At 65.9% G+C, this 206,406-nt stretch carries 197 protein-coding genes and 7 pseudogenes; 99 read left to right on the forward strand and 105 right to left on the reverse strand.

The features are described 5' to 3' along the window. Positions 1-87: 87 nt before the first annotated feature. Entirely contained in the window at positions 88-930 is an 843-nt protein-coding gene (locus CA982_RS07585; RefSeq protein ID WP_086534735.1) for a crotonase/enoyl-CoA hydratase family protein, read from the reverse strand. A gap of 143 nt (positions 931-1,073) precedes the next feature. Between CA982_RS07585 and CA982_RS07590 the strand changes: the two genes are divergently transcribed. Further along, positions 1,074-1,733: a PaaI family thioesterase gene (locus CA982_RS07590; protein WP_086534736.1), complete on the forward strand. Its 660-nt coding sequence runs from the start codon at positions 1,074-1,076 to the stop codon at positions 1,731-1,733. 63 nt (positions 1,734-1,796) lie between these two features. Here CA982_RS07590 and CA982_RS07595 read toward each other — a convergent pair whose 3' ends face one another. The 5 genes from CA982_RS07595 to CA982_RS07615 all read right to left on the reverse strand — a co-directional run bounded on the left by CA982_RS07595 (position 1,797) and on the right by CA982_RS07615 (position 6,953). After that, on the reverse strand, positions 1,797-2,351 hold the full coding sequence (locus CA982_RS07595; RefSeq protein WP_086534737.1) for a dihydrofolate reductase family protein: 555 nt from the start codon (positions 2,349-2,351) through the stop codon (positions 1,797-1,799). Beyond that, on the reverse strand, positions 2,351-3,295 hold the full coding sequence (locus CA982_RS07600; RefSeq protein WP_086534738.1) for a helix-turn-helix transcriptional regulator: 945 nt from the start codon (positions 3,293-3,295) through the stop codon (positions 2,351-2,353). Before CA982_RS07600 ends, CA982_RS07595 begins: the two co-directional genes overlap by 1 nt. A gap of 70 nt (positions 3,296-3,365) precedes the next feature. Further along, the gene (locus CA982_RS07605; protein ID WP_086534739.1) at positions 3,366-5,117 is read right to left on the reverse strand and encodes an alpha/beta hydrolase; all 1,752 of its coding nucleotides are present in this window, start codon (positions 5,115-5,117) and stop codon (positions 3,366-3,368) included. Between the two features lie 103 nt (positions 5,118-5,220). After that, the gene (locus tag CA982_RS07610) at positions 5,221-6,033 is read right to left on the reverse strand and encodes an ABC transporter permease (protein WP_086534740.1); all 813 of its coding nucleotides are present in this window, start codon (positions 6,031-6,033) and stop codon (positions 5,221-5,223) included. Next, a complete protein-coding gene (locus tag CA982_RS07615; protein ID WP_086534741.1) occupies positions 6,030-6,953 on the reverse strand; it encodes an ABC transporter ATP-binding protein in 924 nt (307 codons plus the stop codon). The genes CA982_RS07610 and CA982_RS07615 overlap by 4 nt, the downstream gene beginning before the upstream one ends. Positions 6,954-7,103: 150 nt before the next feature. On the opposite strand from CA982_RS07615, the gene CA982_RS07620 reads away from it, so the two are divergent. Together CA982_RS07620 and CA982_RS07625 are read left to right on the forward strand one after the other, a co-directional pair. Continuing rightward, positions 7,104-8,237 carry a sensor histidine kinase gene (locus CA982_RS07620; protein ID WP_244176160.1) on the forward strand — a complete coding sequence of 378 codons (1,134 nt, stop codon included), beginning with the start codon at positions 7,104-7,106 and terminating at the stop codon, positions 8,235-8,237. Continuing rightward, positions 8,234-8,884: a response regulator gene (locus CA982_RS07625; protein ID WP_086534743.1), complete on the forward strand. Its 651-nt coding sequence runs from the start codon at positions 8,234-8,236 to the stop codon at positions 8,882-8,884. The genes CA982_RS07620 and CA982_RS07625 overlap by 4 nt, the downstream gene beginning before the upstream one ends. Here CA982_RS07625 and CA982_RS27165 read toward each other — a convergent pair. The 7 genes and pseudogenes from CA982_RS27165 to CA982_RS07660 all read right to left on the reverse strand — a co-directional run bounded on the left by CA982_RS27165 (position 8,859) and on the right by CA982_RS07660 (position 13,152). Next, on the reverse strand, positions 8,859-9,191 hold the full coding sequence (locus CA982_RS27165) for an IS3 family transposase (RefSeq protein WP_086534744.1): 333 nt from the start codon (positions 9,189-9,191) through the stop codon (positions 8,859-8,861). The genes CA982_RS07625 and CA982_RS27165 overlap by 26 nt on opposite strands. 36 nt (positions 9,192-9,227) lie before the next feature. Beyond that, a pseudogene (locus tag CA982_RS27170) lies at positions 9,228-9,455 on the reverse strand (DDE-type integrase/transposase/recombinase); the annotation flags it as partial. 91 nt (positions 9,456-9,546) lie between these two features. Further along, a pseudogene (locus tag CA982_RS27175) lies at positions 9,547-9,891 on the reverse strand (IS3 family transposase); the annotation flags it as partial. Positions 9,892-10,216: 325 nt separating this feature from the next. Then, positions 10,217-10,663, reverse strand: a complete 447-nt coding sequence (locus CA982_RS07645) for a hypothetical protein (RefSeq protein WP_144065997.1) — start codon at positions 10,661-10,663, stop codon at positions 10,217-10,219. A 294-nt stretch (positions 10,664-10,957) separates the two neighbouring features. Continuing rightward, positions 10,958-11,539 (reverse strand): hypothetical protein, encoded by a 582-nt coding sequence (locus tag CA982_RS07650; protein ID WP_086534747.1) that lies wholly within the window; start codon positions 11,537-11,539, stop codon positions 10,958-10,960. A gap of 35 nt (positions 11,540-11,574) precedes the next feature. Next, positions 11,575-12,117, reverse strand: a complete 543-nt coding sequence (locus CA982_RS07655) for a hypothetical protein (protein ID WP_086534748.1) — start codon at positions 12,115-12,117, stop codon at positions 11,575-11,577. A 156-nt stretch (positions 12,118-12,273) separates the two neighbouring features. Continuing rightward, positions 12,274-13,152 carry an NAD(P)H-binding protein gene (locus CA982_RS07660; RefSeq protein ID WP_086534749.1) on the reverse strand — a complete coding sequence of 293 codons (879 nt, stop codon included), beginning with the start codon at positions 13,150-13,152 and terminating at the stop codon, positions 12,274-12,276. Between the two features lie 46 nt (positions 13,153-13,198). On the opposite strand from CA982_RS07660, the gene CA982_RS07665 reads away from it, so the two are divergent. Then, on the forward strand, positions 13,199-13,570 hold the full coding sequence (locus tag CA982_RS07665; RefSeq protein WP_086534750.1) for a MerR family transcriptional regulator: 372 nt from the start codon (positions 13,199-13,201) through the stop codon (positions 13,568-13,570). A gap of 64 nt (positions 13,571-13,634) precedes the next feature. Here CA982_RS07665 and CA982_RS07670 read toward each other — a convergent pair whose 3' ends face one another. Beyond that, positions 13,635-13,967 (reverse strand): cupin domain-containing protein, encoded by a 333-nt coding sequence (locus CA982_RS07670; protein WP_086534751.1) that lies wholly within the window; start codon positions 13,965-13,967, stop codon positions 13,635-13,637. A 140-nt stretch (positions 13,968-14,107) separates the two neighbouring features. Here CA982_RS07670 and CA982_RS07675 point away from each other — a divergent pair, with 140 nt between their 5' ends. Then, positions 14,108-15,019, forward strand: a complete 912-nt coding sequence (locus tag CA982_RS07675; RefSeq protein WP_086534752.1) for a LysR family transcriptional regulator — start codon at positions 14,108-14,110, stop codon at positions 15,017-15,019. A gap of 324 nt (positions 15,020-15,343) precedes the next feature. Further along, on the forward strand, positions 15,344-15,541 hold the full coding sequence (locus CA982_RS07680) for a hypothetical protein (protein ID WP_086534753.1): 198 nt from the start codon (positions 15,344-15,346) through the stop codon (positions 15,539-15,541). A gap of 33 nt (positions 15,542-15,574) precedes the next feature. Here the strand turns inward: CA982_RS07680 and CA982_RS07685 are convergent, their stop codons facing one another. Both CA982_RS07685 and CA982_RS07690 read right to left on the reverse strand, forming a co-directional pair. After that, positions 15,575-15,826, reverse strand: a complete 252-nt coding sequence (locus CA982_RS07685) for a hypothetical protein (protein ID WP_144065998.1) — start codon at positions 15,824-15,826, stop codon at positions 15,575-15,577. Between the two features lie 248 nt (positions 15,827-16,074). After that, complete coding sequence (locus tag CA982_RS07690; RefSeq protein ID WP_144065999.1) at positions 16,075-16,593, reverse strand: hypothetical protein; 519 nt, start codon at positions 16,591-16,593, stop codon at positions 16,075-16,077. Between the two features lie 224 nt (positions 16,594-16,817). Between CA982_RS07690 and CA982_RS07695 the strand changes: the two genes are divergently transcribed. After that, positions 16,818-17,942: a hypothetical protein gene (locus CA982_RS07695; protein WP_086534756.1), complete on the forward strand. Its 1,125-nt coding sequence runs from the start codon at positions 16,818-16,820 to the stop codon at positions 17,940-17,942. Between the two features lie 76 nt (positions 17,943-18,018). Here the strand turns inward: CA982_RS07695 and CA982_RS26550 are convergent, their stop codons facing one another. Both CA982_RS26550 and CA982_RS07705 read right to left on the reverse strand, forming a co-directional pair. After that, the gene (locus CA982_RS26550) at positions 18,019-18,174 is read right to left on the reverse strand and encodes a hypothetical protein (RefSeq protein ID WP_158097798.1); all 156 of its coding nucleotides are present in this window, start codon (positions 18,172-18,174) and stop codon (positions 18,019-18,021) included. 808 nt (positions 18,175-18,982) lie between these two features. Beyond that, positions 18,983-20,068 carry an NAD(P)H-dependent amine dehydrogenase family protein gene (locus tag CA982_RS07705; RefSeq protein ID WP_086534757.1) on the reverse strand — a complete coding sequence of 362 codons (1,086 nt, stop codon included), beginning with the start codon at positions 20,066-20,068 and terminating at the stop codon, positions 18,983-18,985. Positions 20,069-20,203: 135 nt separating this feature from the next. Between CA982_RS07705 and CA982_RS07710 the strand changes: the two genes are divergently transcribed. After that, entirely contained in the window at positions 20,204-20,938 is a 735-nt protein-coding gene (locus CA982_RS07710) for a glucose 1-dehydrogenase (protein ID WP_086534758.1), read from the forward strand. Here CA982_RS07710 and CA982_RS07715 read toward each other — a convergent pair. Continuing rightward, a complete protein-coding gene (locus tag CA982_RS07715) occupies positions 20,913-21,899 on the reverse strand; it encodes an arsenic resistance protein (protein WP_086534903.1) in 987 nt (328 codons plus the stop codon). The genes CA982_RS07710 and CA982_RS07715 overlap by 26 nt on opposite strands. Positions 21,900-21,950: 51 nt before the next feature. On the opposite strand from CA982_RS07715, the gene CA982_RS07720 reads away from it, so the two are divergent. Next, on the forward strand, positions 21,951-22,661 hold the full coding sequence (locus tag CA982_RS07720; RefSeq protein WP_086534759.1) for a CPBP family intramembrane glutamic endopeptidase: 711 nt from the start codon (positions 21,951-21,953) through the stop codon (positions 22,659-22,661). A gap of 449 nt (positions 22,662-23,110) precedes the next feature. On the opposite strand, the gene upp is transcribed toward CA982_RS07720, so the two are convergent. The 5 genes from upp to CA982_RS07745 all read right to left on the reverse strand — a co-directional run bounded on the left by upp (position 23,111) and on the right by CA982_RS07745 (position 29,240). Continuing rightward, positions 23,111-23,740, reverse strand: coding sequence for a uracil phosphoribosyltransferase (gene upp / locus CA982_RS07725; RefSeq protein WP_086534760.1), 630 nt, complete (start codon positions 23,738-23,740; stop codon positions 23,111-23,113). A 66-nt stretch (positions 23,741-23,806) separates the two neighbouring features. Further along, entirely contained in the window at positions 23,807-25,051 is a 1,245-nt protein-coding gene (locus tag CA982_RS07730) for a URC4/urg3 family protein (protein WP_086534761.1), read from the reverse strand. Next, a complete protein-coding gene (locus CA982_RS07735; RefSeq protein ID WP_086534762.1) occupies positions 25,051-26,298 on the reverse strand; it encodes a GTP cyclohydrolase II in 1,248 nt (415 codons plus the stop codon). Before CA982_RS07735 ends, CA982_RS07730 begins: the two co-directional genes overlap by 1 nt. Before the next feature lie 168 nt (positions 26,299-26,466). Then, positions 26,467-28,728 (reverse strand): catalase/peroxidase HPI, encoded by a 2,262-nt coding sequence (gene katG, locus CA982_RS07740; protein ID WP_086534763.1) that lies wholly within the window; start codon positions 28,726-28,728, stop codon positions 26,467-26,469. A gap of 80 nt (positions 28,729-28,808) precedes the next feature. Then, positions 28,809-29,240 (reverse strand): Fur family transcriptional regulator, encoded by a 432-nt coding sequence (locus CA982_RS07745; protein ID WP_167383341.1) that lies wholly within the window; start codon positions 29,238-29,240, stop codon positions 28,809-28,811. Positions 29,241-29,367: 127 nt separating this feature from the next. On the opposite strand from CA982_RS07745, the gene CA982_RS07750 reads away from it, so the two are divergent. Then, entirely contained in the window at positions 29,368-30,252 is an 885-nt protein-coding gene (locus CA982_RS07750) for a hypothetical protein (RefSeq protein WP_086534904.1), read from the forward strand. A gap of 31 nt (positions 30,253-30,283) precedes the next feature. Here the strand turns inward: CA982_RS07750 and CA982_RS07755 are convergent, their stop codons facing one another. Continuing rightward, a complete protein-coding gene (locus CA982_RS07755) occupies positions 30,284-30,697 on the reverse strand; it encodes a hypothetical protein (protein ID WP_144066000.1) in 414 nt (137 codons plus the stop codon). Positions 30,698-30,772: 75 nt separating this feature from the next. After that, on the reverse strand, positions 30,773-31,333 hold the full coding sequence (locus tag CA982_RS07760; protein ID WP_086534765.1) for a DUF4334 domain-containing protein: 561 nt from the start codon (positions 31,331-31,333) through the stop codon (positions 30,773-30,775). Positions 31,334-31,456: 123 nt separating this feature from the next. Here CA982_RS07760 and CA982_RS07765 point away from each other — a divergent pair, with 123 nt between their 5' ends. Continuing rightward, positions 31,457-31,888: a PPOX class F420-dependent oxidoreductase gene (locus CA982_RS07765; RefSeq protein WP_086534766.1), complete on the forward strand. Its 432-nt coding sequence runs from the start codon at positions 31,457-31,459 to the stop codon at positions 31,886-31,888. A gap of 80 nt (positions 31,889-31,968) precedes the next feature. Further along, positions 31,969-32,406, forward strand: coding sequence for a VOC family protein (locus CA982_RS07770; protein WP_086534906.1), 438 nt, complete (start codon positions 31,969-31,971; stop codon positions 32,404-32,406). Positions 32,407-32,429: 23 nt separating this feature from the next. Here the strand turns inward: CA982_RS07770 and CA982_RS07775 are convergent, their stop codons facing one another. Next, positions 32,430-34,073 carry an alkaline phosphatase D family protein gene (locus CA982_RS07775; RefSeq protein WP_086534767.1) on the reverse strand — a complete coding sequence of 548 codons (1,644 nt, stop codon included), beginning with the start codon at positions 34,071-34,073 and terminating at the stop codon, positions 32,430-32,432. A 171-nt stretch (positions 34,074-34,244) separates the two neighbouring features. On the opposite strand from CA982_RS07775, the gene CA982_RS07780 reads away from it, so the two are divergent. After that, positions 34,245-34,544 carry a putative quinol monooxygenase gene (locus CA982_RS07780; protein ID WP_086534768.1) on the forward strand — a complete coding sequence of 100 codons (300 nt, stop codon included), beginning with the start codon at positions 34,245-34,247 and terminating at the stop codon, positions 34,542-34,544. A gap of 63 nt (positions 34,545-34,607) precedes the next feature. Then, positions 34,608-35,291, forward strand: a complete 684-nt coding sequence (locus tag CA982_RS07785; protein WP_086534769.1) for a DNA alkylation repair protein — start codon at positions 34,608-34,610, stop codon at positions 35,289-35,291. Positions 35,292-35,301: 10 nt separating this feature from the next. Here the strand turns inward: CA982_RS07785 and CA982_RS07790 are convergent, their stop codons facing one another. The 5 genes from CA982_RS07790 to CA982_RS07810 all read right to left on the reverse strand — a co-directional run bounded on the left by CA982_RS07790 (position 35,302) and on the right by CA982_RS07810 (position 40,792). Then, positions 35,302-36,180: a hypothetical protein gene (locus CA982_RS07790; RefSeq protein ID WP_425269051.1), complete on the reverse strand. Its 879-nt coding sequence runs from the start codon at positions 36,178-36,180 to the stop codon at positions 35,302-35,304. Between the two features lie 98 nt (positions 36,181-36,278). Further along, positions 36,279-37,352 carry a DNA polymerase III subunit beta family protein gene (locus CA982_RS07795; protein ID WP_086534907.1) on the reverse strand — a complete coding sequence of 358 codons (1,074 nt, stop codon included), beginning with the start codon at positions 37,350-37,352 and terminating at the stop codon, positions 36,279-36,281. Between the two features lie 70 nt (positions 37,353-37,422). Continuing rightward, positions 37,423-38,784 (reverse strand): NADP-specific glutamate dehydrogenase, encoded by a 1,362-nt coding sequence (gdhA, locus tag CA982_RS07800; protein ID WP_086534771.1) that lies wholly within the window; start codon positions 38,782-38,784, stop codon positions 37,423-37,425. 188 nt (positions 38,785-38,972) lie between these two features. Further along, positions 38,973-39,353 (reverse strand): hypothetical protein, encoded by a 381-nt coding sequence (locus CA982_RS07805; RefSeq protein WP_244176161.1) that lies wholly within the window; start codon positions 39,351-39,353, stop codon positions 38,973-38,975. A 443-nt stretch (positions 39,354-39,796) separates the two neighbouring features. After that, entirely contained in the window at positions 39,797-40,792 is a 996-nt protein-coding gene (locus CA982_RS07810) for an alpha/beta hydrolase (RefSeq protein WP_086534772.1), read from the reverse strand. 249 nt (positions 40,793-41,041) lie between these two features. Between CA982_RS07810 and CA982_RS07815 the strand changes: the two genes are divergently transcribed. Continuing rightward, positions 41,042-42,418 carry an NAD-dependent succinate-semialdehyde dehydrogenase gene (locus tag CA982_RS07815; RefSeq protein ID WP_086534773.1) on the forward strand — a complete coding sequence of 459 codons (1,377 nt, stop codon included), beginning with the start codon at positions 41,042-41,044 and terminating at the stop codon, positions 42,416-42,418. 98 nt (positions 42,419-42,516) lie between these two features. Here the strand turns inward: CA982_RS07815 and CA982_RS07820 are convergent, their stop codons facing one another. The 3 genes from CA982_RS07820 to CA982_RS07830 form a co-directional block, all read right to left on the reverse strand. After that, positions 42,517-43,263 (reverse strand): MBL fold metallo-hydrolase, encoded by a 747-nt coding sequence (locus tag CA982_RS07820; protein WP_086534909.1) that lies wholly within the window; start codon positions 43,261-43,263, stop codon positions 42,517-42,519. A gap of 189 nt (positions 43,264-43,452) precedes the next feature. Beyond that, positions 43,453-43,959, reverse strand: a complete 507-nt coding sequence (locus CA982_RS07825) for a putative immunity protein (protein WP_086534774.1) — start codon at positions 43,957-43,959, stop codon at positions 43,453-43,455. Next, complete coding sequence (locus CA982_RS07830; RefSeq protein WP_086534775.1) at positions 43,956-44,459, reverse strand: winged helix-turn-helix transcriptional regulator; 504 nt, start codon at positions 44,457-44,459, stop codon at positions 43,956-43,958. The genes CA982_RS07825 and CA982_RS07830 overlap by 4 nt, the downstream gene beginning before the upstream one ends. Before the next feature lie 122 nt (positions 44,460-44,581). On the opposite strand from CA982_RS07830, the gene CA982_RS07835 reads away from it, so the two are divergent. Continuing rightward, on the forward strand, positions 44,582-45,754 hold the full coding sequence (locus CA982_RS07835) for an acetyl-CoA C-acyltransferase (protein WP_086534776.1): 1,173 nt from the start codon (positions 44,582-44,584) through the stop codon (positions 45,752-45,754). A 166-nt stretch (positions 45,755-45,920) separates the two neighbouring features. On the opposite strand, the gene CA982_RS07840 is transcribed toward CA982_RS07835, so the two are convergent. From CA982_RS07840 to CA982_RS07860, 5 genes are all read right to left on the reverse strand, one after another. Continuing rightward, positions 45,921-47,522 (reverse strand): APC family permease, encoded by a 1,602-nt coding sequence (locus tag CA982_RS07840; protein WP_086534777.1) that lies wholly within the window; start codon positions 47,520-47,522, stop codon positions 45,921-45,923. Positions 47,523-47,690: 168 nt separating this feature from the next. After that, complete coding sequence (locus tag CA982_RS07845) at positions 47,691-48,986, reverse strand: NtaA/DmoA family FMN-dependent monooxygenase (protein ID WP_086534778.1); 1,296 nt, start codon at positions 48,984-48,986, stop codon at positions 47,691-47,693. A gap of 58 nt (positions 48,987-49,044) precedes the next feature. Next, positions 49,045-49,944 (reverse strand): LLM class oxidoreductase, encoded by a 900-nt coding sequence (locus tag CA982_RS07850; RefSeq protein WP_086534779.1) that lies wholly within the window; start codon positions 49,942-49,944, stop codon positions 49,045-49,047. A gap of 3 nt (positions 49,945-49,947) precedes the next feature. After that, positions 49,948-51,198 carry an acyl-CoA dehydrogenase family protein gene (locus CA982_RS07855; RefSeq protein ID WP_086534780.1) on the reverse strand — a complete coding sequence of 417 codons (1,251 nt, stop codon included), beginning with the start codon at positions 51,196-51,198 and terminating at the stop codon, positions 49,948-49,950. Between the two features lie 52 nt (positions 51,199-51,250). Next, positions 51,251-52,450: a GNAT family N-acetyltransferase gene (locus CA982_RS07860; RefSeq protein WP_086534910.1), complete on the reverse strand. Its 1,200-nt coding sequence runs from the start codon at positions 52,448-52,450 to the stop codon at positions 51,251-51,253. 135 nt (positions 52,451-52,585) lie between these two features. Here CA982_RS07860 and CA982_RS07865 point away from each other — a divergent pair, with 135 nt between their 5' ends. The 4 genes from CA982_RS07865 to CA982_RS07880 are packed head-to-tail and all read left to right on the forward strand — an operon-like array spanning position 52,586 to position 57,942. Beyond that, positions 52,586-54,286 carry an ABC transporter substrate-binding protein gene (locus tag CA982_RS07865; protein WP_244176162.1) on the forward strand — a complete coding sequence of 567 codons (1,701 nt, stop codon included), beginning with the start codon at positions 52,586-52,588 and terminating at the stop codon, positions 54,284-54,286. After that, on the forward strand, positions 54,286-55,356 hold the full coding sequence (locus tag CA982_RS07870; RefSeq protein WP_086534781.1) for an ABC transporter permease: 1,071 nt from the start codon (positions 54,286-54,288) through the stop codon (positions 55,354-55,356). The genes CA982_RS07865 and CA982_RS07870 overlap by 1 nt, the downstream gene beginning before the upstream one ends. Position 55,357: 1 nt before the next feature. After that, complete coding sequence (locus CA982_RS07875; RefSeq protein ID WP_086534782.1) at positions 55,358-56,254, forward strand: ABC transporter permease; 897 nt, start codon at positions 55,358-55,360, stop codon at positions 56,252-56,254. Continuing rightward, positions 56,251-57,942: an ATP-binding cassette domain-containing protein gene (locus CA982_RS07880; protein WP_086534912.1), complete on the forward strand. Its 1,692-nt coding sequence runs from the start codon at positions 56,251-56,253 to the stop codon at positions 57,940-57,942. Before CA982_RS07875 ends, CA982_RS07880 begins: the two co-directional genes overlap by 4 nt. A 61-nt stretch (positions 57,943-58,003) precedes the next feature. Here the strand turns inward: CA982_RS07880 and CA982_RS07885 are convergent, their stop codons facing one another. Continuing rightward, a complete protein-coding gene (locus CA982_RS07885; protein WP_086534783.1) occupies positions 58,004-60,151 on the reverse strand; it encodes an MMPL family transporter in 2,148 nt (715 codons plus the stop codon). A 42-nt stretch (positions 60,152-60,193) separates the two neighbouring features. On the opposite strand from CA982_RS07885, the gene CA982_RS07890 reads away from it, so the two are divergent. Further along, positions 60,194-60,709 (forward strand): MarR family winged helix-turn-helix transcriptional regulator, encoded by a 516-nt coding sequence (locus CA982_RS07890; RefSeq protein WP_086534784.1) that lies wholly within the window; start codon positions 60,194-60,196, stop codon positions 60,707-60,709. 15 nt (positions 60,710-60,724) lie between these two features. On the opposite strand, the gene CA982_RS07895 is transcribed toward CA982_RS07890, so the two are convergent. Further along, the gene (locus CA982_RS07895) at positions 60,725-61,018 is read right to left on the reverse strand and encodes a hypothetical protein (protein ID WP_086534785.1); all 294 of its coding nucleotides are present in this window, start codon (positions 61,016-61,018) and stop codon (positions 60,725-60,727) included. 167 nt (positions 61,019-61,185) lie between these two features. Here CA982_RS07895 and CA982_RS07900 point away from each other — a divergent pair, with 167 nt between their 5' ends. After that, a complete protein-coding gene (locus CA982_RS07900; RefSeq protein ID WP_086534786.1) occupies positions 61,186-61,635 on the forward strand; it encodes a GNAT family N-acetyltransferase in 450 nt (149 codons plus the stop codon). A 46-nt stretch (positions 61,636-61,681) separates the two neighbouring features. On the opposite strand, the gene CA982_RS07905 is transcribed toward CA982_RS07900, so the two are convergent. From CA982_RS07905 to CA982_RS07920, 4 genes are all read right to left on the reverse strand, one after another. Then, complete coding sequence (locus CA982_RS07905; RefSeq protein ID WP_086534787.1) at positions 61,682-62,293, reverse strand: AAA family ATPase; 612 nt, start codon at positions 62,291-62,293, stop codon at positions 61,682-61,684. Positions 62,294-62,365: 72 nt separating this feature from the next. Next, complete coding sequence (locus CA982_RS07910; RefSeq protein ID WP_086534788.1) at positions 62,366-62,899, reverse strand: hypothetical protein; 534 nt, start codon at positions 62,897-62,899, stop codon at positions 62,366-62,368. A 104-nt stretch (positions 62,900-63,003) separates the two neighbouring features. Next, entirely contained in the window at positions 63,004-63,843 is an 840-nt protein-coding gene (locus tag CA982_RS07915; protein ID WP_144066001.1) for a PE-PPE domain-containing protein, read from the reverse strand. Between the two features lie 137 nt (positions 63,844-63,980). Then, a complete protein-coding gene (locus CA982_RS07920; RefSeq protein WP_086534789.1) occupies positions 63,981-64,841 on the reverse strand; it encodes an SDR family NAD(P)-dependent oxidoreductase in 861 nt (286 codons plus the stop codon). Between the two features lie 144 nt (positions 64,842-64,985). Between CA982_RS07920 and CA982_RS07925 the strand changes: the two genes are divergently transcribed. After that, positions 64,986-65,588 carry a TetR/AcrR family transcriptional regulator gene (locus CA982_RS07925; protein WP_086534790.1) on the forward strand — a complete coding sequence of 201 codons (603 nt, stop codon included), beginning with the start codon at positions 64,986-64,988 and terminating at the stop codon, positions 65,586-65,588. Between the two features lie 140 nt (positions 65,589-65,728). Continuing rightward, positions 65,729-66,616, forward strand: coding sequence for a DUF5996 family protein (locus CA982_RS07930; RefSeq protein WP_086534791.1), 888 nt, complete (start codon positions 65,729-65,731; stop codon positions 66,614-66,616). Between the two features lie 62 nt (positions 66,617-66,678). Here CA982_RS07930 and CA982_RS07935 read toward each other — a convergent pair whose 3' ends face one another. The 4 genes from CA982_RS07935 to CA982_RS07950 all read right to left on the reverse strand — a co-directional run bounded on the left by CA982_RS07935 (position 66,679) and on the right by CA982_RS07950 (position 68,832). After that, positions 66,679-67,119 carry an SRPBCC family protein gene (locus tag CA982_RS07935; RefSeq protein ID WP_086534792.1) on the reverse strand — a complete coding sequence of 147 codons (441 nt, stop codon included), beginning with the start codon at positions 67,117-67,119 and terminating at the stop codon, positions 66,679-66,681. Positions 67,120-67,271: 152 nt separating this feature from the next. Next, positions 67,272-67,751, reverse strand: a complete 480-nt coding sequence (locus CA982_RS07940) for a DoxX family protein (RefSeq protein WP_086534793.1) — start codon at positions 67,749-67,751, stop codon at positions 67,272-67,274. Positions 67,752-67,890: 139 nt separating this feature from the next. Next, complete coding sequence (locus CA982_RS07945; RefSeq protein ID WP_144066002.1) at positions 67,891-68,262, reverse strand: hypothetical protein; 372 nt, start codon at positions 68,260-68,262, stop codon at positions 67,891-67,893. Positions 68,263-68,478: 216 nt separating this feature from the next. Continuing rightward, positions 68,479-68,832 (reverse strand): hypothetical protein, encoded by a 354-nt coding sequence (locus CA982_RS07950; protein WP_086534795.1) that lies wholly within the window; start codon positions 68,830-68,832, stop codon positions 68,479-68,481. Between the two features lie 48 nt (positions 68,833-68,880). On the opposite strand from CA982_RS07950, the gene CA982_RS07955 reads away from it, so the two are divergent. The 4 genes from CA982_RS07955 to CA982_RS07970 all read left to right on the forward strand — a co-directional run bounded on the left by CA982_RS07955 (position 68,881) and on the right by CA982_RS07970 (position 73,002). After that, positions 68,881-69,945 (forward strand): DUF4436 family protein, encoded by a 1,065-nt coding sequence (locus CA982_RS07955; protein WP_244176164.1) that lies wholly within the window; start codon positions 68,881-68,883, stop codon positions 69,943-69,945. Between the two features lie 315 nt (positions 69,946-70,260). Next, positions 70,261-71,475: an NAD(P)/FAD-dependent oxidoreductase gene (locus tag CA982_RS07960; protein WP_086534797.1), complete on the forward strand. Its 1,215-nt coding sequence runs from the start codon at positions 70,261-70,263 to the stop codon at positions 71,473-71,475. A 23-nt stretch (positions 71,476-71,498) separates the two neighbouring features. After that, positions 71,499-72,404 (forward strand): RNA polymerase sigma-70 factor, encoded by a 906-nt coding sequence (locus CA982_RS07965; protein WP_244176165.1) that lies wholly within the window; start codon positions 71,499-71,501, stop codon positions 72,402-72,404. Positions 72,405-72,621: 217 nt separating this feature from the next. Further along, positions 72,622-73,002: an SRPBCC family protein gene (locus CA982_RS07970; RefSeq protein ID WP_086534914.1), complete on the forward strand. Its 381-nt coding sequence runs from the start codon at positions 72,622-72,624 to the stop codon at positions 73,000-73,002. Positions 73,003-73,182: 180 nt separating this feature from the next. Here CA982_RS07970 and CA982_RS07975 read toward each other — a convergent pair whose 3' ends face one another. Together CA982_RS07975 and CA982_RS26830 are read right to left on the reverse strand one after the other, a co-directional pair. Further along, the gene (locus CA982_RS07975; protein WP_086534799.1) at positions 73,183-75,015 is read right to left on the reverse strand and encodes an FAD-dependent monooxygenase; all 1,833 of its coding nucleotides are present in this window, start codon (positions 75,013-75,015) and stop codon (positions 73,183-73,185) included. Then, positions 75,015-76,613, reverse strand: coding sequence for a fumarylacetoacetate hydrolase family protein (locus tag CA982_RS26830; RefSeq protein ID WP_244176166.1), 1,599 nt, complete (start codon positions 76,611-76,613; stop codon positions 75,015-75,017). Before CA982_RS26830 ends, CA982_RS07975 begins: the two co-directional genes overlap by 1 nt. A 233-nt stretch (positions 76,614-76,846) precedes the next feature. Here CA982_RS26830 and CA982_RS26335 point away from each other — a divergent pair, with 233 nt between their 5' ends. The 3 genes from CA982_RS26335 to CA982_RS07995 are packed head-to-tail and all read left to right on the forward strand — an operon-like array spanning position 76,847 to position 78,728. Next, positions 76,847-77,002 carry a flavin reductase family protein gene (locus CA982_RS26335; RefSeq protein WP_158097800.1) on the forward strand — a complete coding sequence of 52 codons (156 nt, stop codon included), beginning with the start codon at positions 76,847-76,849 and terminating at the stop codon, positions 77,000-77,002. Between the two features lie 45 nt (positions 77,003-77,047). After that, on the forward strand, positions 77,048-78,247 hold the full coding sequence (locus CA982_RS07990; protein ID WP_086534800.1) for an acyl-CoA dehydrogenase family protein: 1,200 nt from the start codon (positions 77,048-77,050) through the stop codon (positions 78,245-78,247). Positions 78,248-78,293: 46 nt separating this feature from the next. Then, positions 78,294-78,728 (forward strand): type II toxin-antitoxin system Rv0910 family toxin, encoded by a 435-nt coding sequence (locus tag CA982_RS07995; RefSeq protein WP_158097801.1) that lies wholly within the window; start codon positions 78,294-78,296, stop codon positions 78,726-78,728. A gap of 23 nt (positions 78,729-78,751) precedes the next feature. On the opposite strand, the gene CA982_RS08000 is transcribed toward CA982_RS07995, so the two are convergent. The 4 genes from CA982_RS08000 to CA982_RS08015 all read right to left on the reverse strand — a co-directional run bounded on the left by CA982_RS08000 (position 78,752) and on the right by CA982_RS08015 (position 82,049). Beyond that, positions 78,752-79,402, reverse strand: a complete 651-nt coding sequence (locus CA982_RS08000) for a TetR/AcrR family transcriptional regulator (protein ID WP_086534802.1) — start codon at positions 79,400-79,402, stop codon at positions 78,752-78,754. A gap of 53 nt (positions 79,403-79,455) precedes the next feature. Then, positions 79,456-80,214 (reverse strand): 1-acyl-sn-glycerol-3-phosphate acyltransferase, encoded by a 759-nt coding sequence (locus CA982_RS08005; protein WP_086534803.1) that lies wholly within the window; start codon positions 80,212-80,214, stop codon positions 79,456-79,458. A gap of 27 nt (positions 80,215-80,241) precedes the next feature. Beyond that, positions 80,242-81,039 carry an SDR family oxidoreductase gene (locus CA982_RS08010; protein ID WP_244176167.1) on the reverse strand — a complete coding sequence of 266 codons (798 nt, stop codon included), beginning with the start codon at positions 81,037-81,039 and terminating at the stop codon, positions 80,242-80,244. A 107-nt stretch (positions 81,040-81,146) separates the two neighbouring features. After that, on the reverse strand, positions 81,147-82,049 hold the full coding sequence (locus CA982_RS08015; protein ID WP_341865023.1) for a cytochrome P450: 903 nt from the start codon (positions 82,047-82,049) through the stop codon (positions 81,147-81,149). Between the two features lie 630 nt (positions 82,050-82,679). Between CA982_RS08015 and CA982_RS08020 the strand changes: the two genes are divergently transcribed. The 5 genes and pseudogenes from CA982_RS08020 (at position 82,680) to CA982_RS26840 (ending at position 86,641) form a co-directional block, all read left to right on the forward strand. After that, positions 82,680-83,459: an SDR family NAD(P)-dependent oxidoreductase gene (locus CA982_RS08020; protein ID WP_086534806.1), complete on the forward strand. Its 780-nt coding sequence runs from the start codon at positions 82,680-82,682 to the stop codon at positions 83,457-83,459. A gap of 298 nt (positions 83,460-83,757) precedes the next feature. Continuing rightward, positions 83,758-84,579, forward strand: a pseudogene (locus tag CA982_RS27180) (alpha/beta fold hydrolase); the annotation flags it as partial. A gap of 196 nt (positions 84,580-84,775) precedes the next feature. Next, a complete protein-coding gene (locus CA982_RS08030) occupies positions 84,776-85,762 on the forward strand; it encodes an SDR family oxidoreductase (RefSeq protein WP_086534807.1) in 987 nt (328 codons plus the stop codon). A 106-nt stretch (positions 85,763-85,868) separates the two neighbouring features. Further along, a pseudogene (locus CA982_RS26835) lies at positions 85,869-86,389 on the forward strand (SDR family NAD(P)-dependent oxidoreductase); the annotation flags it as partial. Positions 86,390-86,398: 9 nt separating this feature from the next. After that, the gene (locus CA982_RS26840; protein WP_244176170.1) at positions 86,399-86,641 is read left to right on the forward strand and encodes an SDR family oxidoreductase; all 243 of its coding nucleotides are present in this window, start codon (positions 86,399-86,401) and stop codon (positions 86,639-86,641) included. Positions 86,642-87,047: 406 nt separating this feature from the next. Here CA982_RS26840 and CA982_RS08040 read toward each other — a convergent pair whose 3' ends face one another. Next, positions 87,048-87,635: a TetR/AcrR family transcriptional regulator gene (locus CA982_RS08040; protein WP_086534808.1), complete on the reverse strand. Its 588-nt coding sequence runs from the start codon at positions 87,633-87,635 to the stop codon at positions 87,048-87,050. Between the two features lie 95 nt (positions 87,636-87,730). On the opposite strand from CA982_RS08040, the gene CA982_RS08045 reads away from it, so the two are divergent. Then, the gene (locus tag CA982_RS08045) at positions 87,731-88,222 is read left to right on the forward strand and encodes an SRPBCC family protein (protein ID WP_244176171.1); all 492 of its coding nucleotides are present in this window, start codon (positions 87,731-87,733) and stop codon (positions 88,220-88,222) included. Between the two features lie 405 nt (positions 88,223-88,627). Here the strand turns inward: CA982_RS08045 and CA982_RS08050 are convergent, their stop codons facing one another. Further along, the gene (locus CA982_RS08050) at positions 88,628-89,464 is read right to left on the reverse strand and encodes an SDR family oxidoreductase (RefSeq protein WP_086534810.1); all 837 of its coding nucleotides are present in this window, start codon (positions 89,462-89,464) and stop codon (positions 88,628-88,630) included. Positions 89,465-89,546: 82 nt separating this feature from the next. Between CA982_RS08050 and CA982_RS08055 the strand changes: the two genes are divergently transcribed. Then, positions 89,547-90,257 (forward strand): TetR/AcrR family transcriptional regulator, encoded by a 711-nt coding sequence (locus CA982_RS08055; RefSeq protein WP_086534811.1) that lies wholly within the window; start codon positions 89,547-89,549, stop codon positions 90,255-90,257. A 187-nt stretch (positions 90,258-90,444) separates the two neighbouring features. On the opposite strand, the gene CA982_RS08060 is transcribed toward CA982_RS08055, so the two are convergent. Then, positions 90,445-91,635: a PucR family transcriptional regulator gene (locus tag CA982_RS08060; protein WP_158097802.1), complete on the reverse strand. Its 1,191-nt coding sequence runs from the start codon at positions 91,633-91,635 to the stop codon at positions 90,445-90,447. Between the two features lie 133 nt (positions 91,636-91,768). Here CA982_RS08060 and CA982_RS08065 point away from each other — a divergent pair, with 133 nt between their 5' ends. The 3 genes from CA982_RS08065 to CA982_RS08075 are packed head-to-tail and all read left to right on the forward strand — an operon-like array spanning position 91,769 to position 95,145. Continuing rightward, positions 91,769-92,743: a polysaccharide deacetylase family protein gene (locus tag CA982_RS08065; protein ID WP_158097803.1), complete on the forward strand. Its 975-nt coding sequence runs from the start codon at positions 91,769-91,771 to the stop codon at positions 92,741-92,743. A gap of 15 nt (positions 92,744-92,758) precedes the next feature. Then, the gene (locus tag CA982_RS08070; protein ID WP_086534814.1) at positions 92,759-94,303 is read left to right on the forward strand and encodes an AMP-binding protein; all 1,545 of its coding nucleotides are present in this window, start codon (positions 92,759-92,761) and stop codon (positions 94,301-94,303) included. After that, positions 94,300-95,145, forward strand: a complete 846-nt coding sequence (locus CA982_RS08075; protein ID WP_086534815.1) for an enoyl-CoA hydratase — start codon at positions 94,300-94,302, stop codon at positions 95,143-95,145. The genes CA982_RS08070 and CA982_RS08075 overlap by 4 nt, the downstream gene beginning before the upstream one ends. Positions 95,146-96,308: 1,163 nt before the next feature. Here the strand turns inward: CA982_RS08075 and CA982_RS08080 are convergent. The 3 genes from CA982_RS08080 to CA982_RS08090 all read right to left on the reverse strand — a co-directional run bounded on the left by CA982_RS08080 (position 96,309) and on the right by CA982_RS08090 (position 99,672). Next, positions 96,309-97,823 carry an RHS repeat protein gene (locus tag CA982_RS08080; protein WP_086534816.1) on the reverse strand — a complete coding sequence of 505 codons (1,515 nt, stop codon included), beginning with the start codon at positions 97,821-97,823 and terminating at the stop codon, positions 96,309-96,311. Between the two features lie 863 nt (positions 97,824-98,686). Next, positions 98,687-99,025, reverse strand: a complete 339-nt coding sequence (locus CA982_RS26845; RefSeq protein WP_244176172.1) for a hypothetical protein — start codon at positions 99,023-99,025, stop codon at positions 98,687-98,689. A gap of 38 nt (positions 99,026-99,063) precedes the next feature. Beyond that, positions 99,064-99,672 carry an MspA family porin gene (locus tag CA982_RS08090; RefSeq protein ID WP_244176173.1) on the reverse strand — a complete coding sequence of 203 codons (609 nt, stop codon included), beginning with the start codon at positions 99,670-99,672 and terminating at the stop codon, positions 99,064-99,066. Between the two features lie 907 nt (positions 99,673-100,579). Here CA982_RS08090 and CA982_RS08100 point away from each other — a divergent pair. Together CA982_RS08100 and CA982_RS08105 are read left to right on the forward strand one after the other, a co-directional pair. Continuing rightward, on the forward strand, positions 100,580-100,930 hold the full coding sequence (locus CA982_RS08100; protein WP_086534819.1) for a helix-turn-helix domain-containing protein: 351 nt from the start codon (positions 100,580-100,582) through the stop codon (positions 100,928-100,930). Beyond that, positions 100,930-101,205 (forward strand): hypothetical protein, encoded by a 276-nt coding sequence (locus CA982_RS08105; protein WP_086534820.1) that lies wholly within the window; start codon positions 100,930-100,932, stop codon positions 101,203-101,205. The genes CA982_RS08100 and CA982_RS08105 overlap by 1 nt, the downstream gene beginning before the upstream one ends. A 495-nt stretch (positions 101,206-101,700) precedes the next feature. Here the strand turns inward: CA982_RS08105 and CA982_RS08110 are convergent, their stop codons facing one another. Further along, positions 101,701-102,168 carry a hypothetical protein gene (locus CA982_RS08110; RefSeq protein ID WP_086534821.1) on the reverse strand — a complete coding sequence of 156 codons (468 nt, stop codon included), beginning with the start codon at positions 102,166-102,168 and terminating at the stop codon, positions 101,701-101,703. Between the two features lie 160 nt (positions 102,169-102,328). Between CA982_RS08110 and CA982_RS08115 the strand changes: the two genes are divergently transcribed. Next, the gene (locus CA982_RS08115; RefSeq protein ID WP_086534822.1) at positions 102,329-102,826 is read left to right on the forward strand and encodes a hypothetical protein; all 498 of its coding nucleotides are present in this window, start codon (positions 102,329-102,331) and stop codon (positions 102,824-102,826) included. Between the two features lie 94 nt (positions 102,827-102,920). On the opposite strand, the gene CA982_RS08120 is transcribed toward CA982_RS08115, so the two are convergent. After that, positions 102,921-103,865 (reverse strand): NADP-dependent oxidoreductase, encoded by a 945-nt coding sequence (locus tag CA982_RS08120; RefSeq protein WP_086534823.1) that lies wholly within the window; start codon positions 103,863-103,865, stop codon positions 102,921-102,923. A gap of 247 nt (positions 103,866-104,112) precedes the next feature. Between CA982_RS08120 and CA982_RS08125 the strand changes: the two genes are divergently transcribed. After that, positions 104,113-104,697, forward strand: a complete 585-nt coding sequence (locus CA982_RS08125; RefSeq protein ID WP_208617909.1) for a hypothetical protein — start codon at positions 104,113-104,115, stop codon at positions 104,695-104,697. Between the two features lie 36 nt (positions 104,698-104,733). Here the strand turns inward: CA982_RS08125 and CA982_RS08130 are convergent, their stop codons facing one another. Then, positions 104,734-105,102: a hypothetical protein gene (locus tag CA982_RS08130; RefSeq protein WP_086534825.1), complete on the reverse strand. Its 369-nt coding sequence runs from the start codon at positions 105,100-105,102 to the stop codon at positions 104,734-104,736. 268 nt (positions 105,103-105,370) lie between these two features. Between CA982_RS08130 and CA982_RS08135 the strand changes: the two genes are divergently transcribed. Then, the gene (locus CA982_RS08135; protein ID WP_086534826.1) at positions 105,371-107,170 is read left to right on the forward strand and encodes an ABC transporter ATP-binding protein; all 1,800 of its coding nucleotides are present in this window, start codon (positions 105,371-105,373) and stop codon (positions 107,168-107,170) included. Positions 107,171-107,481: 311 nt separating this feature from the next. Then, on the forward strand, positions 107,482-108,567 hold the full coding sequence (gene rsgA / locus CA982_RS08140) for a ribosome small subunit-dependent GTPase A (RefSeq protein ID WP_086534827.1): 1,086 nt from the start codon (positions 107,482-107,484) through the stop codon (positions 108,565-108,567). 18 nt (positions 108,568-108,585) lie between these two features. Here rsgA and CA982_RS08145 read toward each other — a convergent pair whose 3' ends face one another. Further along, entirely contained in the window at positions 108,586-109,335 is a 750-nt protein-coding gene (locus tag CA982_RS08145) for a DUF6319 family protein (RefSeq protein WP_086534828.1), read from the reverse strand. A gap of 203 nt (positions 109,336-109,538) precedes the next feature. On the opposite strand from CA982_RS08145, the gene CA982_RS26555 reads away from it, so the two are divergent. Further along, positions 109,539-109,679 carry a hypothetical protein gene (locus CA982_RS26555; protein WP_158097805.1) on the forward strand — a complete coding sequence of 47 codons (141 nt, stop codon included), beginning with the start codon at positions 109,539-109,541 and terminating at the stop codon, positions 109,677-109,679. Positions 109,680-109,810: 131 nt separating this feature from the next. Here the strand turns inward: CA982_RS26555 and CA982_RS08150 are convergent, their stop codons facing one another. Continuing rightward, positions 109,811-110,752 carry an SDR family oxidoreductase gene (locus CA982_RS08150; protein ID WP_086534829.1) on the reverse strand — a complete coding sequence of 314 codons (942 nt, stop codon included), beginning with the start codon at positions 110,750-110,752 and terminating at the stop codon, positions 109,811-109,813. A gap of 122 nt (positions 110,753-110,874) precedes the next feature. On the opposite strand from CA982_RS08150, the gene CA982_RS08155 reads away from it, so the two are divergent. Further along, positions 110,875-111,714, forward strand: a complete 840-nt coding sequence (locus CA982_RS08155; protein ID WP_086534830.1) for a helix-turn-helix transcriptional regulator — start codon at positions 110,875-110,877, stop codon at positions 111,712-111,714. A 40-nt stretch (positions 111,715-111,754) separates the two neighbouring features. Here CA982_RS08155 and CA982_RS08160 read toward each other — a convergent pair whose 3' ends face one another. Continuing rightward, positions 111,755-112,528 (reverse strand): hypothetical protein, encoded by a 774-nt coding sequence (locus CA982_RS08160; RefSeq protein ID WP_086534917.1) that lies wholly within the window; start codon positions 112,526-112,528, stop codon positions 111,755-111,757. A gap of 241 nt (positions 112,529-112,769) precedes the next feature. On the opposite strand from CA982_RS08160, the gene CA982_RS08165 reads away from it, so the two are divergent. From CA982_RS08165 to CA982_RS08200, 8 genes are all read left to right on the forward strand, one after another. Beyond that, positions 112,770-113,234, forward strand: a complete 465-nt coding sequence (locus CA982_RS08165) for a GNAT family N-acetyltransferase (protein ID WP_086534831.1) — start codon at positions 112,770-112,772, stop codon at positions 113,232-113,234. A gap of 52 nt (positions 113,235-113,286) precedes the next feature. Next, positions 113,287-113,490 carry a zinc-ribbon domain-containing protein gene (locus CA982_RS08170; RefSeq protein ID WP_033205967.1) on the forward strand — a complete coding sequence of 68 codons (204 nt, stop codon included), beginning with the start codon at positions 113,287-113,289 and terminating at the stop codon, positions 113,488-113,490. 58 nt (positions 113,491-113,548) lie between these two features. Further along, positions 113,549-115,081: a protein adenylyltransferase SelO gene (locus tag CA982_RS08175; RefSeq protein WP_086534832.1), complete on the forward strand. Its 1,533-nt coding sequence runs from the start codon at positions 113,549-113,551 to the stop codon at positions 115,079-115,081. A gap of 24 nt (positions 115,082-115,105) precedes the next feature. Next, positions 115,106-115,477, forward strand: a complete 372-nt coding sequence (locus tag CA982_RS08180; protein WP_086534833.1) for a TraR/DksA family transcriptional regulator — start codon at positions 115,106-115,108, stop codon at positions 115,475-115,477. A gap of 115 nt (positions 115,478-115,592) precedes the next feature. After that, on the forward strand, positions 115,593-116,636 hold the full coding sequence (locus tag CA982_RS08185; protein ID WP_086534834.1) for an NAD(P)-dependent alcohol dehydrogenase: 1,044 nt from the start codon (positions 115,593-115,595) through the stop codon (positions 116,634-116,636). A 78-nt stretch (positions 116,637-116,714) separates the two neighbouring features. Continuing rightward, complete coding sequence (locus CA982_RS08190) at positions 116,715-117,440, forward strand: lysophospholipid acyltransferase family protein (protein WP_244176174.1); 726 nt, start codon at positions 116,715-116,717, stop codon at positions 117,438-117,440. Between the two features lie 72 nt (positions 117,441-117,512). Then, a complete protein-coding gene (locus tag CA982_RS08195) occupies positions 117,513-118,604 on the forward strand; it encodes a YihY/virulence factor BrkB family protein (RefSeq protein ID WP_208617910.1) in 1,092 nt (363 codons plus the stop codon). 79 nt (positions 118,605-118,683) lie between these two features. Next, positions 118,684-119,502, forward strand: coding sequence for a DUF1206 domain-containing protein (locus CA982_RS08200; RefSeq protein WP_086534835.1), 819 nt, complete (start codon positions 118,684-118,686; stop codon positions 119,500-119,502). Between the two features lie 27 nt (positions 119,503-119,529). Here the strand turns inward: CA982_RS08200 and CA982_RS08205 are convergent, their stop codons facing one another. Next, positions 119,530-120,165 (reverse strand): isochorismatase family protein, encoded by a 636-nt coding sequence (locus tag CA982_RS08205; protein WP_086534836.1) that lies wholly within the window; start codon positions 120,163-120,165, stop codon positions 119,530-119,532. Positions 120,166-120,288: 123 nt separating this feature from the next. Here CA982_RS08205 and CA982_RS08210 point away from each other — a divergent pair, with 123 nt between their 5' ends. Continuing rightward, positions 120,289-121,236, forward strand: a complete 948-nt coding sequence (locus CA982_RS08210) for a GlxA family transcriptional regulator (RefSeq protein WP_086534837.1) — start codon at positions 120,289-120,291, stop codon at positions 121,234-121,236. Positions 121,237-121,255: 19 nt separating this feature from the next. On the opposite strand, the gene CA982_RS08215 is transcribed toward CA982_RS08210, so the two are convergent. Further along, positions 121,256-122,755, reverse strand: coding sequence for a flavin-containing monooxygenase (locus tag CA982_RS08215; RefSeq protein ID WP_086534838.1), 1,500 nt, complete (start codon positions 122,753-122,755; stop codon positions 121,256-121,258). Positions 122,756-122,838: 83 nt separating this feature from the next. Next, complete coding sequence (locus tag CA982_RS08220; RefSeq protein WP_086534839.1) at positions 122,839-123,279, reverse strand: DUF1622 domain-containing protein; 441 nt, start codon at positions 123,277-123,279, stop codon at positions 122,839-122,841. Positions 123,280-123,336: 57 nt separating this feature from the next. Here CA982_RS08220 and CA982_RS08225 point away from each other — a divergent pair, with 57 nt between their 5' ends. Further along, positions 123,337-123,672: a DUF8129 domain-containing protein gene (locus CA982_RS08225; RefSeq protein ID WP_086534840.1), complete on the forward strand. Its 336-nt coding sequence runs from the start codon at positions 123,337-123,339 to the stop codon at positions 123,670-123,672. A 130-nt stretch (positions 123,673-123,802) separates the two neighbouring features. Here the strand turns inward: CA982_RS08225 and CA982_RS08230 are convergent, their stop codons facing one another. Further along, a complete protein-coding gene (locus tag CA982_RS08230; protein ID WP_086534841.1) occupies positions 123,803-124,597 on the reverse strand; it encodes a PfkB family carbohydrate kinase in 795 nt (264 codons plus the stop codon). Positions 124,598-124,739: 142 nt separating this feature from the next. Between CA982_RS08230 and CA982_RS08235 the strand changes: the two genes are divergently transcribed. The 6 genes from CA982_RS08235 (at position 124,740) to CA982_RS08260 (ending at position 130,444) form a co-directional block, all read left to right on the forward strand. Further along, entirely contained in the window at positions 124,740-125,888 is a 1,149-nt protein-coding gene (locus CA982_RS08235) for a zinc-dependent alcohol dehydrogenase (protein WP_086534842.1), read from the forward strand. Positions 125,889-125,898: 10 nt separating this feature from the next. Further along, positions 125,899-126,480, forward strand: a complete 582-nt coding sequence (locus tag CA982_RS08240) for a hypothetical protein (RefSeq protein WP_086534843.1) — start codon at positions 125,899-125,901, stop codon at positions 126,478-126,480. Beyond that, entirely contained in the window at positions 126,477-127,172 is a 696-nt protein-coding gene (locus tag CA982_RS08245) for a UdgX family uracil-DNA binding protein (protein WP_086534844.1), read from the forward strand. Before CA982_RS08240 ends, CA982_RS08245 begins: the two co-directional genes overlap by 4 nt. Positions 127,173-127,303: 131 nt before the next feature. Next, positions 127,304-127,753 carry a nuclear transport factor 2 family protein gene (locus CA982_RS08250; protein WP_086534845.1) on the forward strand — a complete coding sequence of 150 codons (450 nt, stop codon included), beginning with the start codon at positions 127,304-127,306 and terminating at the stop codon, positions 127,751-127,753. A gap of 212 nt (positions 127,754-127,965) precedes the next feature. Further along, positions 127,966-129,300, forward strand: coding sequence for an NAD(P)H-binding protein (locus CA982_RS08255; protein ID WP_086534846.1), 1,335 nt, complete (start codon positions 127,966-127,968; stop codon positions 129,298-129,300). 136 nt (positions 129,301-129,436) lie between these two features. Further along, entirely contained in the window at positions 129,437-130,444 is a 1,008-nt protein-coding gene (locus CA982_RS08260; protein ID WP_086534847.1) for a YihY/virulence factor BrkB family protein, read from the forward strand. A gap of 39 nt (positions 130,445-130,483) precedes the next feature. Here the strand turns inward: CA982_RS08260 and CA982_RS08265 are convergent, their stop codons facing one another. The 3 genes from CA982_RS08265 to CA982_RS08275 all read right to left on the reverse strand — a co-directional run bounded on the left by CA982_RS08265 (position 130,484) and on the right by CA982_RS08275 (position 131,819). Further along, positions 130,484-130,804 (reverse strand): DMT family transporter, encoded by a 321-nt coding sequence (locus CA982_RS08265; protein WP_086534848.1) that lies wholly within the window; start codon positions 130,802-130,804, stop codon positions 130,484-130,486. A gap of 2 nt (positions 130,805-130,806) precedes the next feature. Then, positions 130,807-131,151, reverse strand: coding sequence for a DMT family transporter (locus tag CA982_RS08270; protein ID WP_086534849.1), 345 nt, complete (start codon positions 131,149-131,151; stop codon positions 130,807-130,809). 203 nt (positions 131,152-131,354) lie between these two features. Further along, positions 131,355-131,819 carry a DoxX family protein gene (locus tag CA982_RS08275; protein ID WP_086534850.1) on the reverse strand — a complete coding sequence of 155 codons (465 nt, stop codon included), beginning with the start codon at positions 131,817-131,819 and terminating at the stop codon, positions 131,355-131,357. A gap of 115 nt (positions 131,820-131,934) precedes the next feature. Between CA982_RS08275 and CA982_RS08280 the strand changes: the two genes are divergently transcribed. After that, positions 131,935-132,405 carry a MarR family winged helix-turn-helix transcriptional regulator gene (locus tag CA982_RS08280; RefSeq protein WP_086534851.1) on the forward strand — a complete coding sequence of 157 codons (471 nt, stop codon included), beginning with the start codon at positions 131,935-131,937 and terminating at the stop codon, positions 132,403-132,405. A gap of 18 nt (positions 132,406-132,423) precedes the next feature. Here the strand turns inward: CA982_RS08280 and CA982_RS08285 are convergent, their stop codons facing one another. Next, positions 132,424-133,275 carry a helix-turn-helix transcriptional regulator gene (locus CA982_RS08285; RefSeq protein WP_086534852.1) on the reverse strand — a complete coding sequence of 284 codons (852 nt, stop codon included), beginning with the start codon at positions 133,273-133,275 and terminating at the stop codon, positions 132,424-132,426. A gap of 102 nt (positions 133,276-133,377) precedes the next feature. Between CA982_RS08285 and CA982_RS08290 the strand changes: the two genes are divergently transcribed. Then, positions 133,378-134,142: an SDR family oxidoreductase gene (locus CA982_RS08290; protein ID WP_086534853.1), complete on the forward strand. Its 765-nt coding sequence runs from the start codon at positions 133,378-133,380 to the stop codon at positions 134,140-134,142. An 80-nt stretch (positions 134,143-134,222) separates the two neighbouring features. On the opposite strand, the gene CA982_RS08295 is transcribed toward CA982_RS08290, so the two are convergent. The 3 genes from CA982_RS08295 to CA982_RS08305 all read right to left on the reverse strand — a co-directional run bounded on the left by CA982_RS08295 (position 134,223) and on the right by CA982_RS08305 (position 139,324). Beyond that, the gene (locus CA982_RS08295; protein WP_086534854.1) at positions 134,223-135,236 is read right to left on the reverse strand and encodes an NAD(P)H-dependent flavin oxidoreductase; all 1,014 of its coding nucleotides are present in this window, start codon (positions 135,234-135,236) and stop codon (positions 134,223-134,225) included. After that, positions 135,237-136,703 carry a sugar porter family MFS transporter gene (locus CA982_RS08300; protein WP_086534920.1) on the reverse strand — a complete coding sequence of 489 codons (1,467 nt, stop codon included), beginning with the start codon at positions 136,701-136,703 and terminating at the stop codon, positions 135,237-135,239. 221 nt (positions 136,704-136,924) lie between these two features. Continuing rightward, positions 136,925-139,324, reverse strand: a complete 2,400-nt coding sequence (locus CA982_RS08305; protein WP_244176177.1) for a sensor domain-containing protein — start codon at positions 139,322-139,324, stop codon at positions 136,925-136,927. A gap of 294 nt (positions 139,325-139,618) precedes the next feature. On the opposite strand from CA982_RS08305, the gene CA982_RS08310 reads away from it, so the two are divergent. The 3 genes from CA982_RS08310 to CA982_RS08320 all read left to right on the forward strand — a co-directional run bounded on the left by CA982_RS08310 (position 139,619) and on the right by CA982_RS08320 (position 142,802). Continuing rightward, the gene (locus CA982_RS08310; protein ID WP_086534856.1) at positions 139,619-140,830 is read left to right on the forward strand and encodes a beta-ketoacyl synthase N-terminal-like domain-containing protein; all 1,212 of its coding nucleotides are present in this window, start codon (positions 139,619-139,621) and stop codon (positions 140,828-140,830) included. Between the two features lie 170 nt (positions 140,831-141,000). Further along, positions 141,001-141,888: a hypothetical protein gene (locus CA982_RS08315; protein WP_208617911.1), complete on the forward strand. Its 888-nt coding sequence runs from the start codon at positions 141,001-141,003 to the stop codon at positions 141,886-141,888. Positions 141,889-141,941: 53 nt separating this feature from the next. Next, entirely contained in the window at positions 141,942-142,802 is an 861-nt protein-coding gene (locus CA982_RS08320) for an LLM class F420-dependent oxidoreductase (protein WP_086534858.1), read from the forward strand. 446 nt (positions 142,803-143,248) lie between these two features. On the opposite strand, the gene CA982_RS08325 is transcribed toward CA982_RS08320, so the two are convergent. Continuing rightward, a complete protein-coding gene (locus CA982_RS08325) occupies positions 143,249-144,838 on the reverse strand; it encodes an ABC transporter permease (protein ID WP_086534859.1) in 1,590 nt (529 codons plus the stop codon). Between the two features lie 4 nt (positions 144,839-144,842). Further along, the gene (locus CA982_RS08330) at positions 144,843-145,805 is read right to left on the reverse strand and encodes an ABC transporter ATP-binding protein (RefSeq protein WP_086534860.1); all 963 of its coding nucleotides are present in this window, start codon (positions 145,803-145,805) and stop codon (positions 144,843-144,845) included. 135 nt (positions 145,806-145,940) lie between these two features. Between CA982_RS08330 and CA982_RS08335 the strand changes: the two genes are divergently transcribed. The 10 genes from CA982_RS08335 (at position 145,941) to CA982_RS08380 (ending at position 153,517) form a co-directional block, all read left to right on the forward strand. Next, positions 145,941-146,144: a hypervirulence associated TUDOR domain-containing protein gene (locus CA982_RS08335; protein ID WP_086534861.1), complete on the forward strand. Its 204-nt coding sequence runs from the start codon at positions 145,941-145,943 to the stop codon at positions 146,142-146,144. 75 nt (positions 146,145-146,219) lie between these two features. Next, positions 146,220-146,579, forward strand: coding sequence for a PadR family transcriptional regulator (locus tag CA982_RS08340; RefSeq protein ID WP_086534862.1), 360 nt, complete (start codon positions 146,220-146,222; stop codon positions 146,577-146,579). After that, on the forward strand, positions 146,576-147,919 hold the full coding sequence (locus tag CA982_RS08345; RefSeq protein WP_086534921.1) for a permease prefix domain 1-containing protein: 1,344 nt from the start codon (positions 146,576-146,578) through the stop codon (positions 147,917-147,919). Before CA982_RS08340 ends, CA982_RS08345 begins: the two co-directional genes overlap by 4 nt. A 138-nt stretch (positions 147,920-148,057) precedes the next feature. Then, positions 148,058-148,654 carry a sulfite oxidase-like oxidoreductase gene (locus CA982_RS08350; protein ID WP_086534863.1) on the forward strand — a complete coding sequence of 199 codons (597 nt, stop codon included), beginning with the start codon at positions 148,058-148,060 and terminating at the stop codon, positions 148,652-148,654. Continuing rightward, positions 148,651-149,367 (forward strand): ferredoxin reductase, encoded by a 717-nt coding sequence (locus CA982_RS08355; RefSeq protein ID WP_086534864.1) that lies wholly within the window; start codon positions 148,651-148,653, stop codon positions 149,365-149,367. The genes CA982_RS08350 and CA982_RS08355 overlap by 4 nt, the downstream gene beginning before the upstream one ends. 59 nt (positions 149,368-149,426) lie before the next feature. Beyond that, positions 149,427-149,903, forward strand: a complete 477-nt coding sequence (locus CA982_RS08360) for a glutathione peroxidase (protein ID WP_086534865.1) — start codon at positions 149,427-149,429, stop codon at positions 149,901-149,903. 4 nt (positions 149,904-149,907) lie between these two features. Continuing rightward, complete coding sequence (locus tag CA982_RS08365) at positions 149,908-150,837, forward strand: DUF1295 domain-containing protein (RefSeq protein ID WP_086534866.1); 930 nt, start codon at positions 149,908-149,910, stop codon at positions 150,835-150,837. Beyond that, positions 150,834-151,955 (forward strand): FAD-dependent oxidoreductase, encoded by a 1,122-nt coding sequence (locus CA982_RS08370; protein ID WP_086534867.1) that lies wholly within the window; start codon positions 150,834-150,836, stop codon positions 151,953-151,955. Before CA982_RS08365 ends, CA982_RS08370 begins: the two co-directional genes overlap by 4 nt. 52 nt (positions 151,956-152,007) lie before the next feature. After that, positions 152,008-152,712 carry a hypothetical protein gene (locus CA982_RS08375; protein ID WP_086534868.1) on the forward strand — a complete coding sequence of 235 codons (705 nt, stop codon included), beginning with the start codon at positions 152,008-152,010 and terminating at the stop codon, positions 152,710-152,712. Between the two features lie 4 nt (positions 152,713-152,716). Continuing rightward, entirely contained in the window at positions 152,717-153,517 is an 801-nt protein-coding gene (locus tag CA982_RS08380) for a crotonase/enoyl-CoA hydratase family protein (RefSeq protein ID WP_086534869.1), read from the forward strand. Between the two features lie 19 nt (positions 153,518-153,536). Here the strand turns inward: CA982_RS08380 and fadD5 are convergent, their stop codons facing one another. The 4 genes and pseudogenes from fadD5 to CA982_RS08400 form a co-directional block, all read right to left on the reverse strand. Continuing rightward, positions 153,537-155,141, reverse strand: coding sequence for a fatty-acid--CoA ligase FadD5 (gene fadD5, locus CA982_RS08385; protein ID WP_086534870.1), 1,605 nt, complete (start codon positions 155,139-155,141; stop codon positions 153,537-153,539). A 416-nt stretch (positions 155,142-155,557) separates the two neighbouring features. Continuing rightward, positions 155,558-156,793, reverse strand: a complete 1,236-nt coding sequence (locus CA982_RS08390) for an RNA polymerase sigma factor (RefSeq protein WP_086534871.1) — start codon at positions 156,791-156,793, stop codon at positions 155,558-155,560. After that, a pseudogene (locus CA982_RS08395) lies at positions 156,790-157,166 on the reverse strand (YciI family protein). The gene CA982_RS08390 and the pseudogene CA982_RS08395 overlap by 4 nt, the downstream one beginning before the upstream one ends. A 387-nt stretch (positions 157,167-157,553) precedes the next feature. After that, on the reverse strand, positions 157,554-158,063 hold the full coding sequence (locus CA982_RS08400) for a M15 family metallopeptidase (RefSeq protein ID WP_414964758.1): 510 nt from the start codon (positions 158,061-158,063) through the stop codon (positions 157,554-157,556). 103 nt (positions 158,064-158,166) lie between these two features. Here CA982_RS08400 and CA982_RS08405 point away from each other — a divergent pair, with 103 nt between their 5' ends. Continuing rightward, complete coding sequence (locus tag CA982_RS08405) at positions 158,167-159,336, forward strand: DUF2235 domain-containing protein (protein ID WP_086534873.1); 1,170 nt, start codon at positions 158,167-158,169, stop codon at positions 159,334-159,336. Here the strand turns inward: CA982_RS08405 and CA982_RS08410 are convergent, their stop codons facing one another. The 5 genes from CA982_RS08410 to CA982_RS08430 form a co-directional block, all read right to left on the reverse strand. After that, positions 159,337-159,741 carry a VOC family protein gene (locus CA982_RS08410; protein WP_086534874.1) on the reverse strand — a complete coding sequence of 135 codons (405 nt, stop codon included), beginning with the start codon at positions 159,739-159,741 and terminating at the stop codon, positions 159,337-159,339. Beyond that, a complete protein-coding gene (locus tag CA982_RS08415) occupies positions 159,738-160,052 on the reverse strand; it encodes an ArsR/SmtB family transcription factor (RefSeq protein WP_208617916.1) in 315 nt (104 codons plus the stop codon). The genes CA982_RS08410 and CA982_RS08415 overlap by 4 nt, the downstream gene beginning before the upstream one ends. A 416-nt stretch (positions 160,053-160,468) precedes the next feature. Next, entirely contained in the window at positions 160,469-161,191 is a 723-nt protein-coding gene (locus tag CA982_RS08420; RefSeq protein WP_086534875.1) for an ABC transporter ATP-binding protein, read from the reverse strand. After that, on the reverse strand, positions 161,188-163,983 hold the full coding sequence (locus CA982_RS08425) for a branched-chain amino acid ABC transporter permease/ATP-binding protein (RefSeq protein WP_086534876.1): 2,796 nt from the start codon (positions 163,981-163,983) through the stop codon (positions 161,188-161,190). Before CA982_RS08425 ends, CA982_RS08420 begins: the two co-directional genes overlap by 4 nt. 66 nt (positions 163,984-164,049) lie before the next feature. Beyond that, positions 164,050-165,285: an ABC transporter substrate-binding protein gene (locus tag CA982_RS08430; RefSeq protein WP_086534877.1), complete on the reverse strand. Its 1,236-nt coding sequence runs from the start codon at positions 165,283-165,285 to the stop codon at positions 164,050-164,052. 357 nt (positions 165,286-165,642) lie between these two features. Here CA982_RS08430 and CA982_RS08435 point away from each other — a divergent pair, with 357 nt between their 5' ends. Next, entirely contained in the window at positions 165,643-166,248 is a 606-nt protein-coding gene (locus tag CA982_RS08435; RefSeq protein ID WP_086534923.1) for a TetR/AcrR family transcriptional regulator, read from the forward strand. Positions 166,249-166,255: 7 nt separating this feature from the next. On the opposite strand, the gene CA982_RS08440 is transcribed toward CA982_RS08435, so the two are convergent. Further along, complete coding sequence (locus tag CA982_RS08440) at positions 166,256-166,540, reverse strand: hypothetical protein (RefSeq protein ID WP_086534878.1); 285 nt, start codon at positions 166,538-166,540, stop codon at positions 166,256-166,258. Between the two features lie 167 nt (positions 166,541-166,707). Here CA982_RS08440 and CA982_RS08445 point away from each other — a divergent pair, with 167 nt between their 5' ends. Further along, positions 166,708-167,463 (forward strand): M23 family metallopeptidase, encoded by a 756-nt coding sequence (locus CA982_RS08445; protein WP_086534879.1) that lies wholly within the window; start codon positions 166,708-166,710, stop codon positions 167,461-167,463. A gap of 104 nt (positions 167,464-167,567) precedes the next feature. Here CA982_RS08445 and CA982_RS08450 read toward each other — a convergent pair whose 3' ends face one another. Continuing rightward, complete coding sequence (locus CA982_RS08450; RefSeq protein WP_086534880.1) at positions 167,568-168,359, reverse strand: IclR family transcriptional regulator; 792 nt, start codon at positions 168,357-168,359, stop codon at positions 167,568-167,570. A 152-nt stretch (positions 168,360-168,511) separates the two neighbouring features. Between CA982_RS08450 and CA982_RS08455 the strand changes: the two genes are divergently transcribed. From CA982_RS08455 to CA982_RS08470, 4 genes are read left to right on the forward strand one after another with little or no spacing between them, the layout of a single operon-like run. Then, complete coding sequence (locus CA982_RS08455; protein WP_086534881.1) at positions 168,512-169,375, forward strand: isocitrate lyase/PEP mutase family protein; 864 nt, start codon at positions 168,512-168,514, stop codon at positions 169,373-169,375. Beyond that, positions 169,375-170,637, forward strand: coding sequence for a 3-isopropylmalate dehydratase large subunit (locus CA982_RS08460; protein WP_208617912.1), 1,263 nt, complete (start codon positions 169,375-169,377; stop codon positions 170,635-170,637). The genes CA982_RS08455 and CA982_RS08460 overlap by 1 nt, the downstream gene beginning before the upstream one ends. Next, positions 170,634-171,170, forward strand: a complete 537-nt coding sequence (locus CA982_RS08465) for a 3-isopropylmalate dehydratase small subunit (protein ID WP_086534882.1) — start codon at positions 170,634-170,636, stop codon at positions 171,168-171,170. Before CA982_RS08460 ends, CA982_RS08465 begins: the two co-directional genes overlap by 4 nt. Further along, positions 171,170-172,531, forward strand: coding sequence for an MFS transporter (locus CA982_RS08470; RefSeq protein WP_086534883.1), 1,362 nt, complete (start codon positions 171,170-171,172; stop codon positions 172,529-172,531). Before CA982_RS08465 ends, CA982_RS08470 begins: the two co-directional genes overlap by 1 nt. A 222-nt stretch (positions 172,532-172,753) precedes the next feature. Here the strand turns inward: CA982_RS08470 and CA982_RS08475 are convergent, their stop codons facing one another. The 5 genes and pseudogenes from CA982_RS08475 to CA982_RS08490 all read right to left on the reverse strand — a co-directional run bounded on the left by CA982_RS08475 (position 172,754) and on the right by CA982_RS08490 (position 180,683). After that, the gene (locus tag CA982_RS08475) at positions 172,754-173,278 is read right to left on the reverse strand and encodes a hypothetical protein (protein ID WP_144066004.1); all 525 of its coding nucleotides are present in this window, start codon (positions 173,276-173,278) and stop codon (positions 172,754-172,756) included. Between the two features lie 65 nt (positions 173,279-173,343). Further along, entirely contained in the window at positions 173,344-177,246 is a 3,903-nt protein-coding gene (locus CA982_RS26850; RefSeq protein ID WP_244176178.1) for an RHS repeat-associated core domain-containing protein, read from the reverse strand. A gap of 1,686 nt (positions 177,247-178,932) precedes the next feature. Then, a pseudogene (locus tag CA982_RS27120) lies at positions 178,933-179,646 on the reverse strand (putative T7SS-secreted protein); the annotation flags it as partial. After that, entirely contained in the window at positions 179,647-180,294 is a 648-nt protein-coding gene (locus tag CA982_RS08485; protein ID WP_086534886.1) for a hypothetical protein, read from the reverse strand. Next, positions 180,291-180,683 carry an SseB family protein gene (locus tag CA982_RS08490; protein ID WP_086534887.1) on the reverse strand — a complete coding sequence of 131 codons (393 nt, stop codon included), beginning with the start codon at positions 180,681-180,683 and terminating at the stop codon, positions 180,291-180,293. The genes CA982_RS08485 and CA982_RS08490 overlap by 4 nt, the downstream gene beginning before the upstream one ends. A 324-nt stretch (positions 180,684-181,007) precedes the next feature. On the opposite strand from CA982_RS08490, the gene CA982_RS08495 reads away from it, so the two are divergent. Both CA982_RS08495 and CA982_RS08500 read left to right on the forward strand, forming a co-directional pair. Continuing rightward, positions 181,008-181,382: a hypothetical protein gene (locus CA982_RS08495; protein WP_086534888.1), complete on the forward strand. Its 375-nt coding sequence runs from the start codon at positions 181,008-181,010 to the stop codon at positions 181,380-181,382. A 40-nt stretch (positions 181,383-181,422) separates the two neighbouring features. Beyond that, a complete protein-coding gene (locus tag CA982_RS08500) occupies positions 181,423-182,028 on the forward strand; it encodes a DUF3558 domain-containing protein (RefSeq protein ID WP_244176179.1) in 606 nt (201 codons plus the stop codon). A gap of 97 nt (positions 182,029-182,125) precedes the next feature. Here the strand turns inward: CA982_RS08500 and CA982_RS08505 are convergent, their stop codons facing one another. Beyond that, entirely contained in the window at positions 182,126-183,910 is a 1,785-nt protein-coding gene (locus tag CA982_RS08505) for a TerD family protein (RefSeq protein ID WP_244176175.1), read from the reverse strand. Positions 183,911-184,297: 387 nt separating this feature from the next. On the opposite strand from CA982_RS08505, the pseudogene CA982_RS26855 reads away from it, so the two are divergent. From CA982_RS26855 to CA982_RS08520, 3 genes and pseudogenes are all read left to right on the forward strand, one after another. Then, a pseudogene (locus tag CA982_RS26855) lies at positions 184,298-184,570 on the forward strand (uracil-DNA glycosylase family protein); the annotation flags it as partial. 152 nt (positions 184,571-184,722) lie between these two features. After that, positions 184,723-185,253 (forward strand): hypothetical protein, encoded by a 531-nt coding sequence (locus tag CA982_RS08515; RefSeq protein WP_144066005.1) that lies wholly within the window; start codon positions 184,723-184,725, stop codon positions 185,251-185,253. 73 nt (positions 185,254-185,326) lie between these two features. Continuing rightward, positions 185,327-185,932 (forward strand): class I SAM-dependent methyltransferase, encoded by a 606-nt coding sequence (locus tag CA982_RS08520; protein ID WP_086534892.1) that lies wholly within the window; start codon positions 185,327-185,329, stop codon positions 185,930-185,932. A gap of 58 nt (positions 185,933-185,990) precedes the next feature. Here the strand turns inward: CA982_RS08520 and CA982_RS08525 are convergent, their stop codons facing one another. Beyond that, positions 185,991-186,482 carry a nuclear transport factor 2 family protein gene (locus CA982_RS08525; RefSeq protein WP_086534925.1) on the reverse strand — a complete coding sequence of 164 codons (492 nt, stop codon included), beginning with the start codon at positions 186,480-186,482 and terminating at the stop codon, positions 185,991-185,993. Positions 186,483-186,753: 271 nt separating this feature from the next. On the opposite strand from CA982_RS08525, the gene CA982_RS08530 reads away from it, so the two are divergent. The 3 genes from CA982_RS08530 (at position 186,754) to CA982_RS08545 (ending at position 190,536) form a co-directional block, all read left to right on the forward strand. Continuing rightward, positions 186,754-187,635 (forward strand): hypothetical protein, encoded by an 882-nt coding sequence (locus CA982_RS08530; protein ID WP_144066006.1) that lies wholly within the window; start codon positions 186,754-186,756, stop codon positions 187,633-187,635. 1,658 nt (positions 187,636-189,293) lie between these two features. Beyond that, on the forward strand, positions 189,294-189,995 hold the full coding sequence (locus tag CA982_RS08540) for a DUF4747 family protein (protein WP_144066007.1): 702 nt from the start codon (positions 189,294-189,296) through the stop codon (positions 189,993-189,995). A gap of 199 nt (positions 189,996-190,194) precedes the next feature. Continuing rightward, positions 190,195-190,536, forward strand: a complete 342-nt coding sequence (locus CA982_RS08545) for a hypothetical protein (RefSeq protein WP_086534895.1) — start codon at positions 190,195-190,197, stop codon at positions 190,534-190,536. A 485-nt stretch (positions 190,537-191,021) separates the two neighbouring features. Here the strand turns inward: CA982_RS08545 and CA982_RS08550 are convergent, their stop codons facing one another. Next, positions 191,022-191,453, reverse strand: coding sequence for a very short patch repair endonuclease (locus CA982_RS08550; protein ID WP_086534896.1), 432 nt, complete (start codon positions 191,451-191,453; stop codon positions 191,022-191,024). A 79-nt stretch (positions 191,454-191,532) separates the two neighbouring features. Here CA982_RS08550 and CA982_RS08555 point away from each other — a divergent pair, with 79 nt between their 5' ends. Then, positions 191,533-192,732 carry a DNA cytosine methyltransferase gene (locus tag CA982_RS08555; protein WP_086534897.1) on the forward strand — a complete coding sequence of 400 codons (1,200 nt, stop codon included), beginning with the start codon at positions 191,533-191,535 and terminating at the stop codon, positions 192,730-192,732. After that, positions 192,729-193,352 carry an Eco29kI family restriction endonuclease gene (locus CA982_RS08560; RefSeq protein ID WP_086534898.1) on the forward strand — a complete coding sequence of 208 codons (624 nt, stop codon included), beginning with the start codon at positions 192,729-192,731 and terminating at the stop codon, positions 193,350-193,352. Before CA982_RS08555 ends, CA982_RS08560 begins: the two co-directional genes overlap by 4 nt. A gap of 480 nt (positions 193,353-193,832) precedes the next feature. Here the strand turns inward: CA982_RS08560 and CA982_RS08565 are convergent, their stop codons facing one another. Genes CA982_RS08565 through CA982_RS08575 form a run of 3 tightly spaced genes read right to left on the reverse strand, consistent with a single transcriptional unit; the run spans position 193,833 to position 198,507 of the window. Then, positions 193,833-194,441 carry a hypothetical protein gene (locus tag CA982_RS08565; RefSeq protein ID WP_144066008.1) on the reverse strand — a complete coding sequence of 203 codons (609 nt, stop codon included), beginning with the start codon at positions 194,439-194,441 and terminating at the stop codon, positions 193,833-193,835. Next, positions 194,438-196,138 carry a DEAD/DEAH box helicase family protein gene (locus tag CA982_RS08570; protein WP_208617914.1) on the reverse strand — a complete coding sequence of 567 codons (1,701 nt, stop codon included), beginning with the start codon at positions 196,136-196,138 and terminating at the stop codon, positions 194,438-194,440. The genes CA982_RS08565 and CA982_RS08570 overlap by 4 nt, the downstream gene beginning before the upstream one ends. Then, positions 196,135-198,507, reverse strand: coding sequence for an ATP-binding protein (locus CA982_RS08575; protein WP_086534900.1), 2,373 nt, complete (start codon positions 198,505-198,507; stop codon positions 196,135-196,137). Before CA982_RS08575 ends, CA982_RS08570 begins: the two co-directional genes overlap by 4 nt. 1,251 nt (positions 198,508-199,758) lie before the next feature. Between CA982_RS08575 and CA982_RS26345 the strand changes: the two genes are divergently transcribed. Together CA982_RS26345 and CA982_RS26350 are read left to right on the forward strand one after the other, a co-directional pair. Beyond that, positions 199,759-201,453 (forward strand): RNA-directed DNA polymerase, encoded by a 1,695-nt coding sequence (locus tag CA982_RS26345; protein ID WP_144066009.1) that lies wholly within the window; start codon positions 199,759-199,761, stop codon positions 201,451-201,453. Continuing rightward, a complete protein-coding gene (locus CA982_RS26350; protein WP_144066010.1) occupies positions 201,450-202,058 on the forward strand; it encodes a hypothetical protein in 609 nt (202 codons plus the stop codon). Before CA982_RS26345 ends, CA982_RS26350 begins: the two co-directional genes overlap by 4 nt. Before the next feature lie 240 nt (positions 202,059-202,298). Here the strand turns inward: CA982_RS26350 and CA982_RS08580 are convergent, their stop codons facing one another. Both CA982_RS08580 and CA982_RS08585 read right to left on the reverse strand, forming a co-directional pair. Further along, complete coding sequence (locus CA982_RS08580; RefSeq protein ID WP_086534901.1) at positions 202,299-205,643, reverse strand: ATP-binding protein; 3,345 nt, start codon at positions 205,641-205,643, stop codon at positions 202,299-202,301. Beyond that, on the reverse strand, positions 205,640-206,406 hold a 767-nt coding region (locus tag CA982_RS08585), incomplete at its 5' end, for a DUF4194 domain-containing protein (RefSeq protein ID WP_086534902.1). The genes CA982_RS08580 and CA982_RS08585, both read right to left, overlap by 4 nt.

Consider the following 206,406-nt stretch of genomic DNA (forward strand, 5'->3'; position numbering starts at 1 on the left):
GGCCGGGGTGAGCTTGCGAGCTCGCTCCTCAGGGGGTCGGGGTGACGACGCTCGCACCCCTGCCAGCAGGAGAGCGGCCCCGCCGGCTCAGCGTCCCTTGAACTCGGGTTTGCGCTTCTCGAAGACGGCGGTGATGGCCTCGGACAGGTCTTCGCTGGGCAGGAACGCGGAGTTCCACGCGGCGACGTAGCGGAGGCTGTCGTGCACGGCGGCGCTGCGCGAATGGTCGAGGACGGATTTGATGCCGTGGACGACCAGCGGCGGATTGTCGGCGATCTCGCGGGCGGTCGACCGGGCGAGTTCGAGAACCGCGTCCTGATCGTCGGCGACGTCGTTGACGAGACCGATCTTCTCGGCCCGGGCGGCGTCGACGTCCTTACCGGTCAGCGCCAGCTCGCGCAGGTGGCCGTCGCCGATGATGAACGGCAGGCGCGCGAGCGTGCCCACATCGGCGACCATGCCGACCTTGACCTCACGCACACTGAACTTGGCGTCGGCGCTCGCGTAGCGCACGTCCGCGGCGCAGATCAGGTCGACACCACCGCCGATGCACCAGCCGGACACGGCCGCTACGACCGGCTTGCGACAGTCGGCAACCGCGGTGATCCCGGCCTGTAGCTTCCGCAGCGAGTCGAGGAACTCGGTGCGCGGCGCCGCTTTCGCGTCCCCGGCGAGGATGCCCGACAACGTCCCACCCATCGCGACGAGGTCGAGGCCGTAGGAGAAGTTCTTGCCCGACCCTGTCAGCACCACCGCGCGCACTCCGGGGTCGGTGTCGAGCTGTCCGAAAAGCTCGGGGAGTTCTTGCCAGAAGTCCGGCCCCATGGCATTGCCCTTACCCGGGCCGATCAGGGTGACCTCGGCGATGTGGTCGGAGACGGTGACGTCGAACGCGGTCCAGGCGCGGTCGTTCCAGGCGTGGTCTGTCATGCGAGGGAGCCTACTCGGCGGTCAGAAGCGCTCGTGGTCGGATCCGACCGCAGCGCGCCTACCCCCGACCGCAGTGCGCCGACCCCGGCCGGTCGTCGCCGGGCTGCGCCGGTCACACCTCGTCGACCCTGTTAGATGGGCTCATGAGCGGATACATCCAGGAGGACATCGACCCGGAGGAACTCGCGCACCGGACCGAACTCGCGTCCGCGATCGCGGGCAGCGTCCGGGACCTGATCGATGCGACGGTGCGCACCGAGGTCGGCGAGACCGACATCGCGGAGGCGAGGCGCCTCATCGCCGCCGCCACCGAGATCCTCCGGAAGGATCAGCTGCCGGGGCCGTTCGGCATCCGGTTCAACGCGGACGGGACCAAGCGGTCGTGGGGCAACGCCGTCCTCGGTCGGCGCAATCCGATCGCTCCGCCGGTCGACATCCGCCACGAGACCGAACACAGCTGGCTCGAGGTGGACCTCGGCCCTCAGTACGAGGGGCCGGCCGGACTCGTGCACGGTGGTGTCCTCGCGCTCGTCTTCGACCAGTTGCTGGGTTCGACCGCGGAGTTCCAGGGTGTGCCCGGTATGACCGGCACGCTCACCGTGCGGTACCGGCGCGGCACGCCGCTCGGCCCGATCCGGGGCGAGGCGCGAGTCGATCGGGTGGAGGGTGTGAAGACCTTCGTCACCGGGACGATCTCGGTCGACGGGGAGGTCACCGCCGAATCCGAGGGCATCTTCATCCTGCCCCGGTGGGCCCGTGGTGAGGTGCCCGAGGCCATGCGAAAGTCCGTCGGCGAGGGCTGAACCGACCGGTCGGGGGCCGTGTACCGCCCTCGACCGGTGACCGCGGGCCCGCTCCTCGGACGATCAGACCTGGGCGGGTGCGGATCTCGGTCCGACCGGCGAGTAGCGCGCGCACAGGAAGGCGCCGTTGCGGGCGAACTCCTGGAGCTCGAAGTCGTAGCGCCGTGGGAAGAGCGGCCGTCCCGACCCGAGGGTGACCGGCGCGATCGAGACGACGATGTCGTCGAGCATGCCGGCCTCGGCGAACTGCGCGGCCAGGTCGCCACCGCCCACGACCCAGATGTCGCGTCCATCGGCCGCCGCGAGGAGACGATCGCGAAGGTCCGCGGGCTTGCCGTTCACCACCGTGATCGTGTCCGACACCGGCGTGAGCGACCGATGGGTGAAGACGAACGTGGGGATCTCGTACGGCCAGGGTTTCCCGTCCGAGACCTCGTGGTCGAGGAGCCACCGGTAGGTGGTCGCGCCCATGACGGCGACCCCCACCTGCCGGAAGAAGTCGTCGTAGTTCATCGGGCCGCTCTCTTCCAGCGGTTGACTCAACAGCCAGTCGAGGCTGTCGCGGTCGTCGGCGAGGAAGCCGTCGAGGGTGGTTGCCGTGTAGTAGCGGAAAGCCATCAGAATCCTCCGGAGTGTTTGCGGTGCCACATGATCGGGTCGGGATCGAGCGCCGGGGCGGTCACATCGAGGCCGGCGTCGCGCAACATCCACCGGGCGACGAGCCTGCGGTGTGCGGAGAACGTCAGGACATGCGCGACGATCTGCGAGAGCAGGAACGACTCGGGTGGATCGCACAACGCGTCGATGACCCGGTCCTGCCATGCGCCGCGGCGATCGATGTCGCGGACCAGGGCCAGCCAGCGCGGTGCGATGTCGCGGTGGAGCTCGACGAGGTCGGTCAGCTCGGTCGGCGCGGCCGGCGGCAGGTCGGCTCCCTCGATGGTCGACAGCCAGGGGAGCTTGTCGGCGACCAGATGCGAGATCACCTGAGCGAGATTCTCTTCCGGGCCGCTCCACGACAGCGGCTGGTGTCCGGCCAGGCGCGGCGCGATCCATGATGCGGCGTCGACACCCTTCGCGGCGTCCAGAAGTGCGTCGATGTCGTCGAGGTCGTGGCGCACCATGAGCATCACCACGTCGCCCGCATCCTCGGTCGTGGGTGAGCCGCTGTCGACGTAGAGCGCGGTGGGCGAGTGGAAGTGGATGCCGTTCGGTGCCGGCAGCCAGTGGCTGTGCTCGCCCACCGGGCCCATCCGGCCGGGGCTGTGCCCGAAGGCGCGGCTGAATGCGCGTGCGAAGCCGTCTACCGACTCGTATCCGGATTCGAAGGCCACATCGGTCACCGACTGCCCTCTCTGCAGCAACCACGCGGCACGTTCGAGGAGGACGCGGCGGCGCAGGGCCACCGGCGCCTCGCCTGCGCCCCGCCGCACCTGCCGGGTGAAGTGGAACGGCGATGCGTAGGCACCCGCGGCCATGTCGTCGAGCGACGTGTTGTCGTCGGAGAGCACCGCGTCGAGCAGTTGCCGGAGACGGTCGCGGTCGGTCGGGGAGGGAGCCACCCTACGAGTATGGAACCGCGGCGACCCCGTCCGCCCGACCGAAATTGCTCCGTCGGCTCGGGCGGCGGGATCAGTCCCTGGTGAGCAGTGGGATCAGCTGTTCGGTCTTGGCCTCGGTCCAGCCCGGTGGCTGCAGGATCTTGGCCCAGGCGGCGGGGATCGCGGACAGATAGTTGTGTCCGTGCCCGTCGGGGACGCCGACGGAGACCGCCATGTCCGCGCTGACCTGTAGGAACGTCACGAACGGAATCCAGCGCATCGCCGACAGCACGTCGCGGCCGGGGTCTTCCTTGAGCCAGTCGGGTTCGCGGAGTATCAGTCGCGGATTCCACCACGAGATCGGGTCGGAGGCGTGCTGCAGGTACACCGCGCGACCGGACGGCGACACCCATTCGGTGGTCGGCTCGTCGAGGTCCGGGGCGTCGGCGATGAATCGGACCTGTCGGCCGTCGTCATAGGTGGGCAACACCTCCGGGGTCCCGTCGTCGCGTGACCCGGTCGTGTCCACCCACAGTTTGTTGTTGAAGGTCGGCCCGCTGAACAAGGCGCCGTCGGTGCGCGCGCTCAGCGCCGGAATGGTCCCGAACGCCGACTCGGCCGCGAAGGAGCCGAGGCTCTCGCCGAAGACGACCAGCTTCGGGCGTTGGGCCTCGGGCACCTCGCGCACGCGTTCCGAGACCGCTTCGAAGAGCGCCAGTCCCGCCTGCCGGGCACGTTCCTTGTCGACGAGGAAGGACAGCCAGCTCGGTAGGTACGAGTACTGCATGCTGACCGTCGCGGTGTCGCCGTTGTACATGTACTCGAGAGAGTCCACGGTGGCCTGATTGATCCATCCGGTCCCGGTGGTGGACGCGACCGCGATGAGTTTGCGCTGCAACCCGCCGGCGCGGACGAGCTCCTCCGCGGCCAGTTCGGCATTGGCCCGCAGGTCTTTGCCCGACCCGAGTCCGACGTAGGCGCGGATCGGTTCCATCGCCGGAGCGCCGTTGAACTCGCTCAGCTCGGCCACCGTCGGTGACACCGACACGAAGATGCGACCCTGACGCCCGAGTGAGTCCCAGGTCACCAACGAGCCCGGTCCGCCCGAACGCAGCGGTGTCGTCGGCGGGTTGGAGTCCGCGGTGGTCTCGTCGTTGACCGCGGCGAACGAGGAGTTCAACGCCTGCATCCCGTAGTTCGCGACGACGCCGTTGAGGACCAGCACCGTGACGACGATGGCGACGGTCGCTGCGACGAATGCCGAGATGCGTGGAGGCGCAACACGATTGATCTTCCGGACGAGCCACTCGACGCCGTCGCCCCATGCCTGTCCGATGGTCATCAACAGGGCGAACACCACGACGGCGATGAGCAGGATCTGCGGGTAGGCGGTCCACGACAGCAGATCGACGCCCATCATGGTGCGGACCTGGTCCTGCCACCGCTGGAACGCGACGAGCATGACCACCGTCCCCGCGACGGCCGCCAGGCCGAGCGCGACCCAGAGGCGGCGCATCGGCGCGGGCCACGGATCGTCCCGGGAGATCATGTAGCGGATCAGCCACGAGACACCTACGCCCAGGCCGTACCCGACGGCGGCCGACGCCCCGCTCACGATGCCCTGGAACAGCGGACCGCGCGGCAGGAGCGACGGTGTCACCGACAGCCAGAAGAAGACGAGCGCGACCGTCAGCCCGACACACGAATACCGGTGGAGGCGGCGTCTCCACCAGGACGGCTTCTTCTCCTCGGCCGGGCCGGTCGCGGCAGCGCGCTCCGGGACCGGCGAATCGTCCGGTTCCGGAGCTGCGGCCGGCTGCGAGGTGGGTGCACTCGACGACACGTGGGTTCCTCTTTTCTCGAGAACCCGAAAACCGTAACACCGATCGCGGTGTGGCAGCGGCGCTTACGGTGACCGTGACCGTCGTGCCACCGGTCGGCGTCCGTTACTTGACCTCGGACCGCAGAATCCGCAGTACACCCACTCCGAGCGGTAGTCCGATCCAGATCACCGCCGAGACCAGCATCCTCGCCCATTCGCCCCCGGTCGCCCAATCGGCCTCCTGGAACGGCACGTTCGTCAGTCCGGTGTCGACCCACTGCCCGAGATTGTCCTTGAACCACGGGACCAGCTGGCTCACCACGGTCAGGGCGGTGGGCAGCGCGAAGTAGGCGACGATCGCGCCCGGGGTGTTCAGGATCAGGGCGGCGAAACCGAATCCGAGCAGCAGGCCGAAGGTCTGCGACACAAACGAATTGACGAATCCGGCGAGGGTGAGGTCCCAGGAGCCGGCGGGATCGGCGAATGCCAGGCCCGCGATCCCGTTGCCGATGACACCGAGGACGAGCGCCACCGCGACCGCCGCGACGGCGGTGAGGAGCGCCGCCACCAGCTTCGCCCCGATGACGCGCTGCCGTCGTGGCTCGAGCGTGAACGTGGTCAGGGCAGTGCGCTGACTCCACTCGCCGGTCACGAGCAGGATTGCCAGGATCGGCAGGATGATGGCGGTGGGGATGTTCATCATCCCGAAGAACTGTCCGAGGTTGAGGTTCTCGGGGCTGTTGCGGTTCGCGATGAGCATCGCGATCACGACGACGGCCGCGATCACCCCGATCGAGGCGGTCAGCCAGAAACCGGCGCGGGTGTCCACGAGTTTGCGGAGTTCGACCCGCACGAGCCGGGAGAACGGGATTCCGGGGCGGTCGACGTCGATCACGTCGGCCGGCGGCACGGGTGTACCGAAGTCGGCGAGGGTCATCGGGCTACTCCTTCGAGTGTGGTGTGTTCGCGCTGGGTCTCGGCGGTCAGCTGCAGGAACATGGCTTCGAGCTGGGCACCGTCGGCGGGCCGTAGTTCGGTGAGGACGACGCCGACGGCGGCCGCGGCGCGGCCCACGTCGACGGGGTCGGCATCGACATCGAGTCCACCGGAGGTGTTGCGTTGCACAGTGATACCGGCAGCCACGAGCGCCTCGCCGAGCGCGGCGTCGTCGAGTGACCGGACACGCGTGCCCGCCCCGGCGAGGAGCTCGTCCTTGGTGCCCTGCGCCACGATCCGGCCGTTGCCGATCACGACGATGTCGTCGGCGACGATTTCGATCTCGTGCAGGAGATGCGACGACAGCAGGACCGTCCCGCCACGGTCGGCATATCCACGCAGGAGGGTTCGCATCCAGTGGATACCGGCCGGATCGAGTCCGTTCGCCGGTTCGTCGAGGATGAGGATCTTCGGATCGCCGAGCAGTGCCGCGGCGATACCGAGCCGCTGCCGCATGCCGAGGGAGTAGTTGCGCACTCGTCGCCCGGCTTCCTCCGGGGTGAGGCTGACCAGTTCGAGCATCTCGTCGACGCGGTCGCGGCCGATGCCCATCGTCATCGCCGACAGGCGCAGCACCTCTGCGCCGGTTCGGCCTGCATGCTGCGCCGAGGCGTCCAGGAGGATGCCGACTTGCGTCGCCGGATTCGGGATCGTCCGATAGTCGACGCCGTAGAGTTGGGCCACCCCGGAGGTCGGCGGCGTCAGTCCGGCGATGATGCGCATCGTCGTCGACTTCCCCGCGCCGTTGGGGCCGAGGAATCCGGTCACCTGTCCGGGGCGGCAGGTGAAGGACACGTCATCGACCGCGACGTAGTCGCCGTAGCGCTTCGTCAGATTCTTCACTGTGATCATGTCGTCCATCGTCTCGTTCCCGCATGCTGCGCACATCGGGCTTCCGGACACCGTCGTATCGGCCGAAAGTCGTAGGGGTCGGCACCCATCGGTCGGACGCGGTCCACGTCGGGGCACGACTACGGTGACGGTGTGCGTCCCGAGCAGTACCAACCCCCGATGACGTGGACCGGCCGACTGTGGCGGCTCGCGGTGATGCTCTGCATCTCGGCCGGCGCCTTCGCGACTCGTGCGTCGTACCTCTGGGACGAGGCCCGGTGGTGGTTCATCGCCGATCTCACGCTCGGGCTGGTGTCCTTCATCGTCATCTGGTGGCGCCGACGTCATCCCGTACCGGTCACGACGTTCGTCAACATCGTGACCATCGTGTCGTCGTCGTCACTCGGGCCGGCGATCCTCGCCATGGTGTCGCTGTCGACCCGGCGGCGGTGGCGCGAGATCATCCCGCAGGCCGTGCTGTCCGTCGTCGCGGGGATCATCGCCCTCGAGTTCTTCGCCACTCCCACCGAGGCGAGTGATCCGGTCATCGTCCAGTACGCGGTGACGGCGGTCGCGACGGGGGCGATGGTCGCGTGGGGTCTCTACATCGGCTCTCGCCGTGAGCTTCTCGCGAGCTGGCGGGCGCGGGCGCTCGCCTCGGAAGCCGAGCAGCAGGCGAAGGTCATGCAGGCGCGGTCGCTGGAACGGGCGCGGATCGCCCGGGAGATGCACGACATCCTCGCGCATCGCATCTCGGCGATGAGTATGTCGGCGGGTGCGCTGGCCTACCGATCGGACCTGTCCGCCGAGCAGATCCGCGAGACGGCGCAGACCATCCAGGAGACCTCACATCTCGCGTTGACCGAACTCCGGGAGGTGCTCGGGGTTCTGCGTGAGGGTCCCGGCGATGCCACTCCGGAGAAACCGCAGGGGGTGCCGGACCTGTCGGGGCTGATCGAGGAGGCCCGACGGCTGGGTATGCGCGTGGAGAGCCGCTGTGACATCGACGTGGGTTCGCTGAGTCCGGGGATCGCGCGGACGTTGTACCGGTGTGTGCAGGAGGCCCTGACCAATGCGCGCCGCCATTCGCCGAGCGCGCCGGTGACCATGCACATCCGCGGCGGACCCGAGCACGGGGTCGATCTGCTCGTCGAGAACCCACTACCGCTGTCGATGGGTTCGAATGGCCCGACACCGGGATTCGGCCTCGTGGGTCTGGCCGAGCGGGTCGGTCTGCACGGCGGCCGGCAGTCGGCGACGGTCAGCGAGGACAAACGTTTCCTGTTGCACGTCTGGCTACCGTGGCAGTCATGACCGCCCGCATCATGATCGTCGACGACGACCCGCTCGTCCGTTCCGGACTCCGCCTTCTGCTCGGCGGCGATGCGGGGCTCGACATCGTCGCCGAGGCGGGCAACGGGCAGGAGGCCCTCGACTCCCATGATGCCGCGCCGGTGGATCTCGTCCTCATGGATCTGCGGATGCCGGTCCTCGACGGGATCGCGGCAACCGGGCATTTCAAGGCCCTGGCCTCGCCGCCGGCGATCATCGTCCTGACGACCTTCGACGCCGACGACTACGTGGTCCGCGCACTGGCGATGGGCGCGGACGGGTTCCTCCTCAAGGACACCCCGCCCGATGCCATCGTCGCCGCCATCCACGAGGTGCTCGACGGTCGGCCGGCCCTGAGTCCCTCGGTGACCGCCGCGCTGATCAAGCAGGTGGTCAGCACCGGTGGCAGTCGTGCGTCGTCCGCGTCCGGGCGTGTCGACCATCTCACGGCACGCGAGCGCGACGTGGCCGTGGAACTGGCCCGCGGCGCGTCCAACGCCGAGATCGCCCAACGCCTCTACATGAGCCTCGCGACGGTCAAGGCGCACATCTCGCACATCTTCACCAAGCTCGATGCGAGCAACCGGGTCCAGGTCGCGATCCTCATGCATGACGCCGGGATGGTGTGAGGTTGTCACTTCCGACAAAGCCACCCCTTTTCCACAAACCCACCCGGTCCGATGGACTGCTCCCCGGAGGTTGGACTGGTAATTCGGGAGGTGACGCCACGAGGGTCTGAGTCGGGTATTGCACCGGGCTCAGACCCTCGAGTCGTTCGGAGGTGCGGTTGTGGTTGTACCAATGGATGTAGTCGTGCGGGGCGGCCTCGAGGGCTTCAGTGTCGAGGTAGGTGACGTGGTGGAAGCATTCCTCCTTGAGGTGTCCGAAGAACGCTTCCCTCACGGCGTTGTCGTAGCAGTTCCCCTTGCGTGACATCGATTTCTGCCCAACGACTTCGGCGAGTAGCCGTCCTCAGGTCTTGTGCTGGTATTGGAAGCCTTGATCGGAGTGCACCAATGGGTGCGGCCCGGGTTCGAGGGTGGCGAATGCGGCCTGCAACGACGAGTGGGTCAGATCCAGATTCGGGGATCGACCGACCGAGTAGGCGAGGATCTCGCGGTTGCACAGGTCCAAGATCGGTGACAGGTACAGCCTGTTCTCGCCGATGCGGAACTCGGTGACATCGGTGAGCCACTTCTGGTTGGGTGCCTCGGCGGTGAAGTCGCGGTTTGAGTAGGTTCTCGGCGATGACGCCGGTCTGGCCCTGGTACGACACGTACCGACGCCGGCGGATCTGACTGGCCAGACCGAGTTGACGCATCAGCGCCAGCACGGTCTTCTTCGCGATCTGCTCGCCGGTCTTGACCAGCTCGCGGTGTACTCGCCGGTGGCCGTAACGCCCCTTGTTGGCGTGGAATATCCCGCTGATCGCAGCTTTGGTCTGTTCCCACGGGTCGGGATTGCCGACTCGGGCCTGGTGGTAGAAGAACGTGGAGCGTGCCAGCCCAGCCGCGGGGGTGGACCTGTCGGCGATCACCAGCGGGCCCCGCGAGTTCACGACGTCGTCGAACTCAACAGACTGCGAACGTCTGCCACGAAGTCGTCCGAGATGACTACTTCCGCAGACGCAGGACACGACATTCGATCGAGCCCTTGACTCATGGCTTCGAGCTGGTCGTTCGAGAAGCCCGCGCGGTGCTCTATACGGATGCCCACCTCGTCAGCGTAAGCGGGTCCTATGACAAGAGTGGCCGAAGTGCGCCCCAGGCGGTGTGCCCGTTCGACGACTGAGGCCGCCCACCCCGTGCTCTTGGGGTGAACGGCCTCAGCGTGTTGACGATGGACGGTGCCGGTCAGTGCGCCTATCGCCGAACGGCCGCTCGCAGCGTCGAAAAACGGGTGGGCCCGGGGCAATGATCCCGCCACCGTCACGCAATTCAACAGGGCTTACCGGCCAGCTATTAGGAGATGCGGAAAATGCCTGCCCCGGGAACGATGGTAGGCGCGGTGCTGGCCGCCGAGATGTGGGCGCTGACGAGGCCCGGGCCGGTGGGTATCTCTACCGATGTCCCCGGGCGTGCGCCGGCGGGGATGGTGGCGGTGCCGGCGCGGCCGGTGGAGGTGTTGAGCCAGACGATGCGCCCGCCCTGGGTGTAGTGCAGGCACAGCTGCCGGTTGAAGGTGTTGCAGGAGCTAGTGAGGTTGATTCGCGCGACGCCTGGACGGGCGGTGGTGGCGTTGAACGTTTGCGAGCTGACCGGCCAGGGAGCGCCGGTGAGCACGGTCTGCTCAATCTGCAATGGTGTAACGGGTGCAGCGACGGCTGGTGCGGGTGCGGCAGCGAGCGCCGCTGCTACACCCGCCGCAGCGAGCACACCCACGGTAAGACTGCGACTGTTTTGTGGCATGAGATTCTCCTCGTGGTCAGGGCGCGGTGAAGGCGCCGGTTCCGGGTAGCGATGGCTGCCCGGCGTTAGGTTTGTAGGCCGACCCGGTGTTGTCTGGGTGAGCACCGAACTATCTTCCTCCACCCATGCGAACTGGGGACGATCCCCTCATATGCTGACTCTGGTTGGGGTCACCGATGTTGAATCCGCTGTGGGTGAGCAATATTCGTGTGTCACGGCACGGGGGGCCGTAGCTGTCAGTGGGGATGGCCACGCCTGTGACTCGGTGTGTCTAGCAATACCCGGTGGTAGACGTCAGGAGGTGAGTCGGACGGCGCCGAGGCCGGAGCATTCCATGTAGGGGACAGGGTTTGTTCCTTCGCCGCAGATCCAGTTGCTTCCGGCGACGGTGACTGTGATCGGGAAGTGGGCGCCGCCAGCACGTTTGGCACCTAGAGCCGATGACACTGACTGGGCGGTCGCGCAGTCGGGCCCGAACGCCCACACTGCCAGGCCGTTGTAGCCGTCGCCGCAGTAGGTGCCGCCTGCGGGTGGTTCGTTGGGGTCGACGGGGCGTTCGGTGGCGGCTGGTGGAGGTGCTGCGGCGGGGACGTTGTCGGCGGGCGTTCCGGCCGGTGGCTGGCCGTCGGTGCCGATGTCATCGCTGCTGCCACCGTCGTCGGTGTCGCTGCCGGCGGCGGGGGGTGCAGCCTGTGAGGGTGTGGCCGGGCGGGCCGAATCATGTGATGGTGCAGCGGAATGGCTGGTCGCGGCTGGGGATGTTGCGATCGACGAGACCGGTGCGTCGGAGGTGGTGTCGGTGCTGCATCCGGTCACGATGGCGGCGGCGAATGCGAGGATGCCGACGCCCAAGTGCGCGGATCTGGGAAAGGTCATGGTGTGGTTGCCCTTTGCGGTGTCGAGGTGGGCGGTCAGGGCACGAGGAGTGCGTTGAGACCGGGGATGATGCTGCTGGTCACCGTGCCGCTGTACTGCTCGCGCAGCACGGTCACGGTGGCCACGACCGGGCCGGCGCCGGTGCGGGCGGCGGCCGAGGTGGGCAGGCTGACCGGGTAACCGGTGACGGGCACGGTGCCGGGTGCAAACGCGGGGCGCTGCCAGTGTCGCAGTGCCACAGTGCCGCTGGCACCGGTGGTCAGGTTGCGCCACGAGACCGACAGATAGCGGTAGGCGTATTGGTAGTGCCACGGTGCGGGGTTGGTGACGGTGAACGTCACCGAGGATCCTGCTGCGGGCCGGGCGATCACATGCGTCTGCTGGAATGATCCACCGGGCACACCGCCGGGTCCGGCTTCGATCCCGCCGATCGCAGGGATCGCGAATGACAGTTCCTGCGCGGCAACCGGGTGTGCTACCGGCTCCGACGGTGTTGCAGCGGCTAGCGGGGTGGCGGCGAACGACAGTGCCGCGACCGAGGCGGCTCCGCCGGTGAGTATGCGGGTTCGGAGAGACATGGAGGACCGTCCTGTCTGAGGTCGTTGCGGATGCAACAGTCTGTATGTTCGATGTGCGTTCGTGGACTACGTGTAGGAGATCGTTGAGGTGTGGCGTTTGTTACCGGGTCGATCGTCCGAACGATGGTTGGTGGGTCGGTGTACTGCCCGTTCTCGTCACTCGAATTCGTCTGCGTGGTCGGTGGCCCACTGGGTGAAGGTTCTCGCCGGTCGGCCGGTAAGACGCTCGACGTGATCAGTCACTCCGTCGGATGCCGGCCGGTGCACCGAGGCGCAGATCAGTGCCGCAACCAAGGCTTCTGGCTGCCCATCCGCGAGCATGCGCAATCGGGCCGCCTCTGCAGAGAGCGGGCGAAATCGCAGTGGCCGGTGAAGGGCGGCGCCGAGCCGAGCCAGTTGATCGCTGCGACTGAGTATTTCGGGTCCGGTCAGGCAATACGGGCTCTTGCCCAGTTCACCGCGTGGGGCCAGTAACGCGGTCACCGCGGCCTCGGCGACGTCGCGCTCGTCGACGACTGCTGTCCGCGCGATGTCTGGACCGGACACCTCGTCCGATCTGCGCAACTGTGTCACCCAGCCACGCGCATTGGCGGCCAGCGTGTCGCTACGCAGCACGATTGAGTCCAACGCAGCGTTGCGGAGTAACCCTTCCATGTCGGCGTGCACCTGTGCGATGGGGTCGCTTTGCCGAGAACTGTTGTCGTCGACAGCAGTCGATGACAGGTAGACGACGCGTGCCGTGGTCGAAGCGAACTCGTTGATGACCAAACGCGCCGGGCCGGGATCGAGCAGAGGCCAGATCAGGAAAACCGCGGTGACCCCGGTCAGCGCGGCCCGCACATCGGCCGGGTTTGCGAGGTCACCTATCGCCCACTCGACGTCGGAGCGCGGTTCGGGTCGGCTGCGCCCGAAGCCGCGTACGCGTGCACCGCGTCCGACGAGACGGTCGGTGATCTCCCGGCCGACATTGCCGGTCGCGCCGGTGACCAGGATCAGTGGGCGGCGGCTCGTCGCCGGGTCAGCATTCTGAGGCATGATCGAAACCTAAAGGTTCATGTTGACATGAAGGCAAGGGGTCGGGATGCGAACCATCGGAGAGGTTTCCGCCGAACTCGGTGTCGGGGCACATGTCCTGCGGCATTGGGAACAGGTTGGGGCACTCACTGTTGACCGAGATGGCAACGGGTACCGGATCTTCGATGACGAAACGATCGAGCGGGCGCGCACGGTGCTGAAACTCCGGAGAGTAGGGCTCTCGCTACCCGAAGTGCGGGCGGCAATGGCGCCGAAGAAGTCGACGGCTCAGGCAGTTGTGAGGGCAAAGATCGAGGCCCTCGAAGACGAGATCTTCCGACGACGGCAGGCGATCATATTTCTGCAGCACACAGTCGAGTGTCGACACCGATATCTTGACGACTGCCCCGAGTGCGCAGGCTTCATCCACGACTCCTAGAACGCCGGGGAAGGCCTCAGCAGCTCTCGACTCTGCCTGGCAACTGACCCTGACACTAGCAGTCCTAAATTCGAAAGACCGAGAGATACGTCGCATCCTCCAGGGCCTCGAAGTCGTCGTGGCGTGAGCCGATGGCCGCGACATAGGCCCCGCCGCTGGTCATCTCGATGCCCTGGTTTCGTAAGCGCCCGCTCAGCACATGCGAGAACTCGGTCGAGGTGTGCTCATGCGGTGAACCGCGGTAGCCCGCCCGCGCCTCGACAAGGACGAGCATGTAATCGTCTCCTGAAGCCAGGACCTTGGCCCTGGCCAGGTCGCCCTCGCCCCACGGCACCCAGTCCGCAGTGCCATCGGGATTGATATCCCAGCCAGCGGTCGATACTGAGGAGGTGTCCATCTCGCCTTCCCTTCGGGTCGAATTGTCAGACGGCACAGTATTTCCAGTCAATACGGCCGCGTTGGTCAGAACCATGGTGCGGCCAGTCGACCATTCATGTCCATTCCGCAGTCATCTTCCGGATCGTTTACTGTGACTGAATGATCGATGTTCTCGGCCTACGGGTGCTCGTCGCGGTCGCTGACGTAGGTAGCGTGACGGGTGCAGCACGAGAACTCGGGTACAGCCCCTCGAACGTGACCCAGCACATTCGACGCCTGGAGAGGGCCCTTAACGCACCCATGGTCGAGCGGACCGGGCGCCGCATCATCCTCACAGACCGCGCGCAGGCACTGGTGGATCGTGGCCGTAACCTGCTTCTGGCGCTCGACGACCTCGCCGATGGCACGACCTCCGGCCCATCGGGCTCGATCGACGTCGGCGCGTTCCCCACAGGCCTGCGTGGCCTGCTCATTCCGGCTATCGCCGAGCTCGCCGAGGGCAGCCCGGCCCTGAAAATCCAACCTCGCGAGTTGGAGCCGGATGTGGCGTTGGACCTGCTCCGCGCGGGCCGTCTTCACGCCGCGATCGTCAAGGAATGGGGGGCGATCCGGTCGCACGAGGACGAGGTCGTGCAGGAGCAGGCACTCGGTACAGACCCTGTCGATGTCCTTCTGCCTGCAGAGCATCGGCTAGCACGTGCAACGTCGCTCACGCTGCAGGACCTGGCCGAGCAGTCATGGGCGCTCACGCCCCGCGAAGACCCTACGTACCGCGACTGGTTCACCAGCCATCAGAAAGTTCTCGCGCTTCGACCGCACGCGATCTACGAAGCCAGTGAATTCGCCTCTCTCGTCAGCTTCGTGGAGCACGGCCTCGCCATCACCGTGTTGCCCCGGCTCGGCCGTGCGCCGCTCCCGAACGCCGTTGTGCCTGTGCCACTCAGTAACCCAGACGCAAGCCGGACGATATCCATCGCGACCCGCCGGACCTCGCAGTCCTCCGCAAACCTGGTGTCGCTCATCGCGGCGCTCCGCGAGCAAGCGAGCAAGGCCCTGATTCAGACACGGTGAACTCTCGCCTGTGCTCACCCGCGCTCGGCTGGGCGTCACATGCCGGGACGGCAGACTGGTGTCGCCGGCCGCGCGGACTCAAATGTGCGGGGATCGTGATGACGTTCGTGCGCCGGACGACGCTCAGGAGGTGAGTCGCACGGATCCGAGGTTGCTGGAGCATTCGAGGTTGCCGTTGCTGTCGATGGCGCGGGTGCGCATTCCGACCGTCGTCGACCGGCTCCCGGAGTGGGCCCGGCGAGGTCGACGACTCCCAACTCGGCCTGCATGAGGGTCGCTGGATGGCCTACGACCTTGGCGAAACCACAACCGCGTGAGGCGAATGTGAAATTCGCTGTCGGACAACGCGTACGCACCATCGACCTGCTGTCATCGTTCCGTGACGCCGAGGGCCTACGGTGCGCGCTGGCCGGGAAAGTGACCGCACTTGACGCCGGCGACGTTCAGGTGACAATCAGCGCACCCGGGGACTGGGCAGGCAAGACGATGACGTCCCCGGACCTCATCGAGCACATCGACTGACAACGTGGCTGCACCTCGTCGAGAACGTACAGGTCAGTAAGACATGTACAGACCAAAAAGACCCACCCCGACAAGCCCACCCGCCCCTACCCGCGTCCAGAATTTCACCATCGGGGAGACAGCCGATAGGTACTCGCGTCGGGCGAGGATGTACATACTGATCAACACAATCAGACCGACAACGATCCAGGTCCACCAGAGGGAGGTGAATTGTTGGAAGAACGGTTGGAGCGGAGGCTTTTGCGGCTCGGGAGGGGTGAAGACGTTGTCGTCTGCAATGTTCATGAACGCAGTGTGCCGCATGATCCTGACAGACCCGGGGAGGGACCTTCGGTGGGTGACAGCGGGGAGGGGAGCTGTTGCGCCGTCGGCTTATTCGTTGCATGTGGGAGTATTGGGCGCGCGGGCGCGTGACGTTGGGGGTCGGGTCAACAGGCGGGTCCCTGTCGATGCCCCGCGGGTGGAGACCCCTCGCCGGAATCTGCTACCGGCAGATGCGTATTCATCACCGCGGTTGCGCACTGGCGGCTCGGCTACGTCCCGCTGTAGACCACGAACAGCTGGGTGTGCGACGGGGCGGAGTTCAGAACGACTGCCCGTTCAGCCTGGTTCAGTGATTGATCGGGACTGCGGGCACTCTCGGAGCGGCTGATCCGCGCGCCACCGCCGTCGGGGCAGGTCAAACCAAGCTCGGTGAGATCTTGACCGGCCCACGGTGAGGGGATAGACGCGCACGGCAGGCCCTCGAACTCGGACAGCACGTCACTGACGTCGGCTGCCCGCAACGTCCGGAACTGATCGGCTGGCCCGTCGTACCGGATGGCGAACGCTGAGGAGCCGACTGAAGCCACTGGCCACACAAAGCCCTGAGCGAACTCGAAACCATCGGGGACGTGCATGCCTCGTTGTTCAACGCGATGAGCAGCGTCGTTTGCGTCGATGCTCTTGCGGTACGGCGGTTCCTGAAACCCGCATGCGGCGGCCAGCATCCCGGCACACAATGCCACCGCCAGGGTCACTACACCCGAACGAACTCGACCGGAGCGGGTCATCTCTCTCCCCTGTTAGAAGTACGCGCGACGAGTACCGAAGCCGCTGCTGGGAACCGCCCGACTCTATGCGTCGAGCAGGGGACGGCATCGAGACCGTCGAGCGTGTCAGCATCAGCGCATGGCGTACACCTACCGCGACTTTGAATGGCTCGCGATCACGCGGTGGGCCACGATCAACACCGTCTTCGGAACATCGACGGCGAACCTAGGGTAGGAGTAGGAAGATGGAGCCCCTGCACACCGAACAGTTCCGTCTGGCCATGGATTACGGCCAATTCCTGTTGCGTGGCAACGCCCGGTTCGATGTCGATGAGATGGCACTCCTGGATCGCGCTCAACGCGAGCAACCAAGCGCGAATGCGGGCACAGACGGGTTGATCGTGGTCCTGTCGCCGCATCAGAACAACTTCGACATGGTTATCGACGTGCAGAGGTGGGAACGCCGGCCTCCGGAAGACCGCGACGACTGGCAACAGGTCAGCGAGGACCACCTCACCATCGACGAGGACCGCACCCTGACGCTGGAATCGCCCACCACCGAGCCCTTCACCTACGATCTTGACCCCGGTGACTACATCGCCGAGGTCAGCGGCAAAGACTTCGTGGTACAGGGGTGGCCGGGTTCCACCACACCAGGCGACTCCTGGCGCATCCGACTGTGGCCCGACACCGGCGAGAACCTTCAACCTCCCAAGCTCTGGCCCGGTTCCGACGGACAACCCCCCGAAGCCGAAACCACCGAGGGGCCCCGGGGCACCAGCATCGTCGTCGAGGACCTCTCGGACACCGAGTTCGTCCAACCGATCGTGGACCTGCCGGTCTTCACTCCCATGCAGATGCAGGACCCTACCGCGCAAGCGATCAACTGGTACACAGGCGCGTTCTATGTCTACACAGCCAACCCGCACCTGGCCGAGAGGGTGGTCAACCTCCCCGCTGCCCGTCAGCATGAACTCGCGACGTGGACAGCTCAACAAGCCTGCGTCGCAGCGGGTATCGGTGATCAACCGTGGGTGAAGACAGCCATTTCCCTGATTGCCCAGGGCATCAGACCGCCCGACGCTGACGAGCATTACCGATCGGTGAAAGCTGCTGCCGATCCCACCCACCCCGATCCGCAGTTCCACTACGCCGAAGCTCCCCACAACCTCGACAGAGGCCTTACCGAGAACCGGCACTATGCCAACACCCACTACCTCCACCGAGCCGCCTACGCGGTCCTGTCCATCGTCATCGCCGGCAGCGAGGACCCTCTGGAGGCAGCCATCGGCGCCATCCATTTCGCCAACCTCGTCTACGGCACCGACATGGCTGGCCTGCATACCCAACTACTCCAGCGCGCCGACTGAATGATCCGCGTTCCGGCGGGGGAGACATAAGCCCAGACGGCGAACGGCTCTCGTCTCCGCCCCAGAAATGGGTGGCTTAAGCCAATTGCGACCACCAGGTGATCGCGGCCGGTGCGATGAGCCGGGGGGGCAGTCGGACGGCCGCGATGAGTAGCACGAGTCGCAGGGTGGCTGGCCATCCGTGTTCGGCGGCGGTCTTGGCGAGGACGGTGATCATGTAAGGAAGATTCATGCGCAGCATCGTCGCTGGCCGGACCCGGCCTCGTCACCCACGTTCCGGGCCATCGGTGGCGGAACCCAAAGCCATCGATGGCGGGCGATACTAGTTATGTACGCTTCTATATTTAAGTTCCGCCACCAGCGGCCCCGCTATCGGCGTGCAAATTGCCTGTGTAGATCGGGCTTGGAGTGTTGGCCGCGAAGTTCACTCCGGAGAAGCAGGAGAAGTTTAAACGGCAGGCGGAATGGCGTGAGCGCGCGGATGCCAGCGCGCGCAGCGGCAGGTACGCGTCTGACGGCCCTGGACGCTAACAAGTCGGGCATCATGCGGGCGGTGGAGAGGTACCGCGCCCTCGATAGTGGTGATCTGACGGATGTTCGCATCACGTCGGAGTTTGTCCATCTGGGCAGGGGGGGTACGAACGGTCGGTGCTCGTGATGCGACATGGGACCGTGAGCGTGACATTGCTTCACGGCCCCCGCTGACCAGGCTCATCGCTGCGGCCGGGAGCCGGGCTCTGCTACCTGACCGCGCTCTACGTCGCGCAACTCCAACCCCACGCGAACACTTGGACGTTCGTGAACGAGCTGCCGAATACGCCGCGGCGAGGGGTGCAGCCTTGCTGGGGCCCTGAGCGCACGGGTGGTGCGGTGGAGTGAGATGCCGAGGTCGGTCAGCGCGTAGTCGACGGTGACCGGGACGGTCGGCGTGCGCAGACCACCGAGCGCGGTGGGTTTACGGAAACGGGGTGGGTTTGCGGTCCCGTGGGCGGACTAGGGCCTATAGGTGCCGGTTGACCTTTACCTGCCGGTTGAGCCGCCTATCTGCCGGTTGAGCCTGTCGAAACCCCCGGGCCCGTCACCAGCGGGAGGTCGAGCGTCGTGCGGAGACCCGCGGGTCCGTCGATGACCGCGGGGATGGCGTTCACGATCCGGCCTGCGGCGGCAACGATGGCGGCGTGGTTGTGGTCACCCTTGCGGCTCGTCGGGCAGATGTCGACGGTGTACGACGGTTCACCGGTGATCTCGACCCGGTAGCACCCACCGGGCTGGGCGGGTTGGGCCCAGTCCGGCCGGAGGTCGCCCCGAAGCCGCGTCACGTGCTCGATGACGATCACCGGTTCGCCGGCCACCTTGCCGATGATCTCGAAACGCACCGCAGCGCGGGTGCCCGCGGCGATATGGCCGGCCGCGATGTCGAAACCCTCTGGCGCGGGTTCGCTTTCGGAGACCTCCTCGATGTCGTCGACGACAACGCCGAGACCGGCGGCCAGTTGGCGGATCGTCGTTCCCCACGCCAGTCCGAGCACCCCCGGAAGGAACAGCATGGGTATCTCGTCGAGCGGTTTGCCGAATCCCATGACGTCGAACATGACGGTGGCTCCGTCATAGGTTGCGTAGTCGGCGATCTCCATGCAGCGCACCTGCTCGATCCGCTGGCAGGTGCCGGCGAAGACGAACGGGATGAGGTCGTTGGCGAAGCCGGGATCGACGCCGGTCACGAACAGGCCGGCCCCGCTGGCCGCGGTGGTCTCCTCGATCTTGGCGATGGCTTTCGCGGGCATCACACCCCAGGGGTACTGGAGCGTGTTGGGGGAGGACCCGACGACGTGGATACCGGCGGCGAGGATGCGCACCACATCGTCGAAGGCCTGGACGGGGCGAGTGTCGCCCATCGCGCAGTACACGACGCAGTCCGGCTTCGTCGCGATCGCCTCGTCGAGGTCGCCGACCGCCAGGACACCGGTGGGCTTCTCGACTCCGGCAAGCGTCGCGGCGTCGACTCCGACCTTTTCCGGCGTGGACACGGACACCGCCGTGAGTTCGAACCGGGGGTCCTCGATCAGCTGGGTGAGGCACAACCGGCCGACGTTGCCGGTTCCGACGAGAGCTACCCGGATGGACATGGCGTGGGACTCCTTGTGTTCGGTCGTCGCCGGTAGGGCGTGGTGTACAACTGTCCGGACGTTTGTCTGTTCAGTAGACCATTTATCGGTGGAACCTGTTCTATTTTCGATCCGGTCGCGGTAGCGTTGCCGCCCATGGGACGCGTAGACGACAAGGTTGCAGTGATCACCGGCGGTTCGCGGGGCATGGGTGCCGAGCATGCCCGGGCCCTCGTGGCCGAGGGCGCGAAGGTGGTGATCGGCGACATCCTCGACGATGAGGGCAAGGCCCTGGCCGCCGAACTGGGGGATGCGGCGCGCTACGTCCACCTCGACGTCACCTCACCCGAGGACTGGCAGACGGCGGTCTCGACCGCGGTCGACGAGTTCGGGAAGGTCAACGTCCTGGTCAACAACGCGGGCATCGTGAACGGGTCGACCATCCAGAAGTTCCGCCTCGACAAATGGAAGCAGATCCTGGACGTGAACCTGACGGGCACGTTCCTCGGTATCCAGGCGGTCGCCGACCTGATGATCGACGCGGGCGGGGGGTCGATCATCAACGTGTCGTCGGTGGAGGGTCTGCGCGGCAGTCCCTGGGCGCACGGTTACGTCGCGAGTAAGTGGGGTGTGCGCGGTCTGGCCAAATCGGTTGCGCTGGAACTGGCTCCGCACAACGTCCGGGTGAACTCGATCCACCCGGGTCTCATCCGGACCCCGATGACCGAAGGAATTCCCGACGACATGGTGACCGTCCCGATGGGCCGGGCCGCGGAGTCACGCGAGGTGTCGACCTTCGTGGTCTTCCTGGCCAGCGATGAGTCGTCGTATGCGACCGGTGCCGAGTTCGTGATGGACGGCGGCCTCAGCGCCGACGTGCCACACAAGTGAAGGCCCACACCAGGACGACCATCCCGACCAGTTCGACGAGGGTCTGCGTGATCACCGTCGCCGCGGCCAGTTCCGCCCCGACCGGCACGGCCAGCGCCAGCGGGAGGACGACGAGCGAGTTCCGGGTGGCACCGGAGAAGACGACTGCGGTCGCGGGCTCCGGGGCCAGGCGGAACATGCGCGTCACCGCGACACCGATCGCCACCATGATGACCAGGAATCCGACGTAGACCGGGATGACGCCGGCGATGTCGGTGAAGCGTGAACCGACCAGGGGCACCTGAGAACTCACCGCGACGAACAGCACGGCCATCATCAGGGGAACCATGGCGGCACCGGCCCCGTCCGAGATCCGGCGGCCGGTGGCAGACCGGCTCGCCCACGCCTGCGTCGTCCACGCCGCCGCCAACGGGCACACGATGAGGATCAGGAACGCCCAGAGGAAGGGTTCGGGCTCGATCACCGATCGCCCGTCGCCGAGCAGCGCCAGCAGGTATAGCGGCGTCAGCAGCATCTGAGTGAGGAGCAGCAGGGGCGTGGCCGCGAGGAGCCGACGGGCGTCGCCGCCGCCGAGGCCGGCGAACACGACGACGTAGTCGACACACGGGCACAAGAGCACCAGCAGGGCACCGAGCCGTATCGCATCGTCGGCGGGTAGTGCGAGGGACAGGACGGCGACCACGAGCGGGGCGAGGACGAAGTTCAGCAACAACACGGCGACCATGAACCGCCGATCGCGCCACGAAGCCAGCAGGTCGGACAGGCGGATCTGCAGAAAGGTGACATAGAGCAGAGCGGCGAGCAGCGGGGTGATCGCCGCTTCGAGACGTTCGGCGGGGTCCGGCGCGAGCAGTCCGACACCCAATCCGGCAAGGATGGCGGCGAGATACAGCGCGACCTGATGGCGTTCGAGACGGTCGACGACGGTCGCGGCTTCGGGCACCGCATCATTCTGCGACACCGCGCACTCGTTCATCGACACCGCGGTGGCGCGGTACGGCAGACTCGACGGGTGATCACCCCGCCCCGGCGCACCGATGTCGCGCTCCTGGTCGTCGTGGTGGCGTTCCTCGTCGCGGTGAACATCGGCGCGCATCTCGCCGACGGTGCGATGTCGGTGGTGATCGTCCCGGTCGCCGCCGTCCTGGCCGTGGTCATCGCGCGCCTGGGCGGCCTCGGCTGGCGTGACCTCGGCCTGAGCCGCGCGGAACTACGCGCCGGCATCCCGGTGGCCGTGGCCGCGGTCGTGGTGGTCGCCGCCGTGGTGTCGACGGCGGTGGCCGTTCCGGCGACGCGTGAGTTCTTCCTGTCCGACCGATACGACGACACCTCCGAGGCACTCCTCGCGGCGTTCGTCGTCATTCCGCTGCAGACCGTGCTCCCCGAGGAAGTCCTGTTCCGCGGTGTCCTGCAAGGGGTTCTGGGTCGGTTGTTCACCCCGTTGACGACGCTGGTCGTCGGCGCGATCGCGTTCGGCCTGTGGCACATCCTGTCCTCGACGGGCCTCACCGCGGGCAACGAGGGCCTGAGCGGGGTCCTGGGTTCCGGGACGCCTGCGCAGATCGCCGGGATCGCAGGTGCCGTCGTGGCGACCGGGGCCGCGGGTTTCGTCCTCGGCTGGCTTCGCCAGCGCACCACGAGCCTCGTCGCACCGATCGCACTGCACTGGGCCCTGAATGCGACCGGGGCGATCGGTGCTGCTGTGGCGTGGCAGGTGTCTTAGTCCGGCAAGCCTCGGCTCCGTCGTCCGACAGAACCGCAAAACCCCGGCTTCTGAGGTGCGACGAGCGATAGCCGCCGGGCCGAGCAAGCGACGAAAGAGCGCGTCGAGGTCGACGAGCCTCGAAGGGCCTGGTGAGACACCGTGCGAGACCCTTCGTGGCTCGCTTCGCTCGCACCTCAGGGAGCAGGGAATCCGGCTCGCTTCGCTCGCACCTCAGTATCTGCGGCCTGGCGGCCGTCGTGGACCACTGAAGAACTCCGCTCCCTGAGGAGGCCGGAGCCTGCGGAGGCCGTCACGAAGGGTCGTGGCGAGATGCGTCGCCAACCCTTCGTGACGCGCCCTCCGCAAGCTCCGGGCGCTCCTCAGGGACCGGTGGATCAGCAAATCTCTCGGCCTCGGTACCACGGGCTTTGCGGTTCTCTCGGATTAGGGAGCAGTCAACCCCTGGGTCAGGCGGTTCCGAAGATGCGGTCACCGGCATCGCCGAGTCCCGGACGGATGAAGCCGTTGTCGTCGAGTTCCCGATCGACCGCGGCCGTGTAGATGGGCACGTCCGGATGCGCGCGGTGCAGTACCCCGATGCCCTCCGGGCAGGCGAGCAGACAGACGAACTTGATGGACTTGGGGCCGTACTCCTTGATGCGGTCGATCGCGGCGACCGCCGAATGTCCGGTCGCCAGAAGCGGATCGACGATCACGACGTCACGTTCGGACAGCTCCGACGGCATCTTGAAGTAGTACTCGACGACCACCATCGTCTTCGGATCGCGGTACAGGCCGATGTGTCCGACCCGCGCGCCCGGGACCACGGTCAGCATTCCGTCGGCGATGCCCGCACCGGCACGCAGGACCGCGGCGAACACCAGCTTCTTGCCGTCGATGACCCGCGCGGTGGTGGTCTCGAGGGGTGTGTCGATGGTGACCTCGTGCATCGGGATGTCGCGTAGGACGTCGTAGGCCATGAGGATGGAGATCTCGTCGAGGAGGCGACGGAAGTCGTTGGTCGACGTCTCCTTACGACGCATCAGTGTCAGTTTGTGTTGCACGAGCGGATGGTCGATGACGGCGACGCTGCCCATGGGAACCTCTCGGTCGTCGGGGGTGGGAATGTGCGGACCGGCCTCGTTCCGGTTCCGGCGCCGTGCTCAGAACACGGTGCCGGTGCTGCGTATCGACAACGGCGGCAGTCCATCCCGGAGCCGGCCCGCCAGTATCCGGCCGGCCGACCAGGTTCCGCCCTCGAGTACGCAGGCGAGGGGCATGGTGGTCGTATCCGCGTCGAGCCGCTTGCGCACGAGGTCGGCGAGCTCGTCGATCAGGGCGACGGTGAGCGCGCGCCATTCGACGACGAGTTCGTCGCCGACCTCCCACTCCTGGTCTGTCCAGCTCGCGTCGCGGAGCTCGAGCACTCCGGAGTCGAGGAGCAGGCCGCCGTTGCGGTACTCGGGCAGACCGGTCAGCTCATCGAGTCCGGTCACCCGCACCCCGGCCCATCGGAACGGCTCGAGCAGCGAGTACGTCAGCCACTGCGACAGCTTGTGGAACGGCACCCAGCCGGCGGTGAGGCCCGGGCCGACGACGGCGTCGTGATGCCAGCAATCACCCAGTGGATTGGTGTCGATCGCGTTGTCCGACGGCCAGATCGGGCCGAGGTGGTCGAGGACCGCGCTCAAGATTTCCACGGCGGACACCTCTGCGCGCCCGCCGCGGGTGAGGTGATCGAACAGGCCACCGGGCCGTGCGTCCGGACCGAAGATCTGGGGCCGCCGGCCCAGGACCTCACCCAGCCGGCGCAGGAGGTCGACCCGTCCGGGAAGTCCGGTGAGTGGATTGTCGGGACCCGCCTGGAAGGCGGCGCCGAGGGTGTCGGCGCTGATCCGGGTCAGGGCCGCGGCGTCGACCCGGAGGGGATGATCCGGGTCGCTCGAGAAGAGTCCGTCGCAGAAGGCTGCCCAGCTCGCCACCCCGAGTCCTTCCGAACGCGTCAGGACGAGCCCGGTCGACCCTTCACGGAACGACCATTCGGGCCCGGCTCCGGCATCCAGCAGAACGCTGACGAGCACGACGTCGATGAGGGCCCGGGTCCGCTCGGCCGAACCGGCCGTCGGCAACGCGGCGTCGAGCGCGCCGAGACGGTCGACACCGCCGGCCTCGAAGTGTCGCCATCGACTGTGAAAAGGTATGTCCCCATCCGGATACCGTGACCTGGTCGTCTCCGCGACGAGGTCGGCCGCCGCGTCCAGTCCCTTGTCGTGGACCACGAACCACGAGGAGTCCCCGGCCCGTGCCCGTTCGAGGAGTTGTCGCGACCGGCTCCGGACGGTGGCGGTCGACCGCAGCAGGCGGGCCGCCTGCGACGCCGACAACTCCACCTCTGGCGCTCCGGTCATCACAACCCCCGGCCCTTGACCTGGCGCAACTGCTCGGCGTCGGGGACCGGTCCGGGCGTGAAGTAGCCGGCGGCCATCTTGGCGTCGATCTCGACCCGGGCGTCGGCGGGGACGAGTTCGTCGGGGATGTTGACGCGTTCGCCGACGTCGATACCCGAGCCGGTGATGGCGTCGTACTTCATGTTCGACATCGACACCAGGTGATGGATTCTGGTGATGCCGAACCAGTGCAGTACGTCGGGCATGAGTTCCTGGAACCGCATGTCCTGCACGCCCGCAACACATTCCGTGCGTGCGAAGTACTGGTCTGCGGTATCACCCCCGAGTTGACGTTTGCGGGCGTTGTACACCAGGAACTTGGTGACCTCGCCGAGCGCGCGTCCCTCCTTGCGGGAGTACGCGACCAGGCCGACGCCACCGCGCTGCGTGCCGCGGATGCACTCCTCGATCGCGTGCGTCAGATATGGACGGCATGTACAGATGTCGGAGCCGAAGACGTCGGAGCCGTTGCATTCGTCGTGCACGCGTGCAGTGAGTTCCACCGAGGGGTCGGCGAGGTCGCGGGCGTCGCCGAAGATGTAGACCGTCTGTCCGCCGATCGGGGGCAGGAACACCTCGAGGTCCGACCGCGTGACGAGTTCGGGGTACATGCCCCCGGTCTCTTCGAACAACACCCGACGCAACTCGGCCTCGGAGCAGCCGAAACGATCGGCCACCCCGGGGAGGTGCCACACTGGTTCCACTGCCGCTTTGGTGACCAGGGCGGCGCCGTTGGGCAGCAGGATCTCGCCGTCGGGGACGAGCCGACCCTTCTCGATCGCCTCGGCGATCTCGGGCAGGATGACGTGGGCCTTGGTGACGGCGATGGTCGGCCGGATGTCGTAACCGCGCCGGATCTCGTCGGGGAAATTCTCCGCCACCGTTGCTCCCCAGGGATCCAGCGAGACGATGGCGCGCGGGTCACGCCATTGCGGATACGGTCCGATGTGGTCGGTGGGCGAGGTGTTGGTGAGGTCGGCCCGGTGTTCTCGTGCAAGGGCACCGGCGGCGACGGCCAGTGCGCGATAGACGCTGTAGGAACCGCTGTGGGTGCCGATGACATTGCGATGTGCTCGTGTGCCCGTCGTCCCGATGACGGGGCCGCGTTCGGCCGCGGTGCCGGCGCCCCAGTGGATGGGCGGCGCATCGATCCCGCCGCTGTGTGAGGTCAGTCGGATGTGGCCCAGGGACCTGTGCTCGCCGGACATCGTCCTCACCTTCTGTCGAGACGGTCACCCGCCACTTCAGGGAAAGCGCCAGCATAGATCCGGATGCCCGTGTCCGCCGGGTGATGCCGAACGCCGCGGCGGCGACACCCACCGAGGGTGCCGCCGCCGCGTCCTGGACGTCATCGTGCCGACATGTGCGGCACTCTCTCAGACCTCGAACCGGTCCAGGTTCATAACCTTGTCCCACGCCGCGACGAAGTCGTTCACGAACTTCCCGGCGGCGTCGTCGGCTGCGTAGACCTCGGCGAGTGCGCGCAACTGGGAATTCGACGAGAACACCAGATCGGCGCGGGTGCCGGTCCAGAGCTGCTCACCGGTGGCGCGATCGCGACCGATGTACACGTTCTCCTCGTGCGACGCCGACCAGGCCGTCGACATGTCCAGCAGATTGACGAAGAAGTCGTTCGTCAGGACGCCGGGGCGATCGGTCAGCACACCGGCCGTCGAGTTACCGAAGTTGTTGCCCAGCACTCGGAGTCCGCCGACCAGCACTGTCATCTCGGGAGCGCTCAGGGTCAGCAGAGCCGCCTTGTCGACGAGGGAGAACTCGGCCGGGAGGGCGGCGGCCTTGCCGACGTAGTTGCGGAACCCGTCGGCCCTCGGCTCGAGGTGTGCCAGGGAATCCACGTCCGTCTCCTCCTGGGAGGCGTCGGTGCGTCCCGGTGTGAATGGCACGGTGATGTCGATGCCCGCGTCCCGCGCGGCCTGCTCCACGGCCGCTGTGCCCCCGAGGACCACCAGGTCGGCGAAGGAGATCGTCGCGCCGGACTCCCCGGTGAACGAGTCCCGGATGCCCTCGAGGGTGCGGATCACGGGGGCCAGCTCGGCGGGTTCGTTGACCTCCCACGAGGACTGCGGTTGCAACCGGATGCGACCGCCGTTGGCACCGCCACGCTTGTCACTGCCGCGGAAACTCGACGCCGCCGCCCAAGCGGTCTTGACGAGTTGCGCGACGGTCAATCCCGAGTCCAGCAGCGTCGCCTTCAGGTTCGCGATGTCGGCCTCGGACACGACCGGTCCCTCGTGTGCCGGGACGTTGTCCTGCCAGAGGTAGGTCTCGGCCGGTACCAGCGGTCCGCGATAGCGGACGGCGGGTCCCATGTCGCGGTGCAGGAGTTTGAACCATGCCTTGGCGAACTCGTCGGCCAACTCCTCGGGATGGTCCAGCCAGCGTCGGGTGATCTGCTCGAAACCCGGGTCGTACCGCATCGCGAGGTCGGTGGTCAGCATCGACGGGTGGGTCGTCTCGTCGCCGAACGCCTTCGGGACGGTGCCCGCCCCGGCCCCGTCCTTCGGACGCCACTGGTTGGCACCGGCCGGGCTCTTGTAGAGCTCCCACTCGTAACCGTAGAGGGTCTCGAGAAAAGCATTGTCCCAGCTGGTGGGGGTGGGATTCCAGATCACCTCGAGGCCGCTGGTGATCGCGTCCGCACCCGTACCGGTGCCGTGTGAGCTGGTCCAGCCGAGGCCGGCGTCCGCGACGTCAGCCGCCTCGGGCTCGGGACCCACCAGTCCTGCGTCGCCGGCGCCGTGGGTCTTGCCGAAGGTGTGGCCGCCGACGATCAGGGCGGCGGTCTCGACATCGTTCATCGCCATGCGCGCGAATGTCTCCCGGATGTCCACCGCGGACGCGAGAATGTCCGGATTACCTTTCGGCCCTTCCGGATTGACGTAGATGAGACCCATCTGCACTGCAGCAAGCGGCTTCTCGAGGTCACGGTCGCCCGAGTACCGCTGGTCGGCGAGCCACTCGAGTTCGGGTCCCCAGTACACCTCGTCGGGCTCCCACTCGTCCACGCGCCCGAAGGCGAAGCCGGCCGTGGTGAATCCCATCGATTCCAGTGCGACGTTCCCGGCGAAGACCAGCAGGTCGGCCCAGGACAACGCCGTGCCGTACTTCTTCTTGATCGGCCACAGCAGGCGGCGCGCCTTGTCCAGGTTCGCGTTGTCGGGCCAGCTGTTGAGCGGGGCGAATCGCTGCATGCCGGCACCGGCGCCGCCGCGGCCGTCCTCCACCCGGTAGGTGCCCGCGGCGTGCCAGGACATGCGGACGAACAGACCGCCGTAGTGGCCGAAGTCGGCGGGCCACCAGTCCTGGGAATCGGTCATGAGCGCGGTCAGATCGGCACGCAGGGCCTCGACGTCGAGGTTTTCCAGAGCCGTGTCGTAGTCGAACTCGGCGTCCATCGGATTCGCGACGTCGGGATTGTGCTGGAGGACCTTGAGATTCAACTGGTTCGGCCACCAGTCCCGGTTGCCACCGCCCTGGGTGGGCGGTTTGAGCCGGCCGTGCGCGACCGGGCATGTGCCGCCGCCGGCGGGCTCGGTGTTCGCCTCGGCGATCGGGGGATGCTCGCGGGCTTCCGGGGCGGGCGACGTGGAGACGGACGAGGGGTCGTGCGGTGCCATCTGGGTTTCCTTTCGGGCACGTTGAGAACTGCGATCGCCGGGGCGGAGATCGCAGACTGGGAGCGGAGTGTGTTGTCGGGCTATCGGCCGGAGCCGGGGATGCAGTCGGGGCAGTAGCCCCAGTAGATGACCTCGGCTTCGTCGATGACGAAACCGTGGTCGTCGGATGGGGTCAGGCACGGGGCTTCGCCGATTGCGCAGTCGACGTCGCCGATGGATCCGCATGTACGGCATATCACGTGGTGATGGTTGTCCCCGACGCGTGACTCATATCGAGACACGTGGCCCGATGGTTGGATTCGCCGGATCAGACCGGCCGAAGTCAGCACGCCCAGAACGTCGTACACCGTCTGCTGCGAGATCTCGGGCAACCGTTCGCGAGCGGCACGGAGCACCATGTCGGTCTCGGCATGGGGGTGGGCACGTACGGCCTGCATGACCGCGATGCGCGGACGGGTCACCCGCAAACCGGTCGCCCGGAGGTGCCGGGTGCAGTCGTCGTCGGTGAGCATGACGCCCATCGTGCCCACGTTTCTGGAATGATTCAAGTTTATCGGGCGAAGTGAGGTGCCGATCACGCGTGCCGTCGTAGGATCGGGCCATGCCGACAGCGACGCCGACTCGTGTGCGGGTGATCCGGTGACCCGATTCGACGAGATCGTCGACGAGCTCTACGGTCTCGCGCCCGAGGCATTCGTGAAGCGCCGGAACGAACTGGCTCGGGAGGTCAAGGCGGACGGTGACCGCGAACTCGCCGGCCGGATCGACAAGCTCCGACGACCGACGCAAGCGGCCTGGGCCATCAATCAATGGGTTCGCGCGCACCCCGACGACAGTGCGCTCATCGACGAGTTGGCGTCGGAACTGACCGCCGCCCAGCGTCGCTCGGCGGTGGACAGGATGCGCGCGTTGTCCCGGCGCCGCCAGGAGCTGATCAATTCGTCGGTGACAGCGGTTACGAGGACGGCGGCCGAGCGCCGGGTGAGGCTGGCGGACAGTGCAGTTCGCGAGGTCACGCAAACACTGCGCGCCGCGGTGGCCGACCACGACGTGCTCGAGCAGGTGTTGCGGGGAAACCTCACCGCATCCGCCGAGTACAGCGGATTCGGGCCCGCCGGGGTGTTCGTGGTTCCGGAGCCGTCGCCGGAACCCGATCGGAACGAGTCCGAGACGCGCGTCGCGGCAAGTGCTGCCGACGATTCGGAAGCCTCGTCGTCTGATGAATCCGATCGCGAACGGAGGGAGCTCGAAGCCCGGTTGGCCGACGCGGAGGCGGGTGAGCGGGCGGCGCGGTCCCACCTCGACGATGCGTCGGGCACGGTGGACGGCGCCTCGTCGGAAGTCGACGAGATCGTCGCCCGGGCCCAGGAACTACGAGCGGAGCTGGCGCGCTGCGAGGAGTCGCTGCGCTTCGCGCGGCAGCGTCTCTCGACTGCCGAACAGGGGCGGGCCGAGGCGCGGATCGCTCTGCGCGAAGCCGTTGCGGCCACCAACGAGATCCGCGCGGCGCTCGCCGAGTTCTGACGGAGCCGCCGCGCGGGATGGGGGCCGGGGATCAGCGCGTCAGGTGGAAGCGCAGCAGTTCGGTGGTGCCGCTCAGGGCGCGACCCCGATATCCACCGCGGCCGTCGGCGCGGAGCTCGTCACGCACGAACCCGACGAGGGTGCCCGAATAGTCCACGACGATGACGGGCGCACCGTCCTGCACCGAGCGCCCCGGATACACCGCTCCGGGAAAGGCCCAGCCGATCGCGGTGTTGTTGACGACTCGTGAGCCCGTGAAGTTCTTGCCGAACCACACCGTGTCGGCGATGGGCGCGCTGGTGACGTCGCCGCGGTAGTACCCGCTCGGCATCGGCGGGGCGGCCAGTGCCGTCCCGGGAGCCGCCAGCGCCGACGCGCCGGCGATCAGAACCGCAGCCGCGGGTGCGGCGCAGTGCCGGAGGTGCGAGTTGAGTGCGGTGCCCATCTGTCCATTGAACGCCTCCGTCCGCCCGCTGACCCGGGTTCGGCCGTGTCCGTGCTCGGACCCGGAGATCGAGGGTCAGTGGCCGAGGAGGCGCAGCGAGTCGTCGCGTCGGAGCACGAAGAAGTACGGCGTCGGCGAACCCTTCAGATCCATGGCGCCCAGGACGGCGTCATCGGAGATCCGGCGGAAGACGTCGTTGATCGGCAACTGGTCGTAGGACATGGTCGCGGTGTCGGTGCCGCGGTACCGGGTGGTGCGCAGCCGGGCCCGTGACCGGCGGGTCTGGCTGAGCAGACGGGTCGCCGCGATCGGCGTCGCGAAGGACAGTGACGTGACCCCCGGTGCCTTCTCGGCGATCCCGAGTCCGCCGAAGGCGATCGCCGGGTTCATCGCCCACAGCGCCGAGCCGTCGCGAGTCGGGAAGAGCAGGGGGTGCACGTTCTCGGCATCGACGAACTGTTTGCCCCACCAGCCGCTGGCGGCGAGGAAGCCGTCCAGCGGGTGATCGGTGGGGAGTTCGGCACCGCGCCAGGTGCCGATCATGAAGTCGGGTTCGACGGCGGGGGAGGAGTCGAACAAGTCGAGCGCCTCGGCGGTCGTGGTCGGCGTGGCAGGCAGGATCTCGCGGACATGCATGTCGACGATCGTACGTGCAAAGACACAGGATCAGAAGTTTGTCGCAACAGAGTTTTCGGCCGCGTACCACCGGAAGCGGCCGGTGTTCGGAATAGCCGGTCCGCTCACCGGGTTGCCGCAGGCATGACCCACTCCGCGTATGACCCTCGTGACCTCCTCGCCGAAGGCGGGCTCGGTGTCCTCGCCACGATCAAGTCATCGGGACTTCCGCAGCTGTCCCCGGTGACGCCCTTCTACGACCGTGAGGCCGAGACCATCTATGTCTCGATGACCGAGGGCCGGGCCAAGACCGCGAACCTTCGTCGCGATCCGCGCGCGGCGCTGGAGATCACCGGAGCCGACCGCTACACCTGGGCGACCGCGGAGGGCGCCGTGACCCTGATCGGTCCGGGCACCGAACCGGACGGCCCCGAGGTCGAGGCGCTCGTGGACTATTACCGCAAGGCCGCCGGCGAACACCCGGACTGGGACGAATACCGCAGCGTGATGGTCGCCGACCGTCGAGTACTGATGGTCATGTCGGTGGATCGGGTGTACGGCGAACGTCTTCGCTGAGGTGGTTGTGCCGACTTCACAGATACTGCGGTGTCGAATCAGGACGCGGGCTGTCCTCATTGTGGCGCACCATGGTTGCCATGGCGACAGACTTTCAGGTGACGTTCGATTGCGGTGATCCGGCTTCGCTGTCGGAGTTCTGGGCCGAGGTGCTCGGCTACCGGCTCCAGGACCCACCGCCCGGGTTCGAGAGCTGGGATGCCGCGCTGGCGGCCTTCGGTGTCCCGCCGGAACGACGGAACGACGCATCGGGTGTGATCGATCCCGACGGACGCGGGCCCCGGCTGTTCTTCCAGCGGGTCCCCGAGGGCAAAGCGGCGAAGAACCGCGTCCACCTCGACGTGCGAGCCGCGCCCGGACTGCGCGGCGACGATCGGATGAGCGCTCTGGAAGCCGAGGCCGACCGGCTCGTCGCGCTGGGCGCGACCCGCGTCGAACGGCACGACCCCGCGCCACCGCTCGGTGAGGGGCACATCGTCCTGCAGGACCCCGAGGGCAACGAGTTCTGCCTGGACTAGGGGATCTCGTGGCGAGGCTGCGCCTATGTGCGCTCTGTCGCTACGGGATCCGGGGTCAGGGAGATGTTCCCGGCCCTGCCCAGCGTCCCGTCGAGGTCGGGTTGTTCGAAGGTGACCTCGGCGGTACGTCCGTCCACCGAGAGCGTTGCGATGGTGTTGCCGAACAGCGGCCCGAGAGTGTTGCGCCAGGCGACCGGTAGGTCGGGCGACCCACCGCGGCGTGCCCACCGGCGGACGACCGACGCGAGCCGGTTCGACCATCCCAGCCGGAACACCACCTTGATGTACGGCGGGATCGCGTTGTGCACCGGCGAGCACACCAGTTGATGTACGTCGGCGCTGGTCGCATCCGGAAAGGCTGCGCGCGCGGCATAGCTGTGGTGGACGTCGCCGGACAGCACGCTGACCGTCGCCGGACCGGAATCCCGAGCCGCCACTCGGCGGATCATGTCGCTGAGCCGGACGAACGAATCGAAGAAGGCCGGCCAGTGTTCGAGGTCGGCGCCCTGGCGAATCTTCTCGGCCACCTGCCCACGACGACCCGTGCGCCGCGCGCCGATCTCGTTGAGGGTCTCGGCGTCGCCGATGACCGGCGGCAGCAACCACGGCAGCGACGAACCGAGTACGAGGTGGTCGAGCCGCTCCAGATCGTCGTCCACCTGGGTTTCGACCCAGTCGAATTCGACGTCACTCAACATCTTTCGCGTTCCTCCGGCGAGGATGCGGCCGTTGCGGGAGTCGATCATGACAAGCCGGGTGTTGCCCAGGTCCCAGCGGAAGCTGAAGCGGATGCCCTTGGTTCCGTCGGTCTCGCGATCCGCGCGATCGGCGACATCGACCAGGTGGGGCCAGCAGTCGCCATCGATCTCGCGGACGCGGCGGTAGTCCTCGGACTCGGCGAGCTCGGCGGGGGAGAGGTTGCCGAGATGCTGATACACCCAGTACGACGCGAGGCCGGCGCGAATGCGGTCCTGCCACCAGGGCTTCTCGCTCATCTGCCGACGCCAGGTGTCGGAGGTGTTCCAATCGTCGCGGATGTCGTGATCGTCGAAGATCATGGCCGTCGCCACGGTGGACAGGATCCAACGGATCTCGGGGTCTCCCCATGTGTGCCGGTACAGGCCTTCGTACTCTTCGAAATCGACGACCTCGTCCGACGGCCCGGCGGTGGACGTCCGGCTCGATTCCAGTGACTGCTTCACCTGCGGGGTCAGTTCGTCCGCGTACACCTGGTCGCCGAGCAGGATGAGCGTGTCCGGCCACTCTTCGACGGGGAGATGGCGCATCCGGATGGCGTAGCAGTCCAACGCGTCGAGTCCGAGTTGCTGGTCGAGCTTCGGATCCTCCGCTCGTGGGTATCGGCAGGATCCGAACACGAATCGGTGCCGGTCAGCGGTCTCGGGGCCCCGGGTCCGGATGACGCTCGGCGGGAACTCCGTGTCGGCGAGCGGCCATTCGAGGGCTCCGTCGATGTGGACCTGGTACTCGGTGGTGGTGTCGGGCACCAGGCCGGTGACCTCGACCACGGCGTAATGGTGACCGGACACCTCGAAGGTTCGGTTACTGCACCCGAGGACCTCTACCTCGCCCGGTTCATCGGTCTGCACCCAGATCAGGGCGCATGTCTCGTCGACGTGCCGGAGGATAGGACCCAGAACCAAAGCCATTCGATCAGAGTAGGCCGTCGGGTCGGCCCGTGTGGCCCCGTCGATCGTCGCGATGAGTTCGTCCGGGACAGCGGGTCTGTACTCCTGTCGCCACTCCTGTTGTCGCTGTCTGGAGGGGTGACGCGGGTGACGCCGGCACGACCGGCATAGGACGAATCGGAGGAGGAACCCATGGTGATCGTTGCCGGCAGTCTTCGGGTTGACCCGGGTGGGCGGGCCGACTACCTGGCCGGATGCGAGGAGGTCGTCAGCGCGGCCCGCCGGGCACCGGGATGTCGAGACTTCGCCATCAGCGCGGACTCGACGGACCCGGGCCGCATCAACATCTTCGAGCGATGGGACTCAGAGTCGGCAGTCGAAGCGTTCCGGGGTGACGGGGTCGGCGACGACCAGGCGCAGGCGATCCTCTCCGCGACGGTCGCCGAGTACGACGTCGCCGGCGTCCGGGTCCTGGCGGGTGCGCCGGACTGACGACCGGCTATGTCGTCGAGCGTCGTCGTAGGCTCTGTGTGCGCGCCGCCAAAAGGAGAGATCATGACCAGGAGTACCGACATCGAGCAGACTCTCACCGACGTTCTCGGCGAGCTGCGAGCGCTCGACGATCCGAGAATCCGGGCGGTCAACGAACGGCACGGCGATGATCACGGCGTCAATCTCACGAAGCTGAGGGCGACGGCGAAACGGATTCGGACGTACCCCGAGCTCTCGGCGGCGCTCTGGGCGACCGAGGACACCGCGGCGCGACTGCTCGCCCTCCTGATCTGCCGGCCGAAGGCCTTCGACGCCGCGGAGCTCGACACGATGGTCCGCGAGTCCGACCGGCCGAAGGTGCACGAGTGGTTCGTCAACTACGTCGTCAAGAAGAGCCCTCATGCCGAGGAATTGCGGACGTCGTGGATGAACGACCCTGATCCCGTTGTCGCGGCGGCGGGTTGGGCCCTGACCTCCGATCGAGTGGCCAAGCGTCCGGACGACCTCGACCTCACTGCCCTGCTGGACTCCATCGAGCGCGAGATGGTGCAGGCCCCGCCACGACTGCAGTGGGCGATGAACACGTGCCTGGCGACCATCGGCATCGAGAGTCCTGAATCTCGTTCCCGTGCGGTCGACATCGGCGAGCGGTTGCGGGTGCTCGAGGACTACCCGACTTCGCCGGGCTGTACCTCACCGTATGCGCCGGTGTGGATCGCCGAGATGGTTCGACGTCGAGCGGTGTGACCCGCGCTCGTCACCGAAAGTTGGTCGCGTAGTCCGCAAAGCTGACCTGGCCGGAGGGGCTGGCCTCGATCGCGGCGGCCACCATCGGTGGGATCGGCGTCCAGTAGGCAGGCATCGCGGCCGCCAGGGACGGCTTCACAACGTAGAGCAGGGCGAAGTTGACGATCCACAGCGGCGGTGCCATCGACATACCGACCGTCGTCGTCACCGAGTCCTTCGTGTTTCGAACCAGTTGCGCCGCCCCCGAGGTCTGCTGCGCGACGAAGCCGAACGGCACCTCGACGGTGTACGCCGAGCGGTAGAGTGCGAGCAGGGTGTCGGTCGCGCCGTTGGCCCGCAACCAGGTGCCCACGTAACCGCCCGGCGCGAGTAGCGAATTGACCTGTCGGGTCGGGGCACTCGCGTTTGCCGGACTCTGCAGGAGACCTTCTCGGGTCACGTACAGGCCGTAACTGCCGAGGACCGATCCGCCGAACATCGGACGACCCGCGGTGTTGGTGAGAATCTGCAGGCACGCGTCGATGATCTGGGCCGCATCGCGCTTGCCCCCGGTGCCCCCACCGGAGATCAGTTCACGGAACTGGCGCTCCGAGAGTGTATCCCGGGACGACAAGCCGATCGCGGCGGCGATGCGTTCAGTTCGTTCGGCGCCCAGTGGCTCGTTCACCAGCTCTGCGGCTGTCGATTTCGGCGGGGCCAGGCCGGCGAAGGCGGGAGCGCCGGCGAAGGGAGTCGCGAAACCGGTTGTGCTGGTGCCCGGTTGGGCGTCAGCGCGGGGGAGCAGCGGCGAGACGAGTCCGATCACGCAGCCCAGTGCCACCGCCACGTACGCCGGCCACCACCGGGGTTCGAATCGTCGCCACCGTGATCCCGGTGCGCTCCCAGCCATCCGCATGCCCCTGCCGATCGAGTGACGAACACGCACTGTCCAGTGAAGACCCCTGGTCAGCGGGGTGTCAATGGCTCCGACCGGACCGGCACGACCGGTCACCCGACGAAGACAGGCATGACCATCGTCGTGAGATCGCCGCAGTCGGCGGAACGGACCGTCATCGGCAGGTCGGCGGCCCGCACGTCGAGCAACAACTCGGCGCCGATCGACACACTGACCGCGGGGTAGAGGGTCGACAGCTCGAAGCACATCTCGACCGGCGGACCACAGATGTCGGCGGGCACGGTGCTGACCCCGGCCGACGCTGCGTCGCTCAGCACCAGTGCTGTCGACGTGACATCCAGGAGAACTCGCTCGCCGACACAGCCTTCCAACGACTGCAGCACAGCGGATGTGGCGACGCTCGCGCGTGTGGTCACCGGCGGCAATGCGTCGACCATGGCGCGATGAGACGGAAAGGGGTCGTCGAGCAGACGGCACCACAGATCGTCCCGACCGGTGAGCCGAAACCGTACCGTGCCGGTTCCGGCCTCGATTCCGACGACGCCACCTCGGGCCAGGTCGGACAGGCCATCGCGGAGGTCGCCGGCGCACACCGTCCCCGACCATCGGGTGTTGCTCGGTTCGACTGCCGGCAGTGACCGCGAAGAGATTCGGTAGCGATCGGTCGATGTGAGGGTCATCGCCCCGTCCTCGAAGCGGAACTCGACTCCGTCGAGAACGGGATGTGCGGCGTCGCGCGCCGTGGCGGTGAGCACCTGACCGATCGCGGCCGCCAGTATCGGCCCGCGCAGGGCGCAGACCACTGTCGTCGATTCAGCGGCGATCGCCGTCGCGATGGCTGCGGCCTCGCGCCGGGTCCGGGCGGCCTCGGTCGTGACCGTTCGCACGTGGTCGTCGATGAGATCACGCGCGACCGTCGGCTCGGCATCGAGGACCGTGCGGATGTCCGCGAGGGACATCCCGATCTCGCGGAGTCGTCGGAGCGTGATGGCCCGAGTTTCCTGCGACGTGCTGTACAGGCGGTAGCCGGTCGATGCGTCGATGGTGGCTGGGGTGAGCAAGGACGAGTCGGCGTAGAAGCGCAACGCGGAGGCGGTAAGCCCGGTGCGTTGGGCGAACGCGCCGATCGGGACGAGCTCGCCGTGTGCGGTGTCGGGAGGAGTCATGTCGGAGATCATCCGGGTTCGACCTACTTGAAGGTCAAGTGCCCGCTGGTGTCCGAACGCCGCCGTCGGGTCAGATGAGACCCAGTGCGAGCATCGCATCGGCGACCTGGGTGAAGGCCGCGATGTTGGCTCCGGTCGCGTAGTTGCCGGGTGCCCCGTACTCGTCCGCCGTGTGGAGGCAGTGATCATGGATGGACGTCATGATCTCCGACAGCCGCTCCTCGGTGTGGTTGAACGTCCACGAATCCCGGGAGGCGTTCTGCTGCATCTCGAGTGCGCTCGTGGCCACCCCGCCCGCATTCGCAGCCTTACCCGGCGCGAAGCTGACGCCCGCCTCGGAGAAGATGCGCACCGCCTCGGGGGTGCTCGGCATGTTCGCGCCCTCGGCCACGATGCGGCATCCGTTCTTCGCCAGTTCGGTGGCGTCGACACCGTTGAGCTCGTTCTGTGTCGCGCAGGGGATGGCGATGTCGGTGGGCACGTTCCACAAGGAGCCGGATGCGATGTGGCGGGCAGTATCGGGGCGGGCGGCGGCGTAGTCCGAGATACGCCCGCGCCGAATGTTTTTGATGTCCTTGAGCAGGTCCAGGTCGATTCCGGCCTCGTCGACGACGTACCCTCCGGAGTCGGAGCAGGCGATCACACGGCCACCGAGTTGCTGCACCTTGTCGATGGCGTAGATCGCGACATTGCCTGAGCCGGAGACGACCACGGTCTTGCCGTCGAGGTCGTCACCGGCGGCGGCCAGCATGTCGCGGACGAAGAACACCACGCCGTACCCGGTCGCCTCGGTACGGACCTGCGACCCACCCCAGGCAAGCCCTTTGCCGGTGAGGACGCCGGACTCGTAGCGGTTGGTGATGCGCTTGTATTGGCCGAACAGATAACCGATTTCGCGACCGCCGACGCCGGTGTCGCCGGCGGGTACATCGGTGTACTCGCCGATGTGGCGGTAGAGCTCGGTCATGAAGGACTGGCAGAACCGCATGACCTCGCCGTCGGAGCGGCCCTTGGGATCGAAGTCGGCGCCACCTTTGCCCCCGCCGATCGGGAGCCCGGTCAGTGCGTTCTTGAAGATCTGTTCGAATCCGAGGAACTTGACCACGCCCAGGTAGACGCTCGGGTGAAAGCGCAGCCCGCCCTTGTAGGGGCCGAGTGCGGAGTTGAACTCGACCCGGAATCCGCGGTTGATCTGCACCTGGCCCTGGTCGTCGACCCACGGCACGCGGAAGATGATCTGGCGCTCGGGCTCGGTCAGTCTCTTGATGATCCCGGCATCGGCGTAGTGGGGGTGTTTGGCCAAGACCGGACCCAGACTGTCGAAGACCTCCCGGACGGCCTGGTGGAACTCGGCCTCCCCGGGGTTTCGCGCAACAACCTGGGCGTACAGATCGCTGATCTTCTCGTCGAGCACGGCCACGATGGCGACCACTTCCTTTTCCGATGCGTGTGGGACGGCGACGTGCCCGGATGAGCACGTCGCCACCCGCACCCTATCGAGTGACAGGAATTCGACCGCAGACCGGTCCATCGGACGACGACCGCGGGTGTGCCCGCGGTGATGTGGTCGGGTCCCACTCGTCCTGCGGAGCAGTCAGGTCGCGCACCTCGATGCTCGGGTCACGAGAGGGCGAGAACAGGTCGTCGCACCTCGAGCGACGGATGTCGGGTCACGATCTCGCGCCTGGACGTGGGATCTGCGCCGGTGGTGAGCGTCAGAATCCAGGGGACCGACTCGGTGTCGTCGGACACCCACGGATCCAATTCGAGGTGGGCCAGGATGTCGCGTGACAGGCTCTCGAGTCTCGCAACGGTCAGTCGTCCGGACGAGTCCGCGAAACCGAAGCACACATCCCGCCCCTCCGGTACTCCGAACACGTCCACGTCGTTCTCGCGGTGCCATTGCCGTCGGAGGAGCAACGAGTCCGACTCCTCGACGACAACCGAACACCTGGCGGGGTGGGGAAAGGCGCCCTGGGCGCGAGTCGACGCTCGATCCACGAATTCCTTCACTCGACCGGGGGAGCCGCACACGCGTATCCGGCACTCCATCACAACCGCTTTCACGGCCACTCTTCCTTTCGCTGTTACCGGCCATCTGCGACCGGTGCCATGGACTCTAGCCCAGAAAAAAATAAAAGCCAGTCCGGCCTTGGGCGCACGCCGGTGTGCAATGAAAAGCGCTGCGCAACAACGCAGAAAGTCGGCTGGATCGCACGAATTCGGACCGACTGGACTTCTGTGTTTTCTGGACTATGGTCACGAAGGAGAGCGGGACCGACCCGTTGTAGAAGACAACCGATTCGAGGAAAAGTGGCGGAAAAGAATTCGAGTTCAAAAAAGCGCCGGCAAGAACTCAAGGAACGTCGTGAGCGAAAACGGGCCCTCGAGGATGTCTCGTTGATCCGGAAGAGGAAAAGCGCGCGTTGACGCCAACTCTCGCGTCAGCCCGCGCTGCTGAGCGCCCGGGCGATCGTGGGCCAGGCCCGGTGCAGATCCTGATTCCAGTAACCCCACGAGTGGAGACCGGCACGGAAGTCGTAGGTGATGTCGACCCCGGCGCGGTCCGCGCGGCGCTTGAAGCTCTCGGTGCATCGGGCGACGATGCCTTCGAGGACGCCGCCGACAGGTGACGCCAGCCCGGCCAGCCCGAGTGCCGGGTCGGGCAGGCCGTTGCCGACCGCGACGTACACGGGCTTGCCCCGCAGTGCGGACACGTGATCGGCGGGATTGTGGGCATCCCAGGTGCCGTGATCGAGCGGCCCCCACATGTTCTCCGGGTTACCACCTCTCGTGGTGACCGAGGTGGCGGTCGCCTGCCGGAATTCCGGTGAACCCTGATCGAGACAACCGCTGAAGGCGACGACGCCCCGGTAGAGATCTGGATTGCGCACGGCGATGGACATCGCACCCAGCGCCCCCATCGACAGCCCGCCGATCACGTTCCGCCCGTTGCCCCGGAAGCGTCGGTCGACCAGCGGAGGGAGTTCCTCGGTCAGGAAGGTCTCCCACATGTTCCGGCCCAGGACGGGGTCGAGTCGGCGCCAGTCGGTGTAGTACGAACCCGTACCCCCGATGGGCAGGACCACGGTGACGTTCTTGTCGGCGACGAAGCGCGCGATGTCGGTCTGGAACGTCCACCCGCTCTGCGTGTAATTGGTGTAGACCCCACCGTCGATCCCGTCGAGCAGGTACACGGTCGGCCGGGGGCCGGACCGGCCCCGGGGGACGAGCACGCTCACCCGAACGGGCCGCTTCATGGCGGCGGAGTACACCGTCATCGTCGTGCGCGTCGCCGTCTCCGGGGACACCGCGAGGATTCGCGCCGAGTCGCCGAGCCTCGATGGCGTCGCGCCCGCCGTCTGCCCCGTCGAGACGCTCGCGACGATCGCGATCAGAAATGCACAACCGAGCCCTGCGGCTCGCTGCCAGCGTGACACTCTTCGTTCCCCCTCGGACACTGTCCGTCACGAGCCGGCGACCCACCCCCAGGTCGACGTCCGGCATTCGCCGTGTGTCGGTCGATCACGGGTCCGGACACGGACCGCGGACCTATTAGAACAGGTTCGTGGCACTCGTGTGCCCGGAGCGTGCCGACGGTGGGGTTTTGGCCCGTGCAACCCGGGTACCCGAACGAATCCGGGCTGTGGACAGTCGGGATTCACACGACAAAGGAAGGTAGGTGCTCTGTGAGCACATATGTCACCGCGAATCCGACCACCGGTGTGACCGACCGGGAGTTTCCCGGGCTCGACGACAACGACGTGGCGACGGTTGCCGAGCGATCTCTGGCGGCATATCAGGACTGGCGCACGACCGAGGCGTCCGAACGTGCCGCGATGCTCGCGCGGACTGCAGACCTCTACGAGAAGCGAGCCGACGAACTCGCGGCAGTGATCACGACCGAGATGGGAAAACCCGCCAAGGAGGCGGCCGGGGAGGTCCAGCTTGCCGCCGACATCTATCGCTGGTACGCCGAACACGGACCCGATCTCCTCGAAACCGAGGCCCTCGATCCGCAGGGTGCCGAGGCGTCGATCGTGCAGGTCGCCCCGATCGGCCCCCTCGTCGGCGTCATGCCGTGGAATTACCCGTACTATCAGGTCGCTCGATTCGTCGCGCCGAACCTGTTGGCGGGCAACACCGTCATTCTCAAGCATGCGTCGATCTGCGCAGCGTCGTCGGCCCTGATGGCAGAGATCCTGCACGACGCGGGTGTGCCCGCCGACGTGTACATCAACGTGTATGCGAGCAGTGATCAGATCGCAGACCTGCTGGCGCACAAGGCGATACGCGGAGTGTCGCTCACCGGCAGCGAGAAGGCGGGCGCAGCCGTGGCGAAGGTGGCGGCGGAGAACCTCAAGAAGTCCGTGCTCGAGCTCGGGGGATCCGACCCGTTCATCCTCCTCGATTCCGACGACATGGAGCGCACGACGAAGATCGCGGCCCGGGCGCGACTGTCTAACGCCGGGCAGGCCTGCAACTCACCGAAGCGCTTCATCGTGCTCGATGACTTGTACGACGATTTCGTCGACGGGGTGGTGAAGCAGTTCGAGTCGACCGCGGTGGGTGATCCGGCAGACGAGTCCACTCAGATGGGACCACTGTCGTCGCTCTCGGCACGCGACACCGTGGCTGAGCAGGTCGACACGGCGGTGACACAGGGCGCCACGTTGCGGACGGGTGGTAAGCCCGTCCAGAGGGACGGCGCGTTCTTCGAACCCACCGTGCTGACGGACATCACCCCGGAGATGGACGCCTACTCCGAAGAGATCTTCGGTCCGGTCGCCATGATCTACAAGGTCGCCTCCGCCGAGGACGCGGTGGCGCTCGCCAACGACGTCGAGTTCGGCCTGAGCGGGTCGGTGTGGAGCGGCGACATCGACAGTGCGGAGAAGGTCGCCGACCGGCTCGAGGTCGGCATGGCCTACGTCAACGAGCACGGCACCACGTTGCCGGGACTTCCGTTCGGCGGGGTGAAGCGATCCGGCTACGGACGTGAGCTCGGGCGCTGGGGCATGGGCGAGTTCGTCAACACGAAACTGCGGCGCACAGCGTCGGCATAGGCCGAACGGCGCCGGCGATCATCGGGGCGGAACGCCGCTGGGCACGAGGGCGGGCGACGTGACACGCGTCGGCCCGCCCTCGGGTCTGTCTGCGGGGGTCAGCCGCTGGTTTCTCGCGCCCGGGCGACGGCGACGTCCACCCCGTGGTGCCACGGCACCCCGTGGCCGGGAAGGAGCGACTTCGCCTCCGTCGCCGCCAGCGCGTCGAGCGATGCGCGGTTGCGGTCGAGGTCGGCGGTCGCGGATCCGGCGATCATGCGGGGGCCGGTTGCCGCAGTGTAGGGATCGAGAGTCACCAGGGCATCGCCGGCGATCACCGCATCACGTAACGGGAAGTGAAGTGACACATGGCCGTAGGTGTGCCCTGGGGTGGGCACCACCTGCGCGCCGCCGGGAAGTACCGCGTTGTCGCCGAAACTCGTCACGTCCATGTGGTCGACGCCGCGGACCGTGAACGCGCCCGCAACCGCCATCCGTCCGAGCAGGGGCAGCGAGCGCGGATGACGAAGGGGCACTCCGAATCTGGTGGCGTTCTGGTGCGCGTAGCGGTAGGGATGCGATGTCAGCCATGCGTCGTCACGATGAACGTGGACCGGGATTCGCCACTCCCGCGCCAGACGTCGCGCGGTACCCACGTGGTCGAAGTGGCCATGGGTGATGATCAAGTCAGAGACGGCGTCGGTGTCCCGGCCGAGTTCGCGGATGGCTCTGACGAGGGGTTGGTGTGACCGCGGGAGTCCGCAGTCGACGAGGACCAGCCGGTCCCGGTCCTCGACGATGTACTGGTTCGTGTGCGCGTGTTCCAGCCAGTGGATGCCGGGTACGACGTCGCGATGGAAGGTCATGCTCGGACGCATACCCGGAGGTGGCGGCCGCAAACCGTGACGTGACCTCAAAAGTTTGGACAAGACCGGGGGTTTCTGTAATCACCCCGGCCTCTGGCTCGACATGCGGGTTACAGCACCGCGTGAGCGTGATTGCGACACTATCAGTGATGCCGCACAGAAAGCCAATCGCGGACATCGGTGCCGGGGTCAGTCGTCGGAGAAGGCCAACCAGCACAAGTCATTCCGAGCGCGCTGGTCGTCGAGTACCAGCTCGCGCAGCCGATCCGGGAGTTGTTCACGCTGCCAAGCGCATTCGCGCTTGCCCGCATCGGTCCCGTGTTCGGCCCGCACCGCCTTGATCGCGTACGCCGCGGCGCCCAGATCGTGCGATGCGACGTGGGCGGTCACCGCCGCCTGCCCGGCGGCGTACGCGGCGAAGCGCGGTGCACCACGCAGGTCGCGTGCGGCACCCATGGCATGTCCGCCGGCGGCCCGCGACGCCATCATCGCCAGCTCGCCCCGGGTCCACGCGCGGACGGCGGCAATGGCTTCGCGGGGTCGCGCGTCCTCGGGACGTGCCGACTCGAAGAGGGGGAGGACGTGCTCGGCGCATGTCGCGGCCCAGAGTGCCAGCGAGTGATGATCGGCGTCGGTCAGCGTTCCGCCACGACGGATGGTGACCAGACGCGGATCAAGGGTCTTGGGGAGGATCATCGAGACCGCTCCGATCGGCGCGGGGTCGGGCGGGCGCGCCGGGCGACTCGCACCTCGACGTCCTCGGGGGCGAGCAGGGCAGTGTGTTCGGGAACGACGCCGACACGAACGGGACCCTGCTCCGTGTCGGTCACGGTGAGCGGCGCACCGCCGGGTTGGAGATGGTCGTTACCCCACTGCATCAACGACATCACCACCGGAAAGAGGTCGCGGCCCTTGTCGGTGAGCTGATACTCGAACCGTTCCCGCTGGCCGGCTTCGCGGTAGGGCACCTTGGTGAAGATCCCGGCCTCGGTGAGCTCTCTGAGCCGGCTCGACGCGACCGCGTCGGTGATCCCGACGCGGCGACTGAACTGATCGAACCGGGTTGCGCCGTAGAAGGCCTCGCGCAGGATGAGGATCGCGGATCGGGTCCCCACCAGGTCGATCGCCTTCGCGATCGAGCAGCCGCTTGCCTCCCAGCTGTCGCGGTCGGCGAGCGGTCCCTTCAGGTGCATCATGACCCCACCCTACCCTGACTTGACAGAACCATAGCCAGGGCGTAGTCCTGACTATGGCAGACAAAAGTCAGCCGAGATCGGGGCGGCTGGAGTCCGGCCCGCGCACTGATGGAGGATCAGTCATGAGATCAGCGGTCATCGTCGACGCCGTTCGCACGCCCATCGGGAAGGGCAAGCCCACCGGCGCCCTGCACGACGTCCACCCCGTCGACCTCCTCGCGCACAGCCTGCGCGCGATCGTGGACCGCTCGGGTGTGGACCCCGCACTGGTCGACGACGTGATCACCGGGGTCGTCAGCCAGGTGGGGGAGCAGAGTTTCAACATCGCTCGGCGCGCCCTGCTGGCCGCTGGATATCCCGAATCGGTGGCGGGGGTGTCTGTCGACCGTCAGTGCGGCAGTGGTCAGCAAGCCATCGCTTTCGCTGCGCAGGGCATCATCGCGGGCACCTACGACGTCGTGGTCGCGGCGGGAGTCGAGTCGATGTCCCGGATTCCGATGGGCTCGGCTGCGGCCGGTACCGCAGATCTGAACGGGCGGGCATTCGACGAGCGCTACCCGCACGGACTGGTCGGTCAGGGTATCTCGGCCGAACTGATCGCTGCCCGGTGGGACATCTCGCGACGTGAGATCGACGAATTCTCGCTGCGATCACACGATCGGGCCGCCACCGCCACCAAGAACGGACTCTTCGACGACGAACTCGCCGCCCTCGCAGGTCTGACGGCAGACGAGGGTATTCGTCTGGGGGGCAACCTCGCCGATCTGGCGGGACTGCGGCCCGCCTATCACGACGAGTCGATCGCGCGCAGATTCCCCGAGATCGGTTGGAAGATCACCGCCGCGAGCGCGAGTCAGATCAGCGACGGATCCTCGGCGGTGCTGCTCATGAGCGACGAGAAGGCGGCCGAGCTCGGCCTGCGCCCGCGTGCCCGGGTGCACACCATCGCGATTGCGGGCGATGATCCATTGCTGATGCTCACCGGAATCCTTCCGGCGACCCGAAAGGCGTTGTCGCGCAGTGGTCTGAGTATCGAAGACATCGACCTGTTCGAGGTGAACGAGGCCTTCGCGCCGGTGGTGCTGGCGTGGTCCAGGGAGTTCGGGGTGAACGTCGACAAGGTCAACGTCAACGGCGGTGCGATCGCGCTCGGTCATCCGCTGGGTGCCAGCGGTGCCCGCCTTGCGACCACCGGACTCAACGCACTCGAGCAACGCGGGGGGCGCTACCTCCTGCAGACGATGTGTGAGGCAGGCGGACTCGCGAACGCGACCATCTACGAACGTCTGGGCTGACTCTCGCTGATCCGAACGGGCGCGGCGTGATCGCCGGTCCGGTCCACCGGGCCGCACACGCCGCGCCCCTTCGATGCCGTTTGCCGACGTATCCGCTGTTCGGAGCGGGCCCGACGACAGCGCGTTGATCTCACGAGGTGCTGCCCGGGATCTGACCACGTCCGGGTCAGATGGCCGGGTCCTGTTCCGGCTCCTCGCTGCCCGATCTCGTCTGCGCCGGCCCGCCGTCGAGGACGGCGACGATCCCGAGGTCGGCGAGCCGTTCCTGCTCGCTCACCGACAGGGTCTGGATACTGCCGATCCGGCGTGCGACCTCCGGGCGCGCGCGGCGTAGGTAGACGTACCACCCGACGGCGAGCGCGAGGAAGGCGCCGAACACGAGGGGGAGCACGTTGAACGGCCACTCGGGTTGCGGATACACGTTGTTGACGATGACGTAGCCCAGACCGAGTGCGGCGAGACCCGAGACCGTTGCGCTGGCCGGCGTCAGAGCCTTGATCCGGTACAGCCAGATCGGGGTGGCGATCACCACGAGCAGGTAGCTGATGAGAAAGCCCCAGTTGGCCACGTAGGCGCCGTACACGTCGAAGACGAGACGCCCGGCCGAGCTGAACGTCGCGACCACCGCAAACGCAAGGGCGGCCGCACCGACGACGAGAATGCCGACCCACGGAGTCCCGTGGCGTGGGTGCACACGCGCGAGAGCGCGGGGTAGCGCGCCCTCGTGGGCGAACGTGAACAGGGTGCGTGCCGCCGACGTGGTGACGGCGGTGACGAAGACGATGAATGCGATGGCGACCGCGGCGCTGACGAGGGTGTTGATCCAGGAAACGCCGGTCTCATCGGCAAGCTGGGGCAGGACCGCCTTGTCGGTGTCGATCCCGTCGAAGTGCAGGACCTGCGGATAGGTTGCGAGCAGGTACAGCACACCGATGATGAGCACCACCCGGAGCAGGGCACGCGCGATCGTGCGATGGGCTTCGCGGGCTTCGGCGCCGAGCGATGCGACACTCTCGAATCCTGCGTAGGAGCCGACGGCCGTCACCGCCGCCACGAATGTCGCGCTGTTCCCGAGGTTGGACAGGCTCCACTGCTCACTGTCGATGCGGAAGCCGTACGCCACATAGGACGCGCCGATGATCACGGCGATCGCGATCAGCGCCAAGACCTCGAATGCGAGCTCGTATCTGGCCGCGAGAGTTGCGCCGCGCAGCGGAAGGTAGACGCCGACACCGACGACGATCAGCACGAGCAGAAGCTTGAACCATGTTGCCTCGCTGCCCCATCCGATCTCGAACAGGAACGCGTCGACATAGAGGACGCCGCCGAGTGCTCCGGTGGTGGCGAATCCGATGTAACCCAGCAGCAGACTGGTGCCGGCAACGAATGCGAAACCTGGGCCGAGGCCGTTGCCGGTATAGGTACCCAGCGATCCGCTGGACACCGTCCGGCGCGCCTGGAATCCGATGGTGAGCGCGATGAGCAGCACGATCACCAGGCCGATGACCGCGGCCCACGCCGCGCCTTTGCCCGCAGCCGTGAAGAGCGCGAAGGGAACCACGGCGATCGCCACACTGGGTGCGGCGGCGGCCAGTCCCTGGGCGAACACGCCCCAGCCGCCCAGTTCGTTCCTCCGCAGTCCGGTGGTGTCGGCGGAGGTGAGCGTCCGCCCCCGGAGCGACACCGTCGGCGGTGGCGAACTCGCCGCCGGTGATGCGGTTGCGTGAGCGAGGTCGGCCGTGGGTGGGGTCTCTGCCGATGCAGTCATGACTCCCTGTCCTTCTGGTGAACCGATCTCGCAACGAGGTGCGCTGCCGCGCAACGCCTGCAGGAGATCGTTGGTGGGATGAGCCGGTCGAGAAGGAGTATGCGCGCGTGGTGGCACCGGGAGATGTGTTGCGCTCGAACAGGTTCTATGTGTCCGATTCGGGTTCGTTCAGAGTGCGGCCGACGGTGTCGACGCTCCGGCACGTAGATGCTCACGCAAGGTGTGGGTCTCGTATTCGTGGCGGAACAGACCTCGTCGCCGGAGGATCGGCACCAGCTCGTCGACGATGACGTCCAGGCCGTCGGCCAGCACGTCCGGTTGGAGGTTGAAGCCGTCGATTGCCCCGGAGTGGAACCAGTCCTCGATGTGATCGGCGAGTTGCTCGGGTGTCCCGACGAAGCCGGCGTGCCCCGAACCCGTGTATCGGGTCTGCTTCAGATACTCGCGGACCGTCGGTGTGGTCCGCCGGATCTGGGCGACGATCGACTCACGAAAGCCGAGACTGCCGGTGAACGTCTGCGGATCCGCGGGCGCACGCAACACCTCCTCCGGAAACGGTTCGTCGAGTTCGAGTTTCGACGCGTCGTAGCCGATGGCCTGCGACAGCCAGCCGATGGAGTAGGCGGCGGGCCCGCGGTCGTGCAGTTCGTCGCTACGCCTCCGCGCCTCCTCTTCGGTGCTGGCCAAGGAGAGCAGTAGTCCCGGGAGGATCTTGACATCGTCCGGCGAACGTCCCGACGAACGGGCCAGTCGTTTCACGAGCCGGTAGTGTTCGATCGCCTTGTCGCGCGTGAGTTCGGCGGCGAAGACACCCTCGGCCACCCGGCCGGCCAGCGCACGGCCTCGTGCCGAACCGCCGGCCTGGAAGAGAACCGGGCGGCCCTGTGGCGAGGACGGCACCCGCAGCCGGGCGTCCACCGTGAAGAACTCGCCACGGTGACGCACCTCGCGCCCTGACTGAGCCGAATCCCACAGCGCATGAACGACATCGACGAACTCCGCGGCGCGTTCATAGCGATCGTCGCGCAACGGGACGTCGGGGAGGCCGAAGTTGCGCGCGGGCGCCGTTCCCCGGGTCGTCACGATGTTCCATGCGCTGCGTCCGCCGCTGGCGTGGTCGAAGGACAGTAGTCGCTCGGCGAATTCCACCGGATCGTTGAAGGTCGTCGACGCGGTGGCCACCAGACCGACGTTCTCGGTGGTTCCCGCCACGTATCCCCAGTTGACGGTGGGTTCGAGGTGCGCGGGATTGGCGTCGTACGCGGGGTCGCCGAGAGCCGGGACGTCGGCGAGGAACAGCGCATCGAGTGTGTCCCGCTCGGCGGCGGCACCGATCCGTCGCCAGTACGCAGGATCGACGAATGATCGGGCATCGAGCTCCGCCGACTGCCACGCCGCGGGGAGGTAACCGAGCACCAGCACATTGATACCGAGGATGACGTGTCCCTCGCGACGATCGGTCATTGACACTCCTGAGCGTTGGGGAGGCACGGCCTGCTGTCGGTCGCGCGCCGAATGGTCGTCACAACCACGGATGCGGTTGGGGCACCGGGAAAGCCGGTCGGGAGCGCCGGCGCGACGGCACCGAGGTCCCGAGCACCGTACGGAGGGACAGGGCTCGGTCGGTGTGCGCGGCGGTGTCGGTCAACAGGCGTCGTGCGACGCTGAGCACGTCGGCGACATCGGTGTCCGGACCTGCATCGAGCACCACGCGATCGACGCCGTGCGCCGGAATCTCGTCCACGCCCAGCGACGGTGTCGTACCGGCGCCGAGTACGACATCGACCGCGTCGATCACGTCGGCGGTGGGAGCCGGTCCATCCCGTCCAACCCACCAGGCGAGCGCGGACGGGCCGAACGGTGGCTCCGGGATGGTCAGGGGACCCGCGATGGGATACACACCCTCGATGTCGACATGCTGGATCCGGTCGGAGCGCACGAAGATTCCCGTCTCACGATCGCCGATCACCGAGTCGAGCGGCCAACTCTGTTCGAGGTCTCGCACTGCCCGCGCCGCGGCGACACAGTGGTGCCGCGTGATCTCGGCATCATCGCGGCCACGGACCCACGGGTCGATCTCGCCGAGGGAGTGCCTCGGCAGTCCGAACACCACCCCGGTGCGGCCGGCCGAGAGGTGGCCGAGAGACGCGGTGCGACGCGCGAGGTTGTACGGATGGTCGCGCCGTGGGGGAGCCGCGATGAGGACGCGTGCGCTCGTCGTGCGTGCCATCAGGGTTGCGGCTGCAGCGCTGCCGTCGAACGCGACGTGCGCGGCCTCGCCGGCGCGGTCGTCGAGCTGATCGATGCCGATGACAGAGAATGCAAGTGGCAGTTGATCCCAGGCGGTGACGAGCTTCTCATCGCCCAGAAGTTGCACGATGTGGTTGCCGGACAATCCGAGTCCGACGGAGGGCGCGGCCATGGGTCAGTTGCCCTGCCCGCCGCGCCCGGCCGCGAAGAGATCCGGTACCGGGTCGGCCCCGTTCACCACCCAGTCGCCGAGGATGCGTGCCTTGTAGACACGCGGGTTGTGTGACGCCAGGGTCCGCGCGTTGCGCCAATGCCGGTCCAGGAGTGCCGAAGTGGACACACCCGAGGCGCCGAGTGCGTCGAACACCTCGGTCGTCGCGTTGAGTGCCGCGTCGATGATCACGAGCTGTGCCTGATCTGTGGCGACCTGCGCGGTCCGGATGAGACGTGCGCGCTCAACCGAGTCATCGGCAGCGTGCGCGGCAGCCAACCTGTCCAGTTCGCGTGCGGTCTGCCGCAGCGCCGACTCCGCGCCGAACCCATACGCCGACACGCCGCCGATGACCTGCAGCAGTTGTGGATCCGAGGCCGGCACGGGATCGAGTCCCTGGGGGTAGTTACGGCCACGTGATCGCAGTGCGGTGACCCCGTCGCGCAGGGTGGCCCGGACTATCCCGGTGAGGACCGCGAGAATCGCCACCTGGTAGAAGTGCCCCTGGTAGGCGAAACGCTCGGTCACCGGGAAGACGTCTCCGTCCTCGGCGGGCACATCGGTGTAGTTGGCCGTGCCGCTCGCCGTCGTCTGCTGGCCGAACCCGGTCCAGTCATCCACGAGCTCGACGCCGGGGTGGTCGCGTCGGACGAGAGCGGTCAGCAGAGTGCCGTCGTCGGTGCGACCGATCACGTCGAGCCAGTCGGCGAACAGACTGCCGGTCGCATAGAACTTGGCACCGGTGACGCGGTGGCCGTTGCCATCCGGCCGGATGGTGGTGGCCATCGCGGCGAGGGTCCCGTTGTTCGCCTCGGTCCACCCGCCGCCCACGAACTCGCCCGCCAGGAACCGGGAGATCCACCGGTCGTTGGCCGCCGAACGGGGGGCGTTGAGCCGGTCCTCGACGAACGCCAGGTGATTGCGCCAGACATGCGCGACGTTGGCGTCGGCCTCGGCGAGTGCGGCCAGCAGGGCGAAGGTCTGCTCCAGCGACGCGCCTAGTCCGCCGTCGGCAACCGGAATACGAATCCGGCCCAACCCGGCGGCCTTGAGCCAGGACACCTGGTCGTGCGCGAACTCTCGTTTTCGTTCTCGTTCGAGATTCCCTTCGGCGATGCGCCGGAAGACCGGCGCGAAACGTTCGTCGAGTTCGCTGTCGGTGGCTGTCGCCGGCTCGAGGTACACCGGCGCAGTCGGGGCCGCGGTGTCGGTCATGTGCTCACTGCTTTCTGTGGGGGTGAGAGCCGTATGCGGCACGTCGTCTCGCTCAGAACCCGACACCGGAGAACGGCAATCGGTCGGTCCCGAAGAGCGCGTCGAGACGGCGGATGGATCCGGGTCGGTGTTCGACGACCCGCCCGGCGGCCGCGAGCTGGCGCCAACGGGTGCCGCCCAGGTAGGTGGTGGCAAGGGCCGAGACACCCACACTGACGTCCGGTTCGGTCTCGACGCGATGCACCGATTTCGGTCCGATGTGGAACACGCCCGAGTTCCTCGTCAGGAGGGGATCGGAGACCGCGACGGTCACCGGATCCTCGTCGCGGTAGGTCCGTGCGTCGAGGGCGGCGTCGACGTCGATGAGGCGTAGCCAGGTCTCGTCGTGCTCCGGCCCGAGTTCGAGTGCCCGAGGATCGTCGAGTGCAACGACGATCGGGTCGTCGAGCGCCAGGGCCGTGATGGCCACCGCGTCCACCAGATCGAGTGTGAGGAGGTGATGCCACAGGCCCGCGTGCGCCGCGTCGTTCGTGGCGACGAACTCGGTGACGGTGACGGTCCGTGTGCGGCTGCCGAACCACTGCTCGGGATCCTCGGCCCGGTAGACGACGTAACCGTCGTCGACACCCGCGGTGTTGTGGAGGACGACATGAATGGGGCCGGGCTCGCCGGCGCGGCGGATTCGTTGCAGCTCCCACCACGCGCCCGGCAGCCCCACGGTTCCCGGTGAGTTCACCCGATCGGCCACGGCCACGAGTTGATCGTTCGTCGCCGCGTCGTCGATCAGTCGTACCCGGCCCTCGGCGGGCACCGTGGACCGTAATCGGGTGCGCCGACGATCCAGGCGAGCCGACCGACTGGAGGAGGCGATCCCGTAGCCGAACCGCTCGTAGATGACCGCCTCCGATGCCCGGAGTGTCGCAACGATCTCCCCGCGGTTGTGTGCGTCGTCGAACTGCGCGGCCATGAGTCTGCTGAGCACACCCTGCCGACGGTGGGTCGGCAGCACTCCGACGTGGGTGACAGCAGCGTGTGGGACCCGCGCACCCCCGGGAACCGCAAGCCACCCACTGTAGGAATCGACTCCGCCGATGACCACTCCGGACTCGAGCGCGCCGATGAATCGGCCGGGCTGGGTGATGGTCGTGGCATCGATGTCCATCGTCGGCAGGCCGACCATGGCCCGGAGGAAGGTGCCGAAGCCCGACCTCACCTCGTCAGGGTCGGACAGATGCCGGAACTCGATGGTCACTCGCACGAGTATCTTCGTCCCGCGTCCGGAGAGCGAGTGTTTCGCGCGGCCGGATTTCATTCCTTCGTTCGGGAATCAAACTGTCGGGCAACGAAACCGACCAACGCTATTCCGGACGTGAGCCATCGGATCACGGTGAGCCGAAGAGATGCCGGATCGATCGCCCGGCCCGTAGCGTCGTGCCCCGACGTGCGCTGCGAACTCCTCGGCGCACCCCTACGAGGAACGGTCTTCACGCCCATGCTCATCAAGCGGATTCGTCGTCGTGGCGCCATCGCTGTCGCCCTGACACTCACGGTCGCCGTCGTGGTGACCGCCTGCGGCGGTGGCGGGGGTGACTCGATCACGTCGAAGAACCCGATCGACACCCTGGTGGTCGGGCTCTACACGGAGCCGACGGCGATCGACCCGCAGCGCGAGTACTTCTGGGAGACGTTCCGTGCGTCCCGCAACATCTACGAGCCGCTGGTACAGGAAGTGCTGTCGACCAACGAGGGTGTGACCGAACTGGCGCCCGGTCTGGCGACGGCATGGCGCCACAGTCCCGACGCCACCACCTGGACCTTCGATCTCCGACACGGGGTCAAGTTCCACGACGGGACCGACTTCGACGCGGCCGCTCTTGATTTCAACGTCAGACGGTTCTCGGATCCGGGGTTCGAGTTCTTCGACGAGAAGAGCGCGGCCATGCTCAAGGCGCGTTTCAATGATCTCGCCGGTACCCGTGTCGTCGACGACCATACCTACGAGTTCACCTTCAATCGGCCATACCTGGGCTTCCCGCGGCTTCTCGCCCAGTCCATCGGGTCGCCGTTGATCTTCAGCCCCGCGGCGCTGCGTCAGTACGGGAACGACGGCTTGTCCGAGCACCCCACCGGTACCGGGCCTTACCGGTTCGTTGAACGAAAGATCAACGACCACATCACTCTCGACCGCAACGACGCTTATTGGGGTGCGGCGCCGGCGCTTCGGCGGTTGGTGTTCCGGACCATTCCGAACAATCAGAGCCGGCTGGCCGCCTTCCAGAGCGGTGAGATCGACATCCTCACCCGAGTTCAGCCGACGGACGTCGAATTGCTCGAGAGGCAGGGCGCCTCGGTGCCTGCCGGTACCGCGGCGCAGCTCGACTATGTGTCGTTCCTGTTCGGCAACCGCTGGGCCCAGAACCCCACTGTGCGCGAGGCTGTCTCGCTCGCCATTGATCGGCAGAGCCTGGCCGACAACATCTATTCCGGCCACGCGCAACCGCTGTGGTCGTTTCTCAACCCCGGCAACGAGGCATACGATCCGCAGTTGCGCACCTACTCGTACGATCCCGATCGTGCGCGGGAAGTGCTGGCCGACAACGACATCGACGGCGGTCAGGTATCGTTCAACATCATCGCTGATCTCGCGGGACAGCCCGAAGCGGAAGCCATCTCGGCGAACCTGAAAGCGGTCGGTATCGATGCGCCGGTCGTCGCCCTCGAACGAGGCAACTATTCGTCCCGGATCTCCAATCCGCAACCCGATGACGGGTTCCACCTCGGCGAATACGGGGGTACCTACCCGGAGTGGGCGCTGGAGGGGTTCAACTCGACGGTCGTGGCGAACGGCGGTCAACGCTTCGTCGACTATCCGGCGATCACGCGCGCGCTCGACGCGGCGCGCTACACGAGCGACCCGAGTACTCGGATTGCGAACTGGCAGAACGCCGACAAGGTCCTCGCAGCCGATCACGCGGTGATCCCGACGGTGAATTTCACCCGGTACTACGCGATCTCACCGCAGGTGCGTGGATTCGTGTGGCCGAACACCAACTGGTACGACCTCGGTCCGGTGTCGAAGGAGGGCTGATGACGACGACGCTGCTCGAGAAGCGCACGGACCCAGGAGTACCCGGATCCCGGACACCCGAGGCCGCCGGGCGGCCGGCGACACGGTGGAACACGTTGCGACGCACCGCACGACGACATCGTCTGGCCCTGCGCATCGCGGGCCGCGTGCTGCTGCTCGTGCCCGTGTTGTTCGTCATCTCGGTGCTGGTCTTCCTACTCGGGAAGGCCAGCCCGGGCGACCCGATCAAGGCCGCCCTGCACGGGGTGCTGCCGCCCGATGCGGTGGCCGACCTGCAACGGGCCTACGGACTCGATGAGGGTGTGGTCGTGCAGTACCTCACCTGGGTGTCGAGCCTGTTCACCGACGGCGGCGGTCGCTCGATCATCAACGGTTCGGTTGTCTTCGACACCCTGGGTACCGCCTTCGGCAACACACTGATCCTCACAGCAGCGGCGGTGGTGCTGTCGGTGGTCTTCGGTGTGCTCATCGGCACCATCGCTGCGCTGAACCACAATCGTTTCGTCGACCGCGCGATCATGCTGTTGGTTCAGATCGGCTCCAATCTGTCGGTCTACTGGTTCGGTCTGGTCCTGATCTGGCTCTTCGCGCTCGAGTGGAAGGTGCTGCCCGCCACCGGGATGCGGGATGCCGGTGGTGACGGGGGAGTGGGCGACCTGCTCCACCACCTCATCCTTCCCGCGTTCTCGGCCGCGCTGATCTCGATGCTGATCCTGGCCCGGTTCGCCCGTGCCGGTGTGATCGAGAGCCTGGAGTCCGACTACGTCCGGACGCTGCGCAGCCAGGGGTTGCCGCGGTGGCGGATCCTGACCAAGCATGTCGGACGCAACGTCGCACCACTCATCGTGACCACGACGGGCCTGGAGATCGGCACGCTGTTGAGCGGGGCGGTGTTCGTCGAGTTCGTGTTCAGTTGGCCCGGTGTGGGAACCGATCTCATGAACGCGATCAGCGCCCACGACTTCCCCGTCATCCAGGGTGGGGTCATGTTGGTCACCGTGGTCTTCGTGATCGTCAATCTCGCGACCGACATCGTCGCGGACCTGTTGGACCCGAGATTGAGGAATTGACATGGTCATCAACGACGAAGAAGTACGCGGTCGGAGACAACCGACAGCGCCCGGCCGAAGATGGACACGGCCGGCCTGGACTCACCACCGGCAGTTGGTGGTGGCCGTCTCGGTCCTGACGATCGTGCTGCTCATCTCCCTGCTCGCTCCCTGGCTGGCGCCGAATGACCCGACGCTGGGCGACGCCGCGGCGCGCTATCTGCCGCCCGGAACCGCCGGTCACGTCTTCGGCACCGACGAGCAAGGCCGGGACATCCTCAGTCGACTGATCTGGGGCGGCCGCGCCACGATCGTTCCGACCGCGATCGCCACGTCGGTCGCCGTGGTCATCGGCTCCGCGATCGGCCTGCTCGCCGGATGGTCCCGGTCATGGGTTTCCGGGATGGTCATGCGGATCGTCGACATCCTCTTCGCGTTCCCGGTCGTCATCGTCGCCTTCGCACTGGCAGAGGTCATCGGCATGGGGGTATGGGTGGTCGCCGCGTCGGTCGTGTTCGCGGCGGTTCCTTACGTCACCCGTATCGTCTACGCGGAGACCCGGCGACAGCGCGAACACGAGTACGTCGACGCCGCAATCGGTCTCGGCGCATCCACCCGGACCATTCTTCGAACCGAGATCCTGCCGAATGTCGGCGCGACCATCATCGTCTACTGGACGAGCCTCATCGGCATCCTCATCGTCCTGGCGTCCAGCCTCAGTGCGCTAGGCATAGGTGTGCAACCGCCGGCGCCCGACTGGGGGCGAATGGTGGCGGAGGGAGCCAAGGTGCTGATCTCGGGTAGCCCGTTCGTGGCGATCGTTCCCGGTATCGCGATCCTCGTCGTGGGACTGGCATTCAACTGGCTCGGTGACGGCCTCCGAGATGTTCTCGATCCGCGATGGAGCGCCCACCGATGAGCACGACGGAGGGCGATATCGATCGTCGCGCAGCGACGTCCGATACGCCCATATTGAGTGTCGACGGCCTGTCCGTCCGATTTCCGCAGCGGAGTGGCGCGGTGGAGGCGGTCACCGACCTGACATTCGACCTGCCGCGGAACCACGTTCTGGCTCTGGTGGGGGAGTCGGGTTCGGGCAAGAGCGTGACCGCGTCGGCAATCGCCGGGCTCTTGCCCGGCAGTGCCCGCCCGGAGGTCGATGGTTCGATCTCGTTGGCGGGTAGTCAGATCGTCGGCGCCGCCGAGAAGGACCTGAATGCGCTGCGCGGCACGACAGTCGGCACCATCTTCCAGAATCCGGCCACATCGTTCGACCCGTCGTTCACGATCGGTGGTCAACTCGTCGAGCTGATCCGGTTACATCGCGAGGTCAGCAGGGCCGAAGCCCGCGAGGTGGCCGGGGAATGGCTGGATCGGGTGGGAATCCGCGACACAGCACGGGTCCTCGGCAGCTATCCGCACCAGCTCAGCGGCGGCATGCGCCAGCGCGTCATGATCGCGGTGGCGTGTATCCCCGAGCCCGATCTCCTCATCGCCGACGAGCCGACCACCGCCTTGGATCCGACGCTGTCCGTACGGATCCTGGATCTCATCGCGGATCTGCGCGCTGAGCTGGGGATGGCGGTGCTGCTGGTGACGCACGATTTCGGGGTCGTGGCGCGTCTCAGCGATTCCGTAGCGGTCCTGCGTCACGGCCGTCTGGTGGAGTACGGCCCGACACGGCAAGTGCTCGAGGACCCGCAACAGGAGTACACCCGGAACCTGATCACCGCGGTGCCGGAGTTGTCCGCGGACGCCCACCTCGACGATCGTGACGCACCGTCGGACGATGCGGTTCCCTCCGCGGTGATCGACGGGGTGTCGAAGATCTTCGACGCAACGGGACGGCGTGCTGCGGACTTCACCGCTCTCGACGATGTGTCGATCCGTGTCGGGCGAGGTCGGGCGCTGGGGGTGATCGGCGAATCAGGCTCGGGAAAGTCGACTCTCGCAAGGATTCTGGCGGGCCTCGATGCCGTCACGAGCGGACGCGTGACGATTCACCGCGAGGGCGGTGAGGTCGAGGTGTCGTCCTTGCGCGGCGCTGAACGCGCCCGTCATGTGCAGCTCGTCTTCCAGGATCACGGCAGTGCACTCAACCCCCGGATTCCGGTCGGTGAACAGATTTCCCGTCCGATTCGGCGTCTGGGTCTGCTCACCGGCGCACGGTCGTTGCGGCGTCGCGCGGATGAACTGCTCGGGCTCGTGGGCCTGGAACCGGACGTGATCCGAGATCGGTTCCCGCACCAGCTGTCCGGTGGCCAGCGGCAGCGGGTCGGAATCGCCCGCGCTCTGGGCGTCGGACCGGCGCTGGTGATCCTGGATGAGCCGACATCGGCGTTGGACGTGACGACCCAGGACGAGATTCTGCGCCTGCTCACGAATCTGCGGTCGACGACCGAGGTGACCTTTGTGCTGATCGCCCACGACCTGGCGGTGGTGCAGGCGTTCGCCGACGACGTGGTGGTGCTGGACCGAGGTCGAGTGGTCGATCGTTTCGATGCCCAGGATTTCCGCGCTCCGGAACGAGATCCGGTGACCCGCCGCCTGGTCGATGCGGTGTTGCCGCCGCGTCCTCCGGTCGTGCGATCAGTGGCACCGGCGTAGAAATGCCGCGGGTCGGCGACGATGACCGGACCCGCGGCACCTACTGCCGACCACTGTTGACTCAGGCTCCGCGGTCACCCTCCGAAGCACCCACCAGTTGCGCCTCTCCCGGCAGGTCCTCCTTCTTGGCCAGCGCACTGGGCCACCACACCGGACGGCCGATGTCGTAGACGAGTGCCGGGACCAGGAGAGTCCGGACGATCAACGCGTCGAGGAGAACGCCGAAGGCGACGATGAAAGCGATCTGCGCAAGGAAGATCAGCGGGATCACCGCCAGCGCGGAGAAAGTCGCGGCGAGGACCACTCCGGCGGAGGTGATGACCCCGCCGGTCACGGTCAGTCCGCGCAGAACGCCTCGGCGCGTTCCTATCTGGAGTGCCTCCTCGCGTACCCGGGTCATCAGGAAGATGTTGTAGTCGATGCCCAGGGCCACCAGGAACACGAACGCGAACAGGGGCACGACCGGATCAGCACCGGGGAATCCGAGGATGTGATTGAACACGATCGACGAGATGCCCAGTGTCGCCGCGAAACTCAGGATGACCGTGGCCATCAGGAGGACGGGGGCGACGATTGCCCGGAGTAGCGCGCACAGAATGAGCAGCACCACGACGCTGACGATCGGGATGATCAGGTTCCGGTCGTGGATGGCGGTTGTCTTCGTGTCGAGGTCGACCGCCGTCGGTCCGCCGACGAGTGCGTCGGCGTCGTCCACGTTCCCCACGGCGTCGCGAAGACGCTCGATGGTCTCCTCGGCGGCAAGCGAATCCGCCGGGTCGGTCAGCGTCGCCTGCATGGCGACACGTCCGTCCACGGTCTTGGGTGTGCCGCCCGGGTCCGTGACCGGGACGACCTCGGCGACACCGTCGACGTTCGCGGCTGCAGTCTGAACCTGCTGCAGTGACGCACCGTTGGCGATGATGACCGCGGGTGAGCCGTCTCCGGCGTCGAAGTGGGCGGAGAGCACCTCTTGGCCCTTCTGCGACTCGACCGGCAGCAAGAAGGTGTCGGACTGCGCGACCCCGTCCGCCTTGAACTGGGGAAGGAACAGTGCGAAGAGAACGAGGAGCAAGGTCGTGGCCACCCAGAAGCGGCGGGGATGTCGCCCGATGCGGTTTGCCAGTGCGCCCCAGAACCGGTGGTTGCTGCTGTCGTCACGCTGCGCGGCCTCGGGTTCGACGACCGGCCGTTTGGGCCAGAATGCGGTGCGTCCCAACAGTGTCAGAGCCGCGGGGAGGAAGGTCATCGAGGCCAGGAAGGAGGCCGCGATACCGATCGCCGCGACCGGGCCGAGCCCGCGGTTTGAATTCAGGTCCGACAACAGCAGACACAGCACGCCGGCGATCACCGTGCCGGCGGAGGCCGCGACCGGTTCGAGGGTCGCGCGCCACGCGGCCCTCATCGCGTCGTACTTGTCGGCGGTCAGCCGTAGTTCTTCTCGGTACCGGGACACCAGCAGCAGCGCGTAGTCGGTTGCGGCACCGAACACCAGGATGAAGAGGATGCCCTGGCTCTGGCCGTTGAGCGTGAGCACGTCGTTCGACGCGAGCACGTAGACCAGGAGGCTCGCGAGTCCGAGTGCGAAGACGGCGGACACGATGACCACGAACGGCAGTATCGGACTGCGATACACCACGATCAGGATGAGGATGACGACCGCGCCGGCAACGAGTAGCAGCAGTCCGTCGATCCCGCCGAATGCGGTCGTGAGGTCACCCGCTGTGCCTGCGGGGCCGGTCACGTACACCGACAACCCCTCGGGTGGGCCGTTCGCGAGGGCCGCACGCAGTGCCTCGACACTCTCCGATATCTCGCCCGAGGAGTCGACGGGAACGATCACCTGGATCGCTTGGCCGTCCTGGGAGCGGATCGGCGGCGACGTTCGCTCAGCAATGCCGTCGGTGCCGGCCACCGTGCCCACGGCGTCGGACACGAAGGCGAGATCGGCGTCGGAGATCCCGGTGGTGCGTTCGGCGACCACCACCGCGGGGATCTCGGAAGAGTCGACGAAGTCGGCCTCGAGACGGGAGACCTCGGTGGCCTCCGCGGAGGCGGGGAGGAACGAGGTGTTGTCGTTCGCCTGCACGTCGCCGAGTTTTCCGGCGAACGGCCCGCCGACCGAGCCCAGGGCCAGCCATCCGATGACCAACAAGGCTGGCAGAATCCATCGCAAGCGACTGACTCGTCGAGCAGGGGTGGGTGGGTTCACGGGGCTTCCGTTCGTTGGTTGCGGCTGACGTGCGACAGCACCATGATGTTCAGCAGGCTGAACAATTGCAAGTCGGTGGAGTGTGACGTCGAGAATCGGCAGGATGCGGTGAACAACGGGAACGACGGGATGGACGGGTGGCCGACGGGTCGACTGCTGTCGGCGGCGGCAAGGATGGTCGAGCACGCCTGGGAGGCGGTGCTGCGGGAGTACGACATCTCCAGCGCCGGACTCGTCGTCCTGCATGTGGTGAGCACGGGGCCCGCCACCCAGCGTGAGATAGCCAAAAAGGCGAGGGTGACGGATCAGACGGCGAGTCGCACCATCGAACGCTTGGAACGCATGGGCTATGTGCGCCGGCAGGTCGACCCCGACGACGAGCGGCGCAAACACGTGAGCTCGACTCCGGCCGGGACCGAGGTCTATCACGCCCTGCTCGAGCGCGAGCGAACCGATCCGGCACTGATCGCGTCCATCGGTGAAGCAGAACCGGAGCTTCGCCGGTTGCTGCTCGAATTGATTCGGGCGCAACAGGATCGGAGTTCGGGATCACCATGATGGGCGCGGCTGGGCTCAGCCCGCGTCGCGGGCGGCTTCGAGTCCGGCGACGAGGGCGTCGACCTTTGCCCGGTTCTCGGCCGACGTCATCACACCGACGAATGGCGGACGCGAGAAGGTGAGCGTCACCTGGAGGAGTTGTTCCCGTTCGCCGCCGAACAACTTCTTGCGCCGATCGGTCTCCGTGACCTGGGCAGACACGAACGACGCCGCCGGCAACCGTGTCTTGGAGGCGCCGCCCCGGAGCTTCTCGAACCACTCCCCGTCGAGCACGACCGTTTCATTCGACAGACCATGGATCTCGAGCACGTGATACCCCTCGTCCCTGCGGATGTGTCGTGATCACGATATCCGCCGAGAACGGCGACGCCGGGGTTTGCGGGAGATCGAAACGCCCTTGTCCATCGAGACCCGTGCGCACTACTGTGCGATCGTGCATTCACCGACCGGCGGACCGATACCCCACTTGATGACCGATGGCTGAGGTGAGACTCCGGCGGGCCGACGGCGCCGACACGGACCGTTTGGTGGAGGTGTGGCGTTCGGCGGTCGAAGCGACGCACCATTTTCTGAGTCCCGCGGACGTCGAGGGCTTTGCCGATCGACTCGCGCACGACTATTTCCCCGCGGTGGAGTTGGTCGTCGCGGAGGTCGACGGAGTGGTCGTCGGCTTCAGCGGGACGGCCGACAACCGGCTCGAGATGCTGTTCGTCGACTCGGCCGCCCACGGGCAGGGCATCGGCACGGCGCTTCTCGATCACGCGGTCGAGCACGCCGGCGTCGAGGAGCTCGACGTCAACGAACAGAATCCGGGCGCCGTGGAGTTCTATCGGCGCAAAGGGTTCGAACAGGTGGGTCGCTCGGCCGTGGATTCGGGCGGCCGGCCGTTCCCGATTCTGCACCTGCGCCGGCGCGCGGTTCCGTAGCGACGATGCGCGCTGTTTCCGCACTGCGACCTCAGAATTCAGCAGCTCACAGCCGGACGTGACGGACTGCGACAGATGCTCGACGCAGCTGATGACGCACCGGGGTCAGCCGGGGACGGGTGAGCACGAGTCCGGCATCATCGGCGATGTGTTCGACCACCTGGTCGACACTGCGCCCGCCCGCGGGCACATGGGTTGCGAATCGGTCCTCGCGGAGCGCAGCGACGCACCTCTCCGTCTGCTGCATCGCCCAGGTCTCGTCGGCGCCGAGGATCGGGCCGAGGCGGTGGGCAAGACGAGCTCTGAGGCGGCGATGGATCACCTCGACGGGAGCGGACAGGGTGTAGTGCCGAACGTCGACGCCGGACTCGACGAGTCCGCCGACGATCTCGTCGAAGTAGTCGCCGACGACGAGCGTCATGGGAACGATCACGGGGGAACCGCTCGATCGTTCAGCGTCCAGGAGGGTGTGGGTGACACCCGTTCGCCACTGCGGTAGATCCTGGAAGTCGTCGCGTCGAGCGGGCGGCAGCATCTTGTGCATGGCGAACCCCAGGAGTTCGGGATCTGCGACATGCGCGGCCGGCAGCCGGCGGTGGAGTTCGTGAGCGGTCTGTGTCTTGCCGACGCCGAAGGCGCCGTTGATCCAGATCAGCATGTGTCGAGGCTACCCACGGCGGGGCCGTCTGCCGGTCGCGGCGACGGGCAGGGCCGGCGTCGGCCGCCGGGGTCAGGAGTCGTGCCGTCGGTCCTTCTTGGTCTGGCGGCGCGCGCCGGCCGCGATGGTCGACGCCTCATACTTCTTGCGGCCTGGCGAGTCGCGGGTGTCGTCGGCACGATCTCGTCCCGACGAGGCGACCTTGCCCTCGCCGTTGCTCTTGTCCTTGCGTGCCTTGCCGCCGTCCGCGGATGGTGCCGGGTTCTCGGTGCGTGCGCGTGCCAGTCGCTCGGCCTTCAGCTCCAGGGCGGCGTCGCGGGACACCCGGACCAATCGCCGACTCACCCGGCTCAGGGCGTCCTCGAACACCTCCGCTTTGGCGGCGTTCCGGACATTCGCTTTCTTGGCGCTCCCGCGCCCGCCTTTGGCCTTGACCTTCTCGGCTCCAGCTCGTCGGTACAGGGTGACATGTTTGTTCCGAGCGCGCCGGATGCGGGAATGGAGGTCGAGCAAGTCGTCCTCGTCGAGCCCGGCCATCTGCGACTTCTTGGTCTCCCGAACGAGAAGATAGTCGCTCTCGGACAGAGAATTCAGAGTCTTCTTCATGCCGGTCCTCTTTCACCACATCGTCCGGTTGGTGCACTGATGGTAGATGTCGACGTCCGTTTCGAGCTCGGTTTCCGCCTGATCCTCGCGAGACGGAGAGCGGTTCAGGTACCCGAAGGTGCGGGCGGCGCCCCCATCGGCCGGTCGTAGGCCTTCTCGACCTCCGGGCGAAGTCGGGCGTCCTCGGTCGCCTTGCGGGCAGCAGTGGTCCACATCTGCGTGACCATCGGCAGATAGTAGGTGGCCGGAGACCCGAGGATGTACGTGGCGTTGCCCTCGACGAAGGTCTTGTTGGCCGGGTCGTGGAGTCCGATCATGCTGTAGTCATTGTGCACGGGACGTCCTTCGCCCTGTCCACCAACAGAATTCGATGCGCTGTGGTTTCGACGAGCGGCGTCGGTCATCAGATCGCGGTTGGGTGCGTCGGCCCAGTAGTCGTATTGCCGCGCAACGATCTTGACGGTGTACCGGGTGTCGTCGGGAAAATTGTTTCCGCCATAGTCTGCTCGGCAGCCGCCTTGATTGGCGCATCCGTTGTATTTGGATTCGAGATCACCGGTGAGTACGAACATCACTGTTGCGGGATCGATGTCGCTCGTTGGCCCATAGGTGCGCAGCCAATCGTCTTGAACCTGCGCACCCTGACTGTGACCCACCACGATCTTCCGCCCCGGGATCTCGTGCAGCATCTCGTTGAGCTTGTCCCGCCCGCGGTGGGTGTTCGTCGCGCCGGGGAAGTTGTTGTAGGGCACCTTCACGACGCGATTCGGTGTTGCGAACAATTCGCCGCGCAGCCAATTCGTCGGCAGGGAACGGAACGCCGGGTCGAGTGTCAGGACGGTTGCGCCGCCCGGATCCGGGGCTGCACCGGCGACCGGTGACCACTGTCCGATCGCGGTCGCCAGTATGAGAACAAGAATGATCCGCAGATATCGCTTCGTCATCGATTCGCCGCCTCACGGTCTCATCACTGTCTATCACAGGGATAAATGGCGGCAGGACGATCAGGAATAGGGACGGCGGTCCGTATGTGAGCGAATCGCCGCAACGCGGATGACCGTGAACGGTCGACGACGAGCAGTCAGGTGATCGATGCGATCGCCCTGTCGGCGGCCGTCGGTGCGAGATAGTCGATGACGGGCAGCAGCGTACGTACGGCGGCCGGCGCCACCGAGGTCGGACGATGCGTGATCGCACGGACGATCCACCGGCCGGCCTCCTCGACGGTGAGTGCCGGGGTGTTGTCGTACGCCGCTGTTGGCGCGATCATGTCGGTGCGAACGAGTGGGAAGTAGACGTTCGTGGCCCGAATCGGGCTGTGGGGATTCTCCGCGTTGAGGCTGCGGCCGAAGATGGCCAGTGCAGTCTTCGACGCGGCGTAGGCCGAGAACCTGGGAAAAGTGTTCGCCATGATTCCCCATGTACACACGTTGACGATGTGCCCCGACCGTCGGTCGACCATGTCCGGTAACAAGCCGAGCGACAGCTGAACGGGGGCGAGGTAGTTGAGACGCATGGTGCGCTGGTAGTCGTGGAGTCGGTCGGTGGAGTCGAGAATTGTCCGACGGATCGAATGGCCTGCGTTGTTGACCAACACATCGACCGATTCACCGCGAAGTTCGTCGATCAACGCATCGGTCGCGGCCTCGTCGGAGAGGTCACAGAGTTTGTGGTCGCAACCGGTCTCGTCGGACAGTTCGATCAGTTCCTGCCGGCGTCGTGCGACTGCTATCACGTGCGCGCCGCGGGCGGTCAGCTGCCGCACGGATTCCCGACCGATCCCTGCTGATGCGCCGGTCACCACCACGGTCAGCCCTTGGACACTGCGTCCTTCACCGGCGATCGCCTCCGAGACCACGCGGGGTAGCAGGGTGCGGCGTTGCAGCGCCATGCCGACGCCCCTGCCGAGGGCTGCTTGCAACTCGGTGCCGAGCTTGCTCATCGGGTTTTCTCCTTTGATCACGGGGCCGAACCGCCGTCGCGCACCCGTGCCGAGGACGTGACAGCGGCGTTGACTCTACGGTAAATTACCTTTGAGTCAACGGGTGCGCGGTAGCTCACCGTGACGCCACGGGAGGAGAGGTGGATGACGCTCGCGGGAACCAAAGGCGTGCCACGCGCGGAGCGGGAACAGCAGATCATCGATGTCGCGACGGCTGAATTCGCCGAACGTGGCTACGCGAACGCCTCGTTGGTCGAGATCGCCGCGGCGGCCGGTATCTCGAAGCCGTTGATCTACACCTACTTCGGGTCTCGCGACGGTCTGCACGCGGCATGCGTTCAGCGGGCGGGAGAGCAACTCGTCGCGGCAGTGACCGCAGCGCAACAGGTGCAGGGGACCCCGCAGCGGGCGTTGGCGACGTTGACGGCGATTGTCGAGGCACTCGACGGCGGCACCGAGAAATGGCGGGTGCTCTACGATTTCACCCCGCCCAAACCGAGCGCCGCGTATGACAGAACGCGCCACTACCAGCAAGCGCTCAACGCACTGGGTTCGGAAGGGGTGGCCGAGGTCCTGTCGGAACGTTCCGGTCCGATGTCGGCAGAGTCCCATTCGTTGTTGCTCGCGTGCTGGTTCAGCGTCGTCTCCGCGGTGATCGACTGGTGGACGGAGCATCCCGACCTGACCGCCGCCGAGATCACCCATCACTGCCACCAATTGGTCACGGCGATCCAGAACCCGGTCTGAAGTCTGACGCAGGGTAGGAGTCATGGTGAGCACCGGCGCGGTTGTCGGGCCAGGGGGAGGCGACCACCTGTTCTGCCGTGGGATTTGCCGCGTATGCCGCGAAACGCTCGTCGAGTTGACGCGTTCGGGATCATGGAGTCATGGAAAACCGATACGAGGCCTGGCCCGCTCTACCAGTGGAATCGTGGATCGACACCAGGGACACGGTGCAGTTGTGGACCCAGATCGTCGGCAAGACGCGTCTCGCTCTCGGTCCCGAGGTCAATCACTGGTGGGGGGTTCCGCTCTACGTCGACGCGCGTGGACTCACCACGTCGCTGATGGCCGTCGGAACTCGCGGTCTGGAGATCCGCTTCGATTTTCTGAACCACGAGTTGATCTTCCTGGTGACCGACGGCAGCTCTCGTCGGATGGCGCTCGAGCCGCGGACAGTGGCCGACTTCTACGCCGAATACACCGGCCACCTCACCGACCTCGGCTTCCACATCGACCTCGTCGGGACCCCTGTCGAGCTGCCTGACGCCACGCCGTTCGCCGAGGACACCGCTCATTCGTCGTACGACGCATCAGCGATGACGAGGTTCTGGTGGTCGCTGGTGAGCGCTCAGCGGGTGCTGTCGAGGTTCCGTGGCGAGTTCAGGGGTAAGTCGTCGCCTGTCCATTTCTTCTGGGGCGCTTTCGATTTGGCGGTCACCCGGTTCTCGGGTCGGAGCGCACCCCAGCATCCCGGCGGGGTTCCGAACTGTCCCGACTGGGTCATGCACGAGGCCTATAGCGACGAGGTGTCGAGCGCAGGATACTGGCCGGGAGGCGCCGAGGAAGGTGCCTTCTACGCCTACGCGTATCCGCATCCCGAGGGTTACGACACCCATCCTGCGGTGGAGGCCCCGGCTCACTGGGATGCCGCGCTGGGAGAGTATGTCCTGCCGTACCACCTCGTTCGCCAAGCGCCGGATCCGGACGCCGTGGTACTGAAGTTCCTTCGCCAAACCCACCAGGCCGCCGCGGAGACCGCCGGCTGGGAGTGAGCGCGAACGGTCGGGCACGTGCTCGCATCCGAGCGTCGTGACCGAGATCTGACGACGGCCGGTTACTCGCCCAGCAGCGAGTCCAGCGTCTCGAACGCCGCACGCCATCCGGCGGCGGCGTACTCGTACTGCTCGTCCGTGAGATTCCCACCCGTCTGGCTGAATCGAACCTCGGTGCCGGCGTCGACGGCGAGGAAGTCAGCGGTGAGGCGTTCACGCTCGTCGCCGGGTTCGTCGGTCATCGTCAGGACGAGCCGGTTCGGTCGCTGAACCTCGATGTACTCGCCGCGCCAGTGGAATTCGGGCACTTCGTCGCCGACGATCATCGTCGCGGTCCAGGTACCTCCGGGACGGGCATCGAGCGTGACCGAGTCGGTGGGCACTTCGTTCGCGCTGCCTCCGAACCAGGTCGCGAAGAGCGCTGGTGTCGTCCACGCGTCGAAGACGGCGTCGGGAGAAGCGCCGAAGGTGTGTGTGAGGGTCGCTCCGGTGCTGTCGGTCATGGGTACCTGCCTTCTGGTCGTCGACGTCCGGGACATCGATGCCTCGGTGCGAACACTGTCGTCCGCACCGAGGCAGACCCTCAGGATGGTCAGAACTCATCGGCAGCGGGTGCGCAAGCCGTCGCGCCTTTAGAGCGCTGTCGAGCCCTTTCTCAGTGTCGAGCCAGGGAGGGCTCGGGCGACTCCGGTACGGGGCGAGAGTCAGTCGAATTCGTGGGTGCCGCCCGGTCGCGTCGACGTTCGAGAACAGACTGGACAGTCAGCTTTCCGGGCCCGAGGACGACCAGGATCAAGAGCGCCCAGCAGAAGAGCGCCGAGGACTCGCCGTCGTTCTGAATCGGCAACAGACCATCACCCTGGTGCTTCCAGAAGTAGGCCACCGCCATGCTTCCCGCGCTGACGAAGGCGGCAACCCGGGTTCCCGTACCGGTCATGATCAGCAATCCGCCGACCACCTGGATCGCGGCGGCCCACCAGGATGGCCACGCGCCGAACTCTGCCATCGCGCCACCGTACGGTTCGATCGGCCACGCCCACAACGTCGTTGTCCCATGGCAGAAGAAGAGAAAACCGATGACCACGCGGTAGACGCCGATCACCCACGGGCAAGCAGTCTCTGTTAAGGCAAGCATTGCCTAACTATTGCACGGACGTGCCTGATTCCGACCGATGTAGCGATCCACATCACAGCGGGTTCCTGTCCGTACGTCCGTGCAAGAATCAAACCGGTGAGTCGGGTGAGACGCTGGACGTGGTGCGCCGAACCAGCCGTTACTCTCCGATATCGGGGTTGTCCTGTGGTAGCACTTCGGCGAGGTACCCAGCTGGTGCGACGACATGGGATGTGCGACTGCGGGTCCACACTGCACGACCTCCGACCGAGCGCATATCCATGGGCGGCCCGCCTTCGAAAGCCGGCCACAGGACCCACTGGTCGGCAATCAAATCGACTTGCACGCGCCCCGCTGCCCACACGATTGCTTGCGCCACGGTGCAGTCCGCGTCGGTGGGTTCGGTCGTCCACACCCATATCCTGTTGTTCGAGTCTCGTACGTCGAAGATCAATGCGCCGACGGTGTCGAGATAGACATTCCACACCGACGACGCGCAGTCCCACGAGTAGGACCGCGCACCGGTCTGCATGAACAGCAAGTCTCGTCGCACCGTCTCGATGGCTTGACGCCATTGGGCGGCAGTGTGCCGGGGCCTCCGGTCACCGAGCCATCTGGCCAGCGAGTCCAGCGCGCACTGGGTCCGAACCAGTCCTCGAACCACTCGTTCCGCCACACGTCCACCTGTCGCACGCTAACGACTTCGCTTCGCTCTCGCATCGCAATTCCCCGGCGAGTGAACGCGACATCAGGAGGGGAGTCCGCTCCGTCCTCTTCTGCTGGATGCTGCTCCGGGTGAACGGCGACCGGGAAGGTGATCGTGCTCGATGGTCATCCGCGGCCAAGGTGGTTGCCGCAAGACCGCTGCTGATCCCAGCGCCGCCGCGACGAGGCCGGTGATCACTCCGAGAAGGGCTACCCGGCCACTGTCGACGGCTGGGGTCCAGGTCGTTGTCCCGTCAGTCACCGTGTACGCGCCGATCGCCACCGGCCGGCCACGAAAACCGCTGCGTGACACCGGAATCATCGTCGTGTGCTCATCGATCGTGATCGGGTCGCCGAAGTACGTGCCGCGACCGGCGGCGGGTTCGCTGATCGACATCGGGTTTCCTCGCGTTCGGTGAGAGTGATCTGCAGGGGACCAGTATCGATGGCCGAGACCTACCGCGCGCGCGATCCGGTCGAGCATGGGCCACATCGGCACAGAATCCAGCCTCGCCGCTCCCGATCGGCCGAGGGGCCTGGCGCGCGCCGTCTCGGTTTCCGGGGCGTGTCCGTTTCTGATCGCACGTCGACTCAGAGGTGTAGCCGATACACTCACCGCCAGCCGGCGCCTGATTCACGGCCGCCGAACGACGATGATCGTGGAGGCTGGCGTATGGCGGAAACCGGTGGGCGACGGACGTGGGTGAAGGCTCTGGCGATTGTGGCCGGGGTATTGCTTGTCTATGTCGCGGTGCTGGCGGTGTACGCCGCCGGCGATTCCGGCGACGATTCGGATACCCGGAAACCGGCGGCGAACGGCGTCCTGGTGTATGTCGACGTCGACGCAGTGAACGGTGGAGCCTTCGAAATCGGCGGTCACGTCACGGTCTATGCCGGCGGTGATCTGGTCGACGCGCGAGGAGACCTCACAGAGGATGTGACGATCGACGTCTCACCCATGACGTCGTCCACCGAACTCAAGTTCTCCGCGGGTACGCGGCCCGGCACCCTCCCGGTGACGTTGTACAGCGATGGTGACATCCGACTGTGGCCGTTCGACAGCTACGTGTCGGATTCGGTCACCGTCCAGGCGTACGGCCCGGGCGACGCGGAGTTGCCGACCGAGGTCGCGGTCACCGATTCATTGATCGGCTGGCACGTCACAGCTGGAGACAGTGCTTACACCGGTGGGCAGGCGTTCACGATCACCTCGTCGAGGACAGCCGGATCCCTGACGTTCGATCTCGCGTTGTGCGTGATGTTGGTCGTCTTGCCCGTCTGCACTCTGTTCGTCTCGATTCAGACCGTTCGGCGCCGCAGAGCGTTTCAGCCTCCTATGGTCACCTGGTTCGCGGTGATGCTGTTCGCCGTGCTACCGCTGCGCAACATCTTCCCCGGTTCGCCCCCGTTCGGGTCGTGGGTCGACTACTCCGTGGTGCTCTGGGTTCTCGGCGGCCTCGTCGCGTCGCTCGTGTTTTATGTCATCGCGTGGTGGAAACAGGCACCGTGAAGCATGAACAGATCGGCGCACCGGGGCCGATGTCGATCTGATTGCGCCACCGGCGCCCGGCCAACTCCCGGCCGGACGCGCGCCGGCGGGCGGCTGACCGCCACCGGGACCGCCCGCACCAACAGATGTGGTTCCGGCAGAGGTTCGCGAGTTCATACGGTGAACGGTATCGACGCACGCTGCTCCGTCCCTGGGAGAAGGCTGGGTGGTGGCGGGGATCCAGGGCGACCGCCTTCGTGGTCGACGGCTGTCACATTCGCGCAGCCGTCGGTGTCTTGAGGTCGAGCACTTCGAGCATCGACGAAAGGTACGACCATGGACACCACCGGCATCACACGAATCGACGGCGAGAAGGTCGACGGGCGGCGGCCACGGGTTGTGGTCCTCGGCGCGGGCTACGCCGGCGCGATGGCGGCCAACAGGCTTCGGCGCAATCCCGCAGTCGACGTCACGGTCGTGAACCCACAGCCGTTCTTCGTGCAGCGCATCCGGCTTCACCAGTTCGTGTCGGGAACCGGTGATCCACAGGTCGGCTTCGACGACGTGTTGGCCGACGACACTCGCGTCCTCGTCGACATCGCCACCCGGATCGACACCGGCGGGCGCCGCGTTCATCTGGCGTCGGGCGCACACCTCGATTACGACTACCTGGTCTACGCGATCGGGACCCGGCACCGCACCCCGGAAATCCATGGGGCAGCAGAGCATGCTCTGTTCATCGCCGATTGGGTGGGTGCACAACGCATCCGCGAACGCGTCGAGGGTCTGGGGGAGCACGAGACGGTCACCGTCATCGGTGGTGGGCTCACCGGCATCGAAGTCGCCGCAGAAATCGCCGAGACCGGACACGGCGTCCGGTTGGTGGGCGGCCGGGGGATCGCGACCTCGGTGGGCGCCCGCGCTCGGCGTGCCACGGAGAGGCAGCTGAGTCGGCTGGGCGTCGACGTCGTGGATCAGGGACGGGTGGTCGAGGTCGGTGAGCGGACCGTCACCGTCGACATCGATGGCGAGCACACCGTACTTCCGAGCGCAGCAACGATTCTCGCCACCGGCTTTGAGGCGCCGGAACTCGCGGCCGTCAGCGGCCTGGCGACCGACGAGATCGGCCGTCTCCGCGCCGACGCTACGCTGAGCAGCCTCGACGACGATCGGGTCGTCGGCGCCGGTGACGCGGTTGCGGTCGAGGGAATCACGCTGCGGATGAGCTGCCAGGCCGCCGAGCCGTTGGGTGCTCAGGCCGCGGACGCGGTGCTCGCGAAGATCGCCGGTGAGCTGCCGAACATCGTTGACCAGGGCTTCGTCGCGCAGTGCGCCAGCATCGGCCGACGTGCGGCCACACTGCAGTTCACGCGCCGCGACGATTCGCCGACGCGTGCGGTGGTGACCGGCCGGCTCGCTGCCTGGACCAAGGAGTTGGTGTGCCGCGAAACCGTGGAGAACATCCGGCGTGAGGCCGCGCGACCCGGTAAGTTCAGCTGGTTCAGCGGACCGAAGACAACGATCATCGAGCCAGAGCCGGCAGGGCGATGACCACGACGAGGAACGGGGTGTCCATGGCAGACGGCGAATCCGACCGTCGTGCAGCACGGTTCGCCGAACTTCGGCCACTGCTGTTCACCGTCGCCTACGAGATCGTCGGGTCCGCGGCCGACGCGGACGACGTCCTGCAGGAGAGCTACCTGAGGTGGGCGGCAGTCGACGACGCCGATGTCACCGATCCGAAGGCCTACCTCGCGAAGATCGTCACACGTCAGGCACTCAACGCGCTGCGGTCGCGTTCGCGGCGTCGGGAAGAGTACGTCGGCCCGTGGCTGCCGGAGCCGATCCTGCTCGACGAGCGTGACCTCGCCGACGACGTCGTACTCGCCGAGTCGGTGTCCACGGCGATGCTGGTGGTGCTGGAGTCGCTGAGTCCCGACGAGCGTGCGGTGTTCGTCCTGCGCGAGGTGTTCGGGTTCTCCTTCACCGAGATCGGGTCGATGGTCGCGAAGTCCCCGGCCGCGGTGCGCCAGATCGGGCACCGCGCCCGGTCGCACGTCGAGTCGCGGCGGCCGCGTTTCGACCCGGTCGACGCCCGACGAGCAGCAGCGGTCGTCGAGGAGTTCCTCGTCGCCGCGCAGTCGGGGGACGTCGAGCCGCTGATGGCCCTGCTGTCACCCGACGTCGTGTTCACCGCCGACAGCGACGGCAAGGCGACGGCGGTCAAGCGGCCCATTCACGGTTCGCTGCCAGTGGCGCGCCTCCTCGCCGGATTCGCGCGGCTCGGGACGACGATCGACGACTACCGCGCCGAGGTCGCCGTGCTCAATCACGAACCGGGCATGCTCGTCTACTTCGACGGACAACTGCAGGGCGTCTTCACGTTCCACATTGTCGACGGCGTGATCGAGCAGATCTACGCGATGCGCAATCCCGACAAACTCGCCGGGGTGGCGGAGCCGCGAACGATCGCGCGCTGAGATCCGGCCGCGGGTCGGCCGCGCTCGTAGGCCCGCACATCGTCGACGTTCACGTCGACACGCTCGACGGACGGCCGTGTGACCCGGCTTGGACGGCGGGTTCCTCGCGGGAACACGTCGACGGATGCCGGGCCGGGTTTCGTTCTGCGACGATGGTTCGATGATCGGGAACACGTTGAGGTCGGCGCTGCGAGTTCGCACGACGTTTCGGCATGGCATGCCGACGACCGACTTGCGGATGAACCTGCCTCCCGAAGCGGTGTGGGCGACCATCACCGATGTGAATGCCTGGCCGTCATGGGGTCCCACGGTCTCTGGAGCACGAGTGGACGGAGGTGTCGAGTTGGCCACTGGCACAACGGGAACGATCACGACCATCGCGGGGGTGCCCCTGCCTTTCGAGATCACCGAGTTCGTGGATCAGCGGTCGTGGGCCTGGAAGGTGGCGGGGGTGCGGGCGACACGACACGAGGTCATACCGGTCGCGGGCGGCTGTGTCCTCAGTTTCGGGGCCCCGGTCTGGGCGGTGGCGTATCTACCGGTGCTGGCCATCGCGTTGCCGCGCATCGAACGGATCGCGTCGAGAGGAGACGGCTGACAGTGGTGCAGACGGCCGCCGCGCAGACGAGGATCCATATCCGTTCCCCGGAACGTGCGGGAGTCGACAGGGTGACGTCTTCGCGCAGGATTCGATCGGCTGGCCGCCGGACGAGCCGTATCCCGGCTCGCGATCGCTGTGTCCGCGGACGTAGGGCGGTCATCTCGGGATCATCGATCATCATTCGGAACTTGTGGTGGCGTGTCCTTCGGCGGTCGCCGGGCGGGCGGGGATGAGCCGTGCCCACCCCTGTGCGAGGAACTCGAGGAGGTCTTCGGCCGATTGTTCGGCGGGGTCGGCGGTGTGCCAGACGATGTGCCCGTCGCAGCGGACGACGACGGCACCTCCCCGGGTGAGGCCGTAGAGATGCTCGGCTGAATCGGGAGCCACACATGCCGCGCGGACATCGACGATGTCGGCCTCGAGCGGATTGATGAGATCGGGGTCGAGGCGTTCGCGCCAGGCGTCGGGGTCGGTCGTCATCACGGTCAGGAGGACCGGCGATCGATCGACCAGTTCGAGGATCGACCGGCGCTCGTCGCCGACATCGACGGCGACGTGCGGGAGGCGCCCTCCGGCTACGACGGTCGGCACGTACTCGACGACGTCGCCTGGGACCGTCGCTCCTCGTGGCGTCTCGTCGCCGGCGATCAACGGCCCTGCGTAGCGGTATCCGAATTCCAGTCCCGTGGAGACGAAATGGGGGACCTGGTCGGGGATGGCCTGGGCGGCGCGGTCGCGCACGCGTCGGGCACGGGCCGAGTCGCGACCCAGCACCGCCGTCCGCGCCAGGCCCGCGCGGATCAGCTGGTCCGACGCCCGTGAAGCGAGAGTGTCGGGCATCCACGTCAACGGTGGCTTCCCCATGAGAGTCGTGACGGTCTGCAGCGCGCGATTCGTGGCGCCGAAATGCTTGGTGACGGCGTCGAGGGTGAAGTGATTGCGGACGCTGTGCTCGGCGAAGAGTTCGACGACCGGTCGACGCTCGATCTCGTAGGTGTCGAGCAGGGTGTCGTCCGCGCGGCAATTCAGCACCGCGCCGAGTTTCCAGGCCAGGTTGTGCGCGTCCTGCACACCGCTGTTGAGGCCGTATCCCCCGGTGTGGGGAAATCGGTGTGCGGCGTCGCCGACGAGGAGGACGGGTCCGCTTCGGAACGACGACGCCGTTTGCGACGTCATCGTCCACGTACCGGTCGACTTCATCTCATACGCCTTGTCCGCGCCGAGGACCCGGGGCAGGGCGGTGCGCCAGTAGCGCTCGGCGTCGGACGCGATGGGTTGACCCGGGTGGACGTATGTACCCATCAAGATGTAGTGGTCGTCTGCGTGGGCGATGAGGACACCCGCGAAATCCGGCTGGTAGATCCACGTCAACAGCGGGCGCTCCCGCGGGTGCAGGTCCGGGGAGCGGAAGAACGCGCTTGCCATCCGTGCCAGGACCGGGCCCTGCATGGTGATGCCGAGCAGATCGCGGACGACACTGTTCGCGCCGTCGGCCGCGACTACAAACGGCGCTGCGGCCGTACCTGAGTGGGTGTGTACGGTCGCGCCCGATCGGTCAGGGACGACGTCGGTGACGGTGACGTCGCGGTGGAACGAAATGAGCGGCTCGGCGTCGAGGCGCGTCCACAGCAGCGGCATCAGCAGGTGCTGGCCGACGTGCGAGATGAGGTAGTCGCTGTGCGAGCGCACCCTGTCGAGTTGTTCGGGTTCGGAGAGGAGGTCGATCTCCCCGAGGGGGGTGGCGCCGACCGACGAACACCAGCGAATCAGATTGATGTCGGAGATCGGCGGGGAGAGCGCGGCGATCTGCGCAGCCAGTTCCGTGTCGATCTCACGCCAGATTTCCAGCGAGCGGGCGTTGATGACGTGCGCCGCGGGGTGACTCAACGGGTCATGGCGTCTATCGAGGATGGTCGATGCGATGCCGCGGGAGGCGAGCAGCAGGGCCAGGGTCGAGCCGGCGGCACCCGCACCGCAGATCACCACCGGGGTGTGCAGCGGTGTGATCATCACAAGGTTCGGAAGGTGATGGCGCGCTTGTTGACACGCGGGCGTGTGCCGGGACGGACACCGGCGTTGCGGGCGGTGAGGGATTCCGGTGGTTCGCCGGCACGCATACGCTCGAGAAGGTAGGTCGGATCGATCGTCACCCCGATCGGGTTCTCCGCGAACTCATCGCTGTCGAAGAACGCCGCAGTCTCCGCGGGCGTGGCGAAGTTCTCCACCTGGAACTCGAGTCGGGTCCCATCGGGGTCCTCGTAGTACAGGGATGTGGTGGGTCCATGGTTGATCGACCACACCGGATCGATGCCGCGTGCAGTGAGGCGTTCGTGGTTGAGCAACAGCCGCTCCAGCGAGCTGTAGGTGAACGCGAGGTGATCGACGCCGAGGATCTTCCGGCGCAACCGCGCGAGCGGAAACAGTCGTCTGACCAGTCCGGGGATCTTCACCAGCGCGAGACGGTGGCTTTCGTCATCCCAAGTTAAGAATGCGATCCGGGAGTCCTCGTGGACGACCCGCGCGCCGAACACCGTGCCGTACCAGTCGATCATCTCGGCCGCTCGCGGTGTCTTGACGACGTAGTGCGCGAGGATGTCGGGTGCGAGTGCCGCGGTGCTGGGGGCCGGCGTGTTCAAGAGAACCTCTTCCGTTGCTGCGGGTGCGAGTATGGGCGTCTTCTGGGTGCCGAGATCGAGCGCGCCGTCCCGCGTCCGGATGGATGCGGTGACCGTGTCTCCGGGCCGCAGGAACGGTCCGGACACGTTGCGGCGGACGAACATCTGCCACATGACATGCTCGGGCAGGAGCGCGGTGGCGAGCCGTCGCACGAAGGCCGGCGGTGACTTCGCGGCGGTGCCGTGCGGGGTGCCCGTGAGGACCACGTCTCCGGGCGACAAGTTGGAGAACGTGCTCAGCTCCGTCAATGACTCCGCCGGTCGGTAGACCATGTTCGACGTGTTGTCCGTCTGTCGCAGTTCACCGTTGACGCGCAGCTCGAGATCGAGGTTGTCCAGTAGCGGGTAGTCGGCCGCCTCGAGCAGGACCAGCTCCGGCCCGAGTGGGCAGAACCCCCGGTAGCTCTTCCCCTTCAGGTACTGCCCCTGCGGTAGTTGCACGTCGCGGGCGGACAGGTCGTTGGCGACGGTCACCCCGGCGACGTAGCGGGGCAGGTCAGAATCGGTGACGGTCACCGGCCCGTCGATGGAGGTACCCATCACCAGGGCGAGCTCGATCTCGTGGTCGAGCAGGCGCACATGCTGAGGACGCTCGACGGGATCGTACGGACCCGTGACCGACGCATCGGTCTTGTCGAAGAAGAGGTTGAAGGCGCGGTTGTCCGGATCCATCCCGGATTCGATGGCGTGCTGCCGGTAGTTGGCGCCCTGGCACATCACCCGACACGGGATCGTGATCGGCGACTGCACGTCGACACCGGGCAGAAAGTGGCTGGGGGCGCGGCGACGTGCGTCGTCGATGTCGCCACGTCCGCTCTCGAGGAGCGCCCCGGTCGTCGGATAGTGGTCGGTCAGCGCGGTGATGCCCTCCCCGTTCACGACCCCCCAGTGCGTCGCACCGTCGTTGGTGTACCTGATGACGCGGATCGCCATGACTGCCCCTCCTCGATCGGATGACTCGGACGGAACGCTACCCATTTACTTGACTAGAGGTCAACGAGTCGAGATCAACCGGCAACCGCCGAACTGTGCGCCTTGACGGTGCGGTTGATCGCAGGCCGGTGGCGATCGTGTACTCGCATCGCCGAAGTCGGCGCGCCGTCGCCTCCTGGTTTCGTTGACATAGAATCAACGAAACCATACGGTGGCGTGATGAGAGCGACATCGTGCGGTCCACACCGGTGTTCGTCTGCTCGCTCCACGACGAAATCCGCGCCGGCGACCGCTCGATCGTCCTGGTGCGCATCGACGAATTCGAGCTCTCACCCGATGGTGCCCCGCTGGTGTTCCACCGATCGGGCTATCACACGCTCGCCCGATGACACCGGGGCCTCAATTCATCGCCCCCTGCAGATGAGGAGACAGTCATGACCGCCGTCCATCAACCCGAGATCGGCAGCGTCGGAGAGGTTCTCGAGCGTGTGCGCGCTCTGTTGCCGACGATCGCCGAACACTCCGCGGAAAACGACCGTCAGCGGTGCGTTGATCTCGACGTCATCGAGGCGCTGCGGGAGGCCGGAGCGTTCCGCATCGCGGCGCCCCGACGGCACGGTGGTCTCGAGGCGGGCCTGCGGTCGATGCTGGACCTGTCGGCGTTGATCGCCGAGGCTGACGGCGGGACGTCATGGGTGACAACGTTGTCCAACATCCAGTCGTGGTCGACGTGCATGTATCCGAGCCACACCGTCGACGAGGTCTACGCCGATCATGGGCCAGACACCATCTGTTGTGGCGTCGTGACACCGGGTGGGACCGCTCGCAAGGTCGATGGCGGGTACCGCGTCACCGCCCAATGGCCCTACGCGTCGGCCAGCAACCACGCCGACTGGTGTGGAGGGGGCGTGTGGTTGCTCGACGGGGACGGCGATGAGGAAGACCAGGCCATGGTCCTCATCCCGCGCGGGGACGTCACGATCAAGGACACCTGGCATGTGGCCGGCATGCGAGCCTCGGGCAGCAACACGATCGTCGCCACCGACGTCTTCGTACCCGAACATCGGCTCATCTCGATGCTGCCCATGATCTCGGGGACCTATGTGGACGACTTCCCGAACAACCCGTTCTACCGTTCGGCCTTCGGCCCCATGCTCATCATGGTCCTGGTCGGCCCTCAGCTCGGACTCGGCCGTGCTGCCCTGGATCTCACCATCCGCAAAGCCAGTTCAAAGGCATTGGCCTACACCAATATCGAGCGTCAAGAGGATTCAGTGGCGTTCCAACTGCTCGTGGCCGAGGCCGCCGCGAAGATCGAGACCGCGCACCTGCACGCGTACCGCGCCGCCGATGACGTCCAGCGGTACGCCGACCAGGGCGTCTACCCCGATTTCGCCGCGCGCGCTCGGATCCGCGCCGACTCCGCGGTTGCGTTGCGCAGCGTCAACAGCGCGATCAACACGCTGCTCGATGCGTCCGGTGCCGGCAGCTTTGCGGAAGTGAATGCCATGCAACGGATCTGGCGCGACTCCAACGTGGCGTCCCGCCACGCCGTCATGCTGCCGCAAGTCTCGATGGAGTCCTATGGCAAGGCGCTCCTGGGCCGCCGCGACCACATCACCGCGATCATCTGACACGTGCGCCACAACCTGTCTGCCACATCACGAGAAACGAGGCGCGATGCCCGAGATCACCACGAGAAGGACACTGAACGTCGCCGCACAGAAGGCCTGGGCGCTCGTTTCCGATCCGTCCCGGTTCGCCGAATGGAACACGCTGCACACGCGGTGGGAGAGTGAACCCCCCACCTCGCTGGAGTTGGGGACAAGGGTCACCGAGGTCGTCACCATCAAAGGTGTCGTCGACAGGATCGACTTCACCACCACCGCCTACGACGCACCCCGATACGTCCAGCTCGAGGGCAACGGGAGCACCGGATCATCGGTGCAACTCGATTTCGCGATCGACCCCGAGGGTACGGAAGCCTGCGTCGCGACACTCCACGTCGTGTTCACCAGTTCGATCCTGTTCGGTCCGCTCGGATCGATAATCCGCAAGGCCTTTCGCAAGCATCTCGACGAATCGCTGGAAAGACTGAACGACCTGCTGGCCTAGGGTGGGGGCCGGACCGGCTGAAATCAGTCGTCGAGCGCCCGGACCGCCCGGTCGACGTCGAACGTCTCGTCCAGAGCGGGCGCGGTGGCCAGGCACGCCACGATCAAGGCCTCCATCCATGCCAGCAAACGTCCGGCCTCGACAGCGTCGGTGTCGTCGAGCCACTGCACAACGGCCTCGTCGATGGCACTGACCACCGCTCGTCCCAACAGACGTAGGGCGGGATTGGTGGCGTCCAATCCCAGCAGGTCGGCGAACGCCCCAAGGGCCTGCCACCTGGCCGCCTCAAAGATCTCCCATGCCTCGGAGTCCACCCCGCGGCCCCCCAACACCAGCCGCAGGGCGAGGCCGCGGTGTTCCTGCAGATATGCGAGGTGCTGTTCGAGTGCGCTGTGGATCACCTCGCGTGGTGTTGCCCCCGGCGCGAAAGTGAAGGCGGCGTTGAGATGTTCGGCAGTCGCCTGGACCGCGGCGAGGTAGATGCCCCGCTTGCTGCCGAAGTAGTGGAAGAGCAGTCCGTGCGCCACATTTGCGCGGGCGGCGATGTCCGCGACGGCAACCTGCTCGTAGTCGGTATCGGAGAACACGGCGATGGCGACGTCGATCAACCGCGCCCTGGTCTCGGCAGCTTGCGCTGCCCGCTTCGTGGGTTTTCGCGACGGGGATGTCGGCACGGCGCGTGCTCCTCACTGATCGTTTGTCGGCTGCGATCCTATCGCCGCGACGATCATCCGATGACGGGCACTCGTCCCGCCGTCAACGCCGTGAGCTCATCCTCCATCGCCGAGTGGACACGGCTCGCGTAATGGTCGACGGACTCACCGTGGTTCGGCCGCATCGGCGGCAGGATCGTCGTCGTCAACTTCGTCGGGAATGGAAGGTACGGCAAGAGCCCCACCAGACCCGCATTGATGCCCCACGGGAGTGACACCGTGAGAGGGAAGGACTTCAGGCGAAGGAGACGACCCAGTCCAGCGAGGCGGGCCAGACGTCGTCCTGCGCCCAGTACCACCAGCGACTCGCCGGCGCCGGCGGTGACGACCGGGACGATCGGGACGTCGGCGACCATCGCGAGCTTTGCGAAGCCCGTTCGTCCGGCGAAGAGGACCTTGTTGCGATCGGTCCATGACTTGAACCCGTCGATGTCTCCTCCGGGGAACACCAAAGCGTGATTGCCCGACCGCAACGCGCGGAGCCCGGCTCCATGGCTGGCAGGGACCGCGTCGAACTTTTCCAGGATCGGTCCCACTCCGAGTGTCCACGCGATCTGGTGGGTGAGGATCGCAACCCGACGTCGGTCGCCGATCCTGTCGTAGGCCGATGCGAACGCCAGTACGTTCAGATCGAACACCCCACCGAAGCCGTGGTTGGCGACGAACAAGACAGGACCGGCGGGCATGGGCGCGCGCTGCTCGGCGCTGATCCGGTGGTACAACCGCCCAACCGCGACGGTCAAATCCACCAGCCGGCGGGCTCGTTCATCCATCGATGGACACCATCGGCGCTCCGGGCATCAGCCGAGGCCGTAGGAGTGGGCCATGACCGACTCGATCACCCGACGAGGGAGTAGACGTCGCGCGGTGAACACCAGTGGGGCTCGGCTGCCGACGGCGTAGAGAGGCTTCGGTTGCGGTGTGGTCGCGGAGTGCACAATCGTCCGCGCGACGCGCTCGGCCGAGATCCCCTGTGATTCCTTCGCGTCGAGTGCCCCGACGGTGGTGGTGAACGCCTCTCGATAGGGCGAGTCGTCAGAGATGTACTTCGTCCGGCGATCAGACAGCCCCGTGTCGATCGAGCCGGGCTCCACGGTGGTGAGGTGAATACCGAACGGCGCCAGCTCGAGTCGGGCCGCTGTCGCGAACCCCTTCAATGCAGCCTTGCTCGCCACGTAGGACGACCGGAAGGCCAGCGGGAAGCTGGCGAGCATCGAACCGACGAACACCACCCGGCCCTGCCTGCGGGCACGCATCGCCGGAAGGATCAGCTGGGTCAACTCGATGTGCCCGAGGACGTTCAGTCGGAAGAGCCGCTCGAGCGCGTCGATCGGGAGTTCCTCCAGCGGTCCGCACTGGCTCTCTCCGGCGTTGTTCACCAGAATGTCCACATCGATCTCGGACAATCCGTGCGCGAACGACCGGACCGACTCCGGTGACGCGAGGTCCAGGTCGCGATACTCAACCCCCGGAATGGGGTTCACCACCGACCTGCTGTTCCGACTCGTCCCGATCACCCGGTAGTCGTGGGCAGCCAGTGCTGCAGCTGTCGCGCGACCGATCCCGGACGACGCACCGGTGACGACGGCTGTTCGCACAGAGGCCCCCCTGATAGACGGAACGGTCGGAGCGGACGCACGCTCCAGGAAGCGATTCGGCAGTGGCATTGCTCGATGCCTGGTCGGCCGACGAGACCACGGCGGGCTCATCGGCGCAGGCGGACCGGATACGCCGAGTAGCCGTGCAACACACGGGTTCTCCGCCGAACCGGCAAACCGTCTCGAACGAGGGTGGGGTAGCGCTCGAACAGGGTGCGCAGACCGACCTCGGTCTCGGCGCGAGCAAGCGCTGCCCCGAGGCAGAAGTGCCGGCCACCGGAAAACGAGTGGTGCTTGTTCGCGTTCTCGCGGTCCACATCGAAGCGATCAGGATTCGGGAACACCGACGGGTCGCGATTCGCGCCGGCCAGTACGAGCAGGACCATCCGCCCCGCGGGAATCGTGGTCCCGGCGAGTTCGGTTCGCCGCAGGGCGGTTCGCGCGGTCAGCTGGACCGGTGGCCGCAAGCGCAGCATTTCGTCGGACGCGTTGGCCCAGAGGTCAGGTCGCTCGAAGAGGAGCTCGAGCTGGTCGCGGTGTCCGGTCAGGAGGTCAATACCACTACCGAGGATGTTCACAGTGGTTTCGAACCCCGCGGCGAGAACGAGTCCAGCGGTCGCCAGCAATTCGTCTTCGGTGAGGGCGACGCCGTCGTCTCGCACGGCGATGAGCTGGCTCATGAGATCGTCGCCGGGATTGTCCCGCAGACTGCTCAGGTGTTCGCGGAGCCACTCGACGAAACTGGTGAGCCCCTCGTCGACACGACGGTGCTCGGACCATGACAGTCCCAGATCCAAACTCGGGGCGGCGATTTCACCGAAACGGAGAATCAGATCACGCTCGCTCTGCGGGACACCGAGGATATCTCCGATGACCGCCACCGGCAGCTGGGCACAGTACCGTTCGATGATATCGACCGTGCCGGTCTCGCCGTCGAGGTCGTCGAGGAGTCGAGTGGCCGTGTGTTCGACATTGTCGCGCATCGACGCGACGGCTCGTGCCGTGAACACCGAGGAGACGAGTCTGCGATAGGTGGTGTGCGACGGGGGTTCCGTGGCGAGGAGTGACGGCGGACGAAGGGGGTGAAGTCCCCTCGGCCGCGTCCACTGCTCGACGGCGGCGATTGGCCTGGGTCCCCGCGGGCTAGCGCCGACGGTTCGAAAGTCGTTCGACCGCAAGACATCGTGAACGACGCCATGGTCGACGGTGACGGCCGCGAGCCTGCTGTGTGCTATGGGCCCGTGGGAACGGATTTCCCGGTGTATAGGACCGGGGTCGACGCGCACTGCCGGGTCACTGACGATGCGCGCTTGCAGGTCGCCCAGCATCACACCCACGGGCGCCATCGCCCGCACGATTCCGTGCGTCGCCATCCAGTGTGCGCGCCGGCGAAGAGGCTGATCTGAACCAGGCACTCATCGCCTCCCGAACTCATCGATGCTTCCCGACGTCAACGGACCCTTCGTGTCTTCGGTCGTTAGTGGATCGAGAAGAGGGCCCGTGGCGATGATAACAACAGTTGACTTGAAGTCAACGTCTGGATGGTCGATGCGAGCGGCGCGTGACGGCGGCCGTGAAGAGAGGGCGAAGATCGCGGTGAGCGGGAATTATCTCGGCCCCGACTTGGGTAGTACTCAGTTGTGAACATCGATCTGACTGGAAAGACCGCGCTCGTCACCGGATCAACCCAGGGCATCGGGCTCGCCATCGCGCAGGGCCTGGCCGCCAGCGGCGCGCGGGTGGTGATCAACGGCCGCAACCGCGACAAGGTGGACGAGGCCGTGGCAACGCTCGACGGGGACATCACCGGTGTTGCCGCCGACGTCGCCACGGCCGAGGGTGCGCATACCGTCCACGACCAGCAACCGCACGTCGACATCCTGGTCAACAACCTGGGCATGTTCGGTGCAGTGCCGGCTCGCGAGATCACCGACGAGCAATGGCGAACGTATTTCGAGGTCAATGTCCTCGCCGCAGCCCGCCTCATCCGCCTCTACTTGCCGTCGATGGTCGAGCGCGGGTGGGGCCGCATACTGCAGATCGCCAGCGACTCGGCAGTCGTCATCCCGGAGGAGATGATCCACTACGGGGTGTCCAAAACGGCGCTTCTGGCCCTGTCGCGCGGATTTGCCAAGGACGCCGCGGGTTCTGGAGTCACGGTCAACTCCGTCATCGCCGGGCCCACCCATACCGCGGGAGTCGAGGATTTCGTCTACCAGCTGGTCGACAAGGAACTTCCGTGGGATGAGGCTCAACGTGAGTTCATGCGACGGCACCGCCCACAGTCGTTGATCCAGCGACTCATCGAGCCCGAGGAGATCGCCAACATGGTCACCTACTTGGCCTCACCACTGGCCACCGCGACCACCGGTGGAGCCCTCCGGGTTGACGGCGGGTACATCGACTCCGTGCTGCCCTGAGAGATTCTGGCGACAACGCAGGGTGACGTCTCCGGCTAGTCACTGGTTGCGGGTCGGGGGTGTCCTCCCGCCAGGTCGCGCCTGCGCCGCCTGAACTCTGAACCCTGCGCCGACCGAACTCTGAAAAAGATGGGGGAGTGCCGGTCTGTCGCGAGTTGCGGTCGCTCTAGCGTCGCGCCGTTGACTTTTAGTCAATGAGTTGTGACGATGTTGACGATGTCGTCGAGTTCGGGGGAGGTCTGCCGTGGGTGGCGTCCATGAGGTCTGGAGCGACTATGGCGCTGCCTTGCCCGGCGCGATGCCCTCGGATTGTTGGCGGAAGTGGCTGCGTAGTGTGAAGACATCGACGGCCCGCATCAACTGTATCGACATCCCGCATGACGATGGTCCGACAATAGTTCTGCTGCACGGGATCTCGGCGAGTTGGAAGTGGTTTGCCCATCTCTTTCCGGTGCTGTCTCAGCACTATCGGGTGGTGGGGCTGGATCTTCCCGGCTTCGGAGGATCGGCATTCTCCCGCCACCATCTCACGTTCGACGGACTCGCCGCCGCGGTTGTCGACGTGTGCGACGAGCTCGCCATCGATGCACCCGTGATTCTGGGCCACTCGATGGGATCGATGGTGGCTACTCGGGTCGCGGTGCGACACCCGGGCCGGCTTGACGGTCTGATCATCACCGGCGGGCCGATCCTGTCCCTGGTCCACCTCGTCCGACACCCGATCAGCACGTTTCGCCGCAACCGGCGATCGGTGGCGACCCTGGTCGCCGAGTCGGCGGTCGTCGGACTGCCACTCCCGCAGCCTGTGGCGGGTCTCATCTCCGGGTCGGCGAGCCTGCGACAAGCCGCGCTGGGAGCATTCGTCGCCCGACCCGACCTGCTCGACCCCGAGGTTGTGCGCGCCACCATGCAGGACCTGGGTGCGCCCGGGACCTTCCCGGTCCTGGCCTCGGCGGTGACGAGTGACCCCGGCCGTGACCTGGAGCAGGTGAGGTGCCCGACGCGGATCTTGCGCGGCGACGGGGATCCGTTGTCACCGCCGGACGATGTCGCATCGTTCCTGTCAAGAGTGCCTTCGGCGGACGAGATGCGATTCGACCACACCGGCCACTGGCCGCACATTGAACGCCCCGTCGGTTCGTCGAAGAAGTGCACCGTTTCGTGTCACCCGGGGACGATCCACTCCGGTTCTGATGCGTTACCGGATTTCGAGACGAAGTCTGAGTTCTATCGATCGATGAATCGCACAAGAAGTCGCCCGACTGCAGCAGATCGGGTCGACCGGTCCGGGCGATCACAGTTCAGGGAGGTTGAAGATGATCCTGGTGACAGGAGCTGGCGGGAGCGTGGGTCGTGCACTGGTGCGCGGCATGCGAGAGCGCGGTGTCGACAGCCGTGCGTTCGTCAAGAACGCACGGCAGGGCCGTGTGGCGGTCTCCGATGGAGCGACCGAGGTCGTCGTCGGCGACATCCGCTCGCGAGACGATGTCGTCGATGCAGTGGCCGGGGTCACGCGCGTGTTTCACGCGACCCCGACGAGCGTGATCCGCGAGGTGTCCATCGCGGAGAACATCGTCGGCGCCGCGAGAGAGCATGGGGTGGAGCACATCGTGTACCACTCCGTGATCCACCCCGAGATCGCCGAGATGTTCCACCATCAGGAGAAGGGGCGGGTCGAGGACGTCTTCCGCAGCTCGGGCGTGCCGACGACATTCCTTCGAGCATCGCACTTCATGCAGAACTACCTCGACTTCTGGGAGTTCATCCGCGGCGGTGTACTCCCGTACCCGACATCACCCGAGTCGGTGATGGGCGTGGTGGACGCCGAGGACGTGGGGGAGGTCGGTGCCCGCATCCTGGCGGCACCTGTGACGAGCCATGCCGGAGCCGCCTACGACCTGTCGACGCAGGAACTCACACGACATGAGATGGCCGTCGAGTGGAGCAGGGTTCTCGGACACGATGTCTCGGCTGTGCGGCTTCCGGCGAACGTGGTCACAAACCCCGTGCGCGGGGTCGGTGCCACGGCTTCGGTGGCGACAAAGTCGTTGCGAGCCACTCATTTTCGGGCTCCAGCGCAGATCGCCCGGGGGATTCGACAGTCGTCGAACGCCAAGGGTGTTCGGGACTGGCCGAAAGAGTCGCGGGACTGTTACGTCACGATGATGCAGTACTACAACAAGAACGGCCTACCCGCAGGCGACATGACAGTCCTGCCCAGACTGTTGGGGCGACCTGCGACAAGCTACCGGGAGTTCGCCCGACGCGAGGCCCAACGACGAGGAGTGGTGACGGTGGGCTGAATCCGTCGCGGGTCCCGGAAATGCCGTCATTTCTCGCTGTGATGACCGCCGCGGGGCTGTTCCGGGCGCATCGCCACTTGAAGCCGCTCTATCACCGGAGGGACACATGGTCTTCACCCCGTCGCGATCACTTATCACCGGTGCGAGTGCCGGGATCGGCACAGCACTGGCGCGCCGGCTCGCGGAACGCGGGTCGGACCTCGTGCTCGTCGCGCGGCGGGAGGACCGGTTGCGCGACTTGGCGTCCGAGCTCCAATCTGCCTATGCGGTCACCTGCGAGGTCGTCGCGCTCGATCTGTCCGGCGACCGTCCCGGCGCGACGTTGCGGGCCCGGGTCGAGGGCGATGTCGATCTGGTGGTCAACAACGCCGGCATCGCCGCCCAGGGGTCGTTCATCGACGCCGACGCGGCCGATCTCGACCGCGTCATCGCGGTCGACATGGCCGCGCTGGTCGACGTATGCCACGCGTTCCTGCCAAACATGGCCGCACGCCGCTCCGGGACAATCCTCAACGTGTCAAGCACCACGGCCTTCCAGCCGGTGCCCACCCTGCTGTGTACGCGGCGGCGAAAGCCTTCGTGCTGAGCTTCTCCCAGGCCCTTTGGTGCGAGGCCATCACACACGGCGTGCGGGTGATGGCCTTGGCGCCCGGGCCGACGAAGACCGAGTTCTTCGACGTGATCGGCGAGAACGCCGCCGTCATCGGGTCGCTACAGACCGCCGACCAGGTGGCCCGGACGGCACTGTCGGCACTCGACCGGCGCCGTCCGCCGCTCTATGTCATCTCCGGACGGCGGAACACCCTCGCCGCCGCGGGCGCCAGACTCGCGCCCAAGCGACTGCTCCTGCCGATACTGGCAAGGTCGATGCGCCTTTGATTTCATAAGCCCTCAGGGACGGCGGATTGTGTTGATCCGAGTGGGTGACAGCGAGTTCCCTACTCTCGTGACGGTAGGTTGTAGCGTCGCAGTCACCAGAGTGACCAGTGCGATACCCAGTGCCAGGGCACTTGCGAACCTCACCGTCACTGCGGCGCACAAGGCGGCGAGGATCAGTAGTCCACGCTCGTCGACGTCCACTCAGCACGCCGGTGCGGTCGACGCAGCCGAGTACCGTGCCGGGCGAAAGGGCGGCTCGTCTGCCTCGCGGATCGTTCAAGGGTGTCCACGTTGAACAAGCGCGCCCGCCGTTCGATTGTGTTGTCTAACAGTAGATTTACGAACCAACGACGACCCAGGCGATACATCACATGTGCACTCACTTTCGATGCCTCGCACACCCTGCTCAGCCGATGATGTCCAGTGCCAGCGTGTGTGCTCGATCCAACTCGGCGTCGGCGCCGAAGAGCTCGCGCCGGGTATTGGCCGCACATAGGTAGGCGTCGATGCAGAAGGCGTCGCGGGGTGGGTCGGTGGCGCCGGCGGCGGTGAGTTCCGACTCCAACAGGTCGAGCCACTCACGTTTGAGTGCGCGCACGGCATCGGCGACCGGGCCAGCACGGCGCCCGTATTCGGCAGTGCTGGCAACGATGAAGCAGCCGCCGGGGAAGACATGTGCCCGCTGGTACGCGACCCAGCAGTCCAGCAGTGCCCGCAGCCGCGGTTGTCCGGGCTGTCGGTCCCAGGCCGGGGTGATGACCGTGTCGATATAGATCTGGCGGGCCTCGGCGACTGCCGCGATCTGGATCGCCTCGCGAGTGCCGAAGACGGTGAGGATGCCACTCTTGCTCAGCCCGGTCGCCTGAGCGAGGGAACCTACGGTAATCGAGTCCAGTCCATGGGTTGTTGCGATCGCGGCTGCCGCCCGCGCGGCGGTCCGGCGGGTTCGGTCTCCACGGGCGCGGCGCCCATCAGGTGTCTGTTCAGCTGCCACACACGGATGGTATACGACCGACTGGACGTGATTTGAAATCTCACCTAGCCTCACTAAGCGTCCGATTGATCGCATACTTTGGAGGTGCTGTGTCTGTGAGCTACGAGAAGCTGATAGAAGAACGGGTCGACGTCAATGCCGCTGTCGGTCGGGTGTGGGAATTGATCAGCGACCCGCGCCGCATGTCGGAGTGGAGCCCCCAGGTCGAGTCGGTGCGGCTTCGGGACGGACACGAGACCGTGGGTGTGGGAACCGAGTTCACGAGTCTCAACCGGCTGGGCGAGCTGACATGGACAACGCATGGCAGGATCGTGCGGTTCGAACCCGAGCAGGAGATCGCCTTCCGCGTCACAGAAAACTGGGTCGTGTGGTCGTTGCGGATCACACCGCTACCCACCGGAGGCACCCACATCACTCAGCACCGTCACGCCCCCGACGGCATCTCGCCCTACTCCCTTGAACTCACCGACAACTATCTCGGCGGACAGCAGGAATTCACCCGGGTCCTGCGGGACGGAATGCGACACACCCTGCAACACATCAGAATTACTGCCGAGCAAGACCACGGCCTGTCCCGCCTTACCTGACGTTTCATATCAAGCCGAGCCGCAACAGCCCAACGGTCGTATCGCCGACATTCGTGGGGGAGCCGACGCCCTCTGCGCCCCTCAGTGCAGGTTGTTGTCCGCCTCGTCGATCGGGCCCTTTCGCCATGAATCCGGGGTCCGATTGGGATGGCCGTGACCCGGCGTTCTCGGTGGCCATACGGTGAGCCTTGTCGCCGGGCACCCGTCCTCGTCGATGACTTGGGTGGTGATGGCGGACAAAGGTTCTTCGAGAGGATCGACCCGGTGTCGCGGACTGCTCGGTCTGTACGTGAATGATGAGCGCACGCAGGGGTGAACACACCCGGGGGACAAGCTCTGCAGAACAGGTCTGACAGAAACGTTTGTTCCGCGCAGGGTGCTCGGGGGCTGACATTTCGGGTGGTGTCAGCGGAACATGTCGGCGTTGTCGGCGACCCAGTCGCGGAATGCGCGCGATGGCCGACCAGTGATACGGGTGTAGGCGTCGGAGAGGGGTGGGGTCGCCCCGACGGCGTTACGCCAGTCCTTGATGATCTGACGAACCCACACTGGGGGCACGTGCTGCGCGAGCATCGCGGATGATTCCGCCTCGGTCTGCTCGACCACTGAGATGTGCCGGCCGATCACTTGGCCGATCGTGTCCACCTGCTCCCGCAATGTCATGCGCGCGGGTCCGGTGAGGACCGGCCTCGCGCCGATCAACGTGTCGTCGGTGAGTGCGACGATGGCGACATCGGCGATGTCCCGCTCGTGAATCGGCGCCTGCACGGCCTCCGGATACGGCAGCGGAACCGCGCTGTGCGCCTTGATCTCCCAACTCCAGCGTGCCGCGTTGCTGGCGAAACCGCCGGGACGAAGGAACGTGTACTCCAGCCCCGACTCCTCAACGGCCCGCTCGACCCGCAGGAAGCGAGCCCCATTGAAGTCCTCTGCAGCGCTGGGGTACGTCACCGCCGACGACGACAGCAGCACCACCTGTCCCACCCTCGCTGCGGCGACCGCGTTGAGTAGCGCCTCCGGCTCCGCAATGTCCGCGTACAGGAACACTCGGTCGACAGAATGCAGCGCCTCGGTAAACGAGGCCGGATCGTTGAGATCGGCAGCGAACGCTTCTACCTGTGTCGGTAGCGACAGGTTCTCCGGAGCTCTGCTTGTTGCCCGTACCTCCACCCCCCGCTTCAGCAACCCGTCGACGACCGCACCGCCGACAGCTCCGCTGGCACCCACAACAAGCACCGGCATGATCTTCTCCCATCCAAACGAACAGTGTGCGCGAACATCATTCGTGACGAATAATGATCGTGTCAAGCGCTATGATCGGCGCATGACCGACCAGAGCGAGCCTGTCTCACGGCGGGCGCGTCCCGCGAAGCCTCCGTTGTCGCGCCGCGCGATTCTGGGCGCAGCGAGGGCTTTGATGCGCGAACGAGGTGTTGAGGCGGTGTCGTTGAGGCAGGTCGCCCAGCAGGTCGAGACTGGTCCGGCATCGCTGTACGCGTACTTCGCCAACCGCGATGTCCTCCTTGAACACGTGCTAGATGCCGCGTACGGGGAAGTGGAACTTGTCGAAGTCGGCGCCGGTGGTTGGCGGGAAGCGCTTGTCGCGACGATCAGCAACACCATCGATGCCCTTGAGTCCTATCCCGGTCTCGGTGCCTTCGCTCTGGGTACGATCCCCACGCTCCCCGGCGCGCTTCGCCTCGCCGAGCACGAGCTCGCGCTCATGGAGGCGGGGGCGATTCCGGAAGACCGTGCCGCTCTGGCAGTTGACCTGATCGCCCAGTTCGCTGCGGCGACCGCGATCGAGCACAGGACGCGGAAAGAGCATCCACGCGGCGACGTCGAGCGCCGGCATGTCCGCGCCGCTTACGAGAACGCGGACCCGGCTCTCTTCCCTCGGGTGGCACGGTCGGCCGCATTGCTCACCGGTCCCGACGAGCGTGCGCGCCGCGAGTTCTCGATTCGTGCCATCATCGCGGGCATCCGTACGGACGCGGCCGACGGCCCAGCGGCCTACACGCCCCGGGTCGGGTGACAGCGCGTCTGAAGATGGTGGCTGGCTGGGTTGTGGGGATCAGCCGAAAGTCTCGGCCGACGGCCGCGGCAATCCTCGTCTCTAATTCTGAAAACGTTGGGACGCAATCTCATACGGGGAAGTCAGCCGCCAAGGCTCATGGCTGGAATTGCCCCGGCCGGGGAACGCACCGCGGGGTCTACTCGGTTCAGGAGGTCTCAGTGGTCAGCGCTGGCTGCACGACGAGCGCGACGCGCAGTGACAGGTCTTCGGGATCGATTGGATATCCGAGGATGTCTTCGATCCGCCGGATTCGTTGACTCACGGTGTTGGGGTGAACGCCTAGCCTTCGGCCGCATCGCGAGGGACTGCCCGAGGTCTCGAGGAACTGCTGCAGCGTCGGGAGGAGTCGGTTGCGGCCTTCGTGTTGTAGCAGTGGCCCGAGATGGTCATCTACGAAGCGTGTGGCGAGATCGTGCCGTTGGGAGATCAGGATTGCGACCGAGTCATCTGGGAAGCAGGCGTTCTGTCCTGGGCGGGATGGCACGCGGCTACTGAGCAGCGCCTCCTCATGGGTGTGCCGAAAGCCCTCGATTCCCGCTCGAGGCGCGCCGAACGCTACCTGCACTCCGGGCGAGAGCTTGAGGTTACGCAGGCGCCGGTAGGTCGAATGGGATATCGGGGTGAACCATCCGTACACGCTGGATGTCCCCGAGGGAACGGCGAGTTGCTGGCGGGCGAGCGCTGCGATGTGTCGTCGTGCGGATTCGCCGACCTGTCCGGAGACGCTGTCGTCGTCGGTCCATGCCACGTAGCCGATGTGGGTCTCGTCGACTCGATATCCGACTCGTTCGTAGAGCGCAGACGGATCGAGAGTTCCGGCCAGTACGCCTTTGACGATCTCACCGCGTCGCGACTCGCGTTCCTGCATCATCGACATGCGGACTTGGTTGAACGAAACGACGGTCTCGCTGGTCATGGCCTGCATGTACTGGAACATGAGTATCGAACTCGCTTCGAGCTCATCTGCCCGATGAGGGTCAGGGAGCGGTGACGCGCGCAGAAAGCGGGTGTAGCCGCTCCACATCTTGGCGTGACCTACTTCATAGGAGCGAAGGATTGCCGATAGTGGCGCGTCGGCAAGCGCCATGAGTTCCCCGAAGTCGCGCGCAGCAGTCGGCAGCGCGGACGTGCCGTGGTCGTCGGATGAAAAGCTCGCGCGCAAGACCGGCAGGTGGGAGACGACCGAGGAACGCAACGCATCTCTGGTTCCCGGAGGGCCTTCATGGAGCGCTGGCACTTCTGCCCACAAGTCGTCGGCGAGGTGGATGAAGCCGTCCACCCCGACTTCGTCAAGCCATGCGACGAACGATGCCGCCGGTCCTGAGTCGCCCGCCATACCACCAGCATAAGGACGGTCCGGCCCGGATGTGGTCGTGGTCACACACCACAAATGAGTGTGACGTGGCGACATTGTTGGCGCTGCCCTCCTCTACGACGCTGGGTGCATCCCACCGATGAAGGAGCCGTTCATGAATCAGACACCCGACCCTCTCAACGGATTGCGTGTTGCCGTCACCGTCGATGACCAATTTCAGTGGACGGGTATCCCGTTTCCCGAGGGACACGGGCCGAAGTCTGTCTCGCGTGCCATGATCGAGGCGTTCGCGAACCACAGAGTTCCCGAGGTGTACGCCTTCAACAGCACCGCACCCACCGAGGACGACCCCGGCGCTCTGAGCATCCTGGACGACTGGTGTGCGGCCGGGCACCACGTCGGCAATCACACGCACCAGCACATCAGTCTCAACTGGCTCGACGTCGACACATACCTGAGCGACGTCGACAAGAGCGAAGAAATACTCCGTCCGTGGATCGAGCGGGCTCCCTCTCGCTACTTCCGCTACGCCTTCGCAATGGATGGCGACACCCGGGAGAAGACTCGGGGGGTCCAGACCCACCTCACACGCACCGGGTACCTGTCGTCTCCGGTCACCTTGTGGTTCTACGATGCGCAGTTCGCGGTCGCCTATCAGCGCGCTCTAGCCCTCGGCGACCGCGAGGCGCAACAGTGGCTGGAAGACGCACTCGTGCAGACCGCGGTCGATCAGACCCGCCGGCAGGCGGCGGCCGCCGCGCGCGCCATCGGCCGTTCACCAGACCACATCCTCCTCGTTCACGGCACCACCGTGGCCGGCGCCACTCTCGACCGCATCTTGGCGGAGCTGGCTCGTCTCGGCGTTGAGTACATCACCTCCGAGGAGGCGATGCGTGATCCTGCCAATGCCGTCGGCTCGCCGCGGACGACCCGACAGTTTCGCAACTCCTCACAAAAGTGGGCCGAGTTCGCCGGCGTTGCACTCGATGATGTACCGCCGGCGATCCTTGCCGAGGTTGAGGAAGTTGCCAAGATCGACGGCCAGAGCTGGAACGAAGTGCTCGGTGGTGCCACGGCCGAGTGGGCCAAACGGATCCCGTTCACGCCGATGCCCTCCGATTTCCACTGAAGGGGGGCAGCGGATATGAGCAACCCCGCCCTCATTACGTGCGGTCGATTCGGGCGCACGCTGCCCGAAGTGCAGGACCGTGCCGCACGGCTCGCCACGGCACTGGCCGGCGTCGGTGTCGGCCCGGGTGACAGAGTCGCGATCGTCATGCGCAACGATGTCGCCTTTCTCGAGGTGACCCTCGCTGCCGGGCTCATCGGTGCAGCACCCGTCCCGATCAACTGGCACTGGACAGGAGACGATCTGGCGCACGCGCTCAGCGACAGCGGCGCGAACGTGGTCGTCGTGCACACGGATCTCCTTGCTGCCGTTCGCAAACGAGCGAAACCAGATGTCGCCATCGTCGAGGCGGCCGTCCCGTCAGAGATTTCTGACGCCTACGGCTCCAAGGCCCCGTCGACGTCCGGCGATTTCCCGCTGCTGCAGGACTGGAGCACGCGGCCCGAACCGTGGTCTGGACCGACACCCCCCGCGCCCATGAGCGTGATCTACACCTCCGGCACCACAGGTCGGGCGAAAGGTGTTCTGAGGGAACCGATCCGCGATGAAGACCGTCCGCACGTCGTCTCCACCATCGCCGAGCTGTGGCACCTCGAGCCAGATGGCACCACAGTGGTGCCGGCGCCGCTTTATCACTCCGCCCCCAACGTGCATGCCATGTTCGCAGTGGCAATGGGGATGAACGTCCACCTCATGCCCAAGTTCGATGCCGAAGAGCTACTCCGCTTGATCGAAGAACATCGGGTGGACAGCATCCAGGTGGTTCCCACGATGCTCACCAGACTTCTGCAACTCCCGAAGGAAAAACGCAACGCCTACGATGTCTCGTCTCTCAAGGCCATCGTTCACGCCGCAGCGCCCTGCCCACCCCACGTCAAGACACAGATCATCGACTGGTTCGGGCCCATCGTGTCCGAGTACTACGGAGGTGCCGAGATCGGGGCCTTCACAGCGTGTAGCTCAGCGGAGTTTCTCGCACATCCAGGCACAGTCGGCCGGCCAATCAAGGACGCCGACATTCGGATTCTTGACGCCAACGGTATTGAGGTGCCTGAGGGGATTGACGGCCAGATCTACGGTCGGTGCTTCACCGGATGGCCCGACTTCACCTACATCGGCGACCCAGGCAAGCGCGAGAACATGGAACGCGACGGCTACCTGAGCCTCGGTGACATCGGTCATGTTCGCGACGGATATCTCTACCTCAGCGACCGTCTGACCGACATGGTGGTTTCCGGCGGAGTGAACATCTACCCAGCCGAGATCGAAGGATGCCTGCTCGAACTCGACGGTGTCGCCGATGTCGCCGTCTTCGGGATCCCCGACGCCGACCTCGGCGAAGTGCTCGCTGCGTACATCGAACCGAGTCAAGGCAAGGAAATCGATCCCGGTGCGGTTCGGGCGCACGTCGCGTCACGCTTGGCGAGATACAAGATGCCCCGAGAAGTCGTGATCACCGACTCCCTGCCCCGGGAGGACACCGGCAAGTTGTTCAAACGCCTACTGCGCGAACCATACTGGCGCGACGAAAGGTCGCTGGCGCCGGGGGAGTCGTCATGACATCCCTGGTCCGCAGGGAACAGCCGGCGCCAGCGGTTGCACGGCTGGTCCTCAACCGCCCGGAACGACGCAACGCCCAGAACCCGCAGATGCTCTACGACCTCGACGCTGCCTTCGGCGACTGCGCCCGTGACGACAGCATCAAGGTCATAGTCCTGTCAGGTGCGGGCCCGGACTTCTCCTCGGGGCACGATGTTGATGAACGCGAGTCGACGATCCCCGCCGATCCGGTGGCGACCTTCGGTGCGGGATTGGGCGCACCGGGGGTGGAGGGCAGGCATGCCTTTGAGTGTGAGGCCTACCGGGGTTTGTGTCGCCGTTGGCGAGATCTGCCCAAACCGACCATCGGGCAAGCGCACGGACGCAGCATCGCGGGTGGCCTCATGCTGTTGTGGCCGATGGACCTCATCATTGCATCCGAAACGGCGACGTTCGCCGACCCCGTTGTCGCATTCGGGCTCAACGGGGTGGAGTACTTCTCCCACGTATGGGAGGTCGGGCACCGCAAGGCCAAAGAAATGCTCTTCACTGGGGCGCCACTGACAGCGGGTGAAGCGCTGGCCCTGGGAATGGTCAACCACGTGGTTGCAGACGATGACCTCGACGAATTCACCGTCGACCTGGCGCGGAGGATCGCCGCGATGCCTGCGTATGGTCTACGGCTCGCCAAAGCCAGCGTCAACGCCTCTCTCGACGCTCAAGGTTACGAATCCGCTGTCAGTGCGGGATTTGTCCAGCACATGCTGGGACACGCCAGCAACCTCGCCCAGTACGGGGACATCATCAACCCCGACGGCGCCGACCTGATCCGACAATTAGCCCGACGAGAGCAGTACCCATGATCTGGGATCAAAATTCCAATCCGTCCGATGCGAGATGGTGTCGTCGAACGCGTAGGAGTTTTGCGAATTGTCACCACCACTGACTCGTTGGTCGACGAGTGGGGGCCGCGTCGTACAGCAGCCCAACTCCAGACATCGCTGGATGTATTGTGCGACCGTTACGACTCTGACCGTGTCGCTATTCCGGATGTCGACCCGATCGATCTCAGCGGACAGCGGCGCAACAAGGCCCTGCTAGTTCCGGTAAGGGACGTCGACGCTTGAGGGGAGAGGCGACGAGTTTCGCCTCGGCCATCTCGTTGGGGCTCGAATTTGATCACTGAAATCATTTGGGCGGGCTGGTCAGAGTCGTATGTGCCGCCGGCGTTGTGAGCTGGTGCCGATCGCGCCCGAGTTGTCCTGGGCAATCGCGCACGGTCTACATGAGGTCATCCCTGAGACTGCACTGCCCAGCGAAGCATTGATCACGACTCTCGCGCTCCGGGTGCAATTGTTCGGGAGAGCGCGAGAATGGCTGTGTCGTAATGACCCTCACCAACCGACTAGCCGGGTGTGCATCCTGCCGTTGGAATCGACCGACGCGAGCTGGGCGACAGGCGCTTACCGATCAGACGGTGAGAAATCTACAACGCCACGACACTCATTGGTCAGCAGCGGCCCGGCCGGCTCTTCTACGGCACAGTCCCCACCTACAGGGCTTGAACACCAGTTGTCGAGGTTCCGCGTGTCAGCGCGGCGGTAGCACTCGCCGCGCGGACCTCCAGAGATTTGAAGGCGTCGCTCACCGCCGACTCATAGTGGCGGGCACCAAAGACCTCACCGGCGACGGAAATAACCCGTGTATGCAAGTTGTCGATCGCCGCACCGGCGGCACACTCGCGGCCCTTCCGGCACGCCGGGTGGTCACGGGTTCTTTCTGGGGAATCGTTTTGCGCGGTTGCGCGCGAGGGCTTTCGTGGCGTGTTCGGATGCTGTTTGGGCGTTCTCGGGTTCAGCGACGGGGCGTGGGGTGTCGTGGGTTGGTCGGCGTGGTGGTAGCCGCGGGCGCTCCGGCCATCGGCCTAAATCGCCCGCGCCAGCGGCGAGCGTCTGGACTGTGAAGTAGGTGACGGTGCGTGCCAGCCACCACAACATGTGTCCTGCCCATCTGAGGTACCTGCGCATCAGAAGATCGACTTCCATACTGAGGTGATACCGCTGCCGACGGCTTTGACTCCGGAGTTGATGCCGTTGGTGACACCGTCGGGAAGTTTGTCGTAGGCCCATTTGCCGCCGTAGTAGACACCTGCGCCGACGCCGGCTGCTATGACGACGGGCACGAGGCCAGGGCCCAGGAGCGCGGCAGTGGCAATGGTGGCGCCTGCGCTGAGGGCTCCTACGGTGACCGCCTTACCGGGCTCGATGCCGTTCTTGATGTCCATGTACATGCCGACGGGCGCGGCGACGGCCGGAGCAAGTTTGCCGAAGCGGACGGCGTAGTCGAAGGTCTTCATGCTGGCGTTGGCGACTTGGGGGTTGTTGTCTAGCCATCCAGCGATCGCCATGCTGACCGCGATGTTCGACGCCAACTTCGACCCCTGCGATACTGCCTGGCCGGTGAGTAGCTTGGGTGCGGCGTTAGCGGCTGCGGTCATCATTGGTGTGCCGTACTTGTCGAAGAGCGTCTGGTTGCCGTCTTTGTCGATGACACTGCGGGTACCGTCTGAGAACCAGATGACTTTGCTTCCGTCTGCGCCGGCAGTGACTTCGGCCGAGGTGCCATCACCCACGTTGGGAATGTAGGCAGTCCCGTCGTCGTGGACGTATATCGTCCGCCCCTGCTCGTCGGTGGTGACGGCAACGATTCTGTGAGTGTTGATGGTTCCGTCTGGGTCAGGGTCTGAACGAGTCATCACTGTGTCGCCTTGCGGAGTGGTCGCTTGAGTGATGATGTTGCCTTGATCTCCGGTCACGGCCGAATCGCTGCTGACGTGGCCTTCGGGCGTGTCAGTCTCGGTGTGTATGGAGCCGTCGTAGTTGGTGGTGGAGTGCGAGGTGTATTGACCGCCATCCGGGGATGTGTATTCGGTGTCGACTCCTCCATCGCCGGTCGGTGTGGACTGGCTGTATCCATTGCCCGACGTCCCCGGCTCGGTGTAGACGGTGCCGTCGGGGTAGGCGATCGAGTTCGAACCGTCCGGATTAGCCGTCCAAGTCGTGACGCCGCCGTTGCCGTCGGGCACTGAGCGGGTCTGGGTTGTGGTCCCATCGGCGTTGGCGATGCTTGTGTCGACACTGCCGCCGGAGGCGGGGACTGGGGTTGATGTCGACGTGATCGTCCCACCGTGGCCGTCTTGAGTGGTGGTGACTACCGAACCGTCAGGAGCGGTTGTCGCGGTGGAGGTCTGAGATTGTTGTGGCTGTTGGAACCCGTCGATGCCGTTACCGTCAGGATCTTGCGGTGTGCATAGATTGTCGGTGGGGTCGGCCAGGATCGGGTACAAGGCGTTGTCGGCGGGGGCGACGTGCTGGATGAGGTCACCGTTGTCGGCGACGGTGTACCAGGTCTTTTGTGGACGCCCTGCACTGTCATAGGCCCACGGCCGTGCGACAGACCGAATCGGATTGCCGTTGCGGTCGTACACGGTGGCAGATCCGTCGGGGTTGATGCGTGTGGTGCCGCCCGGGGGAACGTTCATCGCGAACCGATAATCACGGGGACTGGTGGAGTCGTTGATCAGTACCAAGCGGGTGGGGCCGATCTGAGCGCGGTGAGAACCACCCCGCTGCAACAGACTCCATGACCTCATGCTGCCAGCCCCGCCGTCGTGGCGGCCAGTTCCGGTGCGTTCGTGCAGGGTCCGGGCTCGTGGATGAGAGATGGCAAGTGCGGCAGCCCCGGCCAGCACCCACGCTCCCAGCGGGACCGTCGAGTCCCGGTCCGAAGAGTTCGGATCGAGTAGTACCTGTGCACGAGAGTCCTCCGATAGGCGGGCAGCGGTGGACGGACTCGTGAGTGGCTGGGCGGTGCGGGATGCGTGCGACGACGCATCCGATGTCGCCGGTGCCGTTGGTCGCGCCGCGGTGCGATTGTCGCCAACGGCCGGCGCCCCGCGGTCCGGGGTCGGTGCGGTGCTCTCGGCCACGGAAGCGCTCGGCGGGGGTCCACTCTGTGGCGTCGAGGACTGTCCGGGGACCGGGACGATCGGGATGCTGTTACCGTCCCCGGGGCCCGGCCCGGGGTTGCCCGCAATTCCGGGGCCACTGCCTGCGTTGTCAGCCCCGGGTCCGATGGTGGGTGGCCGGGTGTTCTGTGTGGGCGGCGGAGTGTAGGTGGGCACGCTGATGCAGGGCCAGTTAGCGCCGTACTGTGCGCGCATCTGATCGCATAACGCATCTGCTCGTGCCGATGGCGCTGAACCGGCCGCTGCGATCAGTGCCAGCACCCCGGCGCCACTGAGGGTACCGAGCAGGATCAACAACGTCGACGCGGTCAATGATCGGTGGTGGCCGCGACCCCGCTGGGCGGCACCGTCGGCAAGCCCCCCCAATCGTAAGCGGTTCATCGGTTCCCGATCACCCTGGCGAGGATCGCGTCGGCGCCGGTCCAGAACCAGCGTCCGGCGATCGACATCACCAGAAAGAACACCAAAACCACCGGAATCTGACCCCACCGATCTGACCACTGCCCCAAGTTCGACAGATTCGCTGCGGCCAAGACCAGTAACACGCACCCGGCAACAAACAAGCCAGCCTTCATTAGCGGGACTGTGTTCGCCGGCGTGGGCCCGACCGGTGCAGGAGCAGACGTTTCCTGCTCGGCCAGAGCCACCGGACGAAGGGGTGTGGTCGCCGAATGCCTGGCGTCCACATCGCGGGCATGGAAAGTGGCCGTGCTCATGGCACAAGCTCCTTCGAGAGTGCGGCTATAAGAGGGAATCAGAGGTAGTGGGGTTGGCCGTAGACGTTGATGGTGTTGTCGTTGGTGGGGGTGGAGATGGCGAGGGTGGTGTAGGCGCGTACGGCGACGGGGCCGAGGCAGCCGTCGACTTTGACGTGGACGCCGTCGACGGTGAGTCCGGCAGAAGGTCCGGCGAGTTTTTTGGTGCCGAAGGGGATGTTGGCGATGGTGCCGGGTTTCAAGGTGGTGGAGATGTTGCCGTTGGCTTGGGCGCCGACGATCAGTGCTGGTGGCCAGGAGATCGACATTTGGGCGGTGGGGCCGGCGGTGATGCCGAGGGTTATCCCGGAGGTGACGTCGGTGTTGCAGCCGATCTGGAAGCCGGCGGTGATGGTGCCGGCCGAGACTGCGGTACGGCCGGCGCCGGTGATGCGTCCTTCGCCGCGTAGTGACAGGAATCCTTCACGGGTCCAGGGTGATTGGTTGAGGGGTGCGACGCTGCGGACTTTCTCGTCGGCTTTGATGGCGGTGACCCGCCATCCGTCGGCGGTGGTTTTCGACACCTGGTGATCGGGAAAGGTGGCCGGCGCCGCAGTGCCGGGCCCGGCGCCGACCACCAGACCGACCGCGACAGCGACCGCTGCCACTCCCGTGACCACGCGTCGACGCGCGCTGCCCCGCAGGCCACACCCAGTATCAACATCAACGTACCAACCATTCGCTATCGTGAATACGGAGAGTCCACCACACGACTCTGATATTCACTATCGAAAACTGCCGGTTGTGACAGACGCAACACTCGGTGCTAACCGCTGGGGGCGCAGCGTTGCGCCGACAAGCAGCGAGAGAGGGGGTGAAATAGGTGGGGGAGGCGGTGGACGCCGACCCCAGCGGCGATGCCGACGGCGTTGTAGAGGAGGGGTTGGCGTGGGCTGAGTTGATCAACGCGTTGTTCGAGCACACGCGCGGGGTGATTCGACGCGATCGGCGCCCTGAGCACCCTCACCTGATGTTGATGTCGGCAACTGAGTGGCCAGCGAAACCCTGATGGCTTTGTCAGTGGTAGTCGCTGTCGTGGTGGCGCTCTTTGCCGCCGCGCCGCTCCCACAGGATGGTGAGTTGGTGGACGCCGAGCCCGATGGAGCTGGCGACCAGGAACAAGCCAGCGCCGATGTAGACCCGGTGTGGTAACTCACCGGGTAGTCGAGCTCCGAACCTTTGATCAAGCTCTCCGACCCCTGGTTTCGGGCTGGCAGAGATCTGCTGAGGTCATGACCTTGAGATCGCAGGTCTGAGGGTTGGCGACCATGGAGATACCCCAGAAAAGGGCGTAGACGCCCAGACACAGGCATATCGGTACGGACAGCAAGAAACGAAGGTCCCGGAAGTCTGAACCCCCGGGGCGGGGGGGGGCGATTCGCCCCGAAGCGTGTCTACCCATGAGTGTGCGTCTTTCTCACTCTCGACGTCTGACAGGGCCGCGCCCTCTGCTTGTGTTGGCGATGGCCACATCAATGCACCATCCGACGCGCATGATGCACTATCGTGAATACCATGACGGTGGTAGTTGGTGAGCGGCAGGTCGCGATCCCGGCAGCCGCGATCCCCGATCCGGAGGTGCGGCACGAGTGGGAACACTTCCGCGGGTTCGGTTGGGAAGATCGGCGTATCGCGTGCCGGTTGGGTATCGACTGGACCACGGTGCGCAAGTGGGCGAGTCAGTTCGCCCGTACCGGCACCGCGCCGAAGCATCGTCCGCGCGCGACTCGTCGTCGTGAATTGGTTGCCCAGATGCGCGCGGCGGGAGTCGATCACAGCACCATTGCTGAACGGCTCGGTGTGAGCAGGCGCACCATCTATGACGACTGCTTCCGCCTGGGCATCACCGAACGCCGCACCTCGTGATGCACTCACCCGAACCGCCGGGTGTTGACGTCCTGGGTGGGCGGTGGGGGTGGGTTGGTATCGGCCGCGACCGCCTGGATATCAATGATGCGTTCTATGTGTTTGTGGCGCTGCCGATCACGATCTCGGCGCTCATCGGTCCCCGGTCTGTATGGGATGTGGTGGTCACCGTGTGCGGGGTGATCCTCCTCGTGCGCGCCGCGATCCGCGTCGGCCTGCACGTCGCTGGCCGGCTCCCAACTCAGCGCACCCGGGCCCCACGCCATCAAGCCTGAACGGTATGAGGTCGAGCCGGGGCCGAATCGTTGTCCGAGTGGTGCGGGCTTGGCCACTGTTCAGGTTCAATTCACTACAGTCCCGACGACGATACCGGGGTCTGGTTGCAAACTGCGGTGCTGTACCTGACATAATGTATCTTATCGGCACAGCGGAAGATGACTGTGGCAAGCACAAAGGCCTGCCTCTGTATCGCGGGTAACCGGGACGACTCATCGTCAGTGGGTCCGTCGCTGTGACAGTTCCAGTGGCAGTTCGAGCTTTGCTTCCGGTGCAGTTCCGGTATGGCCGCGTGGTGGCGGCCACGGCGCCGAACATGAAACCATCGGCTCCCTTGCAGCCTGGCTTTCTCCTCGGGTGGCTTCCTGTGGGACTCATCCCGCCTCGGAGCGGCCCCGCCGCGGATGTGCGGCTCCCAGTCATTTCGTCACCCGTGACGAAATGACTGGGAGCCGCACAGGCTCGAATGCGATTGGGCTACACGGTTCGTCGCCTCATCGAATCGTGTAGACGAGTCCCAGGCCGTCGGCAGCGAGGGTGACCATGAAGTCCTGCGCCTGGCGGAGAAACTCATTGGCGTAGTCGGCGCTCGAGTACGGCACGGCCTCGATGATGTCGGTCTCCACGATCGGCTCGACCATGACAATGTCTTCGGCAATTTGTTGAACAACGTCGGGAGGCAACACATGGACGAACCCGACATGGCCACCGTACTTCCCCACCGGCGTCACGTTTCCTTTGACAAGCTCCAAGGAGATGCGCGGTTGTAATCGGCCGTCACTCACAGCGAAGACGTGCTGGAGCTCTCGCCAAGCCTTGTCGAGATACAGCATCCGGGGGCGGTCTTCTTCTGGTCCCCATGCGTCCATGAGCGGGTCAGCCGAGAGGAACGGATACGGATTGCGTCGAGCCGCGTCCACATCACTCGGCTGCAACGGGTAGGCGTAGTAGCGAATTCCCATGTGCGGAATACTGACAGGGGAACCAGCTCGTGACCGGAGGTCGGACCCCGGTGTGGAGAACTCCGGTTGTGGCCGACGCCTTGTGGAGTGTCACCTGGGTCGAGCGTCGGCGCGGATTTCTGGGTTGTTGGCTGCCGGACACACGAGGAGAGTAGTTCCTATGTCTCACAACGAGTCACGCTCCGACCGGTCGCCGATGGCGAACAAGGTCGCGCAGACCACCGGGCACGCCATTCGTGCTGCGCGCGCCCACGACTCCGAGGCGTTCGATGCCGCGGCCGACCTGCTTGCGTTGCACCATGAGTCACGTGAGGTGCACGCGCTCATGCTGCGCGAACTGCTCGAGACCGTCTTTCCCGATGGGCTTACCGGCGATGATGTGTCCGAGGTGTTGACCGATACGAGCCGGGCTGTCGCAACATGGAATCCTGCCGTCAATCCCGCGGCTGTGGCGCTGGTGCTGACCGGTGCGTTGGGAGTGAGCGACACCGCCGACCCCCATGCGGTGTCGTCCGCCGGCCTGGTGGGCACCGAGACCACCGCTGCTGCACTGGTGGTCATCACCCACCTCGCCGCACGTGCCGAGGTCGACCCGACAGCGTACGTGAACCGAGCTGTGGAGGAGATCCGTCGTGCCCAGACGATGGAGATGCCTTGATCAGCGGTCACCTGGCGGCCGCGAGCCGCCAGTCCTCGTGGACTGAGCCATTGCGCCGTGGGCGGGGACGGGCCTGACTAGATCGCTCGTGCTGTTACTCGGTCGCAACGCGTACGACGATCTTGCCGCGCACATGACCGGATTCGCTGCGTTCGTGGGCGCCGGCGGCATCGGCCAGATCGAACACCTCGGCAATCTCCGGCGTGAGGTCGCCCGCCTCGCCGAGTCGAGCCAGCTCGGCGAGATCAGCACAATCGGGCCGAACCCACACGTAGTGGCCGCCGAATTCGTCGCGGGCCCGCGCATCGGTGATCGAGGCGACGGTGCCGCCGTCGCGCAGCACGTCCCTGACCGAGTCGAGCGCGTCACCGCCGACATAGTCGAGCACCACGTCGACGCCCTCGGGCGCGAGTGCGCGTACCCGGTCGGCCAGACCCTCCCCATATGTGGTGGGCTCGGCCCCGAGGGTTCGGAGGAAATCGTGATTGGACTCCGAGGCGGTGCCGATCACGCGTGCGCCGAGCGATCGTGCGATCTGGACCGCGAACGACCCGACGCCGCCCGCGGCGGCATGAACCAAGACCGTGTGACCTGACTGCACGCCTGCGCGGCGGATCGTCTGGTAGGCCGTGAGACCGGCGAGCGGAGCCGCCGCTGCCGCCTCGAACGACCAGCCGGACGGCTTGTGCGCGAGCGTCCGTACCGGGGCGGCGACGAGCTCCGCGAACGTACCGCCTGCCACTTCCCCACCGACAACGTCTTTACGGACGTAACCGAACACCTCGTCGCCGACCTCGAACTCGGGCGTGTCCAACCCGACCCGCTCGACCACGCCGGCGACATCCCAGCCCGGGACGACCGGGAACACGGTGTCCATGATCTCTGCGAGGTAGCCCTCGCGGACCTTCCAGTCCACCGGATTCACACTCGACGCCCGAACGCGTACCAGCACGGAATCGGGACCGACCTTGGGCGCGGGGAGATCGGTCAGTTCGAGGACATCGGGGCCGCCGAAGCGGGTGTACGTGATTGCTCGCATGGTGGCACCAACGGGTGGATCGACGGAATGATTCCAACAGCAGTGAGAGATCTGCCATGCGTCACACCGTGACGATCGTGATGCGCGACCGGATGCGTCCGACATCCGGCCGGAGCGGGATGTCGTCCAGCGCGGGAAAATCAGTGCACGTCCTGGCCGAACGCTGCGGAACCTGACCCGGTCGCCGTATGAAAGGCATTGTGCCGTAGTGTTTTCACCCGTGAATCTCGCTTCTACCGATGCCATCGTGACCGACTCCACTACTCGCTCCTGCGTGTGGTGCTCATCCAGCGACGACATCGCAGAACTCCGCGGCGAACCGCGGTGCGGGCGCTGCCGCGAGGCAGAACAGGTCATCGCGGCGGCCCGCGAGTTCGTCGGCTTCTATGGTCTACGACCCTTGGGTGCGTCACTGACCTCCGACGACGAAGAAGAACGCGAACACCGGGTCGCGGCTCGTGATGCCTGGGCAGTCCTGAATCAGACCCGCACACAGCCCCCACTGCGCGCCCGGTCCGGGAAGCGCGGTACCGCACCATCCACATCCACCACCAGGACAGCCGGACACACGACGGCCCCCAAGGCCAAGAACGTCGGATCCGGAAGCGCCCGGCCGGCGGACGTCTCCCGACCCGACCGTGAGGAGCTCATGAGCCGCGCCCAGTCTCTGTTGGGGCAGCTGTCCGAGATCGAGGAACGGCTGGCAGTCGCGCAGGCGGACCCCGGCCTGAGCGGCAGGGCGAAGGTGTCCGACTTGACCGCCAAGCGCGACTCGGTGCTCCGTACGCTGGCCGCACTGGAAAAGGCCAAGCGGGCCCTGGAGCCGGCCTGAAGACCCACGTGCCGGGACCCGTTGTGATTCCCGCCGTCACCGCCACAGCGACACGATGAGGACGAGAATGAGTAGCTTGATGGCCCAGTCGCCCAGGTGTTCGGCTGCCGCGGACATCGCAGTTCCCTCGTGGAACACCGCGCCGGCGAGCAGCACGAGCGGAATGAGGAACAGTCCCGCCGCGAGCGAGAGTGCGCCGCTGAGGCCCGGGTCGAGGCGCGCAACCAGGCCGGCGACAAGCACCACGAGCACACCGTTTCGGATCAGTTCGACGACCGGCGTCGCCCAGGTCGGCCGGTGAACCTCCGCCGCGGCAGGTGCGCCCAGAACGCTGTAGTACAGGGCGCTCGCCACGAATGCGGCGACAACCGCGACTACACAAGCCCATATGCTGACGTTGCTCATGCCTCATCCGATCGTGTGTGTGTGAAGTCTGACCACACCATCTGACGAAACTGATCGGCGGCGCGGCGCCGTAGGATGATCACGTCGGATGCGATCGACATCAACCGGCTCCGGTTCTGCGCGAGGCGATTCGCAGCCGCCCACCGCTTCCTTCGACTGTCGGTCGAGAATGGTGCTCGCCTCCCCAGGGCGGCATCGGCTGGTGACTGCCGGGCGGGGGAATATGTCATTCTAGATCTTGAATGTTCCGCTCGGGAGGGCTCACTCGATGACGACTTCGGTATCCACGGCCGACCCCGGGCAGACCCCGGACATGCCGATGCGCGCCAAACTGGCGATTCTCTGGGGCTACATGCGCCCGTACCGGGGACTACTCGCCCTGGGCGTCCTCCTCGGTCTCCTCGGTACCGCCGCCGAACTCGCCACTCCTCTGGTCACGAAGTGGGTACTCGACGGTCTCGCGGTCTCGGAGTCCCTCGCGGCACCGATCACGGTTCTGGCCGTGCTGCTCGTCGCCGGCTCCGTGATCGGTCTGATCCAGACGATCATGTTGGGCACGCTGGCCGAGCGCATCATCCTGGCCACCCGAACCGGGCTGATCGGCCACCTGCTCCGCGTCGAGGTCCCTGAGCTCGCTCGTAGGCCGAGCGGCGAGATGGTCGCCCGCGTCACCTCCGACACGTTGCTTATCAGAGAAGCGACGACATCGAGCATCGTCAACGGTGTCAACGGCTTTGTGGGAATGGCCGGCGCGCTGGTACTCATGGCGGTTCTGGATCTCCAGCTCTTCGCGACGACGATGGTCGTCATCATCATGGTCGGTGTCGCCGCTGCAGTTTTGATGCCCGGGCTCGCCAAGGCGCAGCAAGACGCGCAAGCCGAGATCGGTTTCCTGGGTGGACGATTGGAAGGAATCCTCCGATCGATACGCACCGTCAAGGCGAGTCGAGCCGAGGCGCGTGAGTCCGACCGGATCGGAGAATTCGCGCATCGATCGGCGAGCAAGGGTATCCGGGCCGTCCGTATCGAGGCCTGGGCGTGGACGATCACCGGGGCCGGGATCAACCTCGCGGTCATGGTCGTCCTGGCGTTCGGTGCCTGGCGCGTCGCGGACGGTTCGATGACCGTCAGTACCCTGATCGCCTTCCTGCTCTACGGATTCCAGTTGATGATGCCGGTCTCGCTACTCACGATGAGTGTCACCGCACTGCAATCGGGACTTGCCGCTGCCGCTCGGATCTCCGAGATCTCCGATCTCAGAACAGAATCGGACGACACGGTGACCCAGTCCGTTCCGGCCCGTGTCGACCGGGCGGCGGCCGCGCTCGAACTCCGCGATGTGGTGTACCGCTACGCGCCCGATGCTCCCGCTGCGCTCGACGGCATCGACCTGACCATTCCACGTCGCGGGCATACCGCCATCGTCGGACCGTCGGGTGCCGGGAAGACGACGATCTTCTCCCTCTTCCTGAAGTTCCTACGGCCGGATCGCGGGGAGATCGTGCTCGACGGCCGACCGTTGGACCAGTGGACACTCCACGACCTGCGGGCCCGCATCGCCTACGTCGAACAGGACACTCCACTCGTTCCCGGAACGGTGCGCGACAACCTGGTCTACGCGGCACCCCAAGCCTCGGACGACGAGGTCTGGCGCGCCCTCGCGGCGGTTCGGATGGATGACCGGGTCCGTTCCATGCCCGGCGGTCTCCTCGGCGATGTCACCACATCCACGCTGTCCGGCGGGGAACGGCAGCGGATCGCACTCGCCCGAGCGCTGGTCGTCGACCCTGAACTCCTCCTGCTCGACGAGGTGACCGCCCAGCTCGACGGACTCACCGAGGCCTCGGTGGCCGAGGGGATCCGACGACAGGCGACTCGCGGGGCCGTCGTCACCATCGCGCACCGGCTCTCGACCATCATGGACGCCGACCAGATCGTCGTCCTCGAGGCCGGCCGGGTGCGTGCGGTCGGCGACCACCGGAGCCTGCTCGCGACCGACGAGCTCTATCGAGAACTGGTGGCCGCCATGCGTATCGACACCGACCTCGACTCCGCGGATCGCGGTTGACTGCCTCGACGACCCGTATGACACAGAACCCGGAATCCGGGCTCGACGTCATCCGGATCGAGATCAGGTGAAAAAGAAGTGGCGGGCCGTGGCGGCTGGCGCTAGCGTGAGCCGCGCTGTTCGCTGACGGACCGCACGAGACCTGGAGGTGAGTCGATGGTTGCCGTCGAGATCGCTGTCGTCGACAGCATCCGAACCATCCCCCTTTCTCCAGCCCGTCTCTGACCCTCGAACGTTGTTCCCGCGCACGCGACCTGATCGCCGCTCGGTTGAACTCATGGGGTCGCGGGCTCATCCCGAAGGTCTCCACAGTGAATTCTCCAGATCATTCCTCCTCCCGTATCGAACTCGTCGCTCTCGGCTGGGAGGACTACTTTTCGGCACTGTTCACCGAGCATGCCTGTGCCGGTGACGTACCCGCGCGCGTCGTGCGGGTGGATCGCGGCGGGTGTGACACCCTGACCGCAACAGGTCCGGTTCGCGCGGTCCGCGGCTCCGGACTCGTCACCGACCGCGAGCGGACAGTCTGCACCGGCGATTGGGTCGTGCTTCGTCGCGATGGCGAGCCCGCCCAGATCGTGGACGTGTTGCCGCGCCGGACGGCGATCGCGCGTGCCAGTTCGGATCGGACGTCGGAACGGCAGGTGCTCGCGGCCAACGTGGACACGGTGATCATCGCGGTGTCGGTGGCCGACCGGGTGAACCTCGGTCGGATCGAACGCTTCCTGACGTTGGCCTACGACGCCGGCACGCGACCGGTCATCGCGTTGACCAAATCAGACCTCGTCGACGACATCCTCGCCGGTGAAGCCGCGGTCGGCGCGGTGGCCCCGGGCGCTGAGATGGTGGCGACCAGCACGGTCAGCGGCGTCGGTATCGATCTCCTCGCGTCCACCATCATCGGCACCGCCGTCCTGCTGGGTTCCTCCGGAGCCGGCAAGTCGAGTCTGGCCAACGCGTTGCTGAGACGCGATCGCATGGCGGTCAACGACATCCGTTCGGCCGACGGTAAGGGACGGCACACCACCGCGCACCGTGAGCTGTTGGTTCTCCCGGGATGCAAGATCCTCATCGACACCCCCGGCCTGCGTGGGATCGGGGTCCAGGATGTCGCGGACGCGGCCGGTCGGACCTTCTCCGAGATCGAGGAGCTGGCGCTCGACTGCGGATTTCGCGATTGCGAGCACCGTAGCGAGCCCAGATGCGCCGTGCAGGAGGCGATTCGAGGAGGTCGGCTCGATTCGGGTCGATTGGAGCGCTACCGCAAACTGCTTCGGGAAAGCGAATGGTCGGCCGCCCGCGGCGATGCCCGCGAGGCGAGTAAGCGAAGCAAGCGGGACAAGGCCATCACGCGAGACATACGTGCGATGTATCGCTTTCGGGACCGACAGGGCTGAAAGGACGCACTCAGCTCGTCAGTCGTCGCCGACGGGACCGTCCAGGTGCGCAAGGGCGGCCCGTGCGGCTTCGAGCTCCTGACTGAGTTCCTCGATGCGGCGCTGAGCGGCGGAGCGTGCCGACTCGATGACGGCGTCGACAGCGGTGATCGCGGTCTCGTCGTCCAGTTCTCGCATGGCCCGGGCCACCCGGTCGGCGGTGACCTCTGCCGGTTTGCCCTGTTTCCTGCTGCCGTGGGAGACCGACACCGTCCAGGTGCTCTCCCCCGCCGCGGTGATGGTCACGGTCGTCGGCGCGGTCGGCGCCTTCGTCTTACGCGGTGGTTTGCTCGCCGCGGGCGCGGGCGCCGACTCCGCAGCTGAGGGCCCCGCGACGGTACCGGGTCGAGTCCTCGGGGGCGTCTGGCGAGAAACGTTCTCGGTGACAACGGTTGTGGCCACCGGGGCCGGGTCTTCTCGTGCGGGCGACCGCTTCACCGTCCGCCCCCCGGTGGCTGTCGCCGTGGTCGAGGCCGTTCGGTGTCGTCGTAACTCATCGGCCTCGAACGGCAACTGATCGTCGACACCCCTGGGGCTCACCGTCACTGTCGAACCGTCGATCGACACGACCCGCGCCGAGGTGCCCGCCTCCAGATCCAACGATGGCATCGCATCTCGCAGATACACGGTGACTCGCTTGCCGGACGCCAATGCAGCGGACAGCGACTCGAGGTCGCCGGTGGTCAGTCCGGCCTTCGTCTGTGCACTCACCGCGCCATTATCGCACATGCGTGCGAACTGGTTCTCCAGGATCGCGGCGCTCCGGTGTGGCGTCGGCGGCCGCGGCGCGACTCAAACCTACAGCCGGTGACCGTGATGTTCTCGTGACCTTATGCATCGGACTGGCCTCGATGGTCACCACGAGATCACTCCGGAACGTTCGCGCCCCTAATGTTCTCAGGGACGGTAATGGGTCTTCGGAGGGAAAACTTGTGACTCAGGCAATCGCCCCGGCACCCGCGGCATCCACCACGCGCGAAGTCCCGATCGCCGATCACGCCTACGCAGGGATGACGATCGCCGCGCTGCTGTGCGTGACCTCGGCCGCCACCTTCCTCACCCTCTTCCCCTGACCCCGGGCCCCGCCAGACTTCGAGTGGAAAGCACCACAAGTGCTCTTTGCCGGTGTGTCACCTGCGTCGACTTCGGTCCGCAGGTGGCACACACCACTGGTTCGACGGGCTCGACAGCCGGAGTCTGACGCTCAGCCCGCTCGCACCCCGGTCAGCTGCTCGGACACATCCCAAAGACGTTCTGCCGCTTCGTGGTCACGGAACGGTGTCCACGGTGTCTGCGCGCCGGGCGGTCCGCCCGCGTTCCCCGGCCACTGAGGCCCGTAGAACGCGCCGTCGACCGCATCCGGCGCAGTGGCAGCCATCAGTGCTGGGAGAGACGCCGTGTGGACGGTGCCGACGGCGACACCATGTCTCGACAACCACTCGATCACCCGGCGGCCACCGGTCGGTACCGTCCTGCCGACCTCCGGCCGCGCCGCAAGGAGGCTCGTCGGAGCGACGCCGGGGTGCGAGATCGTACTCGTCACCTCCCAGCCGGCAGCGCGACTTCGGCGTCCCAGTTCGAGCCCGAACAGGGCGCACGCGATCTTCGACTGGCGGTATGCGCTCATCCCGTCGTAACCGCGCTCCCAGTTCAGGTCGTTCCACTGCATCGCGCCGCGTCTCGCCGCGATGCTCGTCTGCGAGGTGACCCGCGCCTTCCCGGCTCGGAGCAGCGGGAGGATGGTGATGGTGAGAGCGAAATGCCCGAGGTGATTGGTGCCGAACTGGAGCTCGAATCCGTCGGCAGTGGTCATGCGCTCCGGCGGGGTCATGACACCGGCGTTGTTGACGAGGATGGTGATCGGTGTGCCGTCGGCCCGGAGCCGCGCGCCCAATGCCTCGACCGAAGACAAGACAGCCAGGTCGACTTCTTCGACGATGAGCGTGGCCGCGGGATGACGTCCGCGGATGCGCTCGGCAGCCGCCGCACCTTTGCTCGGATTGCGCACCGGCATGACCACTTCCGCGCCGGCGCCGGCCAGAGCCGCCGCGATCTCCCATCCGACACCGTCGCTCGCGCCGGTCACCACCGTTCGTCGACCGGTGAGATCTGGGATGGTCAGGTCATATCTGCTACCTCGTGACATCGGAGCTCCTCGTCGGGTCGGGTTCATTCCCACGTGTTCCGAGTGTCGCGTGGTGTCGCACCGTTAACCACGACCTGTCGATCCGTGGCTGCGCGCCACCCGTCCACGGAAGAATCACCCGCATGATCGATCGTGCCGGCCTCGCCGACTTCCTTCGGGTGCGGCGTGCCGCCCTGCAGCCGGAGGATGTGGGGCTGCCGCGCGGGCAACGCCGCCGCACGGGTGGACTCCGGCGCGAGGAGGTCGCCGCGCTGAGTCACATGTCCACCGACTACTACTCCCGGTTGGAACGCGAGCGCGGCCCGCAGCCGTCGCCGCAGATGATCGCGGCCATCGCTCAAGGACTGCACCTCTCGCGCGAGGAGCGAAATCACCTCTTCCTTCTCGCCGGCCACCAGCCGCCTATGCGGGGATCCGAGGGCGAGCACGTCTCCCCGGGCATGATGCGCATCTTCGACCGTCTCACCGACACTCCGGCCGAGATCGTCACCGAACTCGGTGAGACGTTGCGCCAGAACAGACTCGGAGTCGCACTCGTCGGCGACCTCATGCGTTTCGACGGTCCCGCGCGAAGTATCGGATATCGGTGGTTCACCGATTCCGGTTCTCGGCGGTTGCATCCTGTCGAGGACCACGAGTTCTATTCGCGCATGTACGTTTCGGGCCTGAGAGGAGTGCTGGCGCTCCGTGGCCCGGAATCCCACGCGGCCTCACTGGCGGAACGACTCCGCGGGGAGAGCCGAGAATTCCGCGACATCTGGGCCCGGCACGAGGTGGGCATCGCCCCGCGAGACGTCAAGAGGTACGTGCATCCCGAAGTCGGGTTCCTGGAGCTGAATTGCCAGATCCTCGTCGACCCGCGGTGTTCGCACTCGCTGCTCGTCTACACCGCGACCCCGGGCAGCGCGAGCTCCGAGAAACTCCGACTGCTTTCTGTCGTCGCGGCACCGTCGGCGTTCTGATCGAGTCCGTGGGCCGCACGGGGTGACTTCGGCGGGACGGTCAGAAGTCGAACCCGCCGCCGAAGTCGCCTCCACCGCCGAAGTCGCCCCCGCCGCCGAAATCGCCCGAATCGCCACCGCCGAAGTCGCCGGAGTCCCCGCCGTCGAGTGCACCCGCGTCGGAGCCGTCGCCGGCGCCGCTCTCGAATCCCTGCGCGTCGTAGGGCACGCCTGCCATGCCCGAGAACATCGCCGAGAACAGGAACATCGAACCGAGTCCCCAGGCGCCGGCGACCAATGCCGGCTTCCACCACGGCTCCGAGTACCAGCCCGCGGGCACGGGCCGACCTGCGACACGACCGCCGGGGTAGTAGTTCGGGGTCTGCTCGGACGGGTTCGGCGAGGCCGCGACCTGACGTCCTTCGAACTCCACGGTGCGATCTTCGGTGACCGCGCCGGCACTCTTCTGACCGTCGAGTTCGGGAATCGCCGGCCCGGGGTCGAGGTTCATCGCCGCGCGGGCTGCCCGGATGTAGTACAGACCCTCGATGGCGGTCTGCTTCGCGAGTCGGGCCTGGGTCGGAGAGTTGGCCTGTTCGATCTGAGAGCCGGCCGCGGTGTACCGCTCCCCCGCGTCGGCCAGCGCCTGTTTGGACGCAGGTCCGTCGCCGACCAGCATGAACACCTGTCCCCCGAGACGTTCGATGGCTTGTCGGGCGTCGGCCTTCGCGTCGTCGAGTGTGCGGGTCGCGTTGGCGCCGGAGCGCTGTTGGGCAAAGACCACCACCCCGACGACGACCACGACGATGACGGCGATCAAGATCAGTGCTTCCATGCTTCCCTCCGGTTTTCGCGTGTCCGCGGCGGGCCGGTCGTTCACCAACCGACAATTCGGACACCACCGAGCGTACCGACGGCGGTCGGTCCGATGCCGCGTCGGCGAGCGGCGACGAGGCGCAGACCATTCTCGTCGAGAATCTGTATCGGCGCTGCACCATCGTCGGCTGGCGATGCAGTGACCATCGAGAACGACGCCGTCCTGCACAACCGACGCGGAGATCGGCCACCCTTGTGAGGTGGCCGATCGCAACGGAATCCGGGTACAGCGCTGTCACAGCGGGACACGCGTGGCCGAGCTCCGCTGGGAATGGGCACGTGAGGCCGATCCAGCGGTCGGGCCGTGGCGGGCCGACGGCGCATTCATCGCAGCGGTCACGGACTGGCTAGACGACGATCGCCGAACGGTCTGGACAGCCGGTGCCGGTGCTCTCACCATCGGAATGGTGTGCTTGACCGAACACGCCCGGATGCCCAGTCCCCGCCGCGCCGCCGGTGGCCGGTGGGGCTATCTCGGCCATCTCTACGTCCGCCCCGCATTCCGCGGGTCCGGGCTCGGACGGGACCTGATCCGGCACGCCACCGGGACTGCCGACGATCGCGGATACGCCAAGACGGTCCTGTCGCCAACCGAACCGTCGATCGGCCTCTACGAGCGATGCGGTTTCAGTAGGGACAACGACCTCATGATCCGACAGCGGTGACAGCGACACGTGGACGCGCGGTCGGCGCTGCGGCGATCTCTACCATGGCGGCGTGTTCTTCTTGTTCGGATATGGCCGTAGGCAGAAGCATCTCGGCGCGGGTCAGACCCGTGCGTGCCCCCGCTGTCACAACACCACCCAGTGGGCGCGGATGCGCGAGTACTCGCAGTTCTCCGTCTTCTTCATCCCGATCGCCCGGTGGAACCGGCGCAACTTCGAGGCCTGCGGGATCTGCGGCGCGGCAGTGGCGGTCTGAGAGCCATCCGGGGTGACTCCACGAATCACTCCGGGCCGGCCGCGCACCCGGTTTGCCGATGGCGAAACTGGTTACCCTCGGAAGGGTGTCCGCCTCCCCCGATTCCCCCGCACGCACCAGTGCCGCGATCACCGGCTTCGAGCGCACCTTCGTCGATGCGCTGACGCCCCTCTCGGTGCCGTGGCAGGGTGCCGACGCGCCCGCCCCGCGGCTGCTCGTCGTCAACGAGTCGCTCGCCGCCGACCTGCAGCTCGACGTCGAGGCGCTGCGCACCGACGACGGGGTCGCGCTCCTGTCGGGAGCTGCCGCCCCGGCCGACGCCGTTCCCGTCGCCACCGCCTACTCCGGTCACCAGTTCGGTGGCTACTCCCCACTTCTCGGTGATGGCCGGGCGTTGCTTCTGGGCGAACTGATCGACCGCGACGGCCGGCGAGTAGATCTGCAACTCAAGGGATCCGGGCGCACGCCGTTCTCCCGGGGCGGCGACGGGTTCGCGGTGGTCGGGCCCATGCTGCGTGAGTATCTGGTCAGCGAGGCGATGCACGCGCTCGGGATTCCGACGACGCGTTCGCTGTCGGTCGTGGCCACCGGGCGCGATATCCAGCGGACCGGTGCCGAACCGGGTGCGGTGCTCGCCCGGATCGCGGCGAGCCATCTCCGTGTCGGCACCTTCGAGTACGCGGTGCGGAACACCGACCTGACCCGGCAGCTCGCCGACTATGCGATCGATCGTCACTACCCGGAGCTCGCCGCGGACCCGGAGTCCGGAGGCAACCGCTACCTCGAGTTCTTCGAAGCCGTCCTCGAACGTCAGGCCGCTCTGGTGGCCCAGTGGATGCTGGTCGGCTTCGTGCACGGGGTGATGAACACCGACAACACGACGATCTCGGGTGAGACCATCGACTACGGGCCGTGCGCCTTCCTCGACGCGTTCGACCCCTCGGCGGTGTTCAGCTCGATAGACCACGCGGGGCGGTACGCCTACGGAAATCAGCCGGCCGTCCTCAAGTGGAACCTCGCCCGGTTCGCCGAAACCCTGCTCAGGTTCATGGCTGAGACGCCCGACGAGGCCATCACCGCGGCGACCGGGGTGCTGGACTCGTTCGAGGCACGGTACGAGCGTCATTTCGCGACGGGGATGGCGTCGAAGATCGGTCTGGACGATGTGTCCGCCGACCCCGACCTGATCGCCGACCTCCTGACCCTGATGCGCGAGCATCGCGCCGACTGGACGGGTACCTTCCGCGCGCTGGCCGATGAGCTCCGCGGGGACCAGGTCCCGATCACCAGTCTCCTACCGCGGGAGCACATCGGTCCGTGGCTCGACCGCTGGCGATCCGCGCTGGCCGCCGCCGGTCGCGACCCCGAGGCGGTCGCCTCGACGATGGATCGTGTCAATCCCGTGTACATCCCCCGTAACCACCAGGTCGACGCTGCCTTGCGCGCCGCGACCGAGGGAGATCTGGAACCGTTCGGCCGGCTGCTGACGGCGGTCACTCATCCGTTCGAACGTCGCACGGAGTGGGCGCACTACGCGGCGCCGGCCCCGCAGGCCTTCAGCGACACCTTCCAGACCTTCTGCGGCACCTAGCGAGACCTGTCGAATGAGCACGTCGTGAACCCGGGTGAGGATGTCGATTCCCGCGATGCGCTGCTCGCCGAGAGGGAACGCACCGCCGCACTGATCGAATCCTTGTCGGCCCGCCTGGCCGCCGTCGTCGAGGCGACGAGCGATGCCGCGGCCGACGACGAGCACGACCCGGAGGGATCGACTCTGGCGGTGGAACGCGGGCATCTGGTCGCCCAGTTGGAACGTTCGCGGGTCCGGCTCGACGAGATCGGTGCGGCATTGGATCGGGTCGGCTCGGGCTCGTACGGCCGGTGTGAGACCTGCGGCGCACCAATCGGAGCGGAGCGACTCGAGGTGCTGCCGGCCGCCCGGCAGTGCGTGCGATGCGCGGCTCGTAGCCCGGCGAGACGATGGTGAGGAGCGACCAGGAATTGGTGTCTGGTTCACCACCGACGTATGCGCGGATGGCCATACGCGGGTAGACCGGAGGGCGGGAGAGCACGCAAACGACTCGAACCGAGAGGTGTCCGGCATGAAAGCCATCCAGATCGTCAAGCCAGGAAATCCGCCCGAGCTGCGTGAGGTCGACAAGCCGACACCCGGACCGGGGCAGGTGCTGCTGAAGGTGACCGCGGCCGGTGCGTGCCACTCCGACGATTTCGTGCTCAACATGCCCGCCGAGGGCTTCCCCTATCCGTTGCCGATGACCCTCGGGCACGAGGGAGCAGGCGTCGTCGCTGAAATCGGCAGTGGCGTCACGTCACTCACCGAGGGGGCCGCGGTCGCGGTCTACGGTCCGTGGGGCTGCGGCGTCTGTCATTTCTGCTCGCGTGGCCTCGAGAACTACTGCACTCGCGCCGCCGAGCTGGGCATCGCCCCTCCCGGACTGGGCAACGAGGGCGCGATGGCCGAGTACATGATCGTCGACGACGCTCGCCATCTTGTTCCGCTCGGTGATCTCGACCCGGTTGCGGCGGTACCGCTCACCGATGCCGGACTCACTCCCTACCACGCGATCAAACCATCGCTGCCGAAACTCGTCGGCGGCACAACCGCGGTCGTGATCGGCGCAGGTGGTTTGGGACACATCGGGATTCAGCTGCTGAGGCACCTGACCCCGGCGAGGATCATCGCCCTCGATGTCAGTGCGGACAAGCTCGCTTTCGCGCGTGAGGTGGGCGCGCACGAAACAGTCCTCAGTGATGCCGACGCCGTGGCGAATGTCCGGAAGATCACCGGAAATGACGGGGCCACAGCCGTATTCGACTTTGTTGGACTGCAGCCGACGATCGACACCGCGATGGGAGTCGTCGGCACCATGGGTGATGTCGTGATCGTCGGCATCGGTGACGGCGTGGCCGCGGCGAAGGTCGGGTTCTTCACGCAGCCGTACGAGGTGTCGGTGCGCGCACCGTACTGGGGTGCTCGCGACGAGTTGATCGAGGTCCTCGACCTCGCCCGCGACGGTGTCCTGGAGGTCGCCACCGAGCAGTTCTCGCTCGACGACGGGCTCGAGGCGTATCGGCGGCTCGCTGCGAACGAGTTGCGCGGACGGGCGGTCGTGGTGCCCGACTGACGTCGATCGGAGCCGCACCGGTGGGTGAGAGTTCGCCATTCACGCCGCGACGACGCAACCTACGGTACCGTAACTTAGGTGAAGGTTGATCTGTCCGAGTCCCAGGCTGTGTACGAGCACTACCTCACCCATCAGCAGGATCGAACCCGCGCGCGGCTGATGTACGGAGTGCTTGCCGCCCGGATTCGACCGGTCGTGCGTTTTCGCTCCCGGGACCGGCTCGGCCGCACAGTCCGCAGCGGGGCACCGTTGCTGATCGCGGCCAACCACGTGTCCGAACGGGACCCGCTGGTGCTCGCCGCAGCCGGGTTCCGTTCCCCGCTCCGGAGGAGGATCGGGAGCCTGCGGGTCCTCGCGAAGGACGAGTTGTTCGCTGACGCCGAGCAACGGAAGAAGATCGACACCCTGGGCGGGATTCCGGTCTTCCGCAGTAAGGACCACGGGGTGCGAGCGGCCGCGGAGGCAGGGCGTCAGATGATCGGCGTCTGCGTCGAACGGATGGCGCGCGGTGACAGCATCGCCGTGTTCCCGGAGGGGACCTGCAACGAGGGCGACCCCACGCAGGTGCAACGACTCGGTACCGGGATCGGCCACATCGCCCACCGAGCGCTGCGCAACGACGTCGGGGTGTGGTTGGTCTCGGCGGGAATCGCCTACCCGGACGGTGGCGGACGTCCCGTCGTCGCGATGGGCGATCCAGTGGATCTCCGTGCGCGGCGCGACGACACGCCGGCGGCGGTGACGCGCTGGATCCAGCGCGATCTGCAAAGCGTGGTCGACGACGCGTGCACTCACGCGCGCTGACGCCGGACCCGCGCCAGGGGGTGACGACGTCGATCGGGTTTGGCTAGCGTGCCCGGGGGTTAAGCGCAGGAGATGCAACGAGATGACGCCGCTGATCCAGCTGAACGAGACACGGCCGCAGCTGGCCGGGACATTCGCGACGACCCCGATTCAGCCGACCCCGACGACCCGCGCAAGCCGGACTCGCCGACGGATCTGACCAAGCCGTCGATGCTTTTCGTCTTGAAGAAGACGGCTCGCGAATTCTCCCGTGACCAGTGCACGGACCTCGCTGCGGCGCTGACGTACTACTCGGTGCTGTCGCTGTTTCCGGCTCTCCTCGCGCTGGTGTCGCTGCTCGGTGTGTTCGGTCAGGGCGAGAAGACGACCGACGCCGTCCTGCAGATGGTCGACGACCTGGGACCGTCCTCGGCCGTGGACACCCTGCGAGGTCCCGTCGAACAACTGGTGGCCGCCCCCAGTGCCGGTTTTGCACTCGTCCTCGGTCTGCTCGGCGCCCTGTGGTCGGCGTCCGGGTACGTCGGAGCATTCGGCCGTGCCATGAACCGCATGTACGAGATCGACGAAGGCCGACCGATCTGGAAGCTCCGACCCATCATGCTGCTGGTGACACTCGTGGCTCTTGTGCTCGCGGCGGCGGTGGCACTGATGTTGGCGATCAGCGGGCCGATCGCCCAATCCATCGGTGATGCCGTCGGCTTCGGCGACACCGCGCTCACGGTGTGGAACATCGTCCGGTGGCCGATCCTGCTGCTCTTCGTCATCCTGATCGTCGCCATCCTGTACTGGGCGACGCCGAACGTGCAGCAGCCGAAGTTCCGATGGATCAGCGCCGGTGCGGTTCTCGCCATCGCCACCTGGATCGTCGCGTCCGCGGCGTTTGCGTTGTATGTCTCGAACTTCGGTAGCTACAACAAGACGTACGGGGCACTCGCCGGGGTCATCGTCTTCCTGCTGTGGCTGTGGTTGACCAACCTCGCGCTGCTCTTCGGTGCCGAATTCGATTCGGAACTCGAACGTGGCCGGCAGCTCCAGGCGGGAATGCCGGCCGAGGAGCACCTGCAGCTGCCGCCGCGGGACACCACGGCGTCGGACAAGAACGACGAGAAGGATCAGAAGTTCATCGAACAGGCGCGCGCGCTCCGCGAATCGCAAGGGAACTGAGCCGCGGGGCGGCGCCCCGTAACGTCAGTGGAACCGACTGGGCACGAGCTCGGTCGATCGGCGGAAGGGACGTGGCACGATGAGCCGCAATCAAGTGACCGGCGCGGTGGACCGCGCCACCGACAGCCCGTGGTTCGAGCGGCTCGCACGTGCCGGTCACGGTGTCAGCGGACTGCTGCACCTGCTGATCGCCTACATCATCCTGCGCCTCGCATTCGGCGGGGGCGGAAACGCCGATCAATCGGGTGCGCTGGGCATCTTCGCCGACTCCGCGGGTGGCCGCATCGTGCTGTGGGTCGCCGCGGTCGCGTTCGCCGCTCTCGCGCTGTGGCGACTCGCCGAGGCCATCGTGGGGCCACACGCCACCGAACCGGGAGAGGACAGTGACGGCGCCGAGCAGTGGTTCGACCGCGGGAAAGCTCTGTCGTTGGCCGTCGTCTATGTCGGTTTCGCCTGGTCGGCAATCCGTTTCGCCACCGGCCAGGGGAAATCGAGCGGTCAGGAGAATGCCGGTCTGACAGCGCGGCTCCTGCAGTCCGGTGGCGGCAAGTTCGTTCTCGTCGCAGCCGGTCTGATCATCATCGGCGTCGGGGTCTACCACGTGTACAAGGGCGCGAGTCGATCGTTCCTCGACGATCTCACGATCTCCGACGACAAGGCGGCGACCGTTGCCGGCGTGATCGGCTACTGCGGCAAGGGCGTCGTCCTCGCCGGTACGGGCATCCTGGTCATCGTCGCGGTCGCGACCGCGGATCCGTCCAAGGCCACGGGAATCGACGGCGCGGTCAAATCGCTCGCCGGACTGCCGGCCGGTCAGGTGTTGATGGTGTTGGCCGCGGTGGGCATTGCCGCTTACGGCGTGTACTGCTATTGGCTGCTGCGGTTCGCGCGGATGTGACACCGCGCGAACCGTGGCAGCCGACACTCACGCGCCGAAGGCGTTTCGGCCCTCGATCGCGGAGTTCACGAGGTTGTCCTTGTCCAGCCCAGCGCCGGCAGCGGTGGCCTCGATCCAGGCGTCAGTCGTGGCGACTGCGGCGAAATTCGAATTGAACAACGCCATGAGGGTGTTGTGGACGTCTTCGGCAGATGCCTTCCCGGCAGCGTTCGCGAGGTGGATGGCACCGGTGGCGTCGGAGATGATCTCCACGTCGAAGCCGAGTTCCTCCGCGCCCGCCGCCGATGCCAGATCGCAGTTGTTGGTCATATAGCCGACGAGCGTGACGGTGTCCACGTCCTGGGATCGCAACCATTCCGCCAGGTCGGTTCCGCCGAACACGCTGCCGACGCTCTTGCGCACCGACTTCCACCGCCGAGTGACCCGTTCGGCGACGTGAGGATGCAGATCCCACGCCGGACTGCCCTCGGCGAACACCGGGGCGCCCGCCGGCAGCGTGTGTTGAACGACGGCCACCGGAATGCCGTTGGCTTCGGCGTGGTCGATGATCCGGGTGATGTTCGACAGACTCGTGTCCCTCGGGGGGTACTGGATGGCGAGCGGCCCGTCGAAATACGTGTTCTGGACGTCGACGAGGACGAGTGCGCGTCTGGGTGCGGTCACGGGGCCTCCTTCGGTCGGGTGCGCGTCCTCGGTGCTGCGAAACGCGCGTTCCTCGATTGTGCGAGCGCGAGCACTAGATCGGACAGTGGCACAGATGCCCTCTATCGATGAGAATGAGCCACGATGAGAATCGCGATCTACGCTTTCGACGGTGTGTCGACCTTTCACCTGGCTGCACCCCAGCTGGTCTTCGGGGAGGTGACGCGTGTCCTGCCGTCCGAGTCGTGGGACACCGTGCTGTGGAGCGTCGACGGTGGCGACGTGACGGTTGCCGAGGGTTACCGCCTCTCCGGTGTCTCCGGACCCGACTCGGTGTCGACGGCGGACATCGTCGTGGTGCCGTCATGGCCCGAACACCTTCCCACGCTCGACGATTCGCTGCGGGACGTCCTCCTCGGTGCGCACGACCGTGGTGCGACCATCGTCGGGTTGTGCCTGGGCGCGATCGCCGTCGCGGATTCGGGTCTGCTCGCCGGCCGCTCCGCGGTGACGCACTGGGCAGCCATGGACGCCCTCGGTTCCCGGCACGCCGACATCGAGCTCGACTCGCTGGTGCTCTATGTCGACCACGGTGACGTGATGACGTCGGCCGGAACGGTCTCCGCGGTCGACGCGTGCTTGCATCTCGTGCGGAACCGACTGGGCGCCGACATCGCCAATGACGTCGCACGGCGACTGGTCGTCGCGCCGCACCGCGACGGCGGCCAGGCGCAGTACACACGCCGTCCCGTACCGGCGACCGCCGCCGACAACCCGATCGGCGACGTGATCGGTTGGGCTCTGGAACACCTCGACGAAACGCTGACCGTTGACCGACTCGCGGCGCAGGCGTGTATGAGCACGCGCGGATTCGTCCGCAACTTCAAGGTCGCGACCGGAACGACCCCCGCGCACTGGGTGCTCTCTCAACGCCTCGATGCGGCCCGTGCCCTCCTGGAGACGACGGATCTCAGCATCGACACGGTCGCCCGGCGATGTGGTTTCGGCAGCGCCGTCACGATGCGTCAGAACTTTGCCGCCGCGTTCGCGACGTCACCGGCGAACTATCGACGGCAGTTCCGCGGTAGATGACCTGGCGGGCCGAACCGGCTCAGCCCTGGGCCGGCTCCCCGACTCTCGGCGCCGCCCGATCCCCGGCCCGCGCAAAACGCAGCCTGTCGTCGGTGACCTTGCCCCGGAACAGCCGACGGTCTGCGTAGTAGCTCATCGACATGACCCACGGCTCCTTCGGGCCCTGCTTGGGCAGGGTGTCCAACGCCCGTTGCACATACCCGGCGCCGAAGTCGAGCAGCGGCCGCGTCGGCATGTCCGGGTCGGCAACCGCCCACACGCTGTCGTATCCCCGGGAATCCATGTGTGCGAGCAGCTTGCAGAAGTACTCGCAGAGCAAGCCGATCTTGAGGGTCCACGACGCGTTCGTGTAACCGATCGCCAGCGCGAAGTTCGGGACCCCGGACAGCATCATTCCGCGATAGACGACGGTGTCGGGCAGGGATACCGGTCGACCGTCGACCGTCAGCTCGATGCCGCCGATGATCTTGATGTTCAATCCTGTTGCGGTGATGACGATGTCGGCCTCCAGCTCCTCGCCGCCCGCGGTCCGGATGCCGTTCTCGGTGAAGGTGTCGACACTGTCGGTGACGATCGAGGCCTTCCCCGAACGGATGGTCCGGAAGAGGTCGGCGTCGGGTACCACGCACAGCCGCTGGTCCCACGGGTTGTAGGGCGGATTGAAATGGGTGTCCACCGGATAACCCTCGGGCAGTTGTGATTCGTTGATCTTGCGGATCATCCGGCGGGCGACCGACGGGAATCGCTGGCACAGCTCGAACAACACTCGTTGCTGAGCAACGTTCTTGTGACGGGTCAGCGCATAACCACGTTCGGTGCCGAAGACCTTCTTCAGGCCGTTGGCGATCGCATCTTCGCGAGGCAGCGGGATGATGTAGGTCGGCGTTCGCTGCAGCATGGTGACGTGTGCCGCTTGATCGGCCATGGCGGGCAGCAACGTGACTGCCGTCGCGCCGCTGCCGATGACGACGATTCGCTTGTCCGTGTAGTCGAGGTCCTCGGGCCAGTGCTGCGGGTGCACGATCTCACCACGAAACCGATCGGTCCCGGCGAACTCCGGCGAGAAGCCCTCGTCGTAGTCGTAATAGCCTGAACCGCAGAAGATCCATCTGGCGCTGACCTGCACCCGTTCGGCGGTGTCGGTGCGTTCGATGTCGACGAGCCATCGTGCCGCGTCGGACGACCACGCGGCTGACACGACTCGATGTCCATACCGGACGAGAGACGCCAGATCGTTCTCGTCGATCGTCTCGTGAAGGTAGTCGAGGATCCGCGGGGCGTCGGCGATGGCCTGTCGATCAGTCCAGGGCTTGAAGTCGTACCCGAAGGTGTGCAAGTCCGAATCGGACCGAATGCCCGGATAGCGGAACAGATCCCAGGTTCCGCCGGCGGTCTCCCGGGCCTCCAGGATGACGATCGACTTGCCGGGGTGCTCGGTGCGCACCCAGCGCGCCGCGCCGATGCCCGAGATGCCGGCACCCACGATGAGGACGTCGACGTCGTGTGGCGCTGTGGTCACCCGATTCTCCTTCGGTCATTCTCCGTGTGCGTTGGCATCCAGGATGCCGCACAGTCGTCGTTCCCTGTGCCGGCGTGCCGAAGTCAGCTGTCACCTCGGTCGGCTGGTGTCCCGGCGCCCGGGCGTGCTGCGGCCGAGTCCTGGGCGACCGCCGCGCCCAGCAGTTGTCCACCGCTGGTCAGGAGTGCACGCCGCCATGGTGCCACGCCCTCGATCTCGATCTGGATGGACATGGACAACACGGTCCGGATGAGGACGATGAGCCCGAGGATGAGGGCATCCTCGATCGAGGGCTTGGAGGTGATCGTCCGGATGAGGTCGGCCGCGACCAGTACCTCCAGTCCGAGGAGGATGGCCGCCCCGAGTGTGTTGCGGAGCACGGAGAAGGCGGTGCCACCGCCCTCTCCGCGGCGGAGTGAACGAAACCCCAGCACGCAGGCGATGATCGCTCCGACGATCATCGCGAATGCGCCGACAGCCTCGAACCCGACCGCGACCGTCGTGAACACGTCCTCGCCGCTCATGCGCGTCAGATTACGGGACCCGCGTTAGATACGAACCCGGTCGGGTACTCGCCCGTCATGAGTGCAACCCATGACCTCCCTCTGCCAGATTTCGACCAACTCTCCACGGGTGACATCACCCATCGGATTCGTGCCCTGGAACTCGACCAGGTGAAACTGCTGCTGGACCATGAGCGGCAGACAGCGCGACGCACCCAGGTTCAGGAGATCCTGTCTGCCCGGATCGGTCAGCTCGAGTCGGGTGCCGAGCCCTCGGGTGGGGACCCCACCCATGCACCGCCGTCTCGGGACACCTCGACCGGTTCCGCGGTCGGCGCCGCAACCGCCGCCGAGGCGACCTCGCCACTGCGTCATGGCGTCGCTGATCAGACACCCAAGCGCGGCAAGCCCTGACCGTTTCTGCGCTCGTCCGACCACCGACCGGGGTGGAGCCCACGCATCGCCGAGCTGGTTGGAGTCGTCGACACCGATCCCGATGAGTCCGATCCCGGAGGCTGCGGTGTCGTGGTCACGTCGGGATGGATCACCGCGAGCCGTGCCACACGGCATCGAACGGTGCGCGGGAGGCGAGACGACCGACGATGCCGTCGTGGGTGAACTGCTTGGCGGTCCGGATCGCGTCGAGAACCGCGACGCCCTTGGTGAGTTCGGCCGTCGTGGCGGCGGCGAACACGCACCCGGCCCCGGAGACACGCTCGTCGCCCACCTTCGGGGCGCGCAGGACGGTGACCTCTGTTCCGTCGAAGACGATATCGATGGCTTCATCGCCAGGCAGCCCGACCCCGCCCTTCACGACGACGACCCTCGGTCCGAGGTCGTGGATTCGCCGCGCTGCTTCGGCGAGGTCATCGATCGACGCCAGCTCGTCCATGCCGGCCAGGGTTGCTGCCTCGAACAGATTGGGGGTCACCACGGTGGCCAGCGGCAGGATCTCCGACCGCAGCGCGTTGTCGGTGTCGAGGGCCGCCCCGGGCTCCTGACCTTTGCAGATCAGCACCGGGTCGACCACGACGTCGCGCCACTTGCGCGCGGCCAGGGCCGCCGCGACGGTCGAGATCGTTGCCGGCGTGCCCAGCATGCCGATTTTCACGACGTCGGGCTCGTGCGCGACGGTGGCCACCTCGATCTGATCGGCGATCACCGCGGGCTCGACGGGTACGAACCGATGCGACCAGCCGTTGTTCGGGTCGAAGGACACGATGCAGGTGATGGTCCCGACACCGTAGGTACCGAGCTGCGCGAAGGTCCGCAGGTCGGCTTGGATGCCTGCTCCCCCGCTGGCCTCCGAGCCGGCGATCACATAAGACACCACTGACATCGACGATCCTCTCCTGCACTGTCGCGGACTGGATTCCTTTTCTACACCGCTAATTCTGGACGGCGTGCATTCAGCGTCGTAGTTGCGATTACTTCGGAACAAGCGGGGTACCCGAAAGCGTATGAGCCAAGAAACGAACACAATGCGCGCAATGGTCTACCGGGGCCCCTACAAGGTGAGGGTCGAGTCCAAACCCATCCCTGCCATCGAACATCCCAACGATGCCATAGTCCGGGTGACGCACGCCGCCATCTGTGGCTCGGACCTGCACCTGTACCACGGCATGATGCCCGACACCCGGCCCGGGATGACGTTCGGGCACGAGTTCATCGGGATCGTGGAGGCGGTCGGTGGCTCGGTCCAGAACCTGAGTGTCGGCGACCGGGTCATGGTGCCGTTCAACGTGTACTGCGGGACGTGCTACTTCTGCGCACGGGGTCTGTACTCCAACTGTCACAACGTGAATCCGAACGCGACCGCGGTCGGCGGGATCTACGGATACTCGCATACGTGTGGCGGCTACGACGGCGGCCAGGCCGAGTTCGTGCGCGTTCCCTTCGCCGACGTCGGCCCCAGCGTCATCCCTGACTGGATGGATTCAGAAGACGCATTACTGCTGACCGACGCCCTTCCGACCGGGTACTTCGGAGCCCAGCTGGCCGACATCCGTCAGGGTGAGACCGTCGTCGTGTTCGGCGCCGGGCCCGTCGGTTTGTACGCTGCACGGTCGGCGTGGTTCATGGGCGCGGGTCGGGTCATCGTCATCGACCATCTGCAGTATCGCCTGGACAAGGCGGCGACGTTCGCACATGCGGAGACCTACAACTTCGCCGAGTACGACGACGTCGTGGTCCACCTCAAGAACATCACCGACAACATCGGTGCCGATCGGGTGATCGATGCCGTGGGTGCGGAGGCCGACGGCAACTTTCTCCAACACGTGACCGCGGCCAAGTTCAAGCTCCAGGGCGGATCGCCGATCGCCCTCAACTGGGCAATCGACTCGGTCCGCAAAGGCGGGACCGTGTCGGTCGTCGGCGCGTACGGACCAATGTTCAGCGCGGTCAAGTTCGGCGATGCAATGAACAAGGGGCTCACCCTCAACATGAACCAATGCCCGGTCAAACGTCAGTGGCCGAGATTGTTCGAACATGTGCGAGACGGGTACTTCAAGCCGAATGACATTGTGACGCACCGTATACCGCTCGAGCACATCGCTGAGGGTTATCACATCTTCTCCGCGAAGCTCGATGACTGCATCAAGCCCATCGTCGTCGCCGACGCCGCCTGAGGAGGACGTCATGCCCGCTTATCCCGCAGACCGACCCAACTACCCCGACACCTCCGCTCTTGTCGACCGGATACCCGGTTGGGGCGTCGATCTGGACACTGCGAACAGGCCCTCGGTACCCCGTGAACTCCCCGTCCAACCGGCGCCGGGTGTCCACTGGACCGTCCCGGACGACCAGCCCGAGCATTCGCCCCGCGAACGGTCGAACGAACATGCCTTCCTGCCACCGGTTTTCGGTACTTCGACGCCACCGCGAGGACTGTCCGGTGCGATCCGACGCCTCGCCTACCGCTACAGCGAGGGACGCGCGGCACACTGGTTGATCCTTCTCTACGCCGACCGGGTGGCGTCCGTCGAGGCACACCTCGCATCCTTTGCCAGCGCGCGCCCCGACAACCCGATCACCGAGACCGGCATCGCCTCCGAGTTCAGCTACAACGGGTGGTCGTCACGTCGTGGCAGCACACGAGTCGACACCAACCACACGTGGATCGATCCGTTGATCGTGGGCGGTCCGTGGGTGATCAGCGCGGCCCTTGCCGGCGTCGCGGTACGGCGGCTACTGCGAGTGGCTCGACGATCAAGCCGATGAGGACGGCTGTAGGACACCGTGATTCCGGATCTGACGCGGCGCATGCGGGAGCTGCGGAGTTCGTTCCCGACTCGCACGACCTCGACGATCTCTCCTCGGCGGCGCGGGTCTGCCGGGGATGTGACCTCTACCGCGACGCCGACCAGACCGTCTTCGGCGCGGGTAGGCCCGGATCGACGATCATGTTTGTCGGCGAGCAGCCCGGTGACCAGGAGGATCGCGCCGGTGAACCGTTCGTCGGTCCGGCCGGCCGGCTCTTCGACCGCGCTCTCGAGGCCGCCGGCATCGACCGCGAGACCACCTATGTCACCAACGCGGTGAAGCACTTCAAATTCACCCGAGCGGCGGGTCGGAAGCGGCGGATTCACGAGAAGCCGAACCGCGGCGAGGTCGTCGCGTGCCGGCCGTGGCTCCTGGCCGAGCTCGACGCGGTCTCACCCAGCATCGTCGTGTGTCTGGGTGCGACAGCCGCGCAGGCACTGTTGGGCACAGGTTTTCGGCTCACCAAACACCGTGGTGAACGCTTCGATCTCGGCGCCGACGGGGAGGTCGGTCCCGACCACGCCGAGACCGTGGTGGCCACCGTTCATCCCTCGTCGATCCTGCGTGGACCCGCAGAACGGCGCGAACAGGCCTTCGACGCCTTTGTCGCCGACCTCCGCGTCGTTCGGGATCTCGCGAGAGCGACCTGACATCGCACAGCACCGAATCCGCTGACATGCGTCTGGACCGGTGTCTATAGTCGGCGTCGAGGTGGCTCTCGGCCGTGAGAAACACCGCGTCGCGGCCGGACCGGGACCGCAGATCGACGGACTGGAGAACGATGGACCTACAGGAGATCAGCGACCGGTTCGACATCGCGGACACGCTGTACAGGTACTCACGCGCCGTCGACACCAAGGACTGGGAGCTGTGGCGCTCGGTGTTCACCCCTGAGGCCGTGGTCGACTATTCGTCGACGCCCTTCGGCCAGGCGGGCCCTCGCGACGAGATCGCGGCCTGGCTCGAGGAGAGCTTCGCGTTCGTGTCGGTGAGCCAGCACTTCATCACCAACATCGAGTACACGTTCACTCACGACAGCACGGGTGATCGTGCCGACGTGCGCGCGATGTTCTACAACCCGATGCGTTTCGCGGGCATGCCCGAACTCAGCATGTGCGGCGGCAACTACCACCATTCGATGGTCCGAACGGACGATGGGTGGAAGAGCGCCGGACTCCTGGAGGAGTGCCTGTGGTTCGAGAACTCCCCCGCGGGAGCAAGCGGGAGCTGAGGCGCTGGTCATGAGGGCGCACCGGCCGTCCGGTGGTCTCGACACAGCTCGCCCTGGTGCGGTGCCCGCCGTCGACTGACCGGTGCGAGCGGGTCCACGACGTCGTTATCGAACCGTGGCGCAGAGAACGATCCGGCACCGACCCGGCCGGAGAAGCGCACGACGCGGTCAGGCTTCCTAGTCTTGGGGAAACCCCAGAGCAGAGGAGTCAGGTGGACGAGTCGCGAACCTGTCTGGTCACCGGAGCAACCGGCTATGTCGGCGGCCGGCTTGCGCCCCGGTTGCTGTCACGCGGACACAGCGTGCGCGCTCTGGCGCGGACACCGAAGAAGTTGTCCGGCGCGCCGTGGTTGTCCGAGCCGGGCGCCGAGGTCGTCGAAGGCGATCTCTCCGACCGCGATTCGCTGGTGAAAGCGTTCGCCGGGGTGGATGTCGTCTACCACCTGGTTCATTCGATGAGTACCGACGCCGATTTCGCCGCCGAGGAGCGCCGCGCCGCCGAGAACGTGGTCGCGGCTGCACAGCAGAACGGGGTCTCCCGGATCGTCTATCTGGGTGGCCTCCACCCGACCGGTACCGATCTCTCCGAGCATCTCGCGTCCCGAGCCGAGGTCGGCGACATCATGATCGAATCGCCGGTCGAGACCGTCGCACTGCAGGCGGGCACGCTGATCGGCTCGGGTTCGGCGTCCTTCGAACTCATCCGGCACCTCACCGAACGCCTGCCCGCGATGACCACACCCCGATGGGTCCACAACAGGATCCAGCCGATCGCGGTCGACGATGCGCTGCATTACCTCGTCGAGGCGGCCACCGCCAGGGTCCCGTCGTCGAGGACGTGGGACATCGGCGGGCCGGACGTCCTGGAGTACGGCGACATGATGCAGGTGTATGCAGACGTCGCCGGCCTCCGTCCCCGCATCATGGTGGTGTTGCCGTACCTCACGCCGGCACTGGCCAGCCGATGGGTCCGGTTCGTCACGCCCATCCGGGGCAAGATCGCACGGCCGTTGATCGAGTCTCTCGAATGCGATGCGGTCTGTCGCGACCGGGCGGTCGACGCGATCATCGATCGGCCGGCGGGCGGCTTGACCCCCTACTCGGAGGCCGTGGCCCTCACTCTCGAGCGGTCCGCGCGTGGTGACGGGCGGGCCTCCTGGGCCAACGCCTCCGCCGAGGTGTCCCCCGCGGAACCCCTTCCCACGGACCCGGACTGGGCAGGCGAGGAGATCTTCGAGAACGTCGAAGCGCGTCGCGAGCACGCGAGCGTCGCAACGGTCTGGGACCGGCTCGAGCGGGAGGGGCGAGCCCGTGGTGAGATCGCATTCGCGCGATCGCCCGAGACTCTGCGAGTGCGTCTGCGCGACAACAGGTTCGGTCGCTCGTATCGGGAGTATCGGCTTCGTGGAGTCGGCGGCTCAGGCGAGGTCGTGGAGGTCACGACCACGAATCGGTTCTTCCCGCGTGGCCTGGCCGGCCTCGCGTACTGGCGTCTCGGCCGGCCTTTCCGCGCACTCGGAGTCCCGGGGGCCGATCCATTTCGGTGAACCGCCGATCCGATGACGTACCGAGGGATTCGCTGACGCTCGGGTTAGAGTCGGCAGCACCGTGGTAATCCCCGGTGCGCGACTCGTTCGGCCGAGCGAGGGACGAGAACGATCCGTCGAGGAGAAGGATGATCGGGTGTCGTTGACCGAGCGGGTCGACCGGTTCCAGCGGCGCCATCCGGCGACGGGCTTCCCGCTCGCCGTCATCTACAAGTTCGTCGACGACCAGGGCGCCTATCTCGCGGCCCTGTGCGCCTACTACGCCTTCATCTCGCTGTTCCCGCTGTTGCTCCTGTTCGCGACCGTGTTGGGTATCGTCCTGGCCGACAACCCCGACCTCCAGGAACGGATCCTGGACTCGGCGATGAGCCAGATCCCGGTAATCGGAGGACAGCTCGAGGAGCCCGAGAAACTCAGTGGTGGTGTCACCGCGATCGTCATCGGGGTGGTCGTGTCCCTGTATGGCGGCCTCGGTGTCGCCGTCGCCGCCCAGAACGCGATGAACACGATCTGGGCGGTCCCGCGCAACGAGCGTCCCGATCCGATCTTCGCCCGCCTGCGTGGGCTGTTGTTGCTGTCCACGATCGGCGTCGCGGTGATCGGCCTGACCGTCGTCAACGGCGTCTCGGCCGCATTCGAGCTCGGCATCCTGGGGCGTTGGCTCGCCATCCTGGGGTCCGTGGCTCTGAGTACGCTGGTGTTCACGGTCGCGTTCCGGATCGGCACCGCCCGTGACGTGTCGGTACGGGACGTGCTGCCAGGAGCTTTCGGAGCAGCGGTCTGCTGGCAGATCATCCAGACCTTCGGCGCGGTTTACGTTCAGCACGTCATCGGTAACGCGAGTTCGACCAACGGGGTTTTCGCGATCGTGCTGGGCCTGCTGGCATTCCTGTACGTGGCGTCGATCGTGATCGTCTTCTGTCTCGAGACCAATGCGGTCCGTGTCGATCACCTCTACCCGCGGTCGCTGCTGACCCCGTTCACCGACAACGTCAGCTTGACGAAGGGTGATGAGGCAGCTTACGCGGCACAGGTTCTGGCGCAGCGCAACAAGGGCTTCCAGGAGATCGACGTCTCCTTCGACAACCCACGCGACGTCGGGTCGGACTCGCGCTCCCCCGATCCCGATCCCGAACGCGGGTGACCGCGAGCACTCAAGCAAGGGCGTCCGCTGAGCTGGAAGTCAGTGCAGCGCACCCAGCTCGACGAGGAGCACTCCGACGATGATCACGCCGATTCCGGTGATCATCCGGCGGTTGAGTCGTTCGCGGAACAGGAAGTGCGCGGCCACGGCGGTGGCCGCGACACCGGCGGCCGCCCAGATGCCGTAGGCGACGCCGAGCGGCACGCCGTGTCTCAGCCCGAGGGTCAACGCGACGAACGCGGTCAGGTATCCGGCCACGACGAGTGCGTAGAAGCGCCGGTGGCCGGTGGCTGCGGCGCGCAATGCGAGAGTGCCGGTGACCTCGGCGACGATGGCCGCGACGATGAAGAGATACCCCACGGTCAAGCCTCCGGGGCGTCGGCGTCGACGGATGGCCGGTGGCCGGTTTCGACGAGTACCACGCCGACCATGATGCACACGATGCCGATCCCCATCACGATCCCGAAGGGTTCGTCGAAAATCCAGGTCGCCAGGACCGCGGTGAGGGCCACACCCGATGCCGACCAGATCCCGTAGGCGACTCCGATCCCCATGCCGCGCTTGAGGACTCCGGCGAGGAGCGCGAACGCGAGCGTGAACCCGAGGGCGACCACCGCATACAGCGCCGGTTCGGTTTGTGAACCCTTGAGCGACAACGTCGCTGCCACCTCCGAGGCGATCGCCGCGATCAGCATCAGCCAGGTCATGTCTCTCATTCCGCTCGGTGCCCTACTGGGACTGTAGGCCAGGATCGGCGGACGGCGAACGCCCTGGCCCGCAGTGTGTTGCGAGCCAGGGCGCCGGCGCCGGGAGCGGAGCGAGCGGGCCGAGTGTTCCGGCGCCGGGAGCGGAGCGAGCGGGCCGAGTGTTCCGGCGCCGGGAGCGGAGCGCGAGTACCGGGGCCAGGGTGTCAGCGGGAGGTGCTGGCGAGCTCGCGCGAGCGGGAGTCGTCGGCGGCCAGCCAGCTCACCTTCGAGCCCAGGGCCGCGTCGACGCTGAAGCGGCCGGCGCCGATGACTGCCAGGATCAGTGCGCCGGCGCCGAGTGCGAGGACGAACTCGTAGCCACCGTCGGAGACCCAGATGCCGTTGTCGACGTGTGCGATGAACAGAGCGCCGATCATGTCCAGCGTGAGCAGCGCGGCGACGATCGGGGTCAGCAGTCCGGCGATCAGGGCGATGCCACCGAGGATCTCGAGCCACGTGACCACGAAGGCGGAGAAGGATGCGGCCGGAACACCCATCATGTCGAACCCGGTCTGCGGTCCCGTCCAGCCGTTCTGCTGGAACTTCTGCAGGCCGTGAGCCAGGAAGATCACGCCGAGAGCGACGCGTCCGATGAGGATGCCCGCGCTGCGGACGATGGGGTTGGTCATGACTGAGCCGCCTTACTAGGTGGGGTTTGACTTGAAGTATCAAGTGAAGGCTAGGCGCTGACACTTGATGCGTCAACCTGATCACGGACGTGTTCACTTCGTATACACTGCGCAGATGTCCACTGCCCCCGAGCCGAACTGGCTCGACGACGAGGAGATGGACGCCTGGATCCAGGTGGCAACAGCGCTCGCCCACCTTCCCCACGCGCTCGACGCCCAGCTCCTCCGCGACGCCCAGATCACTCACTTCGAGTACGAGGTGATGTCTGCGCTGTCCGAGGCTCCCGACCGCACCTTGCGGATGAGCCAGCTCGCCGAACTGTCCTACGGCTCGCTGTCCCGGCTGTCGCATGTGGTTTCCAGGCTCGAGAAGCGGGGTTGGGTTCGGCGCCACCCATGCCCGGAGAACGGCAGATTCACAAACGCCGTTCTCACCGAGGCGGGTTGGGAGAAGGTGGTGGCCACCGCGCCCGGCTACCTGGCCAACGTGCGCGAACTCGTCGTCGATCGGCTGACGCGTGCGCAGCTCCGGCAGGTGTCCGCGATCGGGCGGCGGATCAACACCCGCCCCACCGGTTCGGCATAGTCCCGCGTCGCCGGACCGTCAGCGCGGGTCGAGTCTGAGCTGCTGTGTGCCGAGAACGTTGAGCAACTCGATCTTTCCGGCCGCGTCGGTCCGTGGTGCTGCCGTCAGGACGAGCAGGACCTGGGTCTCGTCTTCGGTGAACAACGCCTGGCAGTCGACCTCGATCGCGCCGAGCTCGGGGTGGAGCAGGATCTTGTGATCCTCGAAGCGTCGACTCACCATATGGGTATCCCAGAGCGCGGCGAACTCGCTGCTCCGGCGAAGGAGTTCGGTGACCATCGCCCCGGCACGCGAATGTGCGCCCATCACACCGTAGGCGGCCCGCAGTGAGGCGACCTGTGCCCGGCTCTGCCGCTCGTGGTCGTCGGCCGGGTAGCGGCTGCGCTCGTCGTCGGGGTGCACGAACCACCGGTAGATGGCGCTGCGTTCCATTCCGGTGAGGTGGCCGGTGTCGCCGAACAGAGCTCGCGCGCAGTCGTTCTGGGTCAATGTCTCGCCGAGTGCGGAGAGGATGAGCGCGGGGGTGCCCGTGAGGCGGTCAAGCACGCGCAGAAGTCCGGGCGCGATGTGGTCCGAGGCCACCATCCGGTCCGGTGCGCTGTGCCCGGCTACCCGGAACAGGTAGTCCCGCTCATCGGCGGTGAGCCGCAGGGCACGGGCGAGTGCGGCCAGCATCTGGGTACTGGGTTGTGGGCCGCGCCGCTGCTCGAGTCGCGTGTAGTAGTCGGTGGACATGGTTGCGAGCTGCGCGACCTCTTCACGACGAAGACCGGTCGTGCGTCGGCGGGCGCCTGTCGGGATACCCACATCGGACGGCTGCAGTCCGTTGCGTCGGCTCACGAGGAACCCGGCCAGCGCATCACGATCCATCTGGCCAGTATCGCGGCGCGGATACCGCGCTGCCAGGGATCGGCGATCCCCCGATGACCGCACTCTGGAACGGCCTACCCACCGGATCGGAGACTCGAGGACATGAACCTCACCGGAAACACCATTTTCATCCCCGGCGCGACCAGCGGGATCGGCCTCGCCCTGGCCACGCGCCTGCACGACAAGGGCAACACCGTCATCGTCGGTGGACGGCGCACCGAACTCCTCGACCGCATCCGTGCGGACCATCCTGGTCTGCATACCGTCGCGATCGACATCGCCGACCCGGCCGGTGTCGATGCGGCGGCACGACGGGTCATCGCCGAGCATCCGGACCTCGATGTCCTCATCGCGATGGCCGGGATCATGCGCGTCGAGGACTGGTCGTCCCCGGCAGGCTTTCTCGACTCCGCCGAGGCGACCGTCACCACCAACCTTCTCGGACCCATCCGTCTCATCGCCGCGTTCATCGACCATCTGCAGACGCGACCGGCCGCCACGATCATGACCGTGTCCTCGGGCCTTGCGTTCGCCCCGTTGCGGGTGACACCGACCTACAACGCCACCAAGGCCGCCATTCACATGCTGAGTGAGTCACTGCGACTGCAGTTCCACGGCACCTCGGTCGACGTCGTCGAACTCGTGCCGCCGGCGGTCCGCACCGATCTGATGCCGGGACAGCGCGACAGCGACTTCGCCATGCCGCTCGACGAATTCGCCGACGAGGTGATCGACCTCATCGACACACAGCCCGACGCCACCGAGCTACTCGTCAAGAGGGTGGAGTTCTTGCGGTGGGGCGAGGCGCGCGGCGACTACGCCGGCGTCGTGGCAACGCTGAACGCGCATGACCCGCACGCCTTCTGAGAATCTGCTCCTGGAGATCCTCGACCCATCACTGCTCCCTGAGGTGCGAGGAGCGCAGGCGACGAGCCTCGACGGGCCGCTCAGCCGAGCCGGCTGATCGTGTCGACGGCCGACTCCTCCGCGGCGTCGCCGAACCCGCTTCCGGCCCAGAGGTTGATGCCGTCGGGATCGTTGCTGGCGGCGCGGCGGATGCCACCGGTCAACGTGTTGACGGCCGGGTACTCGGCCACCGCGGCGTCGGAGAACCGGTCGGTGAACAGATTGCGCAGCGCGCGCGCCGGCCGGCCGCTGAATGCCCACGTGACCACGGTCTCGGTTCGGTCCGGATCGACGAGGGCCGCCGCGTGCGCGGGTTTGGTGCCGGCCTCGCCGGTCCGCAGGAGGACGGTACCCACCTGCACTGCAACGGGTCCCAGCGAGCGGACCTTCTCGGCACGGGCCGGGGTCGAGATACCGCCCGCCGCGACGACCGGCAGCGGCACCCGGCCGACGACTTCGCCGATCAACTCGTCGAGTGGCTGCGTGGGAGGGTTGGTCCGGCGATCGAAGACGGAGCGATGACCGCCGGCGTCCGGTCCCTGCACGCAGAGCCAGTCGGCCCCGGCCTGACCGGCTGTCTCGGCGTCCGCCGCCGTCGTCACCGTGACCCCGACGCTGCACCCGTGCCGGCGCAGCTCGTCGACGACCTCTGGTCGCGGGCACCCGAAAGCGAAGGAGACGAGCGGGACTCGCTCATCGCACACCAACCGGATCTTGGCTTCGAAGTGGTCGTCGTCATCGCCCAGGTCGTCGACGTCGGGGAGCGTCACGCCCAGACTGCGCGCATACGGGACGAGTTCGGCACGGTAGCGAGCGAGGTTCTCGGAGTTCACCGGCTCCGGCTCCGGAACGAAGATGTTGACGCCGAAGACCTCGGTGCCCGCCGCCCGGACGGCCGCGATGTCGGCGCGCACCTTGTCGGGTGTGAGGTAGCCGGCGGCGAGCTGGCCGACACCGCCGGCCGACGCCGCCGCCACCACCAGTTCCGGAGTGGTCGGACCACCCGCCATGGGGGCGGCGACGACGCGGCTGGAGAGTTCACGCAGATCGAACATTCAGGCCTTGTCCTTCGCCGCACGGACCGCGGTGAACTGTGACAGCCGCGAGTCGGCCATCGAGTCCATCTGCTCGAGTTCGAGCCCCTTCGTCTCCTCGACCTTCTTCCAGACGTAAAAGAACGACGCCGCGGCGCAGAAGGCGAAGAAGCCGTAGATGATTCCGAGTCCGACCGCCTCGGTCATCGGCGGGAACAGCATCGAGATGGTGAAGTTCGCGACCCAGTTCACGGCCGTGCAGACGCCCAGGGCGACGCCGCGGATCCGGTTCGGGAACATCTCCCCCAGCATCACCCACATCACCGGACCCCAGGTCGCCGCGAACGCGACCACGAACAGATTGGCGCCGATCAGCGCGACCACACCCCAGGGATCCGGAAGGGAGATGTTCTCGCCCTCGCCGATCTGCTGGGTGAACGCGACACACGCCATGAGCAGACCGATGAACATGCCCACCGATCCGGCCAGCAACAGCTTTCGGCGGCCGATGCGGTCGACGAACAGGATGGCCACGAAGGTCATCACGACGTTGATGACGGCGGTGATCACCGACGTCTTGAACGAGTCGGCCTCGGAGAACCCGACGGACTGCCACAGCGTCGTCGAGTAGTAGAAGATCGCGTTGATGCCGACGAACTGCTGGAAGATGGCCAGCCAGATGCCCACCCACACGAGTGGGTGGAGCCCGAACGACGGTCCCGAGATGTCCTTGATCGACGACTTCGCCTCGCGCTTGACCGTCAGCTTGATCTCTTTGACCCGCTCGAGCGGGTTCTCCTCGCCGGTCACCTCCTGCAGGATCCGCGCTGCCTCGGCGTCGCGGTTGCGGCCCACCAGGTATCGCGGTGACTCCGGGATCAGCAGCGCGAGCACCCCGTAGACGACGGCGGGTATGACGCCGACGAGGAACATCCATCGCCACGCCTCGAGGCCCCACCAGAATTCGCTCGACGCGCTTCCGGCGCTGTCGGCGAGCAGGGCGTCGGAGAGCAACGCCGCGAAGATACCCAGCGTGATCGCGAGCTGCTGCATCGATGCGAGTGCCCCGCGGTACCGGGCGGGCGCGATCTCGGAGATGTAGGCCGGCGCGATGACCGAGGCGATGCCGATGCCGATACCGCCGAGGACACGCCACAGCAGCAGGTCGGGGATCGTCTGGGTGAAGCCGGTCCCGATCGCGGAGATGATGAAAAGCGCGGAGCCGAGCAGCATCACGCGCTTGCGGCCCCAGACGTCGGCCAACCGGCCGGCGAACCACGCACCCAGCGCGCAGCCGAGCAACGCGATCGCGACCGCGAAGCCGGTCATGAGCTTGCCGAGTCCGAAATCGGCTTCGATCGAGTCCACCGCGCCGTTGACGACCGAACTGTCGAAACCGAACAGGAATCCGCCGACCGCGGCGGCGACCGTGACCCCGATGACCTTTGCCGTGTGCTGTTCGGCGACTTCGCGCTGTGCGTCGGTCATGGCGTCGTCCTGACCGTCGGAGAAGTCCACCGCAGAATGTGTGTCATGTCCGTGACCTCGCTGTCCGGTTGCATGGACGCCGGGTAATCGACGTGGCGCTCAATCTACTCGCGTGAGCCGCCGATCCTGACGCTATCGGACACAGCCGAGCGGCGATCGCAGGCACGCGCCGGGGACGCCGTGTCGGATGGATGCGGCGGCCGACGTGCGCCGGGGAGGGTTCAGGCGGTCTCCCAGACACCGGGATTCGCCCGGATCCGGACTCCGGACGCGATCACCTCCGCCAGCGGGGCGGGGCGGCCGAAGTGATATCCCTGGGCGAGGTCGCACCCCACCTCGGCGACGATCGCGGCCTGGGACTCCGTCTCCACTCCCTCGGCGACCACCCGCATCCCGGCGGCGTGCGCCATCGTCACGATGCCGGCGAGGATCGACTTCGCGCTGGGGTGCTCGTCGAGGGCGTCGACGAAGGACTTCGCGGTTTTGAGCACGCTCACCGGCAGACGGTAGAACTCGCTCAGCGACGACGCTCCGGTGCCGAAATCGTCGAGCGACACCTGTGTTCCGAGCTCGCGCACGTTCCCCAGCAGTGTCAGCAGGTCCCCGTCGAGCGGGTCGAGCGCGCTCTCGGTGATCTCGAGGCAGAAGGCGGCGGGGTCCATGCCGGATCGGGTCATCGTCTCCCGGAGCCGCTCGGGGAACTGTCCGTTGGTGAGTTCCCGCCGGGAGACGTTGATGCACAACATCACCCGACGCAGCTCGGGGACGGCGGCCACCTCGGCGGCAGCGGTCTCCAGCACGTAGTTCCCCACCCGGTCGATGAGATTGGATCCTTCTGCGAGCGGGATGAACTCGGTCGGCGAGATGGAGCCCAACTCCGGATGGTGCCAGCGCAACAGGCTCTCCAGCCCCACGAGTGTGCCGTCGGCGGTCGAGACGATGGGCTGGTAGTGGATCTCGAGCTGATCGGTGTCGGTGTCGAGGACACGTCGGAGTTCCTCTTCGATCCGCTGCCGACGCTGCAGCTCTTCGCGGTGCTGGGTCTGGAACCGGACGTAGCGTGCGCGAGAAGCCTTGCGGGCCTGGTACAGGGCGATGTCGGCGTCGCGCAGCAGGTCGGTGGCGGTGTACTCGTCGCCGGCCTTCACCGTGGCCACGCCGATACTCGCCTCCACCTTGAGCGGCTCGCTGCGGGTGCTCACCGCGATCGGCTCGTAGACCGTGCCGCGGATCTTGTCGATCTGCTGCTCGATCTCCTCGGCCGAACAGGCGATACCGAGGGTGGCGACGAGGACGAATTCGTCGCCACCGATCCGGCCCACCGCCGCCTCCTCGGGAGTCGCCGCCGCCAACCGTTGTGCGACGGTGTGAAGCACTTCATCGCCCACGATGTGTCCGAGCGAGTCGTTGACGAGCTTGAAGTTGTCGAGGTCGATGTAGAAGATCGCGACGCAGCAGGCGTCAGGTTCGGCGTCGAGTCCCGCCATGTGCGACTCGAGTTCACGGATGATCCCGGACCGGTTGTAGAGACCGGTCAACGGGTCGTGCACCGCCTCCCACGCCAGCTGGGTGCGCTCTCGGTAGCGGTCGGTGATGTCGACGAACGACACCAGGACGACCACGTCGGTGCCGTCATCGTCGATCGGACGGCAACTGCACGACAACCAGCGTTCCCCGGCGGGGGTTGTGATCGTCGCGGTCGTGTCGGAGACCGCTTCACGGGTGCGCAGGCAGCGGGCGATCGGTGATTCGTCGCCCACGAAGTCGAGCGGCAGCTCGTGGACGCTGGCGCCGGGAATCGCTTCGGGACCGAGCATGGTCCCGGCTGCTGGGTTGGCGAGTTCGATGTCGCCGTCCTCCCGGACGACGATCACCGCCTGATGGAGCGCGGCGAGGATCGTTCCCAGCCGTTCGATGAGGGGGCGACGGGTGGGTTCGGCGACGATGAGGAAGCCGTCGTCCATGGTCGTCACCGACGTGTGCGCGAGAAATGATCGTCCGTTGTCGGCGCGACGGTGGAGCTGATCGACGGTGCCGCCCAGCGAGACCGCCGCGTGGGGGTCGACATGCGCTCCGACCGCCTCGTCGAGGTCCCGTCCGATCGCGTCGGCCGCTCCCCTGCCGTACATCTGTTCGGCGGCCGGGTTCCACGAGCGCACCATCATGTGGTCGTCAACTGCGATCACCGCGTTGCTCACGTGGTCCAACAGTGCCGCCTGCCGGCGCAGTGCGGACTCGACGGCCTTCTGCGCGGTGATATCCCGCAGGATCACCTGATAGGCGGGCAGGTCGTGCCATACCGTGCGGACCGAGGTCACCTCCATCGGGCGGGAGACCCCCTGCGCGTCGACCATCACCACTTCTTCGGGTGTGGTCGATGCGCCGGCCTCGTCGCCCATCCCGATGATCCGCTCGATCATCTGCGGAAGTTCGTCGGGATGGACGAAGTCCGCGATCGAACGACCCAGCATCGCGTTGCGGTCGTCAACGCGCGCGAACGCGAGGGCGGCGGAGTTCACGTAGACGATCAGACCGTCCTGGTGGACCGCGATGGCGTCCGGGCTCAGCTCGAGGAGAAGGCGGTAGCGTTCGGCGACCGCGGCGTCGCTGGGACGAGCCATCGGCTCGGCGTCCGGTGCCACGAGTCCGGGGCGGTCGTCGCCGTCGTCCTCAGGTCGTCCCACTGCGTCACCCCCTCTAACCGTCATCCCCCACCGATCATCCTTCCCTACGAGGCTTCGAAAAGGGCGCGCTGCGAGATGCAAGAGTGCGCCAGAACGGATATCCGCCCTGACGAATACCCGCGTGAACTGGCCGAATGTCGGGTTTGCGCGGGATCCTGAACGCGGGCTACCCGCTTGGGTGGCCGCGATGACCCCCTCCGGCATCGCATATCCCACAGAAAGTTCACGATCATGACGATTCAGCGTTCGACCATCTCCGGCCTGGGAGCCGTCACCGGTTATGGCTGGGGCCGCGAGGCTCTGTGGAACGGTCTTGCGTCCGGTAAGTCGGCCGCCGCGCTGCACCACGGCTTCGGCTTCGGCGGCGGACAGCCGTCCGTCGCCCAAGAGTCCGGCGAGGCCGGACAGCCCACCCCATCGGACGGGCCCGGATGGATCGTGCGGGTACCCGAGGGCGGTCACCCATCTGACGGGCGGACTCGATTCTCGCGAGCGATGCGTGCCGCGGCGCGTGAGGCCATCGACGATGCGATGGCACGGGGCTGGTCGCCGGGCCCACGGGTGGGCCTCGTGCACGCCTGCGTCCTCGGTGACCTCGACATGTACCCGATGGTGACCTCGGGGGTCGGACGGTACACCGGACGCCAGTACCTCTCGGTGACCCCGTCGACTCCGGTGTCGCTGCTCATGCAGGAATACAAATTCCATGGACCCGCGATCAACGTGTCGGCGATGTGCACGTCGGGATCGGCGGCCATCGTCACCGCGAAATCGTGGCTCGACTCCGACCTCGTCGACGACGTCGTCGTGGTGGCGACAGATCTGTCGGCGAAACCGGAGGTGGTCACGATGTTCGTCCAACTCGGAGTGGCCATCACCGACACCGACGCGCTGAACGCATGCAGACCCTTTCAGGAGGGCAGCCGCGGGTTCACCTTCGGCGAGGCGGCGATTGCGTTCACGATGACCAACCGTCGCGCCGATGGGTACGCGGATGTGCTGGGCGGCGCGATGTCTCACGACGCGTTCCACGTCACGTCTATCGATCCGGAGCTGACGAGCGTGCGGTCGTGTGTGGAGCAGGCGCTCACGATGTCCGGCGTCGACGGCGCGCGCATCCGGTATCTCAACGCGCACGGCCCGGGAACCCGACAGTGCGACCGCGCCGAGGCGGCGATCGCCGACACCATGCTGCCCAATGCCGAGGTGTTCTCGGTGAAGCCGCTCGCCGGGCACTGCCAGGGCGCTGCCGGGGCCGTCGAACTCGCGGCGTCGTTGCTCGGCTACGAACGCGGCGAGGTCCCCGCGACACCCCGGGTCGCCGATGCGCTCATCCCGCAATTGCTTGACGGGCGTACCCATCTCGAGGACGGGTTGACCATGAAGACCTCACTCGGAATGGGAGGACACAACGCGGCGGTCGTTCTCGCGCCCCATGCGTGAGGGCCTTGACGACTTGGTGAGGCGATGCGGCGTCGGCCGATCCGCCGGGGCCGCATCGCACCGTCCACACACTCGCCGGCCACCTCTGGCTCGTGCCGAACGGTTCCCCGAAATCGTCCGGATTGTCGCAGTCCGCTGCGGAATGCCTCGGCGCGCCGCACAATTCAGCCATGAGCAATGACCCGAACCCCCCGGTGGCCGACTCGACGCGGACCGACCCACCACCGACGTCGGGCGGGCGGCACGCACTGACGTTGTTCCTCAACTCTCCGTTCGCGGGCATGTCCCCGTGGATCCTGATGGCGTTGCTCGCCGGACCCGGCAGATTCGAAGAGGCCGCGGCGTCGGCGTTTGCGCTGTCACTCCTGCTGGTGATCGGCGGTCACAAGCGGGGTACGAGCGTCAAACTCCTCGAAGTCTTCGACGTCACCTATTTCGGCACGATGGCGATCATCGCGCTGTTCGCCTCCGACGGCGTCATCGACTGGCTGGAGCGCTGGGGCGGGGAGATGACCAACATCGCGCTGGTCGCCTTCGCGCTCGGGTCGATCCTCGTGCGTCAGCCGTTCACCCTCCAGTACGCGCGGGAGACCACGGAGAAGCAGTTCTGGGACAGCCCGCTGTTCGTCCACATCAACTACGTCATCACGTGGGCGTGGGTCGCCGGATTCGGCGTCGCCGCGATCTCCGGCGCGTTCGGCGATCTGGTGCTCGACGACCCGAACAACTTCTGGACCGGGTGGATCATCCAGATCGGCGGCACGATCTTTGCGATCGCGTTCACCGAGTTCTATCCCGACTACGCGACCTACCGGGCCGCGGTCCGGGAGGGATGGTCCACCGACGAGAAGCCGGAGAGCATCCTGCATCTGTTCGGGTGGGTGCCGATCTACGTTCTCGCGATCGGCATCTCCGGATTGGTCACCGATTCACTCGGCACGGTGGCCGGAGTCGTCCTCATCGTCGCGGGTGTGGTCGCGATCAATCTGTTCAAGCGGATGACGGCCGTCATGGACGCACGGCTGGAGGCGACGCCGCGCCGGCCGGCACACGGCTGAGCGGGACCCGACAGTCGACACGGCCCGATCGCTCGATCGGTAGTGTCGACGACATGAAACTCGACGGCGTAGGAATCTGGAGTTCACCGCTACGGTACGGAGACACCGGGGAGGCCGCCGAAGCCGCGGCCGAGCTTGATGAATTGGGTTACACAGCCCTGTGGATCCCCGATGTGGGTGGTCCGGTCCTCGACTCGGTCGAGAACCTGCTCGGCGCCACTCGCAATGCCGTGGTCGCCACCGGGATCCTCAACATGTGGATGCACGAGCCGCACGACGTCGCGGCCGCGCATGCGCGCCTCAGCGAGCAGTTCGGTGCCCGGTTCCTCCTGGGTCTGGGCATCAGCCACGCACCGCTCATCGATGCCCAGGAAGCCGGCCGCTACAAGAAGCCGCTCGCCACCACCAAGGCGTTCCTCGACGGCCTGGACGACGCTCCGCAACCGGTGCCGACCGATGCTCGGGTGCTGGCCGCACTCGGACCGAAGATGCTCCAGCTGTCGGCCGACCGGACCGCCGGCGCCCATCCCTATCTGGTGACCCCGGACCACACCAGGATCGCCCGCGAAACCCTCGGTGACGGACCGCTCCTCGCGCCGGAGCAGACCGCGATCATCGCCGCCGACCGCGACGAGGCGCGGGCGATCGGAACGAAGTGGCTCAAGGGCTACCTCGCAATGCCCAATTACGCCAACAACCTCCGCCGCCTCGGGTTCTCCGAGGACGATCTGTCGTCGGTGAGCGACCGGTTGTTCGACGCCCTGATCGTCTGGGGCGACGAGACCGCGATCCGAAAGCGCATCGACGAGCATCGCGCGGCCGGCGCCGATCATGTGTGCGTGCAGGTTCTGCAGGCCGATCACCGGGGCTTCCCACGCGAGCAGTGGCGTCGCCTCGCGGCGGCCCTGGGCTGATCGTCGCGCCCTGAGGGGCGAGGAGCGAGAGTTCCGCTCCCCCTGCTCCCTGATCCGAAAGAACCGCAAAGCCCCTGGTCCCGAGCCCGAGAGATCTGCTGGTCCACCGCTCCCTGAGGAGCGCCCGGAGCGCCCGGAGCGTGCGGAGGGCGTGGTCGATCACCGCTCTCTGAGGAGCGCCCGGAGCGTGCGGAGGGCGCGTCACGAAGGGTCTGGCGACGTCATCTCACCAGGACCCTTCGTGACGCTCGCAAGCTCGCTCCTCAGGGAGCGGGTGGTGGCGCTCGCAAGCTCGTTCCTCAGGGAGCGGGTGGTGGCGCTCGCAAGCTCGTTCCTCAGGGAGCGGGTGGTGGCGCTCGCAAGCTCGCTCCTCAGGGAGCGGGGGGCGGGCTTGCCAGCCCGTCAGGGACCAGGGATTGGCTTCTCAGGGCGCGGGCACGGCGGGGTCACGGGATGTCCCGCCGGCGGAAGCCGGCGAATCCGAGTGCGACGAGCACCACCACGACCACCCCCACTCCGGCTAGTCCCCACCAATCGAGCTGGGCCGCAGACACATCCGGCACGTGGTGGAACGGACTGAACCCGAGCGCCCACTCCGGGAGTTTGAAGCTCGGACCGAGGATCGTCAGTACGAACGAGACGATGACGCCGAGCCAGATCGCCGGCCGGACCCGGGGTCGGGCCCCGATGACGGCAACCGCGATGCCGACGACTGCCCAGACCGCGGGGATCGTGGCGATCGACTGGAGGAAGACGTCGCCGAAGCCGAGGCCGAGATCAGCCGTGGCGGCGAAGATGCCGACGACCAGCCCGGCAATGGTCACGAGTACGGCGGGGACGAGGAGGGCGACGCAGGTCGCGGCGCCGAAGTAGCCCGGACGGTTGACGGCGGTCGCGAGGACCGCCTCCGCGCGGTCCTCGAGTTCCTCAGTGCGGATGCGGTTGACGATCTGCACCCCGGCGACGGACGCGATGATCCCCACCAGACCGAGGATCGTCGTGACGAAGGCCGACACCAGGTCCGCCGGGGACGCGGCCCCGGAGGCGAAGATCTGAGCCATCGCCGGATTCGCGGTCAGCAGGCCACGAACCGACCTGGTGAAGTAGCCGAAAATGATGCCGAGTCCGACGAACGCGAGCGCCCATGAGCCGATCGGAGCCCGGTTGAGGCGGATGGCCAAGGCCAGTGGCGAGCCGATGTCACCCCGCGCCGGACCCGGCCGTGCCGGCACGAGCCCCTGACCGAAGTCCCGCGCGCGCTGCAGCGCGAAGGCGGCTGCGCCGACGACGATCACGAAGGTGACCCCGAGTAGCAACGGCCACCAGTGATCTCCGGTTGCCGGTCTGGTCTCCTGCACCCACCCCAGTGGATTGATCCACGTGGTCCACGCCGGCGCATCGACCGAGAACAGGAATCCCCTCAGCACGAACAGGACACCGAGGAGCGACACGGCGATCGTCGTGGCGGCCCGTGCGTCCGAACCCACCTGGGCACTCACCGCCGCGACGGCGCCGAACATCCAGCCCGTGACCGTGAACCCGGCTCCCAGAAGAAACGACGATTCCCAGGCCCCACCGCACAGCGACGTCGTCAGACCCGCCACGACTCCGACGGCGACCGAGCACACGGCGGCCATGACGAGCGCGGTGGCCAGCCGCGCGGCACGGCCGAGCACGCCTGCGGCGAGGAGTTCCGCTTGTCCGGAATCCTCCTGCCCACGAGCCGCTTTCACCACGATGAAGATCGCGCCGAGGGCGGCGATGAACCCGCCCAGCGCGAGGCTGCGCCACACGACGAATCCGTCGACGGTGGACAGGTCGTAGGCGGGTCCGAAGATCAGTCCCAGTGCTGGGTTCGAGCCGATGGTCGCGGCGAAGGCGGCGCGCTCCGCTGCGTCAGGAAACAGCAGTGGGTAGGCGATGACCGACGACACGGTGAGGGCGGTCGGCAGCACGATCCACGGCGCGAAGCTGCGGCCCTCGTGACGCAGGGAGGCCCGCACCAGCGGGGCGGTGCCGATCGTCGACGCCGTCATGGCCTCACCGCTCCCCTGCCGGCTGGTCGGATTTCTCGTACAACGACAGGAAGAGACTCTCCAGCGATGGTGGTTCGACCGTGAGCGAGCGCAGGCCACAGGAGGACAGCACCGACATCACCGGACCGATCCGAGCCGAGTCCACGGTTGCGCTCAGGCGATGTCCGCCGGAACCGGTGTCGTGTACGTCGAGGCCCTGTACGTCGACGTCGTGCAGCTGCGCGAGCAGATCCGGACCCGGAAGTGAGTCCAGCTCGGCGCGAACAGAAGTGCGGGTGTGACCGCGCAGTTCCGCCAACGTCCCGGTCGCGACGACGGCTCCGTCGCGGATGATGCTGAGCCGGTTCGCGAGGGTCTCGGCCTCGGCGAGGATGTGACTCGAGAGCAGCACCGTGGTCCCGCGGGCGGTCGCCTCACCCACGACTTCCTGGAAGACGTTCTCCATCAACGGGTCCAAGCCAGAAGTCGGCTCGTCGAGGATGAGCAACTCGACGTCCGATGCCAGGGCCGCCACGATCGCGACCTTCTGCCGGTTGCCCTTGGAGTACTGCCGTCCGCGTTTGGTGGTGTCGAGCTCGAACCTGGCCACCAGATCGGCGCGCCGCGCGTCATCGAGTCCGCCTCGCATCGAGCCGAGCAGGTCGATCATCTCGCCGCCGGTCATCGTCGGCCACAGCGCGACGTCGCCGGGTACGTACGCCAGCCGACGGTGCAGTTCCACGACATCACGCCAGGGATCGCCGCCCAGGAGCCGTACCTCTCCCCCGTCCGCCCGCAACAAACCCAGCAGGACCCGGATCGTCGTCGACTTGCCGGCGCCGTTGGGTCCGAGGAAGCCGTGGACTTCGCCGCGGGCGACCTCGAGGTCGAGCCCGCGGAGTGCTTCGAACCTGCCGAACGACTTTCGCAGGCCCCGGACATCGATGGCCGGGTCGGAGCGCTGATTCTCGGAACGGTCGATGCTCATGACGTACCTCCGGTTCGACACGACGTGACGATCGTTCCACAGCGAGCGGGACGGCGGGTGTGGTTCGGGCCGGTCCCGGGGGCCGATGGCGCGGAGGAGGTTTGACGGTCGACATCGGCGGGGCACACTGCCGGCATGGCCATCAAGAAGAACGACACAGTGCGCTGGAACACCTCTCAAGGCGAGACCGAGGGGACTGCGGAGGAGAAGCGAACCAAGGAATTCACCTTCGAGGGACAGAAGTTCAAGGCCAGCGAGGATGAGCCGTACTGGATCGTCACGTCGTCGAAGACGGGCTCGAAGGCCGCCCACAAGGAGTCGTCCCTGTCGAAGAAGTAGTCGGCGAACCATTGATCAGCCGATCCCTATGCCTAGAGCTGCTATGCTCCTAGCAGTTCTAGGTATAGGGGTTCTATGTATATCGAGAAAGACCTGGTTGCGGCGTCCGCGACCCCGCTTGTGCTCGGGATTCTCGCCGAGGGTGAGTCCTACGGCTACGCGATCCTGAAGCGCGTGCGGGAGATGTCCGACGGCCGGATGGAGTGGACCGACGGGATGCTCTATCCCTTGCTGCACCGGCTCGAACGCGCCGGTCACGTCGAGGCCTCGTGGGGTCAGGCCGACACCGGACGGCGTCGCAAGCACTACACGATCACCACCGCCGGGTTGGCCGCACTCGCCGAGCGGAGGTCGCAGTGGGAGGTCGTGGCGGACGCGCTCGATCAGGTATGGCGGTCGGTCGCAATGCCGCCGGCCGCGGAGGGTCTGGCGTGAACGCGGACACCGAACTCGAGAACCAGATCGATCGGTGGCGCGGATATGTCCTGCGCCACCAGGCCATCGCCACCACCGATGCCGACGAGATGGAAGATCACCTGCGCGGTCAGATCGCCGATCTCGCCGCCGGCGGCCTCGACGACGACGAAGCGTTCCTGGTGGCCGTCAAGCGAATGGGACGGGTCGATGCGCTGTCGCGCGAGTTCGCCCGGGAGCATTCCGACAGGTTGTGGAAACAGCTGGTCCTGACCGCAGAACCGCCCGACGGCCTGGGCCGGCGGCGTCACGAACTCAGCGTCGTGATCGGTCTCGTCGTCGCAGCGGCGGCGACTGTCCGCATCGCGCTGGAGGTCATGCCCGAGTTGGTTCTCGTCCGCAACGCGACGCTGCTCGTGTTGCCGTTCCTGGCGGTCTATTTCGGCTGGAAGCGTCGGATCTCGCCTCGAACCGCGATCACGGTGGCCGCCGCGTTCGTCGCGACCGGGCTGATCGTCAACATCTACCCCTTCGTCGACGACGGGCCCACACAGGCCATCGTGGCGATCCACGCGCCGATCGTGCTGTGGTTCCTGGTGGGCGTGACGTATGTCGGCGGCCGGTGGCGGTCGGGACCCAGACGCATGGACTTCATTCGCTTCACCGGCGAGTGGGTCGTGTACGCAACGCTTCTCGGACTCGGCGCGGCGGTGCTCACGGGGTTGACCGCCGGCGCCTTCAGTGCGCTCGGCATCACTGTGGACACCGTGATCAGCCAGTGGCTGGCGCCGATCGCCGCAACCGGCATCGTGCTGCTCGCCGCCTGGCTGGTCGAGGCGAAGCAGAGCGTGGTCGAGAACATCGCGCCGGTGCTGACCAAGGTGTTCACGCCGGTCACCGCGGTGATGCTCATCGTGTTGCTGGTCGCGATGGTGACCAGTGGCGACGTCGTGGATGTCGACCGTGAGCTGTTGATCCTGATCGACCTGATCCTCGTCGTCGTTCTCGGCCTGCTGCTGTACGCGATCTCGGCGCGCGATCCGCATCAGCGGCCGGAACTCTTCGATCGGCTGCAGCTGGTGCTGGTGGTCACCGCGCTCGCGGTCGACGCGGTCATGCTGACGATCATGGCCTCGCGGATCGCCGAATTCGGGTTCACCGCCAACAAGACCGTGGCCCTGGGCCTCAACCTCGTTCTGCTGGTCAACTTGTCGTGGGCCGCGTACCTGCTCTTCGGCTTCGTTCGTCGCCGGCGCGGGTTCGACGCGACGGAGCGGTGGCAGACGGACTACCTGCCGGCGTTCGGGCTCTGGGCGCTCGCCGTCGTCATCGCGGTGCCGCCGCTGTTCGACTTCGCCTGACCGGCCGGCGCCGGGAGCGGAGCGAGCGGGCCGAATGGATGCCGGCGCCGGGAGCGGAGCGAGCGGGCCGAATGGATGCCGGCGCCGGGAGCGAAGCGAGCGGGCCGAATTGACCGCTGCCGCGTAGACTCCGCGACCATGGCGATCGTCAACCGAGGGTTCGTGGGACGCCGCGACCGCGACGCGCGGCGGCTCCCGCCCGGGCAGTACACGACCCTCGATTTCCCCGTGCTTTCCTCGGAGCCGACACCCGCGGTCGACGCGGAGGGATGGATGCTGGCCGTGCAGTCGGCCGACCATCGTGCGGCCACCTTCACCTGGGAGCAGTTCCAGGATCTGCCCCACGACGACATCACCACCGACATCCATTGCGTCACACGGTGGTCGAAGTTCGACACTCGGTGGCGCGGCGTCTCGTTCGACACGCTCCTGCACGTGCTGCCATGGGAACCGGCGCCGTTCGTGATGGCGCACTGCCACGGCGGGTACACCGCCAATGTGCCGCTTGCCGATCTCGTCGGCGGCCGCGGCTGGATCGCGGACACCTACGACGGCGAACCGCTCGCTACCGAGCACGGCGGTCCGGCTCGGCTCCTCGTGCCGCACCTGTACTTCTGGAAAAGCGCCAAATGGGTTCGGCGCCTTCGCTTCATGACCGAGGACGCACCCGGTTTCTGGGAGGAGCGCGGATACCACATGTACGGTGACCCCTGGCGCGAGCAGCGCTACTCGTGACGACCTGGCATCTGACGACGGTCACCTCGGTCGTCGACATCACCCCGACCGCACGCACGCTGCGCCTCGCCCTCCCCGAAGAGATCCATGCGCTGCCCGGTCAGCACGTCGACATCCGGCTGACCGCGGAGGACGGCTACTCCACCGCACGCGCCTACTCGCTGTCCGATGTCCGCGAGACGCGGTCGGCCGAGGTCACCGTCGAACGACTCCACGACGGTGAGGTGTCGCCGTACCTCGTCGACGTCGTCGAACCCGGCGATCCGTTGGAGATCAGCGACCCGCACGGGTACTTCTTCACCTGGCCCTCCGGCGACGACCGACCCGTCCAACTCATCGGTGGTGGCTCCGGAATCGCGCCGCTCATGTCGATGATCCGCAGCCGGGAGGTCGAGGCACCGCAGACACCGTTCTCCCTCGTGTACTCGGTTCGCAGCCCCGAACGCGTCTACTACCGCGACGAGTTCCGGCAGTTGATCGAGCATCGCCGGATGGATGTTCATCTGATCCACACCCGGGTCGCGCCCGAGGGCGCGATGCGGCCCGCCGGACGTCTCACCGCCGACGAACTCGCGGCGCTGACCATGGATCCCGCCACCTCCCCCACCGTGTTCATCTGTGGGCCGAACAGGTTCGTCGAGAACTGTGCCCAGTGGATGGTCGAGGCCGGACACGCCCGCACCCGCATCCGAACCGAACGCTTCGGCGAGTGATCCCCGACGCTTCACCGATTCTCCCAAGCAAGTGCTTGATCGACACGTAGCGTAACGGTATGACCTCCGCGTACGACTTCACCGCCACCGGCATCGACGGCACTCCTGTCGAACTCTCGGACTATCAGGGCAGTCCTCTGCTCATCGTGAACACCGCGTCGCAGTGTGGATTCACTCCCCAGTACCGCGGTCTGGAAGCTCTGCACCGGGACTACGCCGACAAGGGGTTGCGCGTGCTCGGCTTTCCCTGCGATCAGTTCGGACACCAGGAGCCGGGTGACGAGGAGGAGATCAAGAACTTCTGTTCACTCACCTACGACGTGACGTTCCCGATGTTCGCGAAAGTCGACGTGAACGGACCCGATGCGCACCCGCTGTTCGCCTGGTTGCGAGACCAGAAGTCCGGCGTGCTGGGTGGGCGCATCAAGTGGAACTTCACCAAGTTCCTGATCGGGCGGGACGGTTCGGTCGTCGCGCGGTATGCGCCGACCACGAAGCCGGAGAAGCTCGCCGGGTCCATCGAAGAACAGTTGTGACGAGATGGGTATCTCTGTGAACACCGACAGCACCGTCAGCCGGACCGGTTCGTTCGTCCGGATCATGATCGCCTACCTGCTGGCCTTCGCAGTCGCTGCCGCCTGGCTGATCTGGGGCCCGGCCACCGCATACCTGTGGCTCGACACCCTCGTCGCCGACCTGCTGGCCACGCTGGTCATCTTCGCGTTCAGCCGGTACTACGGGAACTCCAGCTTCTACGACGCCTATTGGAGCGTTGTACCGCCCGCACTCTTCGTCTACTGGTGGGCGGCCGGGGACGTCGGAATCGACGCGGTGCACTGCTGGGTGATCGCCGTCGTCATCGGCGCCTGGGCGATCCGACTCACCGCGAACTGGGCCATCGGCTGGCCTGGGCTCCAGCACGAAGACTGGCGCTACCCGATGCTGAAGTCCGGTGCCGGGCGCGCCGAACTGCCGGTCGATCTGATGGCCATCCACGTCTTCCCCACCATCCAGGTGTTCCTCGGCATGATCCCGATCTACGTCGCCGTCACCCAGACCGGTGCGGTCGCCTGGCTGACCGCGGTCGCCGCTGTCGTGGGACTGGCCGCCACGACGCTCGAATACGTGGCGGACGGGCAGTTGCGCCGATTCGCCGCGCACCGGACACCGGGCGCTGTGCTCGACACCGGGGTGTGGGCGTGGTCGCGCCACCCGAACTACTTCGGGGAGGTCATGTTCTGGGGGTCGATGGCCCTGTTCGGTCTCGCCGCCTCACCCGGTGACTGGTGGTGGCTGTTCGTGGGCGCGGTCCTCATGCTGGCGATGTTCCTCGGCGCGAGCATCCCCATGATGGAGAAGCGCAGCCTCGAGCGGCGACCCGGCTATCAGGACGTCATCGACCGGGTGCCGCGCTTCGTGCCCCGACCGCCGCGTTCGGCGTCACACCCGCCGGATCAGGTCACTGCGTGAGCCGACGACGTGTCGTCATCGCCGGTCTCGGTGACTCCGGATTGCTGACCGCGATCCACCTCGCTGAGCATGCCGATGTCGTGGGCATCTCGTCGAAGCCGGGACTGGTCAGCGGACAGGAACTCGGTCTTCGGATCAGCCGGCCCGACGCATGGGCGCGGGACTATCGGATCCCGTTCGGGCGCTTCCGCAAACTCGACGACATCCGGACCGTCCACGGCACGCTGACAACCGCCGATCTGGACAACCGCACCGTCACCGTCGTCGACGCCGCCAGCTCCGAGACCATCGAGGGCTACGACGCGCTGGTCATCTCCACCGGGGTGCGGAACGGCTTCTGGCGACAACCCGGGTTCCAGTCCGCGGCCGACATCGACGCCGACTTGCGTTCTGCGCACCAGCGATTCGCCGACGCCGGCGCCGTCGCCGTGATCGGTGGCGGTGCGGCGGCGGTGAGCGCCGCCGCCAATCTGGCCGCCACGTGGCCGGACAAGCGGATCGACCTCTACCACCCCGGCGATCGTGCGCTGCCGCAGCATCATCCGCGGACCTGGGCCACGGTGCGTGCCCGGCTGCAACGGCTCGGGGTCCGTGTCCACGGCGGCCACCGCGCGGTCGTGCCCGACGGATTCAGCTGCGACGAGATCACCCCGGGCCCGGTCAGCTTCTCGACCGGCCAGCAGGCGGTGGAGGCCGATGCCGTGCTGTGGGCCATCGGCCGGGTCGCGCCGAACACGGACTGGCTTCCTCCGGACGTCCTCGACGCGTCGGGCTTCGTCCGTGTGTCGGCCGAACTACGGGTACCCGGCGTCGATTCCGTGTACGCCATCGGCGACGTCGCGGCGACCGACGATCTCCGCAGTTCGGCTCGCAATCGTGCCGATCGCCTGCTGGCACACAACATCCGCGCCGACCTCGGCGGGCGGCCCGACCGGGCGCGGCACTACGCTCCGCCGCGTCGGCGATGGGGTTCGGTGCTCGGCGTGCAGGCCGACGGTTTGCAGGTGTTCGCGCCGAACGGCCGCCCGTTCCGGTTCCCGGCGTGGTCGGTCGACACAATCCTGCAGCCGTGGATTGTCCGGCGCGGTATCTACGGCGGCATCCGGAAGCCGGGGTGACCGTGCGGCTTTTCCCGGCGGGCACCGTGCCGGCCGCGCATAGACTCGGCGCATGAGCAACGAACCGTTCTCGGCGAATCCATCCGGACACACCCCGACGCCGGGCGCGCCGGGACAGACGCCGTCGGGCGCGTACCCGCCGGAAAGCACACCGCCGGCCACCTCGTATCCCGTCGAGACCCCGGGTGCGGTACCGCCGGATGGATCGACGACGACGGACGGGACACCGGTCAGGCCGACTGCGGGCGAACGGGCGAACGCCGTCGTCAAGAAGGTGGTGATCGGGCTCGTCATCGCCGCGCTGCTCGTGGTCACGTACTTCATCCTCGAGGCGTTCCTGCCGCGCTGGTGGGCCGGTCAGATCGGACGACGGGTCGAGGGATCGTTCAGCCGCGGCATCGGCACCGGCCTCGTCCTCGGGATCGTCTGCACCTTCCTACCCGTGCTGTTCTTCACCCTGGCGTTCGTCAATCGCAGTCGGATGAAGAATGTCCCGACGATCATGTTCGCCGTTCTGGGCGTGATCGTCGCGATCCCCAATCTGCTCACGCTCACCGTGGTCGCCGGCGGTGGGAACGGCGCTCACGCCGGTGAACGCATCTTCGACGTCGATGCCCCGGGATTCCGGGCCGCCACGGCCTGGGGAGTCGTCATCGGCATCGTCCTGGCGGTCGGTGTCGGCTACTTCATCTGGCGATACCGACGCCGCGGCCGGCAGCTCCGAGAGATCAAGCATCCCGACACCGAAGGGCGATGAGTAGATGACCGACCAGCGGATCGTCGTGGAGATCGACGATGCGGGTGTCGCCACCGCGACGCTCAACCGGGCCGACAAGCACAACGCACTCGACCCCGCGATGTTCGACGCCCTCATCGACGTGACCGGCACCCTGGCCCAGGACAAACGCGTCCGGGCCGTGGTGGTGCACGGTGCGGGCAAGAGCTTCTGCTCCGGGCTCGACGTGTCGAGTCTGGGGAAGGGCGGCGGCGTGGACTCGCTGCTGGAACGCGAGCCCGGCGTGCTCGGCAACCACGCGCAGCGGGTGTCACTGGACTGGGGCCGGATCCCGGCGCCGGTGATCGCCGCCATCACCGGCAACTGCTTCGGTGGTGGCCTGCAGATCGCGCTGGGCGCCGACATCCGCTATTCGACCCCCGACGCGCGCCTGTCCATCATGGAGGTCAAGTGGGGTCTGGTGCCGGACATGGGCATCACCCAGACGTTGCCGCGACTCGTGTCCGCCGATGTCGCAAAGGAACTGACGTTCACCGGTCGGATCGTCGACGGCAGCGAGGCCCATCGGCTCGGTCTGGTCACTCGTGTCGTGGACGACCCGCTCGCCGCCGCACTCGATCTCGCGCACGAGATCGCGTCGAAGTCACCGCACGCGGTCCGTGCCGCCAAACGTCTCTACGACGAGTCGTGGGCGGGCACCGACCCCGCTGCGGCGCTGATGCTGGAGAGCGAGCTCCAGGTTGCGCTGATGGGATCCCCGAATCAGATGGAGGCGGTCCACGCCGGGATGGCGCGACGCGACGCGCGCTTCGCCGACCCGGAGTGACCTGCCTCCCGGACGCCGGTCAGTTCGACAGGCCGGCGTCCTTGCTGCCGTAGGCCTCCCGCAACCGCGGCTTGACGACCTTGCCACCGGCATTGCGCGGCAGTTCGTCGATGATCACGAGGTCCTTCGGGTGCTTGAAGCGCGCGAGGTTCTCGTTCAGGTACGGTTCGAGCTCGGCCAGGGTGAGATCCTCGACGCCCTCGGCCAGCACCACCACCGCAACCGGCACCTCGCCCCACTTCTCGTGTGCGCGACCGATGATCGCCGCCTCGCTGACACTCGGGTGTCCGTACAGGACGTTCTCGACCTCCGCGCAGTAGATGTTCTCGCCGCCCGAGATGATCATGTCCTTGGCGCGGTCGACGACGAAGAGAAACCCCTCCTCGTCCTGGCGCACCAGGTCGCCCGAGTGGAACCAGCCGCCGCGGAAGGCTTCCGCGGTTGCTTCCGGCTTGTTCCAGTAGCCCTTCATCATGTTGGGACCGCGGTAGACGATCTCGCCGACCTCACCGGGTTTGACGTCGTTCATCAGCGGGTCGACGATGCGCGCGGTGACCGCCGGGACGACCTTGCCGATGGAGCCGAGTTTGCGCAGCGCGTCCTTGCCCTCCAGGATCGTGGTCACCGGTGACATCTCGGTCTGACCGAACGCGGTCATGTTCGCGGCGTCGGGGAAGGACTCGTTCATCGCGTTCAGCACGGTGTCCGACGCGGGCGCCGCACCCCAGCTCATGGTCCGCAGCTTGAGCTTCCGGGGCTTGGCCTTTTGCGCCGCGCACACCGCCTGCCACTGGGCCGGCACCATGAACACCGAGGTGACGCCCTCTCGTTCGAGGGTGTCGAGCATGGTGTCGGGGTCGAATGCGCCGAGCGGATGCAGGACGGCGCGTACACCGCGGTAGAAGATCGGTGCGAAGCCGCCGATCCCGGCGATGTGGAACAGCGGCGGGACGATCGAGGCGACATCGTCGGACTGGCCCGCGGTCGTGGCGATCGTCGTCACCGCCTGCGCCTGGAAGTTCTGGTGGGTGAGCATGGCGCCCTTGGGTTTCCCGGTCGTGCCCGATGTGTACATGATGGCGGCCACGGTGTCCTCGGGAACGTCGACCTCCGGCAGGTCCGACGCGTCCTCGGCGAGGAGGGATTCGAAGTCGAGGTGAGCATCGTTGTCGCTGCCGTCGACGACGATGACGGTGTCGATCTGGCCGGTCGACGCACTGACCGCGTCGGCGATCGGGGCAAGCAGGGTCTCGGTGACGACGACCTTGGCCCCGCTGTCGGTGACCAGGTAGGCGACCTCGGCGGGACTCATCCGGATGTTCACCGGAACCGGGATGGCGCCGATGAGCGTCGCCCCGAGGATCGCCTCGACGTACTCCGTTCGATTGAGCAAGGCCATCAGAACTCGATCACCGAACTGAACACCCCGACGGTGGAGTGCGGCGCCGAAGGCGCGCGAGCGGTCGTCGAGGTCCTTCCAGGTCGTGTGTCGGTCGAGGTAGGTGATCGCGGTCTTGTCCGGGGTCATCATCGCGTGCCGACGAACCTGGTTGTTCCAGTGATTGCGTCGCGAGCGGTACGGCTCGGTGGTCAGGTTGCTGGTGACCTCGGCACTTGCAGTCATGACTGCCTCCCATTCGTCGAGCGGACTCGACCCGTTGTGATCGCCCTCGTCGAGGGTTCGGCACTGTTGTGTCCCGTGTCACACATTAGGTCGTCCGCGTTGCCAGATTCAGGCATTCCCGCCGTTTGCTGGGTACCTCGGGCATTTCAGGGGCAGCATGCGGACTCGTTGTCTCCGCGAGCCGTGGCCGGACGTGTGCGGTCCGGACGAAAACCCGTCGACTGGGCGTCTCTTTCCGTCGACTGGGCGCCGATTCTCGTCGACCGTGCGCCGATTCTCGTTGACTGTGCACCGATCTGTGTCGACTGTGCGTCGATCTCCGTCGTATCAGCGAAGGGAGAAGCGTCCGCCGGTCCGTCGTGATTCCGCGACCTTCCATCCTTCCGATGACAACGGCCCCGGGCTCGCGACGGTCGCTACGCGAACTCACCCGCGCGACGTCGCAGATACTCCCGCGCGCGCTCGTCACTCGTGAGCGCAGCGGCCCGCGCGAAGTGCTCACGCGCCGCGTCGCTCTGGCCGGCTCGCACGAGCAGATCCGCCTTCGCCGCATGGAACGGCGCGAAATCCACGGCATCACTGCCCAACCCGTCGAGAAGTGCGAGTCCGTCGCCGGGAGAACTCGCCCGCCCCAGGATCGCAGCGTGAGCAACCCGCGCACCGAGCGTCGGTGCAACCGCGACGAGCGCAGACGACAGTGCTGACAGTGCGGCCCAGTCCACGACACCGGTTCGAGCCCGGTCCGCGTGGACGGACTGCATCGCCGCTTCGAGCTGGAAGCGGCCGTGTGGTCGACCGAACGATGAGGCTCGCCGAAGCATCGCCTCCCCGTCCCGGATGAGCGCCGCATCCCAGGTGGCGGGATCCTGCTCCGCCAGCGGAACAAAGGGGCCGTCGCGGCCGGACGCCCGCGACAACGACAGGGCGATCAGCGCGGCCAGACCCCAGGCCTCCGGCTCGTCGAGCAGCGAGGCGAGCGTGACGGCCAGGTGGAGCGACTCCCCCGCCATCGACTCGACGAGGTCGGGGTCGGCGCCATCCGCGTCGCTCCACGCGATGGCGAAGCAGCCGTAGACGGCCTCCAGGACGGCGGGCAGGCGTTCCGGCATGGCGGCACGATCGGGAACGACGAACGGTATCCGCGCCGCGCGGATACGACGCTTCGCTCGTACCAGACGCTGCGACATCGTCGCGGGCGCGACCACGAATGCCGCTGCGATCTCCGCCGCCTCGAAGCCGAGTACCGCCTGCATCATCAGCGGGGTGCGGGCGGCTGCGTCGATGGCGGGGTGAGCACAGGTGAACAGCAACTCCAGCCGCTTGTCGGGGATGGCATCGGGGTCCACATCGTCGAAGGTGGTCACAGCGTGTGCTCCAGGAGACGGCGTGCTGTCGAGGGGCGTCGACGTGCGGTGTGCCGCCGACTTCCAGACGTCGCGCTGCTGGTTACGCGCAACGGTGAGCAACCATCCCTCCGGGTTCGCCGGCACCCCCTCGGACGACCACGTGACCAGTGCCCGTTCCAAGGCGGTGGCCAGTGCGTCCTCGGCGAGAGTCAGATCCCCCGACGCTGCGGCGAGAAGCGCCACCAACCGCCAATACGACTCGCGGGCTGCGTGTTCGGCGGTGGTGTGCGCGTCTCGTCGGGTCATGCGTTGGGCGTCCAGGCGCCGTCGACGGTGTAGGTCGCGCCGGGCCTGATCTCGACCACTCCCCACTCGATCGGCGGTGCCTGACGACCCACTCGATGGCGGCGTCGAGGTCGTCGACGTCGATGACGACGGTCCCGCCGAGCTGTTCCTTGGTGTCGGCGAACGGACCGTCTTGGACCACCAGCCGACCGTCGACCTTGCGCAGCGTCGTCGTCACATCCGAGTGCTGCAGGACCTCTGCGCTCACGAGCACGCCGGCGTCCTGGAGCGCGGTGGTGTAGGCGGCGAACGCCGCTTGCCCCTGTGCGATGGCCTCGTCACCGAGGGTCGACGCGTCCATCTCCGGGTAGTGCAGCAGCAGCGAGTAATGCATGATCTGGCCTCTCGTCCAGCGGGCCGCTCGTCGGTCCGTGTGCAGTGATGACGAGCATGCCGAGCGCCGTTCGACACATTCGGCACATCGTTTTTCGATTACCGCTGCCCCATATCCGAAACAAGCGCATAACCCCTGCTCCCCGAGGTGCGAGGAGCGCAAGCGACGAGCCACGAAGGGCCCGGCGAGACACGTTGCCACACCCTTCGTGGCTCGCTTCGCTCGCACCTCAGGGAGCATTCTTTTGGGACGTTCACGAGGGTTTTCTTCATTCGTCCACGACGGCCAGGCCGCAGATACTGAGGAGGCCCGGAGCGTGCGGAGGGTCGTGTGCCCCCGGGTCCCTGAGGAGGCCCGGAGCTTGCGGAGGGCCGTCACGAAGGGTCGTCACGATCGGCCGCCGAGGCGGTCGGCGCGGACCGCCGCGTCGGGCCACATCGCCGGACACGGCAGGCCGGGTGCGGTGGCGACTTCGAAGTGCCACCACTCGTTGGCGAACGTCCGGCACAGGCCCCAGCGGTTCCCGGTGCGTTCGAGCCAGGCGGCACCTTCTCGGGGGCCGACGTCGATGGCCTGGCCGCGTACATGCGGCGATTGCTCTGCCGGCAGGACCCAGCGCCGGGCGGCTTGCGGGCTGCCGTAGGTCGCGATCGCGTCTCGCCATAGCCGGCGCTGCTCGGCGTCTGTTCGCTTTCCGGATGTGATCCACAACGGAACCCCCTGCGCGCGAGCGGTGTTCGACGCCTGCTGGTACGCCGTCGCCAGAACAGGATCGAGGCCGGCGGTCGGCGGTGCGGCATCAGCCGGCGGGGCACCGAGTCCTGAGATCAGCAGTGCGCCGAAGACAGCGATGCAGATGCCGACGACTCGGTGCGCAATGACGTCCATGAACCTCATGACCGCAGTAAACCGTACGACCGACGCCTCTCGCATCGGACCGTCGGAGCCACTACCGTTTTATGTGGGTGGGCCGCGTGCGAGCCTGTGGAGGGTCGGAACAATGAAAAAGCGTCTGGTGGTCTGTTGCGACGGCACATGGAAGTCGTCGAAGGATCCGCGAATTTCGAATGTCGAGAAGATCGCCCGAGCCGTCACCACCGACGCCGACGACGGCGCGGTGCAACTGGTCCACTACGTGAACGGCGTGGGGACCGGCTCCGGCTGGTCGGACCGCCTCATCGGCGGGGCGTTCGGGCGAGGACTCGACGCCAACCTGATCGACGCATACCGTTTCCTCGCCCTGAACCATGAGCCCGGTGATGAGATCTTCGTCTTCGGATTCAGCCGCGGCGCATACACCGCGCGGAGTCTCGCCGGAATGATCTGGCACATCGGCCTGGTCACGCCGCTCGAGCTGGCCCGCCATCCGATGGAGAACCTGTTCGAGACGGTCCTGCGGTGTTACCGGATGAAGCCGACGGACCGGCCGGCGCACACTCCGGGTACCCAGGTTCCGGTCAAGTTCATCGGGGTCTTCGACACCGTCGGTGCGCTGGGAGTCCCCGGCATCACCCGCGTCAAGCACAAGTTCCACGATGTGACGCTCGGCAAGAACGTCTCGATCGCTCGGCAGGCTCTTGCCATCGACGAACGGCGCCTCACGTTCGACCCCTGCGTGTGGGAGGTCAAGAAAGAGGACGAAGGCAAGATCGATGTCAAGCAGGTGTGGTTCGAGGGCGTTCACTCCGACATCGGCGGTGGTCTGGCGATCGCCGAACCCTCGGAGCTGAGTCTCTCCTGGATGGTGCGCGAGGCGGCGCTCGCCGGCTTGCAGTTCTCGTACGACCGCTTCACCCCGATCCGCTACCCCATCGACCTGTCGGACCGGAAGTACGCCACGAACAAGTCGATGAACGCCGCGTACGGCATCGTCAATGCCTTCAAGATCGCGTTCGGATCGCTCCGTGTGCGCGGCACGACCGTTCGTCACCGCGGGCAGTCGCGACGGCTCGAGGTGGAGAACGACAAGGCGACCCCGTTACTCATCGCCGCGCCCGCTCTGAGCCGGTGGAGCGACGACGTCGGGTCTCGAAAGGCGAGGGCGAAGAACATCGGCGAGTGGACAACACTCGTCGACCGGTCGACGGTGAAACTGCCGAACCGCGTGATCGAAATCCCTCCGCTCGAAGCGCCGGTCACCGCTCCGTCGCCGCTCACGACCCGGCAGTGATCACTGCGACGCAGCGTCTTTCACCGCTGCGATCTGGATCAGGTTGCCACACGTGTCGTCGAACACCGCGACCACGGCGGTGCCGACGTCGGTGGGCTCTTGCGTGAACTCAACGCCGAGTCCGCGCAACCGCTCGTACTCCGCCTGGACGTCGTCGACACCGAACTGCGCCAACGGGATCCCGTCTTCGATGAGCGCGTCCCGGTAGGGCTTGACCGCGGGATGCCCGGCCGGTTCGAGGAGCAACTCGGTTCCCTCCGGCTCCTCCGGCGAGACGACGGTGAGCCACCACGTGTTCTCCCCCAGCGGGATGTCGTGTCCCGTGACGAAACCGAGTGTCTCCGTGTAGAACTGATGCGCCTTGCGCTGGTCGTCGACGAAGACGGACATCATGTTGAGCTTCATGGCGGGCCCTTCCGTGGATGAAGCCACCGTTCGGTGATCTCGCCGAGCGGTGCGGGGTCGAAGTAGTGGAATTTGGAGCGTCCACGCTTGTCGGTGTGGACGAGGCCGGCCGACTCCAGGACACCCAGATGCTGCGAGATCGCCTGTCGGCTCAGGTTCAACCCACGCCGAGACGTGAGACGACCGCAGATCTCGAACAACGTCTGACCGTCCCGCTCGACCAGCTCGTCGAGGATTGCCCGCCTCGTCGAGTCATCGAGCGCATGGAACACATCGGCCACACCTGACAATAGGCAAGTGACCACTTGCATGTCAACGGCTGCCGCCGCGCTCGCCATTGCTCCCCGAGCCGGAAGAGTGACCCCCACCGCTCCCTGCGGTGTCCACCCCTTGCTCCCTGAGGTGCGAGGAGCGCGAGCGACGAGCCTCGAAGGGCTGGTGAGGCGCCTCGCGATGCCCTTCGAGGTTCGTCGCTATCGCTCCTCACACCTCAGTATCTGCGGCCTGACGGCCGTCATGGACCACGAAAGAACTGCATCGCTGCGGCCCCACTCCTGCTCCCTGAGGTGCGAGCGAAGCGAGCCTCGAAGGGCTCCGAAACGCGTCTCACCAGGCCCTTCGTGGCTCGTCGCTTACGCTCCTCGCACCTCAGGGACCAGTGGGTTTGTGGTTCTTTCGGATTAGGGAGCAGAGGGGGTGCGGGGCAGGGGACGGCAGCTCCCCGACGCTAGTGAGCAGCACTCCCGAGATACGCCTCTTCGACCCGTCCGATGTCACCCGCGAGGGTGGCCGCGGAGTCGGTGAGCTCGATCTCGCCATGGACGAGGACGACCGCGCGGTCGGCGGTGTCGAGCGCCAGCCGGACATGCTGTTCGACGAGAACCACCGCGGTGCGATCGTTGTCGGCGACCTCGCGGAGAACGGGAAGGATCGATTCGACGACGATCGGCGCGAGTCCCATGCTCAGTTCGTCGATCAGCAGCACCTTCGGCTGCTGCAACAGCGCGCGTCCGATGGCGAGCATCTGCTGCTCTCCCCCGGACAGCTCACCCGCGGCGACCTTGAGCCGCGCACGGAGAGAAGGGAAGTGGTCGAGCACCCGGTCGACGGCTTCGGTCCGAGCCGCCCCGCGTCGTCGAATGGCCAGTTGGAGGTTTTGCCGCGTGGTCAGCTGCTTGAACAGCGACCGGTCGTCGGGCACCAGGACGAGTCCGGCGCGAACCGCTGCGCGTGCATCACCTGCGCGAACCGCCTGGCCGCCGACGCTGACCTCACCGCCCAGGCTCGGCAGCAGACCGGCGAGCGTCGTGAGCAGTGTTGTCTTTCCGGCCCCGTTCGGTCCGAGCAGTGCGACGATCTCTCCCGCGTCGACGGACAGATCGAGACCGTGGACGCAGGCTTTGCCGCGCGAGTAGCCGGCGTCCAGGCCGCGGCATTCGAGCACAGTCACGGTGTCATCTCCTTGGTCGGCGAATGGGATTCGGAGACAGCACCGTTCAGCGTGGAGGAGTCCTCGGCCTCGTCGGTGCCGGCAACGGCTGACGACGGCGTACCGAGGTAGGCATTGACGACGGCCGGTGAGCGTCGGATCTCGTCCGGGGTGCCCTCGGCGATGACGGAGCCGAGGTCCAAGACGATGACCCGATCACACAGGCTCAGAACCAGATCCATGTCGTGATCGACAAGGACCATCGAGACACCGTGCGACCGCGCGGCGCGCAGTCTCTCCCCCAGCCAGCGACTCTCGGTGCTGTCGAGTCCGGCGGCCGGCTCGTCGAGCAGTGCGACCTCCGGTTGACCGGCGAGCACGCGTGCCACCGCGACGAGCTGCCGCTGCCCCTGCGAGAGATCAGCGGCGACAACGTCGCCGAGTTGACTGATCTCCAGCATTCGCAGGACGTCGCGCACGTTCTCGGCCGTGTCGCCCGGTGCGCGACGCGCGGCGATCGCCAGGTTCTCGGCAACCGACAACTCGCCATAGAGCTCGATGTCCTGGAAAGTTCGGCCGAGCCCAGCGCGGCTGCGTCGATGCGGTGCAAGGCCGTTGAGGGTTGTGCCGCCGAGAGTGACCGTTCCGTCGGCGCTCGCGAAACCACTGATGGCGTCGATGAGCGTCGTCTTACCGGCGCCGTTGGGTCCGATCAGGCCGACGATCTCGCCGGAGCGCAGGTCGAAGCCGACGCGATCGACCGCCGTCACCGCGCCGTAGCGCACGGTGACATCGCGAACCGAGAGGAGGATCTTGCCGCTGGTCGACGACGGTGCGGGAGTCGTCGGTGCGGTCTGGTCGGCGACCTGCGGCGGTACCGGCGCTCGGTGTCGGCCCGGCAGCGGAATTCTGTGCAGATAGCCGATCACGCCATCGGGACTGGTGACCACGGTGAGTACCAGCAGGATTCCGCTGATCAACATGTAATAGTCGCCGAAGGAACCGTACTTGTCGGCGGCGAAGTACATCACCCCGCCGGGCGCGATGATGCCGGCGAGGATCGCTCCCGAGATCGAGGTCACGCCGGCGATGTAGAACACCGCGAAGAGCCCGATGCCGGCGAAGACGGTGTAACTGCCTGCCGTGGCGAGCGTCTGCTGGTACGCCAGCAGCGATCCGCCCAGCCCGGCGAGGAACGACGCGATCGCGAAGGCGATGAGTTTGGTTGCGCCGACGTTGATCCCGGCCGCGGCGGCCGACCGCTCGTTGGCGCGGACGGCCAGCATCGACGCGCCGAGCCCGCTGCGTCGTAGAACTGCGACCCCGTACGCCACCGCAGTCAACACGACGAGGCACAGGACGCCGAACGCGATGCGCGGATACCCCTCGCCTGCACCGATTCCCAGATCGATGCCGAACAGCGACGGGGATTCGACAGGCGCACCCTGCAATCCGCCGTTGAGTGACGGGTTGCGGAACCAGAACGCCTCGCAGAACACGGCGAGCGCAAGGGTCGCGACCATGAGCGGCAGTCCACGGACCCGAAGCGCGGGCAGACCGACGATCACGCCGATGACCATCGCCACGCAGGCCGCGAGCAGCGGGCCGATCGGGAACGGGACGTTCAGGTCCTCGGTGAGTCGACTGAGGGCATAGGCGCCGACACCGGCGAGGGTCAGTTGGGCGAGTGACACCTGGCCCGCGTACCCGGTCACGACCACCTGAGACAGCGCGATGATGGCGTAGATCATCGTCGCGATCACCGCCAGGCGGAGACTGCCGGACGTGGCGACGAGTGCGAGGACAGCGACGACGACACCGACGACCCCGGGAAGTACCAGGTGATTCGGTCGGGGCGACCGGCCGAGGTCGTTGCGGGTGACCGCGCCACGTCCTGGAAGTGGACGCCCACGGATGAGCAGGAAACCGATGATGAGGATGAGCGGGACCGCCTCGGCCACGCCGGCATCGGGCATCCAGTCCCAGGAGGTCTGGAGTTTGGTGGCCTCGGACTGCAGCATGCCGATGACTAGTCCGGCGCCCACCGTGATGGAGATGGCGGTGAAATTGCCGACCAGGGCCGCCGCGAGCGCGGGCACGATGAACATGGTGTAGGCCACCGGGTTCAGCGGGACGATCGGCGCGATGAGGACGCCGCCAAGTCCTGCGGTGGCCGACGAGAGCGCCCAGTTGGCGACCGCGATGCGGTCCGGCGAGAGCCCGGTGACGAGCGCGCCCTTCTCGGATTCGGCGGCGGCCTCCGTCGCCACACCGAAGCGGGTGTAGCGCAGCACGAGTCCCGCACAGATGGCGAGGCCGACGATGACCACGGCGAGCATCAGACGGTCCGTCGGGACGGCGCTGGAGCCGATCGTGAACGTGTCGACCTCGAAGATGGGTCCGACGCTGGGTGCGTTCTCGCCGACCCGGAGCGCGATGAGCGCCTGGATGACGAGCATGAGACCGATCGCGGCGACAGCCTTGGCCAGGGACGGCGCTGCCCGCATCGGGCGGAACACGAGCAAGTACAGGATGACACCGAGGATGGCAGCGACGACCACGGAGATGAGCAGTGCGGCAGCGACTCCGAGGTCAGAACCGAGCGGGATGGTCGACGGGAAGCCGGGTATCGGGTTGAGGAGTTCCCCCTGGCGCAGGAAGGCGTACGTGTAGGCCGCGTACAGCGCCACCGCTCCGGTGGCGAAGTTGACGACACCGGAACTCTTGAACGTCATCACCAGGGCCAGGCCGAGGGCGGCGAACACGGCACCGTTGCCGAGGCCGAGGACCAGGAACGCGAGATGGTCGGTCATGGAACTCCCACTGAGAAGTGCGGGGATCGGGGGTCGCGCGGACGCGACCCCCGATCTGCAGAGGAACTAGTTGTTGGTGACGACGGTGTTCTCGAGCTTGGCGTCGGCGGTCACGTCACTGACCAGGATCGCCTTGCTGCACAGCGACGTCAGCGGCGGGAAGGCCTTGCCGTCGCAGGTGAAGGTGATGCCGGGTGCGGCCGGAAGCGGGACGTTCTTCGCCTGCGACAGTGCGGTGGTGAACGTCTGGGCGCTGACGGTGCCCTCGAGCCCGGTCAGTTCGCCGAGAGCGGTCATGACCTGGTACCCGATGTAGGCGAGGCCCGCCGGGTCGGTGTCAGGCGCGTATTGCGCCATCACGCTGCGGTATTGGGTGACGCTCGGGTCGTCGGAGCTGAGGTTGACGGTGGTGAACGCCTTGGCGCCGGAGACCGCCTCGTTGCCGACGGCGTCCAGGACGGGCTTATCGAGGCAGCTGGCGATCAGGTACTTCGAGGCGTCCGGTGCGACGGTCTGCAGCGTCTTGAGGACCGAGATGCACTGGCGGGTGTCGCCGAGGATGCTGACCGCATCCGGGTTGTCGGCGAGACCGGCGGTGATCTGCGGCGTCAGGTCCGCGGCGCCGACCGGCACGGTGACGACGTTGAGAGCCACGCCGGCACGCTGGAACATCGGATCGCCGAGTGCTTTCACCGACGCGGCCGCGTCACCGGAATCACCGATGATCAGGGTGACCTTCTTGAGTCCGTCCTTGGCCGCGGTCGCGGCCTGTCCCGCGAGGACGGCGACGATCCCGCCGGACAGCATGAACGAGCCAGGGGTCGCCATCTCGGCCTGTGACACCGGAGCTTGGGCGACGAACGGGATCTTGGCGCCGGCGATGATCGGCAGCATGACCGCACCCTGCGCGCCCAGCGGCGAGACAACGACCGAAACCTGCTGCTCCACCATCTGATTCGCGCACTTGGTGGCCGACGCAGGCTCTTCTTGCTGCTTGCACACCACCAGTTCGATCTGGTGACCGCCGATGCCGCCACCGTTGTTGTTCAGGTATTCGACCGCGGCTTCGCTGCCCTCCCGCACCATCGGCGTCGTCACCGCGCCGCCCTCGGGGACGATCAGGCCGACCTTGACCGGGTCGCCCGTGGCCGGATTGCTGGGGAGCTGGCTGGTCTCGCCGGCGGTCGAGCTCTCCGAACTGTCGTCGGCGCAGGCCGTCAGCGCTCCGAGCGCGAGCACCCCGGAACAGCCGATCACCGTCGCGGTCCGAAGCACACGCCTGAGTGCACTGGGTGATTTCATGCGATCCCCTTCGATCGTGATTCGACAAACCGCCGCCCCGCTGTGGAGACGGACGAAATGTCGGATTTGATGACTCGGTGGCGACTGTAACCGGCGGCTCGTCGCCACTGAATGGTTTCGAAATAATTTGTCCTGCAATGAGTCTCGGCACTCCAGGCGATCGACGCCCACGGCAGCATCAACCGTCGGTCCGGCGCCGGAAGACCCCCCGCGGTCGACTCGCGTGGCCTCGTCGACGTGCTGCCGACGAACTCACACTGGACTCAGAGGCAAAAGTTAGACGACCATCCAAACTTTGGTGGCGGAATGCAAGAATTGGTCGGTCGGGGTCGCCCCGCCCGCACGGAAGGCACCACATTGACCGAAGCTCCGGCCCTCGGCCGCCGGGAACGCAACAAGCAGCAGACGCGTGAGCGCCTGCTGATCGCTGCGCGCGAACTCCTCGCCTCCGAGGGAAGCGCTGCAACGGTGGAGATGATCGCCGAGCGTGCCGAGGTGTCACGGGCGACGTTCTTCAACTACTTCCCGAGCAAGGACGATCTGCTCACCGAGCTGTACGGGCAGCTGATGGGTACGTTCTCGCATGTCGTCGATGCCATGCTCGGCAAGCCACTCAGTACGTATGAGCGCGTGGTGGGTGTGTTCGTCGATTTCGCGCGGTCGTCGGTCGCCGACCCGGACTACATGCGGACGGTGACGAGCGAGATCGAACGGATCTCGTCGATGTCCGGGACACTCGGCGAACGCAGCCATGTGTTCACCTCGGAGGTACTGCGGCTCATCGAGCGCGGCGTCGAACAGCAGGACGTGCGGACCGATCATCCGCCGGAGTTTCTCGCCCAGATGGTGGCGGCCATCTATGTGTCGAGCATGCGGTACTGGCAGATCGACCCCGGCTTCGAGGTGAGCGAGAGCTTCGAGCGCGCCGGCCGGTACGCCGCGGAGTCGCTGCTGCCGCGGTAGGCGCCGGTCAATCGTCGGGGCGGGCGACGTCGGCCTCCCACCGTTCGCGGCGTTCGTCGTCGGTCTGCTCCCACCACGGGGTGCCGCGTTCTCCCAGGGCGATCTTCGCCGCCTGGACGCCCTGACGTGACTCGGGTGCGCCCTTCGACCGTTTCACGGCCCGACGCCACGCCATGAGGATCGACTGCAGTTCGGACCGGCGCTCGTCCGGGATCAGCGGATCCGTCGCCCGCCACTTCCGGCCGTTGACGACGATGTGGTGGCCGTCGGGGGTGTGCTCGGGCTCCGGCATGGTTTCCACGGTGCCATGCCGTTTGGGCGCCCCGTGTGACCGGGATCTCGTTGGGCGGCTCACCTGCGGTGTCGCGGGGGTCCGGACCGGCCTCTCAGGGTCTGCTTAAGTCTCACGAGGTAACTTCGCCGTGTCCTTGCCGATACCGAACTGTTACCCAATCTGAGATGGACAACGCTGTGCCTCAACACCGACTGACCACCGACACCACGACGCGTCCCGCCACCCGCGCCCTGCTCGACTCCACGTCGCGTACTCGGCGCCCCGGACGCCATCGCGCCACGTCGCGCTCCGCCACCCGCACCGCCCTTCATACAGGTGCTCTCGCCGCGTTCGTCGGTGCGGTCGGCCTGACTGCCGGGACCGCAGCACAGGCGTCGGCGCAGCCCGCTCCCCCGCCCGCGCCGAAGATCGCGCTGCCCGACAACGTGAAGCTCCCGGCCGGTCTGGTCCTGCCGCCCCAGATCGACGATCTCGCTCGCGACGTCCTGCCGCCGTCGGCGTTCGGCCCGGGCAGCTCCGACCTCCCCGGTATCAAGAAGGCCGTGAAGCCGGTCAGCGGCACCGTGACCTCGGGGTACGGCCCGCGCTGGGGCACCCACCACAACGGAGTCGACATCGCCAACAAAGTCGGAACGCCCATCTACGCCGTGACCGACGGCGTCGTCCTCGAGTCCGGCCCGGCCTCCGGCTTCGGCCAGTGGGTCCGCGTGAAGCAGGACGACGGCACCGTCGGCGTCTTCGGACACGTCAACGAGAGCTTCGTCCGCCCCGGCCAGCACGTACGCGCCGGACAGAAGATCGCAACCGTCGGCAACCGCGGCCAGTCCACCGGCCCCCACCTGCATTACGAGGTCTGGAACGCGAGTGGCACCAAGATCGACCCCCAAGCATGGCTCAACAAGCGTGGGGTTCACCCGTGACGGGTGCTCGCCTGTTCTGACCCACGATCCCACCGGCTCAGTCGGTGGGATCGTTTGCGTCTATCACTTGTCGGCGTTGCGATCGGATGCGCTCCCACGGACCGTCAGCGTGGTACCGATTGCAGAACCGTGGATATCCGAGCCGCGGCGTCGCGGACGCGATCGATCTTCTCCGACAACGCCTCTCCGCCGAATCCCTCGATGCGGCCGCCGATGCTGATCGAGGCGATCAGGCCGGCCGACCGGTCGGTGATCGGCGCGGCCACTGCCGCCACTCCGTCGAGATAGTCCGAGTCGCTCACCGAGTAACCGATCTCGCGAATCCGGTCGAGATGGCGAGTCAGATCTGCCGGATCTGTCAGGGTCCGATCGGTGAACGCAGGCAATTGATCGCGAATCCACCTCGCACGCAACTCATCCGACATTGCGAGCATCACCGTCGGCCCGGCTGCCGCGTGATACGGCAGGACGGTGCCCACCGAGATACCGGCGACGACGAGCGAGCTGTTCCCCTCCACGAGGTCGATGCAGACCGCCCCCTGTTCGGCGGGAACCATGAGGTAGGCGGTGTCCCCGAAGTCGCTCGCCAGGTCGGTCATGAAAGGTCTCGCCGCGGACCGGATGTCGAGCTCGCTCAACGCAGCCGAGCCGACTTCGAACACCCGCAGGCCGACGCGATAGGCGCCGCCGTCGGAGCGCTCGATCCACCCGGCGTGAATGAGGGTGGCCATGAGCCGATGCACGGTGGTCTTGTTCATCCCGCTGGCCGAGGTGAGCTCATTCAGTGTCCACGTCGGCCGGTCGGCGCTGAAGTGCTCGAGCAGCGTGCAGGCCTTCAGTACGGCACCGACGACTTCCCGGCTCGTAGGGGTCTCGGAATCGGCGGGCGTGGCCACGAGCGTGTCTCGCTTCCGGGTAGTTGGGCGACCGTCTCGGACATCTTACGAAGGGGCATCGCCTCAGGCGCCTTGACATGTGATCCAGCCCACCCTACCGTCTCGTATCGAGATGCGAAATGCATTCCGCAGTACGGAACGGAGATGATCACATGAGCGCACCCTCGCTCAAGGAACTCACGACGCGAGGCCTCGTCTATGCCCCGGGCGTCTGGGACGGGTTGACCGCACGCCTCGCCGACCAGGCCGGGTTCAGCGCGCTGTGCGCGTCGGGCTTCGCCGTTTCAGCTGCGCTGGGACTACCCGACGCCGAGCTATACACGATGTCCGAGAATCTGCAGGCCGTGCGAACGATCCGCTCGGCGTCGTCGCTTCCGTTGGTCGCCGACATCGACACCGGGTATGGCAACGCGGTCAACGCGGCCCGCACGGCGTCGAAGTTCGTCGACGCCGGGGTCGGCGGGATGTTCATGGAGGACCAGGTCTCGCCCAAGTCGTGCCCGATCTGCGTCGGGGATCCCGTCGACCTCGTCAGCGTCGAGGAGGCAACCGGAAAGATCCGTGCCGTGCGCGACGCGAGTCCCGATGATGTCCTGCTCATCGCGCGCACCGACGCTCGCGGTGACGAGGCCCTTCGTCGTGCTCACGCGTATGTCGAGGCCGGAGCCGACATGATCATGCCGGTCACCAAGTCATTCGAGACCGTCGAGGAATGGGAGCGCTGTCATTCAGCGGTCGGGGTACCCCTGATGGCGACCCTCACCGCGTCGACCTGGACCGAACGTGAGTTCACCCCGGAAGTGCTCGACCAGATCGGGGTTCGGCTCGCACTGCTACCCACCCAGGTGTTGATGGCGGTCACCGGAGCAGCCCAGAACACTCTTCGACGCCTTGCTGCCGGCGAAGCCCCGGCTCAGGTCAGCGCCGATGCGCTTCCGCACCACGAATTCGTCGATCTGATCGGTTTCGGCGAGGTCGAGGCCATGCAGCGCAAGTACCTTCCGGCGGCGCGGTGATGACGATCGGCCACACCATCACCGAGAAGATCCTCGCCCGCGCCACCGGCCTCGAGTCCGTGCGCGCCGGGGAGAATCATGCGGTTCGCCCGTCACGCATGATCGCCTACGACTTCCCCGGGTACACCGATGTCATGTTCAAGCAGATGCGCGACGACTTCGGGATCACCGAGCTCAAGGACCCGAGCAGGTATGTCGTGTTCATCGATCACATGCTGACGAAGGGCAACGAGCGCGAGGCGGAGGTTCACCAGGTAACGCGCGACTGGTGTGCGTTCTACGGCATCGAACTGCATGAGGCGCAGGGCATCGGCCACCAGCTCACGGCAGAACTGGGGCTCGCGATCCCCGGTGACTTCCTCGTGCACTTCGACGGTCACATCAGCGGCGTGGGCGCATTCAACGCCCTCGGCTGGGGTATCCGGCGGGACCTGATCGAGGCGTGGGTGACGGGGCAAATTTACCTCGACATCCCGGCCACCACACGGTTCGACCTCGTCGGAGAGTTCCCCGAGGGCGTCGACAGCCGCGATCTCGTCCACACCATCATCGAGATGGTCGGGGCCGACGGTTGCGCCCACCAAGTCATGGAGTTCGGCGGGCCAGGGGCCCGGGCCATGAAGATCGATCATCGGCAAGGCCTGTGCGGGATGGCGATGTTCACGGGTGCTGTCTCGGCGGTGTTCGAACTCGACGAGCTATCGCTCGACTACGCGCGGAAGGTCGCGCGAACGGATTTCGAACCCGTCCACCCCGATCCCGATGCCGTTTATGCCGCGCGGTACACCATCGATCTGAATGCACTCGTGCCCAAGGTGGTTCGGCCGGGATCGGCACGAGTCGCCAACACCGCCACCGCCCGTGAACTGGAAGGCACGCCGATCACCCGCGCGTTCATCGGTTCGTGTGCCAGCGGCCGGATAGAGGATCTCCGCGCGGCCGCACTGGTCCTCGATGGCCGGAAGGTCGCGCCGACCGTCGAACTCAACGTGGTACCCACGTCCCGCGAGGTCTTGGACCAGGCCGAGAAGGAGGGTCTGCTGGACGTCCTTCGCGCGGCGGGCGCGACGATCGCCATGTCGAGCTGCGACTTTTGCTTCGGTTATCAGCAGCCGTTACAGCCCGGCGAGAACTGCATCTCGACAGGTGTGCTCAACATCAACGGGCGCATGGGCAGCCCGGAGGCGAACATCTACATGGGGTCGCCCTACACCGTCGCCGCCAGCGCCGTCAGCGGTTCCATCGCGGAGTCGGTCCGATGAGCGCCTACCCGCCGCCACCCGATTCAATCGAAGGCAAGGTGGCGTGGATCTTCGGCGACGACTTCGACATCGATCTGGTGGTCGGCGTCTCCAACATCAAGTCCTACGATCCCGACCACCTGCGCACCGTGTGCATGAGCGCCTACGACCCCGGATTCGCCGATCGCGTATGTCCCGGCGACATCATCGTCGGCGGACGCAATTTCGGTTACGGCCATCCGCACTACCCACCGATGGTGGCGCTGCGCGATGCCGGAATCTCCGCCATCGTCGCCGAGTCCTTCTCCCCCGGCTTCTGGCGGGGTGAGACGTTCAACGGCATGCCGCTGATCACCATCCCAGGTGTGTCGTCGGCCGTGTCGGTCGACGAACCGGTCACCCTCGACTGGCGCACCGCAACGCTGCGGACCTCCGCCGGTGACGAACTCGTGGGCGCCCCGCCCAACCCCCGCACCATCCAGATCATCGAAGCAGGCGGCTCGTATCAGCTCCTGCTCGCCGAACACTCGCCCGCACGACAAGGACAGCCCTGATGACCAACGTGGAGAAGCCCGCTCGCGCCGACGACCGATCTCCTGGTGCAATGCCGCCGGACCCGCATCGAGCCGGCGAACCGCAGAAGTCGCCGGCCATGGCGCGGCGGGCCGCGATCGCCGGTGGCGTCGGCACCCTGATCGAGTACTACGACTTCGCCGTCTACGGCTTCCTCGCCGTGGTGATCGCACCGCTGTTCTTCCCGTCGGACAGCCCTGTTACATCGATTCTCGCTACGCTTGCGGTGTTCGGTGTCGCATACGTGGCGCGGCCACTGGGCGGCATCTTCTTCGGCCGTCTCGGCGACCGTCGCGGACGGCGTTCGGCACTGGTCGCGACCGTCGTCTGTATGGGTATCGCATGCGGCATCCTCGGTCTGCTGCCGACACACTCGTCGATCGGTGTCCTGGCGCCCATCCTGCTGGTGCTGGTGCGCCTGGCCCAGGGATTCTCCGCCGGTGGTGAGGTCGGTGGCGCCGCCACCTACATCGCCGAGTCGGCCCCGGCACACCGCCGCGGCTTCTTCGGCTCGTTCACCCCGATCGGTTCGACGCTCGGATTCGCCGTCGCAGCAGCCGTTGTCGGCCTCGTCACCCTCCTGACCACCGACGAACAGATGGAGTCATGGGGCTGGCGGATCCCGTTCCTACTCGCACTTCCACTCGCCCTGATCTGCCTCCGGGTGCGCATGAAGCTCGAGGACACACCGGAATTCGAGGAAATGGCCGAGAAGCAGGAGGTCGCCAAGAGCCCGTTGCTCGACGTCGTGCGGAACAACCCGAGGTCGGTACTCAAGGTGGTCGGCATCGCGATCGCCATGAACGGTTCGGGATACATCGGATTGACGTACTTCAACGTCTACCTGATCAACGACCTCGGCTTCAGCAAGGACTCCGTCTACTGGACATCGGCGATCGCCATCGCGTTGGCGTGCGCGACGTTCCCGATCAGCGGCATGATGACCGACCGCTTCGGACGTCGACCCGTGCTGCTATTCGGATACATCGCCTACATCGTGATCGCGTTCCCCGCGTTCATGATTCTCGGCGCCACCGGCAGCATCGTGGTCGTCGGGCTCGTCTACTTCGTCTACATGACGCTCAACGGAGTCGTGCAGGTTCCTGCGTTCCCGCTCTTCACCGAGCTGTTCCCCCGAGCCACCCGTTACACCGGTGTCTCGCTCGGGTTCAACATCGGCACCATCGCCGCGGGCGGGACCGCGCCGTATGTCGCGGCCCAGCTCGTCGAGTCGACAGGAAACGCCATGGCACCCGCCTACTGGGTCGTCGGCGTCTGCTTGATCGGTACCGTCACGCTGCTTGCCATTCGTGAGACCAACAGGACTGCACTTCCTGTGTAAGCGCGGTTCTTGTCGGAAGATTCAGTTGGCGAGGCGGGTTCGTTTGAACCTGCCTCGCCGGTTGGTGTTGCCTCATGTCGTCTGCGCCGAGTGGACATTCGTACGGCTACCAACTGGAGACAATCAAGCACCCTCCGTCGACGGGCGGTGTCGCCGTGTCAATCGGAGCGTGTCATGGGTGAGCACAGTCGACAACACGCTCGCGACATGCGCACGTGCTTACTATATGCGGTCAATAATTCGTCTCGAGAGCTCGTCCGAGTCAGCCTGCGATTCGTCCAGGGTGCTCAGCTCGGCCAGTATTTCGATTTCTATATCGCTGTACAAAACACCAGACTCGCGATCGGTATCCAGCTGCTCCAAGGCCCAATTGGACACTTCCAGCCAAGAACTCGATCCGGATGCCAGACTATTTACGGTCTTGATGATGGAGTCGCGTGCAGTCTCCGATCGGATGGCAACGTCCACCAATTCAGCGCGGTGGGGATCGTCGAGTGTCAGCGAGTCTGCCAGCGTATCGATATGCGGCAATAACTCACGACGGGCCACCGCGATTCGCCACCATCCGTCGTCGGTTCGGTCGGTACGTATTCCCCACGCGGCGGAAAACCGCCACGCAGTGTCGAATTCTGATGCATCGAAGTACTTGGCGGGCACCCAAGTGCAAACGAACGAGTCATTACGTACGAGGAAATACGACACGCTCTCAGAAATCACCATTGCGACGCCCGTATATGCACTGTTCACCGACAGGCTAAAGTCGAGCCGCTTCGACTGTGAATCGTCAGAGTAAGTTGAGTTGCAGAATAGGATCATCGGCCGCCCTTTCCTGGCCAGTAGTCAGGCCGTTTGTAGTAAGGTGAGCCCGGCCAAGGAGCGCTCTTGAATTTGAAATCGTCGGCGATACCCGTCGTCGGATTGTACACGTAGTGAATTTCTATCTTGGCCACGTTCTGCGAGTACTTTCGCCATCCGTCGCTGTCGGGCCACCGAGGATCGCTCATCCTGATCGGGAGCTCGAAGCCGGCCGCCGGGTTCGACATCGCCTCCTCCATGGCCAGCTTCTCGGTGAGATTATGGGGTTCCGTTCGTCCGGTTGTTCCGCGGCTCTCGACGCCTTCACTATCCCCGCAGCCTGCGGTCGGTGAGAGGCCGAGCGGATCGGCCCACACTGTGGGGTTCCCTGGGTAGGCGTGCGGATTCGGCGCGGGCGCCAGTCCCAGCGGATCAGGACTCATGTAACGCCCAGTCCCCGCGTGGTAATACCTATGGCGGTTGTAGTGAAGGCCGCTTTCGGAGTCGGCGTACTGACCAGGGAACGCCCACGGCGTTGACAAGCCAACCCACGTGCTCTCGCCGTAAAGAGTTCGTGCTGAGTGCCCGGCGACTTCGCCGGTGTGCGGGTCGACGAGTGCTGTTGGTGTCGCGATCTGATCTGTGACGATCGCGAAGAACTCTCGATCGACTTCGGTCTGGGTCCACGCGATGGGCCTGGACGGGCCGACCGTAGGTGAGCCGAGGTTGAGGCTCACGTCCGCGTCGGGTGCGCTGTTCCTTGAGTCAGCATCGTCCGTCGCCGTGATCAATTCTGTACTGCGCGTCTGTGCGAGAGGTGTGTACGCATTCGGCGCGAACGTCCAGGTGATCGCCTTCAGGCCAAGGTCGGACTCGGCGTCCAGCACGTCAGGCGCCGACTCCGTCTGTTCGATCAGCTGCTCGCCGTGCCAATGGAACCGCGTGACCGCGCCGGTTGCCGTGTTGGTCTTGCTGAGGCGGCGGCCGAGGTGGTCGTAGGTGTAGGTCCACACTGTCCCGTCGGGAGTGGTCACGCTGCGCAGTCGATCGTGAACGTCCCAGACGTACTGCCACACATCGGGTTTGCGCGACAGTCGCCGACGACTCATCGAGGTGAGGCGAGAGGCGGGGTCGTAGCGGTACGACGTCCGGCCGTCGTCGATGAGCAGGGTGCCGGCGTATCGCCAGCGGGGACCCTTCGAGGCTCGGCTAGCGCCTCGCACCTCAGGGAGCGGGGGCTGGCCGCTGTCTTGCGGGTCAGCCGGCGTGGTCCCCGCCCGCGAGTCAGCAATCCCGTATCCGGTGATGTTGCCGCTGGCGTCGTAGGTCAGTCGTTCGGTGCCGGCGGGACTGACCGCTGCAGTGATCCGCCCAAGTACATCGACCTGGTAGTCGGTCCGGCCGCGATTGGCGAGCGTCGTCGTCGAAGCGGTGAGGATGCCGTCGGCGCGGTAGGCATATTCTGCTCGTGCGACGGTGCGTTCCGGTCCCCCGCCGGGCGGTCCGCTCGAACCGAGGTTCAGCGTCGCCGGATTCGCAGAGACTGTCGCAACTGATCGACCAACGAGCCGTCCGACCGGATCCCACGACGAGTCGATCGCCGTGCCCTCGAAGCGCCGACGCTGCTCGCGTCCAGTTGCGCTGGTGGTTATGTCGCAGGTACGACCCGCGGACGAGACGAAGTCGAGCACGCCGCGAGGGTCGTAGCCGTAGCGGGTGTGGACCGCCGTCGGCGTCGTCACCGACGCCAGCCTTCCCGCGCCGGTCCACCCCGACTCGATCACCCAGTCGGTAGACCCGTCGTTCACGCCGGTCAGTTGCGGCATTCCCGCAGCGGTGTAGGTCGAGTGCCACCGTCCGAACGCACCGACGACACTCTCCGGCCGCCAGGCGGAGTCGTAGCTGTACTCGGTGACCTCCCCATCGTAGTCGGGGTGCAACGGGTCAGAACAACGTTCGGCGACAACACGACCGGCGGCGTCGTACTCGAATGCCACCGCCTGCCCGGCAGCGTTCGTCCGCGTGGCGAGTCGTCCGCCGGCGTCGTAGGCGTACGTCGTTGTCGCGCCGTTGAAGTCGGTCTCGGACTGCAACGACCCGTCCGCGTTGTACGAGTAACTCCACACCAAACCGTCCGGGTTGGTGACCGCGACGAGCCGGCGTGCGGTGTCGTAGGTGAACGCGGTTCGCGAACCATCAGCATCGATCCGTGCGACCGGCAGGTCGTAGTGGCCGTACTCCCATCGAGTGGTCGCGCCGACGGGATCGACGTAGGCGACGCAGTTGCCCTCGCCGTCGTACTCCCACCGCGACTGTCCACCATCGGGAGCGACGAGACTGGTCCGGTTGCCCATAGTGTCGTACCCGACGGTGGTTCTGGCGCCCTCGGCGTCGACGACCTCGACCGGCCGCCCGAACGCGTCGTATCTGATCCGCGTCGTGTTGCCGAGCATGTCGATGATCTCGGTGGGTAGTCCGGCCGCGTTGTTGCGGTAGCGAACCATCACGCCGTCGGGATCCGTGTGCGACGTCAGCGCACCGTGGTCGTCGTAGGCGTACGACGTGACCGCGCCGGCATTGTCGGTCACCGTCAGCGGACTTCCATCGTCGGTGTAGGCGATACGCGTAATGACCGGCCCCGGTTCGACGATCCGGCCCGGCCGTCCCGGACCCGCGTAATTCACTTCCGTTGCTGCGCCGTCGGGTCCGACGATCCGCTCGACATCACCGAAAGCGTTGTAGTGCAGACGCGTCGAGAGTCCATCTGCACCGCTGAGCACCATCGGTTGTCGACTGTCGTTGTAGTCGGTCCGAGTGATCCGACCCAGCGCGTCGATCTCCTGCCGCACCCGATTGTCTGCATCAATGCCGTACAGCGTCGTTGCGCCGACTGCGTCCGTGTAGGTCGTGATCGATCCTGGACCCGCCGTTCGGAGTTGGTAGTCGAACCGCCCGGACCACACTCCGTTCATGCCCGATTGGATGGTCACACGGCCGAGGTCGTCGTACCGGTTCCAGTACTCCATCCCGATCGAGTCGCGCCACCAGGTCATCCGCCCGACGGCGTCGTAGCCGAAACAGGTTGTCGCACCGACGGCATTGGTCGACGCTGCGAGATCGCCGCGATGGTATGTGAAGGTGCACAACTGCTGGTCGACAGGCACGCCGCCCACTCCGGCAACCAGACGGTAGCTGAGGATCCGGGACCCATCGCACTGCACGTCGATGCGGTAACCGGCGGAATGCTCGACCGCAGAGGGTCTTCCGTGCTCGTCGAAGACGAAACGGATCCGGTTGTGATGACGGTCGGTCATGGCAGAGACAGCGATGCTGCCAGCCGCGACGTCGACGCCGTTCAGCTCCGGGATCGGGATGAAGAACCAGCTGACGAGCGTGCGGACATGGGTCAGCTGGTAGCCGTCTGTCGCCGTCGCTCGCAGTTCCCAGTCGGTGTCGTTCACACTCCGCGACACGGAGTCGTCCTGCGGCTTAGGGAAATTGGTCATGGTGCCGTCGGCGTCGACGATGGTCACCAGGTCGTCGGAGACGATGGCGCGGGCGTCGAAGGTGGACGGTGTCGTCGGTCCGAGCCATCGACCCCACCGGTATCGCGATCGATGTCGGTGCGTGAGCCGCAGGGGCAGAACTCCGGGTAGGTCGACGTCGGTCAGCGGGAGGAAGTACTCGCCGGTGGCGACGTTGACAGGCTCGCCGTTGCTGCGACACTGCTCCGGGGACTCGTTGCCCTCGCTGGTGTCGGCACGTTCCGTCGAGTCCGCGTCAGTGCGTTCGGGGTGGCCGGCGTCGTTGGGTTCGCCGGTGTCGTTGTCCGGGGTGGAGTTGGTTCCGTCTGGGTTGTCGCCGTCCGGTCGATTGCCGGGTGCGGGGTCTCGCGGCGACGACGGCGCGTCGGGACTCACTGGGCGTGGGGCGGCCGATTGGCGTTCCGGAGTGAACGGGCGGTCCGGAATCACAGTCGGTGGGATCGGCCGGTCGTCGGGACCGCTGCGTGGCGGGTGAGGCGTTGGGTCCGGCACGTTCCGTGCGCTGGGTTCAGGCACGTGATGAGCGTTGGACGGGACTGGACGACTGCGATCGACGTCGCGTGGCGGCGTGGACTCGGGTGTGGTTCGTGCAGGCGGCGTGCGGTCCGGGGTGTGGTCGGGTGCGCGCGGAGGGGCCGAGGGGGCATCCGCGCGGCTCGGAGTGCCGGGCGTCGGCGCCGCACCCGGCTTCGGTTGCGGGGCATCGGGTGTGGCATGAGGCGTCGAGATCGGATGATGACCGCCGACCGGTGTGACGGGCCCAGTGGCGGGAGCGTCGGCCTGTTCTGGCGTGCGTGTCGGGGAGTCGACTGCGTCGGGTCGAGTTGTCGGCGCATCGGGATGGATCGAGGCCGGCGTGGGGCGTGGACCAGGCGCGTCTGAGTCGGGTCGCGTGTGAGGTGTTGTCGGACTTGCTGGTTCGTCGGCTTTAGGCGGGTGTCCGCTCGTCGGCTCGTCGTGTCGGGTTGGGGTCCGGTCGACGACGGGTTCGTCGGGCTTGGGCGCCGACGGTTCATGGTGCGTCGGGTTCGGTGCGCCATCGCGGTCGTCGGCGTTGTGTCCGGGAGTGGACTGGCCGGGTGAATGGTCGCCACCGGGTGCGGCTGCGGGAGTGGTGGTGTCGCCACGGTTGGGTCCCGGCGGGTCGTCGTCGCCCAGGTTTCGTGGAGCTGACGGATTGTCCGCGGGTGCCGGCGTCGGGGAGCCCGGCCCGTCCGAGACGGGGGCGGGACCGGGCTCAGGTTTCGGAGCGGGCGCCGGGGTCTCGGGACTGGGTGCGTGTGGGCCGGGGCCGTCGGCAGGTCCGCCGGCGACGGGCTGATCCGGCGACGCAGCGTCGGGGCGCGGTGCGGGCGGTTCCAGTGCTCCTCCGCTGGGCGGAGGGTCGACGACGCCCGGCGGTGCAGCAGCGTCGGGCGTGGAAGCTGGATTCGACGTGCCAGCGGGCGTCGGGGGCTCGCCCGGAGGGGCTTCCGGCGCGGGACCGTCAGCTCGAGGGGCCGGAGGCGCGTCGTGATCGACGGCGATGTCGGCGCCATGGCGGCCTGGCAGCTCGGCACTGGGACTGGCTCCAGGTGTGTCTGGCGTCGACCCGTGCGGCGCGCGTGACGTAGGTGCCGATGCGGGTGGGGTGTCGGGGCGATGTGGTGAGGGACGTGGATGGGGGTTAGGTGACGGGGTCGCCGCGTCGCGAACTGCCTTCGGCAGCAGGTTGACGCCCTTGGGCCCAGGAAGCGCCGCCATTGCCGTGTTGGCGACAACATTGCCCAGCGACGATGCTGGATCGGTGGACCAGCCGGACCCGGCGAAGTTCCGCACGAATTGGTCAGGGTGCGCGACCTGATGAACGATCCCCGTGACCATGGACGCTGAGTTGCGCATGTACTCATGAGGATTCGCGATGTTGTATGGGTTCTGGGGGCTCAGCATGTTGAGCCCTTTGAACACTTCGGTGACCGCGCCGAGTCCCCCGGCCCCGAAGTGCGCGATAGCCATAGAGCCGGCAGTGCCGACGTCGGTGGCAGTCATTCGCGCCTGATCGAACGCCGACGGCATCGGCGGAGCCATGTTCGCTGCGCCGCTCAGTTCGGCCTTGACCCCCGAAGCTGAGGCGTTTCGGTGGTCGCGGCCGACTTGCAAGACTCGCTCTGCCTCGGCCTTGTACCCGGGCCACGGGTTTGGTCCGGGGTGAGTGGGCGGCGTGTCGCGGCGATCGTGCTTGTAGTCGTCGAGTTCGTCGTTGTAGGTGTCGGCTTTCGTGACCCACTCATCCCGCTTACGCTCGCCCTCTTCCCAGATGCGGACGGCCTCCGCGGCCTTTTGCTGTGCGAAGGTGATGACCCCGGACCAACCGGCTAGTGCAGCAGCCGCTTTGGTGGCTGCGTCGCCGGCTTCGAACCACAGCGGGACCTGGTGGGCGGTCGCGTCTTGGAACCCTGATTCACCGGACCCGGTCCATTCGCCGACCGAGATCCCTCGCAAGCCTTGCCCGGCCTTGATGAAGTCGCCGGCGAACCCGGTGAACTTATCCGCGAGAGCGGTGATTCCCGCAGGGTCGCCGAGTATCAGTTCCTTCGGATCCTTGGTCTGCTCGAGGTTCTTTTCGCCGGGCATAGCGCCCAGCGAGTTCGCGATGTCGTCGCCCAAGTCCTCGACGCCGGTAGCGATGCTGTCGAGCCCGATCGCGCGCAGGCCGCCACCGATGACATCGGTGGCGTCGTTGACCAGTCCCCCAACGAACTCCTTGCCGTCTTCGAGGGCATCGAAGAGACCCATTCAGTTGGTCGCCCCCGTCGGACTCCGCTCGCCTTCGGTGCCCGCGTCGGGCGGAGAATCCGCGGTGAACCCATCGGTCTTGAATCCGTCGATCGTGTCGGTGATCAACGTCGATGGGTTGAGCTGGTGACGGACAATCGTCTCGAGATCGTCGACCACCGACCTGTTTTCCTCGGCGAACTTTCGATGCCGCTCCATCTCCTCCGGGGTAAGCGCCCATTTGGGGTCCGTGATGGCGTCTCGGTGGTGATTCCACAACTCACCCCACGACATCTCCTTGACCTCCTCCGGGGAGAGGCCAGGATCTCCGAAGAGGTCGGTCGCATAGTTCTTGAGTAGGTCACCCGCCCACTTCTCTTCGCGCTCGTAGTAGCTTGCGCCAAGTTCGAGGCCAATAGAGATTTGGGCTGCGCCGGTGACCAACGCCCGAACGCCCCATTCCCAACGGTCGCAGTACTCCTCGAGTCCGGTCTTCGGATCGGCATGGCCAATCGTGCGGCCGTCAAGGTCGAGGTCACCATAACCACGACCGATCGCGGCGCTGTAGTCCGATCCGACGCCAGTGTCGGCAAGCCCCTCGATGACACCGTTGATGCCGTCGCGAGCCATTTCGAGAACCACAGGGTCGACATGCAGGTTCTCAATCATCGGACTACCTCGCCCTCGTCGTCGTAGTAGCAGTGTGGCGTCAACTCGCGGGACGGCGGGAACGTCATCGTCGACGGCGACGCGGGGTCGACGACGAGGCCAGTGGGTTCGCGCGCCTGGTCGAGGACTCGGTCGATCAGCGAGTGACCGGGAACGTCGAGGTAACGGACCTCGTTCAGGTCGCGGTCGGTGAGTTCGGCAAACTCGCGCAATCGCTCCGAGGTCGTGAACGCCAGCATCCACGGGATACCGGCCTCCACCAGCGTGAACAGGCGTCCGTGGAGGTCGAGAGGTATGACCAGTGTGACATCACGGAGGGCATCGTAGAGCCGAGGTGGATCGCCGAAACCGGACAAATACGCCCGCACCTCATCGACATATGTCGTCATCACCGGACTCCCCCGCAGTCATCACCGTGCCGGTTGATGCTAGATCATGAACGAGGTGCTTTCGTGGTGGTGTCCACAGGTCGGTTGACCCTGCATTCGCGGTGACGCCAGACTGAGTACCGTCCGACTGTCGTCTGTGAAGGACTCGCCAATCTCGTTTCCGCTCGAGGCCACGTGATGTGGGGTGGATCCAGAATTTGCCACCGCGCGCGTGTGTCGCGAGTTCGTCCACAACTCGGGAGCCATCATCACAATGACCCGGCGTCGTACTAGTCTGTTCGACGAGTCGGCCCCAGCACGGGTCCGTGACCGGGAGGGGGACCCATGAGCACGCCATTCGCCGACGACTCTCTGCTGCCCCAGGCCGTCCCGGAAATGCCGGTCAGCCCGCACGGTCGAGAAACTGTACTGCGATCAGAGCGTGCTGACTGGGAGCGTCGCGCCGCTGTGGCTCGGGACACGCAGGAGGCAATGGAGGAGGCACAGGCTCTTCTCAAGGGTGTCATCGACGCCAACTACCTCGGCAAGTGCGTCGAGGGCGAGCAGCTCTTCGGCATGTTCCAGTCATCTGTCGCGACTCTCGCTGACGAATGTAGAAGTCAGGCAATACGCGCTCGTGTCCTCGCTGAGCAGTGTCGCATCGCCGGTGCGGCGATCGACGAGACTGACGTCCAAGGCGCCAAAGATCTTGACGCGTAACGGCATGAGCGGGAGGATGTCCTGCCTGCTAGCGGCGGTAATGATCGGTTCGGCGCTCGTGGGGTGCAGTACAACCGGAACTCCGATTCCTGAGCCAGAAGCAGCAAGCAAGCACACAAGTACAACGCCCGCCGTACGTCAAACTGACGATGCAGGAAGGGGCTTGCCGTTCAGGACTGAGTTCCCAAATCGGTGGAACGTGAACAATAACGGTTCTTCGTACGAGCCGTGCACGCAAGTTTCGGACGACGTGTTGAATCGGTTCGGACTGATCGCCGCGTCTGTGTCTGATGTCGCGGGGTCAGATTTCCAGACTGCGCGCGGTTGTCGTTGGAAGTACCACGACGACAACAGCTCCTACATCTCGCAGTTCGTTGGAAACATACTTCGCCCAGAAGAGGGACTTACGGGACACAAAGCGCTCACTTCTCCCGGGAAGTCCTGGTTGCCAGACAGATCGATAAACGGGCGACGAGTGCTCGCAAGCTCTATCGGCACTGGGGACTGCTCGGTTCACGTCCGGTCTGGTGATGCAGTTGTAGTCACGTCGGTGACCAGATTCGACTTGGAACCGCCTCCGGTCGCTGAAATATGCGCCACCGCGAGTGACTTTCTTCGTGCGACACTAGATGAGATCCCTTCGTAAATTCTTGCGTCACAGGCACTAAACATTAAGCAGAGTCACATGCTCGCCAATCTCGCTGGACTCGACCGCTTAACTCGAGGGCCACGGACCGAATCAGCTACTCCTCGACCTCCACCCCATGCCTGGCAGCGAACTCAGCGAGGCCATCGTCGTAACCCTGGCCGATTGCACGAAGGCGCCACAGGCCGTTACGTCGATAGATCTCCGCGATGATCATCGACCGTTCAGTCGTCGCGGCGTCTAAAACTGCTGTTGCGAATGTGAATTCGGCTGCGTCAACCGTTACTGAGATAGCGCCGACATCCCCGAAGGTTGCTTCGCCGTCGATTGCGGCTCCAATCGTGATTCGCTCGATCTCGTCTGGAACCGCGGCGAGGTCGATGCTGACGCCTTGCTCGCGGTCACCGTCGATCGAAAGTCGTGCGAAACCATCTGGACTGGCCGGTTGGTTGTAGAAGATGAACTCGTCGTCTGACGGGACTCTCCCGTCACCCGCCAACTCGAATGCGACGACATCGACGTCGGGGTCTTCGGACGGGTCACCCTTCGCAGATGTCCACGCAAGGTTGACCGTGAATCTATCCATCCCCTTCGGAATGTCGACGACGGCGCCAGCGGGCAACGACGTTGGCGCGGGCCTCGTTTCCGCGCTGCCGTCATCGACGCGCTTCGGTTCAGGTACAGCTGGTTCGCTGGCGTCCGCGACACTCAAGACATGATGGGCCTCAAGGACCGGAAGCCCCCGGTCCCGGGCTTTCGCAAAGCGCCCATCGGCTTCTCCCCCGCTCAGCACAAGAATGTGTGTGACTGCAGTAGTCAAGTTGATGGCAGGCACCGCACCAAGCTGGACAAGGCGTGCCCGCACCGCCGTCGCGTCGCTGTGGAGTCCTCCCAGCACGAGAACCCGTCGACCGGACCATGGCAGTGAACTCGACGCCCGTCGCGGGGGTGTCCCGCGAGTCCGGGCCGGCGAAGGAATGACCTCTATCACCGGAACCGATTTCAGTGTGCCGGGCACGACGCGCTCGGCCAACGAGAGCGCAGTCGCTTCATCAACCAATGGGATTCCCAGTTCTTGGGCGCGCTGCAACTTGCGGCTGTCCGGTGCCCCGGGATTGGCGACAAGCAACCCCGTCTTGCCGCTCACCGCGTTCATCACATCCAATCCTGCATCTGCCAGACGGCGAGCCAGCTCGAGGCGAGGCGCATGCGTCGGTCCTGTGATCACGACTTTGGTGCCCTGGATCAGTCCCACAGCCGAGTCATAACGGCCGGGGTCGGTCCACGGGCATGGCACTCTGGTGACCTTGTCTGGATGCGCGCGAGTCGCAGCACCGCACGCGACGACGGGCAGTGGCAATCCCAATGTGCTTGCAAGACCGGTACTCCGTCGAAACACCTCCAGCAAGGTTCGCACGTCATCGCCGGCGTCGTGGGCGGCTCGTTGTGGGACCGACCAGTGCTGAGCAAGTGTCGAGAGTTTGGCGTTGGGGACGTCCAATTGGAGCCGCCGCGTCAAGGTGATGGTGCACAAACGATGAGTGATCGGGAGAGTAACCCCTGCTCGTCGCGCCTCCTCGACGAGGAAGCCGTGGTCGAAGGCCGCGTTGTGCGCAACCAGCGTCCGACCTTCGAGCAGTTCACGTAGGTCCTCCACTGCAGAGTCAAAGGTCGGCGAACCGTTGAGACGCTCGCGCGTAAGGCGATGGATGTGAACGGGACCCGGATCGCACCCGGGGTCGAAGAACGACGAGTACTCGCCGACAACGTGTCCGTTTACGTCCAACGCAATCGCGGCCAAACTGAGTACACGGTGCTGACGCGAACTCAATCCGGACGTCTCGACGTCGACCAGCGTCCAACCTCGCCCTACAGATGACACAGCAACCCCGCATTCGACAGCTCGACTGGTGCATCCGGCAGGCGGATCCTCGGCCAGCGGACGGGCCCTGGGCGCAAGGCGCATCCGGACAACTCGGTCACTGTAGCGGTTGGCCAACCGACGGGAGGCAAACCGTGGATTCGAACCACAAGTTCGGCACAGAACTCGATCTGTCTGCGCGCCTGCTGCTTCCGCGACCCGGTGACGGGTGTCCATTAAGCACGCAAGGCGTTGTAGTCCGTTCCGACCAACCGCGACGGTGTCGGACCTGTCCGATACATTCGGTTCGTTCCCCCGCAGATGGAGGTCCGATGTCCAACGAGCTCGTCCAGGTGCAGGTGTGGACTCTGGCAACGGAAGAGGCGGTCATCCCCGCCGTGCTGAGCGGTAAAGAACGGTGGATCGACACCGGCGGAGCGGGCGCGCGGGGCCCCGTTGGACCCGGGAAGTGGTAAGTCTGCTCCCGAATCTCGAGATCGTCCTGCTTATCGGTGGTTCAGCTCGCGCGGTTGGCGTCGTGCGTCCATCACGCGCGCCAGCATCTACGTGCCGGCAGGCAAGATTCCGCACTGTTCGATGCGCGGCTTGAACACCGCGGGCGGGCGCGAGCGGTCCGAAGCCGCGATAGCCGACGTATCGACGAGACTCATGCTGGCCTGAGTACCCACCTGGAACGGATGAGGACTGCGGTGACGTTCCGCCATCGGCGTGCAGTCGTAGCTTCGGGACGCCCACACGGTTCCGACTAGCATGGACCAGTGCGCTGTGCAGCAGAATCTCTCGCTGCCGTCGAACCGCCCTATTGTCATCGCATGACGACTGACACGCATGGTGCGCAAGGAGTGTTGCGAACACGCTCCGCGTCCACACCGTCCACGGTGTGGCTAGCCACCGGACTGATGATCACCGGAGCGAGCATCCAGCTCATCGGCATGTTCCACGCGCTCTCGTTGGTCGACGCAGTTAGGGAAGAAGCGCGTCTGCGGCAGTCAGTTCGCCTCGGTGACGGATCGACCTATCGGACCTCTGACGCACTAGATGTCGCGAGCGAGACCGGGACCAACGTCGCGACCGGGTTGATCGTCGCGTCCTGCCTCGCTCTTGCCGGGCTCTGGCTACTACTTGCGTACGCCAACCTGCGCGGTTTCCGCTGGGCACGCGTGGCGGCTACCGTCATCGGCGCGGTAGGCATCGTCTCCGGGTTTGTGTCCGTCGCAACCTATGACAAGTCGGTAACCGGCACGCTCGACGTGCTGCTGCTGGTGATCGAAGTAGCCGTACTGAGTCTCCTATGGCTTCCGCGCTCGACCGCCTACTTCCGGCAGGTTTCGGCGTCGGGGTGAAGTAACAGCCAGTTGGCCCTCCGCTGCCCGCTGCCACGGTCGATGGTCCGGGAACGTTTGGCAGAATGCGGGCATGGTCGAACAGAGCATCTGGATGCTGAAGTCCGCCGCGGATCCCAACCACTCCAGCTGGTACGTCGAACGCTTCCGCACCCTGGCGCGCGAGGGTAACGACCTGGTCGGCGAGGCTCGGCTCATCGACGCGATGGCTCCGCGCGGGTCTCGCATCCTCGACGCCGGGTGTGGCCCGGGGCGCGTGGGCGGGTACCTCGCCGAGGTCGGACACCAGGTCGTTGGCGTCGACGTCGACCCGGTCCTCATCCAAGCCGCTGAAGAAGACCATCCAGGCCCGCGATGGCTGGTGAACGACCTCGCCGAACTCGATCTCCCCGCCCGCGGCATCGACGAACCGTTCGACCTGATCGTCTCGGCCGGCAACGTGATGGCGTTCCTCGCGCCGAGCACCCGTGTCACCGTCCTCGAGCGGCTGCGCGCACATCTCCGCGACGACGGCCGCGCAGTGATCGGCTTCGGCGCCGGCCGGGACTACGCATTCGACGAGTTCCTCGAGAACGCAGCCACCGCCGGCTTCGCTCAGGACCTGCTCCTGGAATCCTGGGACGTCCGGCCGTTCACCGACAAGTCAGAATTCCTCGTGGCGGTCTTGCGGCCCGCATAGAGGTCACCTGCTTGGCATCTGGAATGCCAACCGTGAAGAGCTATGAGCGACACCCGAATCAGCCGTCGGCGGTCCCGAACGTCCCCTCAGTGATCTCGACGTCAGGCGACAGCGGCTGTCGCATCCGCCAGCGTTCAGTCAGCTTCGACGCGGCGATCTTCCACTCGCCGTCTTCGACGACGTACTCGTCGTCGTACTCCCCCAGCATGACCGTCTCGGTCCGGTCGAGCAGGTTCACCTGACGGAAGCGCAACGACCATCGCCCCGTCGCAGTCGTCTCGCTGGTGAGGGCGATGTCCGGATGCATGCCGTGGTGCATGTCCATGACGGCGAACCGGCCATCGACCTTGTGCAGCGCGACCCGCCGGAAGATGTCCGTCAGAGCGTCGGCATCGTCGAAGGTTCCCATCGGCCCGTAGTCGATCCGCGCGCCGGCGCGGACGAAGCAGCCGCGAAATGCGTCCGCGTCTTTGGCATCTGACGCTCGCCAGTAGCGGTACTTGAGTCGCCCGATCGCAGCGACGTGATCATGCTCCGAATCAGTCGTCATCGTCATCCGTTCTTCGTTGCACTGGCCCGCTCGCTCGGAGCCTGAGCGGATCCGCCGACACCCGAGAGGATGGTCTGCGGAAGGCGGCGCTCGGCCGAGCTTTCGGGACGCTACTACGAGTTGGGGCACGTTGGCCTTGCGGGAGACGGAACGGTGTAGTCTCGTCCCGCATCTGTAAAGCCGCGTATTTAACATAGATGCCACCATCTATGGACGTTGGCGCGACTCTGTGAAGAGCACACTGCTGCCGTACACCTGTAGGGTGGCCACCATGGCTGATGATGACTCTGCCTCCAGCGAGTTCGCAACCGAGTTCTCAAGGTACCTCGATGAGAACCCGTCTGAGCGAGAGCGTCTGCACGAGAGCCTTCAAGTGTTCGCTCAGAACGCGTTGAGGATTAGCAGCGGTCTAGAATCGACGATAGCTACCTTTGCGAAAGCTAGCGCGCAATGGGTGGAACAGTGGCAAGCCGCGACTCACGAGTTACTACCGGCCTTCGCCAAAATCGGGGAAATGCTAGACCGAGCGCTACCTTCCAACATGCCACGTAATCCCAGCCCCGCTCTCGAAGCACTCGAGGAAGTACTTGAGACTGATGGCATACCCATCATCCATGTTCCTCGCGCCGAGATAGTCCGAGAGATTCTCTATGCTACATCGTTCGACGATCGTCTTAAAATCATCGAAACACGACAGAGTGACATCGCTGAGGATTGCGCACTAGCTTTGGCAGATAAAGACTTCGCGTCCCTGGCAGGCCAGGCACCGCTCGCGAAACGGGCGGTGGAAGCATTCAGGGACGGACATTACGAAAGCGCACAAGCTCTTTCGATCGCAGTGTGCGACACATACCTCAAAAGCTATCTGTTCACCAAAACTGGCTACAAAAAGATGGCAAAGGAGGTAAAGCTCAAGGAAGACGATGAAGCGCCAGCAGCCTTTGCGTTCAACTTCTTGTACGCGTTAGCTCCGGTTGCTTCATTCCTGACCGAGTGGCATCCAGGTGACGAGCCGCTCACCAAGTTGTCGCGCCACGTGAGTATCCACTTCGCAAGCACCGACCACTTCAGCCAAGTTCACGCGACTCTCTCGCTGATGCTCGTCACAAGCATGACAGTGGCAATCGACTGGGCTGAACGGTTCGTGAAGTGACGAAAATTCTGCCAGTACTTCATCGTAATCACTAGCATCTAGATATCTTGGTCATTTACTTGTGCAATGTCATCGGGTACAACCCGAAATCCTTGGCCGCCATCCTAACTTCATCTCACGAGATTAAGCGATACTGCTGCGTCTAGTCGTGTAGTTCCCCTATGCTCGAAAGTCGTAGCCACGACGACAATGATCTCTACCCGTCCGTCGAACACTTAGGCCTGCACCAGGCCGTCGACCGGCAAAGCGCAGTCCTACCGTGGTGGTCAGTCGGACATCATGGGCGGCCCGACCGTCCCCCCTGCCGACGGCGGCGGTGTAGGTCCGTTCGATCCGGGCGACGATCGCGATCTGAAGCTGTTCCCAGTGTCCCACCGTTGGCGATCGAGAACGTTGTGTTGCAGCAGCGCGAAGAAGCTCTCCATCGCGGCATTGTCTCCGCAGGCCCCGACTTTGCCCATAGATCCGGCCAGTCGTTGCATATCCTAGGCGAGCAGGAACTTTCGTGACCGCAACTCCGATCTGCGATCGCTGTGAACGATGCACCCGGCGACATCTCCGCAGCGAGCAACAGCATGATTGAGGTCGCCACGGCCAACCGCAGCTTCATCCGCGAATTGATACTGTAGCCGACGATCTGTCCCCCGAGTAGACGTCCTTGATAGCCACAGGTAGAGGTTTCCCTCGCCGGTATGGTGCTCGGTGACATCTGTGAGCACAGGCGGTTGGAGCATCAGCGGTGAAGTTGTGCGGGACAAGATCGTCACGAACGGAGGCACCCGATCGCCGGCCGTTGAGGCCTCGATTCTTCCGAGACAAGACCACCAACGGGTGTCGCGGCAGATCCACCATGAGGTCCGCTCAGCGACCGATTCACCCCCAGTGGTGGCTCCCCACAAGGGACCGATAACCGAACTCCGGGCCCCACGGTGGGCATTGAAGAGAGCGTTCGCCCCGCAGGCCCAGGTCAACTCGGCATCAGCGACGGGATTGGCCAGCCACCGGTAGAGGGTTGGCGCGAGAGCTTGAGCATCCGACATGACACTGCCGACGGGGATCCCGTCCGGCGGCGAGCTCCTCCACGAGCGGATGGAGCCTTTCCCTGCAGATTCGCCGCAGCGCGACGCAAGATTTCATTCTCCTGCTCGAGCAACCGGATCCGGTGCGGCTTCGCGCAATTCAGCGGAATCGGTCGAGCTTTGCAAGTCGAAGGCCTTCGTCGATGTCAGCGCGGCGCGACTTCTCGATCGTGACCCCCGCGCCACGATCACAGGCAACCCGGACTACATCGTTGCGGAACACCTGCGGATAGGGCTTGGCACAGCTACATCCTTCCTGACCGCACCCGCAGGCAAGCCAGATTGGATGTCACCTATCCGTGCAGGAGGCCCTCCGAATAAATGTCGGGTCGTGGGTCTATGATCGCCGCACGCCAGCACAACCACTACGGAGGAACCTTGTCGCCCCGAAACGTCAATCGAAGTCTCCTGGCATACGTGATGCATGGGCACACACGGCACGGAGTCCTGGACTACATCGAGTTCTTCACAATGCTAAACGCGCTTCCATTAAACACGCGCCGTGTGCAGCGTCAGGACCAAGTCACTGCTATTGCGAGTCTCGAGAAAACAGATAGGGGGTCTCTCGTACTCCGCATTGTGACCGGAGCCCAGGGCAGCGCGCCTGTCTTATTTGACATCGAAACCGGAAAAGAACGGGTCGGCCCACTCAACAAGACAGAGATCGTAGCGGCGTCAACCATCGTTGCTGTCAATCCTAGAACCAGAGCAGTGGTGGTGGAGCGCCGACGTCCGGGCGTTCCGATCTCTTCAATAGAGAGGTTGTTGTCGCATGTCGGCCGTGAGTTCGGTTACGAGCAATTGACTATAGCCCTCACACCGCTTGCAGGCGAGTCTTTCCTCAGCGAACTCACTGAGTTCGAAAGGATTCGACGCGCGGAAGTTCTTCTCACCCGGCCAAACTTCGACTGGACCACCAACGCTAGGGCACTAGTCGGCGATCTGGGCGCCGCGTCAGACGCTGACGTCATTGAAGTCGCCGCTAGCGCATCGCGTGGTCAGTCGTTGAGGAAAGAAGAAGGCATCGTCCAGGACATCAAGAACTTCATGGCACGGCCTATCAATGGGCTAAAGAACGTAAAAATCCTCGGTCGCAAATCCGGGGGCGCGTCCGAGACTACCTTGTCTTTGGAACGACACCAACTTCGACAGGAGGTCAGCATCCCCCAATCGCTCGATGAGGGTGCGCGTGAAGAAATGATCGTTAATAGGGCACTGAATTTCGTCGAAAGCATTGAATTGTCTAGCGAGAGCACCACCGATGACGAAGCCGCTAAGTAAAGACGATGTCCGGTACTTTCGCGGGCAGGTATGGCCACGTCGACGACGCATTATCTTCACCTGGCGAGTGCTGCTTGTTGTACTAGTTTCTGTCATCACGGGTCTCGCGTGTAGCCACCTGCCACTTGGTCGACTATCCGTCTCAACTCTAGCTACAGCCGGCATATCATTCGCGGCGCTCTCGTTTGGTGCGTGCGTTATGGGCGCTGTCCTCGCGCTCACCCTTCCCTCCCCTGAGATCGAGACTTGGGCGACGTCCTCTACGGGCGGTGGACGGCACTCCGATTATAGTGATCTGATCTTCATCTTCACTTGGTCGGGGCTGGCGCAGCTGTCGGTCGTAGTCGCGTCCGTAATGGGGTTCATCTTCGGCGGCGACATGCAGGCCGCGCCTCCGAATGGTGGAGATCTGAATTCGCTCTGGGTGGCAGTGGCGGCCCTGTTCTTCTTTTATGCACTTGCCCAGCTTGTTACCGCGATAACTACGATTAGCCAGATGGGTACGGTGCTTATAGCCGCGTGGAACGCAGAATCGTCCTGAACTGTGACAGTGAGCGAGTTTTTCGCTGGGCGTTCCGCTGGAACAGCTTGATTCCTTTGACTGGCCAGCGGACTGGAGCCGCCTGTGAAGTGCTGTGGCCGATCCAGCCCCGAGTCACGCTTCGGCGAATCTCCACACGAACGTATGGCGAGCAGACGCACGACGATGTCGATGATCTTCGGAAAGAGTTCGGGGTGTCGATTCGGGTTGCGTCTGATCATGGCCAACTCGGTGGGCAGCTAAGCCAGTCCGATATCGAAGACGGTGCACCGCGCGTAAGGAGGTCGAACTGCACGATGCACTCGGCCGCCCACAGCGGGTTGTGCTCGGAGGCCTGACCTGCCGAAAGTTGGTGCACAGTCGGGGCGTCCGTTCGGCTGCTGGATTTGTCGAGACCCGGGATGGTCGAGCCGGCACCCGGCCTAGGCGGCTGGTACCGACGGCAGTGGTTCGCTTACCCGAATGACGGCAGCTCGACCTTGGGTCTAGCGTCGGTAAAGGCGATGATCGTCTACGGTTCGTGCGATGTATCTCGCAACCCCGTCTGGGTCATCGTGCTCCCAGAATCGGAGCACCGTCCAGCGCGCGGCCCTGAGTGTATCGTCGCTCCGCGCGTCACGCACCTTGTTGCCCTCGACCTTGGAACGCCAGAACTCGGCGTTGGTCCGTGACGGTCTGTAGTGCTTGGGGCAGCCGTGCCAGAAGCAGCCGTCGATAAAGACGGCTACCCGCGCCCCGGGGAACACGATGTCGGCCTTCAATCGCCGCTGATCAGCCAACGGCGCAAAGTCGACACGGTAGCCATAGCCCATGGAGTGCAGGCTTTTGCGAACCAACAACTCCGGCCTTGTGTCGCGCCGGCGATTGCTACGCATCGACGCCCGCGTGGCCTGACTCGACGCCCAACTGTCCGCCATACCCCAAGTGTGACAACATCTCGCCAAACATGCCGGGCCGCTCAGCGTCGCCGGGCACCGAACTGGATAGGCTGAACGAATGCGCAGCGTCGAACTCTTCGCCGGCGGGGGCGGCCTAACGCTTGGCACACACCTGGCGGGTTTCACCACCGAGGTCGTCGCCGAATGGGATCGATGGTCATGCGACACCGTGCGCGAGAACCGAGACCGCGGTTACAGCCTCGTCCAGGGGGTGGACGTCCACGAGGGCGACGTCCGCGACGTCGACTGGTCCGTTATTCCAGAGGGCGTCGACCTAGTCAGTGGTGGACCGCCGTGCCAGCCGTTCTCCGCCGGCGGCAAGGGCAACGCCGCTGATGACAACCGCGACATGTTCCCGGCCACCGCAGAGGTGATCCGCCAGCTCAAGCCTCGCGCGTTCATCATCGAGAACGTGCGAGGTCTGGCGCGCGCGGCCTTCTCCGATTACTACACCTACATACAGCTCCGGCTTGGCCATCCCGAGATCACCGCCAACGACGGGGAATCGTGGGGAGACCACTACGCGCGGCTTCAGTCCGAGCACACGTCGGTTCGCTCGGACCTCCAATACAAGGTGATCCCCAAGTTGGTGAACGCCGCCGACTACGGTGTCCCGCAGCAGCGGTGGCGAGTGTTTTTCATCGGATTCCGTTCCGACGTCGATGCCGAGTGGAGCTTCCCGACCCCGACGCATTCTGCGGGCGCCCTGCGAGACACACAGGCAAACGGTGAATACTGGGAACGCCACAAGGTGGCCCAGAAGTATCGTGACTTCCGCGTGCGCGCATCCGCCGACTCCGACGTCTCGCTCAAACCGTGGCGCACCGTGCGCGACGGGCTCCGCGGACTACCGAACCCGACGGTGTATGGCAGCACGAAATATTTGAATCACGTCCTGCAGCCAGGCGCGAGGTCGTACCCAGGACACACCGGCTCTTACATCGACGCGCCGGCAAAAGCACTCAAGGCGGGTGTACACGGAGTGCCCGGTGGCGAGAACATGCTTCGCGACGTCGACGGTACGGTGCGCTACTTCACCGTCCGCGAGGCGGCACGGCTCCAGACCTTTCCCGACGCTTATCAATTACACGGCCCTTGGGGCGAGGCCATGCGCCAGCTCGGCAACGCCGTGCCCGTGATGCTCGCCGAGACGGTCGCCCTGTCGGTACGCGAGCACCTCGATGTCGCCGCGTTCAACGCCTGCAAGGCCCAGGCAACCGCGCGCCGACGCGTCAAGCGTGATTCGGCGACAGCTTGAGCACGCCGTTTAACCCGCTCGATCACTACAACCTGGCGCGGGCAGTCGCCAGCCAGATCGAGGAGAGCGAGCTCTTGCCGCTCGATGTCGCCGCGACTTATGTCCGAAGCAACACCTTTCCCGGCGCCGGGGTTTACGCGATCTACTACGACGGCGACTTCGAGCCCTACAGCAGGCTCGCGGCTGCCAACGCCGACGGCCCCAAGTATCCGATCTACGTCGGCCAAGCGATCCCAGAGGGCGGGCGCATGGGCCTCAACGATGGCGGAGTGGAGACCAAGGCTCTCAGCAAGCGACTACGGGAGCACCGCACCAGCATCATCCAGGCCGAGAATTTGGACATCGCTCACTTCCAGATGCGTTGGCTGATCGTCGAGGACATCTGGATTACTCTCGGCGAATCGGCGATGATCCGCCGTTACCGACCGGTGTGGAACGCAGTCGTCGACGGCTTCGGCAACCACAATCCCGGAAGCAAGCGCGTAGAGGGTCTGCGGTCCCAGTGGGACACGATCCACCCTGGACGATCGTGGGCGCACAAGTTCCCAGCCCGACCATCGGGCGCTGATCTGCTTATCGCGCAAGACGCGCGTCAGTATCTCGACACTCGGCTGAGCTGACCGTCGATTGATCCGGCTCTACGGGTGGGCAACCGCCCGCGCCCAGTTACCCGATCCCGCGGCGCACGGCCGGGCCCGAAGGGGCAGGGCACCCTCGTCAGCCGCCTGGTCGTCAAGTCGATTACCGCTGCGGATGATGGCAGAAACGCTGCAGTCACGTCGCCCGGCACCGAGGGCAGTTACGATCTCAGCGATATCGGATGGTTTGTCGAGACCGTCCGATCTCGCTGATTCTGCTTCTCTCTCAAGTCCGGGCCGCCGCTCCGGGAACTGGATTTCCGCCATCTCCAAACCCGTTTGAGGGTCGATCTGAACCTTCACTGTTAGCGACAGTACGCTCGCCTTTCGGATGACTGCAGTGTACGCGCCATATGGAGGGCGCTGAGTGCCCGGCCGGGGAACGTGAGATCGCAGCCGAGTCGGTAGTTGCGCCCCTCGACGCCGTTTATGCGCCAACTCCTGCTGAAGGGCATGTTTGGCCTAGTTCCCAACGGCGTCGATCGTTCTAGGCATGTACATCACGCTGTGCGCTTCCACTCCTATCAGATCGCAGAGTGCTTGCACCCGGACCCATTCGCTCGCGGCTGGCTTCGCCATCGTGTGGCGTGTGACGGCCACGACGACGCGCTGCTCTCCGGCCACGCGGGCAACCGACGCGGCCCAGTGCAGGTTGCTCAGCATTCGCTGCGGACCCCAGATCAGCACGGCCGCCTCCCCCGCGGCACTCATCACCTGGCACCTCATCGGCTTCTGCTCGATCGAGTCCGTCACGACTGACCAATCCAGGCCCAGCGTCGCGCTGACGATGACGCTCGGCCCCGGGTACCCACGTTTTGTGTGGCTGGCCGCCGGGCCAATGCCCTCCAGCGCCCTCGGGTACTCTTTGGCCGCGCTGTCTTTGAGCCACACACGCATCTGCGCGGTGTCGAAGTATGGCGCCAGCAACCTGGAGAACGACTCGTCAGCGATTAGCTCGACGTAGACCGCTCCGCGCTCGCCTGGAGGCACCTGCTCCCACTTGAGGCGGTCGAACTCGGCGTAGACGTGGGCTAGGGCCTCTTCCCTGACGTCATCGGGAAGCCTGATCACGCCCACCCCTTTGTATCGACGCCGGACCCGTCCGTGATCGTCGGAGGGAACTCGAGTTGGACCCTGTCGTTGGCCGTTGCGAGATCCCCTACGTCCGCCACCCACTGGTCGATTAGTGCCTTCACGCCCTGGTCCTCAAATTCGAAGTTCGACCGACTTACGCTTAACACCTCAGCCTGATCGGCCTCGATCTGCGCCCGGAACGCCGAGACCTCCGCGATGCGCCTCAGGTCCGACACGCAGTCCAGGACCGTCACTCGTTCCTTGCCCACGCGTAGGCGCAGCCCCCGTCCGAGCTGCTGGATGAAGATACGGCGTGAGTGTGTCACGCGGGCGAAGACGATGATGTTCACGTCCGGCACGTCGATGCCCTCGTTGAGGAGGTCTACACTCACGAGCAATTCGATCTGGCCAGCGCGGAAGCGCAGCAGCCGCTGCTGGCGCTCCCGCTTGGTCATGTCGTTATGGATCGTCTCTACTCCACGCCAACATGAGTGCTCCCGCAAGAGCTCGGCGAACCGCTCGGCGTGCTCGATCGTCTGGCAGAACACCATCCCTCGCGGCGAGCGGGTGGCGTTCCATACCCCCGTCATACGCTCGATGATCGCCTCGTCCCGCTCGGGAATGAACAGCCGTCGGTTGAGGTCCTTGATCGTATAGGAGTGCTCGGAGGCGGCTTCGACAAACTCCCAGTCGATGTTGTCGGCGAGTAGCTGGTAGTCCACCTGAGCGAGGTACCCCCGCCTGATCCCGTCGGCGATCGACATCTGCACGACCGGAGGCCCGAAGGTGGTCTCGATGTCGAACTTGTCACCGCGCCAAGGCGTCGCGGTGACCCCCAGCCGGGGCACGTCTTCTAGCATTTCGAGGATGTGCGCGTAGTACCCGTTCTCGCCGACGTGATGAACCTCGTCGATCACGATCAAGTCCGGTCGGTATCCTCTTTCGACGTAGGCGTGCGCCGTCGGCAGCACCGCGAACGTCACGCCCGCGAGATCGTCTCGGTGCACCCCCTGGCCGATCATCTGTGTCGGGACATCCTTCGGGATGAAGGGCCACATGGACTTCTCAAGCTGGTCAACGAGCGCACCGCCGTGTGCGACCACCAGAATCTTCGCCTTAGGATCGCGTTCGAGCCTGTCGCCGACGATCGAGCCGGCAACCACTGTCTTGCCTAATCCGGTGGCGAGATATACTAAGGCCTTGTGCCGGTCGGGATCATCAAGCGCGAGCAATGACGAACTGACCGCCTCCAGTTGGTATGGTCGCAGTTCCATCTGTGGTGGCAGATCCTTGGCCTTGCGGTACAGCTTCGTCAGCGCCGCGCCATCCCAAGACCTGACCACACGGCCGACCTTGTCAAAAGCGCCAATTCGATTCCTGGCAGACTTCGTGAAGCGTCCATTTGTTGCGACGACGCCCGAGTCCGCTCCGTAGGCGTCGATCGCGTTTGAGACCTCGTCCACCGCGCCTTCGCTGACTGAACCCCTGATCGGGTCCAGACGCCACTTCGCCTGAAGCGCCACGGGGCTGCCTCCCAGTCGGGCGAGCAGATCTCCGCCTTGGTCTCCCGGTCCGTCGATGTTCACCACGTCAGTGAAGCCGAGCAAAGGCAGTAAGCGCTCGAGCGCACGAGTGAAACCAGCCGGGCCGCCATCAACCAATCTGGCGGCCGACATGAAGGACTCGCCGCTCACGACTGCGCCTCGTCGACGACCAACCCGTTCAACGCCTCAAGCCCGATTGACAACCGGAGCAGTTCCCTCGCCCGTAGGCGGTCTGTCGCGGTCAGCGTGCGCTCCAAATCACGCACCAGGCTTGTCAGGTGGGACAAACGCTCGTCACGTATCGAGTCGTCCTGCCATGACCCGTAACTGGAGGTGAACACCCCGCCGTCTAGCATCCTCTCCGGAATCTCGACGATAAGGTCCTCGAACGCTCGAGGGCTCAGGAACTCGGCGTAGCTGCCGGATGTTTCCAGCACATCCCAGTCCGCGTTAGCATCCTCCGCGGCGAACTTCTGCGTCTGAATCTTTGCGGTGGACGACAGCTTCGTCCACACCCCGGCCGGGTCGTCCTTGACCAGGGGTGCGCTGGCCGCCCTGATCCCGTTGAGCAAAGCCTCGGCCGACGACCGTACCGTCGCCGCGTCTATCCGGCGGTCACCGATCTGTTCGAGGACTGCCTCAATGAACTCGCCCGCCCTGCCCTCGTAACGGAGGAATTGCGCGGCGGCGTCATGTAGGACCGTGGCCGCGACGTCGATTGGGTTCCACCCATAACTAGCCAGGAGAGGGTGTCGCTCGTCGATGAAAAGCTCAACTACACCAGCTTCGAGGTTCGCCGACGAGTACCTTTCGGCGCCCTCGAGCAGGTCCACACCCGACGTTTTGTAAGCGGTCACGTTGACGGTGCGGCTGCTGCCCGGGATAACCACATCCGTTCCGTCGAGCTGCGGGATCACTCGGCCGTTGTCGCGATAACGGGCGAGGCGTTCGTCCCGAGTCTCGAGTTCCGGCGTCGCGGCTTTCATAGTACTTTCGCCGTTCTCGTCGCCCGCACCGTCCTCTCCGGCCGAGACGCCCTGGTCCTTACCGCTGGGTGGCAACAGGTCCTCGACGCCGTCGTCACGATCTTCATCGCCGTCAATGGTGCCAGCCTGGATGTTCTCGTGGTTGACGACGTGCTTCCACCACATTTCGTCGCTTTGATATGCAGATAGCCCCTCGCGGAACTTCTCGCCCCACTTGCGGGCCTGCTCGGCCATACCCTTCTCGCCGTCCCCCGGCACGAGGTATCGATAGCCGGCGACATAGCGCCGATAGGCGTGAAACAACATGCCGAGCTTGGATGTGTTTGGGCTGTAGTCCAGCTGCTTCGCGAGCTGTTCTAAGAGTGGCCCGTCGCCTCGCACCTTCTCGCGGACCGTGCTCCACGCGACGCTGTCGCGGCCGAAGTCATTCTTCCGGTAATTCACCGGGAGATGGTCGAGGTGCAACTCGCCCACGATGCGCCCACGACCGAGTTCCACCGGGTACTCGACGAGCCTGTCGCCGGAGTCGGGGTTCGTCCACTCAAACAACGACTTGTCGAGGTGGACGATAGTTCGCCCTTGGCGTAGAAGCGAGATCCCGAAGTCGCTCGTGTCGTCATATCGCTGGATCCCGAGCCAGCCACGGATCGATCGATCACGCAGCGCGACCCGCTGCGAGCGGCACTCCACGCAGCAATCGAGGCTCTCGATGGTCTCGTTGTGCCAGTGCCCGCATTCGAGGCAAGCAAACGCCGGCTTGAGTTCGTAGTCGATCTCGGTTACCGCCGGCACGTCCTGTCCCTTGTAGACCACTGATCTCTCCGGCGACCAGATGCACGGGATGTACGGCTGCACCGAGCTGCCGTTGAGGATGAGATCGACTCCCAGTCCGCCGATCACCTCGGCGCCGGCGATGTCGGTGCCTGCAACGTTTCGCAGCATGTACGAGTACGTCTGACCAAGGCGCGTCCCTACCCGCTTGGCGGTGCGCCGCCAGCGCAGGCGCTTCAACGTGTCACTGCGAAGTCGGGAGATCGTGATCGAGGTGCCGTGCTCGTTCGGGCCTTTCGGCTCGGTGGTCATCGGCACCTGAAAAGAATCGTGTGAGCCCATCTTCTGGATGTCGATAGACACGATCGTCCAGTGATCGTCGCCGGCCCGACCGGACTTCACCGTCGTCACGTAGCCCAACCGCCCGGTCGCCACGTTGAAGCCCATCCCGAACAGGCCGAGCGAGCCGTAGCGCGAGTTTCCCGAGGAGCCGGCTCGCAACGCCTGTCGTATCTGCTCCACCGACATGCCTCGGCCCGAGTCGGTGATGGTGACTACCGACTCCGCAGTCACCTTTTGGCCGTAGGGGAGGTCTATCTCAACCCGTCCCTCAAAGCCCGGGTCTTCGCGCCTTGCCGCGTCGATCTCATCGAGCGCGTTGTCAATCAATTCGGCGAGGCACTCCTCGACGGTCATGTCGACGTCGGCGATCACGTCCAGGATTCTGGGTGAAGGTGTTAGATCAAGGGTTTGTTCGGGCATCTCTTCCGATCCTCATCAGTGGTTCCCGGACTCACCCCCGAACGGTCTTCCACCGGGCTTGTCCGCATCATCGAGAAACAGTACTGCGCGCCGTTGACAAGCTGTTGGAGCACGCGCGCGACGTCGCGTTGGCCACGAATCGACTCGTTTTCCGTCCTAGCGTCAGTGTCGACGCGGAGTAGAGCCAGCAGCACGACAGAACTTACGCTGAACCAGCCGTACACAGTGACCCTACGGCGGGCGGATGTTGATCGACCGCCAGCCCGTACTGCCGTCTGAAAATCCGCCCCTCATCGCGAGGAATCAACTCCGGCTTGAGCACCCGCAATCTACTTCGAGAATGCCTCGTCGAGCACGAGCTGCCGAAATCGGACCGTTCGTTGTCGCTGTGGAGGCTGTGGGTCAGCTCGCGGGCGAGACAGAGAGCCACCACGTTTCCTGCTTACTGCGGGAGTTGTCGCCCGCGTTGGAGTAGGTACGGATGGTCTCGCCACTTGGCTCGAGTTTTTCGATCTTCGCGCCGCGCGGACCTCGGCCATCACTCCTCTGGCTGGATTCCGTGCTGGGCGTCCTTCGTCTTAACGAGTCGCTCGCGATTGGCCCTCGACGCCCACGCCGCGTAGAGATCGTCCTGCTGCTTGTAGGAACTGCCAGTCTTCGACCCAGGACGAAGAACTAGTGTTCGGTGCGGTTTCAGTTTGGAGCGCGACTCGGCGGCTTCCGCCGCCCGCCGCGACGCCTGACATCGCGCACAACGTCATCCGGCGCGACGAAGGCAGGGTTGGCGACGACCTCTTCTGTCCCCCGCGGGTTTCGCTAGTCACAAACCGCCGGGTGTCCCGCAGGGGGAAAGTGATTGCCAGACGGTCCAGCAGAGAACTAAAAGGAAGTCCTTCGGAGATGCAATAGGTTTACACCCTAACGTCGTCGCCTGGGTCGTCAGTTCCGTATCGCCATGACGAAAGACCGGAGCATCAATTGGCTACAGATCGGGCCCTGGACCCGGCCGCCTGCAGGGACTGTCGGTGGCCGGTGGCAGGGACAAGCGGACACGAATTCGCGTTGCTGCGGAGCGACGGGGTCGGACGGCACCAAGTCGCAAAGCCCGGAAGACCTGGCCACTATCGGGCAAGCACGCGGACGGCACTGGACGACTCGTCCCGGCAACTTGGTTGATCGCCGCGCCGGGACGTACGAGGGACCGTGCACCAAGTGCACGGGCTCTGGGCAGATGGTGCAGAGTATCAACCTGTGATCGACGACGCACTGCTCAACAGGCTGGATCTTCCATCGGCTGTCGAAGCCGAGCTAATGAGCCGCACACGGCTCATGCCGAGTAGATGGGACTACATGGACCTGCTCAACGTCCACGACAAGGTTGTGTCGTGGATTCGCCCTCAGCTGCGGCGACGCGGCGAGGGGCAGGCTGAACAAGTCTTACTCGCAGACAAAGACGGCCGCGGATCGCGGCCGCTTACCGAGCTCAGACTCGAAGATGCAGTTCTTTACCGTGCAATCGTGCACCTACTGCAAGGGCAGTTGCCTGACGGCGCGTGTGCGCGCCCACCGATTGCATCTTTTCGTAAGGCTCCTATCGATCATCTGGTTGACACCGAAATGTTCGATTCCGCGTACGTGGTGAAGACCGATGTCACAGCGTATTACGAGTTTGTCGATCACACTCTTCTTGCAGACGAATTAATCGGTCAGACTGGCGATCAGTTCGCAGTTGAAGCCCTCATTGCGCTCCTTCAGCACATTATGAATAGGAATGTGGGTCTCCCGCAGGTGCACAGTGCGAGCGATATCCTCGGCGATTTGTACATCGATCCTGCACGCCGCCGGCTACGTCGTAAGGGTTACGCAGTGTGGACATATTCCGACGATTTCTTGATCGCGGCACCCGACCTGCGTACAGCGCGTATTGCAATCGAATCCTGCTCGCGAGAGGCGCGCGCATTGGGGCTCGTCTTGAACGAGCGTAAGACGTACACGTATCGGGCGGCGACCTACCAACGTTCTTTAAGCGCTTTCGATAAAGCTGAACACAGACTATTCACCGATATGCCCGATGGTCCGGAGAGTCTCCTGCCGCTCAACGAGGAGTACGGAATTGGAGTCGAAGATGGCGATGACGACCAAGACTTAGAGGCTATCGCTGATTCGGACGACGTGGACGATGCGACCGCTTCCGAACAATCGCAAAAGCTCGAAACTGACGCGAAGGAGGTCTCGCACGACCTAGCCGCCGCGGCGGAGCGAGCATGGGACCTGTGGCGTGGTGCCCACGAAGGACGCGAGTTAGAGCGTGCGGTTAAACAATCGCTGCTAGGCCGCGCTCTACCGATCCTAGGAAAATCACACAACGACGCTCCAATGGAGGAGCTCTCCCGCATACTTAGCCTCGAACCATCTCTTACACCGCAGGTAGCCGAGTATCTGATTCAATATGTGAGAGCGCCAATTACAAGCTTAGCGGATCCGCCTCGACGTGTACGGGCCTCGCAGGCTCGCCGAGCCTTGGACACGATAGTCGGCGAGCAAGTACTAAACAACTGGCAGGGAGTGTGGATTGCGTATGTAGCAGGCATGTTCCGAGGTACTCGATCGAATCGAAAGCATATTGAATGGCTCGAAGAATGCGTAGCCTTCGGCCCAGACCCCCTTTCCGCGACCGCGTCTGCCGCGCTCGGACGTCTCAGCATCGGTGATCCCAGTGAAATCGCAGCATCGGTTGATCGACTTGGCCCGCAGTGGCGACGACTCGCGATATGGGGCCTTTCCCAAATTGATGCGAATTCCGCAAGGGAGTACTGCGAGGACGATGGCTTAAGCAGACTTCTGACACGTTTTGAGGAAGTCAGTACGCAGGACGCGGGTAGATCCACGGCGCCGCTCAAACAGGAAAACTCGGCAGGCGCCACTAAAGAAGATTCGAACGAGTGAGTACTCTCGAGCCAGTTTTATCCGAGCGTGCTGAGGCGGCCTGCCGTCTAATCAGCCAGACACTTGCCCTTCATCAGGCAAACAATGTGAATGATGACCAAGAAGAGCCTCAACGGCGTCTACCAGGCCGATCCAATGATCTTGAGCAGATTCAGCTGCAAACTACGCTCTTGCGACTTGTCTCGATCGCCGAATGGTTCTGTGGCGACACACTAATCAAGCATGCTGAGGAGTCGATGAGTGACTCCAGAGAGTCAAGAACTTTTGAGTCAATTTGGCGCGAAGCATCAGCCTCCGCCACTATGACGTGGGAGTTGCAAGCGAAGTATTACAAGGAGTGGCTCGAGATAACTCTGAACTGGACCGCAATAAAACACTACGTGGACGCACGTAATGCGATCGCACATGGACTCGGAGAGTTAACAAGAAAGCAACTAGGAAAGAACCCTTCCTCGATCAAAACGCGTCTCAATAATGGAGGAGTAGCAGTGTCGGGAAACTCTGTCAGACTAACCAAAACTAACCTGCATGACGCTGCCACTGCCTGCAAGGAACTTATCAGAAATGTGGACATTTTGACCCAGGACCATCAGAGTTCTCGCTGAAAGTTGCGCCCCGAAGTAGCGCGCACTTGCTTCAAGCGGCCTGGTGCCTGTGCGGCAACCTACGCAGGTCACCTTGGCAGATCGTAGCAAGGCTGGCAAAGGCAGTGAATCACCTTTCTAGAACCGCGAAGGAAAGCGAGTTGCGCGAACTTCTAAGAAGCTTGTCGGCGCGGGGGGAATCCACTACCGCAAGTTCGTCGCCTAAGGGGTATTGGCGAGTTCCTTCGTCACCGACCACCCCTAGACCGGTAACTGACTCCCCGATCGCCTCAGTTCCGAGAACGCCTTGATCCCCGTCGACGTCGCCGTGGCAACCGGCCGGAGCTCCGGCCCGGCCTCGGTCTTCGACACCATCACCACGTTGTCCACGTAAGGCTGGATCGTGCTGGTGTTCTGAACCGTCGCGACGATGATCAGCTGGAACCCGAACTTCCGGAACGCGGAGAGCGCCTGCTGGGCGAACTGCGGGTCGGACTTGGAGAACGCCTCGTCGAGCATCAGCTGGGCGAAGATGGGCCGGTTGTCGTTGCCGTGCGGGCTGGCCAAGTTGAAGCTCAGTGCACCCGCGAGACAGAACGCCATCAGCTTCTCCTGCTCGCCGCCGGAGTTGTCGCCGGCGTTGGAGTAGGTGCGGATGGTCTCCCCCGACTCGGCGTCGTGCTCCTCGCAGTAGAAGTCGAAGCGGTTGCGCACGTCGAGGGCGTCGCGCGTCCACTGGCGGTCCTCCGGGGTGTTGCCGGCGAGGCGTTCGCGCAGCAGCAGGATGTCGGAGTACTGCTCGAGGATGGCCTGCTCGTCGCCGAAGCTGACCGCGGTCGTGCGGTTGGAGATCTGGCGGGCCTTCTCGGTCAGCTCCTCGACCGCGGCGAGCTTCTTGCGCCCCGGCCGCAGCCGGAGGCGGGTGCCGCGGTTGAACGCCACCGCACCGAGGCCGGTGTTGACGCGCTCGATCTGCTCGACGATGCGGCGTTCCTCGGCGTCCGCGGCCATGTGCAGACCCAGGATCGCACCCGGCGCCTGTTCGGTGATCAGACGGCGCATCCGCTCGTAGGCGGCGGGCAGCTCGCGCTCGTCGATGCGGCGGCAGACGGCGACGTAGTCATGTAGACGTTCGTCGAAGTCGTCGCTGTCGTTCGGAATGGCGTCCGGGAACTCCTCGTCGTAGGTGTCGAGGATGCGGGCCAGCTCGTCGCGCGAACGTCGAGCATCCGAACGCATGCGATCGCGCTCACGACTAGCGGCCTTGACGATCTCCTGGCGGTACGGCTCCGGGTTGAGGACGTCGAGGGTCGCCGAAAGGTCCTCGCGGAAGCCGTCGAGAGTCTTCTCCGCCTGGGTGGGAACGTCTTCGGGCTTCAACCGGTCGATCAGGTCGAGGAGCTGGGTACGGCGGGAGTCCTGGCGGGCGATCTTGTCCTTGACCAGCGCGGCCTGCGAAATCGCGTTGCGCACCTGCTCCCACAGGTCTTCGGCCTTGCGCTGCAGGGCTTCGACGTCGGGGTTCTCCTCGATCAGCAGGTCGTACTGATCGGTGAGCTGGTCGACGCGGTCATCGACGGAGTCGACGTCGATCTCGTTCCACTGCGTGAACTGTTCGCACACACGGCGATACGCGTCGCGGCGTCGTTCCTTGGCGCTGCGCTCGCGGTCGAGCTCGGCGCAATCCTGGCGGGCATCCTCGAACGCCCGCTCCTCGTACTCGAGTTCGTCGCGCAGCGCGGCGATCTTCGACGCGACGTCGCCGACGAAGATGTACTGCGACCGGCGGAGCTGCTGACGGTCGTCCTTCACCGCGAGCTTCGCCGAATCCTTGCGCAGGCCTTGGTCGGTGACGGCCTTGGCGTGCTGAGAGAACTCGCCGGGACTGTCGACGCACATGTGGTTGCCCAGCTTCGACAGCACGGTCATCGCCTCGGCGGCGCACGGGTGCGAGGCGTCGACTGGACGGAGCTTCGACGCCAGGGTGCCGGGCTCCAGAACTGGCATGGGTCGGGAGTCGGCCTGGTGCAGCTGGATTCGGCCGCGCATGTCGTGTGAGTTCACGAAGCGCAGGGCGGCGCGGAAGTGCTTGTCGGGCACCAGCAGGCGCAAGCCGACGTTGCGCAGCACCTTCTCTACGGCCAGACGCCACCGCTCCTCGTCGGGATCGAGTTCGACGAGCTCGGCGACGTACTTCAGCTCCGACTCGTCGATCTGCAGTCCATGGGCGATGGCGCGGCGCATCTCGTGCTCGGTGCGCGGGAGCGCAGAGCCGGCGTTCTCGACGCGGCCGAGCTCCTCCATCGCGGCGTCGCGGCGGGTACGCGCAGCGACCTCGCTGGCCAGCGCCTCGGCGTAGTGGGCGCGACCGGCGTCGAGCTGGCCGTCGATCTTGGCGGCCTCCTCGGTGAGTTCCTCGCGGAGCAACCAGAATCCCTCGGCCCGGGTGGGCGGGGTGAAGCCGAGTGCGGAGACCTTGTCCTCGTACGCGTTGCGCCGCGCGGTGACCTCGGTGCTGAGTTTCTGTGCGCCGCCGAGCTGTTCGCGCAGCGGGGCGAGGTCGCCGGTGGAGGTGGCGATCCGTGACAGCAGCAGGCTGTGGTCCTGGCGGAGCTGGTCGTGCTGGGTGGTCAGCGCGGCGAGATCGCCGTCGAGGCGGGTGATCTGGTCGTCGAGGTCGGCGACCTCGGGCTGCGCGTTGTGGATCCGCAGGTTGTTGACGTAGCTGCGGATGGTGGTGTTGTCGATGGTGTCGAGGACGGAGAAGGTGGCCGCCTCCCCCGCGTACCGCTCGTGCACCTCCTCGATGTTGCCGAGGATGGTGCGCTTGCGGCGCGCGACGTCGAGCAGTTCGCGGGCTTCGACGAGCGGGTCGATCTGGTCGAGGGCGTCGGCGATCCCGACGATGCTGGTCGGGGCGTCGAGCATGAACTCCCGCACGAACTGCGCGAGCCCGCCGACGCTTTTGAGCGACTTGGCCTTTCCGAGGAGCTGCTGCGCGGCGTCGGAGCCGCGGATGCCGATGAGCGAGTACAGCGTCGAGAGGTACTTGCCCTCGCCGGGGCCGCCACGCCAGCCGCGGTCGCGGAACTTGGCCGAGTTGTAGTTGTTGGCCGCCCACTCGTTGCAGGCCTCGACGATGTCGGCGTCACCGTCGTAGATGAAGTACGAACTGTGCGCGTCCGTCATCTTGCCCGCGGCAAGCCATTTCAACACCAGGCCGGTGATGGCCTCGCCGGAGCTGGAGGTGTACGTGACCGCAATGGCCGCCCACGCCGGGCCGGTGCCACGCAGGTACATGATCTCGCGGTGGGCGTTGGTGCCGTCGCGCCGCTCACCCCACGCGCCGCGCACGTACTTACCGACAGTGCGCTTGCCGCTGGAGGATCCGGCCGCCGTCGCATCGCCCGAGGCGTTGAAGTTGCGTCGATGATCCGGCAGGAACGCCAGCGAGATGGCGTCGAGCAGCGACGATTTACCGCTACCCGACGACCCGGTGATCAGAGAACCGTTGGGACTGAACGGGATCGAGTGATACCCGTCGAACACGCCCCAGTTGATCAGCTGCAACCGGGACAGGTGGTACTGGTCGACCTGCCCGCTCACCAGTCGTCTCCTTCGTCGTTCTCGCCGTAGGCCCCGTCGAGGTCGGCTGCGTCGTCGTCGCGCTCGGCCGGCTCGTCGGCGAGGTCCTCCGGAGGCACTTCCCCGGTGTCACCGGATCCGATGAACTGCTCGAATTGCCTTTGCAGATCGGTGATCACCGATGCCGTCATCACCGCGGAGATCACCGGGCTGACGATGAAGGTGTCGGCGTCGTCGCGCTGCTTGCGGAGGAACTCGAGTTCCTCCATCTTGTCGAGGGCGCGTTCGATGCGCTTGTCGAAGAGTGCGAGGTCGCGGTCGATGGTGTTGGTGACGCCGGCGAAGAGTTCGTGGATCTCTTCGCGGGTGATCAGGACCGGCTCGTCGCGAGCGGCCCGCACGTACTTGGCCAGGTGCAACGCCAGGATGGCGTCGTAGGTGTGAATCGTCTCACGCTTGAGAATCTTTCGGCCCCACCGGGAGTCGTAACCGGCCTGCTCGACGAACGCGACCTGCAGCTCGTCGACGATGCGCAGCCGGAGGTCGAGTTCGGAGAGACGACCGCGCAGCACGTCCTGGTATTCGGCCACCCACGACCACAGCTGCGGCTGCCGGTCACCGCTGATGTAGCGGCGGGTCAACAGGTTCTGCAGCGCCCAGCACGCGCGGTCGGGTAGCTCGCTGACGTCGCCGTCGAAGCGCGGAGCGTTCGGCGTGTGCGACGCCGCGCGGTTCGCGACGGTGGGCAGGTCGTCGAAGCCGGCGAATTCGGTGGGGGTGGTGG

It is taken from the genome of Gordonia lacunae (genome assembly GCF_002149015.1).
Classification (GTDB): Bacteria; Actinomycetota; Actinomycetes; order Mycobacteriales; family Mycobacteriaceae; genus Gordonia; species Gordonia lacunae.

Bases quoted from the DNA above. Each gene is read 5' to 3' on its own strand.
- CA982_RS07585 (WP_086534735.1), bottom strand. From the start codon at position 930: ATGACAGACCACGCCTGGAACGACCGCGCCTGGACCGCGTTCGACGTC.
- CA982_RS07590 (WP_086534736.1), top strand. From the start codon at position 1,074: ATGAGCGGATACATCCAGGAGGACATCGACCCGGAGGAACTCGCGCAC.
- CA982_RS07595 (WP_086534737.1), bottom strand. From the start codon at position 2,351: ATGGCTTTCCGCTACTACACGGCAACCACCCTCGACGGCTTCCTCGCC.
- CA982_RS07610 (WP_086534740.1), bottom strand. From the start codon at position 6,033: ATGACCCTCGCCGACTTCGGTACACCCGTGCCGCCGGCCGACGTGATC.
- CA982_RS07615 (WP_086534741.1), bottom strand. From the start codon at position 6,953: ATGGACGACATGATCACAGTGAAGAATCTGACGAAGCGCTACGGCGAC.
- CA982_RS07620 (WP_244176160.1), top strand. From the start codon at position 7,104: ATGACGTGGACCGGCCGACTGTGGCGGCTCGCGGTGATGCTCTGCATC.
- CA982_RS07625 (WP_086534743.1), top strand. From the start codon at position 8,234: ATGACCGCCCGCATCATGATCGTCGACGACGACCCGCTCGTCCGTTCC.
- CA982_RS27165 (WP_086534744.1), bottom strand. From the start codon at position 9,191: ATGTCACGCAAGGGGAACTGCTACGACAACGCCGTGAGGGAAGCGTTC.
- CA982_RS07645 (WP_144065997.1), bottom strand. From the start codon at position 10,663: ATGCCACAAAACAGTCGCAGTCTTACCGTGGGTGTGCTCGCTGCGGCG.
- CA982_RS07650 (WP_086534747.1), bottom strand. From the start codon at position 11,539: ATGACCTTTCCCAGATCCGCGCACTTGGGCGTCGGCATCCTCGCATTC.
- CA982_RS07655 (WP_086534748.1), bottom strand. From the start codon at position 12,117: ATGTCTCTCCGAACCCGCATACTCACCGGCGGAGCCGCCTCGGTCGCG.
- CA982_RS07660 (WP_086534749.1), bottom strand. From the start codon at position 13,152: ATGCCTCAGAATGCTGACCCGGCGACGAGCCGCCGCCCACTGATCCTG.
- CA982_RS07665 (WP_086534750.1), top strand. From the start codon at position 13,199: ATGCGAACCATCGGAGAGGTTTCCGCCGAACTCGGTGTCGGGGCACAT.
- CA982_RS07670 (WP_086534751.1), bottom strand. From the start codon at position 13,967: ATGGACACCTCCTCAGTATCGACCGCTGGCTGGGATATCAATCCCGAT.
- CA982_RS07675 (WP_086534752.1), top strand. From the start codon at position 14,108: ATGATCGATGTTCTCGGCCTACGGGTGCTCGTCGCGGTCGCTGACGTA.
- CA982_RS07685 (WP_144065998.1), bottom strand. From the start codon at position 15,826: ATGAACATTGCAGACGACAACGTCTTCACCCCTCCCGAGCCGCAAAAG.
- CA982_RS07690 (WP_144065999.1), bottom strand. From the start codon at position 16,593: ATGACCCGCTCCGGTCGAGTTCGTTCGGGTGTAGTGACCCTGGCGGTG.
- CA982_RS07695 (WP_086534756.1), top strand. From the start codon at position 16,818: ATGGAGCCCCTGCACACCGAACAGTTCCGTCTGGCCATGGATTACGGC.
- CA982_RS26550 (WP_158097798.1), bottom strand. From the start codon at position 18,174: ATGAATCTTCCTTACATGATCACCGTCCTCGCCAAGACCGCCGCCGAA.
- CA982_RS07705 (WP_086534757.1), bottom strand. From the start codon at position 20,068: ATGTCCATCCGGGTAGCTCTCGTCGGAACCGGCAACGTCGGCCGGTTG.
- CA982_RS07710 (WP_086534758.1), top strand. From the start codon at position 20,204: ATGGGACGCGTAGACGACAAGGTTGCAGTGATCACCGGCGGTTCGCGG.
- upp (WP_086534760.1), bottom strand. From the start codon at position 23,740: ATGGGCAGCGTCGCCGTCATCGACCATCCGCTCGTGCAACACAAACTG.
- CA982_RS07730 (WP_086534761.1), bottom strand. From the start codon at position 25,051: ATGACCGGAGCGCCAGAGGTGGAGTTGTCGGCGTCGCAGGCGGCCCGC.
- CA982_RS07735 (WP_086534762.1), bottom strand. From the start codon at position 26,298: ATGTCCGGCGAGCACAGGTCCCTGGGCCACATCCGACTGACCTCACAC.
- katG (WP_086534763.1), bottom strand. From the start codon at position 28,728: ATGGCACCGCACGACCCCTCGTCCGTCTCCACGTCGCCCGCCCCGGAA.
- CA982_RS07745 (WP_167383341.1), bottom strand. From the start codon at position 29,240: ATGCTCACCGACGACGACTGCACCCGGCACCTCCGGGCGACCGGTTTG.
- CA982_RS07755 (WP_144066000.1), bottom strand. From the start codon at position 30,697: ATGGGCACCGCACTCAACTCGCACCTCCGGCACTGCGCCGCACCCGCG.
- CA982_RS07760 (WP_086534765.1), bottom strand. From the start codon at position 31,333: ATGCATGTCCGCGAGATCCTGCCTGCCACGCCGACCACGACCGCCGAG.
- CA982_RS07765 (WP_086534766.1), top strand. From the start codon at position 31,457: ATGACCCACTCCGCGTATGACCCTCGTGACCTCCTCGCCGAAGGCGGG.
- CA982_RS07770 (WP_086534906.1), top strand. From the start codon at position 31,969: ATGGCGACAGACTTTCAGGTGACGTTCGATTGCGGTGATCCGGCTTCG.
- CA982_RS07775 (WP_086534767.1), bottom strand. From the start codon at position 34,073: ATGGCTTTGGTTCTGGGTCCTATCCTCCGGCACGTCGACGAGACATGC.
- CA982_RS07780 (WP_086534768.1), top strand. From the start codon at position 34,245: ATGGTGATCGTTGCCGGCAGTCTTCGGGTTGACCCGGGTGGGCGGGCC.
- CA982_RS07785 (WP_086534769.1), top strand. From the start codon at position 34,608: ATGACCAGGAGTACCGACATCGAGCAGACTCTCACCGACGTTCTCGGC.
- CA982_RS07790 (WP_425269051.1), bottom strand. From the start codon at position 36,180: ATGGCTGGGAGCGCACCGGGATCACGGTGGCGACGATTCGAACCCCGG.
- CA982_RS07795 (WP_086534907.1), bottom strand. From the start codon at position 37,352: ATGACTCCTCCCGACACCGCACACGGCGAGCTCGTCCCGATCGGCGCG.
- CA982_RS07820 (WP_086534909.1), bottom strand. From the start codon at position 43,263: ATGACCTTCCATCGCGACGTCGTACCCGGCATCCACTGGCTGGAACAC.
- CA982_RS07825 (WP_086534774.1), bottom strand. From the start codon at position 43,959: ATGATCCTCCCCAAGACCCTTGATCCGCGTCTGGTCACCATCCGTCGT.
- CA982_RS07830 (WP_086534775.1), bottom strand. From the start codon at position 44,459: ATGATGCACCTGAAGGGACCGCTCGCCGACCGCGACAGCTGGGAGGCA.
- CA982_RS07835 (WP_086534776.1), top strand. From the start codon at position 44,582: ATGAGATCAGCGGTCATCGTCGACGCCGTTCGCACGCCCATCGGGAAG.
- CA982_RS07840 (WP_086534777.1), bottom strand. From the start codon at position 47,522: ATGACTGCATCGGCAGAGACCCCACCCACGGCCGACCTCGCTCACGCA.
- CA982_RS07845 (WP_086534778.1), bottom strand. From the start codon at position 48,986: ATGACCGATCGTCGCGAGGGACACGTCATCCTCGGTATCAATGTGCTG.
- CA982_RS07850 (WP_086534779.1), bottom strand. From the start codon at position 49,944: ATGGCCGCGCCCTCCGTCGGACTCGGATTGTCCGGCAACCACATCGTG.
- CA982_RS07855 (WP_086534780.1), bottom strand. From the start codon at position 51,198: ATGACCGACACCGCGGCCCCGACTGCGCCGGTGTACCTCGAGCCGGCG.
- CA982_RS07870 (WP_086534781.1), top strand. From the start codon at position 54,286: ATGACGACGACGCTGCTCGAGAAGCGCACGGACCCAGGAGTACCCGGA.
- CA982_RS07875 (WP_086534782.1), top strand. From the start codon at position 55,358: ATGGTCATCAACGACGAAGAAGTACGCGGTCGGAGACAACCGACAGCG.
- CA982_RS07880 (WP_086534912.1), top strand. From the start codon at position 56,251: ATGAGCACGACGGAGGGCGATATCGATCGTCGCGCAGCGACGTCCGAT.
- CA982_RS07890 (WP_086534784.1), top strand. From the start codon at position 60,194: ATGATGTTCAGCAGGCTGAACAATTGCAAGTCGGTGGAGTGTGACGTC.
- CA982_RS07900 (WP_086534786.1), top strand. From the start codon at position 61,186: ATGGCTGAGGTGAGACTCCGGCGGGCCGACGGCGCCGACACGGACCGT.
- CA982_RS07905 (WP_086534787.1), bottom strand. From the start codon at position 62,293: ATGCTGATCTGGATCAACGGCGCCTTCGGCGTCGGCAAGACACAGACC.
- CA982_RS07910 (WP_086534788.1), bottom strand. From the start codon at position 62,899: ATGAAGAAGACTCTGAATTCTCTGTCCGAGAGCGACTATCTTCTCGTT.
- CA982_RS07915 (WP_144066001.1), bottom strand. From the start codon at position 63,843: ATGACGAAGCGATATCTGCGGATCATTCTTGTTCTCATACTGGCGACC.
- CA982_RS07920 (WP_086534789.1), bottom strand. From the start codon at position 64,841: ATGAGCAAGCTCGGCACCGAGTTGCAAGCAGCCCTCGGCAGGGGCGTC.
- CA982_RS07925 (WP_086534790.1), top strand. From the start codon at position 64,986: ATGACGCTCGCGGGAACCAAAGGCGTGCCACGCGCGGAGCGGGAACAG.
- CA982_RS07930 (WP_086534791.1), top strand. From the start codon at position 65,729: ATGGAAAACCGATACGAGGCCTGGCCCGCTCTACCAGTGGAATCGTGG.
- CA982_RS07935 (WP_086534792.1), bottom strand. From the start codon at position 67,119: ATGACCGACAGCACCGGAGCGACCCTCACACACACCTTCGGCGCTTCT.
- CA982_RS07940 (WP_086534793.1), bottom strand. From the start codon at position 67,751: ATGCTTGCCTTAACAGAGACTGCTTGCCCGTGGGTGATCGGCGTCTAC.
- CA982_RS07945 (WP_144066002.1), bottom strand. From the start codon at position 68,262: ATGCAGACCGGTGCGCGGTCCTACTCGTGGGACTGCGCGTCGTCGGTG.
- CA982_RS07950 (WP_086534795.1), bottom strand. From the start codon at position 68,832: ATGTCGATCAGCGAACCCGCCGCCGGTCGCGGCACGTACTTCGGCGAC.
- CA982_RS07955 (WP_244176164.1), top strand. From the start codon at position 68,881: ATGGCCGAGACCTACCGCGCGCGCGATCCGGTCGAGCATGGGCCACAT.
- CA982_RS07960 (WP_086534797.1), top strand. From the start codon at position 70,261: ATGGACACCACCGGCATCACACGAATCGACGGCGAGAAGGTCGACGGG.
- CA982_RS07965 (WP_244176165.1), top strand. From the start codon at position 71,499: ATGGCAGACGGCGAATCCGACCGTCGTGCAGCACGGTTCGCCGAACTT.
- CA982_RS07970 (WP_086534914.1), top strand. From the start codon at position 72,622: ATGCCGACGACCGACTTGCGGATGAACCTGCCTCCCGAAGCGGTGTGG.
- CA982_RS07975 (WP_086534799.1), bottom strand. From the start codon at position 75,015: ATGATCACACCGCTGCACACCCCGGTGGTGATCTGCGGTGCGGGTGCC.
- CA982_RS26830 (WP_244176166.1), bottom strand. From the start codon at position 76,613: ATGGCGATCCGCGTCATCAGGTACACCAACGACGGTGCGACGCACTGG.
- CA982_RS07990 (WP_086534800.1), top strand. From the start codon at position 77,048: ATGACCGCCGTCCATCAACCCGAGATCGGCAGCGTCGGAGAGGTTCTC.
- CA982_RS07995 (WP_158097801.1), top strand. From the start codon at position 78,294: ATGCCCGAGATCACCACGAGAAGGACACTGAACGTCGCCGCACAGAAG.
- CA982_RS08005 (WP_086534803.1), bottom strand. From the start codon at position 80,214: ATGGATGAACGAGCCCGCCGGCTGGTGGATTTGACCGTCGCGGTTGGG.
- CA982_RS08030 (WP_086534807.1), top strand. From the start codon at position 84,776: ATGATCCTGGTGACAGGAGCTGGCGGGAGCGTGGGTCGTGCACTGGTG.
- CA982_RS26840 (WP_244176170.1), top strand. From the start codon at position 86,399: ATGGCCTTGGCGCCCGGGCCGACGAAGACCGAGTTCTTCGACGTGATC.
- CA982_RS08050 (WP_086534810.1), bottom strand. From the start codon at position 89,464: ATGCCGGTGCTTGTTGTGGGTGCCAGCGGAGCTGTCGGCGGTGCGGTC.
- CA982_RS08055 (WP_086534811.1), top strand. From the start codon at position 89,547: ATGACCGACCAGAGCGAGCCTGTCTCACGGCGGGCGCGTCCCGCGAAG.
- CA982_RS08060 (WP_158097802.1), bottom strand. From the start codon at position 91,635: ATGGCGGGCGACTCAGGACCGGCGGCATCGTTCGTCGCATGGCTTGAC.
- CA982_RS08065 (WP_158097803.1), top strand. From the start codon at position 91,769: ATGAATCAGACACCCGACCCTCTCAACGGATTGCGTGTTGCCGTCACC.
- CA982_RS08070 (WP_086534814.1), top strand. From the start codon at position 92,759: ATGAGCAACCCCGCCCTCATTACGTGCGGTCGATTCGGGCGCACGCTG.
- CA982_RS08075 (WP_086534815.1), top strand. From the start codon at position 94,300: ATGACATCCCTGGTCCGCAGGGAACAGCCGGCGCCAGCGGTTGCACGG.
- CA982_RS08080 (WP_086534816.1), bottom strand. From the start codon at position 97,823: ATGAACGTTCCCCCGGGCGGCACCACACGCATCAACCCCGACGGATCT.
- CA982_RS26845 (WP_244176172.1), bottom strand. From the start codon at position 99,025: ATGAGCACGGCCACTTTCCATGCCCGCGATGTGGACGCCAGGCATTCG.
- CA982_RS08100 (WP_086534819.1), top strand. From the start codon at position 100,580: ATGACGGTGGTAGTTGGTGAGCGGCAGGTCGCGATCCCGGCAGCCGCG.
- CA982_RS08105 (WP_086534820.1), top strand. From the start codon at position 100,930: ATGCACTCACCCGAACCGCCGGGTGTTGACGTCCTGGGTGGGCGGTGG.
- CA982_RS08110 (WP_086534821.1), bottom strand. From the start codon at position 102,168: ATGGGAATTCGCTACTACGCCTACCCGTTGCAGCCGAGTGATGTGGAC.
- CA982_RS08115 (WP_086534822.1), top strand. From the start codon at position 102,329: ATGTCTCACAACGAGTCACGCTCCGACCGGTCGCCGATGGCGAACAAG.
- CA982_RS08120 (WP_086534823.1), bottom strand. From the start codon at position 103,865: ATGCGAGCAATCACGTACACCCGCTTCGGCGGCCCCGATGTCCTCGAA.
- CA982_RS08130 (WP_086534825.1), bottom strand. From the start codon at position 105,102: ATGAGCAACGTCAGCATATGGGCTTGTGTAGTCGCGGTTGTCGCCGCA.
- CA982_RS08135 (WP_086534826.1), top strand. From the start codon at position 105,371: ATGACGACTTCGGTATCCACGGCCGACCCCGGGCAGACCCCGGACATG.
- CA982_RS08145 (WP_086534828.1), bottom strand. From the start codon at position 109,335: ATGTGCGATAATGGCGCGGTGAGTGCACAGACGAAGGCCGGACTGACC.
- CA982_RS08150 (WP_086534829.1), bottom strand. From the start codon at position 110,752: ATGTCACGAGGTAGCAGATATGACCTGACCATCCCAGATCTCACCGGT.
- CA982_RS08155 (WP_086534830.1), top strand. From the start codon at position 110,875: ATGATCGATCGTGCCGGCCTCGCCGACTTCCTTCGGGTGCGGCGTGCC.
- CA982_RS08160 (WP_086534917.1), bottom strand. From the start codon at position 112,528: ATGGAAGCACTGATCTTGATCGCCGTCATCGTCGTGGTCGTCGTCGGG.
- CA982_RS08175 (WP_086534832.1), top strand. From the start codon at position 113,549: ATGGCGAAACTGGTTACCCTCGGAAGGGTGTCCGCCTCCCCCGATTCC.
- CA982_RS08185 (WP_086534834.1), top strand. From the start codon at position 115,593: ATGAAAGCCATCCAGATCGTCAAGCCAGGAAATCCGCCCGAGCTGCGT.
- CA982_RS08195 (WP_208617910.1), top strand. From the start codon at position 117,513: ATGCAACGAGATGACGCCGCTGATCCAGCTGAACGAGACACGGCCGCA.
- CA982_RS08200 (WP_086534835.1), top strand. From the start codon at position 118,684: ATGAGCCGCAATCAAGTGACCGGCGCGGTGGACCGCGCCACCGACAGC.
- CA982_RS08210 (WP_086534837.1), top strand. From the start codon at position 120,289: ATGAGAATCGCGATCTACGCTTTCGACGGTGTGTCGACCTTTCACCTG.
- CA982_RS08220 (WP_086534839.1), bottom strand. From the start codon at position 123,279: ATGAGCGGCGAGGACGTGTTCACGACGGTCGCGGTCGGGTTCGAGGCT.
- CA982_RS08225 (WP_086534840.1), top strand. From the start codon at position 123,337: ATGAGTGCAACCCATGACCTCCCTCTGCCAGATTTCGACCAACTCTCC.
- CA982_RS08230 (WP_086534841.1), bottom strand. From the start codon at position 124,597: ATGTCAGTGGTGTCTTATGTGATCGCCGGCTCGGAGGCCAGCGGGGGA.
- CA982_RS08235 (WP_086534842.1), top strand. From the start codon at position 124,740: ATGCGCGCAATGGTCTACCGGGGCCCCTACAAGGTGAGGGTCGAGTCC.
- CA982_RS08240 (WP_086534843.1), top strand. From the start codon at position 125,899: ATGCCCGCTTATCCCGCAGACCGACCCAACTACCCCGACACCTCCGCT.
- CA982_RS08245 (WP_086534844.1), top strand. From the start codon at position 126,477: ATGAGGACGGCTGTAGGACACCGTGATTCCGGATCTGACGCGGCGCAT.
- CA982_RS08250 (WP_086534845.1), top strand. From the start codon at position 127,304: ATGGACCTACAGGAGATCAGCGACCGGTTCGACATCGCGGACACGCTG.
- CA982_RS08270 (WP_086534849.1), bottom strand. From the start codon at position 131,151: ATGACCTGGCTGATGCTGATCGCGGCGATCGCCTCGGAGGTGGCAGCG.
- CA982_RS08275 (WP_086534850.1), bottom strand. From the start codon at position 131,819: ATGACCAACCCCATCGTCCGCAGCGCGGGCATCCTCATCGGACGCGTC.
- CA982_RS08280 (WP_086534851.1), top strand. From the start codon at position 131,935: ATGTCCACTGCCCCCGAGCCGAACTGGCTCGACGACGAGGAGATGGAC.
- CA982_RS08285 (WP_086534852.1), bottom strand. From the start codon at position 133,275: ATGGATCGTGATGCGCTGGCCGGGTTCCTCGTGAGCCGACGCAACGGA.
- CA982_RS08290 (WP_086534853.1), top strand. From the start codon at position 133,378: ATGAACCTCACCGGAAACACCATTTTCATCCCCGGCGCGACCAGCGGG.
- CA982_RS08295 (WP_086534854.1), bottom strand. From the start codon at position 135,236: ATGTTCGATCTGCGTGAACTCTCCAGCCGCGTCGTCGCCGCCCCCATG.
- CA982_RS08300 (WP_086534920.1), bottom strand. From the start codon at position 136,703: ATGACCGACGCACAGCGCGAAGTCGCCGAACAGCACACGGCAAAGGTC.
- CA982_RS08305 (WP_244176177.1), bottom strand. From the start codon at position 139,324: ATGGCTCGTCCCAGCGACGCCGCGGTCGCCGAACGCTACCGCCTTCTC.
- CA982_RS08310 (WP_086534856.1), top strand. From the start codon at position 139,619: ATGACGATTCAGCGTTCGACCATCTCCGGCCTGGGAGCCGTCACCGGT.
- CA982_RS08315 (WP_208617911.1), top strand. From the start codon at position 141,001: ATGAGCAATGACCCGAACCCCCCGGTGGCCGACTCGACGCGGACCGAC.
- CA982_RS08320 (WP_086534858.1), top strand. From the start codon at position 141,942: ATGAAACTCGACGGCGTAGGAATCTGGAGTTCACCGCTACGGTACGGA.
- CA982_RS08325 (WP_086534859.1), bottom strand. From the start codon at position 144,838: ATGACGGCGTCGACGATCGGCACCGCCCCGCTGGTGCGGGCCTCCCTG.
- CA982_RS08330 (WP_086534860.1), bottom strand. From the start codon at position 145,805: ATGAGCATCGACCGTTCCGAGAATCAGCGCTCCGACCCGGCCATCGAT.
- CA982_RS08335 (WP_086534861.1), top strand. From the start codon at position 145,941: ATGGCCATCAAGAAGAACGACACAGTGCGCTGGAACACCTCTCAAGGC.
- CA982_RS08340 (WP_086534862.1), top strand. From the start codon at position 146,220: ATGTATATCGAGAAAGACCTGGTTGCGGCGTCCGCGACCCCGCTTGTG.
- CA982_RS08350 (WP_086534863.1), top strand. From the start codon at position 148,058: ATGGCGATCGTCAACCGAGGGTTCGTGGGACGCCGCGACCGCGACGCG.
- CA982_RS08360 (WP_086534865.1), top strand. From the start codon at position 149,427: ATGACCTCCGCGTACGACTTCACCGCCACCGGCATCGACGGCACTCCT.
- CA982_RS08365 (WP_086534866.1), top strand. From the start codon at position 149,908: ATGGGTATCTCTGTGAACACCGACAGCACCGTCAGCCGGACCGGTTCG.
- CA982_RS08375 (WP_086534868.1), top strand. From the start codon at position 152,008: ATGAGCAACGAACCGTTCTCGGCGAATCCATCCGGACACACCCCGACG.
- CA982_RS08380 (WP_086534869.1), top strand. From the start codon at position 152,717: ATGACCGACCAGCGGATCGTCGTGGAGATCGACGATGCGGGTGTCGCC.
- fadD5 (WP_086534870.1), bottom strand. From the start codon at position 155,141: ATGACTGCAAGTGCCGAGGTCACCAGCAACCTGACCACCGAGCCGTAC.
- CA982_RS08390 (WP_086534871.1), bottom strand. From the start codon at position 156,793: ATGACCCGACGAGACGCGCACACCACCGCCGAACACGCAGCCCGCGAG.
- CA982_RS08400 (WP_414964758.1), bottom strand. From the start codon at position 158,063: ATGAGGTTCATGGACGTCATTGCGCACCGAGTCGTCGGCATCTGCATC.
- CA982_RS08405 (WP_086534873.1), top strand. From the start codon at position 158,167: ATGAAAAAGCGTCTGGTGGTCTGTTGCGACGGCACATGGAAGTCGTCG.
- CA982_RS08410 (WP_086534874.1), bottom strand. From the start codon at position 159,741: ATGAAGCTCAACATGATGTCCGTCTTCGTCGACGACCAGCGCAAGGCG.
- CA982_RS08415 (WP_208617916.1), bottom strand. From the start codon at position 160,052: ATGCAAGTGGTCACTTGCCTATTGTCAGGTGTGGCCGATGTGTTCCAT.
- CA982_RS08425 (WP_086534876.1), bottom strand. From the start codon at position 163,983: ATGACCGACCATCTCGCGTTCCTGGTCCTCGGCCTCGGCAACGGTGCC.
- CA982_RS08430 (WP_086534877.1), bottom strand. From the start codon at position 165,285: ATGAAATCACCCAGTGCACTCAGGCGTGTGCTTCGGACCGCGACGGTG.
- CA982_RS08440 (WP_086534878.1), bottom strand. From the start codon at position 166,540: ATGCCGGAGCCCGAGCACACCCCCGACGGCCACCACATCGTCGTCAAC.
- CA982_RS08445 (WP_086534879.1), top strand. From the start codon at position 166,708: ATGGACAACGCTGTGCCTCAACACCGACTGACCACCGACACCACGACG.
- CA982_RS08455 (WP_086534881.1), top strand. From the start codon at position 168,512: ATGAGCGCACCCTCGCTCAAGGAACTCACGACGCGAGGCCTCGTCTAT.
- CA982_RS08460 (WP_208617912.1), top strand. From the start codon at position 169,375: ATGACGATCGGCCACACCATCACCGAGAAGATCCTCGCCCGCGCCACC.
- CA982_RS08465 (WP_086534882.1), top strand. From the start codon at position 170,634: ATGAGCGCCTACCCGCCGCCACCCGATTCAATCGAAGGCAAGGTGGCG.
- CA982_RS08470 (WP_086534883.1), top strand. From the start codon at position 171,170: ATGACCAACGTGGAGAAGCCCGCTCGCGCCGACGACCGATCTCCTGGT.
- CA982_RS08485 (WP_086534886.1), bottom strand. From the start codon at position 180,294: ATGATTGAGAACCTGCATGTCGACCCTGTGGTTCTCGAAATGGCTCGC.
- CA982_RS08490 (WP_086534887.1), bottom strand. From the start codon at position 180,683: ATGACGACATATGTCGATGAGGTGCGGGCGTATTTGTCCGGTTTCGGC.
- CA982_RS08495 (WP_086534888.1), top strand. From the start codon at position 181,008: ATGAGCACGCCATTCGCCGACGACTCTCTGCTGCCCCAGGCCGTCCCG.
- CA982_RS08500 (WP_244176179.1), top strand. From the start codon at position 181,423: ATGATCGGTTCGGCGCTCGTGGGGTGCAGTACAACCGGAACTCCGATT.
- CA982_RS08515 (WP_144066005.1), top strand. From the start codon at position 184,723: ATGACGACTGACACGCATGGTGCGCAAGGAGTGTTGCGAACACGCTCC.
- CA982_RS08520 (WP_086534892.1), top strand. From the start codon at position 185,327: ATGGTCGAACAGAGCATCTGGATGCTGAAGTCCGCCGCGGATCCCAAC.
- CA982_RS08525 (WP_086534925.1), bottom strand. From the start codon at position 186,482: ATGACGACTGATTCGGAGCATGATCACGTCGCTGCGATCGGGCGACTC.
- CA982_RS08530 (WP_144066006.1), top strand. From the start codon at position 186,754: ATGGCTGATGATGACTCTGCCTCCAGCGAGTTCGCAACCGAGTTCTCA.
- CA982_RS08545 (WP_086534895.1), top strand. From the start codon at position 190,195: ATGGGCGCTGTCCTCGCGCTCACCCTTCCCTCCCCTGAGATCGAGACT.
- CA982_RS08550 (WP_086534896.1), bottom strand. From the start codon at position 191,453: ATGGCGGACAGTTGGGCGTCGAGTCAGGCCACGCGGGCGTCGATGCGT.
- CA982_RS08555 (WP_086534897.1), top strand. From the start codon at position 191,533: ATGCGCAGCGTCGAACTCTTCGCCGGCGGGGGCGGCCTAACGCTTGGC.
- CA982_RS08575 (WP_086534900.1), bottom strand. From the start codon at position 198,507: ATGCCCGAACAAACCCTTGATCTAACACCTTCACCCAGAATCCTGGAC.